Origin of the sequence: Vibrio neonatus, from assembly GCF_024346975.1 — a bacterium.
GTDB lineage: Bacteria > Pseudomonadota > Gammaproteobacteria > Enterobacterales > Vibrionaceae > Vibrio > Vibrio neonatus.
This window is the reverse complement of record NZ_AP024885.1, coordinates 1,038,088-1,268,773: the sequence shown is the minus strand read 5'-3', so window position 1 is coordinate 1,268,773 and position 230,686 is coordinate 1,038,088. Positions and strand designations below refer to the sequence as shown.

Annotated in this window: 210 protein-coding genes, 7 tRNA genes, 2 pseudogenes, 1 riboswitch and 1 other annotated feature (2 of these 221 running past the window's edge); of the genes and pseudogenes, 103 read left to right on the top strand and 116 right to left on the bottom strand. The window is 43.1% G+C overall.

What is annotated here, in order from left to right:
• Together OCU38_RS05900 and OCU38_RS05895 are read left to right on the top strand one after the other, a co-directional pair.
• Nucleotides 1–80, top strand: the end of a protein-coding gene (locus OCU38_RS05900) for a hypothetical protein (RefSeq protein ID WP_261824135.1). Its footprint begins 184 nt before the window's first position; the window shows 80 of its 264 coding nt (coding positions 185–264); its start codon lies beyond the left edge, outside the window; its stop codon occupies nt 78–80.
• Between the two features lie 605 nt (nt 81–685).
• Nucleotides 686–1,327 carry a DUF6338 family protein gene (locus OCU38_RS05895; protein WP_261824134.1) on the top strand — a complete coding sequence of 214 codons (642 nt, stop codon included), beginning with the start codon at nt 686–688 and terminating at the stop codon, nt 1,325–1,327.
• Between the two features lie 511 nt (nt 1,328–1,838).
• Here OCU38_RS05895 and OCU38_RS05890 read toward each other — a convergent pair.
• Both OCU38_RS05890 and OCU38_RS05885 read right to left on the bottom strand, forming a co-directional pair.
• A complete protein-coding gene (locus OCU38_RS05890; protein WP_261824133.1) occupies nt 1,839–2,237 on the bottom strand; it encodes a hypothetical protein in 399 nt (132 codons plus the stop codon).
• A gap of 218 nt (nt 2,238–2,455) precedes the next feature.
• Entirely contained in the window at nt 2,456–2,617 is a 162-nt protein-coding gene (locus OCU38_RS05885; RefSeq protein ID WP_261824132.1) for a hypothetical protein, read from the bottom strand.
• 183 nt (nt 2,618–2,800) lie between these two features.
• Between OCU38_RS05885 and OCU38_RS05880 the strand changes: the two genes are divergently transcribed.
• Nucleotides 2,801–3,202, top strand: a complete 402-nt coding sequence (locus tag OCU38_RS05880) for a YkgJ family cysteine cluster protein (protein ID WP_261824131.1) — start codon at nt 2,801–2,803, stop codon at nt 3,200–3,202.
• 51 nt (nt 3,203–3,253) lie between these two features.
• Here the strand turns inward: OCU38_RS05880 and OCU38_RS05875 are convergent, their stop codons facing one another.
• The 4 genes from OCU38_RS05875 to pheS all read right to left on the bottom strand — a co-directional run bounded on the left by OCU38_RS05875 (nt 3,254) and on the right by pheS (nt 8,348).
• Complete coding sequence (locus tag OCU38_RS05875) at nt 3,254–3,445, bottom strand: YwbE family protein (RefSeq protein ID WP_021713190.1); 192 nt, start codon at nt 3,443–3,445, stop codon at nt 3,254–3,256.
• A gap of 88 nt (nt 3,446–3,533) precedes the next feature.
• Nucleotides 3,534–4,829, bottom strand: coding sequence for a DEAD/DEAH box helicase (locus OCU38_RS05870; protein ID WP_261824130.1), 1,296 nt, complete (start codon nt 4,827–4,829; stop codon nt 3,534–3,536).
• Nucleotides 4,830–4,959: 130 nt separating this feature from the next.
• Complete coding sequence (pheT, locus tag OCU38_RS05865; RefSeq protein ID WP_261824129.1) at nt 4,960–7,347, bottom strand: phenylalanine--tRNA ligase subunit beta; 2,388 nt, start codon at nt 7,345–7,347, stop codon at nt 4,960–4,962.
• 17 nt (nt 7,348–7,364) lie between these two features.
• The gene (pheS, locus tag OCU38_RS05860; protein ID WP_021713187.1) at nt 7,365–8,348 is read right to left on the bottom strand and encodes a phenylalanine--tRNA ligase subunit alpha; all 984 of its coding nucleotides are present in this window, start codon (nt 8,346–8,348) and stop codon (nt 7,365–7,367) included.
• A 465-nt stretch (nt 8,349–8,813) separates the two neighbouring features.
• On the opposite strand from pheS, the gene OCU38_RS05855 reads away from it, so the two are divergent.
• The gene (locus OCU38_RS05855; protein WP_390625255.1) at nt 8,814–9,887 is read left to right on the top strand and encodes a PQQ-dependent sugar dehydrogenase; all 1,074 of its coding nucleotides are present in this window, start codon (nt 8,814–8,816) and stop codon (nt 9,885–9,887) included.
• Between the two features lie 378 nt (nt 9,888–10,265).
• On the top strand, nt 10,266–10,979 hold the full coding sequence (locus OCU38_RS05850; RefSeq protein WP_261824127.1) for a YadA C-terminal domain-containing protein: 714 nt from the start codon (nt 10,266–10,268) through the stop codon (nt 10,977–10,979).
• A 273-nt stretch (nt 10,980–11,252) separates the two neighbouring features.
• Here OCU38_RS05850 and OCU38_RS05845 read toward each other — a convergent pair whose 3' ends face one another.
• From OCU38_RS05845 to OCU38_RS05830, 4 genes are all read right to left on the bottom strand, one after another.
• Nucleotides 11,253–11,768, bottom strand: a complete 516-nt coding sequence (locus tag OCU38_RS05845) for a GNAT family N-acetyltransferase (protein ID WP_261824126.1) — start codon at nt 11,766–11,768, stop codon at nt 11,253–11,255.
• A gap of 104 nt (nt 11,769–11,872) precedes the next feature.
• Nucleotides 11,873–12,634: a hypothetical protein gene (locus tag OCU38_RS05840; RefSeq protein ID WP_261824125.1), complete on the bottom strand. Its 762-nt coding sequence runs from the start codon at nt 12,632–12,634 to the stop codon at nt 11,873–11,875.
• 140 nt (nt 12,635–12,774) lie between these two features.
• Nucleotides 12,775–13,958, bottom strand: a protein-coding gene (locus OCU38_RS05835) for an IS3 family transposase (RefSeq protein WP_261823483.1) whose coding sequence is annotated in 2 segments (ribosomal slippage) — nt 12,775–13,673 and nt 13,673–13,958 — 1,185 coding nt in all. Because the reading frame shifts where the segments join, the coding sequence is not laid out codon by codon here.
• A gap of 71 nt (nt 13,959–14,029) precedes the next feature.
• The gene (locus OCU38_RS05830) at nt 14,030–14,599 is read right to left on the bottom strand and encodes a hypothetical protein (protein WP_261824124.1); all 570 of its coding nucleotides are present in this window, start codon (nt 14,597–14,599) and stop codon (nt 14,030–14,032) included.
• A gap of 89 nt (nt 14,600–14,688) precedes the next feature.
• Between OCU38_RS05830 and OCU38_RS05825 the strand changes: the two are divergent.
• A pseudogene (locus tag OCU38_RS05825) lies at nt 14,689–14,823 on the top strand (IS110 family transposase); the annotation flags it as partial.
• 2 nt (nt 14,824–14,825) lie between these two features.
• Here OCU38_RS05825 and OCU38_RS05820 read toward each other — a convergent pair.
• Nucleotides 14,826–15,985 (bottom strand): IS3 family transposase gene (locus OCU38_RS05820; protein WP_261824123.1). Its coding sequence is split into 2 segments (ribosomal slippage): nt 14,826–15,727 and nt 15,727–15,985, totalling 1,161 coding nucleotides; the frame shifts between segments, so codons are not numbered across the junction.
• A 61-nt stretch (nt 15,986–16,046) separates the two neighbouring features.
• Between OCU38_RS05820 and OCU38_RS05815 the strand changes: the two are divergent.
• Nucleotides 16,047–16,843, top strand: a pseudogene (locus OCU38_RS05815) (IS110 family transposase); the annotation flags it as partial.
• A 375-nt stretch (nt 16,844–17,218) separates the two neighbouring features.
• Here the strand turns inward: OCU38_RS05815 and OCU38_RS05810 are convergent.
• Nucleotides 17,219–17,956 (bottom strand): GIY-YIG nuclease family protein, encoded by a 738-nt coding sequence (locus OCU38_RS05810; RefSeq protein WP_261824122.1) that lies wholly within the window; start codon nt 17,954–17,956, stop codon nt 17,219–17,221.
• A 422-nt stretch (nt 17,957–18,378) separates the two neighbouring features.
• On the opposite strand from OCU38_RS05810, the gene OCU38_RS17095 reads away from it, so the two are divergent.
• Nucleotides 18,379–18,603, top strand: a complete 225-nt coding sequence (locus OCU38_RS17095) for a phage integrase N-terminal SAM-like domain-containing protein (RefSeq protein WP_390625243.1) — start codon at nt 18,379–18,381, stop codon at nt 18,601–18,603.
• Nucleotides 18,604–18,773: 170 nt separating this feature from the next.
• On the opposite strand, the gene OCU38_RS05805 is transcribed toward OCU38_RS17095, so the two are convergent.
• Complete coding sequence (locus tag OCU38_RS05805; protein WP_261824121.1) at nt 18,774–19,613, bottom strand: sulfurtransferase; 840 nt, start codon at nt 19,611–19,613, stop codon at nt 18,774–18,776.
• A 222-nt stretch (nt 19,614–19,835) separates the two neighbouring features.
• Here OCU38_RS05805 and OCU38_RS05800 point away from each other — a divergent pair, with 222 nt between their 5' ends.
• Nucleotides 19,836–20,318: a GNAT family N-acetyltransferase gene (locus OCU38_RS05800; RefSeq protein ID WP_261824120.1), complete on the top strand. Its 483-nt coding sequence runs from the start codon at nt 19,836–19,838 to the stop codon at nt 20,316–20,318.
• Nucleotides 20,319–20,352: 34 nt separating this feature from the next.
• The gene (locus tag OCU38_RS05795) at nt 20,353–21,276 is read left to right on the top strand and encodes a LysR family transcriptional regulator (RefSeq protein ID WP_261824119.1); all 924 of its coding nucleotides are present in this window, start codon (nt 20,353–20,355) and stop codon (nt 21,274–21,276) included.
• A 66-nt stretch (nt 21,277–21,342) separates the two neighbouring features.
• Here OCU38_RS05795 and rplT read toward each other — a convergent pair whose 3' ends face one another.
• The 4 genes from rplT to thrS form a co-directional block, all read right to left on the bottom strand.
• Complete coding sequence (gene rplT, locus OCU38_RS05790) at nt 21,343–21,696, bottom strand: 50S ribosomal protein L20 (RefSeq protein WP_021713177.1); 354 nt, start codon at nt 21,694–21,696, stop codon at nt 21,343–21,345.
• 41 nt (nt 21,697–21,737) lie between these two features.
• Nucleotides 21,738–21,932: a 50S ribosomal protein L35 gene (gene rpmI, locus OCU38_RS05785; RefSeq protein WP_021713176.1), complete on the bottom strand. Its 195-nt coding sequence runs from the start codon at nt 21,930–21,932 to the stop codon at nt 21,738–21,740.
• A 104-nt stretch (nt 21,933–22,036) separates the two neighbouring features.
• Entirely contained in the window at nt 22,037–22,591 is a 555-nt protein-coding gene (gene infC / locus OCU38_RS05780) for a translation initiation factor IF-3 (protein ID WP_084309116.1), read from the bottom strand.
• A gap of 3 nt (nt 22,592–22,594) precedes the next feature.
• Nucleotides 22,595–24,523, bottom strand: coding sequence for a threonine--tRNA ligase (thrS, locus tag OCU38_RS05775; protein ID WP_261824118.1), 1,929 nt, complete (start codon nt 24,521–24,523; stop codon nt 22,595–22,597).
• A gap of 337 nt (nt 24,524–24,860) precedes the next feature.
• On the opposite strand from thrS, the gene OCU38_RS05770 reads away from it, so the two are divergent.
• The gene (locus tag OCU38_RS05770) at nt 24,861–25,568 is read left to right on the top strand and encodes a DUF3581 domain-containing protein (RefSeq protein ID WP_261824117.1); all 708 of its coding nucleotides are present in this window, start codon (nt 24,861–24,863) and stop codon (nt 25,566–25,568) included.
• Between the two features lie 243 nt (nt 25,569–25,811).
• Here OCU38_RS05770 and ydiJ read toward each other — a convergent pair whose 3' ends face one another.
• A complete protein-coding gene (gene ydiJ, locus OCU38_RS05765) occupies nt 25,812–28,841 on the bottom strand; it encodes a D-2-hydroxyglutarate dehydrogenase YdiJ (RefSeq protein ID WP_261824242.1) in 3,030 nt (1,009 codons plus the stop codon).
• Nucleotides 28,842–29,031: 190 nt separating this feature from the next.
• Between ydiJ and OCU38_RS05760 the strand changes: the two genes are divergently transcribed.
• Together OCU38_RS05760 and OCU38_RS05755 are read left to right on the top strand one after the other, a co-directional pair.
• Nucleotides 29,032–29,715, top strand: coding sequence for a DUF2786 domain-containing protein (locus tag OCU38_RS05760; RefSeq protein ID WP_021713171.1), 684 nt, complete (start codon nt 29,032–29,034; stop codon nt 29,713–29,715).
• Between the two features lie 168 nt (nt 29,716–29,883).
• Nucleotides 29,884–30,075, top strand: coding sequence for a hypothetical protein (locus OCU38_RS05755; protein ID WP_261824116.1), 192 nt, complete (start codon nt 29,884–29,886; stop codon nt 30,073–30,075).
• A 121-nt stretch (nt 30,076–30,196) separates the two neighbouring features.
• On the opposite strand, the gene tnpA (OCU38_RS05750) is transcribed toward OCU38_RS05755, so the two are convergent.
• Complete coding sequence (tnpA, locus tag OCU38_RS05750; protein WP_261824104.1) at nt 30,197–30,655, bottom strand: IS200/IS605 family transposase; 459 nt, start codon at nt 30,653–30,655, stop codon at nt 30,197–30,199.
• 260 nt (nt 30,656–30,915) lie between these two features.
• Between tnpA (OCU38_RS05750) and OCU38_RS05745 the strand changes: the two genes are divergently transcribed.
• Complete coding sequence (locus OCU38_RS05745) at nt 30,916–31,290, top strand: hypothetical protein (RefSeq protein WP_261824115.1); 375 nt, start codon at nt 30,916–30,918, stop codon at nt 31,288–31,290.
• A 138-nt stretch (nt 31,291–31,428) separates the two neighbouring features.
• Nucleotides 31,429–32,532 carry a phosphoribosylaminoimidazolesuccinocarboxamide synthase gene (locus OCU38_RS05740; protein ID WP_261824114.1) on the top strand — a complete coding sequence of 368 codons (1,104 nt, stop codon included), beginning with the start codon at nt 31,429–31,431 and terminating at the stop codon, nt 32,530–32,532.
• Nucleotides 32,533–32,731: 199 nt separating this feature from the next.
• Here the strand turns inward: OCU38_RS05740 and OCU38_RS05735 are convergent, their stop codons facing one another.
• Complete coding sequence (locus OCU38_RS05735) at nt 32,732–33,352, bottom strand: TfoX/Sxy family DNA transformation protein (RefSeq protein WP_261824113.1); 621 nt, start codon at nt 33,350–33,352, stop codon at nt 32,732–32,734.
• A gap of 493 nt (nt 33,353–33,845) precedes the next feature.
• On the opposite strand from OCU38_RS05735, the gene OCU38_RS05730 reads away from it, so the two are divergent.
• The 4 genes from OCU38_RS05730 (at nt 33,846) to OCU38_RS05715 (ending at nt 38,219) form a co-directional block, all read left to right on the top strand.
• On the top strand, nt 33,846–34,751 hold the full coding sequence (locus OCU38_RS05730) for a lysine exporter LysO family protein (RefSeq protein ID WP_261824112.1): 906 nt from the start codon (nt 33,846–33,848) through the stop codon (nt 34,749–34,751).
• Nucleotides 34,752–34,863: 112 nt separating this feature from the next.
• On the top strand, nt 34,864–35,379 hold the full coding sequence (locus OCU38_RS05725; protein WP_261824111.1) for a hypothetical protein: 516 nt from the start codon (nt 34,864–34,866) through the stop codon (nt 35,377–35,379).
• Nucleotides 35,380–35,485: 106 nt separating this feature from the next.
• Entirely contained in the window at nt 35,486–37,135 is a 1,650-nt protein-coding gene (gene panP, locus OCU38_RS05720; protein ID WP_261824110.1) for a pyridoxal-dependent aspartate 1-decarboxylase PanP, read from the top strand.
• A gap of 232 nt (nt 37,136–37,367) precedes the next feature.
• The gene (locus OCU38_RS05715; protein ID WP_023404215.1) at nt 37,368–38,219 is read left to right on the top strand and encodes a MurR/RpiR family transcriptional regulator; all 852 of its coding nucleotides are present in this window, start codon (nt 37,368–37,370) and stop codon (nt 38,217–38,219) included.
• Between the two features lie 131 nt (nt 38,220–38,350).
• Here OCU38_RS05715 and OCU38_RS05710 read toward each other — a convergent pair whose 3' ends face one another.
• On the bottom strand, nt 38,351–39,550 hold the full coding sequence (locus OCU38_RS05710; RefSeq protein ID WP_261824109.1) for an iron-containing alcohol dehydrogenase: 1,200 nt from the start codon (nt 39,548–39,550) through the stop codon (nt 38,351–38,353).
• A gap of 261 nt (nt 39,551–39,811) precedes the next feature.
• On the opposite strand from OCU38_RS05710, the gene OCU38_RS05705 reads away from it, so the two are divergent.
• A complete protein-coding gene (locus OCU38_RS05705) occupies nt 39,812–40,075 on the top strand; it encodes a GrxA family glutaredoxin (RefSeq protein WP_023404217.1) in 264 nt (87 codons plus the stop codon).
• A 224-nt stretch (nt 40,076–40,299) separates the two neighbouring features.
• On the opposite strand, the gene fabV is transcribed toward OCU38_RS05705, so the two are convergent.
• On the bottom strand, nt 40,300–41,502 hold the full coding sequence (gene fabV, locus OCU38_RS05700; RefSeq protein ID WP_261824108.1) for an enoyl-ACP reductase FabV: 1,203 nt from the start codon (nt 41,500–41,502) through the stop codon (nt 40,300–40,302).
• A 270-nt stretch (nt 41,503–41,772) separates the two neighbouring features.
• Here fabV and OCU38_RS05695 point away from each other — a divergent pair, with 270 nt between their 5' ends.
• The gene (locus OCU38_RS05695) at nt 41,773–42,288 is read left to right on the top strand and encodes a glycine cleavage system protein R (RefSeq protein ID WP_261824107.1); all 516 of its coding nucleotides are present in this window, start codon (nt 41,773–41,775) and stop codon (nt 42,286–42,288) included.
• 105 nt (nt 42,289–42,393) lie between these two features.
• Here OCU38_RS05695 and nspC read toward each other — a convergent pair whose 3' ends face one another.
• The 14 genes from nspC to uvrY form a co-directional block, all read right to left on the bottom strand.
• Nucleotides 42,394–43,524: a carboxynorspermidine decarboxylase gene (gene nspC / locus OCU38_RS05690; protein ID WP_261824106.1), complete on the bottom strand. Its 1,131-nt coding sequence runs from the start codon at nt 43,522–43,524 to the stop codon at nt 42,394–42,396.
• A gap of 80 nt (nt 43,525–43,604) precedes the next feature.
• Entirely contained in the window at nt 43,605–44,852 is a 1,248-nt protein-coding gene (locus OCU38_RS05685; RefSeq protein WP_021713158.1) for a carboxynorspermidine synthase, read from the bottom strand.
• Between the two features lie 12 nt (nt 44,853–44,864).
• Complete coding sequence (locus OCU38_RS05680) at nt 44,865–47,756, bottom strand: pyridoxal phosphate-dependent class III aminotransferase (RefSeq protein ID WP_261824105.1); 2,892 nt, start codon at nt 47,754–47,756, stop codon at nt 44,865–44,867.
• Between the two features lie 629 nt (nt 47,757–48,385).
• Nucleotides 48,386–48,844: an IS200/IS605 family transposase gene (gene tnpA / locus OCU38_RS05675; RefSeq protein WP_261824104.1), complete on the bottom strand. Its 459-nt coding sequence runs from the start codon at nt 48,842–48,844 to the stop codon at nt 48,386–48,388.
• 183 nt (nt 48,845–49,027) lie between these two features.
• Nucleotides 49,028–49,103: transfer RNA gene (locus tag OCU38_RS05670), tRNA-Gly, on the bottom strand.
• A gap of 66 nt (nt 49,104–49,169) precedes the next feature.
• A tRNA-Leu gene (locus OCU38_RS05665) sits at nt 49,170–49,256 on the bottom strand.
• A gap of 76 nt (nt 49,257–49,332) precedes the next feature.
• Nucleotides 49,333–49,408: transfer RNA gene (locus OCU38_RS05660), tRNA-Gly, on the bottom strand.
• A gap of 39 nt (nt 49,409–49,447) precedes the next feature.
• Nucleotides 49,448–49,521, bottom strand: a tRNA-Cys gene (locus tag OCU38_RS05655).
• Between the two features lie 68 nt (nt 49,522–49,589).
• A tRNA-Leu gene (locus OCU38_RS05650) sits at nt 49,590–49,676 on the bottom strand.
• A 77-nt stretch (nt 49,677–49,753) separates the two neighbouring features.
• Nucleotides 49,754–49,829: transfer RNA gene (locus OCU38_RS05645), tRNA-Gly, on the bottom strand.
• Between the two features lie 18 nt (nt 49,830–49,847).
• Nucleotides 49,848–49,921 (bottom strand) — tRNA-Cys (locus tag OCU38_RS05640).
• A gap of 306 nt (nt 49,922–50,227) precedes the next feature.
• A complete protein-coding gene (pgsA, locus tag OCU38_RS05635) occupies nt 50,228–50,782 on the bottom strand; it encodes a CDP-diacylglycerol--glycerol-3-phosphate 3-phosphatidyltransferase (protein WP_023404931.1) in 555 nt (184 codons plus the stop codon).
• A 77-nt stretch (nt 50,783–50,859) separates the two neighbouring features.
• Nucleotides 50,860–52,692, bottom strand: coding sequence for an excinuclease ABC subunit UvrC (gene uvrC / locus OCU38_RS05630; RefSeq protein ID WP_261824103.1), 1,833 nt, complete (start codon nt 52,690–52,692; stop codon nt 50,860–50,862).
• Complete coding sequence (uvrY, locus tag OCU38_RS05625; RefSeq protein WP_023404933.1) at nt 52,693–53,337, bottom strand: UvrY/SirA/GacA family response regulator transcription factor; 645 nt, start codon at nt 53,335–53,337, stop codon at nt 52,693–52,695.
• 344 nt (nt 53,338–53,681) lie between these two features.
• Between uvrY and OCU38_RS05620 the strand changes: the two genes are divergently transcribed.
• Together OCU38_RS05620 and OCU38_RS05615 are read left to right on the top strand one after the other, a co-directional pair.
• Nucleotides 53,682–56,081, top strand: a complete 2,400-nt coding sequence (locus tag OCU38_RS05620) for a DNA polymerase II (protein ID WP_261824102.1) — start codon at nt 53,682–53,684, stop codon at nt 56,079–56,081.
• 59 nt (nt 56,082–56,140) lie between these two features.
• Nucleotides 56,141–56,461: an HI1450 family dsDNA-mimic protein gene (locus tag OCU38_RS05615; RefSeq protein ID WP_021713152.1), complete on the top strand. Its 321-nt coding sequence runs from the start codon at nt 56,141–56,143 to the stop codon at nt 56,459–56,461.
• An 89-nt stretch (nt 56,462–56,550) separates the two neighbouring features.
• Here OCU38_RS05615 and OCU38_RS05610 read toward each other — a convergent pair whose 3' ends face one another.
• Nucleotides 56,551–56,775: a cysteine-rich CWC family protein gene (locus tag OCU38_RS05610; protein WP_261824101.1), complete on the bottom strand. Its 225-nt coding sequence runs from the start codon at nt 56,773–56,775 to the stop codon at nt 56,551–56,553.
• Nucleotides 56,776–57,033: 258 nt separating this feature from the next.
• Between OCU38_RS05610 and OCU38_RS05605 the strand changes: the two genes are divergently transcribed.
• A complete protein-coding gene (locus OCU38_RS05605) occupies nt 57,034–57,780 on the top strand; it encodes a hypothetical protein (protein WP_261824100.1) in 747 nt (248 codons plus the stop codon).
• A 42-nt stretch (nt 57,781–57,822) separates the two neighbouring features.
• Here the strand turns inward: OCU38_RS05605 and OCU38_RS05600 are convergent, their stop codons facing one another.
• Entirely contained in the window at nt 57,823–58,983 is a 1,161-nt protein-coding gene (locus tag OCU38_RS05600) for an MFS transporter (RefSeq protein ID WP_261824099.1), read from the bottom strand.
• 162 nt (nt 58,984–59,145) lie between these two features.
• Here OCU38_RS05600 and OCU38_RS05595 point away from each other — a divergent pair, with 162 nt between their 5' ends.
• Nucleotides 59,146–60,315 (top strand): MerR family transcriptional regulator, encoded by a 1,170-nt coding sequence (locus OCU38_RS05595; RefSeq protein WP_261824098.1) that lies wholly within the window; start codon nt 59,146–59,148, stop codon nt 60,313–60,315.
• Between the two features lie 40 nt (nt 60,316–60,355).
• Here OCU38_RS05595 and OCU38_RS05590 read toward each other — a convergent pair whose 3' ends face one another.
• Both OCU38_RS05590 and OCU38_RS05585 read right to left on the bottom strand, forming a co-directional pair.
• The gene (locus OCU38_RS05590; protein ID WP_261824097.1) at nt 60,356–60,784 is read right to left on the bottom strand and encodes an N-acetyltransferase; all 429 of its coding nucleotides are present in this window, start codon (nt 60,782–60,784) and stop codon (nt 60,356–60,358) included.
• A gap of 122 nt (nt 60,785–60,906) precedes the next feature.
• The gene (locus OCU38_RS05585; RefSeq protein ID WP_261824096.1) at nt 60,907–62,664 is read right to left on the bottom strand and encodes an ABC transporter ATP-binding protein/permease; all 1,758 of its coding nucleotides are present in this window, start codon (nt 62,662–62,664) and stop codon (nt 60,907–60,909) included.
• 162 nt (nt 62,665–62,826) lie between these two features.
• Here OCU38_RS05585 and OCU38_RS05580 point away from each other — a divergent pair, with 162 nt between their 5' ends.
• Nucleotides 62,827–63,396 carry a cytochrome b gene (locus tag OCU38_RS05580; RefSeq protein ID WP_390625242.1) on the top strand — a complete coding sequence of 190 codons (570 nt, stop codon included), beginning with the start codon at nt 62,827–62,829 and terminating at the stop codon, nt 63,394–63,396.
• Between the two features lie 68 nt (nt 63,397–63,464).
• Here the strand turns inward: OCU38_RS05580 and rluB are convergent, their stop codons facing one another.
• The 3 genes from rluB to rnm form a co-directional block, all read right to left on the bottom strand.
• Nucleotides 63,465–64,355, bottom strand: coding sequence for a 23S rRNA pseudouridine(2605) synthase RluB (gene rluB / locus OCU38_RS05575; protein ID WP_021713124.1), 891 nt, complete (start codon nt 64,353–64,355; stop codon nt 63,465–63,467).
• 170 nt (nt 64,356–64,525) lie between these two features.
• Nucleotides 64,526–65,146, bottom strand: coding sequence for an L-threonylcarbamoyladenylate synthase (locus tag OCU38_RS05570; protein WP_261824095.1), 621 nt, complete (start codon nt 65,144–65,146; stop codon nt 64,526–64,528).
• A 145-nt stretch (nt 65,147–65,291) separates the two neighbouring features.
• Entirely contained in the window at nt 65,292–66,155 is an 864-nt protein-coding gene (rnm, locus tag OCU38_RS05565) for an RNase RNM (RefSeq protein ID WP_261824094.1), read from the bottom strand.
• 365 nt (nt 66,156–66,520) lie between these two features.
• Between rnm and OCU38_RS05560 the strand changes: the two genes are divergently transcribed.
• From OCU38_RS05560 to trpA, 6 genes are read left to right on the top strand one after another with little or no spacing between them, the layout of a single operon-like run.
• Nucleotides 66,521–68,131: an anthranilate synthase component 1 gene (locus OCU38_RS05560; protein ID WP_261824093.1), complete on the top strand. Its 1,611-nt coding sequence runs from the start codon at nt 66,521–66,523 to the stop codon at nt 68,129–68,131.
• Nucleotides 68,124–68,726 (top strand): aminodeoxychorismate/anthranilate synthase component II, encoded by a 603-nt coding sequence (locus tag OCU38_RS05555; RefSeq protein WP_261824092.1) that lies wholly within the window; start codon nt 68,124–68,126, stop codon nt 68,724–68,726. Before OCU38_RS05560 ends, OCU38_RS05555 begins: the two co-directional genes overlap by 8 nt.
• Before the next feature lie 12 nt (nt 68,727–68,738).
• On the top strand, nt 68,739–69,737 hold the full coding sequence (gene trpD, locus OCU38_RS05550) for an anthranilate phosphoribosyltransferase (RefSeq protein WP_261824091.1): 999 nt from the start codon (nt 68,739–68,741) through the stop codon (nt 69,735–69,737).
• Nucleotides 69,738–69,739: 2 nt separating this feature from the next.
• Nucleotides 69,740–71,131: a bifunctional indole-3-glycerol-phosphate synthase TrpC/phosphoribosylanthranilate isomerase TrpF gene (gene trpCF, locus OCU38_RS05545; protein ID WP_261824090.1), complete on the top strand. Its 1,392-nt coding sequence runs from the start codon at nt 69,740–69,742 to the stop codon at nt 71,129–71,131.
• 56 nt (nt 71,132–71,187) lie between these two features.
• Nucleotides 71,188–72,378, top strand: a complete 1,191-nt coding sequence (gene trpB / locus OCU38_RS05540; protein ID WP_023404947.1) for a tryptophan synthase subunit beta — start codon at nt 71,188–71,190, stop codon at nt 72,376–72,378.
• Entirely contained in the window at nt 72,378–73,184 is an 807-nt protein-coding gene (trpA, locus tag OCU38_RS05535; protein WP_261824089.1) for a tryptophan synthase subunit alpha, read from the top strand. The genes trpB and trpA overlap by 1 nt, the downstream gene beginning before the upstream one ends.
• Nucleotides 73,185–73,280: 96 nt before the next feature.
• Here the strand turns inward: trpA and OCU38_RS05530 are convergent, their stop codons facing one another.
• The 3 genes from OCU38_RS05530 to OCU38_RS05520 form a co-directional block, all read right to left on the bottom strand.
• The gene (locus tag OCU38_RS05530; protein ID WP_261824088.1) at nt 73,281–73,718 is read right to left on the bottom strand and encodes a helix-turn-helix domain-containing protein; all 438 of its coding nucleotides are present in this window, start codon (nt 73,716–73,718) and stop codon (nt 73,281–73,283) included.
• A gap of 10 nt (nt 73,719–73,728) precedes the next feature.
• Complete coding sequence (locus tag OCU38_RS05525) at nt 73,729–73,941, bottom strand: DUF4258 domain-containing protein (protein ID WP_261824087.1); 213 nt, start codon at nt 73,939–73,941, stop codon at nt 73,729–73,731.
• A gap of 345 nt (nt 73,942–74,286) precedes the next feature.
• Nucleotides 74,287–74,910, bottom strand: a complete 624-nt coding sequence (locus OCU38_RS05520; RefSeq protein WP_261824086.1) for an AbiV family abortive infection protein — start codon at nt 74,908–74,910, stop codon at nt 74,287–74,289.
• Nucleotides 74,911–75,333: 423 nt separating this feature from the next.
• Between OCU38_RS05520 and OCU38_RS05515 the strand changes: the two genes are divergently transcribed.
• Together OCU38_RS05515 and OCU38_RS05510 are read left to right on the top strand one after the other, a co-directional pair.
• Entirely contained in the window at nt 75,334–77,091 is a 1,758-nt protein-coding gene (locus OCU38_RS05515) for a glycoside hydrolase family 19 protein (protein ID WP_261824085.1), read from the top strand.
• Between the two features lie 704 nt (nt 77,092–77,795).
• Complete coding sequence (locus tag OCU38_RS05510) at nt 77,796–79,043, top strand: dicarboxylate/amino acid:cation symporter (protein ID WP_261824084.1); 1,248 nt, start codon at nt 77,796–77,798, stop codon at nt 79,041–79,043.
• Nucleotides 79,044–79,191: 148 nt separating this feature from the next.
• Here the strand turns inward: OCU38_RS05510 and OCU38_RS05505 are convergent, their stop codons facing one another.
• The gene (locus OCU38_RS05505; RefSeq protein WP_261824083.1) at nt 79,192–79,821 is read right to left on the bottom strand and encodes a DsbA family protein; all 630 of its coding nucleotides are present in this window, start codon (nt 79,819–79,821) and stop codon (nt 79,192–79,194) included.
• A 276-nt stretch (nt 79,822–80,097) separates the two neighbouring features.
• On the opposite strand from OCU38_RS05505, the gene OCU38_RS05500 reads away from it, so the two are divergent.
• Genes OCU38_RS05500 through OCU38_RS05485 form a run of 4 tightly spaced genes read left to right on the top strand, consistent with a single transcriptional unit; the run spans nt 80,098 to nt 81,746 of the window.
• A complete protein-coding gene (locus OCU38_RS05500; RefSeq protein ID WP_261824082.1) occupies nt 80,098–80,643 on the top strand; it encodes a septation protein A in 546 nt (181 codons plus the stop codon).
• Nucleotides 80,636–81,028: an acyl-CoA thioester hydrolase YciA gene (gene yciA / locus OCU38_RS05495; RefSeq protein WP_023404956.1), complete on the top strand. Its 393-nt coding sequence runs from the start codon at nt 80,636–80,638 to the stop codon at nt 81,026–81,028. The genes OCU38_RS05500 and yciA overlap by 8 nt, the downstream gene beginning before the upstream one ends.
• Nucleotides 81,029–81,039: 11 nt before the next feature.
• Complete coding sequence (locus OCU38_RS05490) at nt 81,040–81,336, top strand: YciI family protein (RefSeq protein ID WP_261824081.1); 297 nt, start codon at nt 81,040–81,042, stop codon at nt 81,334–81,336.
• A gap of 2 nt (nt 81,337–81,338) precedes the next feature.
• On the top strand, nt 81,339–81,746 hold the full coding sequence (locus OCU38_RS05485) for a GspS/AspS pilotin family protein (RefSeq protein WP_261824080.1): 408 nt from the start codon (nt 81,339–81,341) through the stop codon (nt 81,744–81,746).
• Nucleotides 81,747–81,841: 95 nt separating this feature from the next.
• Here OCU38_RS05485 and OCU38_RS05480 read toward each other — a convergent pair whose 3' ends face one another.
• Both OCU38_RS05480 and OCU38_RS05475 read right to left on the bottom strand, forming a co-directional pair.
• On the bottom strand, nt 81,842–82,771 hold the full coding sequence (locus tag OCU38_RS05480; protein ID WP_261824240.1) for a class I SAM-dependent methyltransferase: 930 nt from the start codon (nt 82,769–82,771) through the stop codon (nt 81,842–81,844).
• 20 nt (nt 82,772–82,791) lie between these two features.
• The gene (locus tag OCU38_RS05475) at nt 82,792–83,478 is read right to left on the bottom strand and encodes a TIGR01621 family pseudouridine synthase (RefSeq protein WP_261824079.1); all 687 of its coding nucleotides are present in this window, start codon (nt 83,476–83,478) and stop codon (nt 82,792–82,794) included.
• Nucleotides 83,479–83,733: 255 nt separating this feature from the next.
• Between OCU38_RS05475 and cls the strand changes: the two genes are divergently transcribed.
• From cls to OCU38_RS05450, 5 genes are all read left to right on the top strand, one after another.
• Entirely contained in the window at nt 83,734–85,188 is a 1,455-nt protein-coding gene (gene cls, locus OCU38_RS05470; RefSeq protein ID WP_261824078.1) for a cardiolipin synthase, read from the top strand.
• A gap of 82 nt (nt 85,189–85,270) precedes the next feature.
• Nucleotides 85,271–86,479, top strand: coding sequence for a cystathionine beta-lyase (locus OCU38_RS05465; protein ID WP_261824077.1), 1,209 nt, complete (start codon nt 85,271–85,273; stop codon nt 86,477–86,479).
• Between the two features lie 195 nt (nt 86,480–86,674).
• On the top strand, nt 86,675–87,199 hold the full coding sequence (locus OCU38_RS05460) for an RNA methyltransferase (RefSeq protein WP_261824076.1): 525 nt from the start codon (nt 86,675–86,677) through the stop codon (nt 87,197–87,199).
• Nucleotides 87,200–87,254: 55 nt separating this feature from the next.
• The gene (locus OCU38_RS05455; RefSeq protein ID WP_261824075.1) at nt 87,255–88,394 is read left to right on the top strand and encodes a ribosomal protein uL16 3-hydroxylase; all 1,140 of its coding nucleotides are present in this window, start codon (nt 87,255–87,257) and stop codon (nt 88,392–88,394) included.
• Between the two features lie 662 nt (nt 88,395–89,056).
• Nucleotides 89,057–90,043: a PD-(D/E)XK nuclease family protein gene (locus OCU38_RS05450; protein ID WP_261824074.1), complete on the top strand. Its 987-nt coding sequence runs from the start codon at nt 89,057–89,059 to the stop codon at nt 90,041–90,043.
• A gap of 62 nt (nt 90,044–90,105) precedes the next feature.
• Here the strand turns inward: OCU38_RS05450 and OCU38_RS05445 are convergent, their stop codons facing one another.
• Nucleotides 90,106–91,602 (bottom strand): alkaline phosphatase, encoded by a 1,497-nt coding sequence (locus tag OCU38_RS05445; protein WP_261824073.1) that lies wholly within the window; start codon nt 91,600–91,602, stop codon nt 90,106–90,108.
• A 373-nt stretch (nt 91,603–91,975) separates the two neighbouring features.
• Here OCU38_RS05445 and OCU38_RS05440 point away from each other — a divergent pair, with 373 nt between their 5' ends.
• Both OCU38_RS05440 and OCU38_RS05435 read left to right on the top strand, forming a co-directional pair.
• Complete coding sequence (locus OCU38_RS05440; RefSeq protein WP_261824072.1) at nt 91,976–92,266, top strand: putative quinol monooxygenase; 291 nt, start codon at nt 91,976–91,978, stop codon at nt 92,264–92,266.
• Between the two features lie 133 nt (nt 92,267–92,399).
• Nucleotides 92,400–92,819, top strand: a complete 420-nt coding sequence (locus OCU38_RS05435; RefSeq protein ID WP_261824071.1) for a GNAT family N-acetyltransferase — start codon at nt 92,400–92,402, stop codon at nt 92,817–92,819.
• Between the two features lie 13 nt (nt 92,820–92,832).
• Here OCU38_RS05435 and OCU38_RS05430 read toward each other — a convergent pair whose 3' ends face one another.
• On the bottom strand, nt 92,833–93,225 hold the full coding sequence (locus tag OCU38_RS05430; RefSeq protein ID WP_261824070.1) for a ribosome recycling factor family protein: 393 nt from the start codon (nt 93,223–93,225) through the stop codon (nt 92,833–92,835).
• A 35-nt stretch (nt 93,226–93,260) separates the two neighbouring features.
• Entirely contained in the window at nt 93,261–93,479 is a 219-nt protein-coding gene (locus tag OCU38_RS05425; RefSeq protein WP_261824069.1) for a VF530 family protein, read from the bottom strand.
• A gap of 474 nt (nt 93,480–93,953) precedes the next feature.
• Between OCU38_RS05425 and OCU38_RS05420 the strand changes: the two genes are divergently transcribed.
• Complete coding sequence (locus OCU38_RS05420) at nt 93,954–94,193, top strand: RNA recognition motif domain-containing protein (protein WP_261824068.1); 240 nt, start codon at nt 93,954–93,956, stop codon at nt 94,191–94,193.
• A gap of 59 nt (nt 94,194–94,252) precedes the next feature.
• Here OCU38_RS05420 and OCU38_RS05415 read toward each other — a convergent pair whose 3' ends face one another.
• The 3 genes from OCU38_RS05415 to norV form a co-directional block, all read right to left on the bottom strand.
• On the bottom strand, nt 94,253–94,867 hold the full coding sequence (locus OCU38_RS05415) for a hypothetical protein (RefSeq protein WP_261824067.1): 615 nt from the start codon (nt 94,865–94,867) through the stop codon (nt 94,253–94,255).
• A gap of 254 nt (nt 94,868–95,121) precedes the next feature.
• On the bottom strand, nt 95,122–96,264 hold the full coding sequence (norW, locus tag OCU38_RS05410) for an NADH:flavorubredoxin reductase NorW (protein WP_261824066.1): 1,143 nt from the start codon (nt 96,262–96,264) through the stop codon (nt 95,122–95,124).
• Nucleotides 96,265–96,274: 10 nt separating this feature from the next.
• Nucleotides 96,275–97,747, bottom strand: a complete 1,473-nt coding sequence (norV, locus tag OCU38_RS05405) for an anaerobic nitric oxide reductase flavorubredoxin (protein WP_261824065.1) — start codon at nt 97,745–97,747, stop codon at nt 96,275–96,277.
• A gap of 438 nt (nt 97,748–98,185) precedes the next feature.
• Here norV and OCU38_RS05400 point away from each other — a divergent pair, with 438 nt between their 5' ends.
• A complete protein-coding gene (locus OCU38_RS05400; protein WP_261824064.1) occupies nt 98,186–99,205 on the top strand; it encodes an IS110 family RNA-guided transposase in 1,020 nt (339 codons plus the stop codon).
• Nucleotides 99,206–99,595: 390 nt separating this feature from the next.
• Here OCU38_RS05400 and OCU38_RS05395 read toward each other — a convergent pair whose 3' ends face one another.
• Nucleotides 99,596–100,366 (bottom strand): ferredoxin--NADP reductase, encoded by a 771-nt coding sequence (locus OCU38_RS05395; protein WP_261824063.1) that lies wholly within the window; start codon nt 100,364–100,366, stop codon nt 99,596–99,598.
• Nucleotides 100,367–100,566: 200 nt separating this feature from the next.
• On the opposite strand from OCU38_RS05395, the gene norR reads away from it, so the two are divergent.
• Complete coding sequence (gene norR, locus OCU38_RS05390) at nt 100,567–102,123, top strand: nitric oxide reductase transcriptional regulator NorR (RefSeq protein WP_261824062.1); 1,557 nt, start codon at nt 100,567–100,569, stop codon at nt 102,121–102,123.
• Nucleotides 102,124–102,145: 22 nt separating this feature from the next.
• Here norR and OCU38_RS05385 read toward each other — a convergent pair whose 3' ends face one another.
• From OCU38_RS05385 to OCU38_RS05365, 5 genes are all read right to left on the bottom strand, one after another.
• On the bottom strand, nt 102,146–102,697 hold the full coding sequence (locus OCU38_RS05385; RefSeq protein ID WP_261824061.1) for a DNA-3-methyladenine glycosylase I: 552 nt from the start codon (nt 102,695–102,697) through the stop codon (nt 102,146–102,148).
• Nucleotides 102,698–102,787: 90 nt separating this feature from the next.
• On the bottom strand, nt 102,788–105,892 hold the full coding sequence (locus OCU38_RS05380) for an efflux RND transporter permease subunit (RefSeq protein WP_261824060.1): 3,105 nt from the start codon (nt 105,890–105,892) through the stop codon (nt 102,788–102,790).
• Entirely contained in the window at nt 105,889–106,983 is a 1,095-nt protein-coding gene (locus OCU38_RS05375) for an efflux RND transporter periplasmic adaptor subunit (RefSeq protein ID WP_261824059.1), read from the bottom strand. Before OCU38_RS05375 ends, OCU38_RS05380 begins: the two co-directional genes overlap by 4 nt.
• The gene (locus OCU38_RS05370) at nt 106,980–108,014 is read right to left on the bottom strand and encodes an efflux RND transporter periplasmic adaptor subunit (protein WP_261824058.1); all 1,035 of its coding nucleotides are present in this window, start codon (nt 108,012–108,014) and stop codon (nt 106,980–106,982) included. Before OCU38_RS05370 ends, OCU38_RS05375 begins: the two co-directional genes overlap by 4 nt.
• Nucleotides 108,015–108,275: 261 nt before the next feature.
• Nucleotides 108,276–108,977 carry a VC0807 family protein gene (locus OCU38_RS05365; protein ID WP_261824057.1) on the bottom strand — a complete coding sequence of 234 codons (702 nt, stop codon included), beginning with the start codon at nt 108,975–108,977 and terminating at the stop codon, nt 108,276–108,278.
• Between the two features lie 515 nt (nt 108,978–109,492).
• Between OCU38_RS05365 and OCU38_RS05360 the strand changes: the two genes are divergently transcribed.
• The gene (locus OCU38_RS05360) at nt 109,493–110,164 is read left to right on the top strand and encodes a hypothetical protein (protein ID WP_261824056.1); all 672 of its coding nucleotides are present in this window, start codon (nt 109,493–109,495) and stop codon (nt 110,162–110,164) included.
• 258 nt (nt 110,165–110,422) lie between these two features.
• On the opposite strand, the gene pspC is transcribed toward OCU38_RS05360, so the two are convergent.
• Genes pspC through pspA form a run of 3 tightly spaced genes read right to left on the bottom strand, consistent with a single transcriptional unit; the run spans nt 110,423 to nt 111,708 of the window.
• Nucleotides 110,423–110,806: an envelope stress response membrane protein PspC gene (gene pspC / locus OCU38_RS05355; protein WP_261824055.1), complete on the bottom strand. Its 384-nt coding sequence runs from the start codon at nt 110,804–110,806 to the stop codon at nt 110,423–110,425.
• On the bottom strand, nt 110,803–111,033 hold the full coding sequence (pspB, locus tag OCU38_RS05350; protein WP_261824054.1) for an envelope stress response membrane protein PspB: 231 nt from the start codon (nt 111,031–111,033) through the stop codon (nt 110,803–110,805). The genes pspC and pspB overlap by 4 nt, the downstream gene beginning before the upstream one ends.
• Before the next feature lie 15 nt (nt 111,034–111,048).
• On the bottom strand, nt 111,049–111,708 hold the full coding sequence (gene pspA / locus OCU38_RS05345) for a phage shock protein PspA (RefSeq protein ID WP_261824053.1): 660 nt from the start codon (nt 111,706–111,708) through the stop codon (nt 111,049–111,051).
• A 342-nt stretch (nt 111,709–112,050) separates the two neighbouring features.
• Between pspA and pspF the strand changes: the two genes are divergently transcribed.
• The 6 genes from pspF (at nt 112,051) to OCU38_RS05315 (ending at nt 118,368) form a co-directional block, all read left to right on the top strand.
• Entirely contained in the window at nt 112,051–113,040 is a 990-nt protein-coding gene (pspF, locus tag OCU38_RS05340) for a phage shock protein operon transcriptional activator (protein WP_261824052.1), read from the top strand.
• Between the two features lie 89 nt (nt 113,041–113,129).
• Nucleotides 113,130–114,752, top strand: coding sequence for an ABC transporter substrate-binding protein (locus tag OCU38_RS05335; protein WP_261824239.1), 1,623 nt, complete (start codon nt 113,130–113,132; stop codon nt 114,750–114,752).
• The gene (locus OCU38_RS05330; RefSeq protein ID WP_261824051.1) at nt 114,752–115,714 is read left to right on the top strand and encodes an ABC transporter permease; all 963 of its coding nucleotides are present in this window, start codon (nt 114,752–114,754) and stop codon (nt 115,712–115,714) included. The genes OCU38_RS05335 and OCU38_RS05330 overlap by 1 nt, the downstream gene beginning before the upstream one ends.
• A complete protein-coding gene (locus tag OCU38_RS05325) occupies nt 115,701–116,588 on the top strand; it encodes an ABC transporter permease subunit (protein WP_261824050.1) in 888 nt (295 codons plus the stop codon). The genes OCU38_RS05330 and OCU38_RS05325 overlap by 14 nt, the downstream gene beginning before the upstream one ends.
• Nucleotides 116,588–117,583, top strand: coding sequence for a peptide ABC transporter ATP-binding protein (locus OCU38_RS05320; RefSeq protein ID WP_261824049.1), 996 nt, complete (start codon nt 116,588–116,590; stop codon nt 117,581–117,583). The genes OCU38_RS05325 and OCU38_RS05320 overlap by 1 nt, the downstream gene beginning before the upstream one ends.
• Complete coding sequence (locus OCU38_RS05315) at nt 117,580–118,368, top strand: peptide ABC transporter ATP-binding protein (RefSeq protein WP_261824048.1); 789 nt, start codon at nt 117,580–117,582, stop codon at nt 118,366–118,368. The genes OCU38_RS05320 and OCU38_RS05315 overlap by 4 nt, the downstream gene beginning before the upstream one ends.
• A gap of 77 nt (nt 118,369–118,445) precedes the next feature.
• Here OCU38_RS05315 and OCU38_RS05310 read toward each other — a convergent pair whose 3' ends face one another.
• Nucleotides 118,446–119,351, bottom strand: coding sequence for a manganese-dependent inorganic pyrophosphatase (locus tag OCU38_RS05310; protein WP_261824047.1), 906 nt, complete (start codon nt 119,349–119,351; stop codon nt 118,446–118,448).
• Between the two features lie 332 nt (nt 119,352–119,683).
• Between OCU38_RS05310 and cmoB the strand changes: the two genes are divergently transcribed.
• From cmoB to OCU38_RS05290, 4 genes are all read left to right on the top strand, one after another.
• A complete protein-coding gene (gene cmoB, locus OCU38_RS05305) occupies nt 119,684–120,658 on the top strand; it encodes a tRNA 5-methoxyuridine(34)/uridine 5-oxyacetic acid(34) synthase CmoB (RefSeq protein WP_261824046.1) in 975 nt (324 codons plus the stop codon).
• A 131-nt stretch (nt 120,659–120,789) separates the two neighbouring features.
• Nucleotides 120,790–121,587 carry an ATP-dependent zinc protease family protein gene (locus OCU38_RS05300; protein WP_261824045.1) on the top strand — a complete coding sequence of 266 codons (798 nt, stop codon included), beginning with the start codon at nt 120,790–120,792 and terminating at the stop codon, nt 121,585–121,587.
• 32 nt (nt 121,588–121,619) lie between these two features.
• Complete coding sequence (locus OCU38_RS05295; RefSeq protein ID WP_261824044.1) at nt 121,620–123,125, top strand: inactive transglutaminase family protein; 1,506 nt, start codon at nt 121,620–121,622, stop codon at nt 123,123–123,125.
• A 3-nt stretch (nt 123,126–123,128) separates the two neighbouring features.
• A complete protein-coding gene (locus tag OCU38_RS05290) occupies nt 123,129–124,094 on the top strand; it encodes an alpha-L-glutamate ligase-like protein (RefSeq protein ID WP_261824043.1) in 966 nt (321 codons plus the stop codon).
• 116 nt (nt 124,095–124,210) lie between these two features.
• On the opposite strand, the gene OCU38_RS05285 is transcribed toward OCU38_RS05290, so the two are convergent.
• The gene (locus OCU38_RS05285) at nt 124,211–124,789 is read right to left on the bottom strand and encodes a thymidine kinase (protein WP_261824042.1); all 579 of its coding nucleotides are present in this window, start codon (nt 124,787–124,789) and stop codon (nt 124,211–124,213) included.
• A 113-nt stretch (nt 124,790–124,902) separates the two neighbouring features.
• Entirely contained in the window at nt 124,903–126,282 is a 1,380-nt protein-coding gene (gene cysS, locus OCU38_RS05280) for a cysteine--tRNA ligase (RefSeq protein WP_261824041.1), read from the bottom strand.
• Nucleotides 126,283–126,437: 155 nt separating this feature from the next.
• Here cysS and OCU38_RS05275 point away from each other — a divergent pair, with 155 nt between their 5' ends.
• The 4 genes from OCU38_RS05275 to OCU38_RS05260 all read left to right on the top strand — a co-directional run bounded on the left by OCU38_RS05275 (nt 126,438) and on the right by OCU38_RS05260 (nt 129,126).
• Entirely contained in the window at nt 126,438–126,932 is a 495-nt protein-coding gene (locus OCU38_RS05275; RefSeq protein ID WP_023404787.1) for a peptidylprolyl isomerase, read from the top strand.
• Between the two features lie 62 nt (nt 126,933–126,994).
• Nucleotides 126,995–127,708, top strand: a complete 714-nt coding sequence (gene lpxH / locus OCU38_RS05270) for a UDP-2,3-diacylglucosamine diphosphatase (RefSeq protein ID WP_261824040.1) — start codon at nt 126,995–126,997, stop codon at nt 127,706–127,708.
• Between the two features lie 108 nt (nt 127,709–127,816).
• A complete protein-coding gene (locus OCU38_RS05265; protein WP_261824039.1) occupies nt 127,817–128,557 on the top strand; it encodes an EAL and HDOD domain-containing protein in 741 nt (246 codons plus the stop codon).
• 74 nt (nt 128,558–128,631) lie between these two features.
• Nucleotides 128,632–129,126: a YchJ family protein gene (locus OCU38_RS05260; RefSeq protein ID WP_261824038.1), complete on the top strand. Its 495-nt coding sequence runs from the start codon at nt 128,632–128,634 to the stop codon at nt 129,124–129,126.
• Nucleotides 129,127–129,243: 117 nt separating this feature from the next.
• On the opposite strand, the gene hisIE is transcribed toward OCU38_RS05260, so the two are convergent.
• Nucleotides 129,244–129,879, bottom strand: a complete 636-nt coding sequence (gene hisIE, locus OCU38_RS05255; RefSeq protein WP_261824037.1) for a bifunctional phosphoribosyl-AMP cyclohydrolase/phosphoribosyl-ATP diphosphatase HisIE — start codon at nt 129,877–129,879, stop codon at nt 129,244–129,246.
• The gene (gene hisF, locus OCU38_RS05250; RefSeq protein ID WP_152821144.1) at nt 129,876–130,649 is read right to left on the bottom strand and encodes an imidazole glycerol phosphate synthase subunit HisF; all 774 of its coding nucleotides are present in this window, start codon (nt 130,647–130,649) and stop codon (nt 129,876–129,878) included. Before hisF ends, hisIE begins: the two co-directional genes overlap by 4 nt.
• A gap of 619 nt (nt 130,650–131,268) precedes the next feature.
• Between hisF and OCU38_RS05245 the strand changes: the two genes are divergently transcribed.
• A complete protein-coding gene (locus tag OCU38_RS05245) occupies nt 131,269–132,588 on the top strand; it encodes an MATE family efflux transporter (RefSeq protein WP_261824238.1) in 1,320 nt (439 codons plus the stop codon).
• 37 nt (nt 132,589–132,625) lie between these two features.
• On the opposite strand, the gene OCU38_RS05240 is transcribed toward OCU38_RS05245, so the two are convergent.
• The gene (locus tag OCU38_RS05240; RefSeq protein WP_261824036.1) at nt 132,626–133,309 is read right to left on the bottom strand and encodes a fibrobacter succinogenes major paralogous domain-containing protein; all 684 of its coding nucleotides are present in this window, start codon (nt 133,307–133,309) and stop codon (nt 132,626–132,628) included.
• Nucleotides 133,310–133,585: 276 nt separating this feature from the next.
• Here OCU38_RS05240 and OCU38_RS05235 point away from each other — a divergent pair, with 276 nt between their 5' ends.
• Nucleotides 133,586–134,749: an alpha/beta hydrolase gene (locus tag OCU38_RS05235; RefSeq protein WP_261824035.1), complete on the top strand. Its 1,164-nt coding sequence runs from the start codon at nt 133,586–133,588 to the stop codon at nt 134,747–134,749.
• Nucleotides 134,750–134,777: 28 nt separating this feature from the next.
• Here the strand turns inward: OCU38_RS05235 and OCU38_RS05230 are convergent, their stop codons facing one another.
• From OCU38_RS05230 to OCU38_RS05190, 9 genes are all read right to left on the bottom strand, one after another.
• A complete protein-coding gene (locus tag OCU38_RS05230; protein WP_261824034.1) occupies nt 134,778–135,608 on the bottom strand; it encodes a helix-turn-helix domain-containing protein in 831 nt (276 codons plus the stop codon).
• A 107-nt stretch (nt 135,609–135,715) separates the two neighbouring features.
• Nucleotides 135,716–136,534: a GNAT family N-acetyltransferase gene (locus OCU38_RS05225; protein ID WP_261824033.1), complete on the bottom strand. Its 819-nt coding sequence runs from the start codon at nt 136,532–136,534 to the stop codon at nt 135,716–135,718.
• Between the two features lie 231 nt (nt 136,535–136,765).
• Nucleotides 136,766–137,506 carry a 1-(5-phosphoribosyl)-5-[(5-phosphoribosylamino)methylideneamino]imidazole-4-carboxamide isomerase gene (gene hisA, locus OCU38_RS05220; RefSeq protein ID WP_021713053.1) on the bottom strand — a complete coding sequence of 247 codons (741 nt, stop codon included), beginning with the start codon at nt 137,504–137,506 and terminating at the stop codon, nt 136,766–136,768.
• A gap of 32 nt (nt 137,507–137,538) precedes the next feature.
• Nucleotides 137,539–138,159 (bottom strand): imidazole glycerol phosphate synthase subunit HisH, encoded by a 621-nt coding sequence (gene hisH, locus OCU38_RS05215; RefSeq protein ID WP_261824032.1) that lies wholly within the window; start codon nt 138,157–138,159, stop codon nt 137,539–137,541.
• Nucleotides 138,160–138,168: 9 nt separating this feature from the next.
• Nucleotides 138,169–139,242 carry a bifunctional histidinol-phosphatase/imidazoleglycerol-phosphate dehydratase HisB gene (gene hisB, locus OCU38_RS05210; protein ID WP_261824031.1) on the bottom strand — a complete coding sequence of 358 codons (1,074 nt, stop codon included), beginning with the start codon at nt 139,240–139,242 and terminating at the stop codon, nt 138,169–138,171.
• A gap of 30 nt (nt 139,243–139,272) precedes the next feature.
• The gene (hisC, locus tag OCU38_RS05205) at nt 139,273–140,325 is read right to left on the bottom strand and encodes a histidinol-phosphate transaminase (RefSeq protein WP_261824030.1); all 1,053 of its coding nucleotides are present in this window, start codon (nt 140,323–140,325) and stop codon (nt 139,273–139,275) included.
• A gap of 13 nt (nt 140,326–140,338) precedes the next feature.
• Nucleotides 140,339–141,634: a histidinol dehydrogenase gene (gene hisD / locus OCU38_RS05200; RefSeq protein ID WP_261824029.1), complete on the bottom strand. Its 1,296-nt coding sequence runs from the start codon at nt 141,632–141,634 to the stop codon at nt 140,339–140,341.
• Nucleotides 141,635–141,637: 3 nt separating this feature from the next.
• Complete coding sequence (gene hisG, locus OCU38_RS05195; protein ID WP_023404803.1) at nt 141,638–142,534, bottom strand: ATP phosphoribosyltransferase; 897 nt, start codon at nt 142,532–142,534, stop codon at nt 141,638–141,640.
• Nucleotides 142,535–142,578: 44 nt separating this feature from the next.
• Nucleotides 142,579–142,707: a sequence feature (His leader region), on the bottom strand.
• A gap of 363 nt (nt 142,708–143,070) precedes the next feature.
• The gene (locus OCU38_RS05190; protein ID WP_261824028.1) at nt 143,071–144,660 is read right to left on the bottom strand and encodes a Na+/H+ antiporter NhaC family protein; all 1,590 of its coding nucleotides are present in this window, start codon (nt 144,658–144,660) and stop codon (nt 143,071–143,073) included.
• Nucleotides 144,661–144,749: 89 nt separating this feature from the next.
• A riboswitch (Lysine riboswitch) is annotated at nt 144,750–144,934 on the bottom strand.
• 464 nt (nt 144,935–145,398) lie between these two features.
• Here OCU38_RS05190 and OCU38_RS05185 point away from each other — a divergent pair.
• Nucleotides 145,399–145,821, top strand: a complete 423-nt coding sequence (locus tag OCU38_RS05185; RefSeq protein WP_261824027.1) for an H-NS family histone-like protein — start codon at nt 145,399–145,401, stop codon at nt 145,819–145,821.
• Nucleotides 145,822–146,040: 219 nt separating this feature from the next.
• On the opposite strand, the gene OCU38_RS05180 is transcribed toward OCU38_RS05185, so the two are convergent.
• Nucleotides 146,041–147,345, bottom strand: coding sequence for an inosine/guanosine kinase (locus tag OCU38_RS05180; RefSeq protein WP_261824026.1), 1,305 nt, complete (start codon nt 147,343–147,345; stop codon nt 146,041–146,043).
• A 183-nt stretch (nt 147,346–147,528) separates the two neighbouring features.
• Nucleotides 147,529–150,165 carry a type I DNA topoisomerase gene (topA, locus tag OCU38_RS05175; RefSeq protein WP_261824025.1) on the bottom strand — a complete coding sequence of 879 codons (2,637 nt, stop codon included), beginning with the start codon at nt 150,163–150,165 and terminating at the stop codon, nt 147,529–147,531.
• Between the two features lie 245 nt (nt 150,166–150,410).
• Between topA and OCU38_RS05170 the strand changes: the two genes are divergently transcribed.
• Together OCU38_RS05170 and OCU38_RS05165 are read left to right on the top strand one after the other, a co-directional pair.
• A complete protein-coding gene (locus OCU38_RS05170; RefSeq protein WP_039970907.1) occupies nt 150,411–150,656 on the top strand; it encodes a YciN family protein in 246 nt (81 codons plus the stop codon).
• Between the two features lie 169 nt (nt 150,657–150,825).
• Nucleotides 150,826–151,623: a glucosaminidase domain-containing protein gene (locus OCU38_RS05165; protein WP_261824024.1), complete on the top strand. Its 798-nt coding sequence runs from the start codon at nt 150,826–150,828 to the stop codon at nt 151,621–151,623.
• 84 nt (nt 151,624–151,707) lie between these two features.
• On the opposite strand, the gene aroA is transcribed toward OCU38_RS05165, so the two are convergent.
• Nucleotides 151,708–152,988 (bottom strand): 3-phosphoshikimate 1-carboxyvinyltransferase, encoded by a 1,281-nt coding sequence (aroA, locus tag OCU38_RS05160; protein ID WP_261824023.1) that lies wholly within the window; start codon nt 152,986–152,988, stop codon nt 151,708–151,710.
• A gap of 117 nt (nt 152,989–153,105) precedes the next feature.
• Nucleotides 153,106–153,561 (bottom strand): glycine zipper 2TM domain-containing protein, encoded by a 456-nt coding sequence (locus OCU38_RS05155; RefSeq protein WP_261824022.1) that lies wholly within the window; start codon nt 153,559–153,561, stop codon nt 153,106–153,108.
• Between the two features lie 6 nt (nt 153,562–153,567).
• On the opposite strand from OCU38_RS05155, the gene aat reads away from it, so the two are divergent.
• The 3 genes from aat (at nt 153,568) to infA (ending at nt 155,312) form a co-directional block, all read left to right on the top strand.
• Nucleotides 153,568–154,275 carry a leucyl/phenylalanyl-tRNA--protein transferase gene (gene aat, locus OCU38_RS05150; RefSeq protein WP_261824021.1) on the top strand — a complete coding sequence of 236 codons (708 nt, stop codon included), beginning with the start codon at nt 153,568–153,570 and terminating at the stop codon, nt 154,273–154,275.
• A 50-nt stretch (nt 154,276–154,325) separates the two neighbouring features.
• On the top strand, nt 154,326–155,024 hold the full coding sequence (locus OCU38_RS05145; protein WP_261824020.1) for an arginyltransferase: 699 nt from the start codon (nt 154,326–154,328) through the stop codon (nt 155,022–155,024).
• 69 nt (nt 155,025–155,093) lie between these two features.
• Nucleotides 155,094–155,312, top strand: coding sequence for a translation initiation factor IF-1 (gene infA / locus OCU38_RS05140; RefSeq protein ID WP_001040192.1), 219 nt, complete (start codon nt 155,094–155,096; stop codon nt 155,310–155,312).
• A gap of 109 nt (nt 155,313–155,421) precedes the next feature.
• Here the strand turns inward: infA and clpA are convergent, their stop codons facing one another.
• Both clpA and clpS read right to left on the bottom strand, forming a co-directional pair.
• Nucleotides 155,422–157,686, bottom strand: a complete 2,265-nt coding sequence (gene clpA, locus OCU38_RS05135; RefSeq protein WP_023404813.1) for an ATP-dependent Clp protease ATP-binding subunit ClpA — start codon at nt 157,684–157,686, stop codon at nt 155,422–155,424.
• A 57-nt stretch (nt 157,687–157,743) separates the two neighbouring features.
• Complete coding sequence (clpS, locus tag OCU38_RS05130) at nt 157,744–158,064, bottom strand: ATP-dependent Clp protease adapter ClpS (RefSeq protein WP_039970909.1); 321 nt, start codon at nt 158,062–158,064, stop codon at nt 157,744–157,746.
• A gap of 441 nt (nt 158,065–158,505) precedes the next feature.
• Here clpS and cspD point away from each other — a divergent pair, with 441 nt between their 5' ends.
• A complete protein-coding gene (gene cspD / locus OCU38_RS05125) occupies nt 158,506–158,727 on the top strand; it encodes a cold shock domain-containing protein CspD (RefSeq protein ID WP_023404815.1) in 222 nt (73 codons plus the stop codon).
• A gap of 70 nt (nt 158,728–158,797) precedes the next feature.
• Here cspD and OCU38_RS05120 read toward each other — a convergent pair whose 3' ends face one another.
• Nucleotides 158,798–159,025 (bottom strand): glutaredoxin family protein, encoded by a 228-nt coding sequence (locus OCU38_RS05120; RefSeq protein WP_023404816.1) that lies wholly within the window; start codon nt 159,023–159,025, stop codon nt 158,798–158,800.
• Nucleotides 159,026–159,335: 310 nt separating this feature from the next.
• Between OCU38_RS05120 and OCU38_RS05115 the strand changes: the two genes are divergently transcribed.
• The gene (locus tag OCU38_RS05115; protein WP_023404817.1) at nt 159,336–159,992 is read left to right on the top strand and encodes an NAD(P)H-dependent oxidoreductase; all 657 of its coding nucleotides are present in this window, start codon (nt 159,336–159,338) and stop codon (nt 159,990–159,992) included.
• Nucleotides 159,993–160,068: 76 nt separating this feature from the next.
• Here OCU38_RS05115 and OCU38_RS05110 read toward each other — a convergent pair whose 3' ends face one another.
• Nucleotides 160,069–160,875: an alpha/beta fold hydrolase gene (locus OCU38_RS05110; RefSeq protein ID WP_261824019.1), complete on the bottom strand. Its 807-nt coding sequence runs from the start codon at nt 160,873–160,875 to the stop codon at nt 160,069–160,071.
• A gap of 360 nt (nt 160,876–161,235) precedes the next feature.
• On the opposite strand from OCU38_RS05110, the gene OCU38_RS05105 reads away from it, so the two are divergent.
• On the top strand, nt 161,236–162,660 hold the full coding sequence (locus tag OCU38_RS05105) for a basic amino acid/polyamine antiporter (protein ID WP_261824018.1): 1,425 nt from the start codon (nt 161,236–161,238) through the stop codon (nt 162,658–162,660).
• 102 nt (nt 162,661–162,762) lie between these two features.
• Here OCU38_RS05105 and OCU38_RS05100 read toward each other — a convergent pair whose 3' ends face one another.
• Nucleotides 162,763–164,991: an NADP-dependent isocitrate dehydrogenase gene (locus OCU38_RS05100; RefSeq protein WP_261824017.1), complete on the bottom strand. Its 2,229-nt coding sequence runs from the start codon at nt 164,989–164,991 to the stop codon at nt 162,763–162,765.
• A 492-nt stretch (nt 164,992–165,483) separates the two neighbouring features.
• Between OCU38_RS05100 and OCU38_RS05095 the strand changes: the two genes are divergently transcribed.
• Nucleotides 165,484–166,161 carry a pseudouridine synthase gene (locus OCU38_RS05095; protein WP_261824016.1) on the top strand — a complete coding sequence of 226 codons (678 nt, stop codon included), beginning with the start codon at nt 165,484–165,486 and terminating at the stop codon, nt 166,159–166,161.
• Between the two features lie 107 nt (nt 166,162–166,268).
• Here OCU38_RS05095 and OCU38_RS05090 read toward each other — a convergent pair whose 3' ends face one another.
• A complete protein-coding gene (locus OCU38_RS05090) occupies nt 166,269–166,532 on the bottom strand; it encodes a hypothetical protein (RefSeq protein WP_023405536.1) in 264 nt (87 codons plus the stop codon).
• Nucleotides 166,533–166,694: 162 nt separating this feature from the next.
• Here OCU38_RS05090 and mnmA point away from each other — a divergent pair, with 162 nt between their 5' ends.
• The 3 genes from mnmA to purB all read left to right on the top strand — a co-directional run bounded on the left by mnmA (nt 166,695) and on the right by purB (nt 169,971).
• Complete coding sequence (gene mnmA, locus OCU38_RS05085) at nt 166,695–167,825, top strand: tRNA 2-thiouridine(34) synthase MnmA (protein WP_261824015.1); 1,131 nt, start codon at nt 166,695–166,697, stop codon at nt 167,823–167,825.
• A 17-nt stretch (nt 167,826–167,842) separates the two neighbouring features.
• Nucleotides 167,843–168,460 carry a high frequency lysogenization protein HflD gene (gene hflD / locus OCU38_RS05080; RefSeq protein WP_261824014.1) on the top strand — a complete coding sequence of 206 codons (618 nt, stop codon included), beginning with the start codon at nt 167,843–167,845 and terminating at the stop codon, nt 168,458–168,460.
• A gap of 140 nt (nt 168,461–168,600) precedes the next feature.
• Nucleotides 168,601–169,971, top strand: a complete 1,371-nt coding sequence (purB, locus tag OCU38_RS05075; RefSeq protein WP_023405539.1) for an adenylosuccinate lyase — start codon at nt 168,601–168,603, stop codon at nt 169,969–169,971.
• An 85-nt stretch (nt 169,972–170,056) separates the two neighbouring features.
• Here the strand turns inward: purB and glgA are convergent, their stop codons facing one another.
• Together glgA and OCU38_RS05065 are read right to left on the bottom strand one after the other, a co-directional pair.
• The gene (gene glgA / locus OCU38_RS05070; RefSeq protein ID WP_261824013.1) at nt 170,057–171,505 is read right to left on the bottom strand and encodes a glycogen synthase GlgA; all 1,449 of its coding nucleotides are present in this window, start codon (nt 171,503–171,505) and stop codon (nt 170,057–170,059) included.
• 318 nt (nt 171,506–171,823) lie between these two features.
• Complete coding sequence (locus tag OCU38_RS05065) at nt 171,824–172,870, bottom strand: porin (RefSeq protein ID WP_261824012.1); 1,047 nt, start codon at nt 172,868–172,870, stop codon at nt 171,824–171,826.
• Nucleotides 172,871–173,413: 543 nt separating this feature from the next.
• Between OCU38_RS05065 and dinG the strand changes: the two genes are divergently transcribed.
• Genes dinG through xthA form a run of 5 tightly spaced genes read left to right on the top strand, consistent with a single transcriptional unit; the run spans nt 173,414 to nt 177,838 of the window.
• Entirely contained in the window at nt 173,414–175,483 is a 2,070-nt protein-coding gene (gene dinG, locus OCU38_RS05060) for an ATP-dependent DNA helicase DinG (RefSeq protein ID WP_261824011.1), read from the top strand.
• Nucleotides 175,484–175,500: 17 nt separating this feature from the next.
• Entirely contained in the window at nt 175,501–176,280 is a 780-nt protein-coding gene (locus OCU38_RS05055) for a sulfite exporter TauE/SafE family protein (protein ID WP_261824010.1), read from the top strand.
• A 9-nt stretch (nt 176,281–176,289) separates the two neighbouring features.
• The gene (locus tag OCU38_RS05050; RefSeq protein ID WP_261824009.1) at nt 176,290–176,838 is read left to right on the top strand and encodes a primosomal replication protein; all 549 of its coding nucleotides are present in this window, start codon (nt 176,290–176,292) and stop codon (nt 176,836–176,838) included.
• Nucleotides 176,838–177,002, top strand: a complete 165-nt coding sequence (gene rsmS, locus OCU38_RS05045) for a pleiotropic regulatory protein RsmS (protein WP_261824008.1) — start codon at nt 176,838–176,840, stop codon at nt 177,000–177,002. Before OCU38_RS05050 ends, rsmS begins: the two co-directional genes overlap by 1 nt.
• Before the next feature lie 29 nt (nt 177,003–177,031).
• Entirely contained in the window at nt 177,032–177,838 is an 807-nt protein-coding gene (xthA, locus tag OCU38_RS05040) for an exodeoxyribonuclease III (RefSeq protein WP_261824007.1), read from the top strand.
• Between the two features lie 140 nt (nt 177,839–177,978).
• Here xthA and OCU38_RS05035 read toward each other — a convergent pair whose 3' ends face one another.
• The 4 genes from OCU38_RS05035 to OCU38_RS05020 form a co-directional block, all read right to left on the bottom strand.
• Complete coding sequence (locus OCU38_RS05035; RefSeq protein WP_023405547.1) at nt 177,979–178,662, bottom strand: ABC transporter permease; 684 nt, start codon at nt 178,660–178,662, stop codon at nt 177,979–177,981.
• Nucleotides 178,663–178,667: 5 nt separating this feature from the next.
• Nucleotides 178,668–179,408, bottom strand: a complete 741-nt coding sequence (locus tag OCU38_RS05030) for an ABC transporter permease (RefSeq protein WP_261824006.1) — start codon at nt 179,406–179,408, stop codon at nt 178,668–178,670.
• Nucleotides 179,409–179,668: 260 nt separating this feature from the next.
• Nucleotides 179,669–180,445 (bottom strand): ABC transporter substrate-binding protein, encoded by a 777-nt coding sequence (locus OCU38_RS05025; protein WP_261824005.1) that lies wholly within the window; start codon nt 180,443–180,445, stop codon nt 179,669–179,671.
• 65 nt (nt 180,446–180,510) lie between these two features.
• On the bottom strand, nt 180,511–181,281 hold the full coding sequence (locus OCU38_RS05020) for an ABC transporter ATP-binding protein (RefSeq protein ID WP_261824004.1): 771 nt from the start codon (nt 181,279–181,281) through the stop codon (nt 180,511–180,513).
• A 609-nt stretch (nt 181,282–181,890) separates the two neighbouring features.
• Here OCU38_RS05020 and OCU38_RS05015 point away from each other — a divergent pair.
• From OCU38_RS05015 to OCU38_RS04995, 5 genes are all read left to right on the top strand, one after another.
• Nucleotides 181,891–183,432, top strand: coding sequence for a DUF3360 domain-containing protein (locus OCU38_RS05015; protein WP_261824003.1), 1,542 nt, complete (start codon nt 181,891–181,893; stop codon nt 183,430–183,432).
• A gap of 331 nt (nt 183,433–183,763) precedes the next feature.
• Nucleotides 183,764–186,040, top strand: coding sequence for a formate C-acetyltransferase (pflB, locus tag OCU38_RS05010; RefSeq protein WP_261824002.1), 2,277 nt, complete (start codon nt 183,764–183,766; stop codon nt 186,038–186,040).
• A gap of 355 nt (nt 186,041–186,395) precedes the next feature.
• On the top strand, nt 186,396–187,400 hold the full coding sequence (locus OCU38_RS05005) for a lipid A deacylase LpxR family protein (RefSeq protein WP_261824001.1): 1,005 nt from the start codon (nt 186,396–186,398) through the stop codon (nt 187,398–187,400).
• Nucleotides 187,401–187,527: 127 nt separating this feature from the next.
• The gene (gene pflA / locus OCU38_RS05000) at nt 187,528–188,262 is read left to right on the top strand and encodes a pyruvate formate lyase 1-activating protein (RefSeq protein WP_261824000.1); all 735 of its coding nucleotides are present in this window, start codon (nt 187,528–187,530) and stop codon (nt 188,260–188,262) included.
• 130 nt (nt 188,263–188,392) lie between these two features.
• Entirely contained in the window at nt 188,393–188,893 is a 501-nt protein-coding gene (locus OCU38_RS04995; protein WP_261823999.1) for a YfbU family protein, read from the top strand.
• A 56-nt stretch (nt 188,894–188,949) separates the two neighbouring features.
• Here OCU38_RS04995 and OCU38_RS04990 read toward each other — a convergent pair whose 3' ends face one another.
• Complete coding sequence (locus OCU38_RS04990; protein ID WP_390625241.1) at nt 188,950–189,714, bottom strand: MipA/OmpV family protein; 765 nt, start codon at nt 189,712–189,714, stop codon at nt 188,950–188,952.
• 195 nt (nt 189,715–189,909) lie between these two features.
• Between OCU38_RS04990 and OCU38_RS04985 the strand changes: the two genes are divergently transcribed.
• The 3 genes from OCU38_RS04985 to OCU38_RS04975 all read left to right on the top strand — a co-directional run bounded on the left by OCU38_RS04985 (nt 189,910) and on the right by OCU38_RS04975 (nt 194,820).
• A complete protein-coding gene (locus OCU38_RS04985) occupies nt 189,910–191,844 on the top strand; it encodes a PrkA family serine protein kinase (RefSeq protein ID WP_261823998.1) in 1,935 nt (644 codons plus the stop codon).
• A 154-nt stretch (nt 191,845–191,998) separates the two neighbouring features.
• Entirely contained in the window at nt 191,999–193,270 is a 1,272-nt protein-coding gene (locus tag OCU38_RS04980; protein ID WP_261823997.1) for a YeaH/YhbH family protein, read from the top strand.
• A 23-nt stretch (nt 193,271–193,293) separates the two neighbouring features.
• Entirely contained in the window at nt 193,294–194,820 is a 1,527-nt protein-coding gene (locus OCU38_RS04975) for a SpoVR family protein (RefSeq protein WP_261823996.1), read from the top strand.
• Nucleotides 194,821–194,907: 87 nt separating this feature from the next.
• Here OCU38_RS04975 and kdsB read toward each other — a convergent pair whose 3' ends face one another.
• The 5 genes from kdsB to OCU38_RS04950 are packed head-to-tail and all read right to left on the bottom strand — an operon-like array spanning nt 194,908 to nt 200,845.
• Complete coding sequence (kdsB, locus tag OCU38_RS04970) at nt 194,908–195,663, bottom strand: 3-deoxy-manno-octulosonate cytidylyltransferase (RefSeq protein ID WP_261823995.1); 756 nt, start codon at nt 195,661–195,663, stop codon at nt 194,908–194,910.
• Nucleotide 195,664: 1 nt separating this feature from the next.
• A complete protein-coding gene (locus tag OCU38_RS04965) occupies nt 195,665–195,844 on the bottom strand; it encodes a Trm112 family protein (RefSeq protein WP_023404048.1) in 180 nt (59 codons plus the stop codon).
• Nucleotides 195,834–196,832: a tetraacyldisaccharide 4'-kinase gene (lpxK, locus tag OCU38_RS04960; RefSeq protein WP_261823994.1), complete on the bottom strand. Its 999-nt coding sequence runs from the start codon at nt 196,830–196,832 to the stop codon at nt 195,834–195,836. The genes OCU38_RS04965 and lpxK overlap by 11 nt, the downstream gene beginning before the upstream one ends.
• Before the next feature lie 3 nt (nt 196,833–196,835).
• Entirely contained in the window at nt 196,836–198,584 is a 1,749-nt protein-coding gene (gene msbA / locus OCU38_RS04955) for a lipid A ABC transporter ATP-binding protein/permease MsbA (RefSeq protein ID WP_261823993.1), read from the bottom strand.
• A gap of 32 nt (nt 198,585–198,616) precedes the next feature.
• The gene (locus OCU38_RS04950; protein WP_390625254.1) at nt 198,617–200,845 is read right to left on the bottom strand and encodes a DNA internalization-related competence protein ComEC/Rec2; all 2,229 of its coding nucleotides are present in this window, start codon (nt 200,843–200,845) and stop codon (nt 198,617–198,619) included.
• Nucleotides 200,846–200,913: 68 nt separating this feature from the next.
• On the opposite strand from OCU38_RS04950, the gene OCU38_RS04945 reads away from it, so the two are divergent.
• Complete coding sequence (locus tag OCU38_RS04945) at nt 200,914–201,441, top strand: DUF2062 domain-containing protein (protein WP_023404052.1); 528 nt, start codon at nt 200,914–200,916, stop codon at nt 201,439–201,441.
• A 112-nt stretch (nt 201,442–201,553) separates the two neighbouring features.
• Here the strand turns inward: OCU38_RS04945 and lolE are convergent, their stop codons facing one another.
• The 3 genes from lolE to lolC are packed head-to-tail and all read right to left on the bottom strand — an operon-like array spanning nt 201,554 to nt 204,709.
• On the bottom strand, nt 201,554–202,798 hold the full coding sequence (gene lolE / locus OCU38_RS04940; RefSeq protein ID WP_261823992.1) for a lipoprotein-releasing ABC transporter permease subunit LolE: 1,245 nt from the start codon (nt 202,796–202,798) through the stop codon (nt 201,554–201,556).
• Entirely contained in the window at nt 202,795–203,508 is a 714-nt protein-coding gene (gene lolD, locus OCU38_RS04935; RefSeq protein WP_152821196.1) for a lipoprotein-releasing ABC transporter ATP-binding protein LolD, read from the bottom strand. The genes lolE and lolD overlap by 4 nt, the downstream gene beginning before the upstream one ends.
• A complete protein-coding gene (gene lolC, locus OCU38_RS04930) occupies nt 203,501–204,709 on the bottom strand; it encodes a lipoprotein-releasing ABC transporter permease subunit LolC (RefSeq protein WP_261823991.1) in 1,209 nt (402 codons plus the stop codon). The genes lolD and lolC overlap by 8 nt, the downstream gene beginning before the upstream one ends.
• Nucleotides 204,710–204,937: 228 nt before the next feature.
• Here lolC and mfd point away from each other — a divergent pair, with 228 nt between their 5' ends.
• Entirely contained in the window at nt 204,938–208,393 is a 3,456-nt protein-coding gene (gene mfd, locus OCU38_RS04925) for a transcription-repair coupling factor (protein ID WP_261823990.1), read from the top strand.
• Between the two features lie 164 nt (nt 208,394–208,557).
• Nucleotides 208,558–209,340 carry a peptidoglycan binding protein CsiV gene (locus OCU38_RS04920; protein WP_261823989.1) on the top strand — a complete coding sequence of 261 codons (783 nt, stop codon included), beginning with the start codon at nt 208,558–208,560 and terminating at the stop codon, nt 209,338–209,340.
• Between the two features lie 73 nt (nt 209,341–209,413).
• On the opposite strand, the gene OCU38_RS04915 is transcribed toward OCU38_RS04920, so the two are convergent.
• From OCU38_RS04915 to hinT, 7 genes are all read right to left on the bottom strand, one after another.
• Nucleotides 209,414–210,298: an amidohydrolase family protein gene (locus OCU38_RS04915; protein ID WP_261823988.1), complete on the bottom strand. Its 885-nt coding sequence runs from the start codon at nt 210,296–210,298 to the stop codon at nt 209,414–209,416.
• A 204-nt stretch (nt 210,299–210,502) separates the two neighbouring features.
• Nucleotides 210,503–211,792 carry an NAD(P)/FAD-dependent oxidoreductase gene (locus OCU38_RS04910; protein WP_261823987.1) on the bottom strand — a complete coding sequence of 430 codons (1,290 nt, stop codon included), beginning with the start codon at nt 211,790–211,792 and terminating at the stop codon, nt 210,503–210,505.
• Nucleotides 211,793–212,118: 326 nt separating this feature from the next.
• Nucleotides 212,119–212,661 (bottom strand): alpha/beta hydrolase YcfP, encoded by a 543-nt coding sequence (gene ycfP, locus OCU38_RS04905; RefSeq protein ID WP_261823986.1) that lies wholly within the window; start codon nt 212,659–212,661, stop codon nt 212,119–212,121.
• Nucleotides 212,662–212,900: 239 nt separating this feature from the next.
• Nucleotides 212,901–213,491: a penicillin-binding protein activator LpoB gene (lpoB, locus tag OCU38_RS04900; RefSeq protein WP_021712989.1), complete on the bottom strand. Its 591-nt coding sequence runs from the start codon at nt 213,489–213,491 to the stop codon at nt 212,901–212,903.
• Nucleotides 213,492–213,500: 9 nt separating this feature from the next.
• Nucleotides 213,501–213,890, bottom strand: coding sequence for a YcfL family protein (locus OCU38_RS04895; protein WP_023404061.1), 390 nt, complete (start codon nt 213,888–213,890; stop codon nt 213,501–213,503).
• Entirely contained in the window at nt 213,890–215,266 is a 1,377-nt protein-coding gene (locus OCU38_RS04890) for a COG3014 family protein (protein ID WP_261824235.1), read from the bottom strand. The genes OCU38_RS04895 and OCU38_RS04890 overlap by 1 nt, the downstream gene beginning before the upstream one ends.
• A 26-nt stretch (nt 215,267–215,292) precedes the next feature.
• On the bottom strand, nt 215,293–215,643 hold the full coding sequence (hinT, locus tag OCU38_RS04885; RefSeq protein WP_152821993.1) for a purine nucleoside phosphoramidase: 351 nt from the start codon (nt 215,641–215,643) through the stop codon (nt 215,293–215,295).
• Nucleotides 215,644–215,863: 220 nt separating this feature from the next.
• Between hinT and OCU38_RS04880 the strand changes: the two genes are divergently transcribed.
• Nucleotides 215,864–217,024: a DUF1887 family protein gene (locus tag OCU38_RS04880; protein WP_261823985.1), complete on the top strand. Its 1,161-nt coding sequence runs from the start codon at nt 215,864–215,866 to the stop codon at nt 217,022–217,024.
• 98 nt (nt 217,025–217,122) lie between these two features.
• On the opposite strand, the gene udp is transcribed toward OCU38_RS04880, so the two are convergent.
• Together udp and OCU38_RS04870 are read right to left on the bottom strand one after the other, a co-directional pair.
• Entirely contained in the window at nt 217,123–217,893 is a 771-nt protein-coding gene (gene udp / locus OCU38_RS04875) for a uridine phosphorylase (protein WP_261823984.1), read from the bottom strand.
• 254 nt (nt 217,894–218,147) lie between these two features.
• Complete coding sequence (locus OCU38_RS04870; protein WP_023404066.1) at nt 218,148–218,564, bottom strand: CBS domain-containing protein; 417 nt, start codon at nt 218,562–218,564, stop codon at nt 218,148–218,150.
• Between the two features lie 357 nt (nt 218,565–218,921).
• On the opposite strand from OCU38_RS04870, the gene OCU38_RS04865 reads away from it, so the two are divergent.
• The 3 genes from OCU38_RS04865 to OCU38_RS04855 all read left to right on the top strand — a co-directional run bounded on the left by OCU38_RS04865 (nt 218,922) and on the right by OCU38_RS04855 (nt 222,360).
• Nucleotides 218,922–220,076, top strand: a complete 1,155-nt coding sequence (locus tag OCU38_RS04865) for a DUF481 domain-containing protein (protein WP_261823983.1) — start codon at nt 218,922–218,924, stop codon at nt 220,074–220,076.
• A 72-nt stretch (nt 220,077–220,148) separates the two neighbouring features.
• Complete coding sequence (locus OCU38_RS04860; RefSeq protein ID WP_261823982.1) at nt 220,149–221,339, top strand: HlyD family secretion protein; 1,191 nt, start codon at nt 220,149–220,151, stop codon at nt 221,337–221,339.
• Nucleotides 221,329–222,360 (top strand): DUF2955 domain-containing protein, encoded by a 1,032-nt coding sequence (locus OCU38_RS04855; RefSeq protein ID WP_261823981.1) that lies wholly within the window; start codon nt 221,329–221,331, stop codon nt 222,358–222,360. The genes OCU38_RS04860 and OCU38_RS04855 overlap by 11 nt, the downstream gene beginning before the upstream one ends.
• 126 nt (nt 222,361–222,486) lie before the next feature.
• Here OCU38_RS04855 and OCU38_RS04850 read toward each other — a convergent pair whose 3' ends face one another.
• The gene (locus tag OCU38_RS04850) at nt 222,487–223,923 is read right to left on the bottom strand and encodes a M48 family metalloprotease (protein WP_261823980.1); all 1,437 of its coding nucleotides are present in this window, start codon (nt 223,921–223,923) and stop codon (nt 222,487–222,489) included.
• A gap of 221 nt (nt 223,924–224,144) precedes the next feature.
• Between OCU38_RS04850 and OCU38_RS04845 the strand changes: the two genes are divergently transcribed.
• The 5 genes from OCU38_RS04845 to OCU38_RS04825 all read left to right on the top strand — a co-directional run bounded on the left by OCU38_RS04845 (nt 224,145) and on the right by OCU38_RS04825 (nt 229,296).
• Nucleotides 224,145–225,047: a 1,4-dihydroxy-2-naphthoyl-CoA synthase gene (locus OCU38_RS04845; protein ID WP_261823979.1), complete on the top strand. Its 903-nt coding sequence runs from the start codon at nt 224,145–224,147 to the stop codon at nt 225,045–225,047.
• A gap of 138 nt (nt 225,048–225,185) precedes the next feature.
• On the top strand, nt 225,186–225,767 hold the full coding sequence (locus OCU38_RS04840) for a hypothetical protein (protein ID WP_261823978.1): 582 nt from the start codon (nt 225,186–225,188) through the stop codon (nt 225,765–225,767).
• A gap of 13 nt (nt 225,768–225,780) precedes the next feature.
• Nucleotides 225,781–226,464 (top strand): response regulator transcription factor, encoded by a 684-nt coding sequence (locus OCU38_RS04835; RefSeq protein WP_261823977.1) that lies wholly within the window; start codon nt 225,781–225,783, stop codon nt 226,462–226,464.
• Nucleotides 226,461–227,843 (top strand): sensor histidine kinase, encoded by a 1,383-nt coding sequence (locus tag OCU38_RS04830; RefSeq protein ID WP_261823976.1) that lies wholly within the window; start codon nt 226,461–226,463, stop codon nt 227,841–227,843. The genes OCU38_RS04835 and OCU38_RS04830 overlap by 4 nt, the downstream gene beginning before the upstream one ends.
• Nucleotides 227,844–228,105: 262 nt before the next feature.
• A complete protein-coding gene (locus tag OCU38_RS04825) occupies nt 228,106–229,296 on the top strand; it encodes a multidrug effflux MFS transporter (protein ID WP_261823975.1) in 1,191 nt (396 codons plus the stop codon).
• A gap of 38 nt (nt 229,297–229,334) precedes the next feature.
• Here the strand turns inward: OCU38_RS04825 and OCU38_RS04820 are convergent, their stop codons facing one another.
• Both OCU38_RS04820 and OCU38_RS04815 read right to left on the bottom strand, forming a co-directional pair.
• The gene (locus tag OCU38_RS04820; protein ID WP_261823974.1) at nt 229,335–229,934 is read right to left on the bottom strand and encodes a LysE family translocator; all 600 of its coding nucleotides are present in this window, start codon (nt 229,932–229,934) and stop codon (nt 229,335–229,337) included.
• A 58-nt stretch (nt 229,935–229,992) separates the two neighbouring features.
• Nucleotides 229,993–230,686 carry the 3' portion of an acyltransferase gene (locus tag OCU38_RS04815; protein WP_261823973.1) on the bottom strand. Its footprint extends 197 nt past the window's final position, so 694 of the gene's 891 nt are visible here — the last part of the coding sequence; its start codon lies beyond the right edge, outside the window; its stop codon occupies nt 229,993–229,995.

Below are 230,686 nucleotides of genomic sequence, written 5' to 3'. Positions count from 1 at the left end.
CGATCCCTGATGTTGTAAGGCATCTCACTGAGAAGAATATCGCGGTGTATCAGGTTAGGCGTGGTAAGAGAGTTGAGTGAGTTTGGTTTGACGCAAGAAACAAGCGCAACGATCTAATTAATATTTAGATTAACCTGAATCAGTCTGTCAGTTTTATTTGCTTAATGTAGGTAAAGTTGATGGATTGATCTAGACGGTTCAGCTATGTAACTCAGGTCTACACAAAAGCGACCTAGAGTTGCATTATTCCTTATTTTGAATCCAGACAATTTGTCTTACTTTTCCTGATACCCATGACTCTAACGATATGGTCAAACACGTTAATTCACTACAGTTGAAGCACATGAACTATTTCATCCAATATTAGGCTCCTTTTTCTCCTTTTGGGCTAAAACCCCTTATTAGCATATGTAATCTAATTGATTCTATAAACTTGCTTGCCATCTCTAAACGCGCTTTTCCATGTATTAATACAGCTTATTAAAGTCGAATTCGGTTTTAGTAATAACTTGTTTTGTTGAGAGCAAACCAAATAAGTTATTGTTAATCATATGATTAATACGTTATCTTCCTAAAATAATGAACATTGTTAAAAAGTGATAACACGCAGGCCAATTTTTATGTAAAGGTGGAATGCGAAATGTAACGCACACAATCTATACATTATTGATTTATGGTAAATTGAATGAAAATATCGTATGAATTGATCAACATTATCATGTTGCTAATACCAGGTTTTTTGAGCCTAAAAATCTATGATTTATTTCGGAGTGTTGAAGTTAAAGACAATATAGATCGCTTGATTGAGGGGCTTATTTATAATCTTGCCATTTACTCTTTTGTTGAATATGTACATGGTTGGGCTCCAGCCTTTAAGTACCAGAAAATAGGTAATGATTTTTCTTATGTAATGTCTGCTGACAAACTGTTGATTTCTATAACCATCGTGTCGAGTATTGTTTTACCACTAATTTGGGGAGCTATTACTCATTACGATTATCATATGTTAGTTTTGCGTAAGCTTCGCTTAACAAATAAAACTTCACGACAAACGGTTTGGGATGATGTTTTTACCAACGAAGTTAGGTTTTTATCACTTCACCTAAAAGATGACCGAATTATAGTGGGTTGGCCAACATATTTTTCTAATGATCCTGATGAGGGTTTTATCTACCTCACACAAGCAGCATGGGTTGATGATGGAGAGTATGTTGAAACTAATTCTCATGGTATTTTGTTCCACAAAGCAGATATTGAATTCATCGAATTTATGAAAACAGAAGAGGAAATAGATAATGAGCCAAAAGACTCCCCAGAAACCGAATAGACCACATTCTCATCAAAGCAATCCTACAAATGCTGATGACAGAGTTAAAGGTGGTTATAATCCAACTCGTTATGAACGTAGGCCAATCCCCCCAGTAAAACCACCAGCAAAAAGTGGCAATAAATAGTTGCTTATACAAGCATTTAACAGTGATTTTTAACGCTTGGGATTTTTCATTCCATCGTTAGGTCTTGTGCTTCCTTAGAGTGGGCTTCTACTTGTAGATGTAGACCTCAAATAATAGATGTCAATGCTACCACTTTCATTGGCTGTAGATTTGATCAAGCTAATAAAAATAACCTGTTTATGGGAGTAAGTATGGTGATAATATCAGGGAAAACTAAGAGAGCAATACTTTACATATGCCCCACTCCATTGCTTTGCTGCTTACGATGAAAGAGCTAGATATACCCGTATTTCCATCATTACATCAACCAACAAAGAACGAAAAAAAGCCACTCATGATGTATAAAATAAGTGGCGCAATTTAACTCAATTTAGCAAAAAACAATCAGTATTTTTGAGAATTCACACCTAGTTCTTGTTGGATAGTACGAGACAGTTTTAACACCCAGTTGTTGTAGTTTCTATGGATAGTGCCGTTGTTGTAATTCAGGTTTTGGCTACTTACATAATGGATACTGTATTCACTCTCATCATATTCAATCTTGACTCTAGCAGTGTGAGAACGCACTGAGATATCCGCCATAATCAAGCCAGGTTCGATTACCCTAGGCGTCCAGCCGCGGCGCTCTGTTGCGCGAAATATTGCATCTCGTACAGATTCACTTGAAACGTGTTCACCGGTTTGTGACGTCGGTACATAAGCTTGTTCAATATTTAGAACTGGCTTGGAGACACAGCCCGCCATAAAAAAGCTAAGTGCAACAACAAGGAATATGTTTTTCACAGTAATGTCCTTTAAATTCATAGTATAAAATTTCTTTTACATGCCCTACATCACTACCCTCAAACATATCTTGATGCTGTGCGGATGATGAGGTGATTTGGTTCAAATAATTTTTACGATAGCGTGGATTACTTAAAGTAACCGCCATTTTTTAAAATAGCAGTCGCTTAAATATAGGTGCAAATTTCAAGACCTGACCCCGCACCTTGACCCCGCACCTAATCGTCAGCGCCGCATTTTTGACATGGTTCGTAGGTTCTCTCGCCTTCACTAATCACGGCGAAATCGGGTACGCATTTCTCGCACAATGCCATCTTTGGGTAGGCGAGTTTTTGCTTTTTAGAAGAAGTGTCACCTTCCACAATGTAGTATTTTCTCATGTTCTATCTTATTGAATTTTAGATAATAGGAGGGATTATAGCGAAATAATGCAGGTGGTTGTGCGACTAATCTGCCTTAAACGTTGCTGATTTACTCATTTTGCTTATGACGATTAGTGATAGACTGAACCCATCATCATGACTCAACGGAAATACTATGCGGAAACACTATGCGGAAATGCGATGAAAGACTGTAACCAGTGCGGGAAATGTTGCATCAAATATGGCAATGGTGATTTAGCGGCCACACAACAAGAGATAGACCTGTGGGAGTTATTTAACCCAGATATCTTTGAGTATGTGAAAGATGGCAAGATCTGGTTTGATCCGCAAACAAGAGAGCAACTAGAGCGTTGTCCATTTTTAGAATTGGTACCAAAAAGCAGGGCTGAAGAAAAAGACAAATATACGTGTAGCATTTACCTCGACCGACCCGAAGATTGTCGCCACTACCCTAGCCTTATCGATGAAATGGTTAGAGATGAATGTGAAATGATTGAAGTTGTTGATTTGGATAACCCAAACAAAGCACAGAAGCAGCTAGACAAATTAATGAGTTCGAGCCGGCCATCAAGCTATTCCTAACGCTGATATTTGCAACGCTCAAACCTTACTAAGACAGGCTCAAACGTGGGCTTATACGATCTCTTTTACTCGCCCCACATCGCCACTTTCTAGGCGAACCTTAATGCCGTGCGGATGGTTAGGTGACTTGGTCAAAATATCTTTCACTACGCCTGAAGTCAGTGTTCCAGTGCGTTGATCTTTTTTCAGGACAATGTTTACTTCAAGCCCTTTACGTATGTTAGATCGTTGAGTTCCGCTCATGTTTGCGCCCTTATCACTACAATATGAATCATAAAAAAGTGCCAGCCAGTTAACTTGAACACAACGGGCTGACACGCATCAATTTTGATTAAGAATTTCTTAACCAAATGTCGTCAGAGCCGCCTTGGGCTTTTTTCTTACGCTTTTTCTTGCCAGTACCTGCTGGTGCTGCTTTTGGTTTGTTGGCTTCAATCATTTCTTGAGTAATGGTTTCGTCTACTTCAAAACCTGCTACTTGTTCGCGCTCAAGGCGAATTTTGTTTTTCTTTTCAATAACTTTGAAATGATGCAGATCTTCATAATCGATCAGCGATAAAGCCAAGCCTACTTCACCGGCACGACCACTTCGTCCAATGCGGTGCATGTAATCGGATGGGCTTCTTGGCAGATCGAAGTTGATAACAACGGGCAGTTTTTCAATATCTAGACCACGGGCTGCGATGTCGGTTGCGATAAGCACTTCAATCTCACCTGACTTGAACGCATCAAGGATACGAGTACGATAGCCTTGGCCTTTGTCACCGTGGAATACGTCGGCTTCAATGCCGCGCTTATACAATTTGTCCGCTAAGTGTTCGCAACTGTTTTTTGCATTCACAAACACTAACGCTTGTCGCCATTGGTGCTTTTTGATCAAGTGCGCCAGTACCGCCGTCTTCTCACCTTTGTTGACGTTGAATACGCGCTGTACCACGGTGCTCTCGTCATCGCTTTGCAGTTGAACTTCAACTGGATCATTGAGCAGTTCTTGAGTAAGCGCCTGCACTTGTTCTGGGAAAGTGGCTGAGAACAACAGCGTTTGTTTTTGCTTAGGAAGCTTCGCTAACAGATCGGACAGTTCTTCTGTAAAGCCTAAGCTCAACATACGGTCGGCTTCATCCAATACTAACGTCTTCACTCTGTCCAGTTTAATGGCATTGCTAGAGATCAGATCAAGCAAACGACCTGGCGTTGCCACCAAGATATCTGTGCCACCACGCAATGTTTGCATTTGTGCATTGGTTGATACACCACCGAACACAGCGACAGTTTTGATCTCACCGTTAAAGTGAACTGCATAGGACTTAACGTTATCGGCCACCTGTTTTGCCAACTCTCGTGTTGGCACCAAGATCAAACCCGAGACATAGTTGCCCTTGCTTGGGCTCGATTTCACCAAATCATGCTTAGTGAACAACTCTTGTAGCATAGGCAGTGCAAATGCAGCGGTTTTACCTGAACCAGTATTAGCGCCAGCAATAACGTCACGACCCGCTAGTACGCTAGGAATGATTTGCGCTTGAATAGGTGTAGGTTGTTGATACTCCAGCTCTTCTAGGCGTGCTAAAAGAGGTTTAATTAACGCAAGATCAGCAAAGCTGTTAGGGGTTGTGGCATTGGTCATAGATAATTTGGCTCAGACTTAAATAATGGGGGTGCATTCTAGCGTATTTTGCAGAAGATAGATAAAAAAAGGGAGCCATTAGGCTCCCTTTTTCATCGGGTGTTATTCACACTCGGAACTAGTGATAAAACTAGTCACGCAATACTGCGCCAAACTTCTCGGAAACTGCGCTCACTGTTGCTTCAACAGCGCCAGCAATGTCCGCTTCTTCCAAAGTACGCTCAACAGATTGCAGAGTCAGTGCAATCGCCAGACTCTTCTTACCGTCTTCAACGCCTTTACCTTGGTAAACGTCGAACAGTTTCGCATCTGTCATTAACTCGCCACCGTTAGCAAGACAGGCAGCTACTACGTCGCCAGATGCCACAGCTTCATCAACAACTAGCGCGATGTCGCGACGGTTTGCAGGGAACTTAGATACGGCTACCGCTTCAGGAAGCACGCGAGTTGCAATTGCATCCCACTCTAGTTCAAATACAACAGTGCGGCCGTTAAGACCAAACTTACGCTCAAGTTCTGGGTGAACAGTACCGATAACGCCCACTTCTTTACCGTCTAGGATGATAGCCGCAGCTTGACCTGGGTGAAGTGCTGGGTGCTTAGTTGCCGCAAAGCTGTACGCTTTTTCGTTGCAAGTCAGCTCAAGTACCGCTTCTAGATCGCCTTTAAGATCAAAGAAATCAACAGTGTTGGTTTCGATGTCCCAATGCTCTTCACTGCGAGAACCTGCAAGAACGCCGGCTAGCATGAATTCTTGACGCATGCCGTTTTCAGCATTGGCATCAGGAATAAAGCGTAGGCCAGATTCGAACAAACGAACGCGTGGCTGTTGACGTTTTTGGTTGTGAACAACGGTGTTTAGCAGACCTTGGATCAACTGTACACGCATTGCTGACATGTCAGCAGAGATTGGGAACGGCAGCACTAAAGGCTCAATGCTTGGTGCAATCAGTTTTTGTTGCTCAGGCTCAACAAAGCTGTACGTTACCGCTTCATGATAGCCACGATCCACCAGCAGATCACGAACACGTTTTAGTGGCTGATTCGCCTCTTTGTGATCATTCATTGTCAGTGCCGCTAGAGGCGCTTGATTTGGAATGTTGTTGTAGCCAAAAATACGGCCTACTTCTTCAACCAAATCTTCTTCGATAGCGATATCAAAACGCCATGTTGGAGCAACTGCATCCCAACCTGATTCAGTTGTCGTTACTGTACAACCAAGACGCTCTAGAATTTCAACAACGTCTGCATCAGAGATAGCGTGACCTAGTAGGCTGTCTAGCTTAGTGCGACGTAGAGAAACGGTGTTGGCTTTTGGCAAGTCTTGCGCTGACTCAACACCAGCGATTGGAGCAACGTCACCGCCACAAATCTCAACCAAAAGTTGAGTAGCACGTTCCATTGCTTTGTGTTGCAGTTCAAAATCCACACCACGCTCAAAACGCATTGAAGAATCAGTATGCAAACCGTAAGCACGTGCACGGCCGCGAATCGCATCCGGTGCAAAGAAGGCACTTTCAAGAAGTACGTCTGTTGTTTCGCCAGTTACGCCAGAGCCTTCACCACCGAAGATACCTGCGATAGCAAGAGCTTGTTTGTGATCGGCAATGATCAGCGTATCTGCATTTAATTTTGCTTCGTTACCGTCAAGAAGAGTCAGTTTCTCATCTTGCTCTGCCATACGAACCACAATGCCACCTTCAATCTTGCTCAGATCGAATGCGTGCATTGGTTGGCCTTGCTCTAACATCACGTAGTTAGTGATATCAACGATTGGGTCAATAGAGCGAACACCACAACGACGCAGTGCTTCTTGCATCCAAATTGGAGAAGCCGCTTTCACGTTGACGTTTTTGATCACACGACCAAGGTAACGAGGACATGCGTGCGCCGCTTTCACTTCGATAGCAACTGTGTCTTGAATGCTTTCAGAAGCCGCTGTGAATTCTGGCTCTTTTACCGCTTCACGGTTAAGTACGCCTACTTCGCGAGCAAGACCACGAATGCTAAAGCAATCAGCGCGGTTTGCAGTAAGATCTACGTCAACTGTTACGTCGTCAAGATCTAGGAATTCACGGAAATCAGTACCCACAACCGCAGTTTCTGGTAATTCCATGATGCCGTCAGATTCCACATCAATGCCTAGCTCTGTGAAAGAACACAGCATGCCGTGTGACGGTTGACCACGTAGTTTTGCTTTTTTGATTTTGAAATCGCCCGGTAGAACAGCACCAACGGTTGCTACAGCAACAATTAGGCCTTCGCGACAGTTTGGCGCGCCACATACGATATCAAGAAGTTCTTCTGCGCCAACATCTACTTTTGTTACGCGCAATTTGTCAGCATCTGGGTGCTGACCACATTCCACTACTTTACCTACTTTAACGCCGGTAAATTCGCCCGCTACAGGAAGAACGTCGTCAACCTCTAAGCCAGCCATTGTAATTTGGTGTGTTAGTTCGTCAGTAGTAACCGCAGGGCTAACCCACTGACGAAGCCATGATTCACTGAATTTCATCTATTTGTGTCCCTGGATTACTTGAACTGTTTAAGGAAACGAAGGTCGTTTTCGAAGAACGCACGCAAGTCCGTTACGCCGTAACGAAGCATGGTTAAGCGCTCAACGCCCATACCAAATGCGAAGCCTTGGTACTGTTCAGGATCAATGCCTACAGAACGAAGTACGTTAGGGTGAACCATGCCACAACCTAATACTTCTAACCATTTGCCGTCTTTACGTTTTACATCCACTTCAGCAGAAGGCTCTGTGAACGGGAAGTAAGATGGACGGAAACGCACTTCTACTTCTTCTTCAAAGAATGCCACTAGGAAGTCAGAGATGATGCCTTTCAACTGCGCAAAGTTTACGTTCTCATCAACCAATAGACCTTCAATCTGGTGGAACATTGGCGTATGAGTTTGGTCGTAATCGTTACGGTATACACGGCCTGGTGCAATGAAACGGAACGGTGGTTTGCCGTTTTCCATAGTACGGATTTGAACACCAGAGGTGTGCGTACGTAGCATCAGATCAGGGTTGAAGAAGAAAGTATCGTGATCGGTACGAGCTGGGTGATCTTGCGCGATGTTCAGTGCATCGAAGTTATGGAATGCATCTTCGATTTCTGGGCCTGATTCTGTTGCAAAGCCAAGTTCACCAAAGAACTGTTCCATACGCTCGATAGTACGCGTTACTGGGTGTAGACCACCATTTTCAATGCGACGACCTGGTAGGGTCACATCGATGGTTTCAGCAGCCAGTTTAGCTTCCAACTCTGCTTTTTGCAGGCCGTCTTTACGAGCTGCAATCGCTTGTTGAACCGCACCTTTCGCTTTGTTGATCTCTTGACCCGCGCTACGGCGTTCTTCTGGCGGTAATTTACCTAGGCTTTGAAGTTGAAGCGTTAGCTCACCTTTTTTACCTAGGAATTGAACACGCACTTCATCCAGTGCAACTAACGATTGCGCTTCTTCGATAGCAGCAGTCGCGTTAGCAATAATCTCTTGTAGATGTTGCATTATTTCCTCGTCTGCCTAATGGCAGTATCCATCGGGATTTAGGGTATTTTGAATAGTTACACATAGTAATAAAAGGCAGGCATAAAGCCAAACGTAAATAAGCGGAAATTCAAGATTTCTTAATTCTTCGGCAAGAACAGCGCAATATAAGCACTCACTCCCCTGTTTGTGACGCACTTTTTGCTATTGGTGATTAAACTTTAGTCAGATTGGGTTTTATATCTAACTCTTGTAATCGTTACCAGAACAAGAGCTAAGCGAAGTATGAAAATACAAACAAACAAGCGGCAAAAGCCGAAGTTCAATGATTGATATCTCAACGATATCAATGTGCTATACCCTAATACTCTAAAAGATGCATATAATCACAATTGACTTATTGGATACTCAGTCATTGTCAAAATCACCGCTAGCAGGGAGAGACACCTAGTGAAATCACCATTACCCACGATTATCAGCAGCGCCATACTCGGTTTTGCTTCACTAACGGCAAGTTTTGCGGTGGTTGCTGAGCCACAATCTACCTCTTATCGCCTTGAAACTGTGGCAACGGGTTTGCAAATCCCTTGGTCGATTGAATTTGTTAATGCGAATACGGCATTAATCAGTGAACGCAATGGCGCCATTGTCGAGCTCGACATTACCAATAAAGCAATCAAACCTTTATATACACCCACTAATGTTTATGCCAAAGGCCAAGGCGGCCTGCTCGACCTTGCGATAAACCCTTTAGACAAAACTCAGGTCTACCTCACCTATAGCCAAAACACTCAGCAAGGTGCGCGAGTGGCACTTGCGACTATGACTTATCAAAATGGCGCTATTACTGGCTTTAACGATATTGTACTGACTCAATCAGATTCTGATAGCGGCCGTCATTTTGGCAGTCGAATAGCCTTTGATGCAGACAATAAACTGTACTTTAGTATTGGCGATCGCGGCGTAAGAGATAACGGACAAGATTTGTCTACGCATGCGGGCAGCATTCTTAGAGTTAACAGTGACGGCTCAGTCCCTGCGGATAATCCATTTGTGAAAAACCCACAAGCACTACCTGAGATATGGAGCTATGGACACCGCAACTCGCAAGGAATCACCTTTGCACAAGACACCAATACCTTATGGGCTATAGAGCATGGCCCGCGTGGCGGTGATGAGATTAATCACATTCAAAAAGGCCATAATTATGGCTGGGCTGAGACCTCACACGGTAAAGAATATTGGGGACCGATTAGCGTCGGTGATTCAGAATATAAAGAAGGCGTCACCGCGCCAGCACTGGTTTACACCCCTTCTATCGCGCCTTCGTCGTTAATTCTTTATCAAGGTAAACGCTATCCTGAGCTTAATGGGAAATTACTGGCGGGTGCATTAAAGCTCACTCATATCAACGTTATCAAGATAGACGGCAACAAACTGATTGAAGAGAAGCGCTTGTTTGAAGATTTAGGCGAAAGAATTCGTGATATACAGGTCTCACCTGATGACTATCTGTACGTTACAACAGATAGCGGAAAAGTCATAAGGCTCCTGCCTTAATTTTATATTTTTAAACTTGTAACCCCAAACCTTCTAGAAAATTTGCCTTTTTGCATATTACGCTGATGCCTGCTTAATCCCCTCCAGCATTAACGCAAATTTTCTAGTTTCTCCATTAGTCAGCATCAAACGGCAGGCAACTAATCCCTTAAATCGCCATCTTTTACGCCATACTTTGCTACGTTTTGAACCCTATATTTCAACGCCAAAATAGACTTCGTTTCGTTATTAGCATGAAATTAATTCACACTAAACATTCCTAAATGTCGTTTTTCTGAACAGTCAATAATACATAAATTAACCCCAAGCCCAAGACGCTGAACACACAAACAGAAGCTCTAGGCGCTGAAAATTTCACATTCTAAGGGGAACTACATTATGAAAAGATTCACTACTGCTCTACTTACTCTGTCTGTTAGTTTTGTTTCAGTTAATGCTCTAGCCGATCAAACATTGGAACAACAAGTGGCAACAAACCACGCCATGACAACGGCCACATTTCAATCTGTATACAACAACAATCAGTGGTTGGTATCGCTGCAAGCCGACGCGAAAGACAAAACTGATCGTCTTAATGCAGATGAGGCACAATTGCAGAGCAATACACAGCGTTCAACACACAATGAAAAACGAGTGCAATCTGTCGAGAACACCACAGTGGCTAATGCCAAAGGTGTATCACAAAACCGAGCCCGTCTTAAGCGCCACGACGAACAATTAGCTGATGTAGAAAATCACGCTACACATGCAGAAACAATGTCTCAGCAAAATCATGCTATGGCTGAACAAAACTCAGAGAAAGTAGCACAAAACAGCGCTGATCTTCAAAACCTACGTAAAGACTTTGAACAAATGGCGAAGAACGTTGAGGGGGCATACGCAGAGTCAGCTGCTTTTGCAGGTCTAGTGAACCCGTATGGTGTAGGCAAGTTTTCAGTAACGGCTGCCGTTGGATATCATGGTGATGCACAAGCTGTTGCCGTTGGTGTAGGTGAACGATTCACGGAAAACTTTACAGCAAAACTCGGTGGCGCTTACGACACGGCAACAGAGTCAATGAGCGCCTATGCTGGCGTTGGCTACGAGTTCTAAGCTCAAGGCGTAATTGATTAATTGATTGAACATTTGTCAAAAAAGGAACCTATACGGCCAAGCCATTGCGCTTTACTGTTACCTTAACCGAGTAAACGTACTCCAATGCCTTAATGTATAGTCACATCAGACTCATTAAGGCGTTGATTTCTAACACCATATTGGACAAAACCTTGTCAGTTATATTACTAAATTAGGATATAACGGATTAGCTGATATTTGAGAAAATAACGTCAAATTAAGGAATCACGCTTAAATGCTTGTATGGTGAATTTATAACCACGCCGTGTAAACGCACACCTCACGCACTCTACCTTGAGCTTGAATTGTTTTGGTTCCAACATACGTTGTACCCAACTTACTTATAACTGATTTTGAACGATCATTTTCAGTTAAATGCATGACTTTGAGTTTGCTGAGACCTAGATTCTCTTTAGCGTACTCGATTAGTGCTCTAGATCCTTCCGTAGCATAACCGACGCCCCAAAAAGGAACACCCAACCAATACCCTAATATCCCCTCTCCCTCTTCAATCCTAGGAAAGCCCACTGTACCAATTAGAGTATTGCTATTCTTTAAAAGCAAAGCGTAGACGACACCTTTGCCAGTGTTGAATAAATCTTGATGCGTTCTAATCCAGTCAACAGCATCACTTAAGTCGTAGGGATATGGGATATTCGCTGTCATATCTGAGATGACTTTTTCACCCGCTAGTTCTGCGACTCTTGTTGCATCAAGTTCGGTAAAGGGTCTAAGAGTTAGTCTATTCGTTTCAATTATTGCTTGCATAATTTCCTGTTCACCTAACGCCCTGCTAAATGGCAAAAACGTTTGGCGTAAAATTTCGCTTCAAAGCGATAATACCGAGCGTTTTAGTCCATTTGAATATTTTGTTATGTATTTTTTGTACCCATCAAAAGAAGCTTCACTATTTCAGCATCTATGTTTTCTACTAATGAAGTACAGCGCTGAATTAGCAACTCGATATCATCAGTTGAGATCTGAACTTTGTTCCCATCATGATCATATCCTGCTCGGTGAACACAATGATGTCGCACTGATACAGCCTTAAACAACCATGATGTTTCGCCAAGATCTATATCTAGCACACTCTTGTACATAGGACGAACTTTATCAATTTTATGGAAAATAAGATCCTGTAGATATTTTGCGATATCACCTTTTAATGATTCTTGTTTCGAGAATATTTCTTTAATTGTGAATTTTCTACCCGCAAATTCTGGATCCGTTTCAACCAATTTACGAACAAGATCATCAGAAGACAAAGTTGCTGAAATGAAGGTCGAAGATAAGTACCCCTCTAGTGCGGCGACAATATGACCATGAAGCATTATTAGTACATTTTCTTTTACTGATGGCCGCAGTGATGCAGATAATAATTCTGATGCTACATCTACAGCTTCAATGTATATTTCTTTTCTAGATTTATCTGGTTCAATCCAATTATCATTCCAGTCTTCGTAATACGGCTCATCATTTGCACTCATTTCATCGTATGCATCCGAAAGCTCATCCCAGCCAGCACTGTATTCATTTGCGTCTTTATCAACTAACTGCTCACGAATCCAATCTTCTTTTGCTTCTTGGTGCTGCTCCTCCATGAGCTCAACCATATAATTTGAACCTATTCCCACAGAACCCTCCTACAATACATAACGCCCAGCTAAGTGGCTAACAACGCTTAAACTAGCTACCGTAAACACTGTACCAAACGAGAACTAAAATTGCCGACCGTTGATAGTGATCTTCACCCGATAAAATGGACACCTATTTTCTAAAACCCCATCACAACTTCATATTCATGTGGGCTTCGATATCCTAAACTAGAATGCAGTCTATAACGGTTATAAAAATGCTGGATATAACCCGCTAGTTTATCTCTGAGCTGCTTCTCACTTTTAAACGTATTCTTTCTAATAATATCGCTTTTAAGCGTGTGAAAAAATGATTCGACCTCAGCGTTATCTGTGCAGTGACTAGGGCGATTCATACTCGGCACAATACCATTTTTTTTAAGAAGCGCTTGCACCTCATGGGAACGATACTCTGAGCCTCTATCTGTATGGAACAATAAACCACTAGACGGAGCACGGTTACGTACTGCCATCCTTAATGAACTCATAGTCAATGCTGTACTTTTTTGCTTACCAAGAGACCAACCCACCACTTTTCGTGAGTAAAGATCAATAATGACCGCAAGGTACATCCAACGATTACCTTGTCGAATATAAGTTAAATCGCCAGACCACTGTTGGTTCACCGCTGTTGGCTTAGGCGTATCTTTCTTAATATTCTTTATCGATTGATAAAAACGATGCAACTTGGCCATCTTCAAATAGATTCGATAGCTTCTTGCTCTGAGTCCATGCTCCTTCATTAATCGCGCAACACGTTTACGACTAACAGATATGCCATGCCTTCTCAGCTCAGCATGAACTCTTGGACTACCATATGTCTCACGACTCTTCGCAAATATCTTTTTGATTTCCATGAGTAAGTCCGATTCAGACTGACTATATTTACTAGGCGAACGCACCAGCCAAGCATAATAGCCAGATCTAGAAACCGATAAATGGCGACACATCATCACTATAGGAAACACTGATTTGTATTTCTTTATGAACCTGAATTTTGTCGATTTTCCTGGGCTACGAATCGTTGCCACTTTTTTAGCAGATCATTCTCTAACCTAAGCTGTTCGTTTTGACGCTCTAGTTCAGCAAGTCGATTAGACTCTACCTTTTGCTTGGGTATGTGTGGTTTTTTCTTTCGTTTATCTTCCATGATGATCCCTTCTCGATACTCCTTGCGCCATCTGGATAACATGAAAGGATGTATATCCAACGACTGAGCTACTCCCTTAACTGTAGCCCCATCTCGAAGAGAAAGTCGAACAGCTGTGACCTTAAATTCTGTTGGGTATTGTTGCGTCTTTTTACCTGATTTATAAGCTGGCATAACCACCTCCAATATTAATTGAAGGTGTCCACTAGATCGGGTCAACTACATAGTCCATCTTGAACAGTTTGTTAGGCAAATTGCTCCGTGATTTTCGAATCAACCTTGCGAGTTTGTTCAGCAACATGAGCATACAACTCATTGATTAAACTAAATAGCTCCTCGAATCTATGCGACCATGGCGCCGAATACTTGCTAGTTGGGACAAACACTTCTGAAATACTTTCGTATTTGACAAAATAGACCTCTGCCTGTTCACAAGCTGAGTTATCTGCATGAGCGATATAAGTATTTCTCATTCTGTAAACATGGTCATGAAGCTTTAGTAGATCAGGAGCAAATTTGTATACTCGCTTTGAATCTAAAGATAACCCTCGTACAGCACCACTAGCAAAACATTTACCGTAGGTAATCACAAAGGCTTTATATAAATGACTGGACAAGTATTCATAATTTTTCATTGAGTTAAGTATTTCGTGACACTCTCTTATATCAGCAAGTATTAGTTGAAGTGATGCTCTTCGCTTCGCAATATGGCCTGAAACTTCAGATAAATCACAAGCTTTCCCATCAAAATATGCTCTGTAATCTATCTCTGTTGAACCCTCAGGAGCAATAATTTCATACTTAAATTCTGACATAGTTTATCCATTTGCCTAACAAATGACATGGATTCTCCCTACTGAGAATCTGCCACCCTTATATGGTACTTACATGCATCGGAGGCTCCATGTCTGATTATTCTTATTTCTGCAGTATCGACCTAGCTAAAAGCCACTTTAGTCTTCATGCTGTAGACCAAAATGGTAAACTCATACTTCATAAGTCGGTAACCCGCTCTAAACTACTGACTACAATATGTAGTGGTCAACAAATACCGGACACTATCTTAAGCCGATTTTCGGCAGTAACCGGCGAAACCCCATCATTTGCTTGATGTGGCCTCTGTCGATTGTAATAGTTCATCAGGTAATAGCTGATGTCTTTTTGGGCTTGGTTTTGGTTCATGTAACCAGTTGCCGGAATCCATTCTGTTTTCAGGCTTCTAAATAACCTTTCCATCGGCGCATTGTCCCAACAGTTTCCACGTCGGCTCATGCTTTGAGCCATTCGATATCGCCAGAGTCTTTGACGGAACTTGCGACTCCCGTATTGAACCCCTTGATCTGAGTGGAACATAACACCATCTGGTCGCCCTCGCTGTTCCCAAGCCATATCTAAAGCTTTAGTTGTTAGAGCCGAATCGGGTTTGTTGGATAGAGCCCAGCCAACAACTCGACGGCTATAAAGGTCTAGAACAACTGCCAAATATACCCATCTTGAGCCTGACCAAATATAAGTAATATCACCACACCAAACTTGATTTGGAATGGTTACCGAGAATTCTCTTTTCAACAAATTCGGGATGTCTGGACGTTCTGTTTTAGCCGATTTATATCGATGGGAGCCGGGTTGTTTACTTGCTAAACAGGCCTCATGCATTAACTTCCGTACTTTAAATCGGCCAATTTTGATGCCTTCTGAGCGAAGCATAGACACAATCGTGCGACTTCCAGCAGAGCCACGACTAATGTTAAAAAGCTCTCTTATCCTGCTAGCAAGCCGAACACGATTAGCATCGGGTTTACGCTGTTTAAACTCGTAATAGCAAGATGTAGCTACATCAAAAAGCTCACACAACAACTTGACTGATTCATGCTCCCTTAAGTGATCAATCAACGAGAGCGTTCGAGCTCGTCCGACATTAAGAGAGCTGTGGCCTTTTTTAATATCGACTTTTCCCTCTCAAGTCGATTAATCCGGGCTTCTAATTCTTGGATTTTTATCTGCTCCGAAGTAAGCGCTTTGGCCGTTGGGGTAATACCACCTCGCTCGATCTTAAGCTGTTCGATCCAGCGCCGTAAAACTGTTTCACCAACATCCATTGAGCGTGCTGCTTCGGGAACAGAATAACCTTGATCAAGAACCAAGCATGCTGCATCCATTTTGAACTCAGAAGAAAATGTACGTCGTTGTCGTTTTGTCATTGAACACCTCATTAATTGTGGTGACTTTATCACCTAATTGGGTGTCCGGGATCATTAAACCACTACAATAGCAAATATGCCACTCATGCGTATAGGCGTTGAAGCGTGTGGTGGTGCACATTATTGGGCAAGAACACTGGGGAACGACGCCCTTATTATGGCCGTTAAATACGTCATTCCTTATCGAACTAAGGGAAAGAACGACCTTAATAATGCTGTTGCTATATGCGAAGCTGTTCAACGACCATCAACTCGCTTTGTGCCTGTAAAATCCCTCAAACAACAAGCCATCTTATCGGTACATAGAATGAGAGAGCATTGGGTTCGTGAGCGCACCGCTCTTATGAATCGCATGCGTGCCTTGCTCTCTGAATTCGGGTTGATCATTCCTGTTGGCCTCTCTTCATTAATAAAACAGGTTCCCTTAATGCTGAAGACGCAGAAAATGAACTGCCACACCTCGCAAGAACAGCTATTGCTGAGACTTATCACTACCTTGGAGAATTGAATCAACGTACCGCCGATACTGAGCAAATCTTTGACTCTTTTGCTAAGGTCAGCACTAATGTTCAACGAGCGATGAAAGTTCGAGGTATTGGGCCACAAACTGCTACTGCAATACTCGGTTAGGTCGGATAACCAAACACGGCGACAAATACTTACAAACATTATTAGTTCATGGGGCTAGAACCTTCATTGCTAACCTGACGACAAGCAAGATAAGTTAAGTCAGTAGTGTCGAGGCGTTCTAGAACGAAGAGGAATGAACCGAGCGATAGTGGCTCTTGCCGCGAAGAACGCACGAATTATATGGTCGCTTTACACAATCAAACAGAATATGAAAACTATACTGCTTAAGTAGAAACTTAAGCAGTATAGAGAGTTAAACTCACCGGGCATTGCAGACGCAAATGATGGAGATAGGTTAAGACCACTTGCGGAGAGCCTATTAATGCGGCGGACACACTAGATATCATCTAACGAATAAGGCACCGCAGTCGCGCAAAGTCATCAGGCCCACGACATATGCGAATTGTCGATAAGTAAGCCTAATATAGAGCGGCAGTCCAAAACCCACCAACAGAAGTTTAGCGGATGTTTGACAACTTAGAGAATCCATGTAGCTACATTAAGCAAAACTTAACCATACCACCATAAACACAAGACCCCACGATGGAATGAATAATGCCAAGCGTTGTGAATCACTCTTAAATGCTTGTAATGTGCTTGATGCTAATTACTATTGTACCCAAACTGTCGTGATTTTAATGTTTGCTTCCACCATGATTCGCGTTCGATGATCAAGCTGCTATCTGTAGTAGATTTGAATATTTCTAAGACCGAATACTCAAAGTTGTTCTGGATATAGTCAAATGTCAGCTGTCGTAGTTCAACGTTACCGCCATGACCATTACGTGCATATGACTTCCACCGCCCCAGTAACATTTGTTCACCACTAGCCGAACCTACATACATCTTGCCACTTTGTTTATCAGTTATTAAGTAAATTGCCTTTTGATTCTCAAGTGCTGTCTTCCAACTGTCCTTTTGAAGTACCGAATGCATTTCACCCCATGATAATCTTACATTGTCGTACCCTGGGAATTTATCATTACTAAAATCATCGGATAAGATTTCATGTACAGAAATATCATCAATAACTGAAACAGCTCTTCTAACCATATTTTGAGATGAATTTTGAAATTTAACTACTAGGCGACCGCAGTACTTCTCATATTTAGGGATAGACTCGTATTCGTACCCGACACCATTAAAGACATTCAAATCTTTAGTCACTTTTCCAACGTGGAATAACAAAAATTTGTCGTCTTCGATTTTCAGGAAGCCAACGGTGATTTGCCCCTCTTTATACGAACGATTGTGACTGTAGTTGTGATAGTGCCCGTTTAATAATGTTGAAAAATCTCGCATTCCATATATTTCTGACGGATTCCAGTTATCAGAAAACATTAGGTTGAACCTAATCTTCACATTATCTAAATTATCAAAATTTAGAATGTCATTTAATAAAATCATGCTTACCTTACTTATTGTTGTCGCTGGCACATAACAGCTTATTAATTAGCAGCAGGATAACCTCTTGTTTTCCTGTAAGTTTCATCATTAAAATATCACCTGTAAGTGATTGTTGTAAATGCATTTTTTAATAAAAACATGAGTTGAACATAACAATTTAGCGGATACAAAAGATGCATAAGTTTTTACGAGATCTGCATAGCAATTTTATATATTACAAACGATTGATAATAATGTGTTCATGTCTAAAAGTTAGTATTATCGATGCGCCAATCAAACGATTTATGCATCTTTTTCATAGTTATTACCTTAACTGCAACTGTATATAAACACAGTGAATTAGTAAGGTAACAGTTATGGGGCAATTAACATTTTTGGATGCTATACGGACAGAGATCAGGTTATGCCATTACAGCTATCAAACAGAAAAATCCTACCTCTATTGGAACTGCTATTTCATTCGACATTGCAATATTCGTCATGGCTCTGATATAACCCACACTTTGATTGAACAATTTCTCAGCTTTTTTAGCAGTGGAGTGCGAAGTGTCGGCGAGCATAGAAAAACAAAGTTCGAATGAGTAATTGCTCTAAATGATAAAGAGTCAGAAATGAGTTTACTAACATCCCCTACCTGCAACTAAAAAGTACAAGCTTTAAAACCTAAATCGCAATAAAAAAGGAACTCTTGAAGAATTCCTTTTGGTATCAGTACCATCAAAGCGCAATACCTTACGATACGGCTCCTTGTTTATTCCACTTCTAGCGGAAGTGCCTCATTCGCACCCCACTCCGCCCAAGACCCATCATATAAAATAGTGTTGGATAGGCCCATTTCATGCGCGGCTAAAATAAGAATGCAGGCGGTGATCCCCGAGCCACAGGAAAACACTAAACGCTCAGAATCCTCACTACCAATATCAGAGAACAACTGTAATAACGCCTGTTTTGATTTAAATCCATTCCCCTCCATCAAAGAGGCAAATGGGAGATTTACTGAATTAGGGATTCGCCCTGCTCTAACGCCGGGTCTTGGCTCTGCAACTTCAGCATTGAACCGTGCACGGCCTCTGGCATCCACCACCAATTGTTTAGGATTATTCAGTTCGGCTAATACCCTTTGGTAATCGGTCACCTTATTTGACTCGTAGTTCGCAACAAAATCACCACGGCCAACAATCTTTGAATAAGCGTGACTGGTTGGGTATCCTTTTTCTATCCAAGCCGGTAGTCCACCATCCAAGACCTTTACGTTGTCAAAACCCATAACCTTAAACGTCCACCATGCTCTGGGGGCGCTGTAGATCCCTTGATTGTCGAACACAACGATCGTACTTTGCTTGTTAATGCCTAACTTTTGCGCATTTTTAGTGAATTGTTGCGCTGTAGGAAGTGCATGCAGTTGGCTAGATTCGTTGTTACAAAAGTCGTTTTCTATATCGAAAGGCAATGCACCAGGAATGGTGACAAACTCTGAGTATTCAATCGGCTCTTTGCCCACAACATTGAGCATAAAGGCATCCAATAGCACCAAATCTTTGTCACCTAAATGCTTACTTAACCAAGTACAATCTACCAACACATTGCTCATTTTATATCCCTAAAGTATTGCGGCCTAACAATTCAGTATTTATCAAACTGACTCTTGTGACAAGCATAAAGCTCAGTACCATCGCCACATGAAGCATGATATTAGTTCTAATTTTTCTGCTAGACTTGATAAAAATTCATACCAATTAATCTTTTTATCCATTTCTCTATGATGATGAATAACGGTAACTTGTGATTAAAAGCTAAAGATGAGGAAACCATTATGTCGTTAAAAATAGTCAGCATAACTCCAGAATTTGACCCTACTGTCAAAGAAATCATCAAAAAAGTGGGCAAAGAGTTTGGCGCTGTGGGTGAAGGTTATGGACCTTCAGATCCTGAAGTCGAAAATATGAGTCGCTATTATACGTTAGACAACAATAGTCGTTACTTTGTCGCACTGAAAGGCGGTGTGGTTGTGGGTGGCTGCGGAGTCGCACCCTTTGTAGAAGGCTCTTCAACTTGTGAATTAAAAAAGCTTTTTTTATTAGAGGGAGCAAGAGGTTTAGGCTTGGGTAAAGCGCTGTCTAATCACTGTTTAGACTTTGCTAAAGAACAAGGCTTCACTCAATGCTACTTGGATACGCTTTCAAATATGACCTCAGCCGTGCGTTTGTATGAAGGGCTCGGTTTTGAGCATTTAACCAAACCACTAGAGGGTACGCTCCATAACATGTGTGATGTTTGGATGTTGAAAGCCTTATAGCTCGCACTAGTAAGAAATCATTCAAGGATGAAGGATGCACAACTATAAATTATTAGTCGCCCTAGACTCATTGCTTAAAACCCGCAACCTGACGCTGTCAGCTCAAGAGTTGAACGTTAGTCAGTCAGCAATGAGTAAAACATTATTGCAAATTCGAGATGCCTTCGGCGATCCCATTTTGATCCGTGAAGGCAATCAATTTTCATTGAGTCAACGTGCTATTCATTTGCAAAAAGAGCTGCCTGAGCTTTTACAAAGGTTAAACAGGCTTTACTCTCCTAATGAAGTTGTGCCGAAAGAGATCTCCCGCCGCTTTACCCTCGCCTTCAATGCCTTTATTGCCCCCAAAATGCTGCCTGTTATTTGTCAGCAATTGGAACAAGAATCCCCATTATCAAGTTTAACCACTCAACTGTGGCAAAACGAAGATCTCAGCGAGCTTCATAAAGGAAGCGTTGATTTGGTCGCGACCATGGCAGAAGAGATCCCTGAAAATCTATACGGCAAGCGTCTTGGTGGCGATAAGTACGTGGTGCTAATGTCAGCTTCACATCCACTGGCTCCTATGTCGATGACGACCAAACGCTATATGGATGCTAAACACATTTTGGTTAATGGTGTGGTAGATAAGCAAAGAGAAGTGGATCGACTTATTGCGGATGCAGAGCAACAAAGACATATATTCGCGACAGCCCCCTCTTTTGAGTCTGCTGTGGAAGCCTTGCTTCTTACTCATACCTTAATGACGGTTCCCCTACATATTGCTGCGAGTTTTTCTAATAAAGAATTGGTGGTTAAGCCTGTACCGTTTGATACCAACGAACATCACTATTACCTACTTTGGCACGCTCGTTATAACAACGATCCTGAACACCAGTGGTTTAGAGAGCTTTGTTTACCGCTGATAAAGGACGAACTGTGCAAATCTATTGAGCTTGGAAAACAGGCTTTCGGCTAGGAATTTCAGGCAAGAAAAAAGGAGACCCAGAGGTCTCCTTTAGATAAAGCTATATGTTCTAAAAAATTATAGAGCAGCTTTTGCTTTTTCAACTAGAACTGCGAATGCAGCTTTGTCGAATACCGCAATATCCGCAAGGATCTTACGGTCGATCTCGATAGATGCTTTCTTAAGACCGTTGATGAAACGGCTGTAAGATAGACCATTCTGGCGAGATGCAGCATTGATACGAGCGATCCATAGCTGACGGAACACGCGCTTTTTAGCACGACGGTCACGGTAAGCGTATTGACCAGCTTTAGTAACTGCTTGGAAAGCTACGCGGAATACACGTGAACGTGCTCCGTAGTAACCTTTAGCTTGTTTTAGAACTTTCTTATGACGTGCACGAGCTTGTACACCACGTTTTACGCGAGGCATTATGTCTCTCCTAAACTAAACGAATTAAAAACTAAAAAGAATTAAGCGTATGGCATCATACGCATAACACCAGCCACTTCACATTTTGGAAGGATAGCGTTAGGACGTAGTTGACGCTTGTTCTTAGTAGTACGCTTAGTCAAGATGTGACGTTTACCAGCGTGCTTAAATTTGATACCACCAGCTGTTTTCTTGAAACGCTTAGAAGCACCTTTGTTGGTTTTCATCTTAGGCATGATGAATAACTCCGCATTGTTGAGTTGTTAATAACATAGTAATTAGGGCGAATAAAACCCTGCCACTCAGGAGCAGCAAGGTTGGATTACTTGTAGGCCTGTAATTACTTCTTCTTAGGGGCTAGCACCATGATCATCTGACGACCTTCAATTCGGCTAGGGAAAGATTCAACAACAGCAAATTCTACTGTATCTTCTTTCAATCGCTTCAGAACGTCTACACCGATGTCTTGGTGTGCCATTTCGCGGCCACGGAAGCGAATTGTTACCTTCACTTTGTTGCCGTCTTCTAGGAAACGCGTCAGGTTGCGTAGTTTTACCTGATAGTCTCCAATATCAGTTCCAGGTCGGAATTTTACTTCCTTAATCTGAATCTGCTTTTGCTTCTTCTTCTGCTCTTTAAGAGCTTTGCTCTTTTCAAAGAGGAACTTACCATAATCCATCACTCGACAGACAGGTGGCTCGGCGTTAGGGCTGATCTCTACGAGATCCATACCAGCTTCGTCTGCTGCAGCCTGTGCTTCTGAGTAAGTTACGATACCTACTGGTTCGCCATCAGCGCCAGTTAATCGAACTTCACGTACGCTTCGAATCTCACCGTTTAAACGGTGCTGGTTTTGTTTGGCCGGTTGTTGTTGACCACGTCTTCCGCCTTTAATAGCTTATTCCTCCAGATTGAGCTTACGGCTTGAAACCTCGGCTTGGATGTATGAGATAAAATCATCCACTTTGAACTTGCCTAGGTCCTTACCCTTACGAGTACGTACTGCTATTTCGCCAGCTTCCATTTCTTGGTCACCGACTACCAACATGTACGGTACACGTTTTAAAGTGTGTTCGCGGATTTTAAAGCCAATCTTCTCATTTCTCAAGTCCGCTTTGGCTCTAATTCCACTTTTTTGCATTTTTTGTGCGATTTCTTGAACATATTCTGCTTGTTTATCAGTAATGTTCAAAATTACCGCTTGTTCCGGTGCCAACCACGTTGGGAAGAACCCAGCGTATTCTTCGATAAGAATACCGATGAAACGCTCAAGTGAGCCCAAAATAGCGCGGTGAATCATAACAGGAACTAAACGTTCGTTGTTTTCACCCACATAAGTTGCACCTAAACGACCCGGTAAGTTGAAATCGAGTTGCACTGTACCACATTGCCACGCACGATCCAGACAATCATACAAAGTAAATTCAATTTTCGGTCCGTAGAACGCACCTTCACCCTCTTGGATCTCGTAAGCGATGTCCATAGATTGCAGCGCTTGCTCTAGTGCTTTTTCTGATTCATCCCAGATTTCATCAGAGCCAACGCGCTTTTCAGGGCGTGTAGACAGCTTCACTACGATGTTATCAAAACCGAAAGTTTGGTATGTATCGTAAACCATCTTGATGCAGCTAATCACTTCATCTTGAATTTGGCTTTCAGTACAGAAGATGTGTGCATCATCCTGAGTAAAGCCACGCACACGCATAATGCCGTGCAGTGCACCTGATGGTTCGTTACGGTGACATGAGCCAAACTCAGCCATACGTAGCGGCAAATCACGGTACGATTTTAGACCTTGGTTAAAGATCTGAACGTGACCTGGGCAGTTCATTGGTTTGATAGCGTATTCACGGTTCTCTGAACTGGTTGTGAACATCGCATCAGCGTATTTGTCCCAGTGACCAGAACGTTCCCAAAGAACGCGGTCCATCATTAGAGGACCTTTTACTTCTTGGTAATCGTATTCAGTCAGTTTTTCACGGATGAATACTTCTAGATTACGGAAAATAGACCAGCCATTGTGATGCCAGAACACCATACCCGGTGCTTCTTGCTGCATGTGGAACAAGTCTAGATGCTTACCAATCTTACGGTGGTCACGCTTAGCCGCTTCTTCAAGGCGTGTTAAGTGCGCCTTAAGTGCTTTCTTGTCGTGGAACGCTGTGCCGTAGATACGCTGTAGCATCTTGTTATCGCTGTTACCACGCCAGTATGCACCTGCTACGTTAAGTAGCGTGAAGTGCTGACAGAAGCCCATGTGGGGTACGTGTGGACCGCGACACATGTCAACGTATTCTTCGTGGTGGTATAAACCTGGACGATCGTCTCTAGCAACGTTTTCATCCAAGATTTCAATCTTGTAGGTTTCTCCGCGAGCTTCAAATGCATCGCGAGCTTCCTGCCAGCTGACTTTCTTTTTAACAACTTGATACTTAGTTTTCGCAAGCTCTTTCATACGCTTTTCGATTTTGTCTAAATCTTCTTGCGTAAGGTGGTGCTCCATATCGATGTCGTAGTAAAAACCGCTGTCGATCGTAGGACCGATAGCCATTTTTGCATCAGGATAAAGTTGCTTAATGGCATGACCAAGAAGGTGAGCACATGAGTGACGCACGATTTCTAGACCATCAACTTCATCTTTTGCAGTGATGATTTCTAGGCTTGCATCTTGCTCAATAAGATCGCACGCATCAAAACGTTCGCCATTCACACGACCTGCAATGGTGGCTTTTGCCAGACCAGGGCCGATAGAAGCTGCGACATCAAGAGTTGATACAGGGTTGTCAAATTGACGCTGACTGCCGTCAGGAAGAGTAATTACAGGCATTTTAAGTCCTATTCCAGTGGTGTTACATACGAAGCAACACATGTTTAAGTCAATCTCTTGTGTTCAATGCCTTAGAAAACAAGAGCCAAATGAATTGTTGGTTAAATCCGTCACAAATACTGATGTGAACGACGCCATTTAACAAACAAGCGGAGTATTGTAACTAAAATCCCCAAAATGACAATAGAAAAGCCTAGTCTGTCCCCTACTCTTGACCCTGTTTATTAGAAAATTCATACAATTGTCATCAATTGATACACTGGATAGACCATTAAATGTGAGCGCTTTGGTATACTTCGAAAAATAACAGGTAACAACAAAGACTTTAAGCGCCATTATGTTTTTATCCCCTTACTTCGTAAATGAAGATTCGTCGTTTTATTTTACTCGTCAACAAGCTAGCAATTTTGCCAAAGGCATTGCCGGTGACTTTAACCCTATCCATGACGAAGACCACAAACGCTTCTGTGTACCGGGCGATCTTTTATTCGCTGTATTACTACAAAAAGAAGGGATCAGCCAAAACATGGAGTTCACCTTCTCTGGAATGGTGGGTGACGGTGTAAAGCTAAAAGTAGAGCACGAAAACCAAGAAATCAGTGCCGTTGTTGATACGAAAGAAAAACAATACCTCAGCCTCAACCGCAACGGCAATAACAGCACTGACAAAGAGCTTATCGAAAATGTGATTCGCGGCTATGTGAAATTTTCTGGAATGAACTTCCCACACATCATGGTTCCTCTTATGAAAGAAGAACAAATGATGTTCAACACCAAGCGCCCTCTTATTATTTACGAAAGCATGAAACTTGAATTCAGTCGTTTTGATATTAAACAGCCAACGGTTGATTTAAGCAGTGCCACCTTCGATGTAAGCGGTAAACGCGGCGTTGTGACCTTAAACTTTGAATTTAAAGGTGAAGGACAAGTGATCGGTAAAGGCACCAAGCGTATGATCGCCAGCGGTCTTATCCCTTGGGTAGAAGAAGACATGATGGCCTACGTAGATAAATTTAACGAAGCCAAAAACAACTTCGATAAGTAACAGCATCTAAAAAAAGGGGTCAGGTCTTGGAATGCAAATTTCAAGACCTGACCCCTTTTTAACAAGTGATTGGCAAAGGCACCAAGCGCATGATCGCCAGCGGTCTTATCCCTTGGGTAGAAGAAGACATGATGGCCTACGTGGACAAATTTAACGAAGCCAAAAACAACTTCGATAAGTAACAGCATCTAAAAAAGGGGTCAGGTCTTGAAATGCAAATTTCAAGACCTGACCCCTTTTCAATTACACTATTTCAAGCAGCGCCTGCAATGGGTGTTTTGCTACTACACTTTGCAGTCGTTTCACTTGGCTTCGGCATGAATAGCCGGTCACTAAGCAACGCTCTTTTGGCAATTGTTCTAGACTTGGTCGCCAACTTAAATCGTAAATATCTTTTGACCATTGCAGTTTATCCGCTTCATGACCAAAGGTGCCTGCCATACCACAACAACCCACTGGCACAGAGTTAAGTGACGCACCAAAGTGACTAAAGATAGCTCCCCACTCTTTCTCTGCGTTAGGCAACATGGTTTTTTCAGTACAGTGCGCCAACAAATACCATGACGGTTGCTGCTTACTCTCTATTTCGGGCAATGTGGTTAGCAGTGGCAATAGCCACTCATGCACTGTCTGCACGCTAAAATCTGGGCAATTTTTCTTCAGTATTTCTCTATATTCATCGCGATAACAGAGCACCAGTGCAGGATCAACGCCGACCATCGGCATTTTAAGCTTGGCGGCGTCGGCTAAGAATTGAGAAGTGCTCTCTGCTGTGCTGGTAAATTGCTTTAAAAACCCTTTAATATGTTGCGCTTTACCATTGGGCTGGAATGGCAACATGATTGGAGTAAAACCGAGCTTAATGATCAATGAAACAAAATCGTCCACCACTTGCGCATCGTAGTAGCTAGTAAACGGGTCTTGTACCACAATGACATGCTTTTGTTTTTGCTCATCACTTAACTGCGATAATTTTTGATAATCGTATTTAGAGACATGTTGGCTCTTCAAACGTTGTTTTAAGGTCGGCGACGACAGCAGCGGCGCATCCACATAACCTATGCTAGAAGCCACTAACGACTGCACCCAACCAGTATTAAGTACCGTATTAACCAGTTTTGGTGAAATAGCCATCAGCGGTAGCAAAGATTCAATGTTAGCAACAAAGTAATCTTTTAGTGGTCTTTGATAGCGGGTGTGGTAGAGATTTAAGAAACGCGCTCTAAAGTTAGGCACATCGACTTTAATCGGACACTGCGTTGCACACGCTTTACACGCAAGACAGCCTTGCATCGCCTCATACACTTCATGAGAAAAATCGTAATGATGACGACGATTAACGCGATTCATGACTCTATCGAGCATATTCTTTAGCGACAACGAACCTTTTAGTGTTTTACTTTCTAAATCAAGAATATCAACGCCTTGTTCAGATAACTGGCGCAACCACTCTCTGACAATTCCCGCGCGACCTTTTGGTGAATGTCGACGGTCAGCTAAGATCTTCATAGAAGGACACATAGGCGACGCAACATCATAGTTGAAACATAAACCGTTACCGTTACATTCCATCGCGCCATTAAAGCTATCGCGCACAGTGACGGGGATTTGACGGTCAAAATGCGCTCGTTTCACCCCGTTGACCTTGACCAATTCGTCACTCGAACCCAATGGAGTACAAATTTTGCCTGGGTTCATCTTATTTAACGGATCAAACGCCCCTTTCACGCGGCGCAATTGTTCAAAAAGATGCTCGCCGAAAAATTCAGGGCCGTATTCCGAGCGGAAGCCTTTACCATGCTCGCCCCACATCAATCCGCCATATTTAGACACCAACTCTACAACTTGGTCGGAAATTTGGTGCATCAGTGCTTCTTGCTTAGGGTCGCACATATCCAGTGACGGTCGAACGTGCAACACGCCTGCATCAACGTGACCAAACATGCCGTAACGAAGATTGTGCCCATCCAGCAGCGCCCTAAACTCAGCGATAAAATCCGCCAGATTTTCCGGAGGTACACAGGTATCTTCGGCAAAAGCCACTGGCTTGGCTGCGCCCTTAGTCGCGCCAAGTAAACCTACTGCCTTTTTACGCATGCCGTATATTTTGCCTATGCTGGCAAGATCGTCGCAGATTTGATAGCCGATGATGCCGCCTTTTTGCGATGCGATCATTTCATCTAAACGCAGCAATAACGCGTTCACTTGCTGATCAATTTCTGCTGAATCATAGCCGGCGTACTCTACAATATTAACGCCGAGCATTTCTTGGCCGGGAACTTCAGTTAACAAATCACTGACGGTGTGCCATACGATATCTTGCTTGGCCAGGTTAAGCACGATGGAGTCAATGGTTTCAACCGACAATGCATTCGCCTCTACCATCATGGGAGCTGAACGAAGCGCTGAATCAAAGCTGTCGTATTTAACGTTAACGAGTACGCGAGATTTAGGAATTTTGGTGAGATTGAGTTTGGCGCGAGTAATAAAGCCCAATGAACCTTCAGAGCCACACAACACTCGCTCTGGTAAAAATTGATCGTCAATCAGAGCATTTTTTAAATCGTAGCCAGTAAGAAAGCGATTTAACGGAGGAAAGCGCGCTTCAATCGCTTGACGATGCTCACGACAAATCCTTTGTGTTTCAGCAATTGCATTCGCCGCAAAGCTGTTTTCTTTCGTTTGTTGCCATTGTTCGGTGTCTAATACAGAACCATCGGCCAATACTGAGGTTAATCCCAATACGTGATCAGAGGTTTTGCCATAACGCAGCGAACCTTGCCCCGACGCGTCAGTATTGATCATGCCACCAATTGTGGCTCGGTTACTGGTTGAGAGCTCAGGGGAAAAGAAATAACCGTGCTCTCGAATCAAATCATTGAGCTTGTCTTTAATCATCCCTGTTTCGACAATTACCCAGCCCTCTTCAAGGTTCAGTTCAACCAAATTATTTAAATAGCGAGATAAGTCGACCACAATATGTTCGGTCAAAGACTGTCCATTAGTACCTGTGCCGCCCCCTCTTGGAGAAAAACGAACCGATTGAAATTCACTTTGGTGACCAATTTCGGTTAACAGTTCAACATCAAGCTGCGTTTTGGGATGCAGTACGGCTTGCGGTAATTGTTGATAAACACTGTTGTCGGTTGCTACCGCCAATCGGCTGGCGTATTGGCTTTCAATATCACCTTGAAAGCCGCGTTGTACAAGCTGCTCAAGGTAGCTATCAACGGTCGCGTTGCTTGAAGGGGTTTGGCTGAGTCTTGGTAACATAATGCTTCCTGCAGTCATCATGCTCTACTCCATAGTCTTAGGCATGATTAATTTAAGTCATTTATTTTCTAACACTTTACATGATTTAAGAAATGATCAAAACCATCATAGAGAATGCTGTTCATTTACTCTTTAAGAGTAAGCGAAAAAGGAGTAAAATGTGTCCCCCTTTTGGTGATGCCGAGAACGTATGAACAAGCAAAAAGCGTTGAAAAAAATAGCAAAATGCCTTGAATTGGGTAATTCAGCCAACGTCAACGAGGCTGCGAACGCCATAAAAATGGCACACAACCTTATGCTCAAGTATGGTCTTGAAAAAGATGATATTGAGTTTATCAAAATGGGGAAAACTCAATCTTCTCACCTTTTACCTAGTAATGTCGGTAATAATATTTTACGAGTTATACGTGGCATTAATACCAAATTTGGTGTAGAAGCAGTATTGCTAAACCATAAAGGGTTAAAACGCGTTGAGTTCATCGGTGAAGCTGATCGTGCCATTTTTGCCGCGTTTGCTTTTGATGTTGTGTATCGAGAAATGAATGAACACACAGGTAAGTTTAGAAATAGCTTTGCCGGTTCTGGTACACCCTCTTCAGAAGTCACCAAACGAGTGAACTCATTTTTATCGGGCTGGATTGAAGGAGCGCTAGAAAAATTACCGCTCATTGCCCCAGATGATGAATCCGATAAGAAAATTAAAAATTATATTGATAAAGAATTTGAAAATATAGATAGAGAAACCTTTAAAAAACAACTTCAAGAAGCGATGAAAAACCTTACCGCTGACTACGAAGTTGGATTGAAAAAAGGCCGAACTTTATCTGTCAGCCGACCTGTTGAAGGGGCTCAAGCCAAAAAACTGCTGAAATAGTCATATTTCTCCCTTAATAACGCTTGATTAGAACAAATATGCAACAGTTTATTCACAATGGTGTAATATTATAGTCTTAACCTTTCGGCGAGGATCGAACCATCGATACTGGCCTGTCTCGAATAAAAGGTCGTATCAAAAGCAAATACTTATGGAGTAGTTATTAGTATGCAAAAAACTTTCTCACATTGCGATTGGTGTAAAAAATTGGCTTTCGTTGAAAAATTGACTTACATGGACGGGTACGTTAACTCTTGTTGCGACTCTTGCAAGCAAACCGCGCTGATCGATATCAAGCGCTACAACCATGAAGAAAGTGTCACTCCGCAAAAAGAAATGTTCAAACGTCAACACGTGTAGATACCTCGAAAAAAAAATAATCCTCCGGCATAGCCGGAGGTTTTTCATATGCGCCTATAAGGCTTTCATGCTGGCAGCGCCCTAGCAGGCGCATAATGATCTGACATTTGCATAAAAATTGTTACTTACGGCCCGTAAACGGGCTACCTGGATACGGGATCGATAACTGCTCCCCCATCTTATCCTGTTCTAATTGGTGCTTTATGTAACTTTTGATCTTGCTAGTATTTTTTCCAACCGTATCTACATAATATCCACGGCACCAAAACTCTCGGTTTCTATATTTAAATTTCAAATTGCCAAACCGCTCATACAACATCAAACTACTTTTACCTTTCAAATACCCCATAAACGCTGAAACACTCATCTTAGGCGGTATTTCTAAAAGCATATGGATATGATCCACACAACATTCTGCTTCAATGATATTTACATTTTTCCATTCACATAGCTTTCGTAATATTTCACCTACAGCTCTCCTTTTTTCACCATAGAACACCTGTCTTCTATATTTTGGTGCAAAAACTATATGATATTTACAATTCCAGCGCGTGTGCGCTAAGCTCTTTTCGTCCCCCATTGGGACCCCCTTTCAATTTTAATTCAACTCTTGTAGTTGCCAGACCACAAGGTATTTTTATCAAATTGAAAGGGGTTTTATAACTGACTCATAGCTGTAAGCTTTACTGAACCCCCAGCCTAGCTGGGGGTTTTCTCTATACAACAACAAACCCAACTTAGTGTTGGGTTTTTTTTTGCCAAAAATTCACTATCAAAGCTTGATCTTTAACCAAACAGGCATTACTGTTTATCTATACAGTATGCATGGAGATACAGTAAATGCACTTTCTACCAATGAATAATAGCAGCGCTTTAAATCTTTCACCTCGTTCTTTTGCAGCATGTAACTTAGAACGTTTGGCTAAAGCTTCATCGGCTCACAAATGGATTTTATTCACTGCACAAACCCATCTTCCAGACCTAAAAGACCTGCAATCATACCGTGTCGATTGTGAGAAAATCATTCAGCTAAAGCCCTCATTAAAGAGCAGCGAAATCGAAGTAGTGACCAAAGCCATCACCTTAGGCAATGCCAGTGCCATTGTAGCCAGTGGCAATATTGATAGCTTCGCTCGTAAACAATTACAACAATTAGCTATGCAACATGGATGTGAAGTCTTTTTCTCAACATCAAACACTCAATATCTTCATTAAATTAACAATTTATTAAGATACAGAGGGTAAAAATAGCCAAGGCAAATTGACTAGGCGCAATCGTTTGCTTTTCTATTGGAATAGTGAAAATGATCTGTGTATTATTCTCAGCAGTATTTACCCTATTAGGTATAAATTATGAATCTTGCTGACCAAGTATTAGACGTTAACGATGACTTGCCTATTCGCACCGACAAACCTGTACACAGTGGTAAAGTGCGCTCAGTGTACTGGCTTACTGAAGAAGACAGTCGCCGCTTAATCAAAGAAAAAAACTACGATGTTTCCGCAGATGCTCCTTTAGCTATCATGGTAATTAGTGATCGCATCTCAGCATTTGATTGTATCTGGCACGGTGAACAAAACCTAAAAGGGGTTCCCGGCAAAGGAGCTGCGCTTAACGCCATCTCTAATCATTGGTTTAAGCTGTTTAAAGATAATGGTTTAGCAGATAGTCATATTCTTGATATTCCCCACCCTCTAGTGTGGATCGTGCAAAAAGCTAAACCTGTTATGGTTGAAGCTATCTGCCGTAAATACATTACAGGCTCAATGTGGCGTGCTTATTCAAAAGGTGAACGCTCATTCTGTGGCATCGACTTGCCTGAAGGCTTAATTAAAGATGGATTATTAGAAGATCTATTAATAACTCCTTCAACCAAAGGGATTTTAAAAGGCATTCCTAACGTTCCTGAAGTGGACGATGTGAACATTACCCGTCAAGACCTGATCAATCACTACGCATCATTTAACTTCCAAGCACCACAAGATGTAGATCGCTACGAAGTGTTGCTAAAAGAAGGCTTTAACGTTATTGATAACGCTCTTTCAAAAATTGGACAGATCTTTGTTGATACCAAATTTGAATTTGGCTATGTCACAGACAGTAAAGGCAATGAAAAACTGATCTACATGGATGAAGTAGGCACACCGGATTCTTCACGTATCTGGGATAAAGACGCCTACAATGATGGTGTGATTGTCGAAAACTCTAAAGAAGGGTTCCGTCAGTTCTTACTTAATCATTTCCCAGATCCAGATATCCTACTTAATAAAGATCGCATGCCAGAACGTAACGCTCTAGCAGTAGACAATGAACTGCCGTTATCAGCAATGATGGATCTATCAAAAACTTATACCAGTATTGCAGAGAAAATTACGGGTCATAAGATTGAGCTAAGCGCGAATCCTAAAGCAGAAATCGTTGAAATATTGGCAAGAGATTACGCGTTAGTTGACTAACTCAAGCGCGCTAAACTAACTGCGCTCAAGGCATTTATGCTAAAGAAAGTACGCTAAAACAAGGTATGTAAATTAAGTACGCTAAATTAAGCGAACTAAACGCACCGATAAGCACTCTCTGTAGTCATGCCATACAGCATGAAGCCGTCACTAATACTGACGGCTTCTTTTATGCTATTCATCCAACGGCTCTACTCACTCAATTTAAATTTGATACCCTACCCACTTGATTGCCTGAGATCTTTCCTAGCAAATCATTTTTGATTGCATTGCCTAATAAAGAAAAGTGGACGCCTTGAATGGCACCTTCTAATTTCCACAGCAAATTAATATTAAGATCTAAACCATAGATGGATTGCAAACGGCGAAATGACTCACTTGAACCTATGGTCTTCAATCGGCTTACGTCTTGAATGTCTATTCTGGCTAGCATCCTTTCGGTACTGAGTTGTAAATTGGGTAAATCACGGATGCGTTCATGACAATGCTGGCATTTATCTTTGTCGGTTTTGGCATTTTCTATGGATTTTATAAATAGAGAATGTGTTTGAATGGGATCAGAGAAATAAAGATCCATAATGTTGTAATACTGGACTCTTGCGCTGCCAATTCGCTTTTGAAATTTGAACTGTTTACAGCCTAAAGTGATCAATTTATCGGTTAAATCAGGCCCGCCGCGCAGATACGCCTTTTCGTTATGCACCAATAAAAACATCGCATCATCAATAAAATAACCCGTACCGCCAAACATCGAACGAGAGTTTAATCCATTAAAATGTTGAATTTTCTCAATCACAGCTGCAATTCCATTTTTAGCCATAATTATGGTCTCCACTTGCATCATTATCTGTCTTATTTCAGAGTCTATCGACCTCATACCAATCACACTCAATAAGTAATCAGAAATAGCACAGGAAAAACACTCAAAAAGCAAGGCGGAATTTTTCGATAAGTAGTTGTTCTACAATCAAAAATTGCAACGCCGTTAGCGAGTATTTTAACCAAGCTAGAATGACCAGTTATTGAATACGATAGTTATCACTCCTCCCACTACTCAATAAGCTTTACAGTCAAGCGTTCTGTTGTCTATGTACGCCTAGTAGTATTGAAATTACAAAAAGTATGAGAGATTGCGATTTGTATCGAGAAGAAAATGGGATTTGAGCGTAAATTAGCCAACTAAAGTACGCAAAATGATTCTAATAATTTTCAGCTGAATAGGATTAGTGTAAGCTGATGAATCTTCTAAATATGATTGCATATTATGCAGTGTATTCATCCTTAAACAACCACCGGAAAGTATCTAAACAAACATGTTGCTAGGGTTATTGTTCATTTTTATCCCATTGATTGTGGGTTATTTCATCTCAATTAAAACACCGCATATCTTAGGTAAGATCAACAAGATCTGTTCATACACGGTACTGTTTATCCTATTTCTAATGGGGTTAAGCATTGCCGGAATGGAAAACCTTGGCGGCAACATAAAACAGATCATCATAGTGGCGAGCTGCTTTTTTATTAGCATGGGTATATTTAACGTTCTGGCTTTACCCTTGGTCGATATTAAATTTCCTTTGCAGGTACAAGGCAAAAAAAACAAACTACCGCTATTGGAAATGGCCTCAGAATCGCTACAACTGGTGTTTGTGGTCGCTCTTGGCGTTGGAATTGGTTTGCTACTACCTGGATATTGGAACTGGGTACATGCTGCGAGTGAATGGACCTTATTTGGCTTGCTATTTTTAATCGGCATACAGCTTCGAAATAGCGGTCTGACACTTCGTGAAATCATCATCAACAAACATGGCTTAATCATCGCAGGAGTCGTAATACTCACATCTTGGTTCGGCGGCATTGTGTCTGCTCTAATACTTGGCTTGCCGATAAGCCAAGGGCTAGCCATGGCGTCTGGCTTTGGCTGGTATTCATTAAGTGGCATTTTAATCACTGAGAGCTACGGCCCTTTATACGGCAGTGCCTCATTAATTGTTGAGTTACTTCGTGAGCTGATGGCGCTTATTTTTATCCCACTATTAATAAAAAGCCGCCCTTGCACTGCTATTGGCTACGCAGGCGCAACTGCGATGGACTTTACATTACCCATCATTCAGCAAACCGGTGGCATACGTTGCGTTCCTGTGGCGATTGTCAGTGGTTTTATTTTAAGTTTGTTGGTCCCTGTTCTGATCTTAACCTTTGCCGGATTAGGAATGTAATATTTGGCGGGTTTGCTCACATTCGGTCATCGAACGCTTAGGTAATTGATAGAAGGTTTGTTAGATTACTTTTACTACTGTCGTAGAGTCTATCAACTCAGGGAATTATTCGATGAACAAAATGCTGGTTTTACTATTGTCAGCTATGCCTGCTTTTGCCTTTGCCGCAAACACGGAATGCCAAATCAAAAAATACGATACTTATATTGATGCTTCAATTAATTGGTATCAAGACCTTGCCACGATCACCAGCAATGACAAACCACAACTCAAAGAAGTCAGTGAATGGTTTGTCGACGGTCGTAAAAAACACTTTGAGCTCAATCGCGAAGCCGTACACACCTTTTTAAAGTCTGAGCCGAATAAAGTTTCCACAGAAGCAGACGTCGAATCTTGGCTGCAACTGACTCAAAGCGACATTAAAGCACTGTCTAATCGTGATGATAAATTAGGCCAATTAGCCAAACAAAGTTTCCAATATCGACAAGCACAATCTCACCCACAAAATTATGAATTTCGCTCGGCACTGGCTGATTTACTCAGCCACCCCAATAAAATCGAGCATGCGTTAAATCGCTATAACCATTCAATTGAGGACGTAGTTGCTATGAATTGCAACTCACATTGATGCTTTACTCTTAACCATAAAATCAATACATGAAAAATAATGCGAGACTTTAAGTGATTAATTTATTACATTGTCTCGCAATTTCCGCAATACAAATTCATGTTATATGGTTTCACAGGACAAAACAGCACAAGTTAATTTCGAAAGCTTACTCAGAATATTTACTGTTCCTGAGGGCCCAGAATCGACGCTCACGCAAATTGAAGAGAGCCTGTCTGGAAACCTGAATCAATTCCTAAAAGAACATATTGTTGCGGAAGAAAAACCTCTTCGTGAAATCGAAAAAGATTTTCGACAATCCATTTTGCCAGAAACACCCACTTTTGTTTCTGATCATACCCAGCACCTGCTTGATACCTTAGTCTCGCACTCTGTTCATACCTCATCGCCAAGCTTTATCGGCCACATGACGTCTGCACTTCCCTATTATTTGATGCCGTTATCCAAAATCATGATAGCGCTCAATCAAAACTTAGTGAAAATTGAAACCTCTAAGGCCTTTACGCCACTAGAGCGTCAAGTGTTGGGGATGCTGCACAACCTTATCTATGCGCAAGATGACGCCTTTTACAGCCGATGGATGCACAGTGCACAGCACTCATTAGGTGCGTTTTGTTCTGGCGGTACTATCGCCAACATCACCGCTTTATGGGTGGCACGTAATAACGCCTTTCCTGCCGATGGTGAATTCCGTGGTATCGAACAGCAAGGCATCTTTAAAGCGCTGAAACATTACGACTACGAAGGCGTCGCAATTGTGGTGTCCGAACGTGGGCATTATTCATTGAAAAAAGCCGCTGATGTATTGGGTATTGGTCGTGAAAGTTTAGTTCCGGTTAAGACCGATGATCACAATAAAGTCTGTTTAGCCGATTTAGAGGCTAAGCTTGGCGAACTTGAAGAAAATAAAATCAAGACTATCGCAGTAGTGGGCATCGCAGGCACCACCGAAACCGGTAATATCGACCCGCTGGCCGAGATTGCCGCGATTTGTCAAAAGCACCAATGCCACTTCCACGTCGATGCGGCTTGGGGCGGCGCAACGCTGATGTCCAATAAGCACAGAGATTTACTTGCGGGTATTGAACTGGCTGACTCAGTCACTATTGATGCGCATAAACAACTGTATATCCCTATGGGCGCGGGAATGGTTCTATTTAAAGACCCGCACTCAATGGCCAGCATTGAACACCATGCGGCTTATATTCTGCGTAAGGGTTCAAAAGATCTCGGTAGTCATGCCCTAGAGGGATCTCGCTCTGGTATGGCAATGCTACTTTACTCAAGCATGCATATTATCAGCAGACCAGGTTATGAGTTATTAATCAATGCTAGCCTAGATAAAGCTCGCTACTTTGCGGATTTAATAAGCCAGCAGTCCGATTTTGAGCTCGTTACTGAGCCTGAACTCTGTCTACTCACCTATCGCTACATACCACCACACGTTAAAGCGGCGCTACACAAGGCTACAGGTAAGAAAAAACACAAGCTCAACGAATTGATCAATGGATTAACCCAGTTCATTCAAAAACATCAACGTGAAAACGGATTATCGTTTGTATCTCGTACTACCCTTACGCCTAAGAAGTGGGACAAGATGACGACCATTGTTTTCCGAGTTGTGTTAGCAAACCCTCTTACTACCAAAGAGATACTGCATAATATTCTCAACGAACAACGTGAAATAGCAAAAGCGGCTCCATCGCTCACTAAACAGATCAACACCATTGTCGATGCTATTGAGTCAGGACTGTAATTTATTTTCTCATGTATGCCATTTTGGCTAAATTGATGCGATCTAGTACCTAAAAGAGGCTAACTGACTGCTTCAACTTTGAAGCCTGTCATATTATTACGCATTACTTGTCATTAAGTTTCTGTTTTGTTACAACACGACTACAGAACGGTATATACTGATTTTATTCGTTTTCACGCTCGTCAGTCTCACTATTGAGTCACGTATTCAAATTATCCGATAAGCCAACTTCATGAATACTTTAGAAAAAGTACAAAAAAATTTAGACAACTTTAGCAAGTCCGAAAGGAAGGTTGCTGAAGTTATCATGGCGAATCCGCAGACAGCTATTCACTCAAGTATTGCAACACTTGCGAAACTTGCCGATGTCAGTGAGCCAACCGTAAATCGTTTTTGCCGTCGCTTAGATACTAAGGGATTTCCCGATTTCAAATTGCACTTAGCGCAAAGCCTAGCCAATGGTACGCCCTACGTAAGCCGTAATGTTGAAGAAACTGACGGGCCGGATGCGTACACTCATAAAATATTTGAATCGACCATGGCTTGCTTAGATGTAGCAAAAAGTAGCTTAGACGCACAACAAATTAACCGTGCTGTCGACTTACTGACTCAAGCTAAACGCATCTCATTTTTTGGGCAAGGTGCCTCTTCTGCAGTCGCTAAAGACGCGCAAAATAAGTTTATTCGCTTTAATATTCCGATTACGCGCTTTGATGATCCGGTCATGCAACGCATGAGCTGTATCAATAGCACCGATAACGATGTAGTCGTGTTAATTTCTCACACAGGACGTACTAAAAGCCTGATTGAAATTGCTCATCTTGCTCGTGACAACGGCGCAACGGTCATCGCAATTACGGCTAAGAACTCCCCTCTAGATAAAGCGGTATCGCTTACCATCACCCTTGATGTATCAGAGGATACCGACGTGTATATGCCAATGGCGAGCCGTGTGGTGCAAATGACCATCATTGATGTGTTAGCAACAGGATTTACCTTACGCCGTGGTAGTGGCTTTAGAGACAACTTAAAACGCGTAAAAGAGACCTTGCGTGAGTCACGTTTTGATAAAGGCGAGATTTAACGTTTAACCTGTTCTCGTTAAAAATAAATAAATGCGCCATTTCAAGTACTTAAGCTGTACTGGCTCAATAAGCATTCGAAATGGCGCATTTTTTGTATCTAGCTAAAATGCATCAAGGTAAAGTGCAGCGATTAAATCATTTCAGATAGATCATCTTGCTGACGATATTTTTGCGAATGACTCTGCATGTATACCGAGCTCAATACTTCCACCAGCCTATCTTGAGTCAGCGGTAATGGATTACCTTTAATCGCCACTGACTTTAGCGCGTCACAAGCGATGTCATTAAATGACGCATCGCAATCACCAAAATAAGATAATGTAGGCACTTCCAACTGTTTAAGCATATTGTTGACCCAAGCAACGCCATCATCTCGATGCGCTTCTTCATCTCCTGTAACCAACTGCGCAACCTTACGGTAGCGAGCCAACACATCATTACGACCGCTTTGCTTTGCTACGCGCATATTTTCATGCATCACAAACGGCGCTAGTCTTGCGGTGATAACGCTGTGCGGCGCGTTAATTTTCCCACCTAATGCCGAAGCTAAACCATGCGCCGCGCCGAGCTTAGCATTGGTGCTTGCCATACCGCCAAGCATTGCAGCAAAAGACAAATCTGCCCGTGCACGCGGATTGTCTTGTCGACAGGCAGCCAGAATAGAGCGCGAAAGTCTGCGTAATCCTTCTTCGCAAATCATATCCGTAAGAGGATTGGGCTCCCCGCACACGTAAGCTTCCATCAAGTGCGTAAACGCGTCCATAGCCCCACGACCAGAAGTGGCAAGGTCGGTGCCATAGGTAAGCGTAGGATCAACAATGGCGACATCTGGCAGTAACTCCGGCGATCTTAGGCTGACTTTGACCTTATCTTGCCCAGATTTAAGCACCGCATGTTTTGTCACTTCAGCGCCCGAACCTGCTGTCGTTGGAATAGCTATCATAGGCAGCGGAGCAAACTTGATTGGTACATTTCGCCCAACCACTTCTACATAATCGTAAAGATCGCCTCCGTTAGTGGTCATTGCCGCCAGCGCCTTGCCCATATCAATCACGCTACCTCCGCCCATTGCCACCACCATATCGGGCTTAAAGCGACGAGCCACCACGGCTGCCTCTTCCACCATTGCGATATTAGGTTCATTGCTAACAGAAAAGTGATGGTAACGCATCAGTTGGCTTTTTAAATACTGGGTAATCATGGCTGAGCGAGTAAGATCTTTTCCTGTCACCAATAGAACGCTATAGCCAAACTGATTAAGGGTGGAAAGTGATGATTGAAGAGTCCCCTCCCCAAATACGATCCGTGACGTCGTCATAAACTGAAACATACAAACATCCTTTTAAAATTCTAAATCTCGAGCATTCACAGACGGCTGCCTTGCCACTGCTTATCCCATGTGAAATCAAAGATTTAAATCGCTACATTTAGTTTACAATATTTTTAAATTTGCGTTTCGTTTAACTTCTCTTTTTACCAATTATAATGACAAGATTATTTGATAGATTTTGCCTATCGCTCTAGTAGGTAATTTCTTCTTTATTTCGTTAAACGCTTAAGGCATAGTTCTAATATTGAAAAGGAGAGTTTTATGTTTGTAGTTATTTTTGGTCGTCCTGCTTGCCCATACTGTGTTCGTGCAAAAGAGATCGCAGAAGAACTAAAGGAAAACCGTACGGATTTTAATTACCGTTACGTTGATATTCATGCAGAAGGCATTTCTAAAGCCGATCTTGAGAAAACAGTAGGTAAGCCTGTTGAAACTGTTCCTCAAATCTTCATCGACCAAGATCACATTGGTGGCTGCACAGAATTTGAAGCTTACGCTAAAGAAAACCTAGGGCTATACGCTTAAGTTACTTTTTGCTCACACTGAAAGTTAGCAAGCAACGCACCCTAATATATTGATTCAAGATGAAGGCCATAGCGCCTTCATTTTTTTGTCTGTAATTTATCGCAATCATAGTCAGATTGCTTGGTTATCCGACAGCAAAATACACAATAAAAAAGCCTCTATAAACAAAAGTTTATAGAGGCTTTTAACAATATAGATGTTTTACAAAACAGAATGACTACGGATTAGATATCAATCACATCAAAATCAACAAGCGTATCCACGTCCGCTTCGTAATCAACACCATCGATACCAAAACCAAATAAGCTCAAGAACTCATCTTTGTATTCTTGGTAATCAGTCAGGTCTCTGATGTTCTCAGAAGTAATTTGAGGCCATAGATCGCGACAATGTTGCTGAATATCTTCACGCAATTCCCAGTCGTCAAGACGAAGACGATTGCTTTCATCAACTTCTGCTGCGCTGCCGTCTGCTTTATATAGACGTTGGCTAAACATGCGATAGATTTGCTGCATACAACCTTCGTGTACGCCCTCTTCACGCATTTTCTTAAATACCATTGCAATGTACAGCGGCATTACAGGAATCGCCGAGCTTGCTTGCGTTACAACAGATTTAAGTACCGCTACGTTTGCTGTGCCGCCTGTTGCTGACAGTTTCTCATTGAGTGCAGTCGATGCACGGTCTAGATCCATTTTGGCACGGCCTAATGCGCCGTCCCAGTAGATTGGCCATGTTAGCTCAGTACCAATGTAGCTGTATGCGACTGTCTTACAACCGTCAGCCAATACGCCAGCGTCAGAAAGAGCATTGATCCACAATTCCCAATCTTCGCCGCCCATTACCGTTACTGTATCTGCAATCTCTTGCTCAGTAGCAGGCTCAATGCTTGCTTCGATAATTTGGTCTTTATTGGTATCTACTGCCGTTGATGTGTAAGTATCACCAATCGGTTTTAGTGAAGAACGAATCACTTCACCTGTTTCTGGCATTTTACGTACTGGAGATGCCAGTGAGTAAACCACCATATCAATTTGACCAAGGTCTTGTTTGATAAGGTCGATGGTTTTTTGCTTAGCTTCGTTAGAGAAAGCATCGCCATTTAAGCTTTTTGAGTATAAGCCTTCTGCATGTGCTAGCTTGTCAAACGCCGCTGCATTGTAAAAGCCTGCGGTGCCAGGTTTCTTTTCCGTTCCTGCTTTCTCGAAGAAAACACCAATAGTCGATGCGCCGCCGCCAAAAGCTGCCGCGATACGAGAAGATAAGCCATAGCCACTTGAAGAGCCGACAACTAACACACGTTTTGGTGCGTTAGCAATTGGGCCTTGTGCTTTTGTATAAGCAATTTGTTCTTTTACGTTAGCTTCACAGCCCACTGGGTGTGTTGTGGTACAGATAAATCCACGAATTCGAGGTTTTATGATCATTATTCACTTCCTTAAATTAACCTGCGTAGCATAAAAGGTTCTTAGCAAAATCTCACCCTATTTATAGAAGATCTGCCATGAATCGTCAGTGGTTGGAGCACTTATGAGCAATATAATCAAAATCTAGATCTAAGTTCTCACCATAAAATGGATATCTGGCTAAATATTTGATTCATATCATGCAAGTATAAATATTGTTTTCTAAACTAGATACATCAATTAAATTAGTTCTGATTTCCATAGGCTTATCAAAACTGTAGGGGAAATTCTATGCAAACTACATTTATCGTAAACTTTATCGGCACAGCTTCGCCTTCGACTATCAAGCGCCTTTCTTCAGTCACGCATGAGAACAACGGCAAATGGTTACTCAGCAAAGTTAACTTTATCGAGCACCATGTTGCCGGTGTGATTAAAATTGAACTACCGCAAGAAAATGCACAAATCGTGAAAGAAGCATTTTCAAAAACAGAAAATCTTACTTGCCAATTTGCTGATGCTGACGCATCACTGCACGACGAAAACGAAATCTATTCATTGCGCGTCAATGCTAACGACCGCGCAGGTATCGTTAACGAAATTACGCACATTTTAGATAAACAAAACGTCACTATCCTGGATATGGACTGTCAACGAGTGTTTATTGCAGGTGGTGGTAGCGGCATTAGTGCAAGCCTATTCACCGCGCAACTGGCGCTTAAACTGCCAGCGGCGTTAGGCCTAAAAGATGTGACTCGTGAATTGGAATCACTAAGCGAAGATACTAAAGTGATCATTAACGCTTAGGTAAAGCATTTAGCGTATTCACGTTAAATGACATACGTACCTATCAAAAAGCTCGCTATATTTAGCGAGCTTTTTTATTTAAATTTCATGTGGTTATCAGGCGTTTTAAACGGACCACTGAGAGAGTGAACGTTTAAAATCGGCGTAACCAAACTCATTGAGCTTGACTACTTCCCCACTGCTACGCTGGCAATAAATGGATGGCATCTTAATGCCATTAAACCAGTTCAGTTTCACCATGGTATAACCCGCACTGTCTAAGATATGTAGACGCTGACCAATCTTTAGCGGCTCAGCAAATTGCGTTTCGCAGAACTGGTCGCCCGCTAAGCATGAGCACGAACCAATCACATAGTGATGCAAAGCGCCATCAGTGGCTTCTAAAATTGAAGCAGGCTCATCATAAATTAAGGTATCTAAACGGTGCGCTTCAGTTGCTGAATCGACAATAGCGGTTTTCTTTTCGTTTTCGACAATATCAACCACTGTCACGACCAAATCGGTTGTTTTAGTGATAATCGCCTCACCTGGTTCAAGATATAACTGTACGCCATGCTTTTCGGCAAAAGCTTTCAGTGCAGCCGCCAGTTTCTCAAGCTCATAGCCCGGCCAAGTGAAGAACACGCCGCCACCTAAGCTAACCCACTGCATTTTATCTAGGTATTGTCCAAACTGCTCAGAGATTGAGTCCAGTAAGGCCACAAATGAATCTGCGCTTTTGTTTTCACAGTTCATATGGAACATCACACCATCTAGTGCATCAAACACCTGTGGGTCGATGTGCGCCGCTTGTACGCCTAAACGTGAATACTTTCGTGCTGGGTTTGCTAAGTCTTGTCCTGCTACGCTCACGCCCGGATTAAGACGTAGTCCTAACGAGGCTTTGCCCTCAACTAAGTGTCGATAATGCGCTAACTGACTTTGCGAATTGAAAATCAGTTTGTCTGCAATATCAGCCACCTCTAACACGTCTTGTTCGGTGTAACCTACGCTGTAAGCGTGAGTTTCACCGCCAAAGGTTTCATGACCAAGCTTGACCTCGTAGGGACCGCTACTGGTAGTGCCATCTAGGTAAGGTTTAATAATGTCGAATACGCCCCACGTAGAGAAGCATTTAAGCGCTAAAACCAGTTTCACGCCCGATAGCTCTTTGAGCTTCTTAGCGGTTTCAAGGTTTTGAATCAACTTAGCTTCATCAATCATGAAGTAAGGGGTTTGCAACTGTGAATGGTTCATCAATTCGTTCACTCATTAAGCTAATAAAGCCAGTATAAATACTGGCTTTAAGATTAGAAATTAGACTCTAGATTCAAACTCTATTTAAGGATTTGAATGTCCGGTGCTTGCTCAGGATCCAGCTCTTGTACGTGCCAGTCTAAACCAATCTCAGGCATAGTTTCTAGGAACGGATCTGGGTCTAGCTGTTCCATGTTAAACACGCCCGCTTCTGCCCATTTGCCACGGAAATATTGCAGAGCTGCAGTAATGGCAGGTACGCCTGTGGTGTATGAGATAGCTTGATGTTCAACATCTTCGTACGCCACTTCATGATCGGCATTGTTGTAGATAAATACGCCGCGAGGCTTGCCATCTTTAGTGCCGCGAACCCAAGTACCGATACAAGTTTTACCTGTGTAACCCGGAGCTAGAGACGTTGGATCAGGTAGCATGGCTTTTAGTACATGCAGCGGCTGAACAACCGTACCGTCGTGCAGTGTTAGCGGATCTGGGCTAAGCAGACCGATATCACGCATACAGTTAAAGTAGTTTAGGTAAGCATCGCCAAAGCCCATCCAAAATTCGATACGCTTAGCCGGAATGAACTCTTGCATTGAACGCACTTCATCGTGCGCCATAGAGTACACTTTGTGCTTGCCCACTAACGGGAAATCAAACTCAAACATACGCTCGTGACAGCCAACTTGTTTCCACTCGCCATTTTCCCAGTAGAAAGAGTCACCTTGGATTTCAAGCATGTTGGTTTCAGGATCAAAGTTGGTAGCAAACTTCTTGCCGTGATCGCCTGCGTTCACATCCATTACGTCGATAGTATCGATTTCATCAAACAGATGTTTTACCGCATGCGCAGCAAAGATGCTGACCACACCTGGATCAAAACCTGCGCCAAGAATACCGGTGATGCCCGCTTCCTTAAATTTGTCACGGAAGCCCCACTGCCAATCGTACGCTTGAGGTACTTGCTGGCCTTCAGAGCATAGATCAACCGCAACCGAAGTATCTAGGTAAGACACTTTGGCTTGTAGACACGCTTCCATGATAGTGATGTTCACCCACGGAGGACCGGCGTTAATCACAAGATCGGGTTTTACGTCATTGATAAGCGCCACTAAAGCGGCAACATCGTCAGCGTCTACAGCGCGTGATTCTAGCTTTTTAGTAGGATCTTTAAGGTTGTTTTTACCTTTGATCGATTCAATGATTTTGTCACATTTAGCGATAGTGCGAGATGCGATTGTGATATCACCTAGCACTTCATTGTTCTGCGCCGCTTTGTGCGCAACTACCCAACCAACGCCACCAGCGCCAATTTGTAAAACAGCCATTTTATATTTCCTTTACTGTGCCGCTAGCTCTACCGCTAGCTTATCAATGTTATTTAATAGGGTTTCAAAATCTGACAGAGTCAGACACGGGTTCAAGATGGTAAATTTCAGAGCACTATGCCCATCAACAACAGTCTCACCCAATACCGCCACGCCGCGAACTAAGGCTTCAATACGCACTTTTTGATTCAGCGTATCCAGACGTTCAGCATCCACATGCTTGCAACGCAAAAGCACGGTTGAAAGCGCAGGGGTGGCAAGAAGTTCAAACATTTCATGTTGTTGAACCATTTTCGCAACTTGCTGAGTTTGCTCTAAAAGATGATCAACCATTTCACCCAGTGCTTTAGGACCCACATTTTGCATGGTCATATACACTTTTAGCGCGTCAAAACGCTTGGTAGTCGCCATGGTTTTATCCACGAGATTTGGCAACTCATCGTGTTCACGGTTTAGATAATCAGCATGATGAAGCAAGTACTTAAAGTTGGCTTTATCTTTGACTAGCAATGAACCACAGCTAATAGTTTGATAAAACAGTTTGTGGAAATCCACCGATACTGAATCGGCCTTTTCAATGCCTTGCAAACGCTCTTTATGACTGCTCAAAATCAAAGCGCCGCCATAGGCACTGTCGACATGTAGCCAAAGGTTTTCATCACTGGCAATTTTCGCCATCGCATTGATATCATCAATCGCGCCATGATCGGTCGTGCCCGCCGTCGCCACTAGCGCAAATGGCATTAAACCGTCTTGTTTTGCTTTAGCGATGGTTTCAGCCAGTGCTTCGGTATCCATAGTGCCATCAGCAAAGGTGTCTACGCAGATGACCGACTTTTCACCCAGTCCCATCCACGCCGCTGATTTTTGTACCGTAAAGTGCGATTTATCAGAGCAGATAATGCGCAGTTTATCGGCGTAATCAGGATTGCCTAGCTTCTGTATAGAGTGCTTGCTCGTCACATCTGCAAACCAGTCACGTGCGAGTAATAAACCCATTTGGTTGCTTTGAGTGCCACCGCTGGTAAATACGCCATCAGAGCTTGCGCCCATTTGATATTGCTCACACAGCCAATCCACCACTTTTTGCTCAACATAGGTCGCAGCAGAGGCTTGGTCCCAAGAATCCATTGATTGGTTTAACGCCGCAATCATGGTTTCAGCGGCAATGGAAGGCATCAACGGTGGTGTATGCAAGTGCGCAATACAGTTTGGGTGCTGCACGATAATGGAGTTTTTCGCCACTAGATCCGAAGCATTATCCACAACCTCGGTTAACGCTTGATTACCGTTGTTTAGGTCAACTTGATTGATTTTCGCTTCTAACTCTTGCGGTTTCATGCCTGAATAAGGCTGATCAATCGCTGCAAATACCGTTTTCATTGCATCCACAGTGTGGTGCATCACTTTGGCAAATTCGTTTGCGCCTTCAGCGCCAGTATGTACAAAGTGTTTTTGCCACTGCTTGTTGGTCGGCTCAGGATCAACGTAAGATCCGCCCGCAGCCAAAATAGCTTGCTCAAGAGTTTGCAATGCAAAATCGATTTGTGCGTAAGAGATAATCAAAGGCGGCAAGAAACGAATTACGCTGCCATCACGACCGCCCTTTTCAACAATTAAGCCACGCTCAAGCGCCGCACGTTGAATCGCTAGGGTTAAATCGCCATCAGAGGCGCGTTCATCAAATTTGTTGCGCTCGCCATTAGCTTTTGCAATTTCAACGCCTAACATCAGGCCTTTACCACGCACTTCTGCAATGCAGTTTACGCGCTGTTGAATCGCTTCTAGCCCTTCACGTAGGTACTGACCTGCTGTAGCGGCATGCTCAACCAGCTTATCGCGTTCAATGATTTCTAGCGCTTTTGCGCCCGTGACCATTGCCAGTTGGTTACCACGGAATGTACCCGTGTGCTCACCGGCATTCCAAGTGTCGTTTTCTTTCTTAAATACCAACAACGACATTGGCAGACCGCCACCAATGGCCTTAGAAAGACACAGGATATCAGGGCTAATGCCCGCTTCTTCAAAAGCAAAACGATAACCAGTTTTACCAACGCCACATTGGATTTCATCCAATACCAATAGGATTTGGTGCTCATCACAAATACGACGCAACTCACGTAACCAAGAAGCAGGAGCAGGAATAACGCCGCCCTCGCCTTGCACAGGTTCGACAAAAATTGCCGCCGGTTTCATGATGCCCGCTTCATCATCATTAAGCAGACGCTCAATGTAACGAATACTGGCTTTTGCGCCCGCTTCTCCGCCTAGGCCAAATGGGCAGCGTAGATTGTATGGAAATGGCATAAAGTGTACGTCTGACATTAAGCCAGTGCGACGCGCTTTCGTATTCAGGTTACCCATCATACCCATAGTGCCGTTTGTCATGCCGTGGTATGCACCGCGAAATGCAAACACAGTGTTGCGTCCAGTGGTTTGCTTGGCCAGCTTAATCGCCGCTTCTACCGCATCTGCGCCAGAAGGACCGCAAAACTGTATAGCTGAATTTCTAGCAAACTCTTCAGGTAAGAAGCCTTTAACACGTTTAATGAAAGTGTCTTTAGCTTGAGTTGTGATATCAAGGGTTTGATATGGCAAGCCACTTTCTAATTGCTCTTTTAGAGCAGTGTTAATTTCTGGGTGATTGTAGCCAAGTGCTAATGTACCCGCACCCGCTAAACAATCTAAAAACAGTTGTCCACGAGTATCTTCCACTAGTGCGCCATACGCGCGTTTAATGGCAAGAGGAATACGACGAGGATAAGAACGAACTTCAGATTCGTGCTCAGCTTGATCAATTAACATTTGATCCGGTGTGAGGTCATAAATACCGTCAACAATAGGAACATCACTTGAAAAAGCAGCATTCGCCGCCGACATTTCAAATTCAAATGCAGAACTCATAAGTTTACCTAAATTGAAGTAATCATTACCCTAGATCTTGAGAAAATTTCTGATCTAAAGTGATATTGATTTAGTGTACGCAAGCCTCTCTAAATAAGAGACATTAAGAAAATAATTACATTGGGGTGAACTGTCAGAATTGACGGATCAAGGCTCAGTTACGATATCGTAAGCCGGAAGTTTAAAGCTGATTATCAGATTTGATTGATTCATGTTGGGTTGCCTATCGCTATGTCATCACTGACATGGTTATTCCCATCTATCAAACGACGTTCGTTTGATACCTACCCTACGTAATATCACAATCAGCTCAGGATGGTTATTACGCGTGTCCCTCAGAGCACTCTGAGATTGCGCGGGAATTTATCAAGAAAATAGGCATTTAGCAATACCCAACACGCAAAACAGTCAAAATATGCACTTAATTTGTTTTCAAAATGTTTCACTAGCAATATTTCAGCCCTTACGCTTACATAAACTGACATCTTGCTATCAATATTCAATACAAAAACTGACACAAAAAAATAATCCTCCGGCATAGCCGGAGGTTTTTCATATGCGCCTATAAGGCTTTCATGCTGGCAGCGCCCTAGCAGGCGCATAATGATCTGACATTTGCATAAAAATTGTTACTTACGGCCCGTAAACGGGCTACCTGGATACGGGATCGATAACTGCTCCCCCATCTTATCCTGTTCTAATTGGTGCTTTATGTAACTTTTGATCTTGCTAGTATTTTTTCCAACCGTATCTACATAATATCCACGGCACCAAAACTCTCGGTTTCTATATTTAAATTTCAAATTGCCAAACCGCTCATACAACATCAAACTACTTTTACCTTTCAAATACCCCATAAACGCTGAAACACTCATCTTAGGCGGTATTTCTAAAAGCATATGGATATGATCCACACAACATTCTGCTTCAATGATATTTACATTTTTCCATTCACATAGCTTTCGTAATATTTCACCTACAGCTCTCCTTTTTTCACCATAGAACACCTGTCTTCTATATTTTGGTGCAAAAACTATATGATATTTACAATTCCAGCGCGTGTGCGCTAAGCTCTTTTCGTCCCCCATTGGGACCCCCTTTCAATTTTAATTCAACTCTTGTAGTTGCCAGACCACAAGGTATTTTTATCAAATTGAAAGGGGTTTTATAACTGACTCATAGCTGTAAGCTTTACTGAACCCCCAGCCTAGCTGGGGGTTTTCTCTATACAACAAAAAAGCCTTAGCATTGCTGCTAAGGCTTTCTTATATTGGAGCGACACACGAGGTTCGAACTCGTGACCTCAACCTTGGCAAGGTTGCGCTCTACCAACTGAGCTAGTGTCGCATTTTTCTTTTACAGGACTCTTATGAATCCTAGTTACTTTAAAGTAGTAACTGACTTATAAATAGATGGTGCCCCGGGCCGGACTTGAACCGGCACAGCGCGAACGCCGAGGGATTTTAAATCCCTTGTGTCTACCAATTCCACCACCAGGGCACGCAAAACTTGTTGCGATGCCGATTACTGAAAAGTAAAACACCATCTGATATCGCTTACGCCATATCGTAAAATTTGGAGCGACACACGAGGTTCGAACTCGTGACCTCAACCTTGGCAAGGTTGCGCTCTACCAACTGAGCTAGTGTCGCATTATCTATTTCTAAATAATAGTTTTTGCTAAAGAATAATGGAGGCGCCTCCCGGAATCGAACCGAGGTCCACGGATTTGCAATCCGCTGCATAGCCACTCTGCCAAGGCGCCATATTCTTTTGTTGAAGCTAAGCTTCATTTTTACATCAAGAGAACGACTTGGCCATACTCTAAATAGATGGTGCCCCGGGCCGGACTTGAACCGGCACAGCGCGAACGCCGAGGGATTTTAAATCCCTTGTGTCTACCAATTCCACCACCAGGGCACGCAAAACTTGTTGCGATGCCGATTACTGAAAAGTAAAACACCATCTGATATCGCTTAACGCCATATCGTAAAATTTGGAGCGACACACGAGGTTCGAACTCGTGACCTCAACCTTGGCAAGGTTGCGCTCTACCAACTGAGCTAGTGTCGCATATTCTCGTTAAGAGAATGGAGGCGCCTCCCGGAATCGAACCGAGGTCCACGGATTTGCAATCCGCTGCATAGCCACTCTGCCAAGGCGCCGTCGTACTGCTTAAGAGTTAATTCCTCTTGGGTACGGGGTGGCATTTTACGGATTCGACCCTGTGAGTCAATAAAATTTTTCGAATTATGATTCGTTTGCTCGCTTTACAAACAAACCTTGGCAAGATGGTTAGATAAGTATCAAAAATTGATTAAAATCCACCTAAATTGCTTTATTTTTCTTCAGGCTATTTTTGAGTAACTCATTGTTTGTTTTGGTTTGATGTTCAAGGTTATGCAAAATAGGCACAACTAGACGCTGAAGGCATAAAAAAACCAGCTTTCGCTGGTTATTTTATTTTTAAATTATTCGTCTGCGTGAAGCAAATCGTCTTTGGCGGCATTCAAATATTGCACCATAGACCACAAGGTAAGCACGGTCGCAATAAACAAAGATAGGAAACCAATCCAAATCATCCAATCGTCATAACGCCAAATCAGCACCCATAAGGCAAACATTTGCGCAAAGGTTTTCACTTTACCAATCCACGACACGGCAACGCTAGCACGTTTGCCTATTTCCGCCATCCACTCTCTTAATGCTGAGATAATGATTTCTCGGGAAATCATTATGATGGCCGGAACCGTAATCCAAATCGTATTGTAATGCTCGGCAATCAATAATAGCGCGGTTGCCACCATCACTTTATCCGCAACAGGATCTAAAAATGCACCAAAACGCGATGTCTGCCCTAACTTACGCGCCAACACCCCATCGAGCCAGTCAGTAAACCCGGCAACCCAGAACACCATTGCTGCTGTAAAAGGTGCCCATGAAAATGGCAGATAGAACACAATGACAAACACTGGGATCAAGAATAGGCGAATCAAGGTAAGAATATTCGGGATAGTAAATCGCATTTTATTTACTCTGAAGGCACGTCAAATGGACATGCTTATTTGGCTATAGGTTTATCCCTAATGTTGCGGGATTTTAGTTAGTGTTGCAACGCTTGAACTATCTTTTCTGCTAAAGAATTACTGATACCTGGCACTTTGGCTATTTCTTCAGCGCTGGCCCTCTTCAGTTCTTGTAAACCGCCCATATATTTCAACAAAGCTTGTCTACGTTTTGGCCCGACTCCTTCTATGCCTTCCAGTGCACTAGTGCGACGCGTTTTACCTCGCTTCGCTCTGTGCCCTGCAATCGCATGATTATGGCTCTCATCGCGAATGTGCTGCATTAAATGCAGCGCTGGCGCGTCGCTAGCCATATTAAACTCTTCACCTTCAGCAGTAATCATAGTTTCAAGGCCCGGCTTACGCGTGACGCCTTTGGCGATACCAATTAAGCGTGGACGTTTCGGCCACTGATCCCAATATTTAGAAATGATCTCAATAGCGCGATTCAGTTGTCCCTTACCACCATCAATGAAAATGATATCGGGAATTTTATCTACATCTATCTGCTTGGAATAACGACGCTCAAGTACCTGCCCCATCGCCGCATAATCATCCCCACCGGTGATGCCTGTGATGTTGTAGCGACGATATTCTGGCTTAACTGGTCCTTCATGATTAAATACCACACAGGAGGCTATGGTGCTCTCACCCATGGTATGACTGATATCAAAACATTCCATGCGACGAATCGAATCCATATTCAGCACTTGCTGAAGCTCTTTGAACCTCTGCGAGATGGTCATCTTATGATTAATTTTAGTCGTAATTGCACTGAGTGCATTAGTATTTGCCAGTTTCAAATAGCGAGCACGATGCCCACTAGGATTGGTATGAAAACTGACGTGCCGACCTGCCATTTGTGTCAATGCTTCTTGGAAAGGCTTTTCATCCTCAAGCAAACCCGAGGCGAACACTAAGCGACTGGGTAAACCCCTGCCCTCAGATTGATTCAAATAGTATTGGCTAATAAAACTATAAAAAATCTCTTCGGTTTGGCTGTTGTTCGGAATTTTTGGAAAGAAGCTGCGACTGCCGAGAATCTTACCCTGACGAATCATCAAAATATGAATACAAGCTACACCAGATTCTTGAGCAAAGCCGAGCACGTCAATATCATCAAAGCTGTCTTCGGAGACAAACTGCTGTTCTTGAATGCGGCGAATGGCTTGAATTTGATCCCGAAACTGCGCCGCTTGCTCAAACTTGAGACCTCGACTGGCTTCGTCCATTTTGGCAATTAACAACTCGACCACTTGTTTGTCTTTGCCCTGCAAGAACAAGCGCACCCATTGCACTAAGTCTTGATACTCTTCATCGGAGATAATGCTCTTCACACAAGGCGCTGCACATCGTCCAATTTGATACATCAAACAAGGCCGCGTTCGATTGGCATAGATGGTGTCTTCACATTGGCGCATCGGTAAGATTTTTTGCAATAGATGCAACGTTTGGCGCACCGCTCCAGAATCTGGATACGGACCAAAATACTCGCCCTTACGCTTTTTTGAGCCGCGATGTAGGGACAAACGAGGATGCTTGTGATGACTGATGAAAATATACGGGTAGGATTTGTCGTCTCTGAGCAACACATTGTACTTAGGTAAGTACTGTTTGATGTAGTTATGCTCAAGGATTAAGGCTTCGGTTTCGGTATGAGTAACCGTCACGTCGATGTGGTCAATGTGACTGACCAAGGCACGTGTTTTTTCGTTATCGAGCTTTTTTCTGAAGTAGCTGCTAAGGCGCTTTTGAAGATCTTTCGCCTTGCCTACATAAATGACAACAGCCTCGGCGTTATACATTCGATAAACGCCGGGCTGATGTGTAACCGTTCTAAGAAATGCGGTTGAGTCGAACTGCGATGTCACCTACAGCGTCTCTGCATCCAACATTCCGTGACGAATGGCTAAGTGTGTCAGTTCTACATCGCCACTGATATCGAGCTTGTTGAACAGTCTATAACGGTAACTGTTCACCGTTTTAGGACTTAGGCTCAGTTGTTCAGAAATATCAGTCACTTTTTGCCCTTTAGTGATCATTAGCATGATTTGAAGTTCACGCTCGGAGAGATCTTTAAAAGGGTTATCAGAAGAACTTGAAACTTGGCTAAGCGCCATTTGTTGTGCGATTTCAGGTGAAATATAGCGTTGACCGCTGTTCACCATACGAATTGCATTCACCATTTCATCTGGCCCAGCACCTTTGGTCAGATAGCCAGACGCGCCAGCTTGCATCACCTTAGTTGGAAATGGGTTTTCAGTATGTACGGTCAACACAATGATTTTTATATCAGGGTTAAAACGCAATATTTTTTTGGTTGCCTCAAGGCCACCGATGCCCGGCATATTCATGTCCATAAGGATCACATCAACATGATTATTGCGGCACCATTTTATAGAATCTTCACCACTTTCAGCTTCCCCTGCTACATTCATACCACGGACGTCTTCGATAATACGTCTTATCCCTGTGCGTACAAGCTCATGATCATCTACAAGGAAAACATTTATCAAACTTGTATCTCCACACTCTAATTCTTGGCTGCATAGATCGTCATGAAGTCATCATAACACGCGACCGTTATTCTACGTTATTGGCGTAGTTTACGACATCCAAATATGCTTAGTATTTACGATATTACAATATTTTAGTGCAATTACTATGACACAGTCGTGCAATAATATGCTTATTCGATTAAATTTTATACCGCATTTCATATATGCAACCAGTTTAAATCAAGATTTTACAACTCAAATTGCTGCTCTTCTCTCCTTTTACGCTAAGCCCCAAGGTGACTATAAATTTACCTAAAATCATATTTAAATTCATATAAACAGCTCAGCAAGGGTTTGTTATGATGGCTACTTGTAAGAGTAGCAAAAAGGTTTGTATATTGCGTTCAGGATTTATCTTAACCCGTCAAAGTAAAGATCTCGGCACTTCGAGTATTATCGAACTGTGGATTTCTACGGATATAGGGCCTGTATTGGTTCAAATTCCTGATCAAAAATCGGTATATTTTATTGAAAGCACACAGCAAGCACAGGTAGAGCAATTAGCCAATCAGCTTAAAATTCCCTTACAAACCAAACCGCTACCTTTAAAAACCTTTCAGTTAAACCCCGTTAGCGCCTGTTATTTCCCAACCCGTAAATACGCAATGAATTTTGAGCGCGCACTGCTTGATAATGGCATTGCTATCTATGAGCCTGATATAAGATTGGTTGATCGCTATCTCATGGAGCGGTTTATTCAAGGGCAAATCGAAGTCAGTGGTCAGGAGACACCTGCAAACGGCTACTTAAAAATTTCCAATGCTCAATGTCGCGCCACCAAAAACTACATGCCGAATCTATCGGTGGTTTCTCTTGATATTGAGTGTTCTGCTAAAGGCGTGCTGTACTCCATTGGTTTAGATTCCATCATGGACAGCCGCGTGATCATGATAGGTGAACCTCAGCCAAGTGATGAGACGCCCATTCAGTGGGTGGAAAATGAAAACGCTCTGCTTCGTGCGCTCATTGATTGGTTTGTGCAGTTTGATCCTGACATTATTATCGGTTGGAATGTCATCGGCTTTGATATGCGTCTATTGGTGCAGCGAGCCGAACAACACAAGATCCGTCTTAATTTGGGGCGAGGCAAACAAAATTGCTACTACCGACAATCGAATCAAAGCCAGCAAGGTTTTATTACCATCCCCGGACGTGTGGTGGTTGATGGTATCGATGGCCTTAAATCGGCGACGTATTCGTTTGATTCTTGGTCGTTGGAGTCTGTTTCTCAAGAGTTATTACAGCAAGGCAAAGCCATCCATAACGTGCATGACCGCATGCAAGAGATCAATGACATGTTCCACCATGACAAGCTCTCTTTGGCAAAATACAACCTGCAAGATTGTGTACTGGTCAACAAGATCTTTCACAAAACCCACCTACTCGATTACCTAATTCAGCGCAGTAAACTAACGGGCTTGTCCCTTGATAGAGTCGGTGGCAGTGTGGCGGCTTTTTCTAATTTGTATCTGCCTCGTTTACACCGAGGTGGCTATGTTGCGCCAAATTTAATGCCTAATGATTGGATTGCCAGCCCCGGCGGCTTTGTCATGGACTCAAAACCGGGATTGTATGACTCGGTGTTAGTGCTGGATTTTAAAAGCCTGTATCCGGCCATCATTCGTAGTTTCCTCATTGATCCTATGGGACTCATTGAAGGTCTGCAGCTAGAGATTGGCAATCAAGCAGATCAAGCCGTGCCCGGTTTTCGAAAGGCGCAGTTTCACCGCAGTAAACATTATCTGCCCAACTTAATCGAAGAGTTGTGGCACGCCCGTGATCAAGCTAAAAAAGAGAAAGAAGTGGCGTTTTCACAAGCCATTAAAATCATCATGAATTCATTTTATGGGGTATTAGGCTCTTCCGGTTGTCGCTTCTTTGACACGCGCTTGGCTTCCTCAATTACGTTACGCGGTCACGAAATTATGAAGACCACCCGTAAGCTGATTGAAGAACAAGGCTATGAGGTCATCTACGGTGATACTGACTCTACCTTTGTCTCGTTAAAAGGCGAATGCAGTGCCCAGCAAGCCAATGAAGTGGGTCACGCCCTGACCGCGCACATTAACGCTTGGTGGAAGCAGCACCTTGCTGAGCAATACCAACTCACTTCCCTACTTGAGTTAGAATACGAAACTCACTTTAATCGCTTCTTTATGCCTACGATTAGAGGCTCAGAGACAGGTTCCAAGAAACGTTACGCAGGCTTGATCAAAACCCAAAATGATTCACGCATCGTTTTTAAAGGTTTAGAAAGTGCGCGTAGCGACTGGACAGAACTGGCGCAAAGTTTTCAAGCCCGCCTATATGAGCTTATTTTTGATGGGCAAGATCCCACTCAGTTCATTTTAGATACCGTTGCCCAAGTGGAATCTGGCGCGTTAGACGACAAGCTTGTCTACCGTAAACGTCTGCGCAGAAAGCTCAATGACTACCAAAAGAACATACCACCACAAGTACGCGCCGCACGTTTAGCTGATGAAATCAATCAACAGCTCGGACGTCCTTTGCAATATCAAAACCGGGGTCGAATTGCGTATGTGATGACCCGCAGTGGCCCAGAACCCATCGAATTTGTGCGCAGTGCTTATGATTACGAGCACTATATTGAAAAGCAAGTTAAGCCCATCGCCGATGCCATTTTACCTTTTGTTGGCCTCAAATTTGATGATATTAATGCGCCGCAGATTGGCCTGTTCTAATTGCAACAAATTGCGAGTACAATCGCCTCAACAATTTAAGAGACCGCTAAGGGAATCCAATGACTGAACTCTTATCCTTTGATGATACCATCGACGCTGCTTACGACATTTTTCTAGAAATGGCTCCTGACAACCTTGAAGCAGCAGACGTTGCTTTATTTACACTGCAATTTGAAGACCGTGGCGCAGCAGAGCTAGTAGAAACCGGAGACGACTGGGCATCACATGTCGGATTTGAGGTGGATAAAGAAACCTATGCTGAAATCAAAATCGGTCTGGTGAATGAAACGGACGATGTGCTAGATGACGTATTTGCACGTATGCTGGTCTCTCGCGATCCTGAGCACAAATTCTGTCATATTTTATGGAAGCGCGACTAAGATCACTTGTGTTTCTAAATGACATAAAAGCCCTATCATGTTGATATTATTCACGTATAGGGCTTTTTTGATTGTCAGTTGAGCCGAGATTATGCGCTAGCCAAATCTTGGTGGAACTTATTCACACACGACTTGCAAATACAGGCTTTGCCTTGTAAGCGCTCGGGGATCTGAGCTAACAACCCTTTTGGAAATGTTATCGCAGTGTCGGCGCACCAGCAGGTTTTCGATTTATCACCTTGGTTACCACAAGAGTTCCCTTTCCCGCATAGAGGGCAAATCAGAGCATCAACTTTTATACGTGATATTTGCATTATTACTACCTAATAAATTGCTACTACCTAATAACCAGACACTAACGAATACCTTAGTGTATAAGCGGAGGGCATAAGAACGAAGCATTATACGAATATTATCCGTCAAACGCTTTAAGAACTTCAATCCCCCTACCTTTCCCATAAGCTCCGCTTACAAAAAATATCACCTCAACAAATAGTTAACCAGATGCATATTAGGTACTATGTTCTATCGTTCATAAATTGTCTCTATTATTCATTGGAGTGTCGTTGTTAATGCCAAAACATGTTGCTTGTTTAACCTTACTTTGTGCCAGTGTGATTTCGTCTGCTGCTTTCGCCGAGCAAAAAAGAGACATCTACGACAATGAAAACAAAAATGCCGACGATCCTACCCGCATTGTTACCAAGTTGGGCGTTGCGGCTGATTACAATTTTGAATCTGAAAAAGCCGGTTATTCTATATCGGGCTCTCTGGGTTTAAGTGAAGCGCAAAAAATTAATGCGCGCTACCACCCCGATACTCAGGAGTGGAGCGTGGGCGGATCTTGGCTATTTGATATCGGTATCGTGAACTTTAACTTTGGTCACAGTGAATACAGTGACGGTTCGAACTTTAATAATTACAGTGTCGGCACCTTTTTACCTTTGTCGGTATTTGGAATTGAACCTGCGGGCTGGCAAATATTCCCCATGGCCGGATTTAACTACACCGATGGTGAACGACCGTTAAATGAACATGATGAGTTCTATGATCCCAACAACCCCTTTGTACTACACCCTAGCGACAGCACCGGTGGCTATGTCGGAGCGTTTTCCTTAAAGCCTATCAATGACAAATTTACTGCTATGGCTTTTGCCGGCGCATCTATCGGTTCGGATGATTATTTTGGTTATTGGATGGGGGCAGGAACTGGCTATAACTTCACTAAGAAAGACAGCATTAGCTTGCTGGCGCTCGTATCAGACAATGACTACGGCTCAGATAAGAAAGTGATACTCTCCTATAGTCATACCTTCTAAAACAGCGCCGGCAATACCTAAATTCTGCGGCGCCAGTTTACATCATCGTTTAAATCTAAATATAAGCGCGACCATAGAGAGCAATATGGCGTACATCAGCAATAACGGTATCGCGCTTATGCTAGAAAGCCCTGAAGCTAAAAACGAGACCAGTGCCGTACACAGCCAGCACGCTGAAAATACGAGTGCATTGGCAATCCCAGCTAAGTGGGTGAACGGGGCAAGCGCTTTCCCTAAACACAAAGGAAATAATACGCCCAAAGCTATCACAACTAAGGCGACGGGTATTACCAAAGCCAGTAAATTAAGCCCAAACACGGTTTGATAGAACAAACCACATGCCACAGAAACTAATGATAGAAGCATCGACAGACGAATCTTTTTCTCCGCAGGCACTTTAAAAAAGAATCTGTTCGCAATATTGCCCACCAGCCAACTTGCACCTAATAGTAGCGCGATATGCCCGTAAAATATGGGTGTATGGCCCAGTGTTGTTTGAATCAAAAATGGCGCTACGGTATTAAATGCAGGCAAAATACTGTACAAAATTCCGCAAATCAGCGCGACACGCCGAAAGGTCACGTTACCGACAATTTCACTAAAACTTCGAGTCACAAAGTGCGCGCTAAATCGCGTTTTGCGGTGTGTGTCAGTAAACATAAACAGCAACAACCCAGCGCCTATTGCAACCCACACCGTCAATGCGTAAAACACCATGCTCCAACCAAAGTGTGCATCGATATATCCACCGATAAACGGAGATAAAGTTAAGCCTAATGCGAACGAAATGGTGATCCAATTAACCGCGCGTAGATACTCTTCTCCATCAAATAAATCCTTGATTGCCGCCCTTCCACCTACAGCGATAAAGGATACGGCTAAGCCTTGCAATAAACGCAAACCAATTAAGATGTCGATATTTGGCGCAATAGCGGAAATAAAAAGCGCTAAGATCAAAACGAAGCAACCCATCAACATCGGCATTTTTCGGCCAAAAGCATCCACTACAAACCCTGCGATTATTTGCCCCACGCCAAAGCCCAATATCGCAGCTGAAAATGCCCACTGAGTCAGAGCTTCATTACTGGCAAGAGCGACTTGAATAGAGGGCAATGACGGCACAATAATGTCAACAACAATGCCACCTAATGACACCAACACGTACATCAATACCGCTAAATTGCGCTTTGAAGTCCCATCCATAGGGTGAAATCCTTTTTCATTTACTGCTTACGCATTTATTCTCTAGACTATAAGATTGATATTCAATCAGATAGCAATTTATTGCAATGTCTGTCAGCCATAACTTATATTTTGTATTGACCTGTCTATTACTTCATAGTTTAAGTTAAGCAAGGAATTTGTATGTACCGCATATCAGAATTAGCACGCAAAGTGGGTTTGTCACGCTCAGCGCTACTCTATTATGAAAAGCTGCAACTGATAAACGGAGTGCGTTTAGACAACGATTATCGCGTCTATACCGACAAAGACGTTCAGCGAGTGCTGCTTATACAAACTCTGCAGGCTGCGGGTTTAACGCTCAAAGAATGCAAAGCTTGCTTGGATGCCAAAATCGACCGTCCATTGCTGGTCAACCGCTTACAAGCATTGGATAACGAGATTGAACAAAAACAGCACTCTAGAAAAGTATTGGTTGCGCTTCTTGGTGAAGAGAATCACAAACAATGGCACGAAAACATAAGCCAAATAGCACCCGATGCGCATCTAGATTGGTTAATGAAACAAGGCTTTGACGAAAAAGAAGCCCTTAGATTGAAATGGCTATCAAAAGACATGAACGAACATCAAGATTATATGGCTGACTTTATGACAGTCTTTGAAACCCTCGACCGTTGGGGCCCTGGCAGTGAAACTGAAACGCTAAAAGCGCTGAATACCATCCCTAAAATCTGTACAAAAGTGCTTGAAATAGGCTCAGGTAAAGGGCTTGCCACAACGGTACTCGCCAATAACACTGACGCTATCATCACCACGGTAGATAACGAGCAATCTGCACTTGATCGCCTAAGTGAACGCTTTGAGCAAGATGGGCTAGCCTCTCGCATTGTACCTGTGTGTGCCAGCATGACCGAACTGCCCTTTTCTGAGCAAAGTTTCGACCTTATTTGGGCAGAAGGTAGCGCTTATATTATGGGCGTAAACAATGCCTTAAAGCAGTGGCGATCACTACTAGAAGAAGATGGCATCATCATGCTCAGTGATTTGGTTTGGCGCACTACAGATCCCACTATAGAGGTGCAAAACTTCTTCAAGGGAGAATACCCAGACATGCAATCTATCGAGACTAGATTGCAACAATTTAACGCCGCAGGCTATGAGATCATTGAGCATTTCCCATTAAGTGAAGCCGCATGGCAGAACTATTACTTGCCTCTGAAAGAGCGTGCTAATGAATTACTACCTCATATGCCAGATTCAAACGCAATTAACGATATTCTTGCTGAAATCGATATTTATAAGCACTATTTAGGCGAATTTGGCTATCAGATGTTTATTGCTAAGCGTCGCTAAGCACAAGGGTAAATGTTAGCTAGCTGACATTTACCCTAATTTATTTTGTGTTCATACTCATCGCATATTCAGCGCAGCCTGTATGCTCACAAAGCTGTTCATTATCGACCTCAAAACCTTGTGCAAGATAGAATCTGTAAGCGGCTTGATTCTCTTTATAGACATTTAGAGTCAACTGGGAGCACTGCTCTTTGGCGTGAGAAATTAATTGCTTGCCAAATCCTTGACCTTGATAATCAGGCGAAACAAAAATTGCGGCTAAGAGATTCTGATAGAGCGAATAGAAACCGACAATATTGCCCTCTTTTTCAAATACATAAGTTTTTGATGCTGGGATATAGATGTCGCGCATATTTGAGACTTGGGATTGCCAAAATTCTGCTGCAACAAAGTCATGGGCTTGTATTGATGCTTTAAGCCAAATATCGAGAACGGCTTCAATATCCTTTGCTTGGTACTCTCTGATCATGTTTGATTCAACCGATAGTAAATTGCTCAGTATGAGCGCTATTATGGTGCTATTAACGGCAAAATAATTGAATATTTACGACATATTTAGGTTCTATGACCTAAATCATCCATCAATCCCCACTAATCCTTCTGCTTAAACTGCAACTCAACCAAACGTTGATACAATTCACAGCGGCTTAATAAGCTATGGTGATTGCCAACATCGACTAATTTTCCTTTATCTAAAACAGCAATTTGGTCAGCGTGCTGAATCGTTGATAAACGGTGCGCAATGATAATGGTAGTGCGGTGTTTCATAAGTGCTTCAAGAGCTTGCTGTACATGGTGTTCGCTTTCACTATCAAGGGCGCTGGTAGCTTCATCAAGCAACAAAATCATAGGATCTTTTAAAATGGCGCGAGCAATGGCAATGCGCTGTCTTTGTCCGCCAGATAGACGTACGCCCTTTTCACCCAAATGGCTTTGATAGCCTTGCGGAAGGTTACAAATAAACTCATGCGCATGCGCTTTTTTCGCCGCTTCTATTACTTGTTCATCAGTGGCATCAGGATTGCCGTAACGAATGTTGTGCATCACATCCTGGCTAAATAATGCCGGTTGCTGAGGTACGAGCGCCATCTTATTGCGCAGATCTTTAGGATCAAACTGGCGAATATCTTGCCCACCTAATGTTACCTCACCCTTTAACGGGTCGTAAAAGCGCAGTAAAAGTTCAAATAACGTGGTTTTTCCTGCGCCAGAAGGACCAACTAATGCCAGAATCTTACCTTCTTTCGCGGTTAAATTGAGTGTATCAATCGTTGGAATATCAGGGCGGGATGGATAATAAAATGACACCTGATGAAAAGACATTTCGGCGCTAAGGTTAGCGGTAGAAACGGCTTGCTTGGGTGCGATAATTTGGCTTTTTACATTCAGGATTTCCAGCAATCGCTCAGTGGCTCCTGCTGCTCGTTGCAATTCACCAAAGACTTCGGAAATAGTGGCCGTCGATGAGGCCACCATAATCGCATAAAACACAAATGCACCCAATTCACCTGGTGAAATCTCACCGTGTATAACATCGCTTCCCCCTACCCACAACATGCCTGAGATAGCGCCAAACACAATAACGATCACGCCAGAAATCAAAATAGCGCGCTGTTTCACCCGTTGACGTCCTATTTCATAAGCGCGTTCAACTTCAGCAGAAAACGAGTGTAATTCCTGCGCTTCACGACTAAAGCTTTGCACCGTTTTAATGTGTTCAATCGCCTCACCTGCATAACTGCCTACATCCGCCATTGAATCTTGGCTTTGTCGAGAAAGCGCTCGTACTTTTCGTCCATAGACCAAAATGGGAATCAAAATAAAGGGCACGGAGGCTAAAACAATCAGAGTTAACTTTACGTTGGTGGCAAATAGCATCACGATCGCGCCAATACACATCAATGCACTGCGCATCGCCATAGAAAATGAAGAGCCGATAATACTTTGGAGTAATGTGGTGTCCGTTGTGATGCGCGACATAATATCGCCACTGCCGTGAGTTTCAAAGTGGCTAGGATGCAGAGTAATAACGTGATTAAACACCGCCAATCGAATATCGGCACTGACACGCTCTCCCACCGATGACACTAAATAGAAACGAAAAAATGTTCCAATAGAGATACACACTGTCACCGCTAAAATAAAACCAATCGCATAATTAAGATCGTGAATTGAACGCTGTGAAAAGCCTTCATCAATAAGCAGTCGTACGCCTTGCCCGACCGATAAAGTAAGCCCTGACGTCATTAATAATGCAGCCAATGCGGCAAACACTTTCCATTGATATGGGCGCACAAACTGTAAGATATCTAACAAAACCCTTAGGCTTGTTCTCGACTTTTTGTCCATTGATTTAGTCACACTTCCCTCAGCTTTCGTTGCAATTAAGTTTTCAATATCAATAATTTAGCGCGACATCAAATATTTACGTTACTTTACAGTAAATGACATGTTAGTTTAATTTACTTCATAGATAATAGCGCCACTTATTTATTAACGCGGTATTAATCTATGTCTTCTGATTTGTCTATGTCCTCTAACTCATCTACACCCTCCACATCGGAAAAACTGTCCTTTATGACCATCGTAATGCATTGGTTGACAGGCCTTAGCTTTGTGGGCGTATTTATTGTTGGCATGATCTTAGCTGAAATGGAGAGAGGGCCAGATAAATCTTTTCTAATGGGCTATCACAAGTCAATTGGAGCATTAATTCTTATTGTGGCGGTATTGAGAGTTGCGTGGCGCTTGAAAGAAGGAAAGCTTCCAAGTTTAGGTACTAGCCCAGAGTGGCAAGAAAAAATCGCCCATGCAGTACACGGAATTCTAATGTTAGCTACCCTCATCATGCCAATTTCAGGTGTCGTAATGAGTGCTGCAGGTGGTCGTGCGGTAGATATTTTTGGTTGGGAAATTATCAGTAAAGGCGACAAAATTGAATGGCTACAAGAAATAGCCAGCACAATGCATCATAGCGCGGTCAATATCATCATAGCTGTGTTTGTACTTCACGTCGTCGGCGCTATCAAACACCACGTGATCGACAAAGACAAAACCATTACCCGTATGCTAGGTAAATAAAGAAAAAGTGCGGGGTCAGGTCTTGAAATTTGCATGCAAATTTCAAGACCTGACCCCGCACTTAAAAACTATTTGCGAGCTTTTTTAGGCTTGCGTTTTGCAGGACCTGTAGTGGTGATGCGTTCTTCGTGGCGACGAACTGCACGACGGATCTTTTGTGAACGAGAGCGTTCACGGTTACGAGAAGTGTTGCGCTCGTCGATGACCGTTGTTTTTTCTGGTGCTAGTTCAACCAATTCACGTAGATAGTTCACCTGTTTCAGGTTCATTTCCATCCATCCCCCGCGAGGCAGTTTCTTCTCAAGGAAGATATCACCGTAGCGAACACGTTTTAGACGGCTTACTGTTGTATCTTGTGATTCCCACAAGCGACGAACTTCACGGTTACGACCTTCGTTGATCACAACGTAGAACGTGTGGTTCATGCCTTCGCCACCCGCGTAAACGATGTCTTCGAAACGAGCCATACCATCTTCAAGTTGAACGCCTTTTGCAAGGTTCTTCACTTTTTGCTCGTTCACTTCACCAAACACTCGTACTAAGTATTCACGTTCTACTTGACGGCTTGGGTGCATTAAGCGGTTAGCAAGTTCACCATCGGTAGTGAACAGTAGCAGACCAGAAGTGTTGGCATCCAAACGGCCTACTGAGATCCAACGTGCACCGTTGATCTTAGGTAGACGGTCAAATACAGTACGACGACCTTCTGGATCGTGACGAGTACATAATTCACCTTCTGGCTTGTAATAAGCAAGAACGCGACATACGACTTCTTCAGGAGCTTTAATTGAAACCTGATGACCATCAATGCGGACAACCGCTGTGTCATCTTCTAAGCGTACGCCTAACGTTGCCACTTGGCCGTTAACGCTAACGCGACCTGATTTAATTAAACTTTCAAGTTCGCGGCGAGACCCATGGCCAGCGCGTGCTAAAATTTTCTGTAGTTTTTCGCTCATTTAGTTACCTTAGTGTCGTCTTCTCAGACGTCGGATGAAGTAGTCGTCCGCAAAATTGCGGTCGCGTATTATCGCAAAAACCGACTGAAAAATCATCCAGTATTTAGCCCATTTTACTATTACTTCACGTTTATTCGTGACCTAACACATTCAAGCAAAATAACGCGGTATTACTCAAATGGAGTGGTGTCCCCTGCTCCGCGACGAAGGATAACCGGATCGTCTTCACTAAAATCGATCACTGTGGTTGGCTGTTCACCTAAGTAACCGCCGTTAATGATCAAATCCACCACGTTTTCTAATTTGTCGCGAATCTCTTCAGGATCAGATTCTGTCACATCATTACCTGGCAAAATCAACGTAGTCGACATCATAGGTTCGCCTAATGCAGCTAACAAATCCAAAGCAATATTATTGTCTGGAACACGAATACCGATGGTTTTTCGTTTAGCGTTCATTAAGCGACGAGGCACTTCTTTAGTCCCTTTAAAAATAAAGGTATACGCGCCGGGTGTGTTGTTTTTAAGTAGGCGAAACGCCACATTGTCAACGCGAGCATAAGAAGACAGCTCAGAAAGATCGCGGCACAACAAAGTAAAGTTATGGTGATCGCAGATTTTACGAATGCGACACACACGCTCTAGCGCTGATTTATTCTCTAGCTGGCATCCCAACGCATATCCAGAATCGGTTGGATACACCACCACGCCGCCATTACGAATGATCGTCGCAGCTTGGTTAATTAATCGGCTTTGCGGGTTATCGGGATGTATATAAAAATATTGACTCATTATATCTCCTTATGAGCAAACATCTGTTGAAGCGACGTTATATATCAATCCAAATAAGTAATGGCTCATGCTGACTACTTGACGACGCATTGACACTTAAAACACCATTTGCGTATACAACATAAGGTGTTCTAAGGCTGAACATTTACTTATCCGGATTAGTATTCACGTCCGAAAATTGTGGCCATTGTTCCCATACCGGCGTTACACCGCCAGGTAGCCACAAGTTCCTCCCTAGTTCCATCCACGGTGAAGGATAATGAAAATCAGAACCTAAGGAAGCTAATAAACCGTATTGTATCGCATAATCCGCTAAGTTGCGTCGCTCTTGTTGACTTTGTTGTGGCAAAGAAATTTCCATGGCATCGCCGTTGGCTTCCACAAATGCCGCCAGCAGTCTTTTTAGCCATTTGGCGGTTAAATCATAACGCCCCGGATGCGCTAATACCGCCACCCCGCCTGCGCTATGTATCACCTGCACTGCTTCAGCCATAGAACACCATATTGGTGGCACGTAACCCGGTTTATCGCGGGTTAAAAAGCGTTTAAATACCTGCTGCATGTTTTTGGCATGCCCATTGTCCACCAGCCATTTAGCAAAATGCGCGCGCGTTACCGGTGCTCCATTTGCAATCGCCTTCACCTCTGGTAACGGGTCAACTTTTAAATGCTTAGATAAGCGATAAGCAATCAGCTCTGAACGCTCGATACGCCTTGTTTGTTGCGCCTCGATAAGCGCTCGTAACTGTGGATGGTGAATATCGAGATTTAACCCCACAATATGAATGTCTTTATTTGACCAAAGGGTGGAGATCTCAATCCCCGTAACCAGTTGAATATCAAGCTGCTGGCTTTGAATATAGTCCAGCGCAGGCTCAATACCATCAACGGTATCGTGGTCGGTAATAGCAAGTACGCCAACCCTATGCTCAATAGCACGTTCCAGCAGATCTTGAGGAGTAAAACGGCCATCAGAGGCAGTGGTATGAGAATGTAGATCAAATATCATAAAAGGCTTGACTTTCCTTCGCTGTACTAGTTAACTAGTACACCTAGATTATTTAAAGGTGTTTAGCAAATCGCTATGAATACAGTCATGATACAACAGCCTCAGCCAATCTGTACCGAAATCGGTAGAGTTTGTGCATGCGCGGTATCTGGACAGTGGCGTTGGTGGTTCTCTCTTAGAGCGAGCTAAATATTGAGTGTATCTAAACAAACTCGAAAGCTCGCATTAGTCTGCGAGCTTTTTTTATGTCTTTTTGAACAATCTAAACCATTACAAACACATTGAATATTGTGTTGATTGCGCAAATTTTGACCTAGTTTTACACAATCACTTTTGGGTGAAACAACAGAATATGAGAGTATGTGATGCTAAGAACCAAAAGCTTACAAGGAGGTCTTGTGAACAAGACCATTAACCTGACCGCACAAGGCCAGTTAGAAGTATTGCAACGTGATGTCTTCTATACCCAAGATCCAACGGAATTATTCCACCACCTGTGTAAAGATAAGACCGACACCCTTCTTCTTGAATCAGCCGAAGTTGAATCAAAAGAAAACTTAAAAAGTCTATTACTGGTCGATGCCGCTATGCGTATTGAGTGCCGTGGCCACCAAGTAGTCCTAACGGCAAACTCTGACAATGGTCAAGCCTTGCTTGCTCGCCTTGTATCTAATCTAAACCCCGATTTTATTACTGAAAATAGCGACAGCAAATTAGTCGTTAACTTTAACGCTCCTGACGATAATCTTGATGAAGACAGCCGTCTTCGCCAACCATCGTCATTTGATATGCTTCGTATCATCAAGCAAAGCTATAACTGCGCCGACCATGACCCGATGGCATTATTCATTGGTGGCTTATTTGCTTACGACCTAGTGGCAAACTTTGAACCTCTTGGTCAAGCCGAAATCAACAGCCAATGTCCAGACTATGTATTCTATGTAGCTGAAACACTCATTGTGGTTGACCATCAGCAGCAGCAAGCGCACCTATTTGGCAGCTTATTTGATGCCAACACCGAAACGCGCGCCACGCTAGATAATCGACTACAAACCATTGAAACTGAAATGAAGCAAGTTCAACCTGCGCCAAGCGCGGTAAAACTAGAAAGCTGCGATGTATCAGTCAGTGTCAGTGATGAAGAGTTCTGCCAAACGGTGCGCGATCTTAAAGAATTTGTGATTCGCGGTGATGTATTCCAAGTGGTGCCATCTCGCTACTTTTCTCTGCCATGTCCATCGTCATTAGCCGCTTATAAGCATTTGAAGAAAAGTAACCCAAGCCCTTACATGTTCTACATGCAAGATGAGCTCTTTACTCTGTTTGGCGCCTCACCAGAAAGTGCGCTTAAATACGAAACTCAAACCAATCAAGTGGAAATCTACCCTATCGCAGGCACCCGCCGTCGCGGCAAAAACGCCGATGGTAGCATTAACTTCGACCTTGATAGCCGCATCGAATTAGAACTGCGTTTAGATCGTAAAGAAAACGCCGAACACATGATGCTGGTGGATTTAGCACGTAACGACGTTGCTCGAATTTCCCAAGCAGGCAGTCGTCACGTTGCCGACTTACTGAAAGTGGATCGCTACAGTCACGTAATGCACTTGGTTTCTCGCGTGGTGGGTCAATTGCGTGAAGACTTAGATTCACTGCACGCCTACCAAGCCTCGATGAATATGGGTACCTTAACTGGCGCACCAAAAATTCGCGCGATGCAATTAATCCGTGACGTTGAACAACAACGCCGTGGCACTTACGGCGGCGCAGTCGGTTACATGACCGGACACGGCGATTTGGATACTTGTATTGTGATTCGCTCAGCGTATGTCGAAAACGGCATTGCCAAAGTTCAAGCCGGCGCTGGCGTGGTATTTGACTCCGACCCACAAGCAGAAGCCGACGAAACACGCGGTAAAGCACAAGCGGTAATCAGTGCAATTCAAGCGGCACATACTGAGGTGAAGCATGGCTAATATTTTATTTATTGATAACTTCGATTCTTTCACCTACAACCTAGTTGATCAGTTTCGTACCCTAGGACACGAAGTGACCGTTTATCGTAACCAAATCGATATTGATGTCCTAGAAAGCACATTAAACCAATTACCAAACCCTGTGATTGTTCTATCACCGGGGCCGGGCGCGCCAAGCGAAGCCGGCAATATGCCAAGCATCATTCAGCGCTTTAAAGGCAAAGTGCCGATGATTGGCATTTGTTTAGGTCATCAAGCCATTGTTGAAGCGTACGGCGGCACGGTGGCAGGCGCAGGGGAAATCATCCACGGTAAAGTGTCGATGATGGAGCACAATAACCACGCTACCTACCAAGGCTTACCTTCACCGTTTGCCATTGCCCGTTACCACTCGCTAGTGGCAACCAAAGTCACTGACGAGCTAACCATCACCGCTCAAGTCGATGATTTGGTTATGTCAGTGGTGCACGAACAAGACAAAGTTTGCGGTTTTCAGTTCCACCCTGAGTCAATCATGACGACTTACGGTGCCACACTGTTAGCCAATTCAATTGAGTGGGCTTTGCAGTCTAACGACATTGCACAGCAACAGTAACAAGGAAGAACGATGCACACTATTTTAGAACAGCTTTATCGCCAAGAGTCATTGAGCGAAACACAAAGCCAAACCTTGTTTGATCAAATCATTAAAGGTGAAGTTGAACCTATCGTTTTAAGTTCAGCGCTGACTGCATTAAAAATCAAAGGTGAAACTCCAGAAGAAATCGCTGGTGCAGCAAAAGCGCTGCTTGCCAATGCACAGCCCTTCCCTCGTCCTGATTACGATTTTGCTGACATCGTTGGCACCGGCGGCGATGGTTCAAACACCTTTAATATTTCTACTACTGCGGCATTTGTCGCGGCAGCGGTTGGACTAAAAGTAGCTAAGCACGGTAACCGCGGCGTTTCTAGCAAATCTGGATCTTCTGATCTGTTGGATTCTTTTGGCATTAACCTTGCGATGAGCGCGCAAGATACCGCCAAAGCCGTTGATGAAATTGGCGTGGCCTTCTTATTTGCGCCGCAATATCACCAAGGCGTGCGCCATGCGATGCCAGTGCGTCAGGCGTTAAAGACCCGCACTATTTTCAACATTCTTGGCCCACTGATAAACCCAGCTCGTCCAAATATCGAACTGATGGGTGTGTATGACGAAAGCCTTGTTGCCCCTATTGCGCAAACCATGCAAAAAATGAACATGAAACGCGCCGCTGTCGTTCACGGTAGTGGCCTTGATGAAGTGGCTATTCACGGCAAAACTGTGGTTGCCGAAATCAAAGAGGGCAAGATTGAACACTACACCTTAACCGCTGAAGATTTTGGTCTGAATTCGCACCCACTTGAAGCGCTAAAAGGCGGCACTCCAGAAGAAAACCGCACGATTGTGACTAACCTACTTTCAGGTAAAGGCACAGAAGCTCAAGAATCTGCGGTCGCGGCTAACGTTGCACTGCTAATGAAACTGTTTGGTCATGAAGACCTAAAAGCCAATGCCCAACAAGCGATTGCTGCTATGCGCAGTGGTAAGGCGTATCAACTTGTAGAACAACTGGCGGCTAGAGGTTAATCATGTCAGAACATATTTCCCAACATAATAAAGATATGGCTCAAGTGCTGGCAAAAATTGTTGCCGACAAAGATATCTGGGTAGAAGAGCGCGAGAAATCGCAACCTTTGGAAACCTTTAAAGACTCGCTACAGCCCTCTGATCGTAGCTTTTACGATGCACTATCGGGTGACAACACTGCGTTTATTCTGGAATGTAAAAAAGCATCACCGTCTAAAGGCTTGATTCGTGACGTATTCGACCTTGATTACATTGCCTCTGTGTATAAAAACCATGCCAGTGCCATTTCTGTCTTAACGGACGAAAAATACTTCCAAGGTAGCTTTGATTTTTTACCGCAAGTGAAAAAGCAAACCACCCAGCCTATTTTGTGTAAAGACTTCATGATTTCGCCGTATCAGGTGTATCTAGCCCGTCATTACCAAGCTGATGCTATTTTGCTGATGTTGTCTGTGCTAAACGATGAAGAATATCAAGCACTGGCAAAGATAGCCCACGCACTGAATATGGGCGTACTTACAGAAGTAAGCAACGAAGACGAACTGCAACGCGCTATCAAACTGCAAGCAAAAGTAGTCGGCATCAATAACCGTAACCTTCGCGATCTCACCATTGACCTTAACCGCACTAAAGCGCTTGCGCCGAAACTGCCAAAAGGTACTACCGTGATTTCTGAATCGGGTATTTACAACCACCAGCAAGTTCGAGATCTATGCCAATATGCGAACGGTTTTCTTATCGGCAGTTCACTGATGTCCGAAGACAACCTAGAGCTTGCGGTACGTAAAGTACTGCTTGGTGAAAACAAGGTTTGCGGTCTTACCCATGCTGACGATGCGCTAAAAGCTTATAATGCGGGTGCAATTTATGGCGGTCTTATCTTTGCGGAAAAATCAAAGCGTAAAGTAGACCAAGAAACAGCGCGCTTAACCATGAGCGGAGCACCCCTTCGCTATGTCGGTGTATTCCAAAATCAAAGCGCGGACTATATCAGCCAAGTCGCACAATCTCTTTCACTGCACGCTGTGCAATTGCACGGTGATGAAGATGAAGACTTTATTACTAAGCTGCGCCAACAACTGCCAAGTGATACTGAAATCTGGAAAGCCTACGGCGTATTAGATGAAGTACCTGCATTTATTGGCAATGTTGACCGTCACCTTTTAGATTCTAAAACACAGACTCAAAGTGGTGGCACAGGGCAAACTTTCGATTGGTCTAAGATTAACGATCAGAATGTCATGCTGGCAGGCGGTTTAAATGCTGACAATATTGCGCAAGCATCTAAACTGGGCTGTCTAGGGCTTGACCTAAACTCTGGTGTAGAAACCGAACCTGGTAAAAAATCTCGTGAAAAGCTAGCACAAGCTTTTGCTGCGATCAGACACTATTGATTCACATTCCTTCCCTAGTGTAGGGAAGGAATGACAAAAAATTTAAGGAAAAAATCATGGCAAAACTTGATGCCTACTTTGGAGAGTTCGGTGGACAATACGTTCCGCAAATCCTCGTTCCAGCACTTGACCAACTAGAACAAGCTTTTATCGACGCGCAGGCTGATCCTGAATTTCGCGCCGAATTCATGCACTTACTACAAGAGTATGCAGGTCGCCCTACCGCGCTTACGTTAACTCGTAACCTGACTAAAGGCACCAAAACCAAGTTATACCTAAAACGTGAAGATCTTCTGCACGGCGGCGCGCACAAAACCAACCAAGTGTTAGGTCAAGCATTACTAGCAAAACGCATGGGTAAAACGGAAATCATCGCCGAAACTGGTGCGGGTCAACACGGCGTAGCATCCGCTCTTGCGTGTGCTCTACTGGGTCTAAAATGTCGCATTTACATGGGCGCAAAAGATGTGGAACGTCAAAGCCCGAACGTATTTCGCATGCGTTTAATGGGTGCTGAAGTGATTCCTGTCCATTCAGGTTCAGCAACGCTAAAAGATGCCTGTAACGAAGCACTACGTGACTGGTCTGCAAGCTATGAAGATGCCCACTACCTACTTGGTACTGCCGCAGGCCCTCACCCATTCCCGACTATTGTTCGTGAATTCCAACACATGATTGGTGAAGAAACCAAACATCAAATCCTAGCGCGCGAAGGTCGACTACCTGATGCAGTTATCGCTTGTGTCGGTGGCGGTTCAAATGCCATTGGTATGTTTGCTGACTTCATCGAAGAGAAAGACGTACGCCTTATTGGTGTTGAGCCAGCAGGTAAAGGCTTAGACACAGATATGCATGGCGCGCCGCTTAAACACGGTAAGCTAGGTATTTTCTTTGGTATGAAATCGCCATTGATGCAAGACACTGACGGCCAAATTGAAGAGTCTTATTCTATTTCAGCCGGTCTTGATTTCCCATCGGTAGGCCCACAACACGCCCACCTTAATGCTATTGGCCGCGCACAATACGGCGCCGCGACCGATGATGAAGCGTTAGAAGCATTCCAAATCCTTGCACGTAAAGAAGGCATCATCCCTGCTCTTGAATCTGCTCATGCTCTAGCTTACGCATTAAAAATGGCGCACGATGAGCCAGAAAAAGAGCAACTGTTAGTCGTCAACCTTTCTGGCCGTGGCGATAAAGACATTTTCACTGTATACGATATTTTGAAAGAAAGAGGAGACGTATAATGGACCGTTACGCTGCGCTGTTTGAGCGTTTACAAGCTAAAAAACAAGGTGCATTTGTCCCTTTTGTCACGATTGGCGATCCACAACCTGAACTGTCTCTGCGCATCATGCAAACATTGGCAAACTCAGGCGCTGATGCTCTTGAACTTGGCATTCCGTTTTCGGATCCACTCGCCGATGGCCCAACTATTCAAGGCGCTAACATTCGCGCTTTGGATTCAAAAACAACGCCAAGCATTTGCTTTGATCTGATTGCAAAAATTCGCGCTGAACACTCAGATTTGCCTATCGGTCTACTGGTTTACGCAAATCTTGTGTTTGCCAACGGCATCGACCATTTCTATCAAGCCTGTGCCGAAGCCGGTGTCGATTCTGTGTTAATCGCGGATGTACCAACTGGTGAAAGCGCAGAATTTAACGCAGCGGCAAAAAAAGCAGGTGTACATGCTATTTTCATCGCACCACCAACAGCTAATGACGAAACACTTAAACAAGTTTCAGAATTAGGCGGCGGTTACACTTACCTACTTTCTCGCGCAGGTGTAACTGGCGCAGAAACAAAAGCCAACATGCCAGTCGATCACATGCTTGAGTGCCTAGCACAATTTGACGCGCCGCCAGCCCTACTTGGCTTTGGTATTTCTGCACCAGAACAAGTAGCTTCTGCTATTCAAGCGGGCGCTGCGGGTGCAATCTCAGGTTCAGCGGTAGTGAAAATTATTGAAAATAACCTTGATGACTCTGACAAAATGCTCAGCGAACTGGGAAGTTTTGTGACGAATATGAAGGCTGCGACTCAGTTATAACTAAACTCGAGTTTCTATTTGCTAAAAGCCACTTTTTAAGTGGCTTTTTTGTTGAGCAGCACTGGCTAAACGACACTTAGGCATTATTTATTGTAACTATGCTACACGCCATTTATTGTCTTGTTCTTTCAAATGTAGCTCTGCCATCGTTGATTCAATTTCCGAGTCTGAAAGCATATTAAGCAAAAGACCAATTTGGCTGTCATCATCATTAAACTCTGCATATAGAGCACGAAGAGTTACGTCTGCGGTTCTTGGGATGAGCGTTTGCCCTTTTTCCCAACGCGCGACAGTTTGAGTGTCTACACCTAATAAATTACCAAGTGCCTTTTGCGACATATTAAGTTCGATACGAATGAACTTAAATTCTTGATGAGAAATAGGTCTTACTTGAGAAACGATATTTCGGCCAACAAGCGCATGCAGCTCATATAAATTATCGATACTAACAAACTCTTCATCCTCTACTTTGTCGATAGTGAAGCCATTTGTTAAATAAACATACGGTAAACCACAGTCTTTATAGTGATACATATTATCCTCTTTATTTAACCATAACCGTTACAACAAATGCAGATGGATCGTCTTCATGCCTCTTTAGGGAAACAACGACTTCTACAATTTCACCAGCCGCCATACCTTGAAGATTGCATTTCCAATCACCTCTAGGTGTTTGATGAGGTGCTTCCGTAACTCTACTGTGCTTGTTAGCAAGTACTTGAAATATTTGCATCCGAGTCACACCGCGTTGCTCCATCCGCTCTCTAGCATGCGAGCCAATAAAGACTCTAGCACTGTGCTTACTTGACAGTTCGTTGATAAATTTCTTGCTGACGCTGAAGTCAACGGAAACTCATCGATTCTCTCAAGTATATTTTTTGAAATACGGATAACCTATCAATCTGATAGCCTGAATCATGAGCGAGAATAAGGTTAAACGCAAGATTTGAGCACTTAATTACGCTAAGTTCGGTTTAACCTATAGTCATCAAGCCAAACTTTTTAGCCTTAATGGTGATGTGAAGTTTAAAGCCAAAAACCAATTTTTAGGCATTTTCCTAGGGCTAATGTTGTGGCGTGTAGCATTACCCAGATACGAATTTCAACCATGACTCCCCAGCACTACTGCCAAAAACACTTGCGTATTCTTCAACGCTTTTTTAGAAAACCTAAGCTTTACTTCTTGCTTCGTCATCCCTTGCAAGTTTCTTAGTTCAACCAAAGCCGGACCTAGTTTGGCAATTCGATATATCGCTAAATTCATGTACTTTTCGGATTGGGTTTCGCTGATTCGTTCTGAGGGTAAAACAAACTCTTTATTTATACACTGGGTGTACAGCGCATGATTTTGTCGGATCTGTTTTAACTCGATCTCTAGAATTAATTGTTTGGTGGCAGCATCAGCATCGAGATGAAGATCAACCAATAGCGCCTTAGTAATGGCGACTTGAGTGGTGCGTTTCTGTTTTGGACTTAGGGTGTGGCGCTTAAGTTTTTTCCAATTCACTTTCTTTTGTGTGCTTACATCGAGCAGCGCACGAAATAACAATACACTGTTTGCAAACTCTTCGTGTGCAAAATGACTTAATGCAAAAGCTCGGGCGAATTTACCATGTTGATGTAAGAGCTCAGCCTCATCACATAACTCTTGGGCATTCTTCATGCATTTGATTGCACCATCAAAAAGCATATCAAAATGGCTGGTCGCAATTTTTGTTTGCTGCAAATTTGTTCCTCAATATGTAACGTCAAATAGAACGCCAATTTGTATCACCCAAGGGATACGTTTTCTCAAGGTATTTCCTTAGCCCATTATATTGAACATTTAATGTACTAATACAACCTAGCTAATAATCAAAAATACTTAATATTAATTTAGTCATTATTTCTTAATTGCGCCTCTTAATTACACCTATCGGGTGTAAAACATTTGCTGTTGGTTATTACTTAGAAATTCACGCTAAAAAACACCTTTTCAGATCACAATAATGCAGTGTAACTATTTGCATATTTTCATCCTCACATAGACTGGCTAAACATAATTATAAACAACTGATTTGAATACAAAAAACCAACTTCAATTGCTTAGGTAACTTTAGTACGTTTAACAACTTTAATCACTTCAACAACTTTAATAACGGGTGTTATTATGAAATACAAAAGTTTAGTCATCCCCATGCTGCTTGCTTTTTCGAGTGCAGCCTTTTCTGCCGAAATTTATGACCAAAGTAAAAGCTACAGTGGTGGTGAGCGCGTCTCATTTAACGGTGCTATTTATGAAGCTCAGTGGTGGGTGAACCCTAACCAATCTCCTGCTGATGTGACTGGAAATAGCTGGGAATCTCCGTGGATCTTAATTTCAGAAACAGGTGGAGAAACAACCCCTCCTCCAGCTGATCCTGAAGAGCCATCAGAACCCACTCCACCCGTTGTGCCGCCAATCGAGGGCGATTACCCTGCTTATGTTGAAGGTGAAGACTATGTTGCTGGTGATATCGTAATCAACACAGGTAAGCTATATCGTTGTAAAGATGGCATCACACAAACATGGTGTTCAGGCCCTGCATGGGCTTATGCTCCAGGAACGGGAACCGCTTGGGATCAAGCGTGGGAAGAAGTGGCTGACGGAACTCCACCGAGTGATCCAGAACCATCTGACCCTGAAGTGACGCCAGATCCAGACCCAACACCCGATCCTGCTCCAGAACCCGATCCAAGCCCAGACCCAAGTCCAGATCCTGAACCTACTCCAGAGCCAGAGCCTAGCCCTGAGCCAGAAGACGGCTATGTTGTTTACCAAGAGGATTTAGACGCTAAAGAAGCGGAATTAACCAACTTCCCAGCAATGGCATCGGTAAAAGACTTAATTCGCACGATTGATAATGCCACTGTAAACGCCATTAAACCGCTGGCAGAGAGCAATCCTGACAACGTTAAACGTATCGAAAGCATTATTTCAGAAGCCGATTGGGAATACCTCTTCCCAGAGCGTACTCCCGAATATACCTATCGCCACTTCTTGCAAGCTACGGGTAAATTCCCTGCCTTCTGTGACACTTACGAAGACGGACGTGATTCAGATGCGATTTGTCGTAAAGCACTGGCAACCATGTTTGCTCACTTTACCCAAGAGACCGGCGGTCATACCGCAGATTGGCCTGTGCCAGAATGGCGTCAAGGTTTAGTGCATGTCCGCGAAATGGGCTGGGATGAAACGATGCGCGGTGGTTACAACGGTGAATGTAACCCTGATGTATGGCAAGGACAAACGTGGCCATGTGGTACATTCGAAAACGGTGAGTTCAAATCATACTTTGGCCGTGGTGCTAAGCAGTTGAGCTACAACTACAACTATGGTCCGTTTTCTGAGGCTATGTTTGGTACGGTTCGCACCTTACTCGACAACCCTGAAATGGTCGCTGATACGTGGTTAAACTTTGCTTCGGCAGTCTTCTTCTTTACTTACCCACAACCACCAAAACCGGCAATGATGCACGTTATTGATGGCACATGGCAACCAAACGATCGTGACTTAGCTAATGGTTTGACTCCTGGTTTTGGCGTCACAACACAAATCATCAACGGTGGCGTTGAATGTGGTGGTTCAGTAGAGATTGCTCAATCACTAAACCGCATCGACTACTACAAAAACTTTACTCAGTATTTGCAAGTCCCTGTAGCGGATGATGAAGTACTAGGCTGTAAAGAAATGAAGCAGTTTGATACTGATGGCGCTGGCGCACTCAGTATTTACTGGGAAAAAGATTGGGGTTGGTCATCGGAAACACCAACTGGCGGAACGTATTCTTGCCAAATGGTCGGTTACCAAACACCTTTCTCAGCCTTTAAAGAAGGCGATTTCACTAAGTGTGTTGTGGCTAACTTCCCTGATGTGATCGTCAAGTAGTCTTACCAATAACCTTAACGGTTCCATTTAATAGGGGCAGTGTCTTTGATACTTCCCCTATTCTCTCGATAAGCTATGACATAAAACAAACATAGAATTCTCGATACCCGCAATTATGCCAATCACTTAATTAATATATTTACCGTTACTCTTTGTATTAAAATAATAGCAATATAAAATTCAAAAATTAGAAGTGAAAATATTTTTAACTCACAAATAATACATATTTGTTTTGCCATCATATCCGCTCCATCCTCAATCATGACTAAATAGCTAAAAATAGACTGTTTCTATGTAGGCACATCTTTGTCTAAATAACACACGCCAATGTAATAAAAAGGTTGATTGGCAATTAACGCTAAATCAGCACATTCTAGCGTTACTGTTTACCACCCACAGCGCGCAACAATTTATTCACAATCAAATTGATACAATAGATTCAAAATTAATTAATTTTTAATGCTCATTTATGTAACGCTAATAATTATAGAGATAAATAATATCGTTACATAAATGAGCTATTTGGCGCAGGTTATTATATTTAAAAAAAAGTACGTGACCCTCATCGCAATAACTATTACCCTCCCTGCCACATTTGTTCATTTCACAGTACAATGGGGCATCCCTTAAAATAGGGTATAACGCCCCTATATAGCTCATATATTCGGCAATATTCCATAATATCAGCATAAAAGGTAAAGGAAGTGTTAAAAGATAAAAGTTTACTCGGCAACATTGGCGTGCAAGTTGTCATTGCAATGGTCGTCGGTACATTAGTAGGCGCAGTAATGGGCCACAGTGCGACAATCTTTGCTCCGCTAGGTACTATATTCATCAACCTTATTAAAATGTTGGTTATTCCATTGGTCGCTGTTGCCCTTATTTCAGGTGCCGCAGGTCTAGGTGATAGCTCTTCAGCAGGTAAAGTTGGTTTAACTACATTAGGCTTTTTTGGTCTCACCTCTGCACTAGCGGTAACGCTAGCGTTAGTAATGGGTAACCTATTCCAACCGGGTTCAGGTATTGATGTTAGCTCTGTAGAAAGCATGTTCTCTAGTGAATACGCTTCTCAAGGTGCTATTCCTGGCTTCTGGGATACCATCACTGGCATGATCCCAACCAATATTTTCCAATCTTTGAACGAAGCAAACATACTGCAAATCTTAGTATTTTGTCTTTTCTTTGGTATTGCTGTTTCAAGCTTGGAAAAAGAACGTCGCCAACCATTAATGAATGGCGTAAATGCCATTGTTGATGCCATGGTTTGGATGATCAATAAAGTAATGCTATTAGCGCCACTTGGTGTATTTGGTCTAATGGCTGATGCGGTAGGTTCATTTGGCTTTAGCGCATTAACCGTGGTGCTTAAACTCTTCATTGTTTATGTCGTGGCAATCCTTATCTTTGGTTTTGTTGTGTACCCTCTTATGGTGAATATTTTCACTAAGACTTCTGCTAAGAAGTTCCTAGTGGCAATGAAAAAACCACAAGCAGTGGCACTATCTACAGCGTCTTCAATGGCGACACTGCCTGTAACCATGAATACTGTTGAGACTGAGCTAGGAGTAAGAAACTCGACCGCATCATTTGTATTGCCTTTAGGTGCAACCATTAACATGTCTGGTAATGCCATTTACTACGGCTTGGTGGCTATCTTCTTTGCACAAATGTTCGGTATTGATCTTAGCCTAGGTGCTTACATTGCAATCATCGCAACCTCTACTTTAGGTGCGGTAGGTCAAGCAGGCGTACCTGGACCATCATTCTTGGTTGTTGCGGTACTACTTGCTGCGGGCATTCCAATTGAAGGTCTACCACTGCTGTTTGCTCTAGACCGTATCTTTGACATGATTCGTACTGCACTAAACATCACAGGTGATGCGGCGTGTGCGGTCATTGTTGATGCACTACTTGATGACGAAAAACCTGCTGTTGTTGAAGCAACATCGTAAATTGTAGGTAGTACCAATCATCAAATAAAAAAACACCGGGCTTACTTAAGTCCGGTGTTTTTATTTAGTAATAAGAAAATTTGACGATAAACACTTAGCGGTTATTGAAGCTTAACGCTTCTAGTTAAAGCGATTGCCAAAGTCGAGGTTATAAAGCATAACTAAGTAACTGCTCTACTTGCTCAATAGTGATATTGGCATCTTTGTATTCGATAGGGATTTCTACCACGGTATCTTTGTCGGCAACAAAAAGAGAAGGAAAACTGTTGCCACCAATAGAGCGTGCGAAACGTAATTCTGATTTTAAATATTGTTCGATATCGTCAGAAGTTAAATCAAAGGTAAACTTCTCAACATCTAATCCAATCTCTTTAGCAAGCTCAATTAATACTTCATTGTCACTTGGATTTTTCGCATCCAAATAATAAGCATGCTGTACTGCGGTTAACATTTTTTGCTCCGCATCTTGACGCCTAGCGGCGAGCATTGCTCTGCATGCCGGATAGGTGGAACGACGAGGGGTATTCTTGCTCCAAAACTCATGATTAAATTCAGTACCTAGCTGAGACTCAATCTTATTCCAGTAAGATGCTATTTGAGTACGCATCTCTTGCGGCATTGGCTCATCTGAGTCAGGAGCAAGTCCGCCAACAATATACACAATATCAATTTTGCCTTTTAGCGCCGTTTCAATCTTTTGCCACGTAGGTTTGTATCCCCAACACCAAGCACACATAGGATCGTAAACATAATATAAGCGCGTCACATCTTTGTTCATTACTACTCCTGATATTTGTATTAACGAAGTCAGTACAGCACTAACCTTTTTATTTCGCAAGTTAAGCAATCGAGTTAATGCGAACAAGTCTCAATAAATTTGTAAATTCCTGAGCTATGACTAATTTCTCAATTTCATCACGAAAATTTCATTGAGCCCCGTTCGATAGGTGCAATTGCAGTTATCGCTTGATTTTATGGCTATCAAACGGCCTACCGCTATATTTCACTGTTTCGTTTAGGTAAACTAACGCAAATATCGACGTCTGTATGAATCATGAAACAACTACTCGACTTCATCCCCCTCATCATCTTTTTTGTGTTGTACAAAATGTACGACATCTATACTGCTACTGGAGCCTTGATTGTAGCTACTGCTATTCAACTGCTTGTCACATATGTGCTGTATAAGAAAATAGAAAAAATGCAGCTGACCACCTTTGCTATCGTGGCTATTTTTGGCGGTATGACCATCGCCTTTCACAACGATGACTTTATCAAATGGAAGGTCACCATTATTTATGCCCTATTTTCTGTAGGTCTTATTGTTACCCAATTATCCGGTAAACCCTTTATCAAAGGGATGCTAGAAAAAGAAATCACACTTCCAAGCCGAACATGGAACACGATTAACTGGGCGTGGAGCATCTTCTTTGCTGCCTGTGCCATAATTAATGTCTATGTGGCATTTCGTCTTCCCCTTGATGTATGGGTAAACTTTAAAGTATTCGGCTTAATGATAGCCACACTACTGTTTGCCTTGCTCACAGGGCTCTATATCTACACACAATTGTCAAAAGAGAGTAAAACACGCAATGAGTAACCCGTCTTTAATTCGCGGAGAAATGCTACTAAGAACACTAGCAATGCCAGCCGACACCAACGCTAATGGCGATATTTTCGGTGGTTGGATTATGTCTCAACTCGATCTTGCTGGGGGTATTCTTGCCAAAGAGATCTCAAAAGGACGAATTGCTACCGTATCAGTATCAAGTATTACGTTTAAAAGACCTGTTTCAGTAGGTGATATTGTATGCTGTCATGGTGAGTGCAGTCACATAGGTAACTCTTCTATGTCGATTGAACTGCAAGTATGGAATAAAAAAGTGATGGGTGACCGCGCAGGAGAAAGAGACTTGGTTTGTGAGGCGACTTTCCATTATGTTGCTATTGATAACAATGGTCGCCCTCGAAAAATCGAAAAATAGAAGGATTTATTATGTGGTATGTCATTTTTTCCCAGGATGTCAAAGATTCATTACAAAAACGTGGTAGTGTACGTGATAAACATTTAGCCCGCCTGCAAGACCTACAAAATCAAGGTCGTTTGCTTACCGCAGGACCAATGCCCGCTATCGATAGCGACAATCCTGGTGAGGCTGGCTTTACAGGTTCGACCGTCATCGCTCAGTTTGAAACGCTACAAGACGCGCAAGCTTGGGCAGATGCCGACCCATATATCGACGCAGGCGTCTATCAAGACGTTATTGTTAAACCTTATAAAAAAGTATTCTAATTATGTATTCATCATTTAAAAGCGCACTAGTTTTAACATTAGCTACCATTATTCTTGCTGGCTGTGCCTCTAGCAGTAGTGAGAAACGAGAGCTTAAAATTACCGCCGATCGCCGCGCGGGGATCCTTGCATCAAGTTTGCCTATTGAGTACGGCCCACTCACCATTACTCGAGCAACATCTAAAGATGCCACTGTCATCATTGAAATGCTTTACAATCAATCTGGTCACAAGCCTGCTGATCAATTGATTAAAAGTGCCAATGCTTACTACTGTAATTCTGAAGACGTACGCGCGGCTATGGATAAAGGCGTAAACTACCTTATCAAAATCCGTAATAACCGTGGTCAAATGATTGTAGAGCAAGTTATCAGTTCAAAAACTTGTGTTGCCGATGGTGATGAATCGTAAGCCTATTAAATATAGGCTTTAGAGCAATTAAAAAGAAAGGCCAAAGTTTGCTACAAACTTTGGCCTTTTTATTGGTTTCACTCACCTACTACCTACTATAAGGAAAACAGCTGCACTTTAAGGCTGGCTTCTGGATCAACATCGTCAAATTCCGCAGGGTTATCCAAACGCCGCACATAATTGAGTTCAGGGGCATGTTCAGCCATGCCATCAATCACAAAATCAGAAGTCACCGCAGGCGAATTGGCACAGGCTAGCACTTGCCCATTTTCAGCCAGTAAACTAGGTAAGCGGCGTAGTATTTTTTGGTAATCTTTGGTTAAGGCAAAACTGCCTTTTTGAAACGACGGTGGATCGGAAATAATCAAGTCATACGGGCCAAAGCGTTTGAGTTTGCCCCAAGATTTAAAAATATCATGGGCTAAGAATTTTACGCGGCTCACATCTTGATTGTTTAAGTTGTGATTATCACGGCCGCGACTTAACGACGAGCGCGCCATGTCAATGTTCACTACTTGCTTCGCGCCGCCCGCAATCCCTGCCACAGAGAAGCCACAGGTATAAGCAAACAAGTTAAGGATATTCTTGCCCTCAGCGTTTGCCCTTACCCAATCACGTCCTAAACGCATGTCTAAGAATAAACCTGAATTTTGGTTTGAAGAAAGATTCATCCAGTACTTGAGCCCAGACTCAACCACTTCTACTTTGCCTTCCGCTTCGCCCAATAAAAACTGCGTCGGCGCACCGTGTTCATATCGATGTTGAATCGAGATAGATCGAATATGTGAATGTTCTGGCTGCTCGGCTAATTGGTGCAAGCCTTGCTCAAGATGCGCAAGAAACTCATCCGAGACTGGTCTAAATAATTGCACAACGAGATGCTGACCAATCCAATCACAGGTGATCTGCTCTAGACCTGCCACCGTGCGTCCTCGCCCGTGAAATAGACGTCTTACTTCAGTCGGCGCCGTTTTTAAGCCTTGTTGCAATGCAGAAAAAAACAGAGGTAGCGCCTCTACATTCATAGGAGGAGAAATATCATTCATTATATTTTTGGCCAATTAAGTCGTTGGGGTTGTTGCCATTCGCTGATTTGTTGTTGAATTGCAGGCAATTGCCAGAGTTCACCGAAACGGCTATCAGAGCTAGGATCAAGCTGATAGCGATAACTGTCACCCTCTAACTCAAAGCTAATGGAAAATGCGTGCAGGTATCCCCTATCGCTGTCACTAGAGGGTGAATAAATAGGGTCGCCAACAATTGGACTGCCAACCGATTTTAACGCAACGCGAATTTGATGAGTCTTACCCGTTTTAGGCTTACACAGAAAAATGCGATAGCCTTGGGCAGAGGCTGAAAAAAACTGGGTAATAGCTGGGTTTTCTGTAGTGGGCATTAGCTTCCACATTGAGCGGCGGCTTTTTGCCATATCCCCTTTGATCAAACCTTGTTTTTTCTTTGGCTTTTTATCGGAAATCGCCAGATAGAATTTTTCTACCTTTCTTTGAGCAAACGCTTGAGACAATTCACTTGCCGCTTGCTGTGTCTTTCCCAAAAGTAACAGCCCAGATGTCATCTTATCTAATCGATGCACAAGGTATAATGGACCACAGCCCAAATAACGCCGAACCTCGTCTAACAATCCGGTCTCTTGTTCATCTTTATGAACGCTCACTGAAGCATGCTTATTAATCAGCACAAACTGAGCTTGGTCGTCGACTATATCAAACATAGGCTAGTTACAGGTGTCCTAGTGACTCAAAGAAAGCTCAGTAGTATATCCTGAGCGCCAAGGGAAACCCAACTTTCGTTAAAAATACCTGTATTTCACCTCTTGTTGTGTATCTTTTGCAAAATACTTGTTGAGATTAGGCGTAAATTTGCATGGAAAACCGCTGTTATTCTTCCCTTTGTCTTAAAAAACGCACAAAGGCGACTTTTCCGTATACACTACAGCTATTAAGTGATTGATTATTAACTGAGAGAAATGGAAGGATTTTATCAAGCCCTCACTTTGATAGGGATTGGCCTATATTGGATGTTGGTCGCCGGTGTCACGATTCGTGTGGTTATAAAACGCCGCTCAGTCAGTGTGTCTCTAGCTTGGCTCATGATCATCTATATCCTGCCTATTTTCGGTGTCATCTTTTATTTCCTGTTTGGCGAGCTTAATCTAGGTAAAAAACGAGCCGAGCGAGCGCAAGCTATGTTTATTCCTTATAAGACATGGTTTCTCAAGCTGCTGGACTGTAATGCTCACTTACCAGAAAAAACACCCACTCACATTACCCATATTGATGATCTCTGTACCAACCGCATGGGCATTCCTGCTTTATGTGGTAACACCCTCTCTTTGCAAGACACCCCACAAAAGATTTTAAAATCCATTATTGAAGATATTGAACTGGCGCAGCACTTTATTCGAATGGAGTTTTATATTTGGAACGAAGGCGGACAAGCTAACGGCGTAGTTTCTGCTCTTATTCGCGCTTCACAACGTGGCGTACGTTGTCAGATCCTATTGGACGCCGCAGGGAGTGGTAAGTTCTTCTCTTCATCTTGGTGTCAGATGATGGAAAATGCCGGTGTTGAAGTGGTGCAGGCGCTCAAGGTAAAGCCTATTCGTATGTTCTTACGCCGTTTAGATTTGCGTCAGCATCGTAAAATCATCGTCATTGATGATGCGGTGGCCTACACAGGTTCCATGAACTTGGTTGATCCTGAGTATTTTAAGCAAGATGCAGGGGTTGGCATGTGGGTGGATGTGATGGTGCGTATCACCGGCCCTACGGTAAACGTGCTGTCGGCAATCCATTGCTGGGACTGGGAAGTAGAAACTGGCGAACGCTCTTTCCCTACAGCTCCTGAGTGCCACATTGAACAAGATAACTTACTGCACCCCATTCAAGTGGTACCATCTGGCCCAGGTATGCCGGAGAACTTGATTCACCAAGTATTGAACATCTCCATTAGCCGCGCCTTAAAATCGGTAACCATCACTACGCCTTACTTTGTGCCAAGTGAAGAGCTCTTGCAAACGTTACGCACCACCGCCCAGCGCGGGGTAAAAGTAGAGCTAATCATTCCGAAAAACAACGACTCGATTATGGTGGGTTGGGCATCTAAGGCTTTTTATGCGGAACTGCTCTCTGCGGGCGTGGTCATTCATGAGTTCACAGGAGGGTTACTGCATACCAAGTCGGTCGTCATTGACGAGCAGTACTGTCTTATCGGTACCGTAAATCTTGATGTGCGCAGTCTGTGGCTGAACTTTGAAGTGACCTTAGTGGTGGATGATGCCGAATTCACTAAGCAGCTGTACTGGTTACAACAAACTTATATGGAACAATCTACCGTGGTGGATGAGGCGCGTTGGCGCGAGCGTAGCATTCAACATAGATTCTTAGAGCGTGTTTTCTATCTATTTAGTCCAATTTTGTAATCTTAATTGTTGATATTTTACTTGCACTGCCTGCCTTGCTCATGGTTTAAATAAGGTAAAGAAACCACATCAGGGAAGGCAGATGTCTAAAAGCAAATCTCCAGTATCGAAACCAACGCAACTTATCAGTGCTGGCAGAGACAAAAAATACACTCATGGAGTGGTAAACCCTCCGGTACAACGCGCATCAACTGTGTTATTTGACACTGTCGCTGAGAAAACTCAAGCCACTATTAATCGCGCTAATAAAGCCCTTTTTTACGGTCGTCGTGGCACTCAAACCCACTTTGCCTTTCAAGATGCCATGGTTGAGCTAGAAGGCGGATTTGGCTGTGCGTTATACCCGTGTGGTACTGCGGCCATTTCCAATGCTATTTTATCTTTTGTCGAAGCCGGCGATCACATTTTAATGGTCGATACTTGTTACGAACCCACTCGCGACTTCTGTAACACCATGCTAAAACGTCTTGGCGTGGAAACCACTTACTACGCGCCGACCATTGGTGAAGAAATTAGCGAGCTAATTCAGCCGAATACTAAAATTCTGTTTTTAGAATCTCCGGGCTCGGTGACTATGGAAGTGCAAAACGTACCACTGCTTGCTGAGATTGCGCACAACAACGACATGATTGTGATGCTTGATAACACTTGGTCTGCGGGTCTGCACTTCTCTCCGTTTGAGTATGGTGTTGATATTTCCATCCAAGCGGCCACAAAATACATCGTAGGTCACTCCGATGTAATGCTTGGCACGGCAATTTCGACGGAGGCTTACTGGGATCAGCTGCGTGAAAACAGCTATTTAATGGGACAATGTGTCTCCCCAGATGATGCCTACCTTGGTTTGCGCGGCATTCGCACTCTTGATCTGCGCTTAAAGCAACATCAACAAAGCAGTTTAGCCGTGGCTAAGTGGTTACAAGCTCGCCCTGAAGTGCATCATGTTAGACACCCTGCCCTTGAAACTTGCCCAGGTCATGAATATTTTGCACGTGACTTCACCGGTGGCAATGGCCTGTTCTCGTTTGTGATGAAATCACAAAACAGCAAAGCGACCACTGCGCTATTAGATGGTATGGAACTGTTTGGTATGGGATATTCTTGGGGCGGTTATGAGAGCCTTATTCTTGCCAATGAACCACGCAGCTTTAATAACCTAAGAACGGTGGCAAACCCTAACTTTACCGGTACTTTGTTCCGTATTCATACCGGTCTTGAAAACGTTGACGATCTTATCAAAGATTTAGAAAACGGTTTTGCTCGTTACAACGCCGTGTTAAACGCGCAATAATCCGTAAATAGTCACCCGTGAATATTTGGCTTCTTCGATCTAGAGAAGCCAAATCACAATCCCCTCTTCTATTTCTTGGCTAGACCTATATACTGCCCGCATCAATGAGTAGGTTGTATGCTGTCAAAAATCCTTTTTAAAACGGTTTCCAAAACCTGTCTCTAACATCCGTTTCAACAAGCTGTGTCTAAAATTATGTCTAAAAATAACTTCACCATTATTGGTCTATGTAACCCTAAAAGCCCTACTAATGTTGGGGCCGTCATGCGCGCCGCTGGCTGTTACCAAGCCGACGAAGTGCGATTTACCGGTGAGCGCTTTGCAAAAGCTGCTAAATATCATACCGACACCAAAGATATGACCACCAAGATTGCCCTCAATCAGATGCAATCTATGACCGACGATCTTGATGCTGATATTAAAATTGTGTGCGTGGAACTGGCAGAAGGCGCAACGCCACTGCCACAGTTTAACCATCCACAAAAAGCCCTCTATATTTTCGGCCCAGAAGACAGTTCTATCCCGCAAAGCATTGTCGATAAAGCTGACGAAGTGGTTTACGTACCCACCATTGGCTGTATGAACCTTGCCGCAACCGTAAACGTACTTTTATATGACCGACTGGCAAAATCAGGTCAAGAAATTGACCATACTAGTCGCGTACTTGAAAGCCGTGATGTAAATAATCGCTTAAAAGTCTCTAAACACGAGCAGTCTTAGTTGTGCATTTAAATGCTTCACACATCTTTGCCAACGCATTAATTTAAGGAAAACCATGTACCAACTCACCGTTTCATTAGAGCAATTCTTAGCCGAATTTTGGCAAAAGAAACCGACCATCATCAAAGGCGGTTTTGCGCACTTCCAAGACCCTGTTTCGCCAGAAGAGCTAGCAGGACTAACGATGGAAGAAGAAGTAGACTCTCGTTATGTGTCCAACAAAAACGGTGAATGGACAGCAGAACATGGCCCTTTTAACGAAGGTAAATACGCTGAACTTGATGAATCTAACTGGTCTATCATAGTGCAAGCGGCCAATCACTGGCACCAAGGCGCAGCTCAATTGGTTGAGCCCTTCAAAGCCATGCCACAGTGGTTATTTGACGACTTAATGATCAGCTACTCAGTGAAAGACGGCGGCGTTGGCCCTCATATCGACCAATACGATGTGTTTATTATTCAAGGGAGCGGTAAACGCCACTGGCGAGTGGGCGCAAAGGATGAAGGTCAGTACGTCGAAACCTGTCGCCACAGCGCCCTACGCCAAATTGAATCCTTTGACGCGATTATCGATGACATCCTTGAGCCGGGTGACATCTTATACATTCCGCCGGGCTTCCCACACGATGGCTACGCACTAGAACCGTCAATGAGTTACTCGGTGGGTTTTCGCTCCCCTAAAGAGCAAGAGCTGATCAGCAATTTCGCCGACTACATTTTAGCCAATGATATTGGTGATAAGCACCTGCACAAACCCGACCTAAGCACGCAAAACAATTTTGGGCAAATCAGCTCAAGCGATCTGCAGTCATTAACCCAAATGCTAAAATCCTCACTCGATGACGAACAAGGTATCAGTGACTTTATGGGTTGCATGTTAAGCCAGTCGCGCCACCAGCTAAATATCATCACCCCAGAACCACTTTGGCAAAGTGAAGAAATAGCCAACCACATTCAAACCGGCGGGATCATCAACAAAGTATCAGGACTGCGCGCCCTATTTCACGAGCAAGATCCAAGCATCGCGTACATTAACGGTGAAGTGATTAAGGTGCCAAGCGAGTGCACTGATGTTATTGCGTTATTATGTGGTCAAGAGCAGATAAGCGCCGATAACTGGCCTAGCGAAACCTCTAGCGCTATGGTTTCGTTGTTGTGCGATTTGGTTAACAAAGGCTATTGGTACATCGATTAAACAGGGAATAATAGAGTGTTGTGTTTATAAATAGCCATAAATTGAACAGCAAACAACTAAAAAAACAGCACTCTATTTTAAACTCACGGGTAAATACCATTTACCCGAAGCCTTACGTATCTTGTCGGTGAGCATCAAAAATAAAAACTTAAAGCCAATCAGCTTGTTCATCCATAGAAAGTTAAGGCTACCAAGTTTATTGTTTTTAGGTGCTTTTTCATGGTCTATTTTGCGCTAGTAAGCTTTCCCAAACAGAGATCGAGTTGTATTACGCCTTATTTTAAGTCCAAAAAATTTGACTTGCTTTCCCTCATATCTAATACCCCAACTACATAGACAAACTTATTAACTCACTACAATTGAAGAGAATGAATCATTTGATTTAAGTATGCTTATTTGACATTATATCCACGTAATTCGAATATTTCTTCTTAAATTTACTTTCCATCTCCAAACCGTCCACGGTGCTGTTATACAACTTATCGAGATTAAAATCGGTTTGAATATAAAACAGTTCGTTTTATCGAGCGTTTAATCTCATTTTGTCGACAAAAACTAAATAAATTATTGTTAATCATAGAATTATCATTACCCTATCCAAAAATAATAAACATTGTTGAGAAGTAATGTACACACACTCGTTTTAGGTAAAGGCAGAATGTATGAATAAACCGAATATTTTTGAATTTGCGACAAGTGAATTGTCGCAAGATGCTTTCATTTGTTGGCTCCTATCTTGGTCTTCACCCAAATATTCCACCCTAGATGAAAATTTACATAGTTGCTCTAAAGAACTATTGACGTATTTTCTTTCATTATGTTCAGTTACTGTGCCAAAAAAAATTAGCAAAGTAAGAGTTCATCGACAGTACAATAACATAGATATTTTATGTATCGTAAATGATGAACTAGCTATAATTATTGAAGATAAGACAGGAACGGTAGAGCACTCAAATCAACTAAAACGTTACTATAATATAATTCAAAAAAAGGGCTTTGATAAAGACAAAATTGCACCTATTTATCTTCAAACTTATCAACAAGCAAGTTATGCAAATGTTGTAAATTCTGGGTATAATGTATGCAAGCGAGAGCAACTATTATCTATCTTGAATAATCATAGTTACAAAATAGACAATAATATATTCTGTGATTTTTACTCTCATTTAAAATCTCTAAATGAAAAATTTGATACTTTCCGGTCATACCCTATCTCAAAGTGGACAGGTTATTCATGGCAAGGGTTTTATAGTGAGTTACAAAACTCATGCAATGATTCATATTGGGAGAGAATTGATAACCCTAGTGGTGGATATTGGGGTTTTTGGTGGCACCATACACCTAAATCTGATTGCAAAATGTATATTCAGATAGAGCAAGAGAAATTATGTATTAAAATAGAAGTTTTAGATAGATCGTTACAAAGCGAACTAAGAACAAAATGGCATAATATTGCTCTAGAATACTCTAGGCAACATAATCTAAACTTCGAAAGACCTACGCGATTTGGTAGAGGGTCATATATGACAGTATTAGTATTATATAACTTCATTCCTGTAGATCAGAATGGAATTATTCGTTTTGAAGAATTGAAAGATATATTGAGAAAAACTGAAAAGTTAGTCAGTAATATTGAAGAATCTGCATAACATATTATAAAAGGCATACCCTTTCGAGTATGCCTTTTCTCATCATTAAAAAGTGTCAGTGATTACTCTTCAAAAATATCTTTAATCGCGTGGAATAGGTGATTGTTTTGGAAGTAGTCACCTGTTGCTCCTGTATGGCGGTAATGCTCTGCATAGTTTTCGTCAGTACCGATAACATATTCAGAGAATTTGTCCGCGCCATTACCTTTCGCATAGAAACGAACTAGCTCGTTAGTATGAGAGCCGCTGTAGTAAGCCACTGTTGGCATCGTCTCAGCACCTGGGTTTTCAACACCCGCATAGATAGCTGAATCAGAAGTTTCACCTAACACGTACGCATTACCGTGATCAGTTGTTACGATAAGTAGTGTTTCATCCCAGTTGCTGTTTGCTTCAACCCAGTCAAACACATCTTTTACTGCATCATGAAAGTCAACTTGCTCTTCGATAATACCAGCAGTGTCTTTACCGTGAGCGGCCCAATCGACTGCGCCACCTTCGATCATAGCAAAGAAGCCATTTTCATTTTGAGATAGGTAGTTCAATGCACCTACAGACATAGTGCCTAGATCTGGAACAGTCGCCAGTTCAGGACAAGCAAAAGCGGTTTCGCGTAGAGATTCATCTTCACAAGTACGGTCATATTGTGTCGTCCAACCCGTTTGGAAAATACCCAGTAGCGGACCATTCATTATCTCATCTGATGCGATGCCTTGCGCTAGCTGATCAAAGCTGTCTTTAGTTTCGATGAAAGTCCAAGGAGTTTCAGAAGTTGCTGAAGTTAGCGTACCAGCTTGAAGCTCATTCCAATCGTCTTCACTAATGTATCTGAAGTTATAATCAGCCTCTGCTAATTTTTGACCATCACCATCATACAAAGGGTGACCACTACCGATAATAAGATCAGCATGGCCATTTTTTAGCATTGAGCTGGCAATTTCATGGTAGTTATTACGTGAAATATTGTTCGCAGCAAATGCCGCCGGCGTTGCATGAGAGAACATTACGCTAGAAATGATGCCGGTTGAAAGGCCATGCTCATGTGCATATTCCGTAATTTGCTTTTGAGGCACACCACAATTGTTGACGGCAAGGCCACCATTGTAAGTTGATTGACCTGTAGCAATAGCTGAACCAGAAGCCGCCGAGTCAGTATAATTAGTATTAATGTAATCATAACCGGCAAAAACTTTATCGCTTTCAATGAGTGTATCGTCAGCAGCCTTTTCCGGATCGTAGCCAAAGCCCTCGGCATACTGATCAGGATCACAGCTATCGCTTTCATCAGGTACAGAGTTACCATTTAGAGCATAAGTCGTCATCGCATAACGAGTATCTAGCTCATTGAAGGGATAAGTATCATTCAATAGCTCACCGTGTTGCCAAAAGCTTGCGATATCCCAAGCTCCATCACTTGCTCCATCACTGATCATTAAAATAACGTTTTTAGTTTTATTTACTTGGTCATTTGCTTCATCTGAACTGCTCTCAGATTGACAGCCTGAAAGAAGAAGTGCGGCTGCAATAGAAATAGCAAGAGGAGAATTAGAGAGTTTCATTTGTGTTATATCCATTATTGTAAAAACCAAATGGAATATAGATTCGTTTCATTATAATTTTATTAAAGAAATATAATATAAATAATAATCAGAAAATATGGGTTATTTTATAATCAGCAGTCAAATAAATGTATTTATTCTGTCATAAACTTAAAGGCATTAGATTAAAATACGCACAATTTATCGTTCACTCAGAATACCAATATTTAAAGGCACCACTTTTCTTCTGTAATTATTTTGAATAACCGTTCACTATTACCTTGCTTACAAGCTCAAGTATCGAAAAGTATCAAACTTAATATCCACCGAAATATCTCATTAGAATCATGGCATTATTATCTCATCGGTTTATTAACACCATATAAGGCACATCATGACTAAGCTAACCATCGTGGCTAACATTATCGCTAAACAAGATAAGGTTGAGCTGATCAAATCAGAGCTATTAAAACTAATCGATATTACTCGCGCAGAAGAAGGCTGCCTTAGCTACGACCTTCATCAAGACAACGAAAACCCAGCGCATTTCTTATTTTTCGAAAACTGGGCATCTCGTGAGTTATGGCAAGTGCATATGAACACTCAACATCTAGCGGATTTCGTAACGGCTACCGATGGGACTATTGAGACATTTGAAGTAAATGAAATGACTCATATTGGCTAATACTTGTAATAGATATTAGCAAGCACGATACACTCCAGAGCCTTTAGACTCTGGAGTTTTTGTTTATGGACTCTGCTATCACTATTTGCTAACTTTAGCCCAAACACACCCTCTACTTAGCACCACGAACACTATGCAAATCCGTCAAATCAACGCCAGCTCTACCCTGCCTATACGTCATCAAGTGCTTTGGCCAAATAAGCCAATGGAATTTTGTAAGGTAGAAGAAGATGAATTTGGCATACACTTTGGCGCATTTGAAAACGAGCAACTGGTATGCGTGGCTTCGGTATTTATCACCGCCAGCAGCGCTAGACTGCGCAAGTTTGCCACCCTACCCTCAGAGCAAGGCAAAGGCATTGGCACGGCAATGATCCGCCATATTATTGAGTATTTAATCCAACACAATATTGATGTATTTTGGTGTGATGCCCGTGAGTCAGCGCTCGATTTCTACCACAGATTTGACATGAATACACAAGGGGAACGCTTTTATAAAAGCGAGGTGGCGTATTTTAAAATGGTATTAAGTATGCCCAAAGCTCAGCGTTAAACCCACTTAATCGCTACAAATCATCAGCGTCGAACCTAGCACGACGCGCTTCCACCAGCGAACATTGAGTCAATTCCATCAATTCAGACAACGTCATGTTTGGATCTTCAACTAGCAACCTCTTTAAGCGCTGCTGTGGAGATTCCAACTTATCTTGGTGTTGCTGCAATGCAGGCGTAATTTTTCGAATCATAAATGCTAATGATTCAGGATGTAGCGCATTAATACAGTGACAAAACGCCTGTATCTGCAGAGCCTCGCCACTGATCATCCAGTTGCGACTGCGACGTACCCTTTTTAATTGGCAAGCATGTTGCTGTGCCAATAACTTTGCTTCTTGTACGGCATCGCCGCCTACCCTGTGTATAAGAGAAGGCAGTGATATGCTTATATTGGTATCAATCACACATCACCGACACGTGACAACATAACAGTCAGCATTTAGCAAAAGGTACTGATATATAAGGCTTCAACCTTATCTCTCGCCCATTGCGTTTTTCTTAAAAACTTCAACGATGACTTAATCGAAGGATCATTACTAAAGCAATTTACACGCACTTCGGCGTACAAACCATTCCATTGATAATGTTCAACTAATCGAACTAAGATTTTTTCTAAAGACAGCCCGTGTAATGGGTTGTTCGGTTGTTGCTGTGTCATAAATTAATGTCCATTTAAGGATTTTCTAATAATTGTGCACAATGTGACTCTAAATCAAAGGCGATGCAATCAAAATTCGTCATTATGCGCACTTTTTGATACTCATAGTATTAAGTTAGCCTATTCCACAAAATGACTCATTCCCCCTACTATCTCGCATATCCAACAAAAACTGAAAAGAAAGAGATACAAGAGTACGATGTATAATACCAATCGTACTAAGTAACTAGTCATTCTAGCTTGTTAAAATGCTCGATAACGGCGTTAGAATTTTTGATTGTAGAATAACTACTTATCGAAAAATTCTGCCTTGTTCTCGAGCATTTTTCCTGCGCTAGCTCTGATCACTTACTTAGTGTGATTGGTATAGTGGGTAGATCATAGGCAAGTGAATCATAGCCAAGTGGATTTTAACTTGGTATTCGCAGATTAACCTGAGACAATCCGTCTCGAATCAACTTATTAAGGTCAAAGATGAAACTTTTAGTTCGTAACCTGTCACGCCAAATGACTGAACATGAAATTCGTGTTCTATTTACTGAACACGGCGAAGTGTCCGTATGTAACCTAGTTCTCGATCAAGAGACAGGGCTTTCCAAGGGTTTCGCATTCGTAGAAATGCCAGACGCAGAGCAAGCTAAGGCGGCAATGACAGCACTTGACCAAAGCAATGTGCAAAAAAGTAGAATACGAGTCAAACTCGCTAAAAACTAGTGTGATTGATATAAAAACGCCAGCTCAATGAGCTGGCGTTTTTATTTGAATTCATTTTATTAGTAAAAACTACTCGTTTGTGGCTCAGAGAGAGTTAATACTGTAGAACAGCCCAATAGCACGACTTTTAGTCCTAATACTGCGCTCACTACAAACACACCATCAACCGATAAACCACTAATTAACATACCTAAACAAATCAATGTTACCAAAAGATCAATGCTAGGCAACACTAAGCATTTGAAGCTGCTCTTACGCACTGTTTTCACAATGGTAGACACTTCATCTAATAGGAAATAACCGATAACCATAGCCGCAATCATGAATAGTGCGTGGTCTGAAGATAAATTAATCGCGTAAGCGGCTGCAAACAACAAGGCAATTAAGGCTGCGTATCCTTTAAACCCTTTTGCCTTCACTACTTGTTGTAATGAATAACCACCGGTAGAAAGAAGAAGCATAAGAACGATGGCCATACTGGACAGGCCAAAAGTGAAGAGTTGAATAAAAATTTCACGAGGAATTAAAGGAAAGGCCATTGTGACAAAGCCAACAGCAATAGTGCCAACACCAACACCTACTCGTATGCGGGTATCGTGGCTAAAATCGAGAACAACATCATTTTTTGTTTTGGCGTCATGAACAGCCGGTTGATTAAAAGTGTGAATCGACATGAGCAAGTCCTTATTTAGCAACGCAAATATACGTTGTCAGATAATAGGTCAACCGTACTTGCTAAATATTACACCCTCGTCTCAAACCATTATTAGTTCATTCATTTAGATTTACTAACGTGTAAAACAGTCAAAACATACCCCATACCTCGACAAACCTTCACTGGTTTGAGTGAACTTGATAGTGGGTGCAACATCTAGTAGTACTAAAAAGCACCTACAAAATTGTTGTAAGTGCTTTTAAAACCAAATTATTACTGAGTGGACAATTCCCTTAACAGTGGAAAGGCTTGCTTGGTTTTTTCTTTTGTAGCAACGAATCCGATCATCACGTCTTCTTCATTAAATGCTTTTGCTACAATACCATCAGCTTGCACATCTAGATTCCAACGATTTACAGCACTTTCTAAAGTTGTGCCGCCAATCTGAATCGGATAACTAGGTGTTTTTACCTTAACCATCATATTAGGTAGTACCACAGAGGTACGTTCACCCAGTAGCGTTTTCGCTAATGACGATGCGCTGATAACGGTTGGTTGAAGATAAGCTCTTACTTGGCCATTCTGCTCGGCACAATCACCCAGTGCATAAATACCTTCACAAGACGTTTGCATGGCATCATCCACACAAATCCCTCTGTTAGTAGATATACCAGCATCTTTTGCTAAGATAGTGTTTGGAATCAAGCCGGTACAGACTATTACTTCATCAACGTTGACTACATCGTCGTTGTCTAACAATAACACAAAACCCGCATCAGTTTTTGAGACCTGTTTCACGCCTTGGCCTAATTTAAGGTCAACATTCATTGATCTCATTGATTGATCAAGCTTCAAAGCAATAAGCTCAGGTAATTGGTTGGACATTAAACGAGCACTTGGCTCAGCTAAAGTCACTTTTTTGTTAGCAGATGCAAGATCCATACTGATCTCAACACCGATTAAACCGCCACCAATTACCATCACAGACTTAGCTTTATTCAATCGCGCTTCGTATTGAGCAAACTCTTGTAAGCTGTTTAGCGTGATTGGTTGGCTCTCTTTTAAACCATCAATAGGTGGTACAAAAGGTTTAGCACCAGTTGCCAATACTAGGCTTGAGTAAGCAAAACTGTTGTCGTTTGCTACTACTACTTTTTGCTCAGTATCGATGTTGCTTACAAAGTGCTCTGCACACAATTCAATGTTTTGCTGCTCAACAAACTCGCTTGCTGTAGCAGTGATTAAATCTGCTGGCGATTGCTGCTTTGAAACAACATGGCTCAAATCTGGCTTGTTGTAATCATGACCTTCATCAGCTGTAATGACGCGGATAGGCACTTCTGCATTAAAACGACGCAGTGTTTTAACAAGTTGGTAAGCGGCAAAGCCGCTACCAATGATAGTAATTGGATTCATAACAGTCCCCTTAGCGGTTGTGTACAGCAAAAACGTCTTTGCCTAGGTTACAATCTGGGCATAGGAAGTAGTCTGGAACGTCGTTCCATGCTGTACCTGGTTCTACGCCTTGGTTTGGTTCGCCGATTGCTGGATCGTATACCCAGTTACAAACAGTACAAATCATGCATTGGCAATCATCGCCGTGAGCTTCTTGAGCTGCAGCTGCTGGCTTAGCCGCAGGTACTGCTACAGATAAAGGTTGAACTTCAGCATCTTCAACAATCATTGGTTGAACGCTAAGCTCATGTAAAGCCCATTGTTTTGCCACTTGTTGACCGTGTGCACGACAGATACGCATTGCTTTGCCGTCTGGACGCCATTTGCTCTTAAGACCCGCAACAGTTTCAAAACCTGCATCGGTTAAACGTGCGTGAATACGGTCAACTGCGCCGCCATTCCAGCCGTAGCTACCAAATGCACCTGCTTTTTTCTGTTTGAAACGTAGGCCTGTAATTTCTTCTAGCATACCGGCTACTTTTGGCATCATTACGTTGTTCATTGTTGAAGAACCAACCAAAATACCTTTAGAGCGGAATACTTGCGCTAAGATTTCGTTTTTGTCTTGGCGAGCAACGTTAAATACTTTAACTGCTACACCTGGGTCAACGTCATGGATACCTTGTGCGATAGCATCTGCCATCATACGGGTGTTGCTAGACATTGAATCGTAGAAAATAGTAATGCGGTCTTCTTGATAATCGTCCGCCCACTCCAAGTATTTCTCGATGATTTGTACAGGGTTGTCACGCCATACGATACCGTGAGAAGTTGCAATCATATCTACTGGTAGATTGAAGCTTAGAACTTCTTTAATTTTAGCAATTACTAGGTTGCTAAATGGAGTTAGGATGTTTGAGTAGTAACGTAGGCACTGCTCCATCAATTCAGCTTGGTCAACTTCATCGTTAAACAAGTGCTCGTCACAGTAGTGCTGACCAAATGCATCGTTACTGAACAGGATTGCATCGCCTGTTAGGTAAGTCATCATGCTGTCAGGCCAATGCAACATTGGAGATTCTACAAACACAAGTTGTTTGCCGTTACCAATATCAAGGCTATCGCCTGTTTTAACTGTGTTGAAGTTCCACTCAGGGTGATGATGATGGCCAACAATTGAATCAATCGCAGCTTCAGTACAGTAAATAGGAGTGTTCGGAATACGCTCAAGTAATGCAGCCAATGCACCGGCGTGATCTTCTTCAGCGTGGTTAATTACGATGTAATCGATAGTGTTCAGATCAATTTCCATTTCAAGATTTTGTAGGAATTGATAGCTGAAACGATGATCAACAGTATCGATTAGTACTGTTTTTTCTTCGCGGATAAGGTAGCTGTTGTAACTAGTACCTTTTGTCATTTTAAATTCTGTACCGTGGAATTCTTGAATTTCCCAGTCGCGTTGGCCAACCCAGTGAACGTTATTTTTTACATGAATAGTCATTTTAAATGCCTTGTTGCTATATTTTTTAAATTAGAATTACTCTTGTAATAGCATTAAGCATGCCAACTTTTTAAGCTATTGAAATATAAGGATTTTATATTTACATCAGCTTTTAGATTGTATTATTGACAACTTGCATTCGTTGTTCTTTTGATAATAATTGTAGATTTGACAATCATCAAAGACATCAATTATACCAATCACACTAAGTAAGTGATCAGAGCTAGCGCAGGAAAAATGCTCGAGAACAAGGCAGAATTTTTCGATAAGTAGTTATTCTACAATCAAAAATTCTAACGCCGTTATCGAGCATTTTAACAAGCTAGAATGACCAGTTATTTAGTACGATTAATGGAATGGACCCTCTCTACCTAATCGGCTTCAAATGAGCCATATTGATTGATGATAAAACAAACAATAACAGTAAGAGAGGGTCCTATGACAAGCGTAACAGTCGGTTTAGATACAGCCAAATCTATTTTTCATGTTGTAGAGAAAAATAGATCTGGTCGAATACTGAAAAAAGCCAAACTCCCTCGAAATAAATTGGTCAATTACTTCGCTAATAAAGAGGCTTGTACCATTTCCATAGAAGCTTGTGGGGCTTGCCACTATTGGAGTCGAGCTTTTAGTCAACTAGGACATACTGTCATAATTATTGCACCTCAATATGTTGCTCAGCACCGTATTGGTAACAAAAATGATTTCAATGATGCAGAAGCGCTTGCCGATGTCGCTCAACGCGAAGATGTGAGAACTGTTCCGCCGAAAAGTATTGAGCAGCAAGATGCGCAACTGCTACATCGAGTGAGAGAGCGATATGTGAAGCAAAGAACAGCGTTAGGCAATCAGATTCGAGGTCTATTAGCTGAGTATGGTGTTGTCATCCCCAGAGGTATCTCTTCTCTAAGAAAAGCCTTACCTTTTGTTTTAGAAGACTCAGAGAATGAGCTGAGCACTCTTGTTCGAATAATGCTCGATGAACTTAATAATGAACTCATTACCTGGAACGACAAAATAAAAAACATCGATAAGCTTTTTGTTCAGCAGGCTCGAGAAAACAAACAGTGTCAAAATCTTCAAACCATGACAGGGGTTGGGCCATTAATTTCAAGCATTCTCTGGGTGGCACTTGGTGATGGTAAGAATTTCAAAAATGGTCGTCATTTTGCAGCCTGGTGTGGTCTGGTTCCAAAACAGCACTCTACAGGTGATAAAGCTCGTTTATTGGGAATAAGTAAGCGAGGAAATGCCTACTTACGAACTCAACTCATTAATGGAGCGAGAAGTGCTTTGAAGCATGCCAAAAGTAAAGATGACAGACTAAGTGTTTGGGCGGTGAATTTAGAAGCTCGAGCCGGATTCAATAAAGCTTGTGTAGCGCTCGCGAATAAGATGGCCAGAATGGCTTGGGCAATGGTCACAAAACAAGAAGACTACAAAGTTAAAGCTGCCTAGCTATAGTAGCACCACAACAAAAAAGAGGTACCTTTTCAGCAAATTGCTAAAGGAACAATATGATGATTGAAGGCTCATAACCACCTAGTTCAAATCAGTTAATACCAAAGGCTCTTTGAAGCCGTCTCGATTGATATGATAACTAGGTTCGGATATCCATCATGGCGGGTGAACCTGATACCCAAAGCCGAATATATGGGAGCAATTGAGTATCAGAAATTATCATAATGGTCTCTTGCAATAAGAGAGGGTCCATATATGGTATTAGCTAGCAAATAAAAAAAACGCAGCAGCCTTAACGTAAATTAAGGCTGCTGCGTGTTTAAAGGGTTCTATCCCCCACGTTGCCGGCGATTACAACGAGAAGGCTCACATTAAAGAGCGATCGGTTTACCAATAGTTCTCTGAGCTAAAGTGACCGGATTTTCTTCTTAAATGCTTGTTGTATCCTCTATCTGTTAGACTCTGAGCACTGTCTCGCACCATTGCTGGGTTGCCACATAGATAAACAAAGCTCTTATCCATATCCAGTTTTAGCCCTGCATGGGACTCTAAAATGCGTTTCTCTATCAAATGCGGCACTCTTCCCTGCAAACTGCCCTCTATTTCTTCTCTAGAGACAATCGGTACGTATTGGAATTTTTTGCCATACTTATGCTTCAACCCTGATACCAGTTCTTTGTACACTAAGTCTTCTTGGTAGCGCACAGCATGTACTAGCACGATATCGGTATAGTGATCGGGGAATTCATCAGATTGCAGCATCGAGAAATATGGACCAATCCCCGTGCCTGTCGCAATCAACCACAGTTCAGTCGCTTGTGATGGAATTTCCTCTAGGGTCATAAAGCCTGCGCACTGTTCACCGACCATCACTTGATCACCGGGATAGAGCGTATGTAAATTTGGCGACAATGCGCCATCAGGATCGGCGATGATAAGGAACTCTAATTCGCCCGTTTCATAATAATTTTCAGGTGAGTTCACGATAGAATAAGCCTTGCGTAGAAACTCTCCGCTTTCGTCGTACATTCCCAGTTTGGTGAATTGACCTGCCACATATGACAGTCCTTCAACCTTAACTCGTAATGAAAATAAACGTGCTGTCCAATCCACTCTTGACACGACTGAACCAGAAACAAACCCAATATGTGGAGTCATCACGCCTCACCTCTGTTGATTTTATTGTATTTAATTTAGTTCTAAGATACGCAATAGACGTGCCAACTTTAATATATGATTAAAATTCAATGGGTTAACTTTATTTACAATATAAGATTGTCATTGTGATAATGATGTTATCTATATCTAAATGACAAAAGCTTGTTATACTGACAAAAATAATTCAGGAATAATGTTTAATGACGCAATACAAAAGTGAATGGATACAAGTCGCACGTGATATTACCTCAGGGATATCAGAGCAAGACCGCTTTGAGCGCTTGTTAGTCACGATTCGAGATATGTTGCAATGTGATGCCGCCGCTTTGCTATTGTTTCAGCAACAAAACTTTATTCCTCTTGCGATTAATGGTTTAAGTGAAGACGTACTTGGTCGCCGCTTTAACATTGAGCAGCACCCAAGGCTTGAAGCCATTGCTCGAGCCGGTGATATTGTGCGCTTTCCACCGGACAGTGATCTTCCCGACCCTTATGACGCCCTTATTCCCAATCATGCACAAAAACTGGAAGTACACTCCTGCATAGGTTTACCTCTGTTTCAAGAAGACCGATTAATTGGCGCGGTCACTATAGATGCCTTCGACCCCACTCAATTTAATGATTTTCCAGATGATGATTTTCGTTTGATCAGTGCGCTTGCCGCCAACAGCTTGCACACCGCGCTGTTAGTGGCAAAACTGGAAGAAAACATTGGCGTAACCTCTGCGCCTAAAAGCAAAAGAGCCAAATACGCTCAACTGGATTTTATTGGCCAGTCACAAGGGATTATCGAGCTGAAATCTCATATCTCTGCTGTCGCCAATACCGATTTGTCCGTTCTTATCATGGGTGAAACCGGAGTGGGTAAAGAGTTGGTAGCACACGCTATTTACTCCCAATCAAATCGAAAAGACGAATCCTTTGTCTACCTTAACTGCGCGGCCTTGCCGGAGTCAGTCGCGGAAAGTGAACTCTTTGGTCACATTAAAGGCGCATTTACCGGAGCCATTAGTGATCGTAAAGGTAAGTTTGAGCTTGCCAACAAAGGCACGCTATTTCTTGATGAGGTAGGCGAATTATCATTGGCGCTACAAGCAAAACTGCTTCGCGCATTACAATACGGTGATATTCAGCGTGTGGGTGATGACAGCAATATTAAGGTCGATGTGCGCATTATCGCCGCGACTAACCGCACCATGCATGAAGAAGTCAAAGAAGGTAACTTCCGCTCCGATCTCTATCACCGTTTAAGCGTATTCCCTATTTTTGTGCCGCCGTTGCGCGACCGAGAAAAAGACGTAATTTTATTGGCAGGCTTTTTTGCCGAGCAATGCCAGCACAAACTGAACCTCTCTAGCATCACGTTAGATGGCGATGTATTAATTTTGCTACAAAACAACCCTTGGGAAGGAAATGTGCGTGAGCTTGAGCACGCCATCAACCGCGCCAGTGTTATTGCTAAAGCAGAAAGTAATGCCCCGCATTTGGTATTAAAAGCGCACCATTTTCAGTTTGCGCATTCTGATTTGATTGAATCCCCAACCAGCAATGCAATGAGCGCCTCCAGTGATGCCCCGCTACTGCCTATCGAGCAGTTCCAAGATTTGCCGTTAAAAGAGGCCACTGAGCAATTTCAAATGAAACTGATTCAATCTGCCTACTTAACCAATGAGCAAAAACTCAGCGCTACCGCCAAACAGCTGGGGCTTAACCCCGGTAATTTGCACCGCTTAATGAAGCGACTCGGTTTAAAATAATCTAGCGAAGTACGTGCCTTAATTATGAGCGGCAGAGACAATCAAGATCGTGATCATTGATTATGCCTGTCGCTTGTAAAAACGCATACAAGGTGGTGCTACCTAAGAATTTAAAGCCCCTCTTTTTCAAATCTTTGGCAAGTTGATCGGATAGCGCCGAAGTGGCCTGCGGCGTATCGCCTTTCGCCCGAACATCGATAGGCTTGTTGTCCACATACCCCCAGATAAACTGGCTAAAACTGCCATATTCTGCTTGGATTTGTAAAAACAACTTCGCATTATTGATGGCAGCTTCTATTTTGGCTCGATTACGAATAATGGCGCTATCTTGCATCAATTCCTCTACTTTGGCAGGAGAAAATGTCGCTACAACCGCAGGGTCAAAATCGGCAAACGCTTTTCGATAACCCTGACGCCTTTTTAAAATGGTATACCAACTCAATCCAGCCTGCGCTGATTCTAGAATTAAAAACTCAAAGAAGATCTTATCGTCAAAAACCGGAACGCCCCACTCTTTATCATGATATTGCACATAATCCGGCTTACTTTCATCCAACCAAAAACATCGCGCCATTCTCCGCCCCTTTAATAAATAATCTTGCCCTAAACAAAAAAGGCTGACAACAATCTGCCAGCCTTTAAAAGAATAACGCTTATTTAGCGATTATGCTTTCACCACATCGATTTTATGGAACATGCGATACAGCACAGGCACAACGATAAGCGTCAGTACCGTTGCAAAACCCAAACCAAACATAATGGTTACTGCCATTGGCTTAAAGAAGATATCTGGAAGCAGTGGAATCATACCCAAAATGGTAGTGATTGCCGCCATACATACCGGACGCACGCGGCTTAACGCCGCTTCCACGATTGCAAGGTAAGGCTCTTTTCCTGAGTGCATTTCGAGCTCGATTTGATCGATAAGCACGATGCCATTTTTAAGTAGCATTCCCGATAAGCTCAAGAAGCCAAGTAGCGCCATAAAGCCAAATGGCGTATTGAGCACCAGCAATCCGGTGGTTACGCCAATTAATGCCAGTGGCACAGTTAACCACACTATCAGCGGCTCTTTAACGGAGTTAAACAAGAACACCGTAATTAAGAACATGAACAGGTAACCCATTGGCATACTAGAAAATAACGAACCTTTCGCTTCATTGGATGACTCATATTCTCCGCCCCACTCTAAGCTATAACCCGGCGGCATTTCGATAGCTTCTATCTTGCCTTGAATTCTGGCTTGTAAGGTTGCGGCGGTCTCATCACCTAAAATATCGGGATCAGCAAACACAGTCAGCATGCGCTTTCTGTTTTTACGCACAATCAAAGGGTCCTCCCAGCGCACTTCATTTCCTAAAGTGATTTGCTGCAATGGAATATAGTCATCAAGCACTGGACTCCATATTTTCATACCTTCGATATTTCTAAAGTCGATACGCTCTTTTTCCGTAAGACGGGTAACAATTGGCATTAAGGTTGTGCCATCACGGTACACCCCAACCGTTAAGCCAGAGAAACTCATCTGCAAAAAATCATCCATATCGTTTTTGCTAATGCCGTAACGACGTGCCTGACTTTCGTTAAATAGAGGTTCAATCACTTTAGTACGTTCACGCCAATCATGACGTACACCCGTAGCCCCAGGATCGGCATTTAAAATATCCACCACTTGCGCGGCGATGCCTCGCATAACCGTTGGATCAGAGCCTATGATCCTCGCCTCAATTTTTGCGCCGCCACTTGGCCCGAGCTCAATTTGTTTAAGCTTGTAATCAATTTCAGGGAAGTGATTAGACACATAATCTTGGTATTTCTGCATGATGTCGTGCAGCACTTCATAGCTTTCAACGCGAGTCACAATTTCACCGTAAGCGGCGTAACTTTTCTCTGGTGTATAAGTGAGCATGAAGCGCTCTAAGCCTTTACCTGAGGTCGTGGTCACCGCTTCCACACCGTCTTGTTGTAATAGCCAACTTTCAATGGCTTTTAGCTTAGTATTAGTCACGCGAATGTCGCTGCCTTCGGGTAACCAAACATCAGATAAAAACATCGGCGTGGTTGAGGATGGGAAGAAGGCTTGCTTGATAAAACCAAACCCATAAATACTGGCCGCCAGTGCCAACACTAAGGTTCCCATAGTCAGCCACGCTCTGCGCATACAAAACTCTAAGAACTTCTTGTACCACACAAACAAAAAGCCGTTGTATGGGTCATCATCGGCATTACCTTTGAACTTTTGCCCTTTAAAGAACATATCCGCAAAAAATGGGGTTAATGAAATGGCGGTAAACCAAGACAACATCAAAGAGATCAGCAGTACCGTAAATAAGGTTCGACAATATTCACCAGTAGAATCTTCAGATAATCCAATTGGCGCAAAAGCGGTAACCGCAATCACGGTCGCGCCCAATAGCGGCCATTTGGTTTGAGTGACGATATCAGTTGCCGCTTGCAGGCGCGTCCGCCCTCGCTGCGTGCCGACCAATATGCCCTCCACCACCACAATGGCGTTATCCACCAGCATCCCCAATGCGATAACCAATGCCCCCAAAGAGATACGTTGTAAGTCGATGGCAAAATACTTCATGAACACAAACGTGCCCAGTACTGTCACTAGCAAAATCAAGCCAATTAATAGCCCCGAGCGCAGACCCATGAAGAACAGCAGTACAATAATCACTATCGCCACTGCTTGCCCTAAACTCACCACAAAACCACTGACCGATTTATCCACTTCTTTCGGTTGGCTGTAAATTTCCGAAATGGAAATACCCACGGGCTGCTGATATTTCAGCTCAGCCAAACGTGCGTCTAGCTTTTTACCAATATCGACAACGTTCACGCCAGCATTAAAGGATACCCCCATGTTGAGCGCAAAATTACCGTTGTAGTTCACGATGTTAACGGGTACATCAATATAGCCACGTTTAACCTCAGCCACATCACGTAGATAGATAAGCCCTGAGTTTTCTTTGGCAGAGTCGGTGATGATTAAATCACCCAGTTGTTCCACGTTTTTAAATTCGCCCGTAGGATGAATGCGAATGTATTCATCTCCGATCACCACCGCGCCCGCAGGAGAAATGGTATTTTGCGTATTCAAAAGGTTAGTGACAGTGCTTGGGGAAATCCCCAAAGTATTCAAACGCTTCATCGACATTTCGATAAAGACTTGCTCTTGTTGATCCCCAGAAACTGCGACTTTACTAACGCCATCCACCAGCTCAAGCTCACGGCGCAGATAATCAACGTAATCCAGCAGCTCTTTGTATGAATACCCTTCTCCGGTCACGGCCAGTAGTACCCCATATACATCACCAAAGTCATCAATTACCGATGGTGTATTTACCCCCGGCGGAAGACTGCCCTCTAAATCGGTAACTTTACGGCGCAATTCATCCCATATTTGCGGCAAATCATCAGGGCCATAATTGTTTTTCATGGTCACCGTAATTTGTGATAAACCACGACTAGAGATGGAGTTCACTTCATCCACATAAGTTAATTGCTGAATGGCTTTTTCTAGAGGATAGGTCACCTCTTCTTCCACTTGTTGCGGAGTTGCTCCCGGATAGCTAGTGACAACCATGGCATCTTTGATGGTAAAGGCAGGATCTTCTAAGCGCCCTAATTCAAAGAAAGACGCTATGCCACCAAAAAAGAAGATTAAGGAGATCATCCAACTGATCACCTTGTTCTTTATGAAATAGGCGGCAATTCCCTTGCTGCCATCATCATTTTGCTGCTCTAGATTATTCTGGCTCATAGAACAGCCTCCTTCTTAATCACTTCCACTACCGATCCCTCTCGTAGTTTCGATAAGCCTTTGACGACAATTTGTTCTGCGCCTTGTAGACCACTGACAACTTGCACGGTTTTATCGCGCATCTTGCCCAGTTTAATGTGCTGTTTTCGGACCTTATTGCCTTCCAGTACCCAAACGTAGGTTTCACTTCGATCAAGTGAATCGCCGTCGGTATTTACTACTGCGCTAAGCGGAATATCGGATCCAAAGCTTACGTTTAACCCGGCATCACTGCTTTTAGCAGTCACTTCTAACGCCATGCCATCTAAAATGATTTCTTTTTCTGGCATAGGCATAATTAAGGTCCGGTTATAAGTGCCGGTAGCAGGATCAGGCTCGGTGGTAAATTCTTTGATTTTGGCATCGTACACATTACCACTTTCAACCTTGACCTTAGCGGTCACCTTGCGTAAATCTCGCTGAGTCGGCTGATGAATGAACAAGCGGTCAGGAACTTGAATCAACACCTCTACATCGTCGGTGCTGTGGATATTGACGATTTGTTGCCCCACTTGAATGTTTTCAAAACGGTCAACATTGACTCTGGAGATAATCCCATCGATCGGCGCTTTTAAGGTGGTAAATTTGAGGTATAGCTCTGCCAATTTTAAATCGACTAAAGCGATGCTTCTTTGCGCGGCCAACTCATCAAATTGAGACTGAGCCAATAAACCTTTTGCCACTAAAGGCTTAGAGCGCTTGTACTGGCTATTTATCGCCGCATAACTGGCTCTTGCATTATCTACCGCTATTTTAAAATCACGCGGGTCTAACTGGGCAAGCAAATCCCCTTTTTGCACTCTGTCCCCTTCATTCACCACAAGCTCTGAGATTTCCCCCGAAACTTGGAAGCTAAGATGAGAGCGTAGCGCCGCTTGCGCTACCGCAGGAAAATAGATGCGATCACTTGCTTGCGGCTTACCAAGTTGTAAGACTTCAACTTTTGATACGTGTTGGATGGGTTCCACTACGGGCTTTTCACAACCCACTAATGTCATGGCAAGTGCGCCCAGTAGACAAACTCGACCAAGCCTGTTTATTTTGCTCATCATAAGCCCCTCTCCTTGATCCACTCTCGCACTTTCATTCCTGATTTGAGCTCTTTTACCCCTGAGACAATGATTTCATCGCCATCATTTAGCCCAGAGACCACCGCTCCTAATGAGCTAAGTGAGACCGTGACTTGTTCTACTGTTGAATCGGGTGTTACTCGCCAAACGCATTGTTGGTCGCCACAGGCAAATAGTGAGGTTTGGGGGAGTCTTGAAGGTTTGGTTCTCGGTATGGTCACATGAATATTGCCTGACATGCCCGGCAAAATTCCCAGCTCTTGAGGGCGCTCCATAATCATGGTGACTTTATAGCTTCCGGTGGAGTTATCTGATTCCGTATCAATTTCTTGAAAGGTCAGTGGGAATTGTTGCGTCGGAAACGAATCAAACACCATATACGAAGGGGTATCTATGTCTGAATCAGATCGATTTAACATAGAATCAGGTAAAGGAAAGATGATTTTCAATAATTCATTCGACTGAATATTCATCACCCCTTGTTTTGCCGCCACATACTCGTGATTATCAATATTAATCAAGGAGATAGTGCCATCAAATGGGGCTATTAGTTTGGTATAGCTGTAATTGGCTAAAGCTTGATCGTAATTTGCTCTGGCTGATTTGTGTTTTGCCCTCGCCTGATCAAACTCTTGCTCTGACACCACTTTATCGGCAATCAGCTTTTTACTTCGATCAAATTGCACCGTCGCAAGGTCATAGTTTGCTTTGGCTTGCATGCGCAGTAGCTTGTATTCTTGATCGTCAAGAACCGCCAGTACGTCCCCTTTTTTCACTTCTAATCCCGCAATTGCAGGCAGCTCTAATAACTCACCGGGAACCCGAAAAGCCAGCACCGCTCTATCTCCAGCAGCTGAGCTGGCAGGAAAGACACGTTCAAAACTCTTATCCCCTACAGAAACCGTAAGAAATTTGGCAGGACGAGATTCAGGTTCAGAAACAGTGGCTTGCTTTTCACCACAGGCGACAGTGCCAAACACAGCAAAGAGCACAACAAACCAGTTAGTACGCATAATATTCCCTTATTCAGCGACATTAAGAGTAATCATATATGTATCAAGATGTTATATCTAGGTTGCAGTGTTATTTCTTTTTTGTTTTTTACTATATAAGAGGAAGGAAGAAAGAGATAAAAGGAAGAACTGAAAAATGAATAGTTTGCTGTTGTCTCTTTACCAGCTACTTTCTAAAACCAAAAAAAATGACCATACCTAAGTATGATCATTTCTTCACTCAGCAGTCGTATTTAGCTCTTAGACCTATGTCTTTAGATCCTAAGACTCAGCTTGATGGAAAATTTGCTCGGTTTTCAGCTCGGTCATTGCGCGAATTTGACGCCAAATGTAATAAAAAATGCCCAGCATCATTAGCATGCTTGGAATGGCAATCACAGGATAGCTATAAAGCGTCAATTTACCCAACTCTTCATTAAAGGCTGCCGTGCCGGCAGGGCTGGTTACAATGTAAGTGGCTAACACATAATTCATTATCGAAGAGAAAGCGAAAGTGCTGGCAAAAAAGTAATTTGAATTCATCAAACAGCGGTCAAATGCTTGCTCATTCCCCGATTCTTTTAAACGCTGCTCGATAAGGGATAAATTTAAAATCGTTTTGTTAAACACTAGCTTTTGCATCAATGGGTGGCGAGTAAATGTCGAGCCAAGTACCGCGATGCCAATTAAGCCGGGAATTAATGCTTCTTTAAACGCTAACCACTGCGTGTCTAATTCAAGTAAGCCGATACCGCCAGTTAAAAGGACACTGACAAAACCCAACGCTGAGATAAAGTTAAACTTTTTGTCTCGAATCAGTTCCAAACCACCGTAAGCAACAGGAAAAGCCAGCGCCACTATCAGTGAATACACAGTGCCTAGATGCTCTTCTCCACTGAACTTCATTAAAATAAATGAAGGAATAAAGACATTAAACAGGATCTCAAAGAGTGGATTTGATTTCTTTTTACTCACGTTACTCATAATTTACCCATCTCAGGTACAGTATTCTTAATAAATGGTGAAGGATTGTTCCTTGGGTTGTTGTAAATGTAAAGTATTTAAGTTCAAAAAACGTAACAAAAAATGCCAAAAAACCCCTAGCTTCACACTAAACTCAACACTTGATTAATTTCTGTCATATCGTTTCTACTTCAGTCTAAGAACTCAATACATCGATAGTCAAAAATCAATAAAGCGACATAAGGTGAACGTTTTAAATCCGCAAATACGGTCATTTTTGTATATCGCTCGAAACTCAATCAAAAAGCACTTGTTTGGATTAAAATTCACTCACATACAGGATAATTTAAACTTGAACAACCGCCAAACGCGGTTAATTTACGACTTCTTGTTTAAACTTTGACATATGCCATCCTGTGACTATTCGGCCCATTTTCCCTTATAAAACTGTCTATCGAGTCACAAAAACTCATACAATATTATTGTAATCTTTTCGTCATCTAATGAAGAACACACTTAATGAGTGAGAAAAGATTATGAAAAAAATGTATCTAGCACTAGCTATCGCAGGTCTACTAGCAGGTTGTGCAACTCAAGGTAATAACGCTCCTAATGCGACTCCAGCAAAAGCTACTGCAACAACTGCTATGGCAACTGGTGACAATCTAATCGTCGATCCACAAATTAGTGAGTTCCGTGCTAACAGTGGTAAAAGTGACGTTTGGGTTAAAGACGCAAACAAAAAAGCGGGTCTAGGCGATGTAGGTAGCTCTAAAGTTTCTGCATTCCAATCAGACGAAGGTTCTGCTCGTCTTCGCTTTGTAAGTGCAAACGATGACTTCTCTGCAACTCCTGGTCTACTTCAAACTGTAAACGGCCTATCAGCAAACACTGATTACGTTTTCTCTTTGTACTTTGAAGACAGAAAAGGCGACATGTCTCCAACGGAACTAATCGCTGGTGTTCAAGGCATCGACGGTAAAGTTATTGAAGAACAAACAGTAAGCGCAGCTGACCTAGCTGATGCACCTCACGCTGACAGAAAATCATTCAAACAAGTGACTGTTGCATTCAACTCTGGCAACAACACTTCAGCAACTGTCTTCGCTAAGTTAAAACTTACTGACAAATCTGCTCTAAACATGGACGGTAACATCGGTAAACAAACTGAAGTTCGTGTTGATGGATTCTCTCTAACAGCAAAATAATCTTACTGGCTAAGACTATTTAGAGAACACTATTGAAAAGCGGCAATCATGATTCATGATTGCCGCTTTTTTTGTTAATTGTAAGAGTGACTGGCTTATACCAATCACACTAAGTAAGTGATCAGAACTAGCGCAGGAAAAATGCTCGAGAACAAGGCAGAATTTTTCGATAAGTAGTTATTCTACAATCAAAAATTCTAACGCCGTTATCGAGCATTTTAACAAGCTAGAATAACCAGTTATTTAGTACGATTGGTATTAAAAATCACGAAATTCAGCATGGGTTTTACGCGAGTCTGAAGTCACAAAAGTCTCCATATCACGTAAAGTCACTTCCATCTCCGAAAAGTCTTGCTCCATAACAGTTAATAACTCCTTGGGCGCACGACCTGACTGCCACGGCTTCTGCTTCATTTGATGATCAAACTGTTGTTGTCTGGTCTGGAATATCTGCGGAGTCTGCTTTTCGAGCATCAAGCTGGTGGCAAAATACGCCAGTATCATTAAAAATCCGCCACCTAACAGGGTTGCCGATACAAACAATATTCGTACTACCCAAACTTCAAAGCCAAATCGAGCCGCAATGCCTGCGCACACACCGGTCAATTTTCCTTTGTGCGTGTCTCTGTATAAGCCTTTCATTGTCCGGATCTCCAGTTTGGTGATTCCGCATCTAATATTTTTTCTAGATTTTCAATTCGTTGCTTCATAGTCACCGCTTTTTGCGATAACTGTTGCAGTTGAACTCGCTCGCTTTCAGACAAGCCTTGGTTTAATTTACGCTTACTTCTGTAATGTAATATGAGCCAAAGCGGCGCAACAAAAATTAGAAATACACTCAGTGGTACAGTGATCAGTGCTGTAGACATCTAACCCCCTAATGATTATTTATTAACGTTATCTTTCATTTTTTGCAGTTCTTTTTCTATCTCATCATCGGCTTGCAGTTGGGCAAACTGATCGTCTAAGTTTGATTCTTGGCCCAGTTGATAACTATCGGCGTCAGCTTCTAATCTATCAATTTTTTGTTCGTACTGTTCAAACTTAGCCAAAGTGTCTTTGGTGCGACTATTGTGCAAGTGTTGTTGAATGTCTTTGCGACTCTTAGCGGTATTTTGACGCATGACTAGCGCTGATTGTCTGGCTCGGGTTTCATTGATTTTGTTTTCCAATTTGCCCACTTCATCGCTCAGTTTAGTAATGGTCTCGTCTAGCAATGTTTGCTCAGTTTGCAAAGAGGCAAGCACTTTACTCATGCGCTGTTTTTCAATTAGGGCAGCGCGCGCTAGCTCTTCTCTTTCACGACTTAATGCGAGTGAGGCTTTTTGTTGCCAATCTGCCACTTGCTCTTCGACTTGTATGATTCGTCGTTGCAAGTCTTTACGCTCTGCTAACGCTTTCGCCGAGTTGGTGCGCACCTCAACTAAGGTATCTTCCATCTCTTGGATAATAAGACGAATCATCTTTTCTGGATCTTCAGCCTTATCCAACAAAGAGTTAATGTTTGAATTTACGATGTCAGCAAAACGAGAAAATATACTCATTTTGGTTCTCCTTAATCTACAGTGAACACAGCAATAAAGTGTCAGTAGTAAAACATCGTTATGTAATATCGATGTGCTACTTTAACTATTCCAACGACCTCTACTACCTTTGAGTATCCAAATATCATGCCAAATTGTATGTGACACCTTTTACTGTGCTCTCTTTGAGTTGTATTTCCTCTACACAAGGCTTCAACCCTTGTGGTTACAGGACATATACAAAACCTCGCATAAACCGCATCCAGATCTCACTCTGTGTTATCCACCGCTAAATCTTTTGACTTTGATGGTAAATAGTAAATTATTAACCATTAATCGGTGAAAAATACCAATAGGCATAAAATGAAACAGACACTCATTGGTCAATCAAGCCCTTTTCTGGCGGTGTTAGATAAAGTCTCTAAATTAGCGCCGATTGAACGCCCCGTTTTAATTATGGGTGAGCGAGGTACAGGCAAAGAGCTCATCGCCCAACGCCTACATTATCTTTCCAAACGTTGGGATAAACCTTTGGTTAGCCTTAACTGCGCGGCATTAAGTGAAGGTATTGTTGACTCGGAACTGTTTGGCCATGAAGCGGGATCATTTTCTGGTGCAACGGGTAAACATTTAGGTCGCTTTGAACGCGCAGAAGGAGGCAGTTTATTTCTTGACGAACTGGCAACCACACCTGTATCAGTACAAGAAAAATTACTGCGAGTGATTGAATACGGAGAATACGAACGAGTCGGTGGCAGAAAAACCCTGCAATCGAATGTTCGTTTAATTTGCGCCACCAATGTCAATCTTTTACAACTGGCGAAACAAGGTGATTTTCGTCACGACCTACTCGACCGACTCGCCTTTGATGTCATTCATTTACCTAGTTTAAAACAAAGACAAGACGACATTTTACTGCTGGCTGAGCACTTTGCACTGCGCATGTGCCAAGAACTTGCACTGCCTCTATTTGCAGGTTTTAGTTCGCAATGTCAGCAACAACTGCTTGAGTACGCGTGGCCGGGAAATGTTCGTGAATTAAAAAATGTGATTGAACGTGCGGTCTATTTAAATCCGCAGCCGAGCCAACCTATTGCAGAAATTGTCTTTAACCCCTTTCAAGCACTGGCTACTGTTGATGATAAAGGTGTTCCGGCGGAGGTTCAGCAAGATATTGAAAATAAAATATTTTCTCTACCTCTTGATTATAAAAACTGGCAACAAACGCAAGATATAGAGCTGCTTAAACAAGCATTAAAACAGGCACAACATAATCAAAAGAACGCCGCAGGTCTGCTAGGCTTGAGTTATCATCAGTTTCGAGGAATGCTCAGAAAGTACAAAATGGTTTAAGATCAAACGCTAACCTAATGGAGCTTCCAAGATAGAAGTGTTAAATTATGCAGTTCATTTTCAAAGAGCAATCAATGGTACGTCAGAATATGCAGACGGATATCTGGAAAAAACTGAAACTTGGATTTCTAGGTGCGTGTTTCTTAGCCCTAGCCGGCTGTGGTGAAGTCAACGTTTCTAATCAGATAAAACAAGATGGCTTCATTTTTTGTGGTCAAGGTACGCCAAGCTCTTTTAATCCTCAGTTAGTGAATAACGACTTAGCGGCAGATACCGTTGCGCCGCAAATCTTCAATACCCTTATTCATTTGTCTAACCCTAAGTCAAAATTAGAGCCGATGCTTGCCACCAGTTGGAGCGTCGATAAAACGGGCACTCGTTACCAATTCAACTTACGTAAAGATGTTTCGTTTCAAACCACCGCTTGGTTTACACCAACTCGCCTATTTAATGCCCAAGATGTGGTGTTTACCTTTAAGCGTGTTATCGATAGTCATCATCCGTTCCACTATGTCGGTGGCGGTCACTATCCTTGGTTTGACGCCATCGGTTTTAAGAACATTTTAAAAGACGTTATCGCCATTGATGAACACACAGTGGTATTTGAGCTCAACAAGCCTGACAACACCTTTTTATCTAACCTTTCGACCACTTATGCCAGCATTCATTCGGCTGAGTATGCCGATAATTTGTTCAAAATTGACCAAAAGCAGCGCCTAGATCGTTACCCAGTCGGTACTGGGCCCTTCTATCTGGATCAATTTAGCGTAAATGATTTTATTCGCCTGCGTCGCAACCCTGACTTCTGGGGCTCACCGGCTAAAATGAAGCAAGTGGTTCTTGATATCACTTCTCGAGGTACGGGTACATTGGCAAAATTATTACGCAACGAATGTGACGTATTATTTTCACCCCGTTCTAGCCAAATTCCAACTATTCAAGCGCACCCAGATCTTGAGCTGCAAGCCTATCCAAGCATGAATGTGGCATTTATTGCGCTGCGGACTTTAAACCCTGCATTACATGATAAACGAGTACGTAAAGCGCTGAATCTTGCCATAAACCGTAACTCTATTATTGACTCTGTATATTACGGCTATGGCGTGCCAGCCTATTCGATATTGCCTCCTGAATCGTGGGCATATGAGAAAAAATCATCACAAGTACGTTATGATCGTAACTATGCGCGAGCTCTGATTCGTGAAGCTGGTTATGCCAATGGGCTTGAGCTTTCTATGTGGGTATCTCTTGAACCCACTGCGTATAACCCAAGCCCGAGAAAAGTTGCTGAACTGCTGCAATCTAACTTTGCCGATATTGGCGTGAAACTGAACATTTTCTTAGATGAACGTTCTACCTTCCAAAGTATTGCCGATGCGGATTTGATTCTTTCTGGATGGAGCGCCGATACCAGCGATCCTGATAACTTCTTTAGACCACTGCTATCGTGTAACGCCGATCATACCACGGTAAACATTGCGTCTTGGTGTAACTCCGACTTTGATTCCATCATTGATTTGGCTAAAGAAACCAAGCAAAGACGTTATCGTTTAAACTTATATCATCAAGCTCAAAACTTGCTGGATGAGGAAGTCCCTATTATCCCTATTGCGCACGGTATGCAATTTAGAGCAAAACACAAAACATTAAAGGGTTTTAACGAAAACCCATTTAATACCCTGAGTTTTGAAAACGTTGAGAGGAGAAAATAGTGTTTATATACGCCGTTCGACGTTTAAACTTATTCATCATCACCTTATTGATCTTAACTGTGGTGGGCTACAGCATTTTACGCCTAGACCCTACTTCCACTTGGGCCATTTCTGATTTTTGGCCCGGATGGACTCTTTATTTACAAGAGATCAGCCATTTAAACTTTGGTACTACAGCCCAAGGGCAACCCGCTTTTGCAGAAGTAAAAACCGTATTCACTGCCACATTAGAGCTGTGCTTTTTTGCCTTCATTTTAGCGCTGTGCATTGGTTTACCGTTAGGTACGCTGGCCGGAGTAAGACAGAATAAGTGGTCCGATAGATTAATTTCATTCTTTTCAATGGCCGGATATTCAGCGCCGTTATTTTGGGTGGCACTGTTATTAGTGATGCTATTTTCACTGCGTCTTGAATGGCTGCCTATTTCTGGGCGTTATAACCTGTTGTACGATATTCCGCACATTACTGGCTTTGCCATGATAGATGCATGGCTAAGTAACAACCCGAACCGAGAGGCCGCCTTTGCCAGCGTTGTGATGCATCTAATTTTGCCAGCACTGGTACTTGCCCTTGCTCCTACCACGCACTTTATTCGCTTAATGCGCGCCTCAGTTGCAGACGTCATCGGCAAAAACTACATTCGCGTGGCCCGCATTAAAGGTTTATCGAAATTAGAAATTATCCTGCAACACGTGTTGAGAAATGCGATCCCGCCTATCATTCCATTAATAGGCGTTCAGCTATCTAGCATGCTCACTTTTGCCATCATTACCGAATCTATCTTTAACTGGCCGGGCATTGGTCGCTGGTTACTGGATGCGGTTGCCAATCGTGATTATGTTTCAATACAGGCAGGCGTTATGGTTGTTGCCAGCTTTGTATTGGCGACACAAATTTTATCAGAGCTGATTGGCACTGTGATTAATCCACTAGCAAGAAAGGAATGGTATGCTAAACACTAGCGTTTATCTCGAAGAGAGCATACCCACGCAAAGAGAACGTTTCTGGCGTCACTTCAGAAGCAATAATTTGGCGATGTTTGGGTTATGGAACCTTGGTTTCATCTTTATCATTACGTTAATTTCACCGCTTATTGCGCCTCACGATCCGTTGACGCAATCCTCGGTACTACTGCAAGCCCCCTCTTGGGCAAAAGAAGGTAGCATTGAGTACTTTTTGGGTACTGATGATTTAGGGCGTGACATTTTATCGCGCTTACTCATGGGCTCACAAATTACCTTAGGCTCAGCGGTTTCTATCACCTTAATCGCGGCCTTTATTGGCTGTTTTATTGGCGCATTAGCAGGAATGACCAAAGGGCTACTGTCTAGTATCCTAAACCACATCCTTGATACGGTAATGTCGATCCCGTCATTATTGCTCGCACTAATCTTTGTCGCCTTTTTAGGCACCGGCATGACCTCAATTATGATGGCCATTTGTCTGGCATTGATCCCAAGATTTATCCGTAGCGTATATCAAACCATTCATGCGGAAGTCGAAAAAGACTACATCATGTCAGCAAAACTCGATGGTGCTGATAACTGGTATTTACTGACCGTGTCTATCCTACCTAACGTATTAGCGCCTATTACCGCAGAATTTACCTTTGCTTTAACTGTCGCGCTACTTGATATTACCGCGCTTGGCTTTTTGGGCTTAGGCGCACAAGCACCAAGCCCTGAATGGGGAGCGATATTAGGTGACTCGGTAGAGCTTATCTATCTTGCGCCTTGGACAGTTGTGCTACCAGGACTGGCTATTATGTACAGCGTAATCAATATTAACCTTGTCGGTGAAGGCATTCGTGATGCCCTAAATGCGGGAGTCGAATAATGCCAGTTTTGGATTTTAGACACGTCACCATTGAAATTGAAACCCCACAAGGCATCGTTAAAGCGGTAGACCGCATGAGTCTAACCATCAACGAAGGCGAAATTCGTGGCTTAGTGGGTGAATCAGGCTCTGGTAAAAGTTTATTGGCAAAGGCCATTGTGGGGCTAGAAAAAGACAACTGGAAAATCACCGCCGATAGAATGCGTCTTGGGGACGTAGACTTATTGGCACTTAAACCTAAAGAGCGACGCAAAATCATTGCCCGTGAAATTGCGATGATTTTTCAAGAGCCTTCTACCTGTCTTGACCCAAGTGAACGTGTAGGTCAGCAATTAGCAGAATCCATCCCTTCACGCACTTTCCAAGGCAAACTTTGGCAACGTTGGGGCTGGCGCAAAAAAACATCCATTGCCCTACTGCATAAAGTGGGCATTAAAGATCACTCTAGAATCATGCGCAGTTATCCTTACGAGCTCACTGATGGTGAATGTCAAAAAGTGATGATTGCTATGGCAATCGCGGCTAAGCCTAAAATTTTGGTGGCTGATGAACCTACCAATGACCTTGATCCGATCACGCAGACGCAAATTTTAAAATTGCTCAGTCGTATGAATCAGCTGCACAACACCACTATTATTTTGATTGGGCACGATCTGGCCGCCATCACGCAATGGGCGAAAAAAATCACCGTGATGTATTGTGGGCAAAGTGTCGAATCCGCGCCAACTGAGCGCTTAATGAATGGCGCAAAACATCCCTACACCCAAGCACTGCTTGAGGCGCTTCCTGACTTTAGTGGCCGTCTTCCGCACAAACAGAAACTACAGTCGCTATCGGGCAGTATTCCACCATTACAGCATTTGCCAATTGGTTGCCGCCTTGGGCCTCGCTGTCCTTATGCGCAACACAAATGCGTAAAAGCGCCTTTTTCTAAAAAGGAAAAAGGCCATAAGTACAACTGTCACTTCCCTCTTAATACTAAGGTTGTTGAATGAGCTCATTATTAGAGGTGAGAAACCTAAGCAAAACTTTCGTTAACCGCTACGGCTTATTTAGAAAGCAACATTTTGAGGCGGTAAAACCCGTCAGCTTTACCTTAGAACCGGGACAAACCTTAGCGTTAATTGGGCAAAACTCATCGGGTAAATCCACTTTAGCTAAGATGATTGCGGGCGTAATTGAGCCTAGCTCTGGCGAGATTTTTGTGAATGGCGAAAAGCTTGAGCACAAAGATTATTCCACGCGCTGTAAGCTGATTCGGGTCGTGTTCCAAGACCCTAACTCTTCACTTAATCCGCGCATCCAAATTGGGCGAATTTTAGAAGGGCCGCTAAAAAGAAACACCGCTATGACGCCAGAGGCGCGTAAAAAGCGAGTCATTAGCACCTTAAAACGAGTCGGCCTGCTGGCAGAACATGCCTATTTTTATCCGCAAATGTTAGCTGCTGGACAAAAGCAAAGGGTCTGTATTGCCAGAGCTCTTATTTTGCAGCCTTCAATTATTATTGCCGATGAAGCACTTAACGGTTTAGATATGGCGATGCGCTCGCAGATCATCAACCTGTTGTTAGAACTGCAAGACGAAATGGGACTGTCGTTTATCTATGTGTCGCAACAAATAGGCATTGTTAAGCACATTTCAGATAAAGTGATGGTGATGGCAAACGGTGAAGTGGTAGAGGCTGGAGATACCCAACAAGTGCTGTCTGAACCTGCGCACCCTATTACTAAAAAACTGGTTGATAATCATTTCTTTACTGCGCCCAACTACTCTAAATAACACTCATAACAAAGGGCTGGATGATCACTCATCCAGCCCTTTTTATTGATGCTTATATTGGAAAACTTAGCTTAGAATTATACTAGCTCAGCTTGTAACCAAGGCCAGCCTTGTTTCTTACGGCTTAGCGTATTTTCCATCATAAGAACGCCGTTATCTGCGTGCTTATCTAGCTTAGCGGCCCACTCACCTTTGTATAGAAGACGAGTTGTTGCTGTAGTGATGTCTGTTAGCATTACTGCGGCAAAAGCTAGGCTATCTTCTTCACAGCGACGCACTAAGTCTTGCTCTAGTGCTTCAATTTGACCGTCTACTTGCTCTAAAGTCGCCAGTTCGATTTGACCAACAACCACATCACGACCGTTGAATGGGTACGCTTTAAGATCTTTCTCAACAAGTTGTGCAGGAGTTAGACCTTCAATGTCTGTTTTAGCAATCAATAGCGCTTTGATGAATGCGTCTACATCGTCAACACCGGCAATTTTTGCAAGCTCTTGTACCGCGTCTTTATCTTTTTGCGTACATGTTGGAGAAGCGAAACCTACTGTGTCAGACAAAATAGCAGACATCATAAGTTTTGCGATTGCAGGAGTAATTTCAGCACCTTCAATTTTGAACATGTTGAAAAGAACAGTACAAGAACAACCTACAGGCCAGATCCACGCTTCAAGTGGGTTTACTGTCATCACGTCACCAAGACGGTGGTGATCAACAATACCCAAGATTTCAGCTTCGTTTACATCGTCAGGTGCTTGCGCTAAATCACTGTAATCAACCAACCAGATTTTTTCACCGGCAACTGAGTCACGAAACTCAGGTTGCTCAACGCCAGCAACTTCTAAGATGTGTGCTGTTTCGCGGTTGATTTCGCCTTGACGAATAGGCTTAGCGTCTAGGCCACGTGCCTTAAGAAGTTCGGTAGCAGCCAATGCTGAACAAATACTATCGCTATCTGGGTTTTTATGACCAACAACTAAAATCATTACTGTTCCTATAATGTTATCCAATGTGACGCCTAGAATTAGACGTTAAAGTTGGAACATTATACCCAATCGATTGCAAGTTTCTAGATGTGTAATGCCCTTCTGCTTACATCATTTTACTCATTAGGTCTGTGAAATTGACTAAAAACCTTGCTTATATCTATACTTTTCGCGTGTATAAAACTGGGAAATTTCAAACTCTGTGATGCATTATTCAAACCGCCATCAATTGACCTAGTTTTGACACTATACTCCGAGAAAAACTATCAATTTTTGTTGAGTCGGTGTATCTTTTGCTCGCTAAAATAAATGTTCCTAACAAGTTGAATTGCATGTTTAATTTCGCCAATTTTTATCAATTAATCGCTCAAGACACGCGCCTACAGCCGTGGCTAGAAACTTTACCTAAACAACTTGCCGACTGGCAAAGTGCCGAACATGGCGACTTTGATCGTTGGTTACGAGCGCTTAATAAGATCCCTGCGTTAACGCCTGACACCATTGAACTTAAGTATGAAGTGAATGTTTCTAACACTCAGCCTCTTATTGATGGCGAGAAAAAGAAACTAGAAAACCTACTTAAAACCTTCCACCCTTGGCGTAAAGGCCCGTTTACTTTACACGATATTCATATTGATACGGAATGGCGCTCGGACTGGAAATGGGATCGATTGCTACCGCATATTTCCCCACTTGAAAACCGCTCAGTATTAGATGTAGGTTGCGGCAATGGTTATCACATGTGGCGTATGCTGGGAGCTGGCGCAAGATTATGTGTTGGGATTGACCCCTCACACTTGTTCTTAGTGCAGTTTGAAGCGGTGCGTAAGTTGATGAACAACGACCAACGTATTCACCTGCTCCCGTTAGGTATCGAGCAATTACCTGAATTAAACGCATTCGATACTGTCTTTAGTATGGGTGTGTTGTATCACCGACGCTCTCCACTTGATCATATTCTGCAATTGAAAAATCAACTGTTACCCGGCGGTGAGTTGATTCTTGAAACCTTAGTCATTGAAGGGGATGAGAACGCGGTATTGGTGCCAGCCGATCGCTACGCACAAATGCGCAACGTGTATTTCTTCCCATCAGCAAAAGCGCTGAAGGTGTGGATGGAAAAATGTGGTTTAGTTGACGTTAAAATTGTGGATGAAAACACCACATCTGTTGGAGAGCAAAGAACCACACAATGGATGACGCACAACTCGTTGCCTGAGTATTTAGACCCAGAAGACCCTAGCAAAACAATTGAAGGGTATCCTGCTCCACGACGCGCAATACTTATTGCTAAAAATCCTAGTTAAAACATTGAAAGTCCAAGAAGTTTTTTTCTTGGACTGACGAAAATTTGCAATAAGTGTTCTACACTTAATTTTATGAATCTGGGCCGTTTTCGCCAGAGACAGAGCCAACAACAAATATGAATAGGTTTTCGATGCTCAAGCATTTTATCGCGTTATCCGGAATCGTGCTTTTATCTGGATGTGTTCCGTCTAAAGCAACCCAACAAGAAACACAACAATATAGAACGGAATCTATGCAGGCTGTTAAGTCATCAGAAGAGAACTTATCAAAGCAAATCGGTGATGTAAGTGCATCAATCGAGCAGCAAAATGCCCAGATAGAAAAGCTACAAAAGCAAATTTTAGTGATGTCTACTCGTGTAAATAACTTAGCCAAGCACAATGCACGAGCGCTACTTGAGTTTCAGTCCCAAGCTCAAACTAAAAAAGAGCCTGAAAAACCTAAGAAACTGCCACCCAATGACAATTTAGTGGTGCTAGGCTCTATTGAAACAGTGCATTTTAAAGAAATTGATAAATCATTTGAGGCCCGCATAGATACAGGCGCTGCCACATCCTCTTTAAATGCCACAGACATTCACAAGTTTGAGCGTGACGGTAAAAAGTGGGTGAAATTTACTATCTCTGACGAGAAATCCGCCGATAAACCTGCCGCAGATGGCGATGAAAAAGCACAAAAAGAACCTATCGTTGTCGAGGCTCCCTTTATTCGATGGGCAAAAGTTCGTCAATCTAATGCTACCGAATCACACAGACGACCAGTGGTTGAGCTGTGGATTAGCCTAGGAGATGTAAGACAAAAAGCGCAATTTACATTAACCGACCGCTCGCACATGAGCCATCCAGTGCTTCTGGGACGCGAGTTTATTAAGGACATTGCTTTAGTGGATGTCAGTAAAGTATTTATTCAAACAAAAAAACTGCAGTGACACATTAGGTCGCAAATATAATAAGGATTGTTATGACTTCAAGAGTGCCGTTTTACATATTTATCGCCCTGCTGGTAGTGGCCGGTGCCGCGCTATCCATTATGCGACACACCGCTTACGGTGTTCCATGGACACCAGGAGAAAGTCGCGAACTTTGGGATATTGAAGCGCGAGTTGAATTGGTTGCACAAGGTGAGCCCGTTACAGTGTCACTAGCTGCTCCTGGGACTCAAAATGGTTTTACACTAGTGGATGAATCCGCATCTTCACCTGGCTATGGTGTGGCGTATGTAGATTCTGATATTGGCCGTCGCGCCGAGTGGACTATTCGTTATGCCGATGGCCCACAAACCATTTACTACAAAGCTCAATTTTTAGTCGACCCACAGGCGAAAGTAAAAGCTGTTCCGCCGGAAGGTCCAATTGAAGCACCTACCTTTGATGGCCCTCAGCAGGCTGCCGCGCAAGCTATTGTTGATGAAGCAACTAAGCGCAGTGCTAACGATGAAACCTTAGCCCGTGAGGTGATTCGTAAACTCAATGATGCAAACAGTCAAAATGCCGCGCTACTGCTTAACCAGTTTACTAAGCAAGAAGCGTTAGCTGCCCTGCTCTCTTTTGCTGAAGTGCAAAATAAAACAGTTGGGGTTGTGCATTTAGAAGACGGACGTCGTCGCCAATCTATCACCCCTATGGTGGAAGTATGGAACGGTGACAACTGGATCTTGTTTAATGCCGATACTGGCGCACAAGAAAAGAGCGAAAACACGCTGATTTGGGATCAATCCAACGTCTCACTACTTGACGTTACCGGTGGTCGTAATAGCCAAGTGTTGTTCTCTATGATTGCGCAAGATATTACCCCAAGAGCGGCGACCGCCAGCAAAGTGAATGCTGACGATCTACTGAACTTCTCTATTCATAGCCTACCTCTAGAAGAGCAATCGATGTTTAAAACCATCATGCTTATCCCTATTGGCGCGCTGATTGTGGTATTCCTGCGTATTATTATCGGCTTGAAAACCTCTGGTACTTTCATGCCCGTACTGATTGCGGTTGCCTTTGTGCAGACCCAGCTTTTGACCGGTATTGTCGGCTTCTTACTGATTGTGGGCACAGGTTTGGTGATTCGAAGCTATCTCTCCAAGCTCAACTTGCTGTTAGTGGCACGGATATCCGCGGTTATCATTACCGTAATTTTGATTATTTCTGTATTTACCATAGTGGCGTTTAACATTGGCCTAGTGGAAGGACTTTCTATTACCTTCTTCCCTATGATCATTCTTTCTTGGACTATCGAACGTATGTCGATTCTTTGGGAAGAAGAAGGCGCTAAAGAAGTGGTATTGCAAGGTGGCGGTTCACTGTTAACGGCAGTATTGGTTTATCTTGCGATGACCAACAGCTACATCCAGCACCTGACCTTTAACTTTATTGGTATGCAGCTGATTATCCTGTCTATCATTTTGATGTTGGGTAACTACACAGGCTACCGTTTAACAGAATTGCGCCGCTTCAAACCACTGGCGGAGGACTAAATTATGTTTGGTCAATTTACTTCGCCATTTAAGATTCGTGCAAAAGGGATTATGGGCATGAACCAACGTAACCATAGTTACATTGGTAAATATAATGACCGTAGTAAATTCCCTTTGGTGGATGACAAACTTAAAACCAAAAAGATCGCTGAGATCCACGGTGCTACTACCCCTGCTCTGATTGGCGTTATTGGTCAGCAAGCGCAAGTAAAACGCATCCATAAAATGGTTAAAAACTGGCCGGGCTTTTGTATCAAGCCCGCGCAAGGCAGTGGTGGTAAAGGCATTCTGGTGATCATTTCGCACAAAGATGGCGTTTACACCAAACCCTCTGGCGATACCGTGAATGAGCAAGATGTGGAACGCCATATCAGTAACACTCTGGCGGGTCTATTCTCCCTTGGCGGAAAAAATGACGTGGCCGTGGTTGAGAACTTAATTAAGTTTGATGACTGCTTTGAAGGCTACAGTTATGAAGGTGTGCCTGACGTACGTATTATTGTATTTAAGGGCTACCCTGTAATGGCAATGATGCGCTTATCTACTTCTAACTCTGACGGTAAAGCCAACTTGCACCAAGGCGCAGTTGGTGTTGGGGTAGATATTGCCACAGGTCGAGCGGTACGAGCGGTGCAGTACGATTTACCCGTGACCCACCACCCTGACACGGGTAAAGATCTGATGCAGCTACAAGTGCCGCACTGGGAGCGTTTGCTTACATTAGCGTCGAGCGCCTGGGAGATGACTGGACTGGGTTATATGGGTACCGATATGGTACTTGATCGTGAAGAAGGTCCAATGGTACTGGAACTTAACGCCCGTCCCGGTCTTGCTATTCAAATAGCCAATGGCACGGGTCTGCTGCCAAGATTGCAGCACATTGAGAACCTTGGGGTGCCGTTAGAGTATCCAAAGCCGGCAGAGCGTGTTGCTTATGCCGCCAAACAGTTTGCTGCTAAATTTGACTAACGCGATATAAACAACTCTTTATAAGTAAGCTCTTTAAATAAACTCTTTCTTAAAAAAGTAAAGCTCTCTAATCTAGAGAGCTTTACTTTTTTATGGCTGTTTAACAAAGCAAAGTCTTATCGGCCTAACGCTTCTTTATAGTGTACGCGACACACTGACACGTATTTATCATTGCCACCGATAGCCACCTGATCGCCCTCGGCAATCGGATTACCTTCTTCATCGGTGCGAATCACCATATTGGCTTTGCGTCCACAATGACAAATGGTTTTAAGCTCAACCAATTTATCCGCCCACGCTAATAGATGACGGCTACCTTCAAACAATTCACCGAGAAAGTCGGTGCGCAGACCGTAGCACAAGACTGGGATATTCAGCTTATCTACGATTTCTGTAAGTTGGTAAACCTGCTCTTTTGATAAGAACTGACACTCATCAACCAATACGCAGTGGTGTTGTGTGTGTTCATTTAACTCGCTCATCTCTTTGAAAAGATCGGTCTCTTTATCAAAAAGGTGCGCATCTGCTTGCAAGCCGATTCTAGAGGTCACTTTGCCCTTGCCGTAGCGATTGTCTAAGGCAGCGGTAAAGATCAAAGGAGTCATGCCTCTTTCTTGATAGTTAAAAGAGGATTGTAACAATGTGGTGGATTTACCCGCATTCATTGCCGAGTAATAAAAGTACATTTGAGCCACGTAAAAGCCTTTCTTGTTCTTTTGATTTATTAAAAAGGGCCGATTTAATATCAGCCCTATTGTTAGTGTTTGTCACTGTCTATGCAGTGTCACTAATACCAAGCAAGTCAGTATTATTTACGACGCCAAGTTGTTCCTTGTGGACCATCTTCTAGAACAATGCCCTTCTCGTTTAGCTTATCACGCGCAAGATCAGCATTTGCCCAATCTTTAGAGGCGCGAGAGTCGTTACGCAGTTTAATTAACGCTTCGATTTCTGCCACTTCATCATCAGCTTGTCCACCTTGTAAGAAGGCTTCTGGCTCTTGGTGTAGAATACCAATCACATCCGCAAGCTCACGCATCAGTGCGCCAAGCTGGCTGGCTTTCTCAATCTCGGCACCTTTAAGGCGGTTAACTTCACGAGCCATATCAAACAAGACTGCGTACGCTTCTGGCGTATTAAAGTCATCGTTCATCGCGGTTGAGAAGCGAGACACGTACTCTTCACCACCAGCAGGAGTTGCGCTTAGGTCAAGACCACGCAATGAAGTGTATAAACGCTCTAATGACGCGCGTGCTTGGTTAAGATTCTCTTCACTGTAGTTCAACTGGCTACGGTAGTGACCCGACATTAAGAAGTAACGCACTGTCTCAGCGTCGTAGTAACCTAGTACATCACGAATCGTAAAGAAGTTACCCAAAGATTTAGACATCTTCTCTTGATCAACCATCACCATGCCACTGTGCATCCAAGTATTTACATACTGAGTGCCGTGCGCACAGCAAGATTGTGCGATTTCGTTTTCATGGTGAGGGAATTGCAAATCTGAACCGCCACCGTGGATATCGAAGTGATCGCCCAAAATAGAAGAGTTCATTGCTGAACATTCAATGTGCCAGCCCGGACGGCCTGCGCCCCATGGAGATTCCCAAGTTGGTTCACCCGGCTTAGACATTTTCCACAAAACAAAGTCTAGAGGACTGCGTTTTGCCATTTCGATGTTCACACGTGCGCCCGCTTGAAGCTGCTCTAGATCTTGTTTAGAAAGCTTGCCGTATTCGTCATACTTGCTCACTTCAAACATCACATCGCCATTGCTAGCCACATACGCAAAACCACGTTCAATGAGCTTTTCAACCAAAGCGATAATTTCGTCGATAAATTCTGTTGCGCGAGGTTCAACATCTGGGCGCTTCATGTTTAGCGAATCGAAGTCTGCGTGCATTTCTGCGATCAAGCGCTCGGTCAAAGACTCACAGCTCTCACCGTTTACCGCTGCGCGCTTAATGATTTTATCGTCAATATCGGTGATATTGCGTACAAAAGTCAGATCGTAACCAAGATATCTCAAGTAACGCGATACAACATCAAAAGAGACAAATGTACGTCCATGACCAATATGGCATAAGTCGTAGATAGTTACGCCACACACATACATGCCTACTTTTCCAGCAGTGATGGGTTTAAATTCTTCTTTTTGACGCGTCAGCGTATTGTATATCTTCAGCATTTCTTCAGCTTTAACTTCTGGTGGGGATAATGTGGTTAGTATACCAACACATAACGCCTTAAGTAACATAAAACTCGGTTAGCAGTTGATTGTGCTGAGAGTTTGGTTAGAATTTGATTCGATTTCTCTACTAAATAAACGTTAAGGACGCTCTTATGATCACCCTTCACACCAATCACGGTGATATTACACTAGAACTGAACCACGAACTTGCACCTATTACTGCTGAGAACTTCGTTCAGTATTGTAAAGACGGTTTCTACGACAACACTTTGTTCCACCGTGTTATCGATGGCTTTATGATCCAAGGCGGCGGCATGACTTCTGGCTTACGTGAGAAACAAACTCGCGCAACTATCCAGAACGAAGCCAACAATGGCCTTAGCAACGCTGTTGGCACAATTGCAATGGCACGTACGATGGAACCACATTCTGCGAGCTCTCAATTCTTTATCAACATCAATAACAACACCTTCTTGGATTTTAAATCAGAAGACATGAACGGTTGGGGTTACTGTGTATTTGGTAAAGTGACTGAAGGCATGGATGTAGTAAACAAAATTAAAGGCGTGAGCACTGGTAGCATGGGTATGCACCAAGACGTTCCTTTGGAAGAAGTTATCATTACTGGTACTACTATTACTGAGTAATGCTTTTAAACCGCGCTAAGTCTATTTAGCGCGGTTTTTTATCAACAAGGAATTCACGCCGCATGCGCACACTGTTTATCTCTGATCTACACCTCACTCCCTCGCACGCTGAAATGACAGAGGCTTTTATTCGCTTTATGCGTGAAGATGCCCCTAGTGCAGATGCTCTGTATATTTTGGGTGACTTATTTGAGTTTTGGGTGGGAGATGATGATGACTCTCCGTTAAATCATACTGTGATTAGCGAAATACGAAGATTAGTCGAATCCGGCACGCCATGCTTTTTCACCCAAGGCAACCGCGACTTTTTGGTGGGAAAACTGTTCCAGCAAAAAAGTGGTGCAACCCTATTAGGTGATGAAACCTTAATTGATTTGTACGGAACCCCTACTGTGCTACTGCACGGCGATACCCTCTGCACTGACGATGTTAAATATCAAAAGTTTCGTCAGAAGGTACATATGAAGTGGTTACAATGGGTGTATAACCATATTCCATTGCGCCTACGTCGTAAGTTGGTTAAGAAAGTGCAAAACAACGCCAATGACGAAAAGAAAACCAAGTCTTATGACATTATGGACGTCAACCAACAGGCCGTTACGGACGCGATGCAACGTCATGGCGCACAATTAATGATTCACGGGCACACTCATCGTCCTAATATTCATCAGTTAGATGATAATAAGCAACGTATTGTATTAGGTGATTGGTATACGCAGGCTTCCATTCTTGAAATTACTGCCGAAAGCACACGTTTATATAATCGTCCATTATAAATGGACAATATATTTGCAAAGCAGTCGACACTTTTTAATATAGACTATTCACTCTATTTATATTAGGTTTAATATCTAAAGTAAGATTTTATTATCGAAGATGTTTTTGTGTACAGTTCTTATATAGCTAGACAACCAATTTTTAATACCAGTGGCGATCCTGTTGCCTATGAACTGCTGTATCGAAACAGTCACATCAATACCTGTCCTGAAGTGGATGGAGATTACGCCACTCGTTCGATTTTAACTGACCTTTTATTAGATAAATCTCAGCAGATACTTGATGGTATCTGTGGTTATATCAATTTTTCCCATCAAAGTATTATTGCCAAACTGCCTTTGTGCTTGCCGAAAGGCAACTTTGTCATTGAAGTGTTAGAAGGTGACAAGCCAAGCCTTGAACTGCTTGATTCCATTAAATACATAGCAGAACAAGGGTATACGCTTGCTCTGGACGATTTTATTCCGTCCGAAGATTGGGAGCCTATTCTGCCGTTTATCTCAATTATTAAATTTGATATAAAACTGTATGCCATTGAAGACGCAAAGCTATTTATACAACAACATAGAGATCTCGATATTCAATTTGTTGCGGAAAAAATAGAACATAGATCTCAATATCAACAAGCTCTTAATGCTGGTTTTAATTTATTCCAAGGCTATTATTTATCTAAACCACCGATTCTAAAAAAAGAAATCCTCAACGACAATTATCCCTTACAGTTTCACGCTATCTATAAAAATCTACGGCATGACAACGTGGCTTTTATCAACGTAATGGATCTGCCAAATCTCCATGCTGCGAATGAAATGCCCCACTTGCCTTCACATCAATTTATCTCTCTATAAGCTAAGGCTGTAGAGAATAAAACTCGCGACCAGTGTTATAATCAAAGCCACTTTGTCACTTAATACTTTGATTTATGAACTCTATTGCCACCGCCTTGTGTCGCTGTCACAGCAATAAGCCTTACCATGATTGCTGTCAACCTATTCATCTCAACCCTAAAAACGCCTTAATACCAGAGCAACTGATGCGCGCACGCTATTGTGCCCATGAATTAAACTTGGTTGATTTTGTTATTCAAACCTACCATCCAAGCTGTAATGCAGGCGGTGACGCGGATGCAATTGCGCAATCTGTGCAGGGTGACTGGTCAAAACTTGAAGTTGTCAACAGTGAAGCAGGGAGTAACGACAACGAAGGTTTTGTGACTTTTAATGCTTATTTCACAGAAGATAAACGTCAGTACAGTTTCACTGAGAAATCACGTTTCGTAAAAGAAGATGGGCAATGGTTTTACATTGACGGCGAAATGTACGACTACCCTTTAGCGGTAAAAAAGACCATGGTCGGTCGTAACGATCCTTGCACATGTGGTAGCGGTAAGAAATTTAAGAAATGCTGCGGCGCTTAAATTTGCTGTTGTCTAGGCAATAAAAAACCATTTCACCAACACAGATTGGGAAATGGTTTTTTTGTCGCTGAGCTTAGACCTAGATAAGCTTAGACCTAGATGGACTTGGGGCTAGACTTATTTGTGACGTTCTTTTAGTTTGTTCACAACGTCATTGAGCGACAAGCCTTGATCTTGTAACAGTACCAACAAGTGGTAGATAAGATCAGCCGATTCACAGACTAATTCCGCCTTATCGCCCGACGTCGCCGCAAGCGCGACTTCAACGCCTTCTTCGCCCACTTTCTGCGATATACGCTTGGTGCCACGGGCATACAAGCTAGCGGTATAGGAAGAGTCTGGATCGGCATGTTTACGCTCACCCAATAGAGTTTCAAGTTGATGAAGCCAAACCATTTGCGACTCTTCTTGAGAATCAGTATCCCAACAAGTTGTAGTGCCTTTGTGGCAAGTTGGCCCTACTGGCTTCACTTTTACAAGCAAAGTATCGTTGTCACAATCTAATGAAATGTTTTTAAGCTTCAATACGTTGCCAGAGGTTTCACCTTTGGTCCATAAGCATTGCTTAGTGCGAGAAAAGAAAGTCACAAGGCCTGTTTCTCCCGTTTTTTGCAGCGACTCTGGGCTCATGTAACCCATCATCAATACTTGGCTAGAGGTAAAGTCCTGAACAATCGCCGGCACTAAACCATCAACTTTATCCCAGTCAATACGTTCAGCCAACGTTGTTAACTCACTTAATGTTAAACTCATATTCTTACCTCTACTGCTTGGGTTTTCAGGTACTGCTTCAGTTCACCAATATTGATGATCTGTTTATGAAATACAGATGCTGCCAATGCACCATCTACGTTTGTTTTATTAAAGGCTTCAGCAAAGTGCTCCATCGCACCTGCGCCGCCAGAGGCAATCAAAGGCACGTTACACACTTCGCGTACCATATTTAATTGAGTAATGTCATAGCCGTTACGAACGCCGTCTTGGTTCATCATGTTAAGCACGATTTCACCTGCGCCGCGACGCTGCACTTCTTGTACCCAGTCTTTGGTTTCCCACTGAGTCGCTTTGGTGCGCACTTCATCACCAGTAAACTGATAAACCTGATATTTACCTGTCTCTTTATCAAAGAAGGAGTCAATGCCCACTACGATACATTGCACGCCAAATTTATCGGCTAGATGGGTAATCAGCTCAGGGTTTGCCAATGCCGGTGAGTTAATTGATACTTTATCAGCACCAAATTCTAAAATGCGTGAAGCGTCTTCTGCTGACTTAATGCCACCTGCTACGCAAAATGGAATATCGATAACTTCGGCCACGCGAGCAACCCAGCTTTTATCGACCACACGACCATCGCTAGAGGCGGTAATATCATAAAATACCAATTCATCAGCACCCTCTTCAGCATATCGCTGCGCTAGAGGAACAATATCACCAATGATTTCATGGTTGCGGAACTGAACGCCCTTTACGACTTGTCCATCACGAACATCCAAACAAGGAATTATTCTCTTAGCTAACATCTAACAAGCCACCATTAAGTCTTTGAAATAACATATGTTAACTCCATTTAAAATTTTCATAGCCTACAAAAATCGATACTAAATCAGCATGAGAAAAAGTCAGTCACAACAAAGGTGTGTGTTTCCATCAAGAAAGCTGAATATTCACGAATTTTTATGCATGGCTAAATCGTTAATTCATAAAGACAATGTACACATTTTTGGAATACATAAAAAGACAAAAAGTAAAGTTTATCCCTATTCCATCGCTCGAAAGGTAACGCTGGCACGCTTTCAATGGAATGCATAAAGAGTAGATAAAGCCAAGAAACATCAACCTATAGCAGCATTTAAGCAAGCTGATCATCACTATCTACCCTATAAATGGAATATCAGTTCCAATCCTATTGCAGATAATCATAAGCGAGCTCACAATTATGCTTAGCCTAGGTAACGTATACTGGCGAAGATTAACCTCCGCGAGCGTCAATTTTTCATGCTCCCACACCGTTACCCTATTTATTCAACAAATGCCCATAAAAACAGCATAGCCAAAGCTAGGTAGCGACCTGCTTTGTACTAGTAAGAAAGAGTATCCATGATCAGCAAAAATAATCAGTACATTAAAAAGAACATCAAAATGGCTTGGCCTATTGCCATCAACGCCCTGTTGATGCAAGGCATGTTGATGATAGACACCTTGCTGATTTCTCCCCTTGGTGAAGGAGCGCTGGCTTCTATGGGTATCGCCAGTACCATAGTGGCGTTAATGCTGGGGATGCAAAACGCGCTGGCCAATGGTTCACAGAATGTATTATCGCGCGCAGTGGGTTCAGGGAAGAACGAGCTCATCTCAAAATCATTCTTATCTGGGATGATGATTAACCTCTCTTTCGCTTTGGTGTTCTTCCTTTTAATTACGCTCTTTAAATGGCCAATCATAAAACTGCTGAGCCATAACGTGGATCTGTATGATGATATCGACGCTTATCTGTCAATTATCAAATATACTCTACTGCTAACGGGGGTATCTCAGGTATCGATTGCGCTCTTTAATGCAATGGGCAAAACCAAAATGCCCCTTATCAGTTACCTTTTCACCATGCCAATTAACGCCGTTGCGTCTTACTACCTTATTCACGGCATTGGCAGTTTTTCCGGTATCGGCATTGCAGGTGCCGCTCTTGGATCGGTCGTTGCGCTTGGGCTACGAATGCTGTTTCTTTTGCTGTGCCTTAAATATCAAAAAACAGCGCACCTTTCGCTTGCACAAGCAGTGCAAGGCATACGCAGCAATGTCGTTCTGCACTTTAAAGAGATATTCCCTATTGCCGCCAACATGGTGGTGCTGACGATGGGGATGGCGCTCTATAACGCGTTATACGCACAACTGCCCACAGAATCGTATGCCGCAGTAGTCATGATCACACCTTGGCTTACCGCTTTAGCGCAATTTGTTGTCGCTTGGGCAGTATCCTCTGCCATTACTATCTCCCAAGCCATCGGGTCTAACAACTTAGAGACCTTAGATTCAGACGTTGCACTCAGCATTCGCGTCACCGTTGGCGTCTCAATGATCATTGCCTGTGCCTCGTTTATATTAAGCTTAGTGGTGGAAAAGATTTACCCCGGACATTCACAAGTTACCTATGACGCCCTAAAAAGCATCGCGCCACTGTACATCCTAATGCCACTGATTCAAGGCTACGTAACCGTACACGGACAGGTGTTACGCGCATTAGGCAAAACCACCGCTGTCTTTAACATCAATTTTGTTACCCGTTGGGTCATTGCCCTGCCCCTGTTTGCGTTTGTCGTCTTAGTATTAAAAGCATCCATCTTTTGGATCTACGCCGTCACCGTCCTAGAACAAATTTTGAAAATACCGTCTATGCGCAGATTGGCTAAGAAGTTCTTGGCTGAGTTTGATAGTAAGAAGGCGAAAGAGTTGATGTATTAGAGGCTGATATTTAGGGGCTAGGTATAGATACGCCTAGTTAATTAGGCGTGTTCAAATCAACTCTCACACAGCGAACCGAAAACATATAGTCCTTTGAGCTTGTTGCACGGCGAATTTCACTTTTGTGTGTATTCCACCAAGAGTATGCAAGGGTACGTATGATGCCTTGCTTGTCTGTGGTGCTGCTTGCGGTCCAAAACTCAGTATAGACACCTTGAGTGATATAAAACCCGTGTAACTTTACCCCCGCTGGACGAGCTGAGAAATGACGTTTATTGACCAAGGACGGGGCAAACTTATTAAATACGCCTTGAGACTGAGCTTCTTTTAACTGCAAGCCTATATGTTGCTTTGCGCCGCGCCAGCCTTGTTGGTCAAGTTGCTCTTCTGGCATACCCATAGCGCGTTCTAATACTTTCCAGTCATCATCAGTGGCGACACGCCAACCTTTAGGGCATAACTTGCGAGCGTCCGTCACATCATGCCAACTGTATAAGCGGCCATATTTAGCTAGGTTGGCTTGATCATCTTTTGGAATAAACCCTGTATTCACAGCTGAACCGTCTTGAAATTGAGTGCTTCTTAGGTTCTCTGCCAACCACTCTTGATCGCCAATTTTAACGGTGCGGTAAATGTTACCCTCAGCATCTTGAACGGTATTTTGAGTTTGGGTTAAATCTGAACCGATGTTGTTCGCAAATGATGATGTCGCAAGAACCATACTAACCCCTATAGATAAAATGAACGTTTTCACAATGGTAATGCCATTAACAGTATGTGAATACTGTAGCGTTCAAGCAGGGGCTAATCTAGGCGAGATACTCTGTAAAAGATGCCTATTTGTATTTACTCGTATCGTTCTAGTTAAAAATAATGAAGGCCTATTTAGCCTAAATGAAAGGTACAACGTACTTTATGGCAGATTGATTGCATATGAGTGCAGAGAAAGTACTATATAACGTTCAGTCCGTTAACACCGCAGGCATAAACCAATTCCATGAGTAAAATACCCACCTTTCTAATACCTGTTATTATCACCTCAGTCACAGCCTGTGGCTCTAACAACGATGTGCCTTACCACTATCAAAGTGCTGACACATTGAGCCCCTACCAACAAGCCAGCTTTGAACAGTATGTATTAGAGACTCAACAATGGATGAAGCTTGAACGAAATTTTATTACCGATGACATAGACAGAGAAATTGCCTTGAACTCACCGCAAGAATATCGCCCTAGCAAACCCAATGGTGAGGCTATCCTTTTGGTGCACGGTTTAGGTGATTCGCCCTACTCTTTTTCTGATATTGCGCAGCGATTAAGTGGCAAAGGGTATTTAGTTAGGACTGTGCTACTTCCAGGGCATGGCTCTAAAGTGGGCGATCTTAAACTGGTATCGGCGGATATATGGCAACAAAGCGTGGGGCATCAAATCGCCTTGCTTCAACAAGAGTCAGACAATGTTTGGCTTGGCGGTTATTCTACAGGGGCAAATATCGTCACTCGCTATGCGTTAACAGACAGCGCCATCAAGGGATTAATTTTGTACTCTCCTGCCTTTAACGGCAGTTCAGATCTGCTACCTATGGCTAAGTACGCACAATATGTAATTGAGTGGGCTGACCAAGATCCTGAGACCAATTATCTGCGTTACGATTCATTGCCGATGACGGCAGCCGCTAGCTATTATGAGACAACTCAGCGCGTGCAACAGGCACTAAAATCTACTCCTAAATACTCGAAACCTGTATTTATGTTAATCAGTGAAGGCGACACGGTTGTGGATAAATACTTTGCTGTGGAACAATTTGCGAACCGTTTTGATAACCCCAATTCACAGTTAATTTGGCTAGGCAGTAATCCTCCCCTCAAAGCACGTACCACCGCCTACAACATGAACTTACCCGAACAGCGCATTAGCGAGGGATCGCATATGGCAGGCTTGTTTTCACCGAGTAATCCAGAATATGGCGTGAATGGCAAAAATCGGCTGTGTAATAATGGACAAGGGACGGAGCTAGAGGTGCAATGCCTAGATGGCGCGACTGTGTGGTATTCGTCTTATGGCTATGTAGAGGAAGGTAAAATACACGCCCGCCTTACTTACAATCCTTACTTTGAACAAAGCCTAGCGAGCATGCAGCAAGTGCTGTTAAGTGATTAATCGAGTCTGCTCGTTTAATCACTTGCCGTCATTCATGGGAGCTTACCGCGCCATAAATATCGATAGTAAAGCCTCTATTCGCAGCGTATTTCTTTGGCGTAGTGCCAATTTGGTTTTTTAGATAGCGGATTAAATGTGGCTGATCGCTAAAGCCAAATTCAAACGCGATATCGACCCAATCAATGTCGGCGGGTGATTTCTGATGAAGATGTTCTAACATCAGCTCCAGTTTAGTCATCGCCTGATATTGTTTTAATGTCAGCCCTGTGACCCGTCTAAAACTGCGCTCAATGGTGCGCTGTGAGCAAAATAATTGACTGGCGAGTTCCGAGATAGAGACATGTTGCAGCTCATCACAGACTTTGCTTACCAGTTTACTGTGCTGATCGCTTTGCGAGCGTGCCAGCCACGGCTGTAAGTAGCGCTCTAACATCGCAACACATTGTGTTTTATCACTTCTTGCCAGCGCATACATTTGTCTTTGTTCTTCATCGCTAATAGACAACAAATCATTCACTGAAAGTTCGATGACTTGGTCAAGTGCGGTGAAATGTTCATTGTTTTCAGAAAGTGCATATGGCGCGCCAGTGCGAAACTTAACTCCTAAATGAGTAAATGCTTTGCAATGATCAAGCTCGAACGTACTTTGATGAGCGCACAAAAAGTGACTCCCTTGACCAGAGATAGCGCCTTCATCACTGCTATACGAATACGAGTTAGGCGTGATAATCAAATGCGCGCAAGGATCAGGGTTTAATTTAGGAAAGCTACTGTCAGTATCTATGGTTTTTTCTATAAACCAATAACGCTCTACAAGCTCACTGCATGTATCGGTGGCAGGGATTATCCAATGAAGCATGGGTTCCTTTATCTCGAGACTGTGAAAAAGCCAATTACGCTGATAGTAGCAGATTAACAAGCCATGATGCCTATTACGTTAAATAAGCATCATGACATACAAGCTAATTACAGCGTTTCAAACTGCACTTGTAGCAAGCGGTGCTTGCTCACTAAGCCTGCTTTTTCAATCGCGCGTTGTGCGCCGATATTTGTTTTTTCGGTAGAGCACATCGGTATTAACTGCTCCGCTACAGCATTGGCAATTAAAGCCTTAATTACCTTAGTGGCAATTCCTTGTCCTCTGTGCTGCGCGGAAACGATCATACCCAAATCAGCATATTGAGTCTGAAATTCATCAAACTTGCGACGCTCTCCTGTTGCCACTAACTCACCGTCTTGCCAATAACCAAATAGCTCTTGTCTTGCAATCAAGTTACCGTAATAACCAGTGAGCCACTCTTTTGGCGCGCCAATCGCTTGCGCGGCAAAATCGACATACAGGCTCAAGTGATCATCAGTGGCTAATGTCAGGTCAATACCTGCCTCTTCATTCACGCCTTGCTTTACGCCGCAGTACAGCAACGTATTGACCGAACTAGAAGCCGCATTATCTAAAGACAAAGAGAGGAAGCTAGGATCGCACGTGCTGACAAACGCACCACTGACATCTCCAATCACTTTGCTGTCTTGCTGCGCAATTAAGGTAAACAAATCCGAAGCTGATGTACTCGCCTGTGGAGAGAGAAAATATTGCAATAAATAGCCATCGCTATTTACACAGCAAAAGCCCACCAGCACATCGTTTTCATAAAAAGCGTAGTGCTGCGACATTGGCACAAAGCCAAAGTGCCACATGCCATCAAGAGGGGCGTGAGTTTGCGCAAAGTACTCCGCTTTTAAGGAATGCAGAGCGTCAATGGTGTCTATTTTTACTATATTTAACATCGTATAAGCCATATCTAAAAATTACGCGCAGTACGCTCAATGTGAGTGACCTTTCGCTAAGTTGGCTTAATCCTAAATAAAAAACGCAGCACAAGATTGAACAAAAACGACAACCTACTTCTTCTTATCCTTATTCTCGCTCTTGTCTTTGTCCTTACCCACAAAACAAAAAACCACCTAACTGATAAAGCTAAGTGGTTTCAATAATTAGGCTAGTAAGCTAAAAGCGAGTTACTCTGCGCTTTCCCAACTGGCAAACGCCTCTTCGGCAGTAAACTTACCATCAAGTAACGCTCGGCCTACAATCACGCCGCGTACGCCTGTGTTTTTCAGGGCGCGGATGTCATCTAAACTGCCGATGCCACCGGATGATTGAAAGTGTACTTGTGGGTAGAGCTTACAAAGATCTACGTATAAGTCGACGTTTGAGCCTGTCAGTGTGCCGTCTTTTGAAATATCGGTACACAATACGTGCTTTAAGCCTACGGTTAAAAAGTCTTCAATCAAGGCTTCAATGGTCACGCCCGAATCTTCTTGCCAACCGGATACAGCAACCTTGCGCGTACCTGCTTCATCAATATTGACATCAAGCGCCAGTACGATGTGTTCTGGGCCGTATTTTTCCATCCACGCTTTGACAAGCTCTGGTTGTTTTACGGCTGTAGAACCCACAACTACTCGCTCAGCGCCTGCATCGAGCAGATCAATAACGTCTTGCTCTGAACGTACGCCGCCGCCAATTTGAATGTTAGCTGGCGTGCTTTTTAGCAGTTTGGCAATCAAGTCTAGTTGACGTGCGTTAGTGTCTTTAGCGCCGGTTAAATCCACTAGGTGCAACCAATTGGCACCTGCCTGATGGTACAAATTAAATTGCTCAGCCGGGTTTACCTTGTATTCAGTTACCTGACCGTAATCGCCTTGATACAGTCTAACCACCTGACCTTCAATTAAATCTAATGCTGGAATAATCACTTCAAATCCCTAAAGTCGTTATAGTTCGAGCATTACAGCTCTAAAAAGTTTTTAATCAGTTGCGAGCCTGCTTTGGAAGAACGCTCTGGGTGAAATTGTACCCCATAGTAGTTGCCACTTTGCACCGCAGCACTAAAACGGCTGCCGTAGTCACAACTGGCGATGGTGTAATCCCCTTCTGGCATAGCAAAACTGTGCACAAAGTAGAAGTATTCGCCTGACTCAATGCCTTTAAATAGAGGGTGTCCCTCTTTGGCAGAGACGGTGTTCCAACCCATATGTGGTAGTGGGTTTTCTTTACTGTCTAATTTGCGAACTTCGCCGTCACATAAGCCAAGACAAGGGACAATTTCATCCGCTTTTTGTCCTTTCTCTTCTGACAACTTACCTAACAACTGCATGCCTAAACAAATGCCAAGCATAGGCTTTTCAACCTGCTTAACCAGTTCTATCAGGTTGCGCTCTTGCAAATTACGCATCGCTTCACTGGCTGTGCCAACGCCCGGCAAAAATAGCTTATCTGCGGCTAATACAATGGCAGGATCTTTTGATACTGTGACATCATACCCTAGACGTTCGATAGCAAAGCGTACCGACGAGACGTTTGCACATCCCGTGTCTATGATAACTGCGGTTTGTGATTGATTTTCCACGCCAACTCCTTACAACATTCCCTTGCTACTTGGTAGCTCAGTGCCTTCTACCTTAATCGCTTGGCGCAATGTGCGGCCAAACGCTTTAAATAGGCTCTCAATAATGTGGTGATCATTTTCGCCTACTGACGAAAGATGCAGTGTGCACGCCATACCATCCGCTAGAGAGCGGAAGAAGTGCCCTGCCATTTCGGTAGAGAATCCGCCAACTTCATCGCGGCTAAATTTGGCATCAAATTTTAAATAAGCACGACCTGAAAGATCTAAACTGCACTGCGCTAAACACTCATCCATTGGCAAGGTAAAGCCGAAGCGACCAATACCGCGCTTGTCACCCAATGCTTCTTTGATAGCTTGACCTAACGCCAGCGCCGTATCTTCAACCGTGTGGTGATCATCAATGTGCAAGTCGCCATCAACGCTCAGTTGTAATTGGAAGCCGCCGTGAGTGGCAATTTGATCTAGCATATGGTCAAAAAAGCCCAAACCCGTTTCGATTTTATTTCCGCCAATCTCATCTAAATTCACCGCAACACGAATGTCGGTTTCTTTGGTGGTGCGAACCACTTCTGAAACGCGAGGATTGGTGGTCAGTGACTTAACAATCTCAGGCCAGTTCATGGTTTGTGGATTGTACTGAATACCTTTGATCGCCATATTTTCGGCTAATTGCAGATCCGTTTCACGATCACCAATCACTGCTGAGGTTTTAAAATCCACTTTGCCTTGTTGCAAGTACTCTTTCACCAACCCCAGTTTAGGTTTGCGGCAAGTACAGTTGTCTTCGTTAAAGTGAGGACAAATCAGTACCTCGTCAAAACGCACGCCTTGTGATTCAAAAATATGCATCATCAAATCATGGGGAGCGTCGAAGTCTGCTTGCGGATAACTGTCAGTACCTAAACCATCTTGGTTAGTCACCATTACTAGGCGGTAGCCTGCATCTTGCAGTGATAACAAACTTGGGATAACCAAAGGTTCAAACTGCAATTTGTCTAAACGGTCTACTTGGAAATCGACAGGTGGTTCGACAATTAACGTGCCATCACGGTCGATAAATAAAATCTTTTGCGGTGTGCTCATTGTTCTTCCTTATTATTTTAATGCGGCGTCCTACGCGGCAAATTGAGCCAATTGGGTCTTAATAAACTCTAATGTTTTGTTGCACTCTTCACGGCTACCAATGCTAATGCGAACGCAATCTTGAATAGGTGAATTACGTAAAATTATGCCTGCATCCCAAGCGGCTTTAAACAAAGCATCGCCGTCTGGGAAGCGGATTAATAGGTAGTTACCAAAGCCTGAATAGACAGTCACATTCGCTATTTTATTTAGCTCAGTTGCCAAATATGCACGGTTTTCATTCAAAGTAGCAATTTGGGAAGTCGCTCGCTCAAGGCCTTCTTTGGACAGTGCCAAACACGCAATATCGGCCACTGGTACTGGCACTGGATAAGGCGCAATCACTTTTAGCAGTACGTTAATTAATGCTTCGTTGGCTAAGGTAAAACCACAGCGAAGCCCTGCCAGTGCAAATGCTTTTGACATAGTGCGCAAAATAGCAAGATGCGGGTAATCTTTTAGCAAATCAACCGTAGAAGCTTCTGGGCAGAAGTCGATATAAGCTTCGTCCATGACTACAATCGCTTTATCTTGAGTCATCTCAAGTAGCGCGATGATGTCATCACGGTTGATTAAATTCCCCGTTGGGTTGTTTGGAGAACAAACAAACACCAACTTGACCTTGTCTAGGCTACGTTCAATGGCGGGTAAATCCAATTGCCACTCATCGGTCAATGGAACGACTTTGCGCTCCACACCGATAGTTTCTGCACTAATTGCATACATGCCATAGGTTGGCGGGCAATACACGATAGCATCTTCACCCGGCTCACAAAAGGCACGTACCAGAAGTTCAATGCCTTCGTCTGCGCCGCGCGAGGTTAACACCTGCTCTGGAGCAACACCCGCATAGGCCGCGTAAGCATTGATAAGCTGTGGTGGCTGACAATCGCTATAACGGTTTAGACTGGATGCTTCTAATGTATAGGTATTATCAAAAGGTGATTCATTGGCGTTTAGCCATACATCACCTGAGCCACCAATGCGGCGTGCAGATAAGTAAGGGGTTAAAGCCTGAACCTGTTTACGAGCTAACTTTTCCATGTCTACTTCTTTCCTACTTTGCGGCTAACAGTTTTTCCACGCGAATGGTGACCGCACGTTTGTGCGCATCAAGACCTTCAGCTTCCGCCATAGTCACAACCGTTGGCGCTAGCGTTTTAAGGCCATTTTGAGTCAGCTCTTGTACTGTCATACGTTTGCTAAAATCAGCAAGGCCTAAGCTTGAGTAGGTGCGAGTGTGGCCATAAGTCGGTAATACGTGGTTAGTCCCTGACGCATAATCACCGGCGGATTCTGGAGACCAGTCACCTAAGAAAATGGAACCTGCGTTATCCAAAAGTGGCAATAGCTCTCTTGGGTTTCGCGTTTGCACGATCAAGTGCTCAGGGCCGTAGAAGTTGGAAATCGCTACCGCTTGAGTCAATGATTCTGCGATGATAATTAAACTTGATGCTAAGGCTTGTTCGGCAATCTCTTTACGAGAAAGCTCAGCCAGTTGACGCTGTATTGCATCGGTGACTTTGTCTGCTAATAGCACTGAGGTAGTAACTAAAATCGATTGAGAGTCTGGGCCGTGCTCTGCTTGGCTAAGTAAATCCGCGGCAACAAAATCAGCATCGGCGGTTTCATCGGCAATCACCATAACTTCTGATGGTCCTGCTGGCATATCAATGCCCGCGCCACGGAAGTCATTGCTTACTTGGCGTTTAGCTTCAGTTACGTAGGCATTGCCTGGGCCAAAGATTTTATCCACTTTAACCACAGTTTCTGTTCCGTACGCCATTGCCGCAATCGCTTGACCGCCGCCTAAGTTGTACACCTCATCGATGTTACACAGTTTAGCCACATACAAGATTTCATCTGCAATTGGCGGTGGTGAACACAACACCACTTTATTACAACCCGCAATTTGCGCCGGCACACCTAGCATTAGCACTGTTGAAGGCAATGGTGCACTTCCGCCAGGGATGTATAAGCCCACGGTGTTGATAGCGCGAGTGACAAGCTCACACACTACGCCCGGCTGAGTTTCTACTGTCAAAGGTGGCAGTTTTTGCGCTTGGTGGAATGCGCCAATGTTTTTGTACGCTTGATTAAGCGCCGCTTTCATTTTCTCAGGCAGACGCGCTGCAGCTGCATCAATTTCTTCATTGCTTACGCGAATACTCTCAGGACGAACGCCATCAAATTTTTCAGTAAGATCCAGTAGCGCTTTATCGCCTTCTGTTTTTACGCTCTCAACAACCGCTGTAACTGCGGCTGTGATATTTGCACCCTCAGTGATTGCAGGGCGTTGCAGTACAGCGTTTTGCTGTTCTGCGCTTAGTGATTCCCAGGTAACGGTTCTCATCACTTACTCCATCATTTTCTCAATAGGTAACACAAGGATTGAACTTGCACCCAGTTCTTTTAGCTGTTCCATGGTTTCCCAGAACAGATTTTCTGAGCTTACCAAGTGGATAGCAGCTTTCGTTTTATCAGTTGAAAGAGGCAATACGGTTGGGTCTTCTGCGCCAGGCAGTAGAGCGGTGACCTCTTCCAAACGGTCAAGCGGTGCGTGCAGCATAATGTATTTTGATTCTTTAGCTTGCTGAACGCCTTGCATGCGAGTAAGTAGCTTGTCGATAAGGTCAAGTTTATCTTGGTCAAACTCACCATCGCGTTGAATCAGTGTCGCTTTTGAGCGGAAGATCACTTCGGCTTCTTTAAGGCCATTGGCTTCCAGTGTTGCACCAGTAGAAACAAGATCGGCGATACCATCGGCTAAACCTGCGCGCGGAGCCACTTCTACAGAGCCGGTTAGCATACAAGTGCTAAAGTCGATGCCCTGCTCGTCCATGTAGGCTTTTAATAAGTGCGGGTAGCTTGTGGCAATGCGTTTGCCGGCTAAATCTTGCGGGCCTGCATAGTTCAGCTCTTTGTCTACCGCAATAGAAAGACGGCAAGTACCAAAGTCTAAACGACGTAACGATTTGAATCCGTATGGCTGGCCTTTTGCTTTACGATCCAGACGAACTTCTTCTAGTTCATTCTCACCGATAAAGCCTAAATCAACCACACCATCCATGATAAGACCAGGGATATCATCGTCACGAACTAACAACAAGTCGATTGGAGTATTTAAAGAATGAGCAACCAGACGCTCGCCCATGATATTAAACTTAACACCACTCTTCTTCAGTAATTCCTGACATTCTTTGCTTAGTCGGCCTTTCTTCTGAATGGCGATTCTTAGACGTTGTGTTTGCATGGCAAATTCCCTGTACTGATGCTTAAAATTAATAATCGATAAAATGAAAAAAACCCTTGGGGCTAAGCTCCCAAGGGTTTAAATCTATAATGCTTGATTTAACCACCGAGAGCTGTATCTCCCGGGTACGCGCAACTCACCCGAAAGATTAAGGTAGGTGATGGTGATGATGATGGTTCATATCTAATGTGCGCATAATTTAAGGCTTTCTTTTCAATTGGTGTACAAACACACTAACCAAGCCGAATAAACTTTGCAACAGTTAAATTATGAAAAAATTGTTTTATTTGGAAATTTATTCGTCCTCTAATGCAAGCGGGTAAATGTTATTGCACAAAGAGGGGTTGTTATCACCATTTTGTTGCCTGATTGCCGATGAATAACCGCATTTTAATCACAACTAAAACAAAGCCGAAACTGTGAAGGCGAAGTGCCTTGCGTGGATATATCCCCCATTTCAGCTTTATACACAACTCTAAAACGCAAAAAAGGGAGCCAGGCTCCCTTTAAAATATCCACTCATTTAATCGACGAGCTTACGCTTTACCAAAAGTGAGTTTAGAGCGTGACAAGATTGAAAGCCCAAAACATACAGTAACAAACGCAACACTTGCCACAGCAAACGAAATGATAATTGACTCAGTCATCCCTAGCGTAATAAAGCCGATACAAGAGATCAGAGCTACCGACAAAGCATAAGGTAACTGCGTCGATACATGGTCAATATGATTACAACGTGCGCCAGTTGATGACAAGATTGTGGTATCAGAAATAGGAGAACAATGATCGCCAAATACTGAGCCTGCTAATACAGCGCCAAGCATAGGTAGCATCAGCCCTAAATCTGTCGCCCCTGCCATATCACCGGCGATTGGTAACATAATACCAAAAGTGCCCCATGAGGTGCCGGTTGAAAATGCCATTACGCCTGCCAGTAAAAATAAGATTACAGGTAGGAAGGCTGCATTAATATTGGCTTGTTGAGCGAGCGAAGATAAATAAGAGCCTGTTTTCATGTCTCCAATAACACTACCAATCGACCATGCGAAAATAAGAATCAAAATTGCGCCAAACATGGATTTAATACCAATCCATAATGTGCGACCAATGTCGGCGGCAGGAAGACGCTGTCTTAACACGGTAATTAACGCCACTACAAAACCAACAATACCGCCGTAAATAAGTGAACTGCCTACATCGGTATTTTCGAAAGCACCTAATACGGTAAATGACTGCCCACTATCAGACAGTGCAACGCCACCTGTGTACATCATGGCAACGATAGTTGCGACCGTTAAAGTGACGATAGGTAAAATAAGATCAGCCACAGAGCCTTTCGAACTTTGCTCAATATCCAATTCGTCATCCGCAGCAGATGAATTATCATCCTCTACATCAAAACCACGACCTTGGGAGGCTTTTATTTCGTGATGACGCATTGCGCCGACATCAATTTTGAACCACGCCACCGCAAATACCATTAATAAGGCAAATACCGCGTAGAAGTTCATTGGAATAAGACGAACGTAAGCACCAAAGGCCGAATATTCCGTCATATTATGACTCACTAATATACCGCCAATGATGGTCATAATATATGCGCCCCAACTAGAGGCAGGCATTAACACACACATAGGTGCCGCGGTAGAATCTAAAATATAGGCAAGTTTAGCGCGGGAAACATAAAAACGGTCAGTCACAGGACGAGCCACAGCCCCTACTGCTAAACTATTAAAGTAGTCATCAATAAAGATAAATACCCCAAGAAAAGCCGCTAATAATTTAGAGCCACGCTTACTTTTTACTTTAACTTGTGCCCACTGCGCAAACGCTCTAGTGCCACCGGAAAGAGTCAATAAGGCGGTAATCATGCCCAGCAATAATAAGAATCCGACAATACTCATATTCCATGAGTTAATACTGCCGTCTTCGATAAATACGCTATAAACGGTATTAAAAATGTAAGTTGATGCTCCAGTGAAAGAGTAATCAGCTAAAAGGAAACCGCCCAGAACGATACCCGTGCCTAAAGAAAGGAGTACACGACGGGTAATAATAGCTAACCCTAATGCCAATAAAGGTGGCACCAAAGAGATAGGAGATGATGCAAAATCCAATAAATTCATGATCTTCTTATTTTATATAATTGGTAAGAGATCTACTGCAGCGAAGTATTCGACTTGATGTTGAATAAGCAATCTACTCAAGGGTAGATTCCCACAATAGCGCTCCATAGTTTAACAACACAATAGACTATGGCAGTGTTACTTCTTTCGAAAATAACCCCAACAAATGATCCTGATTAAATCATTCATTTCGGCAGTTAGTCCTTTCGTTAACAATTACAACGGAATCACCCTATTGTTATCTACTGATAATAACTGCGCCTCAATCCTAGAAAACACTTTGCAACAATTCAATATGCCACTAGGTGTCCTAAGAGCGGAGCATTTTACTAACAAAAAATAGAAAAGCAATAGAAAGACAAATCCTCTGTCTTAATAGGCGGTTAGCCTAACCCATAATGAAGGTGAATCATTCTAGACAGCACCGACCTACAAACTCCATTTACATCTAAATATCAGATAGTTACAAGGACTCACCTTAGGCTTATTGATGCTGATATTTGCCTTTCTATATGCAGAAATGGTTACAATTTGAATTATTTAATATAAGTAATACTTTATAAATTCCATTTAAATAGTGAATATAATTTTCGAATTAACTTTATTAATTGTGAAAATTTATTTATTTTATATTTAACTCTGAGCAAAGCTCTTATATAATCGAATTATTGTGTAGCACACCGGTGCACGTTACTATGTCAACTTTAGTTGATGATATTAATCTGATGGGACCCAAATATGTCTGAAATTACAAAAACACTCCTTAATATCCGTAGCCTTCGCGCTTTCTCTCGTGAGCTAACACTAGAGCAACTAGAAGAAGCTCTTGATAAATTAACCACGGTTGTTGAAGAACGTCGTGATAATGAAGCTGAAGAACGCGCAGCACGTGAAGAAAAAGAAAGAAAACTGGCTGAATACGCACAGCAACTAATTAGCGAAGGTATCGATATCGAAGACCTAGTAGCAGTAGTTGCAGGTGATAACTCATCTAAATCAAATAAAGCTAAAGCGAAGCGTGCACCGCGCCCAGCTAAATACGAATACATCAACGAAGCTGGCGAGCAAAAAACATGGACAGGCCAAGGCCGTACTCCATCTGCGATTCAAACTGAACTTGATAACGGTAAATCTCTAGACGAGTTCTTAATCAAAGCATAATAATTATTGCTGATAAGATTTATCGTTCGATGCAAAAAAGCTCCTTATTAAGGAGCTTTTTTATTGCCTACGATTTATTACAGAATAATGACAGCGTACGCTAAATCTAGATATACTTTTATCTAGCACACAACAAAAGTTATGTTATAACATTTATTGTGTTACTTAAATAACGCTACTGTTATCGCAATAACCATAATAAATAAAAGGTCATTACATCTATCTTTCCCAATATACTTCTTCTAGGCTATCTTCTCTTTCTGGCAAGCCTCTAGATAAGCGTGGAGAGTGTTGAGTTAATACTTCATAACTCACTCTATTTGCATATTTACACACTTGTGAGAAGGAAGAGTAAGTTAAATATTCATTTACGTGTTTACTAGAATTAGGAATATTCGACTTATGGAATCGGTTGGCTGATAAATCATGTAGCAGTGCCGATAAAGCCGCATCCCCTGCCCCATTGGTATTTTTGATCTTCTCCGGACCGCCCATATACGGTGAGATATGCGAATAAACTTTAAAAGGTTCGGCGCATTCCGACTTTAATGCCGGACGGCTAAACTCATAACGATTAAACTCAGCAATCGTACCCGGAAGCAAAGGTAAAGACGTTTCACGCTTAGCCGACTCTTCGGTATAACCGGCCATAAACAGCCCAATAGGGCCTGCTGTGCACAGCACCAAATCCGCCCAATCTAAGACTTTATCTGCCGCCAGTAATGGATCGCTAAGCCCAGTTAACGCTTCAGCTTCTTCTTCATTCATTGCCACTACAGAAACGTGCTCTGCAATAAAATCCACCCAAAACTGTGGATCATCTTGAATAACAAACTTAGTGCCTAAGGTCAGCACTACCGGCACCTTGTGCTTCTTGGCATACTCTACCGCCTTCATCGTTGCCTCAGGCATAGGGTCGCCCTCTTTACAACGTACAAGGTAAGAGGTTAACACTAATGCAGCCGCGTCGGAAAAGACCTCTTCTGGGATACTTTTAGCCTGCAGCTGGTTCATCTGCCCTTCACTGATGGCAAAAGTACGCTCGCCGTTTTCAGAGATCAGGGTAAAGCAACGTCCAATCGCGCCTTCCACCCCTTGTAAATGGTTAAGATCCATTCGGCACGATGTATCACAAAGATAACGGAATCCGTAGCTACCAATTTTAATGTCAGAGCTCATCACGCCCAATAAAATCGATTTATCATCCGCTAATACCGAATAGTTGTGTAGCGTATTACCTATGGTGCCACCTGCGTATTCGTTGGTGATCAACTGTTGCTGTTTCAATTCAGAATACAGGGCTTCCGCCACCTCATCGCTGACAACTAATGAATGACCTTTACTTAAATTAAACTTTTCAATGAAGTCATCAGAAATTTTAGCTTCGATGTCCACTAGAGTTTGATCAATCCCCACCACATGAGTGCAATTAACACTGCTTTTGGCGTGGGTTTTCGGGACTAAAGGATCAAGCGTGTTGACAGGAAAATAGTGTTTAGACTTACGTTGGCCGGGAAATTTCATTTAAATTCTGTATTAGAAAGTAGATTTTTAAATTGTAGACCCTAGAAATGTGACCTTCAACACAGTAAAACAACGCAAACGTTTAGCTCAATTTTAAATGCACTGACTGTGCAAATTTTGCGCAAAAAAAAGAACCAAGGTATCTTTCAACACCTTGGTTCTGCATCTATCTAATTGAAAACGCTATTCGCTTTTTGCTTTCGGCTTTTTACGTTTGTCAGTGATTTCCCACTTACCGTCAATAAATAAACCTGTCCAACCAGAAGGCTTACCATCGATTTCAGAACGGATATAGTTTTCTTTACTCTTACGACTAAAGCGAACTACCGTTGGGCGACCATCAGGATCTTCTGTTGGTGCATCCGCTAAGTATTGGAACTTAGGAGACAGGCGCTCTTTAAAACGCGCTAGCTCTTCAACTAATGGCGCTCGTGTTTCACGAGATTTAGGGAAGTTACTGGCTGCCATAAATAGACCAGAAGCACCGTCACGCAATACAAAGTACGCATCAGACTGTGTACAAGGTAGCTCAGGCAAATGCACTGGATCTTCTTTTGGTGGCGCAACTTCGCCGTTACGCAAAATCTTACGCGTGTTCTTACACGTTTCGCTGGTGCAATCCATGTATTTACCGAAACGGCCGTTTTTCAACACCATGTCAGCGCCACACTTGTCACACTCAACAACAGGACCGTCGTACCCTTTCACTTTGAATTCACCATACTCTACGGTATAGCCTTCACAGTTAGGGTTATTACCACACACGTGTAGCTTGCGCTTATCGTCAATTAAGTACGCGTCCATTGCCGTTTCACAAATTGGACAACGACGTTTAGCACGCAGTGCGGCTGTTTCAGGATCGTCTTCTAAGACGTTAATAATACCGTCTTCGTCACCAAGGTTAATGGTTGTTTTACAACGTTCTTTTGGTGGCAATGCGTAACCAGAACAGCCTAGGAATACCCCTGTTGATGCCGTTCTAATACCCATAGGTCTTGAACACGTTGGACACTCAATGTCTGTTTCAACGATGTGGTTTTGCTCCATACCGCCTTGGTCAGAATCCAACTCCGCTTTTTCAAGTTCAGAGGAGAAATCTTTAAAGAAGCGATCGAGCACTTGTGTCCAAGTCGCTTCACCTTCTGCGATTTGGTCAAGTTTTTGTTCCATACGCGCAGTAAAGTCGTAGTTCATCAGATCGACAAAACTTTTATCTAGGCGATCCGATACGATTTCACCCATTTTCTCAGCGTAAAAACGACGCTGTTCTACTTTCACATACCCACGGTCTTGGATAGTCGAAATGATAGACGCATACGTTGATGGACGGCCGATACCACGTTTTTCTAACTCTTTAACCAAAGCCGCTTCTGTGAAGCGAGCCGTTGGTTTAGTGAAGTGTTGTTTTGGCTCTAGCTCTTTAAGAGACAGTTTATCGCCCAATTTCACTTCTGGAAGGATCTGATCTTCATTTTTACCCATTGGACGCTGTACACGAGTCCAACCGTCAAATTTCAGAATACGACCTTTCGCTTTAAGGGTAAATTCCGCGGCTTTAACACTGATAGTGGTTGAATCATATTGCGCAGGGGTCATTTGACATGCAACGAACTGATTCCAAATTAAGGCATACAGTTTGTGTGCGTCATTATCAACGCCAACTAAATCTTCTGACTTCACATCAACGCTTGAAGGACGAATCGCTTCGTGCGCCTCTTGCGCGCCCTCTTTACTACCGTAAACCAATGGTTTTTCAGGTAAATACTTATCACCGTACTCGCTACCGATGAAGCTACGTAGGTTCTCTACCGCTTCACTGCTCAAGTTCGTTGAGTCAGTACGCATGTAAGTGATGTAACCACCTTCATACAAGCGTTGCGCTAGCATCATGGTTTTCTTAACGCCGTAGCCTAAACGCGTACTTGCTGCCTGTTGTAAGGTAGAAGTGATGTAAGGGGCTGAAGGTTTGCTGCGTGTAGGGCGATCCTCGCGCTTACACACCTCGTACTCGGCTTTTTCCAACAAATTCAGGGCAGAGGTCGTGTCTGTTTCATTCGTCGGTTTAAAGGCCTCACCGTTACGCTGTGCAACGATTAGACGAAAATCGTCTGCTTTATCCGTTAGCGTATTGGCGTGTACGTCCCAAAACTCTTCCGGTACAAACGCTTTGATCTCACGTTCACGCTCAACCACCAGCTTAGTGGCAACCGACTGTACGCGACCTGCTGAAAGACCACGAGCCACTTTTTTCCACAGTAGTGGAGAGACCATAAAGCCTACCACGCGATCCATAAAACGACGCGCTTGTTGAGCGTTTACGCCGTCTATATTCAGTTCCCCTGGTGCTTCAAATGCTTGTTGAATGGCGTTTTTGGTAATTTCGTTAAATACCACTCGCTTGTATCGCTGTTCATCGCCGCCGATGATCTCACGAAGGTGCCATGCGATAGCTTCTCCTTCGCGGTCCAAATCGGTTGCGAGATAAACGTAGTCAGCGTCTTTAGCCAGTTTTTGTAATTCGGCAACGACTTTCTCTTTGCCCGGTAGGATTTGGTAATTGGCTTCCCAACCGTGGTATGGGTCAATACCCATCTTTTTAATCAGTGATTTTTTGGCTTTTTCTTTTTTAATGCGTTCTTTTTCTTCCGCACTTAACCCTTTGGTGGAGATAGGCGTAGCCTTTTTACCGCTCGACTGACCAGCGGTAGGTAGATCACGTACGTGACCAACACTAGATTTAACAATGAAGTCTTTACCAAGGTATTTATTGATTGTTTTTGCCTTAGCAGGTGACTCCACTATAACGAGAGACTTACCCATAACTGAACGTTTTGTCCTATATTTTGGTTCGCAAAAAGTGCGAATTCGAATTTTGATTCTTTTTTTACTATTGAGCGATAATTTTTCAAAATCAACCCATTTTTTCTCTTTTACGGCTAATTGTGTGCAAATTAGGCAATATCACGAAGGTAAACCATAGACTGTTTTAGATAAATGTGCTTTTGTTTTGCTTAATTATCGGGGTACACTGAGCGCGAATATTGATTAGAACAACAGGTACCAAAATGAGTGATAAAAAACCTATTTCAGAGTTTGAACTATTACTGATTGCAAACAATCTTATCCAAGAACACGACGACTATATAGAAGGAATGCGCGCCACTTCGGTAGTTGAAAAAGACGACGTACTTATCTTTAAGGGCGACTACTTTTTAGATGACAAAGGTTTGCCGACGCAGAATACTACAGCCGTTTTCAATATGTTCAAATACTTAGCTCATCATTTATCAAAAGAATTCACTGTAAAATAATGCCTTCAAGAGCTCCACACGGGGCTCTTTTCAATACTCCCTTTCAATTTCCACCTTGTCTGCAACAATATAAAGCACGGAACATAAGGTTACATGGATATCTAACAAGGTTAGTATTGCCTATAATGATCCACTTCACGTTTTTAGCATCTACAAACAAGGTAATACTGTGAGTTTAAAAAGATTTATACCCACCAATGGCGCAATCATTATTAGTACTGTCGGCATTATTTTAGCCGCTTCTATATACTACCACTTTGGAATGTATGACAACTCTAAGCCCCATTTTAAAGCCGTTCCTTTACCTGATTTTGCTGCCATTACTGATGTTCATCAGAAGAAAAGTGAATTTTTTAAATTCATAAAACCTTATGTTCAACAGAAAAATGCCTTCGTTAAACATCAACGTGAAATACTTATTTCGTTACAAAATAAATTAGCTAAGCAACAGGAATTATCCTCTTCTGAGCGCGATACTGTGACTCAATTGGCAAAACAATACCGTGTAGAAGTCAAAGACTTCACTCTAAATGAGATTGATACCTTACTGGTTCACGTTGATGAAGTGCCAGAACAATTAGTGCTTATTCAAGCGGCCAATGAAAGTGGTTGGGGTACTTCTCGCTTCGCTAAAGAAGCCAATAACTTCTTCGGTCAATGGTGTTTCACGAAAGGCTGTGGCGTCGTTCCTAGCCAACGTAAAAAAGGCATGACTCACGAAGTGGCAACCTTTGACTCTGTCGGTGACTCAGTTGCCGCCTACGTTGATAATCTAAACACTAACCAAGCTTACCGCAGCTTCCGTGAGCTAAGAGCCAACATTCGAGCTCAGCATAAAACGCCAACCGCCGAACAACTTATTTACGGTCTAGGCAGCTACTCAGAGCGCTCAGATGACTACATTAAAGATATTTTAACTATGCTTCGCCATAATAAATCTATCTTAGAAGAAGATCTGCAGAAGTAATTCTCTGTTAACCGCACATACAAAAACGGGTTCCTATTTAGGAACCCGTTTTAATTTCTGGTTTGGCTAGCAAACTAACAAAGATTACTCGCTAATCAAGCCTTGTAGCTTATCAAAGTAATCTGGGAAGGTCTTCGATGTACATTTAGGGTCATTAATCGTAACTGATGTACCAAAGGCAACGAGCGAGAAACACATTGCCATGCGGTGATCATCGTAAGTATCGATTGCCGCATGATTAAGCTGCGCTGGCGGCGTGATGATAATGTAATCTTCACCCTCTTCCACAATGCCACCGACTTTACGCAGTTCCGTCGCCATTGCTGCTAAACGGTCGGTCTCTTTTACGCGCCAGTTGTAGACGTTGCGAATCGCCGTAGTACCTTCGGCAAACAAAGCGGCAACCGCAATCGTCATCGCCGCGTCAGGGATGTGGTTAAAGTCTAAATCTACCGCTTTAAGATCGCCTTTGCGCGCGATGATGTAGTCACTGCCCCACTCAATACCTGCGCCCATAGCTTGTAGCGCGTCAGCAAATTGAATGTCACCTTGGATACTGTCTTTGCCGATACCCGTTACCTTAATAGAGCCACCGCCAATTGCCGCAGCCGCTAGGAAATAAGAAGCCGAAGAGGCATCGCCTTCCACAAGAAAATCACCCGGCGCAACATAGCTTTGTCCAGTGCGTACAATGAACTTTTGGTAATCGTAGTTTTCTACGTTCACACCAAACTGCTGCATGATGTGCAAAGTGATATCTATGTACGGTTTAGAAACTAGGTCGCCTTCGATGTTGATTGTAATATCACCATCGGCTAGCGGAGCACTCATTAGAAATGCGGTCAAGAATTGGCTTGAAATTGAACCATCAATAGACACTTCACCTGATTTAAGTCCAGTGCCTTGAATTTTAAGCGGTGGAAAGCCTTCGTTTTCAAGGTAGGTAACATCAGCACCCGATTCGCGCAAAGCGGTCACTAAGTGTCCAATAGGACGTTCTTTCATGCGAGGTTCGCCTGTCAAGATAAAGTCACCTTGGCTTGCACAAAGCGCCGCTGCTAAGGGACGCATTGCCGTACCTGCATTACCTAAAAACAGTTCCAGAGCTTCAGGGGCATTAAATTTACCCCCAAGACCTTCTACTTCACAGCTGGTCTTATCTTCAGATAGACGATAAGTCACGCCCAGCTGTTTTAGTGCATTCAACATATGACGGATGTCGTCACTGTCGAGTAAATTAGTAAGACGTGTTGTACCACGAGCTAAAGCGGCGAGTAATAAAGCGCGGTTAGAGACGCTTTTAGAACCGGGCAAATTTACTTCGCCATCCACTTTAGAAATTTGTTGCAGAGTTAAGCTTTCCATTGACGGTTTTCCTTGAAAGCAATTTGATGCTAAATCATGATTTCATTATTCATTTCAGATTATCGAAATTGCAGACAGAAAAACAGGCTCAATTGCACTAAATCTTATAATTTTATTTTATTGATGCAAATCTACCCGTACACCATTGTCAAAATACAAGATTCGAACCGTATCTCCATGAGAAAAAAGCATATTTCTATCAATGTCTTGAATGACATCAATTAAGCGATTGTCATCGGTTTTAATCAACAGCTCAACTAGTTTATGTTCCACTTTATAAGTTTGATGACCAAAGTGTTGCACGGCGCCCGCGCCCGCCACGGCGCCAACAGCGGTAGCCACTTCTCGACCGGTGCCGTCACCAAACTGGTTACCGACGACCCCACCCACTACCGCACCCAGTAGGGTTTGCCAGCCCTTGGCTTTTGACTCTACGATCTGCTGCTGAGAAATGTAACGAACGGTATCAACATGGCCGTAAACCACTTCATTTACTGGGCGCGCTGTATTTCTTTGATACGCCGCTTGTGTTACTAATGGAAATAACAGTAAAAACGTAACGAATAGTCTCATTGTCTAATGACCTTATATCTTCCAGAACTCAATAGTAACGATACACACTTTCCTGATCCCAGTTTAGCATTGACTGAGCCAAATGGTTTACTCGCACTTGGCGGTGATTTGTCTGTGAAAAGGTTATGCAGTGCTTATCGACAGGGTATCTTTCCGTGGTATAGCTATGGTGAACCCATTCTTTGGTGGAGTCCATCACCAAGAGCGGTATTTATTCCTGAGACCTTTAAGCCGGCAAAAAGTTTAGTTAAATTTCAGCGCAAACATAGTTACACGGTCACTTTAAACCATGCAACAGAGCAATTAATTGCCCTTTGCGCCAGCTCTCGCCCGATTGAAGAAACATGGATTACCGACGAAATGATTCAAGCCTATCAAGATTTGGCGCGAGCCGGACACTGTCATTCGGTCGAGGTTTGGGATCAACAACAGTTGATCGGCGGTTTGTATGGTGTATCGGTTGGGCAAGTATTTTGTGGCGAATCTATGGTCAGCACTAAACCCAATGCCTCAAAGGTTGCCTTATGGCACTTTTGCCAACACTTTTTACAGCATGGCGGCAAACTGATTGATTGCCAAATCATGAATCCACATTTGGCTTCATTAGGCGCAATTGAAATACCCAGAACTGAATTTCAAGACTATCTTTTAAGTAATAGAGACTTAACCATGAGTGACACCTGTTACGCCGCGCAAAGTCTACAATTGGGTTAAACCAACCCTACCCTGCTTTTTCGCTTCGCACTAAGGGAGCTATTTAATCGATGAATCCTGAGTTACAACAAATTAAAGTCGGTTTTACACAAAATCATCCATGCAGTTATTTAAAAGATCAGCAAGAGCGCGTGGCGATCATTCTTGAGGATGAATTACATACTTCAGACGGCTATGAATTACTGCTGGCGAATGGATTTAGACGCAGTGGCGAGATGATTTATCGTCCGCACTGTGAAAGCTGCAACAAATGCGTTGCGATACGCATTGATGTTGAGCATTTTGCACTCTCCAAAAGTCAAAAACGATTGCTCAACAAAGCTAAGCAATACACATGCAAAGTCAGCACTGAAATTGACCCAAACTGGTTTGCTTTATATGCAAAATATATAGAGGCACGTCATTTTGAAGGCACTATGTACCCGCCAAAGGAAGCAGAATTTAGTAAATTCATCAATTCAACGACTATTCCTTGTGCGTTTTTACAGATCTATTATCAAGAGCAATTAATCTCGGTGGCAGTGACCGATCAAGTCAGTAGTGCCAACAGTGCTTTCTATACCTTTTATGACCCTGAGCACCCGCTATCATTGGGCACACTCTCTGTTTTGTATCAAATCCAACACACCCGATCGCAAGGGAAAAAATGGCTGTATTTGGGCTATCAAATTGATGAATGCCCAGCGATGAACTACAAAGTCCGATTTGATTCGCATCAAAAGCTAGTAAATCACCGGTGGCAAGGGTAGAATATCGCCCAATGTTAATAGGTAGCTAAGTGAGCTACCCAAATTACCCTTATTCTGATCGAGGATTAAATGGCTAAAGAAGACGTAATTGAGATGCAAGGCACGGTTCTAGACACTCTGCCAAACACTATGTTCCGTGTAGAACTAGAAAATGGTCACGTTGTGACTGCTCACATCTCTGGTAAGATGCGCAAAAACTACATCCGTATCCTAACTGGCGATAAAGTGACTGTAGAGATGACTCCATACGACCTAAGCAAAGGCCGCATCGTCTTCCGTGCTCGTTAATATCTCTATTAACAAAGCATAAAAAAACGGAGCTTCTGCTCCGTTTTTTTATGCTTGTACTATGAGAATAAAGTAAGCGAACTCTAAGACTTAGAGCTCGCTATTCCAATTAATGATGCAGTGCCTCTTCTTCGGCATTGGCATAATTGAATTTTAATTCATCATCGACTAAATCTACCGCCACTGAACCACCGTTGATCAAGCGACCAAACAACAACTCATTGGCTAATGGTTTTTTCAACTTGTCTTGAATTACGCGGGACATAGGTCGTGCGCCCATCGCCTTATCGTAACCTTTAACGGCTAACCAGTGACGAGCGTTATCAGTCACCTCTAGAGAGACCCCTCTTACATCCAATTGCGCTTGCAACTCCACAATGAACTTATCAACCACTTGCTGAATGACCACTTCATCTAGGCTATTAAACCAAATGATGTTGTCTAAACGATTTCGAAACTCTGGGGTAAATACCCTTTTGATAATCGCCATCGCATCAGGCGCATGATCTTGCTCAATCAAACCAATAGATTGTTTCTCAGTTTCAACCACACCGGCATTGGTAGTCATAACTAAGATAATATTTCTAAAGTCGGCTTTTCTGCCGTTGTTATCGGTTAAGGTGCCGTTATCCATCACCTGCAATAGCAAATTAAAGATATCAGGGTGTGCTTTTTCGATTTCATCCAACAGCACCACTGAATGTGGCTGTTTAATTACCGCGTCCGTCAGCAACCCGCCTTGGTCATAACCTACATAACCCGGAGGCGCGCCAATTAATCGGCTAATTGAATGGCGTTCACCGTATTCCGACATATCAAAGCGTAATAGCTCAATACCCATCAGCTTGGCAAGCTGTGCGGTCACTTCCGTCTTACCTACCCCTGTCGGGCCTGCAAATAGGAAAGAACCCACAGGTTTGTTTTCAGCGCCTAATCCAGCGCGAGAAAGCTTGATAGATTCGGTAAGCACATCAATGGCTTCGTCTTGTCCAAACACCAGCATTTTCATCTTGCTGTCGAGATTTTGTAAAATATCTTTATCTGATGAAGATATAGATTTTTCCGGAATGCGCGCCATTTTAGCGACCATGGCTTCGATATCACCAACGCCTACGGTTTTCTTACGACGACTGCTTGGAACTAAACGGCTTTTCGCCCCTGCTTCATCGATGACATCAATGGCTTTATCTGGCAAATGACGTTCATTGATGTATTTCGCTGACAATTCTACCGCCGCGCGAAGGGCTTTATTGGTGTAGCGCACTTCATGGTGCTCTTCGTATTTAGATTTTAGCCCCATTAAAATTTTGGTGGTATCATCTAAAGATGGCTCAACCACATCAATTTTTTGGAAACGACGCGACAGTGCACGCTCTTTCTCAAAAATGGTGCTGTATTCTTGATAGGTTGTTGAACCAATACAGCGCAACTTACCGCTGCTGAGTAGAGGCTTAATCAAATTAGCGGCATCGACTTGGCCGCCGGATGCTGCCCCCGCACCAATAATGGTGTGGATCTCATCAATAAATAAGATGGCGTCATCTTCTTTTTCAAGCTGTTTAAGAATGTTCTTAAATCGCTTCTCAAAATCGCCTCGGTATTTAGTGCCGGCTAACAATGAGCCGATATCTAAAGAGTAGATAACCGAGTTGGCAATCACTTCAGGAACATCGCCTTCGACGATTCTCCACGCCAAACCTTCTGCAATTGCGGTTTTACCTACGCCAGCCTCACCCACCAGCAATGGGTTATTCTTACGGCGACGACACAACACTTGCACAGTACGCTCTAGCTCTTGATCGCGCCCAATAAGCGGGTCGATATTGCCATTGCGTGCCACGATGTTTAGGTTGGTTGCAAAATTTTCCAGTTGGTCTTCTTGAGCCACTTCTTCGGTCGTTTCTGTACTGCCGAATAACTCAGAAGAATCATCTTTAGCCGTTTTAGTAATGCCATGCGAGATGAAATTAACGATGTCTAAACGACTAATGTCATTTTTTTTCAAAAGGTAAGCGGCGTGAGACTCTTGCTCACTAAAGATAGCCACCAGCACATTCGCGCCAGAGACTTCGTTACGCCCAGACGACTGCACATGAAAAACCGCGCGTTGGAGTACACGCTGGAAGCTCAAAGTAGGCTGTGTTTCTCGAGTAGCATCATCCACCGCAATTAACGGTGTGGTTTGTTCGATAAACACATCCAATTCTTGGCGAATGGTATCTAGGATCGCTCCACAGGCTTTTAAAGCCTCTTTCGCAGATTGGTTGTCTAGAAGCGCCAACAGCAGATGCTCTACCGTCATAAACTCGTGACGTTTATCTCGCGCTTGAGAAAAAGCGCCATTTAAACTTGTTTCTAGTTCCTTGTTTAGCATACAGGCCTCCCTAAAACTTCAAAAACAACCACTTAATCAATGTTGATAGCAATGTGGTTATGCTCTTTCCATAGTGCATAGCAAAGGATGTTGTTGCTCTTCAGAATACGATGTAACCTGAGCAACCTTTGTTTCTGCAACTTCAGCTGTGTACGTGCCACAACGTGCTTTCCCCTCATAATGCACCTGAAGCATGGTTTGCGCAGCTTTGTCGGCATCCATACCAAAAAAGCGCTCAAGGATCTCAATCACGAAATCCATCGGGGTATAATCATCGTTATTTAAAATAACGTGATACATAGGGGGTGGTTTTACCTCGGTTTTTTCTCTCTCCAGCAAGTCAAAACCCGGAGTCACCCAATCAGAAAATTCAGTCATTTTTACATCTTTTGTAGAAAAAACACTCACTCGGGTAGCAAAAAATTTCTTATGCTACTTAAGAGACTAATAGAGCAATTGTATCCCTGCAAATAAAACATTGCTATCAGTATCGAACAGCGAATTATTAACCAATATTTCATGCAAAAACGATCTGATCATCTCTGTGCTTGCTCATACTTTGACCGAAACGCACATATCCGACAATTGGCATTGTTTAAGTGGCAACGAATGGTTATCATTCTGTTAACGAATCTTCGTAAATAATTTGACGATGGGGATTCTTTGTCTACATTATTTTATGGTTCCAGTATAAATTTTGAGAGGAACGGCTGATTCACTCTCTTAACTGAAACTGGCTGAAACAATAAAAGGTGAGACTACGATTACTGTAATCGTACACAGCGCACAACACGTAACAAATGCATAAGGATGTAAAGCATGGCAACAGGTACTGTTAAGTGGTTCAACAACGCCAAGGGATTTGGTTTTATTTGCCCTGAAGGTGAAGACGGCGATATTTTTGCCCACTATTCTACGATTCAAATGGATGGATATAGAACATTAAAAGCGGGTCAAACTGTCAACTATGAAGTAGAAAAAGGCCCTAAAGGTTCTCATGCTAGCGCTGTAGTACCAATAGAAACTGATTCAGCCAAATAATCACAGTTTCAAACGACAAAAAAGAGGCACTTTGCCTCTTTTTTGTCGTTTAAAGCCCTAGGTATAATCGTTAGCTATTGTACATTTTCTCGAAATTCTTCTGATTCCATCCCACCATGATTTGATCGCCAATTTTTAAGACTGGAATGGAGCGCGCGCCCATAGCTTGCAACTCCTTACGTCCCCGTTGCATTTTTGCATTGGTTAAACGGTACTTGTACCCCTTAGAGTCTAAGTATCGCTGCGCATCTTTACAGTGAGGGCATTTATCCGCTACGTATAAAACTAGTCTTTTCATTGTATTGATCAAGTGAGAGTGATTTTTGCTGATTATGAGAGATAAGCCAGGGAATCGCAAACTCAATCCGCACCCTTATCGTTTTTCAAGTTGCAAATCATCAATGACATTTTTTGAAATCAACTAGTTACAATATGCAAATTCATCTATACATTGAGGAGGCATTTTTGATTTTTACATTTAATTTGAAAGTGAATTGCAAAAAGTGCTGTTTATTCGAAAAGTGTATTCAAATAATCTAGCATTAACTTGAACGACATCGCTTGTAGACAGTGACCGCGCTGCTCTCCTCAATGAATAAGGATTTACCATGACTCACGCTATCATTACTGATTTAGCAAACCGTTATACCGCTAAGCGTTACGATGCAACGAAACGTATTCCTCAAGAAGACTTAGATGTGATTTATGAAGCAATTCGTCTGTCTGCTTCTTCTATCAACTCTCAACCTTGGAAATTCATTGTTATTGAAAGCGATGCTGCAAAACAGCGTATGCATGACACTTTCGCTAATAAGTTCCAATTTAACCAGCCTCATATTAAGTCGGCTTCGCATATCGTTTTATTTGCGCACAATCCTCATTACACAAGAGACGATTACGCCAAAGTTGTGGACAAAGGCATTGAAGACGGACGTACTCCTAAAGAGCAACGTGAAGCCGCCTTTGGTGGATTTGCCTTTGTTGATCTAAATACAGATGAAACGGGCGATAACTCTAAGTGGACCAAATCTCAAACTTATCTTGCGCTTGGTAATACTTTGCATGTACTAGCACGCCTTGGCATCGACTCTACCACTATGGAAGGCATTGACAGCGAGTTGATTGGTGACATCTTTAAAGAAGAATTAGATGGCTACGAATGTAACGTTGCTTTAGCAATGGGTTACCACCATAAAGAAGAAGACTACAACGCAAGCTTGCCAAAATCTCGCTTAGCGCTAGAAGACGTACTGAAAGTTCTGTAAGCGCTAGGTCAGACTAACGCGTATTCGCGGCTCGCTATTGTTAGCGGGCCGTTTTATTTTATAAGCCACCCTTTGATTATTGGCTGACAAACCGTCTTTGATTTAAATAATTTACGATGAGGTCGGTCACTTGCGGATCGCTACGTAAACTATCATGGGTAATATTGACTGCCACAAAATCCTGCATCCCTTCCAACTGGGTTGATTCCACCGACACTAAACCATCATTTGAATTATCAAACATGTAATTCAATATAGGATAACTGTCTGTGCCTGCTATCACGCCAAAGGCATAATTAGGCTCGGGCAATGAATTGGGCAAACTCTCTGAATTGGTGGTTAAAGAGGCGGCGGTACCGCCCGCTAGCGGCAGTAACCATAAGCTTGAGAAGAAATCGGCCACATCACTGCCTTTATTTGGCGTACCAACAAACACCACCTCACCAAAGTGAGACGAGTGAGTAAGACCGTTTTTCTGCGCCAAATAGTTGCGTATCACCAATCCGCCAAGAGAATGGCCGACAAAGTGCACTTTACTGCCATCGATTTGTGATAGTTCGCGATTGAATCGACTAATACATTGGTCTATTTGCGCGCTACTTTCATGCAAGGTTTTATCTATCGCTTGGCCTAATGTTGGGTAATCCACCACACACACTTGATAACCGTTTTGCGCCACTCTTTCGGACATTTTTTCCATCGATGAGGCACTGCGCGCAAGGCCGTGCACTATGATAACTTGCTGTTTTTGATGTAATGCGTAGTTACTGTCTTTAATCGGTGCTTCTGAGCGGCTACAACCGAATAATGTTGCCATTAAAACAAGCATTAAGCTTATTTTGTTCATTTTTAGCACTAAGGCTCTTGCTTTCGCTTTTGGCATAGTTTCCCGCATAGATCACCACTGTTTAGCCACAACATTATGATAACAAAGCAAAGCGAATCACTCATGCTGTTTTCACCAATAAATACAATTCACCACAAAAGCATACATATTTTATTTACCTCACCTTTCGCTATATCTAGTTGCACAAAATGACAGCAAATTGATCGATCAACATTGGAATAATAGTTTTAATCACAAAACCTAATTTATGCTACTTATTCATATGGGCTTAAGTATAATTCTGCTCCTTTCAAGCGACTTAACTCGAATTAGCGTTTTACCCGCTTTTTTACGACGTTTAGGTCAATCATTTTGACAATATTGATTACATTGTCGATTAACTGGTTTAAATAAAACATGAATAAAACAAGTTCAGTGGGCTTAGTTGGCTTAATTGCCATCGTTTTTGGTTCAATGATTGGTAGTGGAATATTCAGCATTCCACAAAATATGGCAGAGCAAGCCTCTATTGGCGCGGTATCCCTGGCGTGGCTAATTACCGGCTTTGGTATGCTATTACTAGTGCAAACCTTTCGCATTCTTGCTGAACATAAACCAAACCTAAACTCAGGTATCTTTACCTACGCACGTGAAGGTTTTGGTGAATACATTGGCTTCCAATCCGCTTGGGGCTATTGGTTGATGAGCTGTATGGGCAACGTTGCTCTGACGGTCATGATCAACGATTCACTGGGTTTGTTCTTCCCTGTTTTGTTAGAACACGGTATTGAAACGGTCATTCTTTGTTCTGCTCTATTGTGGGGAATGAATACCATCGCCCTACGTGGTGCGGCGAGCTCTTCTTTTATCAATGTTATCTCAACGGTAGGTAAGCTGATTGGTTTAGCGGTGATCATTGGCATCATTCTTTACAGCTTTGAACCAGAAAAACTCTCTATTGATGTATGGGGACAACAGCAACACCTTGGTTCAGTCATGGGACAAATTCAGAGCACTATGATGGTGACGCTGTGGTGTTTTGTTGGTATTGAAGGTGCAGTGGTACTGTCTGGTCGCGCCAGAAATAAATCTGACGTAGGTAAAGCAACTCTGATTGGCTTTTTAGTGGCCATTAGCATGTACACCTTAATTGCCGTGTTGTCGTTTGGTATCTTGCCACAACAAGAGCTAGCACAACTGCCAAACCCTTCCACAGCTTCACTACTTGAAGTGGCTATCGGCCCATTTGGTGGCATCCTAGTAAATATCTGCGTGTTGGTTTCGGTATTTGGCGCACTGATTGCGTGGACTATGCTAGTTGCGGAAGTACCGTACGAAGCAGGCAAAGCGGGTGAGTTTCCGAAATTCTTTAGTCGTACTAACAAAAATGACGCGCCGAAAAACGCACTGAGCGTTTCAACAATTTTCATGCAGTTGTGCGTGCTATTGGTGGTGATGTTTGAAAATGTATACCTAGCAGCAATCAATATTGCATCGGTAATGGTATTGCCTTGTTACCTACTGAGCTGCTTATACTTATTAAAACTGTCGTGGAATTACCAAGAAGTAAACCTAGCAAAACGCAACTATGGTCACGTTCTATTAGCGGCTGTTGCGGCTCTATTTTGCGCATGGTTAATTACCGCCGCAGGTCTTGAATACCAATTAATGGCAACCATCTTATATACCATTGGCATTCCATTTTTCAGATACACACATGCTGCGCGCCTAAAAGCGGGTGAGAAAGTGTATTCTGCGATGGATAAGTGGATTGAGCGTATTTTGATTGTGTTAGCGCTTGTATCAATCTATCTGATGGTGACAGGTCATCTGCACGCGTAACAACTGATTGGTATAAATTCGACCAATAAGAAAACCGAGCTAGTGATAGCTCGGTTTTTGTTTATCTTGCTGACTTTTCTAGCTTAGATTATCTAGCTTAGTTCACGCGTTATCAATAATCTGATTTAATGTTGCGCTTGGGCGCATAAGCTGAGAGGCAATAGCGTCAACTGGCGCGTAATAGCCACCTAACTCCCCTGCCACACCTTGTGCTTCATTCAATTCATTAACGATATTAGTTTCGTTATCCGCCAGTGCTTTTGCAATCGGTGCGAACTGCTCAGCTAATTGGGCACTCTTGTTTTGGCTTGCTAGTGCTTCCGCCCAAAAACGTGCTAAGAAATAGTGACTGCCACGGTTATCCAACTCACCGACGCGGCGCGATGGCGATTTGTTCTCGTCTAAGAATTTACCCGTTGCCGCATCCAAGGTCTGCGCGAGTACGCGTGCGTTTTGGTTGCCGGTCACTTCGCTCAAATGCTCTAGTGAAGCAGACAGTGCCAAGAACTCACCTAAAGAATCCCAACGTAGGTGGTTTTCTTTTTCTACTTGCTGAACGTGTTTTGGCGCAGAGCCGCCAGCACCCGTTTCAAACAAACCGCCGCCGTTCATAAGAGGAACAATAGACAACATCTTAGCGGAAGTGCCTAGCTCTAGAATTGGGAACAAATCCGTTAGGTAATCACGCAGTACGTTACCTGTGACTGAAATGGTATCTTCGCCTTTTGCAATGCGCTCTAGAGTAAACAAAGTCGCCGCTACAGGAGACAAGATGCGCAGATCTAAACCTTGCGTATCGTGCTGTGGTAAATACGCTTCTACCTTCTTGATAAGCTCTGCATCGTGCGCACGGTTCGCATCTAGCCAAAATACCGCTGGGGTATTTGATAGACGAGAGCGGTTTACCGCAAGTTTCACCCAATCTTGAATTGGCGCGTCTTTTACCTGACACATGCGGAAGATATCGCCTTCTTCGACGTCTTGCTCTAAAAGTACTTTATCGTCGGCATCAACCACAACCACACTGCCCGCTTGAGCTAGAATAAAGGTTTTATCGTGTGAACCGTATTCTTCTGCTTTTTGCGCCATTAGGCCAACGTTTGGCACGCTACCCATAGTGGTAGGATCAAACGCGCCATTTTCTTTACAAAATTCAATAACCGCTTGATAAACGCCCGCATAACAACGATCAGGAATCATCGCTTTGCTGTCTTTTGGCTTACCATCTGGTCCCCACATTTGACCCGACGTACGAATCATTGCAGGCATAGACGCATCAACAATGACGTCTGATGGTACGTGCAAGTTAGTGATGCCGCGATCAGAATCGACCATTGCCAGCTCAGGACGAGTCTCATAGACCGCATTTAAATCCGCGATAATTTCCGCTTTTTGCGCTTCTGGCAAAGATTCAATCTTGGCGTACACATCACCAAGACCGTTGTTTACATCAACACCTAACTCATCAAACAGTGCGCCGTGTTTAGCAAACACTTCTTTGTAGTACACCTTAACCGCATGACCGAAGATCACCGGATCGGACACTTTCATCATGGTGGCTTTTAGGTGTAACGAGAGCAAGACATCTTGCTGCTTCGCTTCTTCGATTTCTTTTTCAAAGAAAGCCACAAGTGCGTTTTTGTTCAATACCGAAGTATCAATAATTTCTTTATCTTGCAGCGCAAATGCCGATTTTAGCTCAGTGACACTGCCATCTTGCGCGCGCAGTTCAATGCGTACTTGCGTTGCTTTATCTAAAGTCAGTGATTTTTCACTACCAAAGAAATCATTACCGTCCATGCTCGCCACATGCGATTTAGACTCTTTTGACCAAGCACCCATTGAGTGCGGGTTTTTCTTAGCGTAGTTTTTCACTGATGCAGGGGCACGGCGATCTGAGTTACCTTCACGCAACACTGGGTTTACTGCACTGCCTTTAATTTTGCCATAGATAGATTGAATGGCTTTTTCTTCATCCGTGGTCGCTTCTTCTGGATAGTCTGGAAGATCGTATCCTTTGTCTTGCAACTCTTTAATCACGGCTTTTAGCTGAGGTATAGACGCCGAGATGTTCGGCAATTTAATAATATTTGCTTCTGGGGTCTTAGCCAATTCGCCAAGCTCGGTAAGTGCATCATTGATGCGTTGCTCTGGCTTTAAATATTCTGCGAAGTTGGCAATGACGCGCCCTGCCAATGAAATATCTCGAGTTTCTACTGCGATATCGGAAGATGCAGTAAATGCTTGTACCATCGGTAAGAATGAGTAGGTCGCTAGCGCTGGAGCTTCATCGGTAATAGTATAAATAATGGTGGGCTTTTGTGCAGACATGAAATTTCCCTATCGTTATTTGGCTTCACTGGCTGTTGTCAGCGGCAGTGTCCATCAAGATGATTACATTCGCTTCGTGCGAATCTGTGGTAGTAAATCTGATTTAATCGTATTTCTATTTGTGCTTCTATTGCTATAATTCGTTGGCTTTTTTCGCCGTAAACGCCATTAATACCAATCGTACTAAATAACTGATCATTCTAGCTTGTTAAAATACTCGATAACGGCGTTAGAATTTTTGATTGTAGAATAACTACTTATCAAAAAATTCTGCCTTGTTCTCGAGCATTTTTCCTGCGCTAGCTCTGATCACTTACTTAGTGTGATTGGTATAATCATACAAGGCGTACTGACTAACCTATCAAATAAACGGCGTTGATCGCAATCGTGTTATTGTTGTCCTAACGCGTTTGCTGCGCGTATCATAAAGCAAATGTTGTTTCGAGAGAACGAACTAACACAGTTTGTTTACAAAAATGCAAGGTAGTTAACATGTCTAGCGACCACCGTCGACCGAAAAACCCATCCAAAACGTCAAATAGAACATCGACGTCAAACGCTAAGTTTACCAAGAACCGTTCTAGCTCATCCGCACGCAGAAAACCAGTTAGACAAGTTAAACGCGTATCCGCGCAAGATAGAAAAATAGTGTTATTTAACAAACCGTTTGATGTGTTAAGCCAATTTACCGACGGCGATGGTAGACAAACTTTAGCCGACTTTATCGATATTAAAGAAGTGTATGCCGCTGGACGATTAGACAGAGACAGTGAAGGCTTATTACTGCTGACTAACGATGGTATTTTACAGGCAAAACTGACTCAACCTGATTCAAAGTCGCCCAAAACCTATTGGGTACAAGTTGAGGGAGCACCAACGGAGCAAGATCTCGATAAACTGCGCCAAGGTGTTGAACTAAAAGATGGACTCACGCTACCGGCAAAAGTAGAAATAATGACAGAGCCAGAGCTGTGGCCTCGCAACCCTCCGGTGCGATTTCGCGCCGCAATACCCACCACTTGGCTATCAATTACCATTATCGAAGGTCGCAATCGTCAAGTGCGCCGCATGACCGCCAATATAGGCTTCCCTACCCTGCGTTTAATTCGTTACTCGATTGGTGAATATAGCTTGGGCGAGCTGCCCAACGGTGAATGGAAACTGGCTTAAATAAAAAATCCCAGCAGTGTCTAAGAAAATAGACATAAACGGGGATTATTTGTGCTGTTTGTTAACCGCGATTATTGACACAAAATACAGCGGTTAACGAAAGTGAGTTACTCACCTTCCATAAAGCCAAGATCTGGCAAGCGCTCAAGATGTTCGGCATAACGTTTTTCGTTAAAAGTGGCGCCGTTATTGACCACATCAAATACTTCGATGGCAACTGCGCAACCTATCATCGCCACTGAATCTTCACGGCTATTGCCAGTCATCATCAGACGCATTAAGGTTTCTTTTACTTTTTTAGGTTCGCCTGATTCAATTTGGTTTTCAACGATCTCCAAGAGTTGATCTTGCATTTCTTGTTCGTCTTGCATGCCTATAGCCTTTTATCTGAAACTGAAAATAATTGCGCACAGTATGCCAGAATTTGTTTACATTTTTCAGTCAATTTAAAGTGTGATTGATATCGCTGAACTGTCACACTAGCTTTGTTTCTGGTAGAATGTGCGACCGTGTTTATTTAGTGGTATTTTTGAATGTCTGACAACAGCCAAAAGAAAGTCATCGTCGGCATGTCCGGTGGAGTTGACTCATCTGTCTCTGCGTATCTTCTTCAACAACAAGGCTATCAAGTTGAAGGCCTGTTTATGAAAAACTGGGAAGAAGACGACAACGAAGAGTATTGTACAGCCGCAGAAGATCTTGCCGATGCGCAAGCGGTCTGTGACAAGCTGGGCATTCATCTGCATACCATTAACTTTGCCGCCGAATACTGGGACAATGTTTTTGAGTACTTCTTAGAAGAATACAAAGCCGGTCGCACCCCTAACCCAGACATCCTTTGTAATAAAGAAATCAAATTTAAAGCCTTCTTGGAATTTGCCGATGAAGTACTCGATGCTGATTACATTGCAATGGGTCACTATGTGCGTCGTACTTTCCCAAGCGCCGAAGAAATTGCAGCCGGTGAAAAACCTCGTATGCTACGTGGACTTGATGGCAACAAAGACCAAAGCTACTTCCTCTACACATTAAGCTATGAGCAAGTGGGTCGTAGCCTATTCCCTGTGGGCGATATCGAAAAACCTGAAGTTCGCCGCATCGCTGAAGAGCAAGGGTTAGTCACTGCCAAGAAGAAAGACTCAACCGGTATCTGTTTTATTGGTGAGCGCAAATTTACCGACTTCCTATCTCGCTATTTGCCAGCACAGCCGGGCAAAATTGAAACGCCAGAAGGTAAAGTCATTGGCGAACACATGGGCTTGATGTACCACACCCTTGGTCAACGTAAAGGCTTACACATTGGCGGCCAAAAAGGCGGTGGTGGTAACGAAGACCCATGGTACGTTGCTGAAAAAGATCTAAAACGTAATGTGTTGATTGCAGTACAAGGTGCCGATCACCCGTTACTGAAGTCTGAAGGTTTATTTGCTTCACAACTTCATTGGGTAAATCGTCAGCCAATTCGTCAACCTATGACCTGTACAGTAAAAACAAGATATCGCCAAACCGATATTCCATGTACCATTATTCCTGTGGACGATGAAAACATTAAAGTGATTTTTGATGAGCCACAAGTTGCTGTTACACCAGGACAATCTGCGGTCTTTTATTTAGGAGACGACTGTCTAGGTGGCGGTATTATTGAGAAAAGAATCAAAGCATAAGATAAAGGAGTTCTTAAGTGGCAAACACAAATTATGACCGTACCATCGCTTTTGCTGGCATTTGCCAAGCTGTCGCTCTAGTTCAACAAGTGGCAAAAGACGGACATTGTAATTCTGCTGCTTTTGAAACATCCATAGCAGCAATCACTAACACCAGTCCTGCGGACACTATCGGTGTCTTTGGTCATGAGCGAGATCTTAAACTCGGTCTTGAATGCTTAGCCAAAGGGTTGGATAGCTCAGTCACTGGCAACGAATTAACTCGCTATATCATTAGCCTTATGGCACTAGAGCGTAAGCTAAGTCAACGTCGTGATGCCATGTCTCAATTAGGTGACCGTATTCATCAAATTGAGCGACAATCAGATCACTTTGATCTTTTTGAAGAGCAAATGATCAGCAATCTCGCCAGCGTATATTTGGATGTTATTAGCCCGATTGGACCTCGCATCCAAGTCACTGGCAACCCGGCTATGCTTCAACAATCTGCGGTACAAAGCAAAGTGCGCGCCCTACTCCTTTCTGGTATTCGTAGCGCGGTACTTTGGCGTCAAGTCGGTGGCAAACGTCGCCACTTAATCTTCGGCCGTAAAAAAATGGTACAGCAAGCCGAAATACTTTTAGCACGAATTTAATGATGAGCTCGCGCATTGTCGCGAGCTTATTTTTTTGATTAAAGAAAATTAACGCAAACGTTTGCGCAATAGTAGTGACAATTCGGTTTGTTACTGGTATAAACCTCACAAAATTTAGAAACTCAACTCGGGAGAACAACATGGATCTGTCAGCATTGACTGCTGTTTCACCAGTAGACGGCCGTTACGGAAGTAAAACCATTGCACTACGTAGCATCTTTAGTGAATATGGCCTCCTAAAGTACCGTACTATCGTTGAAATTCGCTGGCTACAAAAGCTTGCAGCAACTGATGCAATTGCAGAAGTACCTGCTTTTAGCGCAGAAGCGAACCAATTCCTTGATGATGTAGCGGCAAACTTTAATGAAGAAGACGCACAACGTATCAAAGATATCGAGCGCACCACCAACCACGACGTTAAAGCGGTTGAGTACTTCCTTAAAGAGAAAGTAGCGGGTGTACCTGAGCTTCACGCTGTAAACGAGTTCATCCACTTCGCTTGTACTTCAGAAGATATCAACAACACTTCTCACGCTCTAATGCTTAAAGAAGCACGTGAAACTGTGATTCTTCCTGAAATCAAAAACATCATCGATGCAATCAAAGCACTTGCTGTTGAATACCGCGACATCCCTCTTCTATCTCGTACACACGGTCAGCCAGCTTCTCCATCTACTATGGGTAAAGAAATGGCCAACGTGGCGTACCGTATGGAACGTCAATACAAGCAAATCGAAAGCGTTGAAATTTTAGGTAAAGTGAATGGCGCAGTAGGTAACTACAATGCTCACCTTTCTGCTTACCCAAGTGTCGATTGGCACCAGTTCGCACAAGAGTTCATCACTGAATCTCTAGGTGTAACTTGGAACCCATACACAACGCAAATCGAACCTCATGATTACATTGCAGAGTTGTTTGATGCAGTCGCACGTTTTAACACCATCTTGATCGACTTTGATCGTGACGTGTGGGGCTACATCGCACTAGGTCACTTCAAGCAAAAAACCATTGCTGGCGAAATTGGTTCTTCAACCATGCCGCATAAAGTGAACCCTATCGACTTTGAAAACTCTGAAGGTAACCTTGGTCTTGCCAACGCTGTGTTCGGTCACTTAGCACAAAAACTGCCTGTCTCTCGCTGGCAGCGCGACCTAACCGACTCAACAGTACTTCGTAACCTAGGTGTGGGTGTTGGCTATGCAATCATCGCTTATACTTCTACCTTAAAAGGCATTAGCAAACTAGAAATTAACGCTGATGCACTGCTGGCAGAGCTAGACAAGAACTGGGAAGTATTAGCAGAACCTGTACAAACAGTGATGCGTCGTTACGGCATCGAAAAACCATATGAGAAGCTAAAAGAGCTGACTCGTGGTAAACGTGTTGATGGCGAAGCTATGCGTAACTTTATTGACGGTCTTGAACTTCCAGAAGAAGAGAAAGCACGCCTTAAAGAGATGACGCCAGCTAACTACATCGGTCAAGCTGTAGAGCTAACTGACAAGCTATAATTTAATTTGTTATAGCCTCTAAAAACGAAAAACCTGAATCTTTTACAGATTCAGGTTTTTTTTCATCTATTGAAACTATGTCAGGCTAAAAAGCACTCTTGAACATCTCAATATATTTACCTGCTGCAATATCCCAACCAAAATCTTGATTCATTGCGCGCAGTTGTACTTCAGCGAACTCTTTTGGCTGTTGCAGATACATGATCAATGCACGCTGCATACAAATCAGTAGCTCTTCTGCTGATGGTTCGCGGAAGGCAAAACCAGTACCGGTACTTGGATCAGTGTCATAGTCATTCACTGTATCTTTTAATCCGCCGACGCTACGTACAATCGGCAGTGTGCCGTATGCCATAGAGTAGATCTGATTCAAACCACACGCCTCAAATTCAGACGGCATTAGGAAGAAGTCCGAACCTGCTTCAACTAAGTGAGCTAAACGGTTATCGTACGCTTCAATAAAGGCAAATTTATCGCGGTATTGCTCAGACACTTCACGAAGCTGAGCGGCAATTGACGGATCACCCGTACCGATAATGACCAACTGTATGTCATTTCTTAAGAAACGCTCAAGAATCGGCAGAATATAGTGGAAGCCCTTTTGATGAGTTAAGCGACACACCATGCCAAACATCGGCAGTTTTTCTTCCGGAAGATTAAACTCTTGCTGTAGTGCCAATTTATTGGCCGCTTTACCCGCTTTAAAACTGGCTTTAGTTGGTTTGAACTTCTTAACCAAATACTGATCAGTGGCAGGATCCCACTCACTGTAGTCACAGCCATTAACGATGCCACAAAAATCAGCCGAACGAGACACAAAATCATTAACCAGTCCGTGCGAGCCTAGCGGAGTCTTTAGCTCTTCGGCGTAATTTGGGCTCACCGCATTGACTTTATCAGCGTATTGAATGCCAGCACGTAGCATACTGATGCAATCGTCACCGTAGTTCACAGAACTGCTATCCACTTGAGTCAATTCAGGAATAATGCTCACTTCATTGTAAGAATAGATACCTTTAAACAAAGCGTTGTGCACAGTAAGTGCACTCTTAATGTCTTTATAAAACTCGTTATTCGCAAAACGCGTTTTTAATAGAAAAGGAACTAAACCCGTGTGCCAATCATTGGCATGAATCACATCAGGTTTAATATTTAACTTAGGCAGTGCATCTAAACTAGCCGCAGAAAAAAATGCAAAACGTTCGCCGTTATCTGCATAAGCCTGATTGCGCTCAGCGTACAGTTCTGGGCGGTCGTAATATTTTGCACACTCAAACGCGTACACAGGAACACCATCTAATTCAAGTTGGCGAACTTGATACGGAGTATGTGGGAAGTGATCGAGTGTGGTAGAAAGAACCACTGGACTCTGATCAAAATTAGGCAATTTTGTATAACCCGGAATCGCAATCGCGATATCTGAACCTAAATTTTGTAGTGCCTTAGGCAGTGCTTTACCTACATCAGCCAAGCCTCCGCTTTTTACTAATCCTTCAGCTTCGGAGACGGTAAACCAAACTTTTAATTGTGACATTTTGGGGGAAATCCTATTTTTCATTTGAGCTGTTGACAGCTTCTGCTTCTAAACGATTTGATTCGCATCATTTCTAGGCAACTTTAACATAAAAAACAATCGATTGCGCTAGTATGAAGGGCTAATAAAGGCGTGACTAAATGATTATTTATGCCTTTCATTGCCCAAGAAATTAAATAGCTAAGCTATTGAATTAAAAGGCTTAAAAAACACAAAACATAAGCTAGAAAGAAAGGGTAGATGACGAGGAAGAACACCTTGATACAAAAATGCCCAGCACTGTGGCTGGGCATTGAAATTATATTGTTTTACTAGTGATTACCAGTAGAAACGAGCACCGATAGCGAAGTTGCTAGCGCCGTCAACTTGAGTTGCGTTAATTTGAGTGTTTGAACCTTGGTTGTTGTAACCAAGAGTTGTGCCGTCGCCGTAACCGTATTCAGCGAATACGCGAGCCCAAGAGTTGAACTTGTGCTCAACACCAGCGTAGATAACTGTACCAGTCTCATCGAAATCAGCGATGTCAGCTGCTTGCATTGTGTACTCGTAACCAGCGTATAGAGCTGTTTTCTCAACTAGTTGGTACTTAGCAGCCAAAGAGATTGCGTTCTCGTTGATTTTGTCAGAACCTTGCTCATCTTTAAGTTGAGCCCAGTAGTACGTACCGCCTAGCAACAAATCGCCAAGAGTGTACTCAGCTGTGAATTCAGCGTAAGTGTTAGAAAGGTCAGCTTTTACTTCTACAGGGTTAGATGGATCAGTGTCATCTTTACCAATTACAAAACCGCGGTCACGGTTGAAACCAGCACCTGCGTGCAATGCTAGATCGCCAATTGCAGTACCGATGAATGCTTCGTATAGATCTTGGTTAGATTCGCCTTCGTTCAAACCCCAAGCAGCTTTAACCCAAACTGCGTCGCCGTCAAACTTGTATTGGATTTGAGAATCGTGTGATGCACCTGAAAGAGTACCGTAACGAAGACCAGAACCACCGAAGAAGTAAGAGTAATCAGCGCCGTATACGTCATCAGAAACAGTCCACTGCTTACCGAATTCTACTGTACCGAAGTCACCAGAAAAACCAACGTAGTGTTGACGGTTAGTGATATCGCCGTCACCAACACCTAGCTCAACTAGGCCGATAACGTCTACTGAATCAGTAACAGAGTAGTGACCTTGAACACCAGCGCGTGATGAACCAGAGCTAAGGTCTGCTTTATGGTCAGCAGAGTCTCTAAATTCAAGCTCTTGACGAAGTTGACCGTAAAAGTCTACAGCGCCGTCTTCAGACTTATAGATTTCTGCAGCGTTAACAGAAGTTGCAGCTAGAGAAGCAACTGTTAGTGCTAATAGTGTTTTTTTCATGTTAATTTACGTCCTTATTCCTTTAACTCGAACCCTATGTGATTCTTTAGTTTATTTAGTTATTTTTATAATCACCCAAAAGGCGAGATATCTTCGTATCTGCTTACCCTCTGAAAGTGTTGCTACATTGCAATTTTTATAAAGCAGTGTCAACAAACCCTAAAACAACAAAAATAAATATAAAAATCATTAAAAAACAAAAGGTTATGGGATTTCAACGCGCAAATTCACATTTTTCTACGATAAAAACACACAAGCTTAACAACTCTTTAAATTGCACTTTTCGCAATATAATATTCCATATATGGAAGTCATTCTAGAATCAGAACGATAGATAAGTGTTATAAGTTTCACAATGAAAGTATTTATATCTAGTCGATAATAAGCCGAACATAAAATATGAACTTTTTAATACTGCCATTTCGCTTGATATTTTTGTGACGCAAATCACAAGAATTCTTTATCGAACTACATTCTTGTATTGCGTATGTAGCCTGTATAGATGTGTTATTATGGCGTCAGCATGTCACTGTCTGATAAAAAATGAATCCCAAAATCCAAGAAGCAATACGCCACAGCTACAAAAATCTGCATCATCAACTGGATAATTTTATTCCCCGTCGAGCACAAAATTACTTAGTTGCAGAGATCACGAAAACCCTTTGTGGTGAGTACCATAAAAGTAACCGTTTGATTGTTGCTGAAGCTGGCACCGGAATCGGTAAATCCCTTGCTTATTTAATGGCGGCAATCCCTGTCGCAAAGTTTAATAACCGCAAAGTGGTTATTTCCACCGCCACCGTTGCCCTTCAAGAGCAGCTTATAAATAAAGATTTACCTTTATACCGCCGTCTTGTGGATTTTGAATTTTCATTTATTTTGGCAAAAGGACGTCAACGTTATTGTTGCGCAGAAAAACTGGCTGCCGCATCCGGCGCTGATGACGGACAAATAGCCATGTTTGAAACTAAGCCGAAAAAATCAGACATAGAGCTACTTGAAAGAATGTATAAAGCCTTGTCTGAAAATAAATGGGATGGCGACCGTGACTCTTGGCCAAAACCAATAAAAGACGAAGTATGGCAAAGTAGTGTCAGTGACAAACACAGTTGTAATAACGGCCTCCCCGCGCACAGGGGTTGTCCATTTCAAAAAGCACGCTCGGAACTGGATAAAGCCGATGTGGTTATTGCAAACCACAGTTTAGTCATGGCTGATTTAGATCTCGGTGGCGGCGTCATCCTCTCAGAGCCTGAAAATACCATTTATGTGTTTGATGAAGCCCATCATTTACCTAAAGTGGCGCGTGATCACTCCTCGGCATCGGCCAGTTTAAAAGGTGCCGCTGCATGGCTAGAAACGCTCAATAAAAGCAGCACTAAGATTTCATCACTAGCCGATGCCAAACGTGTCGACCGTTTTCTTACAGAGCTACAAAACTCGATTGCTGAGATCATCCCAAGTTTAAACAACGTTGCTCGTCAATTAGATCCCGCTGGATTTAAAGAGAATCGACTGCGCTTTGAACACGGTGAATTACCGCAGTGGCTCGTAGAACAAAGTAAAGAGCTTAAGACCGTTTGTACTAAAGCCGCTCAAGCACTAGCCAAGATAACCGATCTGATAAGTGAAAGAATTAAAGATGGCGAAGTCTCTCCTCGCCTAGCTGAACCGGCTCTTGCCGAAGCAGGCTTCTTTTTACAAAGGCTAGAAAATTTGGCCAAGGTTTGGCAGTTAATGGCCGAGCCATCACGAGACAAAGGCGCTCCCCTCGCCCGCTGGATTGAAACCAATCCCGAGCGTGAACTTGATTTCGTGGTCAGCGTTTCCCCACTTGAAGTCGGTTGGTCTCTCGATCAACAGTTATGGAGCAAATGCGTGGGCGCAGTATTAACCTCAGCTACGTTAAGGGCATTAAATTCGTTTAACTTCTTTTGCCAGCAAAGTGGCGTCAGTTATGCCCAAGAAGACGGCACACAATTTTTGGCATTGGCTTCTCCCTTTGACTACCAAGCCAACGCCGAGCTTATCGTCCCAAAAACAAAGTACGAGCCTCAAGCACCTGAGTTTACCGATTACCTAAGCAAAGAACTGATCAATTGGTTGGTTGCCGATAAAGCCAATTTGGTTTTGTTTGCCTCCTATTGGCAAATGAATCAAGTGGCGGACGCAATGCAAACTGAGCTAACGAAAAAAGGCTGGCAGTTACAGGTACAAGGTGACAGTTCTCGTATCGAAATCATCAAGAATCATAAAAAAGCCATCGAAAAAGGTAAAACCAGTATTTTATTTGGTACCGGTAGCTTTTCTGAGGGTCTAGACTTACCAGGTAACTTGTTGGAAAACTTAGTAATCACTAAGATCCCGTTTGCGGTACCCACTTCTCCAGTTGAAGAAGCACATGCCGAATATATTGAAAGCCGTGGCGGAAACCCGTTTATGCAAATTGCGGTGCCCGAAGCAAGTAAGAAGCTCATCCAATCAGTGGGGAGATTACTGCGAAAAGAACAAGATTCTGGTAGAGTCATCATTTTTGACCGTCGCCTAGTGACAAAACGCTACGGCAAAGCATTATTAGACTCATTACCCCCTTTTAAACGTCGCATCGATTAGGATTAGTTCACGACTCAATGGAATATATAGAACCAAGCATGTTGCTCATATTAGCAATCGTTGCTTTTGTAGCAGGCTTTATTGATGCGGTGGCAGGTGGCGGCGGAATGTTGACCGTTCCAGCACTGCTGTCTATTGGATTGCCTCCGCACATTGCGTTAGGCACCAATAAATTAGCGGCATCGTTTGCCTCATCAACTGCCGCCTTTACTTATTATAAGAAGAAGCTCTTTAAACCAAAGCTATGGCTACCCACATTCATTGCCACCTTGATAGGCGCAACTTGTGGCACCTTATTTGTTGATTCAATCTCCACTGAATGGCTAGAAAAAGGCTTACCGCTTATTATTTTGGCCGCCGCACTGTACACCATTATTTATAAAACGCCGGATGCAAATAAAAACGCCATGCCCGACCCCAGCACTAAGCACAATGTCGCCCAAGTGACTCAAGGCTTTAGCTTAGGCTTCTATGACGGTATGGCAGGCCCTGGTACTGGCGCTTTTTGGACAGTCAGTAGTATGGCGCTGTATCGCCTCAATATTTTGCTTGCGTCAGGGCTGGCAAAGGCGATGAACTTCACCAGTAATTTCACCTCTTTATTAATGTTTGCCTATCTTGGACACATTGACTGGCTACTCGGCCTGACTATGGGCTTTTGCCTGATGCTAGGGGCCTATTTTGGCGCTCACTCTGCCATTCGCTTTGGCGCTAAGTTTATTCGACCAGTATTTATTACTGTGGTGACTATCCTAGCGGTTAAACTGGCTTATAACGCTTGGTTTGTCGCTATATAAGGCTATTACATGAGTCAAATTTCCCAGTTAAAAGAAAAGCTTGCTCAGATGTCTCACAGCGCAACCCAATTAGATAAACAGCGCGGTGAGCATCATCAGCCCTTATTTGATAGTAGCTTATTTCATTGTCGCTCTAAGTTATTGCACCCTTGCGTGCTTGAGACTACGCAAACTTACGAGTCCATCTTGCGCGAACAACAACATGGACGCTTAACCAAAGAGCGAGCGGAATACTTATCAGAGCGTTTACTGGCACAAATTAGTGCCATTAGCCGCGAATTATCTACCGCGCACTTTCGCAAAGACGAGCCGAAACACAAAAGTTATTATCGAAAACCGATTAATGCCTTCTATCAAGACTTAGCCAAGCATAAAGAGTGGGAGCGACAATTGATGGAGATGGTCATTGATCGTCAACGCGCCTTAGATAATGCCCAGGGCTTTAACCAAGGGCAAGCTCAACAAGCCTTACTCACCGCAGAGCAACGCTTACAGCGGTGTCGCGAAGCCATTATTCGAATTGAAAAGCAAATTACGTACAAGGAGCAACATCAGTAATGAGTGAACCTCAATCTCCTTTAGACAATGCGCCTGACGATGTAAAACTGGCGGTTGATCTTATCTATTTACTTGAGTCCAACGAGGTAGAGATTGAAACCGCGTTATCGGCGTTAGAAATGGTCAAAAACGACCTACTGAGTAAGAAGCAACAGCAAACCTAAATTAGACCCTAGATTCATGGAATGACAGAATGAAAATCATTAGTTTCAACATCAACGGCCTTAGAGCCCGACTTCACCAACTGCAAGCCATTATCGACAAACATCAGCCGGATGTGATCGGTTTACAAGAAATTAAAGTCCACGATGAAGCCTTCCCTATCGAAGATGTCGAAGCGATGGGATACAAGGTCTATCACCATGGTCAAAAGGCGCACTACGGCGTCGCAATGCTGTGTAAAAAAGAGCCTATATCGGTGCAAAAAGGCTTTCCAACCGACAACGAAGATCATCAAAAACGCATGATCATGGTCACGGTTAAAGACGAAGCAGGCCAGCCTGTGACTATCCTTAATGGTTATTTCCCACAAGGCGATAATATCGCTCACGAAACCAAATACCCATACAAACGTCAGTTTTACAAAGATCTCATGAACTATCTCACTACTTATCACAACAGTGACGAACAACTGGTAGTCATGGGCGACATTAATATTAGCCCGATTGACTTAGACATCGGCATTGGTGAGCCTAACCGCAAACGCTGGCTAAAAACAGGTAAGTGTTCATTCCAACCTGAAGAGCGTGAATGGCTAAAAACATTAATGGATTGGGGATTTGAAGACACTTTCAGAAAACTGCAACCAGAGGTAAACGATCGCTTCTCGTGGTTTGACTATCGCTCTAAGGGCTTCCCCGATAACCGAGGTCTGCGTATTGATGTAGTGCTCGCCACACCAAGCTTAGCGGCCAAATGTATCGAATCAGAAGTAGATTACGAACTGCGCGGCATAGAAAAGCCATCGGATCACGCGCCAATATGGGCAACCTTTAAGTAATTCCCTGCCCAGTTAATACTTAGCCCAGTGATTAACGACTCACAACAAAAAACCGAATCTTCACAGATTCGGTTTTTTTATTCGTTATGCTTATTCGCTATGTTTCATTCATGATGCGATAAATGCTATATCCATCATTTTTATTTTGATTCAAGCGGTCTTAGATAGGCTAAGAAACGTTTTTCCAGATTTTTAAACGTAAACAAAATGATGAAGCTAAGGCACATATAAAACAGACCAGCAGTTAGGAATGCTTCAAACGGCGCGTAATAGCGTGAGTTAACCAAGCGAGCAGCGCCGGTTAAATCAAGAATGGTGATAATTCCTGCCACTGCCGAGCCATGTAGCATAAAGATCACTTCATTACTGTAGGCAGGTAAAGCGCGACGTAACGCACTTGGCAGTATGATGCGACGGTAAGTAGCAAACGGGCTCATGCCATACGCCTTAGCCGCTTCTACTTCCCCTTTAGGCAAACCATTAATCGCACCGCGAATGATTTCAGAGGTATAAGCCGAGGTATTCAATACAAAGGCAATTAACGCACAGAACCAGGCGTTTTCCCATAACGTGTCTTTTACTGGGTAAAACTGATCCATACCGTAGTAAATAAGGTACAGCTGAACTAACAGCGGCGTGCCACGGAAAAAGTAAATAAATGACCATGTTGGCGCAACCAAAAACCAGTTTTTACTGTTTCTAGCAATCGCTAATGGGATAGCAATACAAATACCCATAATGAGTGACAAGCCCACCAGCCATGCGGTTGTGTATAAGCCTTCGATATAGACATCGATACTATCGAGGATAACAGAGAAATCCACGCTTATTACCTCGCTTGAATGCTAAATTTGCGTTCCACAAGTTTGAGTAAACCTGTCGATACTGCGGTGAAAATTAAGAAGATGATAGAAACGGCCATATAAAAGGTAAATGGCATTTTAGTGGTGCCCGCCGCCAAAGAGCTAACGCGAACCATATCTTCCAAACCAATAATAGAAACCAAGGCGGTGGTTTTTAATAACACTAACCAGTTATTACCAAAGCCCGGTAAGGCATGCCGTATCATCTGTGGTAAAAGGATACGTCGAAACGCCAATACTGGGCTCATGCCATACGCTTTACCTGCTTCTAGCTCACCACTGTCCACCGCCATAATCGCGCCGCGGAAAGTTTCAGCCATGTAAGCACCAAAAATGAAGCCTATGGTTAAGATGCCCGCCACATACGGGCTAACATCAATATAATCCGGAAGATAAGAAACCCATTCATGACTTGGATCACTGGCAGTGAAGTAGTTATTCAACCATTCGTTCACCGCATACAAACTATTGTTGAGTAATATCTGTCCACCGAAGAAGATCAGCATCATTAACACGAGATCGGGGATACCACGAATGATAGTGGTATAAATAGTGGCAATACCACGTAATACTCGAAATGAAGAAAGCTTCGCCAACGCACCTAACATGCCCAGCACCACGGCAAACAATAACGATAGCAAGGCTACCTGCAACGTTAGCCAAGCTCCACTTAAAATTGAGGCTTCATAACCCTGCAAATCAAACATAATTCTTTTTAAACTCTATCATGGTTATTCCATCACCCCATTGATGACATGTTTTTTGTTCATAATGCTTTAATACCAATCGTACTAAATAACTGGTCATTCTAGCTTGTTAAAATGCTCGATAACGGCGCTAGCTCTGATCACTTACTTAGTGTGATTGGTATAACTTAAAAAAGTAGGCGCAAAACATTATGAGTAAAATTAATGTCGATAGCCCGAAAGAACGGCTCTCTCGGGCTATCGTATTTATTTAAAGTGGCTTATTGACCGTATACATCGAAGTCGAAGTACTTGTCTTGTACCGCTTTGTAAGTGCCGTTAGCACGTACGGCATCAATAGCTTTGTTTAGCTTCTCAGTAAGATCTTTATCTTGTTTACGAGTCGCAATACCAAAGCCTTCACCAAACCATTGTGGATCGGTTAGCGTAGGACCTACGAACTCATACTTATCGCCTTCAGCGGCATTAAGTACGCCTTCTTCAAGAGCAGTTGCATCGCCTAATACCGCAGAAATACGACCATTAGCGAGATCTAGGTAGGCTTCATCGAAAGAACCGTAACGAACGATTTCAACTTCACCGCCGTAGTTGTCGGTTAGGTACTTGTCATGCGTAGTGGCACGTTGCACACCGATTTTCACGCCTTTTAGACCTGCTTTAGAGAAATCTAGATTTTCTCCTTTTTTAGCAATGAACTTGTTTGGAACAAGAGCGTATTTATGGGTGAAGTCGATTTTCTTCTTACGTTCTTCAGTAATAGACATCGCGGCGATGATCGCATCGTATTTACGTGCTAGAAGAGAAGGAATCATGCCATCCCAATCTTGAGCAACAAGGACACACTTCACTTGCATCTCTTTACAAAGAGCGTGTGCCATATCGACATCAAAACCACTTAGAGAACCGTCTGCTTCTGTTTTGCTAAATGGAGGATACGCTCCTTCAATAGCAAAGCGGACTTGTTTCCATTCCTTGGCTTGCGCAAAACCTGAAAGTGCTGTCGCCGCCAATGTTGCGGCTAGTAACCACTTTTTCATATCCATACTCCTGTGATTTCGGTGTTTTTGTGTTGTGTTTAAGTGAGTGCTTAAAAGCACTTCGTTTAGTAAATTGATGAGATAAATTGTTGTAGTCGTTCTGACTCAGGATTAGTAAACAGTTGAGCCGGATCCCCTTGCTCTTCTACTAAGCCTTGATGTAAAAACATTACGTGATTTGATACGTCGCGGGCGAACGCCATTTCGTGCGTTACCACCAGCATAGTGCGACCTTCGTCGGCAAGATCGCGCATAACGCCAAGTACTTCACCCACTAATTCTGGGTCAAGTGCTGAGGTAGGTTCGTCAAATAGCATGACTTCAGGGTCGACCGCTAACGCGCGAGCAATTGCCGCTCGTTGTTGTTGCCCACCCGAGAGGTGACCTGGGTAATAGTCTTTTCTTTCGTACAGCCCTACTTTTTGTAAAAGCTGTTTTGCTTTTTCAATCGCTTGCGCTTTAGGGACACCTAAAACGTGTACCGGTGCTTCAATGACATTTTCAAGAACAGTTAAGTGCGACCAAAGATTAAACCCTTGGAATACCATCGCTAAACGTGAACGAATACGCTGAACTTGTTTTGCATTAGATGGGTAAGCTTCGCCAAGACGGTTGTTTTTCATCTCGATCAATTCGCCATTTACCCAAATCTCACCTTTAGTTGGTGTTTCGAGTAAATTAATGCAACGAAGAAAAGTACTTTTCCCTGAACCAGAGCTGCCAATTATAGAAATTACATCACCTTTGTGTGCTTCAAGTGAGATGCCTTTTAGCACGTCATTTTGTCCAAAAGTTTTATGCAGATTATTAATAGTAAGCGCGGATACATCCGTCATGCGCTGGGTTCTCCCTGTAATCCTAGTGTCAGCCTGTATTGATGAAAGAAAGGTATCATTTGCAAAACCGTTTAGCAATGACCTAACTCTGTGACATTTCGGGATATTTAGTCACAACTTATGCCTATATATCTATCTTGTATTATATAAGTCAGATAAATGTACTAATAACAGCAATTTACCCAACTACAAATGTAAATGAAAATAACCAAAAGTCACTAATTATTTACAATTTAGCAACTAAAAAGCACTTGTTTTACAGTTAACGCTGCTCGCATTTTTAAACGAACAAGTTATGGATCTGACCCGAAATTGATATGCAACAAAGAATAACTGAACACTCATTCCCTATAATCTGAGCCCACTGAGACTTTTGTAACAGTAGTTTTCAATAACTGATCAAGATCAATTGTTCAGGGGGGTAGCCTTGTTACACTCTGCCGACAAATTCAAATTTAATCAGTATTTTTCAAATTTTTGCTTAATTTATTTCCGATATTAACGTGCCACATCGCGATAAATATGCGAAATTAGCACGTCGCGGAATTACACGCGCAAAATATTTAACTACACTAGATTAATTTTTATCCAACACCTAACGAGGATTTTATGTCCGACGCTGCCAACAACAAGCAGTCTGATACTGAAGAAAAAAGCTATTCAGAACTGCATAAACCAGCCTCAGAATTCGCAACTCGATCTGACTATTTAGATCACGAACTTCAAATTATGAAGCCACGCCGCTTTGGTTTAAACCTTCCTGGCCGTGATTTTCGCTTCGAGCTGGAAGATTTAGTTCCAGCACTAGCAGGTACGATTGGCATCATTGCAATGTACTCTGCTGTTATGATGTCTTGGGCTGATGGCCTAACACAAGCATGGGATCACGTTCATTTAGGCAAAGAGTTTGCCATTGAAGTTGCGCGTGTTGAAATGCTAATTCCTGCCCTTCTATTTTGTGTTCTTGCTTCTGGGTTTGTGAATCCACGTGCCAACTTGGCCGGTAACCACGGTCCAATGATTCCATTGATTGGTTCTATCGCACTAGCAGGTGCTCACCCACTAGCATTGGCAATCTTAATTGGTGTGTTCGGTCTTATTCTGAGCTTCCTTAAAGGGGGTTCCAAACTGGTCAACTTGACCTCGGAAGGTACCGCTGGCGGCTTGTTAATGTTCCTCGGCTTCTCCGGAACCATGAGTCAGATTGGTGATATCCAATCTTGGGCTGTAGGTCTTGAGTCAGCAAACGTTGCTGCGGGTAGCCTTGGTTATGTTGGTTTAGTGGTACTGGGCATCAACATTGCTATTTATGCATACCTTGCAAAAATTGGCATGCGTTGGTTGGCGATTCCGGTTTGTGCTATTGCAGGTCTTATCATTGCGCTTGGTCTAGGTGCAGGCTTCGACTTAACCTTCGAAACACACATGGGTCTACCAAATCTAAACCCTGTTTACTGGTGGGGCAGCACTGAGCAAGGTTGGCAGTTAGGTCTACCTAACGTAGAACACTTTATTGCATCACTACCGTTTGCAATTCTAGCGGTTGCTATGTGGTCTCCTGATTTCCTAGGTCACCGTATCTTCCAAGAATTAAACTATCCGAAGAAAACTGAAAAAGTACTTATGGACGTTGATGACACTATGACTATGTGTTCTATCCGTCAGATGGTTGGTACTGCTGTTGGTGGTGGTAACATCACTTCTTCTTGGGGTACATACATGATTCCTGCGGCTATCGCAAAACGCCCTATCCCAGGTGGTGCAATCCTACTTGGTCTAATGTGTATTGTGGTTGCAATCCTAGGTTTCCCTATGGATATCGCAGTATGGCCTCCTGTAATGCGTATCGCTCTGCTAGTAGGTGTATTCCTACCGCTACTTGAAGCGGGTATGCAAATGGTTCGTGAAACAAAAGATTCACAAGCTGCAGGTATCTGTATCTTTGCTGCTATCGTAACGAACCCTGTTCTTGCATGGGCACTAACGATGTTCCTTGATAACAATGGCCTAATTGGTGATAAAGAGCGTGCTGCACGCCTATCATTCCTTGATAAGATCATCATTCCAGTGAGTGTATTTGTTATCTGTCTAGTAGCAATGCTGGCAGTAGGTATGCTTGAACCTCAGTACGGTTTAAAAGCGTTCCTATAATTGATATTGAGGGTAGTGTTTAAGCACTACCCTTTTTTTTACTTTGAAATTTGATTACTGTTCTAAACTTAGCTAAATATCATTGAGCCTTTTTGGAAAATGATCAGATTTTGGTTACAAAGATTTCAAAAAAACCCTTTTATTAATTTAGTTTAAAACTTATAATTATTTTTGAGGGATATAAGTAACAATATGAATAAGCATTAATTGATAGTGAACTTATTCACATTGTTATTAATCTTAAGTGTGCTGTGTCAACGATGACACTTAGCTAGCCAATTTTGGATAGTGGGACGGCACGTATTTTTGCTACTAATAAGGTAGGTACATCATGGCAGAGCAATTTGCTAAAGCTTGGGAAGGTTTCGCTGAAGGTAACTGGCAAACCGAAGTTAACGTTCGTGAATTCATTCAAAAGAACTACACCCCGTTTGAAGGCGACGAGTCTTTTCTTGTAACTGAAGGTACTGAAGCAACTAATACGCTTTGGGCTAAAGTTATGGAAGGCATCAAGCAAGAGAACAGCACCCACGCTCCTGTAGATTTCGATACTTCTGTTATCTCTACCATCACGTCTCATGACGCTGGTTACATCAACAAAGATCTTGAAACAATCGTTGGTCTTCAAACTGAAGCTCCTCTTAAGCGTGCTCTAATCCCGAACGGCGGTATCCGCATGATCGAGGGTTCTTGTAAAGCTTACGATCGCGTTCTAGATCCTGAAGTTAAAAAAATCTACAGTGAATACCGTAAAACACACAATGCTGGTGTTTTCGATATCTACACTCCTTCAATCCTAGCTTGTCGTAAATCAGGTGTTCTAACTGGTCTTCCAGATGCTTACGGCCGTGGTCGTATCATTGGTGACTACCGTCGTATTGCTCTATACGGTATGGACTTCCTAATGAAGGACAAAAAAGCTCAATTCACTTCTCTTCAAGAGAAAATGGAAAAGGGCGAAGACCTTCAAATGACTATGCAACTTCGTGAAGAACTTGCAGAGCAACATCGTGCTCTTGGTCAAATCAAAGAAATGGCAGCGTCTTACGGCTTCGATATCTCTGAGCCTGCACAAACTGCACAAGAAGCAATCCAATGGACTTACTTCGGTTACCTAGCAGCTGTTAAATCTCAAAACGGCGCGGCTATGTCTCTTGGTCGTACTTCTTCTTTCCTTGATATCTACGTTGAACGTGACATTGCTGCTGGCAAAATCACTGAAGAACAAGCTCAAGAAATGATTGACCACTTCGTAATGAAGCTACGTATGGTTCGTTTCCTACGTACTCCTGAATACGATGAATTGTTCTCTGGTGACCCAATCTGGGCAACAGAATCAATGGGTGGTATGGGTCTTGACGGACGTACACTAGTTACACGTACTAACTTCCGTTTCCTAAACAGCCTATACACTATGGGTCCTTCTCCAGAGCCAAACATCACTGTTCTTTGGTCTGAGCAACTACCTGACGGCTTCAAACGTTTCTGTGCTAAAGTATCTATCGATACTTCTTCTATCCAGTACGAAAACGATGACCTAATGCGTCCTGACCTTGAGTCTGATGACTACGCAATCGCTTGTTGTGTATCTCCAATGGTTGTTGGTAAGCAAATGCAGTTCTTCGGCGCTCGTGCTAACCTTGCTAAAACTATGCTTTACACTATCAACGGTGGTATCGATGAGAAGTCTAAAGCTCAAGTTGGCCCAGAAATGCCTAAAATCACTGAAGAAGTTCTAGACTACGATGACCTAATGGATCGTATGGACCACTTCATGGATTGGTTGGCTACACAATACGTGACTGCTCTAAACGCAATTCACTACTCACATGACAAATACAGCTATGAAGCAGCTCTTATGGCTCTTCATGACCGTGACGTTAAACGTACTATGGCATGTGGTATCGCAGGTCTTTCTGTTGCAGCTGACTCACTATCAGCAATCAAATACGCTACAGTTAAACCAGTTCGTGACGAAAATGGCGTAGCTATCGACTTCGAAATCGAAGGCGACTACCCTAAATTTGGTAACAACGATGCACGCGTTGATGACATCGCATGTGAACTTGTTACTACATTCATGAACAAAATCCGTAAGCTTAACACTTACCGTGATGCTATCCCTACTCAGTCTATTCTTACTATCACTTCAAACGTGGTATACGGTAAGAAAACTGGTAACACTCCAGATGGTCGTCAAGCAGGTGCTCCTTTTGCTCCTGGTGCTAACCCAATGCACGGTCGTGACGAGAAAGGTGCTGTAGCGTCTCTAACTTCAGTTGGTAAACTACCATTTGCTGATGCACAAGACGGTATCTCTTACACTTTCTCTATCGTTCCTAACGCTCTAGGTAAAGAAGAAAGCAGCCAACGTGCTAACCTTGCTGGTCTAATGGATGGTTACTTCCACCATGAAACTGCTGTTGAAGGTGGTCAACACCTTAACGTTAACGTTCTTAACCGCGAAACTCTACAAGACGCAGTTAAGCACCCAGAGAAATACCCTCAGCTAACTATCCGTGTATCGGGTTACGCTGTACGTTTTAACTCTCTAACAGCTGAACAACAAGCAGACGTTATCGCTCGTACATTTACTGAGTCTATGTAAGTTTAATTACTTCATAAACTAAGTACTGCTAATATTGAAACCTCGCTTCGGCGAGGTTTTTTTTGTTTAGACCATACTGAAATAGGTATGCCAAGATGTATCATTCCGCTTCATATTTCCTCTACTATCCCCTCCACTCTTTCTGCTTACTTTTATTTACAAAATCCTCTTAAAAACTGCACAAAAACAAAGATTTAGACCTATGCTTAATATTGATGACAGTAAAAATTATTTGCTTAATTCACTGCTAAAAATGACAGAACAAAAATAGTTTTATCAAAATTGGTATTAGCAACCTACGGACGTGCTCCGATGAAGTTGCTACAACAGGATGTTGATATAGATACGGAGTAATATGACCAATTTTTCACCCATAGCGCATTGGGTTATCCCTACCCTGATAGTGATAACGCCCCAGTTAAGCGCTGCAAAACCAAATTCATCGATCAATTTAGGCATTGATAACGACGGGATTGTGACCACAGACCAAGACTACACCAATGGTTTATTTTTGACTTATTCCGATTATTTTGAAATTCAACCCGGTAGTCTGTTTGATTCATTACCCGGAAATCAATTTAGCGCCACTGCAAATGACCATCGTCTCCATAAATACAATATTAAAGTGGGGCAAAAGATGTGGACCCCCGAAGATATTGAAAATCCGAATCCGATAGCTGATGAAAGACCATACGCCGGCTTGTTATACCTATCGTCAACTCTGTATTCCATCGCACCTTCTGCCATCAACAGCTATAGCGTAATGCTAGGCACAGTTGGGCCAAATGCCTATGCTGAAGAGTCGCAGAAATACGTACACAGCCTGATAAAATCAGCGGATCCTAAAGGGTGGGACAATCAGATCAGCAATCAAGTGGTGTTTAACCTTGGCTACAATAGAATGGATAAATGGTACCAATCTGATTTGAGCGGCGCTACAACGCACGAAATCAGTACCCCTACTCGCCTGCTCGTTGGTAACTATCGCAGTGAGTTAGCCACAGGATTGATGTGGCGCTGGGGAACGGAGCTTAATCAAAGCTTTGGTAGTGCGCGAATCAGCAATGAATCCACCCTAGATCCCAGTCTTATTGTGCATGGTAATACTGGATGGTATCTCTTTAGCGGCATAGAAGGACGAGTGCGTTTCAATGACATCACCATTGATGGCGACCGTCCTGATGACGGAATTACCGCCGACGAAGTAGAACATCTTCAAGGGACAGCGACTATCGGAATCACCGGATATTATCAAGGATGGGGTGCGAGTTTAGCGATCTCGAGCAAAAGTAGTGACTATAAAGAGGACCCAAAGTCCTTACATACTAACGGGTCTTTAGCCTTTTTCTGGCTATTTTAGTTTCGAGTCGCTGTAAAATTGTACAGACCCTACAATTAGAAAGCCTTTATCTGAACTCTAGTCTAGGTTATACCTCATGTTTGTAATACACTTATCCCAGTCTTAAACGTTAGAATTGAGAGCGTCTATGAAAGGTAAAATTCACTCATTCGAGTCATGTGGAACAGTTGATGGTCCTGGGATCCGTTTTATCGTATTCCTACAAGGTTGTATGATGCGCTGTATGTACTGCCACAACCGTGACACATGGGATACTCATGGTGGCAAAGAAGTTTCTGTTGAGGAACTCATTACAGAAGCTAAGTCTTATCGTCACTTTATGAATGCATCGGGTGGTGGTATTACCTGCTCTGGTGGCGAAGCTATGCTACAACCTGAGTTTGTACGTGATTTATTCCGCGCAGCTCATGTTGAAGGTATCCACACTTGTCTAGATACTAATGGTTACGTTCGTAAGCACACAGAGCTCATTGACGAAGTATTAGAAGCCACTGACTTAGTCATGCTGGATATTAAACATATGAAGGACGAGATCCACCAAGATTTCATCGGTGTATCAAACAGACGTACTCTTGATTTTGCACGTTACCTACATAAAATTGGAAAGAAAACATGGATTCGTTATGTTGTCGTTCCTGGCTATACCGATGATATGGAAGCTGTGCACATGCTAGGCGACTTTATCAAAGATATGGATAACATTGAGAAAGTAGAACTTCTGCCGTACCACAAGCTTGGTGCGCACAAATGGGAAGCTCTTGGTTATGACTACCCATTAGAGGGTACTGAACCACCTTCAAAAGAAACAATGGATGAGATTGTCAGCGTTCTAGAACAATATACCGACATAGTTAAATATTAATCTTGCTCCTATCCAGCAAGCCGATTGTTAAAGCCCCGGTTTTTGAAGATTAGGTTTTTGAAGATCAGGTTTTAATTTAGGTTTGTTGGTTAGATTAAGGCAAATATCAAAGATATAAAGGAAACTATTTATGGAAATGACCAACGCACAGCGTTTGATCCTTTCGAACCAATACTACTTGATGTCAAAGCTTTCACCTGAAAACCAAGACAAGTACGAGCGTCTACAAACTATCGTAGAACGTGGTTATGGCTTACAAATGCGCGAACTAGACAAAGACTTTGGCTCTATCAGCGAAAGTGGCTGTCGTGATGTTATTGACATCATGGAGATGTACCACGCAATGCAAGAGTCTTTCAACATGCTGCAAGCGTCTGAACAAGCTAACGTTGATAAACGTCGCCTAATGTTCTTAGGCTTTGATATTGCAACAGAAGCAAGCCTTGTGAACTATGTACGCTTCCTAACTGACTCTGAAGGCCTATACCCTCAGTTCGATAAAGCGAACCACCATTTCAACAGCCAAATGCCTATGTTAGAAAAATACCTCCGTATGCTAACAACATGGCGTAACTGTCCTCGTCAATACCACCTATGTGCCACTGAAATCACTCAGATTTTTAACGCATAAAGATCTAGATATGGGGGTTCTGTTAACTAGGATGTTCCTTGGCAGAACCCACTATCTTAAAAGGTATACACAAGTCCGAGATTAACATTAAAAGAGTCCGTGCTATCCAGTAACGGACTCTTTTCTAAATCCCCTTCCAAATTGGTATAACGCACCCCCGCCGTCCCCATAATACGCTCGCTAAACTTAAACAAGCCACTCAAACCTAAGAAGAACTGTCCATCACCATCTGGTGCGAAAGCATCCAAACCTGCAATTCGATCCGCTTCTTGCTGCGACACGCCGTACAAGTGATTATTTAATTTAGAGGAGTTCCACGAATAACCCACTGACGGGCTCAACATCCAGCGTGGTCCTCGAAAAGGAATTCTATACACGGTTTCCGCGTACAATCCATTATGAACACCAAGAATATCACCGGCCAAAGTCACTTCAATCTGACCAATAGCGCGATTGGAATATTGATAACTAACACCACTTAACACGGTACTTTTCCTTTTATCTACTTGGCTAATAATGGGGTCATCAGAATCAGACGGTTGCAGTGTTCTTGGATCATAGGCAAGACGAAACACTAGATTGTGCGGTGAGCGTCGCTCCCAGACTCTATAGCCGGCTGTAAAGCCTCTCAAATACAGATGTTCGCCTTCATACCCAATAACCGGGATCACGACTTTATTTGACGGCGTGTCTTTGTATACCACCGGAGAGTAAGATGCGCCAACCCCTAAAGACCAAGTAGCCATTGCAACACCTGGGGTGAACAAAGCCGGTGTGAACACAGCCAGCCATGTCGATAACTTCAACCAATTCACTCGCATTTCCTTCTGCTTTTTCGTTGTACATCAACCATGAATGATTACATTACCATACACATTTACAATTGGTTATTTTATTCCGGACAAACAAAAAGTTTTTATATTTCAAGCAAATCTCTTTTTCATGACTAATCTTATTAATGGGGTAAGCGTATTGATTGACGTGAGTCTTATAACAGTTTAAAGGGGATTTTTGTTATGAGTATTTTTGAGCATTTTCAGCACAGATACGAAGCTGCAAAGGAAGAAGAGCTATCCATTCAAGAGTTTTTATCTTTATGCCGTGAAGATAAAATGGCGTACGCCAACTCCGCTGAACGTCTTTTGCATGCCATTGGCACACCCGAACTGGTTGATACCGCGCTCGATCCGCACCTGAGCCGCATTTTCTCCAACCGTGTTATTGCTCGTTACGATACTTTTAAAGACTTCTATGGCATGGAAGATGCCATAGAACAAATCGTCTCTTATCTTAAACATGCCGCGCAAGGCTTAGAAGAAAGAAAGCAAATCCTTTATCTACTTGGCCCTGTTGGCGGTGGTAAATCCTCAATTGCGGAAAAACTCAAAGCATTAATGCAGCAGCAACCTATCTATGTGCTGTCGGCGAATGGTGAGCGTAGTCCTGTTAATGATCATCCATTCTGCCTGTTTGATCCCACCGAAGATGCCGAGGTTTTACGTAGTGAATATGGCATAGATAAACGTTACCTACGCTCAATCATGTCTCCGTGGGCGGCTAAACGCCTGCACGAATTTGGTGGTGATATTGCCAAATTTAAAGTGATTAAACTGCGCCCTTCAATTTTAGATCAAACCGGTATTGCTAAGACTGAACCGGGGGATGAAAACAACCAAGATATTTCTTCCCTGGTCGGTAAAGTGGATATCCGTAAACTGGAACACTACTCACAAGACGACCCGGATGCTTACAGTTACTCTGGCGCATTATGTAAAGCCAACCAAGGTTTGATGGAATTTGTAGAGATGTTCAAAGCGCCAATCAAGGTGTTGCATCCTTTGCTGACCGCCACTCAAGAAGGCAACTTTAACGGCACAGAGGGGCTCTCTGCCCTGCCCTTTGACGGCATGATTTTAGCGCACTCCAATGAATCGGAGTGGCAGACTTTCCGCAACAATAAAAATAACGAAGCCTTTTTAGATAGGGTGTACATCGTAAAAGTTCCGTATTGTCTTCGCGTATCAGAAGAAGTCAAAATCTACGACAAGCTATTAGAAAACAGTGAGTTATCTAACGCACCTTGCGCGCCAAGCACCTTGGACATGTTGGCGCAATTTAGCATTCTGTCGCGTTTAAAAGAGCCAGAAAACTCATCTATTTTCAGTAAAATGCGTGTCTATGACGGTGAAACGCTCAAAGATACCGACCCGAAAGCGAAAAGCCATCAAGAATATAAAGACTTTGCCGGCATGGACGAAGGCATGTCAGGCCTGTCGACTCGTTTTGCCTTTAAGATCCTATCGCGCGTGTTTAACTTTGATCAAACCGAAGTGGCTGCTAACCCAGTACATCTCTTTTATGTGATTGAGCAACAAGTAGAGCGTGAGCAATTCCCTGCTGAGCAAGCGGAGCGCTACCTAGAGTTTCTTAAAGGCTTCTTAGTGCCTCGTTATGTCGAGTTTATCGGCAAAGAAATTCAAACGGCCTATTTGGAGTCTTACTCAGAGTACGGGCAAAACATCTTTGACCGTTATGTCACTTATGCTGATTTTTGGATTCAAGATCAAGAATATCGCGATCCTGAAACCGGCCAATTGTTTGATCGCGCTTCACTGAACGGCGAATTGGAAAAAATCGAGAAAACTGCAGGTATCAGTAACCCTAAAGACTTTCGTAACGAAATCGTCAACTTTGTACTGCGTGCTCGAGCAAACAATGGCGGCACGAATCCGCTCTGGACCAGTTACGAAAAGCTTCGCACTGTGATTGAGAAGAAAATGTTCTCCAATACCGAAGAGCTACTACCCGTCATTTCATTTAATGCGAAAACATCCACCGACGATCAGAAAAAGCACGACGACTTTGTCGCCAGAATGATGGAGAAAGGCTATACCGAGAAACAAGTGCGCTTACTCTCAGAATGGTATCTACGAGTCCGTAAATCATCATAATCGTAAGCGATCAACCTGCGCTGCTATGCCATTAATAGTCCAGCATTTGGCATAACAGCACAGGTAAGAACCACAGCAACTTGCTGTAGTTTAGGGATGCTCGTCGCTCTTAGGATCACGAGCAATGCCCTAACCGGAGTGATAGGGGTAGCGCATGGCTCAATTTATTGACCGAAGACTGAATGGCAAAAATAAAAGCACTGTTAATCGACAGCGCTTTATTCGTCGCCATAAACAAAAGATAAAAGAAGCGGTGTCTGATGCGGTAAATCGTCGTTCAATCACAGATACCGAAAGCGGTGAGGACATCACTCTACCGAAAAGTGACATCACTGAACCGGCTTTTCATCAGGGGCAAGGTGGGCTAAGAGAAAAAGTCCATCCTGGTAATGACCAATTTGTTCGCGGTGATAAAGTTGAACGCCCGCCCAGTGGTGGCGGAGGCGGCGGTTCAGGGCAAGGTGATGCCAGTGACGATGGTGAAGGCAAAGACGAATTCATCTTTCAAATTTCCAAAGACGAATATCTCGACATCTTATTTGAAGATCTTGCGCTTCCCAATCTGCAAAAAAAACAAGTCAATCGCATCACCGAGTGGAAAACTCATCGTGCGGGCTATCAAACCGCGGGGATTCCATCCAATATTTCGGTCATTCGCTCCTTAAGGCAATCTCTCGCAAGACGCACCGCAATGTCTGCCGGCAAGAAGCGTTTACTAAACGAACTTGAACAAGAGTTGGCAGAGTTAAAAGACAATGAACCGGCCAAGCCTCTAGAAGAGAAAGACATTAAGGCACAAATCGAAGAGCTGCGCCAAAACCTTAAACGAGTACCTTTTATTGATACCTTCGATTTAAGATACAAAAACTACGAAAAGCGCCCTATCCCTTCCAGCCAAGCAGTTATTTTCTGTTTGATGGATGTATCAGGCTCAATGGATCAAGCCACCAAAGACATCGCCAAACGCTTTTATGTATTGCTGTATATGTTCTTAAATCGCACTTATGAAAACGTGGAAGTGGTGTTTATTCGTCACCACACACAGGCAAAAGAGGTGGATGAACAGGAGTTTTTCTACTCACAAGAAACCGGCGGCACAATTGTCTCTAGCGCCTTAAAATTAATGAACGACATCGTCAAAGAGCGTTACCCCACCAATCAATGGAACATCTATGCCGCGCAAGCATCAGATGGTGATAACTGGGCCGATGATTCTCCGCGATGCAAAAAAATCCTGACCGAAGATTTACTGCCTATTTGTCAGTATTACTCATATATAGAAATCACGCGCAGGAGTCACCAATCTTTGTGGCACGAATACGAAAAACTCGAACGTGAATATGAAAATTTTGCGATGAAGAATATTCGAACGGTAGAAGACATCTTCCCTGTATTTAGAGAGCTGTTTCAACAAGAACACAGTTAAGGGAATACAAGTAAGGATACGTTATGTCAGCTGAAACCCAAACTAAAACACTCCCTGATGGACCGGACTGGACGTTCAGTTTATTAGAAGAATACCACCAGCAAATTAAACGTGTGGCGAAACACTATCGCCTTGATACTTATCCCAATCAAATTGAAGTTATCACCGCAGAGCAGATGATGGATGCCTATTCCAGTATTGGCATGCCTATCAACTATCACCACTGGTCATTTGGCAAAAAATTCATTCAAACTGAACAAAACTATAAGCATGGACAAATGGGGCTTGCCTATGAAATCGTCATCAACTCAGACCCTTGTATTGCCTATTTGATGGAAGAAAATACCGTCACTATGCAAGCGCTAGTCATGGCGCACGCCAGCTATGGTCACAATTCATTCTTTAAAGGCAATTATCTATTCAAAACTTGGACGGACGCCAATTCCATCATTGATTACCTTATCTTTGCCCGTAATTACATTAGCCAATGTGAAGAAAAACATGGCGTAGATGAGGTCGAGAACTTACTAGATTCCTGCCATGCTCTGATGAACTACGGCGTAGACAGATACAAGCGACCTGAAAAAATATCCATTGCCGAAGAAACTATTCGCCAACAAGAGCGTGAGCAATATCTGCAATCTCAAGTGAATGAGCTGTGGCGCACCGTTCCACAAAACAGTGAACATGCTAGCAGCCAGAAAAAGCGTTTTCCTGCAGAGCCACAAGAGAATATTTTGTACTTTATTGAGAAACACGCCCCTCTTTTGGAATCATGGCAACGGGAAATCGTACGCATCGTGCGTAAAGTCAGCCAATATTTTTATCCACAAAAACAAACTCAAGTAATGAACGAAGGCTGGGCAACATTTTGGCACTACACCATTCTCAATCATCTTTATGACGAGGGCGTCGTATCGGATAAGTTTATGCTTGAGTTTCTGCACAGCCACACTAGCGTTGTGGCGCAGCCCGCCTACAATAGCCCTTACTTTAGTGGCATTAACCCTTATGCTTTGGGTTTTGCTATGTTTCAAGACATCCGCCGCATCTGTGAACACCCCACCGATGAAGACCGAGAGTGGTTCCCAGACCTAGCAGGCAGTGACTGGCTACCTGCGGTGCACTTTGCAATGCAGAACTTCAAAGATGAGAGTTTTATCAGTCAATATTTATCACCCAAGCTGATTCGAGAGTTTAAGCTGTTTGCAGTCAAAGATGATGACCGAAAGAACTACATCGAAATTGACGCCATTCATGATGAGAGTGGTTATAAAGAAATAAGAGAGAAACTGGCTGCTCAATATAATCTCAGCAACTTAGAGCCTAATATCCAAGTATGGAACGTGGATGTGAGAGGCGATCGCTCTCTCACCTTGCAACATATCCCTCACCAGCGGATACCACTTGATAAAAGCTATGATGATGTCCTTAAACACCTTTACCGACTTTGGGGCTTTGACGTGATTTTAGAAGAGCTTAAAGAGTCAGGACATAGAGACATTCTGGCAAGTTGCCCGCAACGCAGTAATTTGGGTACCAATATTTAATCGTAATCATCACCACATCATCATCACAAATAGTAAGGGAAGCCAAAATGGCTTCCCTTACTCATTACGTTTATCACTTAATCTTTATCATTTAGTTTGGTTTAAAAAGGCTCTAACCGCTTCTAAATCTTCTAAAGTATCAACGCCCGGTGGCGGTGTTTGTTTTGCTAGCGCAACATGGATTTTTTCGCCATACCACAGCACTCGCAATTGCTCTAGGCTTTCAATTTTCTCAAGCGCCGTTGGTGCCCAATTAATGTAACGATTGATAAAGCCTGCACGATACGCATAAATACCTATGTGTCTCATCAGTGGCTGTTTTAGCACTGATTTATCATTGGCAAACTGATCGCGATCCCAAGGGATGCTGGCGCGACTAAAGTACAAAGCATAGCCTTGTTGATCTGTCACCACTTTAACCGCGTTAGGGTTAAAGGCTTCCTCGGCATCTTCAATAGCAACGCCCAAGGTGGCCATTGGCGCTGTAGAGGCTGCCAAGTTATCCGCAACTTGCGCCACAACCGATGGCGGAATTAACGGCTCATCACCTTGTACATTGACCACGATTTGATCATCGGCAATGCCCATTTTCTCGACCACTTCCGCTAAACGCTCAGTGCCAGACTCATGGCTAGGCGAAGTCATGCAAACTTGACCACCAAAGCCTTTAACCACCTCGGCAACACGCTCATCGTCTGTCGCCACAATCACTTGCTCCGCGCCTGACTGAATCGCTTGTTGATAAACATGCTCAATCATAGGTTTACCACAGATATCTGCTAGCGGCTTACCCGGCAGACGAGTGGATTGGTAACGCGCAGGAATGATGACAGTGAAAGCCATTTTAACGTCCCTCATCCATAGACATAGTGCGAGCCTCTGGCTCAAGAAGCACCGGAATCCCCTCTTTGATAGGGTAAGCTAATCGATCTAATTTACACACTAGCTCGTTCTTGTCTTTATCAAAAGTCAGCTTCCCTTTGCACACTGGGCAGGCAACGATCTCTAACAATCTATGATCCATATTCCTTTAATACCTCTTGAATTTTATTCATTATTTTTTGGCGATTTTCATCGCTAATTTGCGCGGATACGGGTAAATACCACCAATTATCATCGGCAAATTCGCGGCATTTCACCGCATCTTTTTCGGTCATTATCAATTGTTCACCATCGGCCAACAATGATACTAAATCTGGTTTTAATAAGGCTTTGTGATCGGCAAATCCAGTACACTTATTTAACTGTGCGTGCAATGTATTCAACGTATCAAAAAATCGTGGTGGATGACCAATACCGGCAATTGCACTTAGCGGGCCTAATTCGGCTACCGACTTTTGCTTACCAGTCACCAAATTCACAGCCAACGACGGTTGCAGGGCCATCGCAATTTCATTGGCTTTGGCTTCGCCGCCGTTCGTAATCAAAAAATCCACTTCGTTAAGACGCTGCATACCTTCACGCAAAGGGCCTAAAGGAATCAGGCTTTGATTACCAAAGCGGCGCTTACCATCAATAACGATAAACTCAATATCTCGCTGTAAGGCGTAGTGCTGTAAACCATCATCGGTAACCACTATATCCACATTGTATTGCAACAAGTGTTGTACCGCGTGAGATCGTATTGGATCAACAGCAACCACAGCGCCAGTACGCTGAGCAATGAGCTTAGGTTCATCGCCACAATATTGAGTCGGAGTATCATGCTTCACAAGTAGTGGATAACAAGGTGCTTTAGCGCCATATCCGCGTGATACTACGCCAACTTTCAGCCCTAATGCTTGCAAGCTCTCCACCAGCCACACCACAACCGGCGTTTTACCATTGCCACCTGCGGTAATATTACCCACTACCACTACCGGCACAGGTGCTTTATAGCTTGGCTTTTTACCTTGTAAATACGCCTGTTTGCGACTTTGGCTAATCCAAGCAAACAGCTTGCTCAATGGCCACAGCAGTGGCCAAAATAACCAACGTAACGGATTGCGACTAAACCATAATACGTGTATCAAGTTCTAGTCACCAAACTGGATTTTATGAAGTTGTGCGTACGCTTCACCCAAAGCAAGTAGCTCGGCATGCGTACCACGTTCAATAATTTCACCATCGTCGACCACTAGAATTTCATCTGCGTTTTCAATGGTGGACAGTCTGTGGGCAATCACCAGTACCGTTTTATCTTTTTGTAGCTCATCTAGGGCTGATTGAATTGCTCGTTCAGACTCAGTATCTAACGCCGAAGTCGCCTCATCCAAGATAAGTACAGGCGCATCACGTAGCAGTGCACGCGCAATAGCCACACGTTGGCGTTGACCGCCAGACAGACTGGCACCGTTTTCGCCAATCATAGTATCTAAACCATCGGGCATGTTCTTGGTAAACTCTAATGCGTGCGCCAACTTAGCGGCGTGCTCAATTTGCTCTCGGGTATATTCACCCTCAGCGGCGTAGGCAATATTGTTAGCAATGGTGTCGTTAAATAGATGCACATTTTGCGAAACCAAACCAAACTGCTCACGTAGATTAGTCAGTTTATACTGATTGATGTTCTCGCCATCTAAACAAATCTCACCATCATCTACCTCATAAAAACGGGTAAACAGGTTAGCAATGGTACTCTTACCTGAGCCCGAGCGCCCAACCAAGGCAACAGTTTTGCCTTGCGGAATGGTAAAGCTGACATGCGACAAGGCGGCTTTTTCTTTTCCTTGATAGCTAAAGGTCACATCTTTCACTTCAACCAGACCATTAGCACGTTCAATCTCTATGCTACCGGTGTCTTGTTCAGTTTTTAAATCCATCAATGAGAATAGCGTTTGTGCCGCCGCCATACCTCTTTGGAATTCAGAAGTCACATTGGTCAAAGATTTAAGCGGTCTCATCATGCCAAACATGGCGGTAAAGATAACCGTAAAGGCACCTGGAGTCAGATCGGCTCGTACTTGATCAAAACTGGCAAGGTATAACACCGTCACCAAAGCAAAAGAAGCAATCAACTGCACGATAGGGTTGGCCGCCGCTTGCGCTGTCACCATTTTCATCGATTGTTGACGCATTTTATTGCTGACTTGGTCAAAACGTTCTTCTTCTATTTTTTGACCGCCGTAGCTAAGAACGACTTTATGCCCTTTTAGCATTTGCTCCGCTGATGAGGTTACGCTCCCCATTGCAGTTTGCATGTTTTTACTAATTTTGCGAAAGCGCTTTGATACCACACGAATAGCAAACGCCACTAGCGGTGCCACTACCAATAAAACCAAAGACAACTGCCAGCTGTTCCAAAACATCAGAACCAGCAAGCCAATAATGCTAGCGCCTTCACGTACTAGGCTCACCAAAGCTTTACTGGTTGCGGCTGCCACTTGCTCACTGTCGTAGGTAATACGAGACAATAAGCCACCGGTAGATTCACGGTCAAAGAATGGCACAGGCATGTGCATGAAATGGTTGAATATGGCGCGTCGCATTAACATGACAACGTTGCCGGATACCCAACTCAAACAATAGGTAGAAATAAAGCCCGACAGGCCACGAATAATGATCATGCCAAAGATAATAAATGGCAGGATTTTTAAGAAATTCGATTCAATATCACCAAAGCCTTCATCCAATAATGGCTTTAATAAAGAGATCATATAAGTATCAGCTGCCGCATTCACAATCAGTGCTATTGCAGCAACCACGAGCCCTAGTTTATATAAACGAACGTACTTCCACAGTCGTTTAAAGGTTTTCCATGTCGACTCGTCATCAAGTTGTGTCATAAGAATTGCTTTATTTTTTATTCAGTTAATTACTATTCTACTCTGTTACGCAAAATCTGCCTATACCAAGCATCAGTTTGTCGGTGACGTATTGTACTAACCTGTACTTTTTTACTCAAAAATTGCACAGTGACCTGCCCATGAGTCCCAGTTTCAAACCACTTAGTTGCGAAACGTTTATATCTATCGACCACTTTTTGACTAGGAAGTGACCAGCGACCTTGCTTGGCAACCGATACTATGGCGACATCTGCACCAACCTGCTCAATAAATGACGTGGTTGACGAGGTATTGCTACCATGATGAGGCACTATCATCACCTCAGATTGTAAATCTGAGTATGCTAAATGATATTCCGCGACCGCGTCGATATCCCCCGTTAATAGCAGTGAATGTTGCCCATCAGATACACGAATCACACAAGAATGAGGATTAAATGCCCGAGAAACCGACTTTGGCGGCCACACCATGGCAAAGCTTAAACCTTGCCACCACCAAAACTGCCCACGTACGCAAGGCACTGCGCGACTATCGCGTTGCGGGCTAAATACTAAAGGGGGTGAAAACTGCTGGATAATATCTTCCATACCCCCTTGATGATCGTTATCCCAATGACTGATAAATAGTGCATCTAAACTGACGCCGCGACGCATCAAAATCGGTGTAATAATAGACTCCGCAATGCTGCCCTCTTCCCAACCACTTCCGGTATCGTAAAGTAATGCTCGCCCATCCGATTCAATTAATATGGCAAGCCCATGCCCAACATCTAATACATCCACTTGCCAATGAGGTTTATTCACAGACGACATGAAAGGAGCGTAATTAACCGCCATAACCCCCAGCACAATGCACAAAGCCAAACTTCTCAGCACGCCTCTTAAACACGCGCCACTAAAGAGCGTCAACATACATAGAATTTGTACGCTAGAGGCTTGAATCCATAATAGTGAATAAGGCTGAGCCAGCAAGACCCAATATTGTAAAAGGTTAAGCCCTTTATCGGCTAAAGCAAATAACGCAGAGCCAAGCCAGATTGAAAACGCATTGCCGATAATGCCGGCCAGCAATAAAGGCACAACATAAAAAGAAACTAAAGGTATGGCGACCGCATTAAATAAAAAGGATAACCAAGCTACGCCGCCTAACGCCAGCGCAGAAATCGGCGCAAGACCTAAACTCAAATACAGCTGTACCCGCAGCCAGATACCTAACTTACGCTGGGTATTTGTCTCTTTATTTCGCTCATCAAGCGATACCTCACTTGCTGGCACTATATGATCAAGAGCAAGTAAAATGAGCGCAACCGCGCCAACACTTAACCACAAACTACTCGACACCGCGGACATTGGAGAGATCATCAACACAATTGCCAACGTCAGCCACAATACCCGCCAACGACTTATGCGTATGCCAAGCAAGAGCATCAATGAGGCAATCACACACATAATAAGAGCGCGCTGGGTAGGCAAGCTAAATCCTGCGAGCCAAGCATAAAAACACGCCACTGCCACTGCGCTAAACAACGGTAGCCATATCAATTTAGGCAGGCCAATACGCAAAATATGCCCAATCCACCAGCCCACCATATACGCAAGCCCAATATGCAATCCCGAAATCGCAATCAGATGGGCAAGCCCAGTCTGCTTTAAGTTATACCACTGCTGTTTATCGATAAGTGAACGCTCACCAAACAGCAAAGCCAGCATTAAGGGTTGTGACTTAAAATCCAAGGTTTGTCGGTAAATATCGGCAAACCATTTCCCTCTAAGATCAGGTGCTGAAATCCGTTGTAACACCTTAGTGACTTTGGCTTGCGCTAACACTCGCTGTGAAAAATAATATCGCTGCGCATCAAAGCCCGCTTCGTTTAATACCCCATGTATCGGCTTGATGTCGACAGATACCCGCCATATCTCACCAAGTTGCATTTGTGACGCCTGTTCAACGGGCACTTTTAACAACACTTTCCCGCTAAAATCTGCATCACATGCATAAATTTTTAATATGTTAACTACTGAATTTGCAAAATAAAGATTTGATCTAAGCGTGCTGTCTATCTGAATATCTATGGTAAGATTCTCAGTACAATCGAACAACGTATTGGCGTCTCGTACAAAAGCATAACTCTGTACTAGACTAATCACTGATGCCAACAAAATGCCCAGAGCTCCTCTGTACATTTTGACTCGGCAACAGAGCAATATCGTTGCAAGTATTGGAACAAGCCAAGCTAACTCATAAAGAGTGTGCCAGTGCATTGCCGCGACAATCGTCGCTGAAAATGAAATTAGATTCCAGTTACCTAGTAAGAGAGCCATTTTCCCTTATGCCTAGAAAATTTATTCAACGCTTCATGCCAGACCATGAACTGATTAAACGTCAAAAAGCGCTTAGGATATTTGGAAATGTTCTCTATAACCCTAACTTATGGGTTTTGAATCGCCGTTCAGCATCTGGTGCATTTGCTGTCGGGCTATTCATGTGCTTTGTACCACTTCCAAGCCAAATGATTATGGCTGCAGGGTTGGCCATCGCATTTGGAGTGAACCTTCCGTTATCTGTCGCATTAGTGTGGATCAGTAACCCTATTACCATGCCGATTATGTTTTATCTGGCATACAAGTTAGGGGCATGGGTGATGCAATTGCCAACCCAATCGTTCCACTTTGAACTTTCATGGGACTACCTAATTTCACAAATGTCGACCATAGGTCCTCCATTTTTGCTCGGTTGCGCCATTTGTTCTGTGGTACTTTCTATTACCGGATACTTTGGTATTCGCGCCCTTTGGCGATACTCTGTGGTTCGCAGTTGGCAAAAAAGAAAACTAAAGCTGAATCTTTTTGCTAAATAATCAAAACAGAGCCACTGTTAAAAAATAGACATAAAAAAAGCGTTGCTTACTCAGCAACGCTTTTTTAGTTCTTTATTCATACCAAATGTAACATGGGCATGACTTATACCCTCTATTTCGCGCTCAAAACGCTAGCAGGATTCAGCTGACTTGCTTTACTCGCTGGATACCAAGTGGCTAACAAACTCAATATAATTGCGGTACCTGATACTAGCAATACATCCATAGGGTTTACTTGAGAAGGTAAGAAGTTCACAAAATACACATCGCCAGATAAGAACTTATGTCCAATAATTTTCTCTATGATCTGCACAATGGAAGTCAGATTTAACGCCACTAATAGGCCTAACGCACTGCCTGCTACTGAGCCTAACACGCCAGATAACACGCCCTGCCACATAAAAATGGCTTTAATCAGCGAGTCTTGCGCGCCCATAGTACGCAAAATAGCCACCTCTGCGGCGCGATCTTTTACCGCCATCATCAGCGTAGACACAATATTAAAGCAAGCCACACCAATCACCAGTACCATCACCAAGTACATAATAGTGCGCACCATCTGAATATCGCGGTAAATAAAGCCAAACTCTTGTTTCCAGCTATTGATATACACATAAACAGGTAAGCGATTACCAATCGAGCGCATTAAATTTGACGCATTAAACACATCGGTGGTTTTCACCGAAATGCCCGTTACACTATCGCCCATCGCCAGATACGACTGCGCATCTTGCAGCGGAATCAACGCCAATCCATGATCAAGCTGTCCACCTAAAGCAAAAATGCCACTCACCTTTAACCGAACTCGCTTAGGAGCTTGCGTGCGACCATTTTTTGCCGCCACTGGAATCATTAACGAGATACCATCACCCACAGCCACGTCCAATTGCTTAGCAATGCCCTGTCCGAGTATTACCTGATTTGAGCCAGCCGTAAAATGTTGCCACGCATCCCCTTGTATAAATTGTGATAATTTGGTCACTTGGCTTTCAAGTTTCGGGTCAACGCCTCTCACCTGTAGCGCTTTTAAATGCTTACCTTTCTCAGCAAGAGCAGTAAAAGTGACAAAAGGGGCAGCGGCTTGCGCTTGTGGCTGTTTTTCAATCAACTGCACTAACTGCGGCCAATCGGCTAACGGTTTATTCACCGAAGTGAAATCGCCATGTGGGACCACTGACAAAACGCGATTTTCTAACTCGCGCTCAAAACCATTCATCGCCGACAAGCCAATAATAATCACCGCAACGCCAACCATGATGCCTAGCGTGGAAGACAAAGAGATAAAGGAAACCATCTTATTACGCTGCTTAGCCCGACTAAAACGACCACCAATAAAAAGCGATAAGGAGTTAATCACTCGACGACCTCTTCATTTACTTGCACCAACAGCCCATCTTTCATGTGCATTTGTCTGTCCATTTTCTCAGCCAGCTCACTGTCGTGAGTAACCACCAAAAACGCAGTGCCTGATTTCTGATTAAGCTCGCGCATTAAGTCATAGATGCCTAATGCGGTAGTGTGGTCAAGGTTGCCTGTGGGTTCATCGGCAAGTACTAGCGACGGCTTATTCACCAAGGCCCTCGCGATAGCTACCCTTTGTCTTTCACCACCAGAGAGCTCTGATGGTCGATGTTCAAGGCGGTGTTCTAAACCGACTCGGGTTAACAACTCGCGCGCCGCTTGCTTGGCTTTATGTGGTTTTTCACCACCAATTAGCAGAGGCATTGCCACATTTTCTAGCGCCGAGAAATCCGCTAACAAATGGTGGAACTGATACACAAAACCAAGATGTTGATTACGCAATTTGGCTTGTTGGTTACTGCTTAATTTCCCTAAATCTTGACCGTTAAAATGCACATCACCAACGGTGGCATCATCCAACGCACCTAAAATATGCAGTAAGGTACTTTTACCTGAGCCGGAACTGCCAACAATAGAGACCAATTCGTTGTGGGCAATGGTAAAACTCACTCCACGCAGAACTTGAGTATCAACATTCCCTTCAAGGTAGGTTTTTTGTACGTTGTGGCACTCTAATAAATTGTGACACTCTAATAAATTACTCATATCTTAACGCCTCAGCGGGTTTAACCGATGCAGCTCGGTAGGAAGGATAAAGGGTAGCAACGACGCTCAAGCAAACCGCTAGGCCCACCACTAATAGTACTTGTTGATATTCAATTAAAATTGGCAGTTGCCCGCCATAGGTATACAAAGACACGCCAAGCGCTTGCAAAATACTGTTTAAATTACTGGCCAAAACTACGCCAAGTATTCCGCCAAACACCGCGCCGACAACACCACTGCTTGCTCCTTGCACCACAAAAATGCCCATGACTTGCTGCTTGGTCATACCTTGAGTTTTCAAGATAGCCACTTCAGCTTGTTTTTCCATCACGACCATGATCAGCGCCGAAATAATATTAAAGGCCGCCACACCCACAATAAGCCCTAACATTAGGCCCATCATGCTTTTTTCCATTTTTACCGCTTGAAATAGCTCGCCTCGTTGAGCTCGCCAATCTTGCCATGTCCAACTCTCATCCAATGGCATAGTCGCGAGCTGACTTACCGCGAAAGGATCGTCCAAATATAGACGCCAACCACTCATCTGCTTGCTGTTCATTTTTAGCAAACGCCCCGCATCTTCGATATTGGCCACCATTAACTGACCATCCACATCCGAACCGGTATTGAAAATGCCCGATACAGTAAAGTTTCGTTGACTCGGAATGCGGCCTATCGGTGAATATTGGCTGGTGCTAGTGACCATCAAGCGCACTTTATCGCCCTGTGCCACTTTCAGAGTGCGCGCCAAAGAGTGCCCAATCAACAAGTGATATTTACCCTGTTCAAGGGAATCAACACTGCCCGACAACATAAACTGGCGCAGCGGTTCATCACGGCTACCTTCAATGCCAACCAACTGCCCAGCGGCAAGATGATCAGGGCTTTGCAATACCGCTTCGCTAGACACCACAGGCACACTTTTAACTAGGTGCGGTAAATTGGCAATAAACTCGGGAGGCTGCTCAGTGCGCACGGTTTTACCGGATACGTCACTGACAATAGCTTGAGGAAGAACGCCTAAAATACGCCCTTTTAACTGCCCTTCAAAACCATTCATCACCGACAATACAGTAATCAAAGATAATACGCCGATAGTAATACCTGCGGTCGACATATAGGACACAAACCGACTAAATCGATCTCCTGAGCGTCCTCTCAAATAGCGCAAGCCAACATAAAGTGAAATGGGTCGAAACATAACCAACCGAATAATAATTACAGTGCCATTAATGTAACCACTAATTAGGGCTTCGAGTAGTGTTTGATTCTATTTTTAAGCAGAATCATTCACAAAACGTCAATAATTGACCAATCACGCCACAATTCCGCCTTTTTTCATCAGTTATTAATAGATAAACGCCCTAGGGTTTACGATAATCAGGTACATTACTACGCAGATCATTTTATCTTGGAATCTCACTGTCTTATGGATAACCACTCGCTTTTTGCTTTACCTATAGCGTCCACTTCGGGCGATAGAAAACAGCTAGGTAACCTACAAGGTGCATCACTGTCTATTGCTGTGGCGCAACTCGCCAAACAGCATCAAAATCCGATACTATTAATCGTCAGTGATCCACAAACAGCAATAAAGCTACAAATGGAATTGGAGCAATTTAGCCCTGTTCCTATCTCGGTATTTCCAGATTGGGAAACCTTACCCTACGACAACTTTTCTCCGCACCAAGATATTATCTCTGATCGCATTGCAACCTTGTATCAACTGCCAACGTTAAGCCAAGGCATTGTGATTGTGCCAATCAGCACACTATTGCAAAGACAATCTCCGCGAGAGTTTTTACTGCAACATACCTTGATGGTAAAAACCGGTGATTTGTTCTCGTTAGATAAGCTCAGGTTACAGCTAGAAAAATCCGGCTATCGCAACGTTGACCAAGTATTTGGTCCGGGGGAATACGCCAGTCGCGGTTCTATTTTAGATTTATTCCCTATGGGCAGTAGCGACCCATTCCGCGTAGACTTTTTCGATGATGAAATAGACACCATTCGCACTTTTGATCCTGAAAATCAGCGTTCTATCTCTGATGTCCAAGAGATCAGACTGCTACCTGCGCATGAATTTCCAACCGATAACGAAGCCATTGAAGATTTTCGTATCCGCTGGAGACAAAAATTTGATGCACGCCGCGAACCAGAATCTGTCTATATGCAGGTCTCTAAAGGCACTTGGCCTGCGGGCATAGAATACTGGCAACCGCTGTTCTTTGATCATACCGAAACCTTATTTGATTACCTGCCACAGCACGCGCTGCTGTTATCTGTGGGGGATATCGAGTCGGCTATCGATACTTTCCTTACTGATGTGGATTATCGCTACGATCAGCGCAAAATTGACCCTTTGCGCCCGCTACTTGAACCTGCCGAATTGTGGATGAAAAAAGACGAACTGTTCGCCTCCATCAAGCAATGGCCGCAAGTTAAACTAAATAAAGAGGCCATTGACCAAAAGGCAGGCCGAGTCAATTTACACATTGAGGCATTGCCAGCACTGGCAGCGGCTCCGCAAACTAAAGAGCCGATGTCGGCCTTGCGACAATTTAGCGAAAGCTATGCAGGTAAAGTGGTATTCTCGGTTGAATCTGAAGGTCGCCGCGAAGCATTAATCGAATTATTAGCACCCGTTAAAATATTACCCAAAGCAGTAGCAAATTTAGACCAAGCTCTCGCCAGTAAAGATAAGTTCAACCTCATCTTAGGCTCATCAGAGCACGGCTTTATCCACCATGCGCCCGATTTTGCTTTAGTGTGTGAAAGCGACCTACTAGGCGATCGCGTTATACAGCGACGTAAAAAAGACAAACGAACCGTCAACAGCGATACCGTAATTCGCCACTTAGCCGAGCTTAAGCCTGGGCAACCTGTCGTGCATTTAGATCACGGCATCGGTCGTTACTTAGGGTTGCAAACACTTGAAGCCGGTGGCATCACCACAGAATACGTGACCCTTGAATACCTCAATGAATCCAAACTATATGTGCCGGTATCATCGCTTAACCTCATTAGCCGTTACTCAGGCGGCGCTGAAGAAAGCGCGCCACTGCATAAATTAGGCAGTGAGTCATGGACTAAAGCTCGCCATAAAGCAGCGGAGAAAGTGCGCGATGTGGCCGCTGAATTGCTCGATGTGTATGCCAAGCGCGAAATTAAGCCCGGTCATCAATTTAAGCTCGACCGCGAGCAGTACGCACAATTTAAAGCAGGTTTCCCATTTGAAGAGACCGATGATCAAAACCAAGCCATCAATGCGGTGCTCTCTGACATGTGTCAAGCCAAAGCTATGGACCGTTTGGTGTGTGGTGACGTAGGTTTTGGTAAAACCGAAGTGGCATTACGCGCCGCCTTTGTTTGTACCGATAACGCCAAACAAGTGGCGGTGTTAGTGCCGACTACCCTTCTTGCTCAGCAGCATTTTGAAAACTTTAGAGACCGTTTTGCCAATCTGCCGATTCGCGTTGAAGTGCTCTCACGCTTTAAAAGCGCCAAAGAGCAAAAACAGATTTTGGCCGATGTTGCCGATGGCAAAGTCGATATTATTGTCGGCACGCATAAACTGCTACAAGACGACATTAAGTTTGCCGATTTAGGTTTGTTAATTGTCGATGAAGAGCACAGATTCGGCGTACGACAAAAAGAGAAAATGAAAGCGATGCGCGCTGACGTCGATATTTTGACTCTGACTGCAACGCCAATCCCACGTACACTAAATATGGCAATGAGTGGCATGCGCGATTTATCCATCATTGCGACGCCACCGGCTAGACGACTAGCGATAAAAACCTTTGTCCGTCAAAGTGATGATGCCATTGTGCGTGAAGCGATTTTACGTGAAATCATGCGTGGTGGTCAGGTGTACTTCCTGCACAACCAAGTCGATACCATACACAAAGTGGCCGAAGATTTGGCTAAATTAGTCCCAGAAGCGCGTATCACCACCGCTCACGGACAAATGCGAGAGCGTGAACTTGAAGCTGTGATGAATGATTTCTATCACCAACGCTTTAATTTGCTAGTGTGTACCACCATTATTGAAACGGGCATTGACGTACCGACCGCCAATACCATCATCATGAACCGCGCTGATAACCTCGGTTTAGCCCAGCTTCACCAGTTGCGCGGTCGCGTGGGTCGCTCGCACCACCAAGCCTACGCTTATTTACTCACGCCTCACCCGAAAGCCATTTCTAAAGATGCAGCCAAACGCCTTGAAGCAATTGCTTCACTTGAAGATTTGGGAGCAGGCTTTACTTTAGCCACGCACGATCTGGAAATTCGCGGCGCAGGTGAATTGCTCGGTGATGAACAAAGCGGTCAAATCCATACCATAGGTTTCACCTTGTACATGGAAATGCTTGAGCAAGCTGTTGAGGCACTAAAAGAAGGCAAAGAGCCTTCCCTTGATGATCTTCTGCGCGAACAAACCGAAGTGGAACTGCGCCTTCCTGCTTTACTGCCGGATGATTATATTCCTGACATCAGCACTCGCTTGTCTTTGTATAAGCGTATCGCCAGTGTCAGCGATGATCGTCAGCTAAGCGAAATGAAAGTTGAGCTCATCGATCGCTTTGGGCCACTGCCTGACGCGACAAAAAACTTACTGCAAGTGGCACAAATCAGACTGGCCGCTGCCGCCATTAAAGTCGATAAAGTCGAAGCGCATGATAAAGGCGGTTTCATTGAGTTTTATCCTGACGCGGACATTAACCCTATGTACTTGGTTAAACTGCTACAAAGTCAGCCCAACAAATTTGCCATGGATGGGCCAACGAAAATTAAGTTCATGCACAGTTTAGTTGACCGCCGTGACCGTATCTCTTATGTGACTGACTTAATAGAAGAGTTTGCTAAAAATAGAGTCGCATAAACAACCACTTGCAGTAGCATTAAAATGATATCTGCTATACTGCGTAAATCTAAGGAATATTGCTCTTTCATGATAGTTTTACTCATAGTAATCTTGTCATATTCACAGCGATAACCTTTAAGTATTCATAAAGATAAACGGCCTTTGATAGCCATGGAGCCAGAATGAAAAAAATTATTCCTCTATTGATGATGCTTTTGCTGATTCCTAACTTAGCACAAGCTCAAAAGAGAGAATTTGATGTTGAAGTCTTGATTTTCAAGCGTTCAATTGATCCAGAAACAACCGTAGAATCATGGCCAAATGAGCTGACTCAAATCGACTTACAAGGTAGCGCACCTTTTAGTGATGCCAATTACAGACATAAAAAAGGCGTACAAATGCTTTCTTATGATCACTATGAGTTGCTAAAAGAGCGTGATGTGCTGAAAAGTCACGCCGGATTTGAGGTCTTGTTCCATAAAGCATGGCGTCAAGGTGATCACGGCAAAGCCAGTGCTCCGGTATTTCATGTACAGGCGGGTAAAAACTACGCTAATACCTTCAACGCAGACGGCTCTCAAATCGATGGCGATCACCCAAGAGTGGACATGCACACCCCGCTGTATGAGCTAGACGGTAAACTGCAAGTTTATGTGCAGCACTACCTGTTCCTAGAAACACAGCTTGATTTGCATGCGCCAAGTGTTCGCAGTATCACCTTTACTGAGAAAACACCCGATCAACTAAAAGACAGTGAAAACTTTTCCGTATTAGCGGATACAGAAACCGCAGATACTAATGTTCAAGCCGGTAATCTAGAACAAGTATCACCGAAGAAAGTCGAAGAGACCTTCTTAAAAAGCTATCGTATGGATCAGAAACGTCGCATGCGCAGTGGCGAAACCCACTATTTGGATAACCCTCTGATGGGGATGATTATTCAGGTGAGACGCGTAGAACAATAATCCATTATATCCTGTCGTATAATGCAAAAATGGCTTCCTATTTAGGAAGCCATTTTTAATGCAAAGCCATAATCTATAAATCAAATCCGTACAGCTTAGCGGGGTTATTCACCAGTATTTGCTCAACTAGTTGTTCGCTTGTCGCTTGCTCTGCCAATAAATCCAGCATACTCACATCATTGGGCATTTCTCGTTTGTTGATGTATTCACTCGGATGCGGCCAATCTGAACCCCACAAAATGCGAGTCGCTCGCGCCTCCACCAGAGCTTTACCAATAGCGATGTTATCACTATAGTGCGGCGCACCAATGATTGAGTCTTGGTATGCCGAAGATATTTTTACCCAAGCTCTATCTTGTTGCATTAAATTACTCATTATCTCAAAAGCAGGATGCAAAATACCTTGCTCCGCGGGCAGTTGCCCTCGATGATCAAACACAATTTGGCACGGTAAGCTTTCTAGCACGGATTTAAATTCAACAATGAGATCGGCTTTGATCCAAAAGCAAATATGCCAGCCCCACAAGGCTAATGTTTTGGCGCATTGACGAATAAAATTCTCATCAAAATCGTCACTACAGGACACCGCAAAACGAATCCCCCGCACTCCCAATCGATGCATAAACTGCAACTCTTCGCGACTGGGCAAAGTAGCAATCGCAATCACCGCCCTTGCGCTACTGCCCATATGCGTGAGCGCATCTAGAGTACAGCGGTTGTCATAGCCATAAGCAGAAGGCGTAACAATAACGTTTCTATCAAAGCCAAAGCGCTTTTTCAGCATTCTATAACACGCTACTGTCGCAGGAGGCATATTGCTGGTATCACTTTTGCGATACTCAAACTTTACTGGATCAAAAATATGATGGTGAGCATCACATGCTCCGGCGGGAATAGACAATTGCGGAAGGTTTCTTCCTGTTGAATAAGGCACTTGCGCAGGGATGGTATGCGTCATTACTTAGAATACTCCAGTTTGCTAGATCCATCGTTAACTATACGAATATGTATAGTTCAATTTTAAACGATTGGCTGTAAATTACTGATTTTATTCTTAGTAATTAAGGCTTGGAGATAAGGTAAAAAGGACGTGTCATAAAAAAGAGGAGCACAAAGCTCCTCTCCTATCATTGATGCTGATGTTAATAAAACAATCTGATGCTTAGTGCAGTTTTAGGTTTGGACGTAGTGCTCGGTTAATACGTCCTACTAGCATCATTAACGCAGTTTTAAACATGCCGTGTAGCGCCATCTGGTGCATGCGGTACAATGAAATATACACCACGCGAGCAATGCGGCCTTCAACCATCATAGAGCCTTTAGTCAGGTTACCCATCAAGCTACCTACGGTTGAGAAATTACTTAACGAAACCAAAGAGCCGTGGTCTTTATATTCATAAGCAGACAATGTTTTATTGTTCATCATAGCTAAGATATTTTTAAAGGCATGGCTCGACATTTGGTGCGCTGCTTGTGCGCGAGGCGGTACAAACTTACCGTCTTTTTGCGTGCATTGCGCCAAATCACCAATCACAAAAATATGATCATCACGCGTGGTTTGTAGCGTATCTTTAACCACTAACTGATTGATACGGTTAGTTTCTAAACCGGCAATATCTTTGATAAAGTCAGGCGCTTTAATGCCTGCCGCCCACACCATGATTTGTGCTGGGATCTTCTCGCCATCTTTGGTTGTTAAGCCAGTTTCATCGGCTAATGTCACCATAGTCGCGGTGCGTACATTAACGCCAAGCTTAGTCAGTTCGTGATGAGCTGATTGTGAAATGCGAGGTGGTAAAGCCGGTAGAATGCGCTCCCCTGCTTCCACAAGGCTGACATTCAATTTGCTTGAATCTAGGTCACCAAAACCGTAGTTACGCAGCTCTTTGATAGCATTGTGCAGTTCAGCAGATAGCTCAACTCCAGTTGCGCCTGCGCCTACAATCGCGATATCAACCTGACCTTCACCAGAGTGTGCGTGCAGTTTTAAAAACTGGTTGTTCATCTCTTCGCGGAAACGGTGCGCTTGCTCTGGGCTATCAAGGAAAATACAGTTATCACGAACGCCTGGAGTATTAAAATCGTTTGAAGTAGAACCGATTGCCATCACTAAATAGTCGTATTCTAACTCGCGCTGTGGAATCAACAGTTCACCAGCAGCGTCTTTTAACTCTTCTAAAATGATCACCTTACGTTCACGATCAATGTCGCTCAGGCTACCCATTTGGAATTCAAAACCGTGGTTTTTAGCGTGTGCGCGATAGCTAAGTGCATCCACACCTGCATCTAGAGAACCTGTTGCGACTTCGTGCAGTAGCGGTTTCCATAAGTGACTCGCTTTGCGATCAACCAGTGTGACACTGTGGTTCTGGTTGCGTCTGAACTTACGCCCCATTTTAGTTGCGAGCTCTAGTCCACCGGCGCCGCCGCCTACAATAATAATTCGTGCCATTTCAACACTCCTTGATTCAAATAATAAATTTTTTGTTGCAAGACCGCTTACGCCATCTTGTGAGAATTTAGTGAGTATCGAAAACTCTTATTGTTCACGTTCTAAGTTTCTTGGGGCGAATTTACTTCGCCTCTCATTTTTCTTTGATCTAAATCAATTTATTAACCGCATTATATCCAAATCGTCTTACTGAGCAACCGACAATAGCGAAATAACCTTAATTAAATTGCTGATATTGAAAAGATAGTGGCAGTATAGGCAAAAAAAAACCTGCTCGAGGCAGGTTTTAGAGGATAATTTGGTTAAAAATCAACTTACTGAACAGACTACTCAGCGTTTTTAAATGCTTTTATGCTTTGTAAGTGCTGCGAAATCTTCTTAAATTTATGCGGTTCGTGTTCATCCCAAACGATTTGATAATAGTCTTCAAGTGTTTCTGCCGTGACTTGATTATCATGCACATCGTCATTTCGAGACAAAATCACCATACAGCGGTCTTTGTTTTTGATACGGTACTGTTCTACGCATTTAGTTGCAATATCGACATACTCTTCCGGTCGGTCGATTCGCCCTTGCATTGTCAATTCAGGATGAAGATTAGGGTTGAAGATCACCTGTTTAATGCCACAGAGAAATCCGATACGCTCCGACCAAAAGCCGCCTAAGCCGACGCCACAGATTATCGGGTTTGGATCATTTGAACACTCAATCGCTCTATGGACTTCTTTTAGAAGATGCGCCATATCGTGCTTAGGGTGTAAGGTGCTGTAGTTAATAAAACGTACATCTTCATCAATGAATTGAAGCTGCATCACCTTCTCGTGGTTACCAGGGCTAGTCGAATCAAAGCCGTGAAGATAGATAATCATGGAACTTTCCTTGTAAATACTGGCAGCCAGTAGTTGAGACTTTTTGTTGCTGCCTAGAATCGTTACTACTCATTTAAATTTAACACGTATTTGAGCAATAAGAAGTTTTCCCGCAATATTTGTGGTCAGCTTTTGTTGAGCCACATCAAGTAATGAATAAAATGTTGCGCCTTATCCAAGCCTATTTAGCTTCTATTAAAAAGGCCAGTAACGACTGGCCTTTTATCTATAGACTAAAATTACAGTCCTAGCAGACTTTTAGACTGTTGTTTACGAATCTCGGTTTCATCAGCCCACTCAAGTAAGCCTGTTTTAAGATCCATAAGACGCATGGTCATTTTGTAGTACACATCTTTATCACTACCGTCTTCTTTAACGATGCTTGATAGGTTGCCGTACAACATGTATTGCGCGCCCACCATGTTACCAAACTGAATCGCGCTGCTTTGGTCAACTAGCTCATCATTGTTTTGGAAGTTAAGCTGTTTGCGTACAGACTCAACACGGTCCATATCAACAAAACGGAACTTACCTGAATTTAGCATCTTAGTGCTCACAGAATCGGTAATAGACTCTGTATCAATGTGTTCGCTAGTTTTGTTTTTAATACGCTCAACAAAAACAATCGGACGCTGATTTTGGGTGATTGCACCTACAGAGCCAGAGCTAAGCATGCTATCTACCATTTCCGCTGCAATTTTTTGCAGATCCGTAGAACCGAAATCAACTGTTGTTGTTTCTACAGCTTGCGCATCACCGTAGTTCACTTTATTTGAACAGCCACCTAAAATGACAGCTAAGCCCAGTAACGCAATTACACTTTTTTTCATTTTATTTCCTTAGTTGTCCGACTCTCGGATTTGAACTCTAAATTGAGTGCCTTCTGGGTTGATTGAAACTTCAGAGAATGTTCTCGTTTCAAGCCCGCGCACAATATCTTGTCGCCATGCCGACGGTTTCGCATTCACTTCCAACCCACTGTCATCGTACCAATAGAATCGGTATTGAATGCGTAGATCGCCTTTGTAATGGCTACTTACCGTCACCACGCCTCGGGTTCGGCCTTCTTTTTCTACCGTTGCAATATCATCAACGATCAAACGGCTACCCAAAACATTGTCACCAAAAAGCACTTTTTGGCTTTTACCGTCTATTCCTAAGCCTGCTGTATTTTGAGAACAACCAGCTATCGCCACCAATGTGACTAGGAGTAACGCCAGTTTTTTCATTATTCTATCGCTCCCAATTGTTTATGCCATATTGTCACGCTGCTTCCTTGTCTAGAAAGCCATACTAAAGTGGTTTCTCCATCTCGGACATCAAACGGATATACCTTTGAACCCGCCACTAATTCGTGAGTGCCTGCCTCAAGTGTAGCACCTGAACTGTAGACCTTTTCAGGAAGCGACTGCCAACTGCGGGTATCGGCTTGTTCCGTTAACGTATTCAGCACACTAAACAATATGCTGCCTACATCATTACCTTTAGTGGTCTCTTTACGCACCAGATCTTTTGTTACGACCCGTAAAACTTGTCGTAGTAAAATACTCGGCATTTTTTCAGTCAGTTGGTTACTTGCCATTAAATTGACGTCCACCAGCTCATCACCACTGATACCTCGACCATCAAGTTGCAATGCGCCAAAGCGTTGCGCCTCGTTGTCGTGATAATAAGGAAGTGACACTGAATATAAAGCTAAGTCGCCACGACTGTCATTGACCGGAATGGTCAATTGCCAATCATCCATCGCTTTTACTACGCCACGCTCATCAATAATGATGACTCGACCTTCACCTTTTGGCAAAGGCTTATAAGGGCCATATTGTTTGGTCAGTAACGCTAAATCTTGACGCATACCAAGTAACGTTGCCACACGCAATGTACCGTCGATAACCTGTTTGTTATCGGGTGCTACCGCTAAGGCGCGTCGATAATCCACATAAGCACTGTTAGGATCGCCTTGCGTCTCGTAAAGTAGCGCCGACAAATACAATAGATAACCGTTTTGCACCGCTTTTAACTTATCTCCTGCATCAGGATAGCGCGACAATACGCTACCAAGATTAGGACTTAGACCGCTTTTACGCATGTCAGTTTCAGCGGATTTCAATTCTGCTTCTCTGGCTTTACGGGCACGCTCTTGCACTTGGTTAGCGCGGCGCATTTCAACTAACGCCCCTTCTAAACTATTAATTTTAATGTAGTTCAGACCAAGATAAAGGTGTAAAAAGCCCAATTCATAGTCAGCTGGTTGATACGCAGTGAGGTTATCATTTACCGCTAATGCACCCGCACTCGTGGCTGTCTCACTGACTGAGATAAGCGGTTGATCTTGCCACTTACGCACTGCTTTATCACTGAGTTCAAAAGAGGTTTTACTGGCAGGATACGCTGAGGCAAGGAAATTAACGCGCCCTTTTTCCATATTATCTAGGATATCGCCCGCTTGATAATCCGGTAGCTTTTGCTGAGCTTCGACGTAATTACCTTGCTTAACTTCTTGATAAACAGGTTTATTTTGTGCAGTGTAAGTGCTAAACAGATTACCTGCTGATAGCGAAGAACAGGCGGTAATCACCACACTGCCCATCACTACCAATGCCATACGGCACGTTTTATTGACTGATAACATTAATCGACCAGCATTGGACCTAGCGGCTTTCCACCCACAAGGTGCATATGAATATGGTAAACCTCCTGTCCACCAAAAGAATTACAATTGACGATCAAGCGATAGCCGTCTTCTGCAATGCCTTCTTCTTTCGCCAGTTTAGCCGCTACAGTAAAAAGACGACCTAAGGCACGTTCATCGGCTTCGGTAGCATCATTAACCGTAGGGATAACATGATTTGGAATAATTAGGATATGTGATGGAGCTCGAGGGTTGATATCGCGAAATGCAGTCACAAGATCATCTTGATAAACAAGGTCCGTTTCTATCTCTTGACGTATGATTTTACTAAAAATAGTTTCTTCAGCCATGGTTTACTCTGGTCTGTTTTATAGATAGTTAAAGATTGCATCATGACCTGCACAAATGCAACGTTCTAAATGCTTAAAAATAAAGAATGTAATTTTAAAAATGAAAACTAATATTAGTTCAAACAACCACAATTTTTAGACGCCCGCCTCATCTTTAAGAGATAAGATATCAAGCGCATTCGTATCTACGAACTCTAAAAGTGAACAAGAAGGACACTGTATGCCAATTCAACTTGGTATTATCGATAAAGATCCGATCAGACTCGTTACCCCTTTACTCGATGATAGAGCTTCATGTCGCCACAGTATATTTATCGGCGACTCAACACAAAAACCTATGTTCGATAAGCTCAGCATAGTACTTGATATGCGAGGCATCAAAAGCGAATTTTTTGAAATCTCAAATGTTTCAGATACAGCGATAATCAAAAGAGAAATCACCCAGTTAGCTGAACGTCTTGTTGTGACAGGTGAAGAAATTAAACTTAATGCCAGCTGTGGGCTTCGCCACCGTTTACTCTCAGTTTATGAAGTTGTACGCAGCTACAAATGGCCAATTTTTGTGGTTGAACCTAACAGCGATAGATTAAGTTGGTTGTATCCAAATAGCCTGCAAGACGTACAAGTTCAAGACCGCATCACCATTGCCGATTATCTCACTATCTTTGGTGCTCAAGCACAATTCCCAAATCCTGACGAAGCGATTCAAATTGACAGCTCGTTATTAAAAATCTGTGAAAAATGGGCTAGCCACGCGCTTGAATTAGGCCCAGGTCTTGCCACCTTAAACTTCTTAGCCACTACTTGTCGTAAAGAACAAAAACTCGATGTTGCCCTGTCTGAAAAACAGCAAGGCTACCGAGAGCTGAATATTTTGCTACAAGATTTGGTGGATGCAGAACTGGCAACCTACCATGACGGCATCTTAGTGTTTCGCTCAGAGCAAGCTCGCCGCTTCTCCAATGGCGAATGGCTTGAATCTTACGTGCACACCCAAATCAAGTCGGTAGAAAAAGAGCTTAGCACCATTCAAGATTGTTCTTTGAACGTACAAGTGACACGTAAAATTGGTGAAAAAGAAGTGCGAAATGAGCTTGATGTTGCCACTGTGGTGAACAACAAACTGCACATCATTGAGTGTAAAACCAAAGGCATGCGTGACGATGGCGACGATACTCTGTACAAACTAGAATCTCTTCGCGACTTACTTGGTGGATTGCAAGCAAGAGCCATGCTGGTAAGCTTTAGACCGCTACGTTACAACGATATCACTCGCGCAATGGATTTAGGGCTGGGATTGATTGGCCCTGAAGAGCTGAAAGATTTGAAACGACACTTGAAAGAGTGGTTGATTCAAGCTGGCGGCATCGACGTTATTTAAACAATAACTTTATTGACCAACTGAGTTATTCAAAACCCCATAAATAAAAACCCCAGCTTAATCTTAAGCTGGGGTTTTTTAATGATTCAATACTGATCTTACTGGCTCAAAACACGTCGCGCCGCTTCAATAACCGTGCGGATAGACAAAGCTTCAATTTCTTTCATTTTGCTTTGCTCTGGGATTTCTTGTTGCGTACGGTTAATGATCACACCTGCAACACAGCCCGCACGCAAGCCAGAGCTGGCACACATGGTTAATAAAGTGGCTGATTCCATTTCAAAATTAAGCACGCCCATATCTTGCCATTCCTGCATGGAACCTTGGAATCGCTTCACGACACGTCCGCTAAAGGTATCGTAACGCTCTTGGCCTGGATAAAAAGTATCACTCGATGCGGTTACCCCAGTATGGACGGTGGCATTTTCACTTACCGCCGCTTCTTTCATGGCTAACGCGATATTAAAATCAGACACAGCGGGAAACTCCATAGGCGCAAAGTGCAAACTGGCACCATCTAAACGCACCGATGCTGTGGTTACTATCATATCGCCGACATTCACATCAGGCTGAATCGCCCCTGTGGTGCCTACGCGCAAAAAGGTGTCCACGCCAAGCTGGGCTAATTCTTCAACTGCAATAGAGGTAGACGGACCGCCGATACCCGTTGAGCACACCACAACCTTATGACCGGCAAGCTCAGCCAAATACACTGTGTATTCTCGATGACTGGCAAGAAATAGAGGATTTTGCATACCTTCAGCAATACGCTTCACACGATCAGGGTCGCCGGGAATAATCGCCAATGTTGCGCCCTGCAGGTCATGCTTGTTTACGCCAAGATGAAATACGTTTTGTTCAGTTGTCATGAAAATATCCTTCTTATGCCATCACAGTTTAAGGGTCACTCTGGAGTCATTTACTGTAAATAAAGTCACTCTAGCCTATCGTGATTAGACTCACAGGTTTTATCTTGTAAAACTCACCAGTTTCAAGGTTAAACGATTGCCGTCACACTTAGTGCCATTTTATTCGCAAATAACCAACAAACAAAAGCCTCGAACAAGTCGAGGCTAGCATCGCGTTACTTTAGCAAATACGCCGTGTTATCGAGTCAAAAGCGTTAGATCGGGTTTTTAAAGCACGCATCAATAGATGCACCCACCGCCCGCAATACATCACTGCGGGAAATGATGCCCACCAGTTTACCATTATCAATCACCGGATAAACTTTAGGTTTACCTACTTTCATCATATCCGCTAGAGCAATAATAGAAGTATCTGGCGAAACCGACAGCACCTCTTTGTACATACAATCACTGACAATGTGCGTATCTTGACAGTGGTAACTCACTTTAATCAGTTTATCGAGCAAATCTTGCTCTGATAAAAAACCGACCACTTGCTCATTACTATCAATCACTGGCCCACCCAAATGAGCAGAATTTAATACTTTTTTTAATGCGACCGATAACGACATATCAGGGGTAAAGGTCACCGATTGATGGTCCATATAATCTTTAACTTTTAATGGCTGCATACTGTACTCCTTAACAAGTGGATGCCACGCTATGTTCTAAGTGTCGACCATATTTACGAAATTACTAAATTGTTTTTCTCTATTTCACCAATCAGATATTCCAATCAATAGTCCTATGGCCCATTATCATTGATATTTCCTAAGCCAATTTGCCAAAAAATAGCAACAAATTCTGTTATAGCTTCAGGAGAATCGCTCCTCAATTCAATGTGTACTCTCTCTTTGTACGCTTTGGCCACAGATAAAGACGTATTTAACGTTTTATCTGGTCATTTTTGACTAAATAAATCTCAAAGCCACTGTTTTTTAACGAAAAATCGACTACTTTTTAATGAAGCAAACGGATTTGTTTTGGTTATGACAAGAACTTCACTCTCTATATTGGGTTTCCTTATTAGCGCTATTTGGGCTTTGCCTAGTAGCGCCGATGAGGCGTTGCTTGCCTCTGAGTCCCCCTCTTCCGAATTATCTGAGCAAGAATCTGCTCGATGGTGGGTTGAAATCCCTATGGATTCCTCTCGGTTTGATTGGATTGTAGTAAACAAAGGGGAAGTATTAGGCGGCGATATTATAGCGATGTACGACGAGCGCGTAGAGTTTGATAGTGATGAAGTGGGTATCCATAAAATCAAAATGTCTGACATTCGAGAATTGCGCACTAAGCACATCATGCAAGTGCGTTTTCTCAGTGGCGCGATTATTGAAGGTCACATCGTAATTGATGAAAAAAGTGTCTATGTGCGAGAGCAACCGGCCATTACTTACCCTAGAGAAAATATTCTTTCCATCACCCCTTCAATTAAAAGTGGTGACAGTTTATGGATAGGTGAAATCAGTGCCGGACTTAACTTTAAGTCAGGCAATACCGAGAGCTTTGATTATTACGCCAGCGCTGACCTGCGCTACTTAATCACCACAGGTCGCTTTCAGGTGACCTACCATGGCGTCTATGAAGAAGTGCGCGACGCCAATACAGAGCAAACCATTACCACCGAAGATAACCATAGATTTACCGCCAAATACGACTATTTTTATTCACATAAGCTCTACTTTACTCTGCCTAGTTACGATTTGATTTTAGATGAATTTCGTAACATCAAATATCAAACCTCTATCGGGGTGGCTGCAGGCTATGAAGTGATCGATATTAAAGGCATGGATCTTGAAGTGTATATGGGGCCGAGCATTCAAAGGACGCAATTTATCAATGTTGAGCCTGGCGAAGAGCAAAACGTACTCTCTCCTGCTCTAGCCTTCGGTTTGGATTTTGAATATGACATCACCTCGGATATTGAATACGTATTTATCTATGACGCCAAAGTTGTTAACGAACAAAGTGGTCAATTTATTCAACGCCTTGAATCAGGCTTTGATATCGAGCTTATTAACGATTTTGATTTAGCACTTATCGCCGTTATCAATAACACCGCCAACCCAATTGCCAACGAAGACGGTGTGCAGCCACAATCGACCGATATTTTGTTTACCGTTGGCATCGAATACGAATTTTAAATCAAAGAGTGACTCTCTTTGATAAGCAACAAACCAATTTAAACTTACCTAAAATGGATTTATGAGGTAATCATGACACACCAGAAAACCGAAACGGACAACGAAGAGCCAATTGAAAATAGCCCACCAACCGAGGTGGAAAAACAAGACAGCAGTGCGGATAACAGCAAAAATGACCCCGTAGAGCCCGCTACTACAGAACCTCACGATCCAGTGAGAAAGCTCACTCGTTACGTATTTACTCTGGTGGCACTGATCTTTACTTGGTACCTATTTGCCGACAGACATACGCCATGGACTGACCAAGCTCGCGTGCAAGCCTATGTGATCCCGATTGCCGCTCAAGTCCCCGGCAGAATATTGGATGTCAATGTAGCTCAAGACCAAATTGTGCAGCGAGGTGCATCCCTATTTGAAATTGACCCTTCTGACTATGAGTTAAATGTGGAACTGGCTCAATCGGAAGTGGAAATTGCCGGACAAGAAATTGGCGCAGGTATGGCGAATGTGGTCACCGCTCAAGCCAGTTTAGTGGAAGCGCAAACCAACCTAGAACACGTCAACGTGCAGAGCGCGCGCGTATTTGAGCTAGAACAGCGTAAGCTCTATTCAAAATCTGATGGGGATAAGGCGCGCGCCGCCATCAAGCAAGCTAAAGCGCAGTTGCGAATTGCAGAAGCCAACCTAGATAAAGCCAAACAATCGCTCGGAGCTGAGGGTGAAGCCAACCCAAGAGTCAGAACGGCTATGGCGAAGTTAAGGCAGGCACAACTTGATCTTAGCCGCACCGAAATTTTTGCCCCTACCACAGGTGGCATTACCAATTTACAAATTGATGTTGGGCATTACGCCAAAGCAGGCTCACCTATCATGACTTTTGTTGATGCCGATGACATATGGATTGAAGCCAACCTCAAAGAAAATAACTTAGCGAATCTCAACATCGGCGATCCGGTCGATATCTCACTGGATATTACTCCGGGGAAAATCTACAAAGGCAGTGTGCGCAGTATTGGCTTTGCCGTTGCCAGTGGCTCAAATGATGCCATTGGCGGTTTGGTTTCCGTCAAATCCACCTCTGGCTGGCTAAGAGATCCACAGCGTTTCCCTGTCACTATTTCCTTTGAAGAAGAGATCCCACAAGGGTTACGTCGCGTAGGAGGACAAGCCGATGTGCAGTTTTATACCAGTGATAATCTACTGCTCAACGGCATTGCGAAAGGGTACATCAACCTAATTAGCTGGCTGTCGTATGTTTACTAACAGCGCGTTTCTAACCCTCAAACATAATCCAGCGATGGTGCGGCAATTGCGCTTTGCGGTAGGGGTTGCCGCCTCTGCCACCCTTGCCTACACCTTTAACTGGCCATTGGCATTTTTGTTCCCCATATTTACCACCCTATTGCTGTCTATGCCTTTGCCTCAAATGACGCCGACAGCTTTGGTCAATGCCCTGTTTAATACCGTTAAAGGCTTTTGTTTCGGTTTGCTATTTTCAGTTCTACTGATCAAATTTCCGATTATCTTTTTACTGCTGCTGTTTATTTCGCTGTTTTATATTTATTACTATCTAAACCGCGGCGGTTCATTTTGGCTAACGTTAATGCTGATGTTATCCATGCTCATACTGCCCATGCTCAGCACCATGTCAGAAGGTCTGGCGATCGGTTTTTCATTGGGGTTTGTCGCCTCAGCATGGGCGGCCATTTTGTTTGTTTTCAGCATACATTATGTATTGCCTGACCCCGATAAAGCGCCGTTTCCGCCACCAGCAAAAGTCAACAATAGTTACGTGCCTATCGCCGCCAAACTGGCACTGAAAAGCACCTTAGTAGCCTTTCCTATTGCAGCGTTTTGTATTTCGTTTGCTCGTACAGATTTACTGCTCACTATGGTGTTTGCCGCCATGTTTACCATGAAACCAGAGCTCAGCGCAGGTAAAGAAGCGGGAAGGAACTCCTTAATTTCGACAATATTAGGCGGGGTTGTGGCCTTAGTCTTTTATTGGGCGTTAGTGGCAGTGCCTTTATTTATGTTCTTTATCTTGTTGATGTTTGGCATTGCGCTATTCATGGGCATGAATATCTTTTCGGCAAACCCGCGAGGTCAATATTACGGCTCAGCAATGACCTGCATTATCGTGTTGATTAATGGCAATATGGGGGCGGATTCTGACTTTATGAGCGCCTTAGTATCAAGGATTCTATTTATCTCATTAGCCATACTGTATATCGTGGTTGCGCTGCGGGTACTCGATAATTTTTGGTTTAAGCAAAAGCAATAAACCTTCGGTAGAACAACAGCAACACACAAAAAGGATTTGCCTGTTGCTGTTCTATTAGCCTTCTTATTACTCTTTATATTATTATTTTTACTACTCTTTTACTAAAGAAAAGCTCAATACAGAGCGTTATTGATAAGGCGCTTCTACTACTACCTTAACTTGCTCATTGTTGGTAAGACGCTGATTTTCATCCAGTGCGTTCATCACCGCCAATAGTTCAATAGAGCGTTTACTGTGATTTTCAGCCAATAGCGCCTCTAAGGTTTGCCCCTCTTTTGCCTTAACTACTTTCAGCTCGAGTTGTGTCATAGAAGCTAGCTCTTGCTTAGTTATAGGGCGAAAAGAGTGCGCGCTATTATCGGCTGATTTTTTCTTATCCTCACTGGCGATAGTCACTATCTGATAGGTATCGACACCTAAGTTAACCCAACCTCGAGTCATATAACTTTTTTGATCTTTTTTATCATTAGTCAAGGTTACGCTGTAGATAGAGTCTCCCCAATCTAACGGTTGCTCATCAATACTAAGCTCCATTTGGTAGCGTCGTTTCAGCTCATTTTGAAAACGTATCGCATGTTCTTTGGCGCTAAACTCATTGGACGCAAGGCTTAACACCACAGCTGCATCTTGTTCTTTATCGACTGCAGCCACAATAGAAGCTTGATTTAACGTCGTCCATTGCTCAGGGAAATCAATAGCAAACTTCAAATCGGGTTGTAAAAACAGTTGCTCACGAAACACACCTTTACTCGGGTTTTGCCCCACTAATAATCCATCAATTTGCGAGACAAAATCTTTGTGAATTGGCGAGATTTGCGCAACGGTTAGCTTTTTAGCTTCTTTGTTTACATCCGCTATACGATCGGGCGTGTACGGGTGAGAATCAAAATAACTGCGCTCTGAGGCTTTTTTCGTTTGTATCTCTACCGTTCGGTTTAAGCGCTCTAAGATACTGTTCATCGCTAACGGTTCATAGCCCGCTTTTGCCGCTAAATCTATACCTAATCTATCGGCGTCACTTTCATGACTGCGACTGTAGCCTGCCATCAACAAATGATTGCCTGCTGAAATAGGAGCATTGATCAGATTACCTAAATCTTCATTGATAACGCCACCAACAATATTGCCCGGCAGTTCCACAATGCCCGGTAAGATCCCAGATTTCATCTGCTTCACGCCATGACGTTCGGTGACATGGATAATTTCATGCGCCATTACACAGGCCAGTTCATCTTCACTATTAACTAGGCTAAGTAAGCCGCGAGAGACAAAGATATAACCGCCCGGCAACGCAAATGCATTTGGCGTAGCGTCATCGACAATTTTAAAATGAAATTCAAACTCAGGATTGTCGATGTGACTGACCAAGCGCGCACCAATTTGTTGTACGTAGGCTTCCATTTTATGTTTGTCGTAAGTACCCATTTGCACTTCTACTAGCGCCGCATTTTCAGCGCCAATCTTTTTATCGTAATCAGTGCTCACACTACAGGCGGTCAAACCTAAACTGATTACCAATAACAGACCGTTTCGCAGGGTATTTTTTGTTCTATCGCTTTTCATATCATCCTTGACTTAAAACTTATCGCATATGCATCAATGATAACAAAACTACAGCTTTCAAATAGTTAATCAACGCACTATTTTCCCAAGTCAGCTTTAAATGCCATCAAATCGCACAAATAAACGACCGTAATGATAAAAAGATCTAACAATTCATAGGCGCGTGTTGACTCACACTGCGCAAATTCCTAGCCTAAAAGAAACACCTATTGAGATTTATCATGACCGACTCTAACCAAGATATATTTAATGCTGATTTGTGGGACCTTGTACCCGGCTTTGACTTTGAAGATATTACCTACCATAGAAGCAAAACTCAGGGAACGGTGCGTATCGCTTTTGACCGTCCTGACTGTTTAAATGCTTTTCGTCCCCGCACTGTCGATGAACTGTATACCGCTTTGGATCATGCTCGTCAGTGGTCAGATGTAGGTTGTGTTTTATTAACAGGTAACGGCCCATCGAAAAAAGGCCAATGGTCGTTTTCGTCCGGTGGCGATCAGCGTATTCGCGGTAAAGATGGTTACAAATACGAAGGTGATGGTGAAAACGTTGCCGATGTGGCGCGTATGGGACGTTTGCATATTCTAGAAGTGCAACGCTTGATTCGCTTTATGCCTAAGGTGGTGATTGCGGTTGTACCGGGTTGGGCAGTAGGTGGCGGTCACAGCTTACACGTTGTTTGTGATTTGACTCTAGCCTCAAAAGAACATGCCGTCTTTAAACAAACCGACCCTGATGTTGCTTCCTTTGATTCAGGCTACGGCTCAGCATATTTAGCAAAAATGATAGGTCAAAAACGTGCCCGTGAGATTTTCTTCTGTGGCTTTGATTACACAGCCCAAGAAGCATTTGAAATGGGCATGGTTAACAAGGTAATAGAGCACGCTGATTTAGAAACCGAAGCTCTGCGCTGGGCAAAAGAGATCAATAGCAAATCGCCAACAGCGATGCGTATGCTCAAGTACGGCTTTAACCTTCCTGATGATGGTTTGGTTGGACAACAACTGTTTGCCGGTGAAGCGACTCGCCTAGCTTATGGCACTGACGAAGCGCAAGAAGGTCGTGATGCGTTCTTAGAAAAGCGTGCTAAAGACTTTACTAAGTTCCCTTGGCACTACTAAACAAAAACTAAGTCAGCAAAGGCACCAGTAATTAAACAAATGAAGAGAGAAGATTAACTAAATTTAATCTTCTCTCCATCTTGAGTTTACCTTGCCAAGTTATAGTGGTTACATCTTGATAAACATGGAAATCACCCAATGAAACTGACACTACCTACCATCGGACTATTGAGCGCAATTCTTGCCACTATGCCAATCGCTCACGCCAACGATCAACAAGATGCGGCAATTGGCCTAATGGCAATCAATTCAGGTTCTGCCACTATCACCACCCTTGCACCTCAAGTACGTACTATCTCTACGGGCGTCATCACGGAAATAGAGCTTGATGACTACAAAGACACACAAATCGCGTATAAATTTAAAATTATCGATAACGCTGCAGGCCAAGAGCATAAACTGACTTACGCCATTAGTGATGGCAGTTTACTGCGTCAAAAATCTAAAAGACTGAGCACGTTGGGCTTTAGTCATTTAGATAAAGAAGATCGCCTTGCTATCGAACAAGTTGAAAAAGCGCAGTTTGATATAGTGAAAAAGCTGATTGAGCTTGAAACTAAATATTCAGCAAAAACGTTAGAAGCGGAACTGGAAAGCAAAAAAGGCATCGTATTTTACGAAATCGAACTGGCAAGTAGCGAGCGCGGCATGCAAAAACTGCTGATTAACGTCGCCACTGGAGAAGAAATCCCTGTGATGCACCGTCAAAGTCATAAATAAGGTAAACCACTAAGTGAAAGTACTGGTCATAGAGGATGACAAAGAGACCCGTGAGTATCTTTGTCAGTCCCTTAAGCAACAAGCTTGGGAAGTCGATAGCGCCGATAATGGCCAAGATGGCTTATTTTTAGCTCTAGAGGGTGATTATCAGGTCATTATCTTAGATCGCATGCTACCTGCCTTGGATGGATTGACCGTACTTTCAACACTTCGAGCAGCCAATAACGCGGCGCGAGTGCTGATACTCAGCGCGCTAGATAGTGTTGATGAGCGCGTGAAAGGGCTAAAACACGGTGGTGATGATTATCTAACTAAGCCCTTTGCACTTGCCGAGTTGATTGCTCGCGTGGAGATATTAGCCAGTCGCACAACCTCGAGCAGTACAGCGGTGCAAAGCCAATTGCGTAATGGGCATATTCAGCTTGATCTGTTGTCACATGAAGTGCAGGTCGACTCGAAAAAAGTCTTACTGCAAGCCAAAGAATTTAAACTACTGCGTTATCTTGTGGAGCATGCCGGACAAGTGGTCACTCGCTCACTGTTATTTGAAGCGGTTTGGGATTACAACTTTGATCCACAAACTAACGTTATAGATGTGCACATTGCTAGGCTGAGAAAAAAACTGGAAACAGAAGGTCAGCCCAACTTAATTGAAACTGTGCGCGGCGCAGGCTATCGAATGGTTAAAGTAGCATGAATTCTCTGCTTGATAAAAGCAAACAGCAACTCATCGGTTTATGGCGTCGCCACTCATTATGGCGGCTTTCGCTATCCATTGCCGCCATACTCTGGCTTGCCGTTGCCATTGCTCTGTTCACTATTTATCAATTAAGCATTCAGCCATTAATTCAATCTCGCCAGCAAATTTTATTGCAACATGCCCAGCAGTTGCAAAGCGCCAGCGAAACAAACGCCACCAATGCACTGCCACATATTCTAGATGACACACTTTACAGCCCGCAAGGCATCATTACCGTATTGCGCAGTGATAGCGGACAACTCTACGGCTCACTAAATCACTTTCCTAGTTCATTACCGCAATGCCCTAAACTTGCCCCCTTCCCTGTAATCAGGGGCCACGGCAGTAACATCGTATTATTAGAAGGCTGTCAGTTTAAAATTAAAGGCTACTCAGTATTAGTGGCAACTGACAGTGAGTATCTATGGCAAGTGCAAGATAACTTTGAAAATGCCGCTATTGTGGTGCTTATCTGCGCCTTTTTCATCGCCCTGCTCCCTAGTTGGATCATACGCCGAAGACTGAAACTACAACTATCTGGCATACACTCTGTGGTATCACAAATTGAGCAAGGCCATTTCAATGGGCGTATCCATACTAATAACTCGCATGATGAGTGGGACAACATTGCGCACTATATCAACGCTATGTTGGATAAAATAGAATCCTCTATTACCCAGATCCAAAGCGTTACTGATGCTATCGCTCACGATTTGCGTACGCCTTTAACGCGAATTAAAAATCGCATTGCTAGCTTCCAATCACAACAGCATCCTTTACCCCAAGAGCAAATACAGCAGTTGCAAGACGACTTTGACCGATTACTGCAAACCTTTAATGCCATGCTAGAACTGAGCAAATTAGAATCTGGCAACGACATCAGCCGTTTTGTGGATGTCGACCTATCGCATATCATCACCGATGCAATCGACTTAGTAGAGCCTCAATTTGAAGACAAACAACAGTCGCTGACAACACAACTTGAAAACGTGTCCTTCAAAGGTGAGCCTTCACTGCTGTTTCGCTTGGTGTACAACCTGCTGGATAACGCGCACAAATATTGCCCAGAACACACATCCGTAAGGCTGTATCTTACCCAAGATGCTTTGGTTATCGAAGATGATGGGCCTGGAGTCAGTGCCGAACAACAGCAAAAGATTTTTCAACGTTTGTATCGCGCCGATAAATCTCGCACCACGCCAGGTTTTGGCCTTGGCTTGCCATTAGTGGCGGTTGTTGCACAACTGCACGGCATGCAAATTGAGGTTCAGTTTACTCATCCACAACAAGCAACAGGTTTTAAAATCGTCTTACACCTTGCAAGCACAAAAGTGTGAGTCAAAGCTAAGTAAAATTGCTATACTTGCGCGCTGAACCACTGTTTTATAATCATTATTTTAAAAGCACAGTTTTGTAGGCATTGTTTTTGTAGACATTGTTTTTGTAGACACTGTTTGAAAACGACCGTCTCAGGACTATGGCTTCAATTATCGGTTCAACTTCATTTTCGGCGCGACACTAATCTGTGCACACCGTATTGGCTATCGAATACCCATCACAGTCATCACCACTATGGGTATAACACCAAACCGGACATTCATGACTCAAGCATTTCGAAAGAAGCCCATCTTACTGGCATGTATCATCATTAGTATTGGTCAGTTGAGTATGGGACTGGTCTATCCTTCACTGCCATGGATTGCCAAAGATTTCTCTATCTCTCTAGACCAAGCACAGCTACTGGTGAGCGTCTATTTACTTGGCTTTGGCCCCTCTCAATTCATTTATGGCCCATTGTCCGATGCATTAGGTCGGAAGAAGATTTTACTCAGTGGCTTAGTGATCGCTATGCTCGGCTTGTTATCTATTATCTTCTTATCCAATTCCTTTCATAGCATGGTACTAGGGCGTTTTATACAAGGGATTGGTACAGGCTGCTGCGCCGTATTAGCACGCGCTTCTACCCGAGACAGTTACACAGGCAAGCAACTGCCAACCGCCCTTTCTTATATTGCAATGGCCGCTTCTTTCACCCCGCTAGCCGCGCCTGTTATTGGTGGTTTTATTAACCACTATTTAGGTTGGGGAATGGTCTTTATCTCATTGCTCGGTTACGTCGCTTTTGCTTGGTTAGTATTACTGGTTGGCTTTAAAGAAACCATGCACGACAAGAAAAAGATCCCGTCACCGCGCACCATGTTTCATCAATATTCTGAGTTACTAAAATCGCGGTATTTTGTCAGTTTTGCTAGCGTGTCTTGGCTGAATTTTAGTTTGATTGTCACAACCACCTCTTTAATGCCGTTTATCATGCAAAACCAAATCGGCATGACATCTGACCAATACGCATTATGGGCCATTATTCCTACCGCAGGTTTGTTGCTTGGCTCATCACTGAGTAACCGACTTCGCCCTAAAATTGGCATTCACAGCACCTTGAAACTGGCGCCGTTTATTCAAATTGTCGGCGCTATTTGGCTAATTCTATGCCCAGTACAACCGTTATGGTTGATGATCGGTCAGTTTTTTATGGTATTAGGTAATGGTTTTTCGATGCCTTGTGCACAAGCTATGGTCATGGAGCCTTATAGCAAACGCGCCGGTGCCGCAGCCGCAATGCAAGGTGGCGGGCAAATGGTAGTGTCATCGATTGTCAGTATGATTTTAATGGCGATGGGGCTTCGCCATGTATGGCAATTAGGCTGCGTGATTATTGTGTTTGCACTTATTACCTACAGCAATATTCATCGAGGATTTAAAGCGAAAGCATCTAGCGTAGAGCAGTTATAAGCATAACTGCTCTCTTAAGCAGGATGACTGAGATGGGATTACAGGTATTCAAACACTACAGGCACAATAGAAAGCACTAGCAATATCGCCATACAAACATTGAATACTTTTTGATGCTTTGGATCAGAAAGAAAAAGCCGAATTTTTGTGCCAAATACTAGCCACATCCCTACGCAAGGGAAAGCCACCAATAAAAACAGCCCTGCAATTAAACCCACCTGACTGTAGATATTCATTGAATCACTAGTAAAAGCGGCAACAGCTCCGGTTCCCATAATCCACGCTTTTGGGTTCACCCACTGAAAAAGGGCCCCTTGCAAGAAAGTAAAAGGTTTGGCCTTTTCGCCAGAGAGAGAATCCGTTTCTGCCGATGCAATCTTCCACGCAAGATAGAGCAAATAGACGATGCCCAACACCTTGATTATGTCGTGCAGAGTTGGAAACCACTGAAACAGTGAACCTAACCCAAGCCCAATTGCTACCACCATAGTCGGAAAGCCAATGCAGATCCCCATAAAATGAGGAAGACTGCGTTTAACGCCATAGTTCATGCCCGAGGTCATCATCATGATGTTATTCGGGCCGGGTGTAATTGTGCTTGAGAAAGCGAACAATAAAATTGCAGTGAAAAGTTCCATTCAGTTTCCAGAGTTAAAGCAAGAATCGTAACACTACACGTCGTAAGTTAATGCGTCGTTAGTCTTTATTTGCAGAGTATACGCCTTGTAGGTACTCATCTTTTTCTTGCCAGACACTGTTTAACCAACGATGGAAGCCTCTTTTGAAGGTCTTATCATTAAAGTAGTCACCACTCAAGTTTTCATCTATTTCATGGAGCTTGATTTTGACCACAACTTTGGTCATGCGCCCTTTTAACAGATCATCAAATGGATTTTCACGGTTTTCTGGGTATGCCAAAGTCACGTCAACCACACCATTGAGCAACTCATTCATTGCGTTTAAGGTAAAGGCGACACCACCCGTTTTTGGTTTCAGCAGGTGTTGATACGGCGTTTTAGCGGTTGCCATTTTTTCTTGGCTAGCACGTGTACCTTCAGCAAAGCTGATCATAGTAGTCGGAACACGTCGAAACTTTTCACAAGCTTTATTGATAGCATCAAAATCATCATTTCGACGCTCAGGATGACGAACCAAATATTCATGCGAATGACGACGCATGAAAGGCATATCTAGCCCCCAACACGCTAAGCCTACAAACGGCACGTATAAAAGACTATGCTTCAATAAGAATTTCCCCATTGGGATTTTGTCTTTCATTACCGATGACAAAATCACAATGTCAGCCCAACTTAAATGATTGGAAATCAATAGATACCATTGATCTTTAGACAGGTTTTCACCACCTTCTATTTGCCAATCAATCTTGTTG

What these genes read in the sequence shown, in the direction of transcription:
- OCU38_RS05895 (WP_261824134.1), top strand. Translation starts at nt 686, where the DNA reads ATGAAAATATCGTATGAATTGATCAACATTATCATGTTGCTAATACCA.
- OCU38_RS05885 (WP_261824132.1), bottom strand. Translation starts at nt 2,617, where the DNA reads ATGAGAAAATACTACATTGTGGAAGGTGACACTTCTTCTAAAAAGCAA.
- OCU38_RS05880 (WP_261824131.1), top strand. Translation starts at nt 2,801, where the DNA reads ATGAAAGACTGTAACCAGTGCGGGAAATGTTGCATCAAATATGGCAAT.
- OCU38_RS05875 (WP_021713190.1), bottom strand. Translation starts at nt 3,445, where the DNA reads ATGAGCGGAACTCAACGATCTAACATACGTAAAGGGCTTGAAGTAAAC.
- OCU38_RS05870 (WP_261824130.1), bottom strand. Translation starts at nt 4,829, where the DNA reads ATGACCAATGCCACAACCCCTAACAGCTTTGCTGATCTTGCGTTAATT.
- pheT (WP_261824129.1), bottom strand. Translation starts at nt 7,347, where the DNA reads ATGAAATTCAGTGAATCATGGCTTCGTCAGTGGGTTAGCCCTGCGGTT.
- pheS (WP_021713187.1), bottom strand. Translation starts at nt 8,348, where the DNA reads ATGCAACATCTACAAGAGATTATTGCTAACGCGACTGCTGCTATCGAA.
- OCU38_RS05850 (WP_261824127.1), top strand. Translation starts at nt 10,266, where the DNA reads ATGAAAAGATTCACTACTGCTCTACTTACTCTGTCTGTTAGTTTTGTT.
- OCU38_RS05845 (WP_261824126.1), bottom strand. Translation starts at nt 11,768, where the DNA reads ATGCAAGCAATAATTGAAACGAATAGACTAACTCTTAGACCCTTTACC.
- OCU38_RS05830 (WP_261824124.1), bottom strand. Translation starts at nt 14,599, where the DNA reads ATGTCAGAATTTAAGTATGAAATTATTGCTCCTGAGGGTTCAACAGAG.
- OCU38_RS05810 (WP_261824122.1), bottom strand. Translation starts at nt 17,956, where the DNA reads ATGTTTTCTGATAACTGGAATCCGTCAGAAATATATGGAATGCGAGAT.
- OCU38_RS17095 (WP_390625243.1), top strand. Translation starts at nt 18,379, where the DNA reads ATGGGGCAATTAACATTTTTGGATGCTATACGGACAGAGATCAGGTTA.
- OCU38_RS05805 (WP_261824121.1), bottom strand. Translation starts at nt 19,613, where the DNA reads ATGAGCAATGTGTTGGTAGATTGTACTTGGTTAAGTAAGCATTTAGGT.
- OCU38_RS05800 (WP_261824120.1), top strand. Translation starts at nt 19,836, where the DNA reads ATGTCGTTAAAAATAGTCAGCATAACTCCAGAATTTGACCCTACTGTC.
- OCU38_RS05795 (WP_261824119.1), top strand. Translation starts at nt 20,353, where the DNA reads ATGCACAACTATAAATTATTAGTCGCCCTAGACTCATTGCTTAAAACC.
- rplT (WP_021713177.1), bottom strand. Translation starts at nt 21,696, where the DNA reads ATGCCTCGCGTAAAACGTGGTGTACAAGCTCGTGCACGTCATAAGAAA.
- rpmI (WP_021713176.1), bottom strand. Translation starts at nt 21,932, where the DNA reads ATGCCTAAGATGAAAACCAACAAAGGTGCTTCTAAGCGTTTCAAGAAA.
- thrS (WP_261824118.1), bottom strand. Translation starts at nt 24,523, where the DNA reads ATGCCTGTAATTACTCTTCCTGACGGCAGTCAGCGTCAATTTGACAAC.
- OCU38_RS05770 (WP_261824117.1), top strand. Translation starts at nt 24,861, where the DNA reads ATGTTTTTATCCCCTTACTTCGTAAATGAAGATTCGTCGTTTTATTTT.
- ydiJ (WP_261824242.1), bottom strand. Translation starts at nt 28,841, where the DNA reads ATGTTACCAAGACTCAGCCAAACCCCTTCAAGCAACGCGACCGTTGAT.
- OCU38_RS05760 (WP_021713171.1), top strand. Translation starts at nt 29,032, where the DNA reads ATGAACAAGCAAAAAGCGTTGAAAAAAATAGCAAAATGCCTTGAATTG.
- OCU38_RS05755 (WP_261824116.1), top strand. Translation starts at nt 29,884, where the DNA reads ATGCAAAAAACTTTCTCACATTGCGATTGGTGTAAAAAATTGGCTTTC.
- tnpA (WP_261824104.1), bottom strand. Translation starts at nt 30,655, where the DNA reads ATGGGGGACGAAAAGAGCTTAGCGCACACGCGCTGGAATTGTAAATAT.
- OCU38_RS05745 (WP_261824115.1), top strand. Translation starts at nt 30,916, where the DNA reads ATGCACTTTCTACCAATGAATAATAGCAGCGCTTTAAATCTTTCACCT.
- OCU38_RS05740 (WP_261824114.1), top strand. Translation starts at nt 31,429, where the DNA reads ATGAATCTTGCTGACCAAGTATTAGACGTTAACGATGACTTGCCTATT.
- OCU38_RS05735 (WP_261824113.1), bottom strand. Translation starts at nt 33,352, where the DNA reads ATGGCTAAAAATGGAATTGCAGCTGTGATTGAGAAAATTCAACATTTT.
- OCU38_RS05730 (WP_261824112.1), top strand. Translation starts at nt 33,846, where the DNA reads ATGTTGCTAGGGTTATTGTTCATTTTTATCCCATTGATTGTGGGTTAT.
- OCU38_RS05725 (WP_261824111.1), top strand. Translation starts at nt 34,864, where the DNA reads ATGAACAAAATGCTGGTTTTACTATTGTCAGCTATGCCTGCTTTTGCC.
- panP (WP_261824110.1), top strand. Translation starts at nt 35,486, where the DNA reads ATGGTTTCACAGGACAAAACAGCACAAGTTAATTTCGAAAGCTTACTC.
- OCU38_RS05715 (WP_023404215.1), top strand. Translation starts at nt 37,368, where the DNA reads ATGAATACTTTAGAAAAAGTACAAAAAAATTTAGACAACTTTAGCAAG.
- OCU38_RS05710 (WP_261824109.1), bottom strand. Translation starts at nt 39,550, where the DNA reads ATGTTTCAGTTTATGACGACGTCACGGATCGTATTTGGGGAGGGGACT.
- OCU38_RS05705 (WP_023404217.1), top strand. Translation starts at nt 39,812, where the DNA reads ATGTTTGTAGTTATTTTTGGTCGTCCTGCTTGCCCATACTGTGTTCGT.
- fabV (WP_261824108.1), bottom strand. Translation starts at nt 41,502, where the DNA reads ATGATCATAAAACCTCGAATTCGTGGATTTATCTGTACCACAACACAC.
- OCU38_RS05695 (WP_261824107.1), top strand. Translation starts at nt 41,773, where the DNA reads ATGCAAACTACATTTATCGTAAACTTTATCGGCACAGCTTCGCCTTCG.
- nspC (WP_261824106.1), bottom strand. Translation starts at nt 43,524, where the DNA reads ATGAACCATTCACAGTTGCAAACCCCTTACTTCATGATTGATGAAGCT.
- OCU38_RS05685 (WP_021713158.1), bottom strand. Translation starts at nt 44,852, where the DNA reads ATGGCTGTTTTACAAATTGGCGCTGGTGGCGTTGGTTGGGTAGTTGCG.
- OCU38_RS05680 (WP_261824105.1), bottom strand. Translation starts at nt 47,756, where the DNA reads ATGAGTTCTGCATTTGAATTTGAAATGTCGGCGGCGAATGCTGCTTTT.
- tnpA (WP_261824104.1), bottom strand. Translation starts at nt 48,844, where the DNA reads ATGGGGGACGAAAAGAGCTTAGCGCACACGCGCTGGAATTGTAAATAT.
- pgsA (WP_023404931.1), bottom strand. Translation starts at nt 50,782, where the DNA reads ATGCGATTTACTATCCCGAATATTCTTACCTTGATTCGCCTATTCTTG.
- OCU38_RS05620 (WP_261824102.1), top strand. Translation starts at nt 53,682, where the DNA reads ATGGCTACTTGTAAGAGTAGCAAAAAGGTTTGTATATTGCGTTCAGGA.
- OCU38_RS05615 (WP_021713152.1), top strand. Translation starts at nt 56,141, where the DNA reads ATGACTGAACTCTTATCCTTTGATGATACCATCGACGCTGCTTACGAC.
- OCU38_RS05610 (WP_261824101.1), bottom strand. Translation starts at nt 56,775, where the DNA reads ATGCAAATATCACGTATAAAAGTTGATGCTCTGATTTGCCCTCTATGC.
- OCU38_RS05605 (WP_261824100.1), top strand. Translation starts at nt 57,034, where the DNA reads ATGCCAAAACATGTTGCTTGTTTAACCTTACTTTGTGCCAGTGTGATT.
- OCU38_RS05600 (WP_261824099.1), bottom strand. Translation starts at nt 58,983, where the DNA reads ATGGATGGGACTTCAAAGCGCAATTTAGCGGTATTGATGTACGTGTTG.
- OCU38_RS05595 (WP_261824098.1), top strand. Translation starts at nt 59,146, where the DNA reads ATGTACCGCATATCAGAATTAGCACGCAAAGTGGGTTTGTCACGCTCA.
- OCU38_RS05590 (WP_261824097.1), bottom strand. Translation starts at nt 60,784, where the DNA reads ATGATCAGAGAGTACCAAGCAAAGGATATTGAAGCCGTTCTCGATATT.
- OCU38_RS05585 (WP_261824096.1), bottom strand. Translation starts at nt 62,664, where the DNA reads ATGGACAAAAAGTCGAGAACAAGCCTAAGGGTTTTGTTAGATATCTTA.
- OCU38_RS05580 (WP_390625242.1), top strand. Translation starts at nt 62,827, where the DNA reads ATGTCTTCTGATTTGTCTATGTCCTCTAACTCATCTACACCCTCCACA.
- rluB (WP_021713124.1), bottom strand. Translation starts at nt 64,355, where the DNA reads ATGAGCGAAAAACTACAGAAAATTTTAGCACGCGCTGGCCATGGGTCT.
- OCU38_RS05570 (WP_261824095.1), bottom strand. Translation starts at nt 65,146, where the DNA reads ATGAGTCAATATTTTTATATACATCCCGATAACCCGCAAAGCCGATTA.
- rnm (WP_261824094.1), bottom strand. Translation starts at nt 66,155, where the DNA reads ATGATATTTGATCTACATTCTCATACCACTGCCTCTGATGGCCGTTTT.
- OCU38_RS05560 (WP_261824093.1), top strand. Translation starts at nt 66,521, where the DNA reads ATGCTAAGAACCAAAAGCTTACAAGGAGGTCTTGTGAACAAGACCATT.
- OCU38_RS05555 (WP_261824092.1), top strand. Translation starts at nt 68,124, where the DNA reads ATGGCTAATATTTTATTTATTGATAACTTCGATTCTTTCACCTACAAC.
- trpD (WP_261824091.1), top strand. Translation starts at nt 68,739, where the DNA reads ATGCACACTATTTTAGAACAGCTTTATCGCCAAGAGTCATTGAGCGAA.
- trpCF (WP_261824090.1), top strand. Translation starts at nt 69,740, where the DNA reads ATGTCAGAACATATTTCCCAACATAATAAAGATATGGCTCAAGTGCTG.
- trpB (WP_023404947.1), top strand. Translation starts at nt 71,188, where the DNA reads ATGGCAAAACTTGATGCCTACTTTGGAGAGTTCGGTGGACAATACGTT.
- trpA (WP_261824089.1), top strand. Translation starts at nt 72,378, where the DNA reads ATGGACCGTTACGCTGCGCTGTTTGAGCGTTTACAAGCTAAAAAACAA.
- OCU38_RS05530 (WP_261824088.1), bottom strand. Translation starts at nt 73,718, where the DNA reads ATGTATCACTATAAAGACTGTGGTTTACCGTATGTTTATTTAACAAAT.
- OCU38_RS05525 (WP_261824087.1), bottom strand. Translation starts at nt 73,941, where the DNA reads ATGGAGCAACGCGGTGTGACTCGGATGCAAATATTTCAAGTACTTGCT.
- OCU38_RS05515 (WP_261824085.1), top strand. Translation starts at nt 75,334, where the DNA reads ATGAAATACAAAAGTTTAGTCATCCCCATGCTGCTTGCTTTTTCGAGT.
- OCU38_RS05505 (WP_261824083.1), bottom strand. Translation starts at nt 79,821, where the DNA reads ATGAACAAAGATGTGACGCGCTTATATTATGTTTACGATCCTATGTGT.
- OCU38_RS05500 (WP_261824082.1), top strand. Translation starts at nt 80,098, where the DNA reads ATGAAACAACTACTCGACTTCATCCCCCTCATCATCTTTTTTGTGTTG.
- yciA (WP_023404956.1), top strand. Translation starts at nt 80,636, where the DNA reads ATGAGTAACCCGTCTTTAATTCGCGGAGAAATGCTACTAAGAACACTA.
- OCU38_RS05490 (WP_261824081.1), top strand. Translation starts at nt 81,040, where the DNA reads ATGTGGTATGTCATTTTTTCCCAGGATGTCAAAGATTCATTACAAAAA.
- OCU38_RS05485 (WP_261824080.1), top strand. Translation starts at nt 81,339, where the DNA reads ATGTATTCATCATTTAAAAGCGCACTAGTTTTAACATTAGCTACCATT.
- OCU38_RS05480 (WP_261824240.1), bottom strand. Translation starts at nt 82,771, where the DNA reads ATGAATGTAGAGGCGCTACCTCTGTTTTTTTCTGCATTGCAACAAGGC.
- OCU38_RS05475 (WP_261824079.1), bottom strand. Translation starts at nt 83,478, where the DNA reads ATGTTTGATATAGTCGACGACCAAGCTCAGTTTGTGCTGATTAATAAG.
- cls (WP_261824078.1), top strand. Translation starts at nt 83,734, where the DNA reads ATGGAAGGATTTTATCAAGCCCTCACTTTGATAGGGATTGGCCTATAT.
- OCU38_RS05465 (WP_261824077.1), top strand. Translation starts at nt 85,271, where the DNA reads ATGTCTAAAAGCAAATCTCCAGTATCGAAACCAACGCAACTTATCAGT.
- OCU38_RS05460 (WP_261824076.1), top strand. Translation starts at nt 86,675, where the DNA reads ATGTCTAAAAATAACTTCACCATTATTGGTCTATGTAACCCTAAAAGC.
- OCU38_RS05455 (WP_261824075.1), top strand. Translation starts at nt 87,255, where the DNA reads ATGTACCAACTCACCGTTTCATTAGAGCAATTCTTAGCCGAATTTTGG.
- OCU38_RS05450 (WP_261824074.1), top strand. Translation starts at nt 89,057, where the DNA reads ATGAATAAACCGAATATTTTTGAATTTGCGACAAGTGAATTGTCGCAA.
- OCU38_RS05445 (WP_261824073.1), bottom strand. Translation starts at nt 91,602, where the DNA reads ATGAAACTCTCTAATTCTCCTCTTGCTATTTCTATTGCAGCCGCACTT.
- OCU38_RS05440 (WP_261824072.1), top strand. Translation starts at nt 91,976, where the DNA reads ATGACTAAGCTAACCATCGTGGCTAACATTATCGCTAAACAAGATAAG.
- OCU38_RS05435 (WP_261824071.1), top strand. Translation starts at nt 92,400, where the DNA reads ATGCAAATCCGTCAAATCAACGCCAGCTCTACCCTGCCTATACGTCAT.
- OCU38_RS05425 (WP_261824069.1), bottom strand. Translation starts at nt 93,479, where the DNA reads ATGACACAGCAACAACCGAACAACCCATTACACGGGCTGTCTTTAGAA.
- OCU38_RS05420 (WP_261824068.1), top strand. Translation starts at nt 93,954, where the DNA reads ATGAAACTTTTAGTTCGTAACCTGTCACGCCAAATGACTGAACATGAA.
- OCU38_RS05415 (WP_261824067.1), bottom strand. Translation starts at nt 94,867, where the DNA reads ATGTCGATTCACACTTTTAATCAACCGGCTGTTCATGACGCCAAAACA.
- norW (WP_261824066.1), bottom strand. Translation starts at nt 96,264, where the DNA reads ATGAATCCAATTACTATCATTGGTAGCGGCTTTGCCGCTTACCAACTT.
- norV (WP_261824065.1), bottom strand. Translation starts at nt 97,747, where the DNA reads ATGACTATTCATGTAAAAAATAACGTTCACTGGGTTGGCCAACGCGAC.
- OCU38_RS05400 (WP_261824064.1), top strand. Translation starts at nt 98,186, where the DNA reads ATGACAAGCGTAACAGTCGGTTTAGATACAGCCAAATCTATTTTTCAT.
- OCU38_RS05395 (WP_261824063.1), bottom strand. Translation starts at nt 100,366, where the DNA reads ATGACTCCACATATTGGGTTTGTTTCTGGTTCAGTCGTGTCAAGAGTG.
- norR (WP_261824062.1), top strand. Translation starts at nt 100,567, where the DNA reads ATGACGCAATACAAAAGTGAATGGATACAAGTCGCACGTGATATTACC.
- OCU38_RS05385 (WP_261824061.1), bottom strand. Translation starts at nt 102,697, where the DNA reads ATGGCGCGATGTTTTTGGTTGGATGAAAGTAAGCCGGATTATGTGCAA.
- OCU38_RS05380 (WP_261824060.1), bottom strand. Translation starts at nt 105,892, where the DNA reads ATGAGCCAGAATAATCTAGAGCAGCAAAATGATGATGGCAGCAAGGGA.
- OCU38_RS05375 (WP_261824059.1), bottom strand. Translation starts at nt 106,983, where the DNA reads ATGATGAGCAAAATAAACAGGCTTGGTCGAGTTTGTCTACTGGGCGCA.
- OCU38_RS05370 (WP_261824058.1), bottom strand. Translation starts at nt 108,014, where the DNA reads ATGCGTACTAACTGGTTTGTTGTGCTCTTTGCTGTGTTTGGCACTGTC.
- OCU38_RS05365 (WP_261824057.1), bottom strand. Translation starts at nt 108,977, where the DNA reads ATGAGTAACGTGAGTAAAAAGAAATCAAATCCACTCTTTGAGATCCTG.
- OCU38_RS05360 (WP_261824056.1), top strand. Translation starts at nt 109,493, where the DNA reads ATGAAAAAAATGTATCTAGCACTAGCTATCGCAGGTCTACTAGCAGGT.
- pspC (WP_261824055.1), bottom strand. Translation starts at nt 110,806, where the DNA reads ATGAAAGGCTTATACAGAGACACGCACAAAGGAAAATTGACCGGTGTG.
- pspB (WP_261824054.1), bottom strand. Translation starts at nt 111,033, where the DNA reads ATGTCTACAGCACTGATCACTGTACCACTGAGTGTATTTCTAATTTTT.
- pspA (WP_261824053.1), bottom strand. Translation starts at nt 111,708, where the DNA reads ATGAGTATATTTTCTCGTTTTGCTGACATCGTAAATTCAAACATTAAC.
- pspF (WP_261824052.1), top strand. Translation starts at nt 112,051, where the DNA reads ATGAAACAGACACTCATTGGTCAATCAAGCCCTTTTCTGGCGGTGTTA.
- OCU38_RS05335 (WP_261824239.1), top strand. Translation starts at nt 113,130, where the DNA reads ATGCAGACGGATATCTGGAAAAAACTGAAACTTGGATTTCTAGGTGCG.
- OCU38_RS05325 (WP_261824050.1), top strand. Translation starts at nt 115,701, where the DNA reads ATGCTAAACACTAGCGTTTATCTCGAAGAGAGCATACCCACGCAAAGA.
- OCU38_RS05320 (WP_261824049.1), top strand. Translation starts at nt 116,588, where the DNA reads ATGCCAGTTTTGGATTTTAGACACGTCACCATTGAAATTGAAACCCCA.
- OCU38_RS05315 (WP_261824048.1), top strand. Translation starts at nt 117,580, where the DNA reads ATGAGCTCATTATTAGAGGTGAGAAACCTAAGCAAAACTTTCGTTAAC.
- OCU38_RS05310 (WP_261824047.1), bottom strand. Translation starts at nt 119,351, where the DNA reads ATGATTTTAGTTGTTGGTCATAAAAACCCAGATAGCGATAGTATTTGT.
- cmoB (WP_261824046.1), top strand. Translation starts at nt 119,684, where the DNA reads ATGTTTAATTTCGCCAATTTTTATCAATTAATCGCTCAAGACACGCGC.
- OCU38_RS05300 (WP_261824045.1), top strand. Translation starts at nt 120,790, where the DNA reads ATGCTCAAGCATTTTATCGCGTTATCCGGAATCGTGCTTTTATCTGGA.
- OCU38_RS05295 (WP_261824044.1), top strand. Translation starts at nt 121,620, where the DNA reads ATGACTTCAAGAGTGCCGTTTTACATATTTATCGCCCTGCTGGTAGTG.
- OCU38_RS05290 (WP_261824043.1), top strand. Translation starts at nt 123,129, where the DNA reads ATGTTTGGTCAATTTACTTCGCCATTTAAGATTCGTGCAAAAGGGATT.
- cysS (WP_261824041.1), bottom strand. Translation starts at nt 126,282, where the DNA reads ATGCTGAAGATATACAATACGCTGACGCGTCAAAAAGAAGAATTTAAA.
- OCU38_RS05275 (WP_023404787.1), top strand. Translation starts at nt 126,438, where the DNA reads ATGATCACCCTTCACACCAATCACGGTGATATTACACTAGAACTGAAC.
- lpxH (WP_261824040.1), top strand. Translation starts at nt 126,995, where the DNA reads ATGCGCACACTGTTTATCTCTGATCTACACCTCACTCCCTCGCACGCT.
- OCU38_RS05260 (WP_261824038.1), top strand. Translation starts at nt 128,632, where the DNA reads ATGAACTCTATTGCCACCGCCTTGTGTCGCTGTCACAGCAATAAGCCT.
- hisIE (WP_261824037.1), bottom strand. Translation starts at nt 129,879, where the DNA reads ATGAGTTTAACATTAAGTGAGTTAACAACGTTGGCTGAACGTATTGAC.
- hisF (WP_152821144.1), bottom strand. Translation starts at nt 130,649, where the DNA reads ATGTTAGCTAAGAGAATAATTCCTTGTTTGGATGTTCGTGATGGACAA.
- OCU38_RS05245 (WP_261824238.1), top strand. Translation starts at nt 131,269, where the DNA reads ATGGCTTGGCCTATTGCCATCAACGCCCTGTTGATGCAAGGCATGTTG.
- OCU38_RS05240 (WP_261824036.1), bottom strand. Translation starts at nt 133,309, where the DNA reads ATGGTTCTTGCGACATCATCATTTGCGAACAACATCGGTTCAGATTTA.
- OCU38_RS05235 (WP_261824035.1), top strand. Translation starts at nt 133,586, where the DNA reads ATGAGTAAAATACCCACCTTTCTAATACCTGTTATTATCACCTCAGTC.
- OCU38_RS05230 (WP_261824034.1), bottom strand. Translation starts at nt 135,608, where the DNA reads ATGCTTCATTGGATAATCCCTGCCACCGATACATGCAGTGAGCTTGTA.
- OCU38_RS05225 (WP_261824033.1), bottom strand. Translation starts at nt 136,534, where the DNA reads ATGTTAAATATAGTAAAAATAGACACCATTGACGCTCTGCATTCCTTA.
- hisB (WP_261824031.1), bottom strand. Translation starts at nt 139,242, where the DNA reads ATGAGCACACCGCAAAAGATTTTATTTATCGACCGTGATGGCACGTTA.
- hisC (WP_261824030.1), bottom strand. Translation starts at nt 140,325, where the DNA reads ATGGAAAAGTTAGCTCGTAAACAGGTTCAGGCTTTAACCCCTTACTTA.
- hisD (WP_261824029.1), bottom strand. Translation starts at nt 141,634, where the DNA reads ATGAGAACCGTTACCTGGGAATCACTAAGCGCAGAACAGCAAAACGCT.
- hisG (WP_023404803.1), bottom strand. Translation starts at nt 142,534, where the DNA reads ATGCAAACACAACGTCTAAGAATCGCCATTCAGAAGAAAGGCCGACTA.
- OCU38_RS05190 (WP_261824028.1), bottom strand. Translation starts at nt 144,660, where the DNA reads ATGAATTTATTGGATTTTGCATCATCTCCTATCTCTTTGGTGCCACCT.
- OCU38_RS05185 (WP_261824027.1), top strand. Translation starts at nt 145,399, where the DNA reads ATGTCTGAAATTACAAAAACACTCCTTAATATCCGTAGCCTTCGCGCT.
- OCU38_RS05180 (WP_261824026.1), bottom strand. Translation starts at nt 147,345, where the DNA reads ATGAAATTTCCCGGCCAACGTAAGTCTAAACACTATTTTCCTGTCAAC.
- topA (WP_261824025.1), bottom strand. Translation starts at nt 150,165, where the DNA reads ATGGGTAAGTCTCTCGTTATAGTGGAGTCACCTGCTAAGGCAAAAACA.
- OCU38_RS05170 (WP_039970907.1), top strand. Translation starts at nt 150,411, where the DNA reads ATGAGTGATAAAAAACCTATTTCAGAGTTTGAACTATTACTGATTGCA.
- aroA (WP_261824023.1), bottom strand. Translation starts at nt 152,988, where the DNA reads ATGGAAAGCTTAACTCTGCAACAAATTTCTAAAGTGGATGGCGAAGTA.
- OCU38_RS05155 (WP_261824022.1), bottom strand. Translation starts at nt 153,561, where the DNA reads ATGAGACTATTCGTTACGTTTTTACTGTTATTTCCATTAGTAACACAA.
- aat (WP_261824021.1), top strand. Translation starts at nt 153,568, where the DNA reads ATGACCTTATATCTTCCAGAACTCAATAGTAACGATACACACTTTCCT.
- OCU38_RS05145 (WP_261824020.1), top strand. Translation starts at nt 154,326, where the DNA reads ATGAATCCTGAGTTACAACAAATTAAAGTCGGTTTTACACAAAATCAT.
- infA (WP_001040192.1), top strand. Translation starts at nt 155,094, where the DNA reads ATGGCTAAAGAAGACGTAATTGAGATGCAAGGCACGGTTCTAGACACT.
- clpA (WP_023404813.1), bottom strand. Translation starts at nt 157,686, where the DNA reads ATGCTAAACAAGGAACTAGAAACAAGTTTAAATGGCGCTTTTTCTCAA.
- clpS (WP_039970909.1), bottom strand. Translation starts at nt 158,064, where the DNA reads ATGACTGAATTTTCTGATTGGGTGACTCCGGGTTTTGACTTGCTGGAG.
- cspD (WP_023404815.1), top strand. Translation starts at nt 158,506, where the DNA reads ATGGCAACAGGTACTGTTAAGTGGTTCAACAACGCCAAGGGATTTGGT.
- OCU38_RS05120 (WP_023404816.1), bottom strand. Translation starts at nt 159,025, where the DNA reads ATGAAAAGACTAGTTTTATACGTAGCGGATAAATGCCCTCACTGTAAA.
- OCU38_RS05115 (WP_023404817.1), top strand. Translation starts at nt 159,336, where the DNA reads ATGACTCACGCTATCATTACTGATTTAGCAAACCGTTATACCGCTAAG.
- OCU38_RS05110 (WP_261824019.1), bottom strand. Translation starts at nt 160,875, where the DNA reads ATGCCAAAAGCGAAAGCAAGAGCCTTAGTGCTAAAAATGAACAAAATA.
- OCU38_RS05105 (WP_261824018.1), top strand. Translation starts at nt 161,236, where the DNA reads ATGAATAAAACAAGTTCAGTGGGCTTAGTTGGCTTAATTGCCATCGTT.
- OCU38_RS05100 (WP_261824017.1), bottom strand. Translation starts at nt 164,991, where the DNA reads ATGTCTGCACAAAAGCCCACCATTATTTATACTATTACCGATGAAGCT.
- OCU38_RS05095 (WP_261824016.1), top strand. Translation starts at nt 165,484, where the DNA reads ATGTCTAGCGACCACCGTCGACCGAAAAACCCATCCAAAACGTCAAAT.
- OCU38_RS05090 (WP_023405536.1), bottom strand. Translation starts at nt 166,532, where the DNA reads ATGCAAGACGAACAAGAAATGCAAGATCAACTCTTGGAGATCGTTGAA.
- mnmA (WP_261824015.1), top strand. Translation starts at nt 166,695, where the DNA reads ATGTCTGACAACAGCCAAAAGAAAGTCATCGTCGGCATGTCCGGTGGA.
- purB (WP_023405539.1), top strand. Translation starts at nt 168,601, where the DNA reads ATGGATCTGTCAGCATTGACTGCTGTTTCACCAGTAGACGGCCGTTAC.
- glgA (WP_261824013.1), bottom strand. Translation starts at nt 171,505, where the DNA reads ATGTCACAATTAAAAGTTTGGTTTACCGTCTCCGAAGCTGAAGGATTA.
- OCU38_RS05065 (WP_261824012.1), bottom strand. Translation starts at nt 172,870, where the DNA reads ATGAAAAAAACACTATTAGCACTAACAGTTGCTTCTCTAGCTGCAACT.
- dinG (WP_261824011.1), top strand. Translation starts at nt 173,414, where the DNA reads ATGAATCCCAAAATCCAAGAAGCAATACGCCACAGCTACAAAAATCTG.
- OCU38_RS05055 (WP_261824010.1), top strand. Translation starts at nt 175,501, where the DNA reads ATGGAATATATAGAACCAAGCATGTTGCTCATATTAGCAATCGTTGCT.
- OCU38_RS05050 (WP_261824009.1), top strand. Translation starts at nt 176,290, where the DNA reads ATGAGTCAAATTTCCCAGTTAAAAGAAAAGCTTGCTCAGATGTCTCAC.
- rsmS (WP_261824008.1), top strand. Translation starts at nt 176,838, where the DNA reads ATGAGTGAACCTCAATCTCCTTTAGACAATGCGCCTGACGATGTAAAA.
- xthA (WP_261824007.1), top strand. Translation starts at nt 177,032, where the DNA reads ATGAAAATCATTAGTTTCAACATCAACGGCCTTAGAGCCCGACTTCAC.
- OCU38_RS05030 (WP_261824006.1), bottom strand. Translation starts at nt 179,408, where the DNA reads ATGTTTGATTTGCAGGGTTATGAAGCCTCAATTTTAAGTGGAGCTTGG.
- OCU38_RS05025 (WP_261824005.1), bottom strand. Translation starts at nt 180,445, where the DNA reads ATGAAAAAGTGGTTACTAGCCGCAACATTGGCGGCGACAGCACTTTCA.
- OCU38_RS05020 (WP_261824004.1), bottom strand. Translation starts at nt 181,281, where the DNA reads ATGACGGATGTATCCGCGCTTACTATTAATAATCTGCATAAAACTTTT.
- OCU38_RS05015 (WP_261824003.1), top strand. Translation starts at nt 181,891, where the DNA reads ATGTCCGACGCTGCCAACAACAAGCAGTCTGATACTGAAGAAAAAAGC.
- pflB (WP_261824002.1), top strand. Translation starts at nt 183,764, where the DNA reads ATGGCAGAGCAATTTGCTAAAGCTTGGGAAGGTTTCGCTGAAGGTAAC.
- OCU38_RS05005 (WP_261824001.1), top strand. Translation starts at nt 186,396, where the DNA reads ATGACCAATTTTTCACCCATAGCGCATTGGGTTATCCCTACCCTGATA.
- pflA (WP_261824000.1), top strand. Translation starts at nt 187,528, where the DNA reads ATGAAAGGTAAAATTCACTCATTCGAGTCATGTGGAACAGTTGATGGT.
- OCU38_RS04995 (WP_261823999.1), top strand. Translation starts at nt 188,393, where the DNA reads ATGGAAATGACCAACGCACAGCGTTTGATCCTTTCGAACCAATACTAC.
- OCU38_RS04990 (WP_390625241.1), bottom strand. Translation starts at nt 189,714, where the DNA reads ATGCGAGTGAATTGGTTGAAGTTATCGACATGGCTGGCTGTGTTCACA.
- OCU38_RS04985 (WP_261823998.1), top strand. Translation starts at nt 189,910, where the DNA reads ATGAGTATTTTTGAGCATTTTCAGCACAGATACGAAGCTGCAAAGGAA.
- OCU38_RS04980 (WP_261823997.1), top strand. Translation starts at nt 191,999, where the DNA reads ATGGCTCAATTTATTGACCGAAGACTGAATGGCAAAAATAAAAGCACT.
- OCU38_RS04975 (WP_261823996.1), top strand. Translation starts at nt 193,294, where the DNA reads ATGTCAGCTGAAACCCAAACTAAAACACTCCCTGATGGACCGGACTGG.
- kdsB (WP_261823995.1), bottom strand. Translation starts at nt 195,663, where the DNA reads ATGGCTTTCACTGTCATCATTCCTGCGCGTTACCAATCCACTCGTCTG.
- OCU38_RS04965 (WP_023404048.1), bottom strand. Translation starts at nt 195,844, where the DNA reads ATGGATCATAGATTGTTAGAGATCGTTGCCTGCCCAGTGTGCAAAGGG.
- msbA (WP_261823993.1), bottom strand. Translation starts at nt 198,584, where the DNA reads ATGACACAACTTGATGACGAGTCGACATGGAAAACCTTTAAACGACTG.
- OCU38_RS04950 (WP_390625254.1), bottom strand. Translation starts at nt 200,845, where the DNA reads ATGCACTGGCACACTCTTTATGAGTTAGCTTGGCTTGTTCCAATACTT.
- OCU38_RS04945 (WP_023404052.1), top strand. Translation starts at nt 200,914, where the DNA reads ATGCCTAGAAAATTTATTCAACGCTTCATGCCAGACCATGAACTGATT.
- lolD (WP_152821196.1), bottom strand. Translation starts at nt 203,508, where the DNA reads ATGAGTAATTTATTAGAGTGTCACAATTTATTAGAGTGCCACAACGTA.
- lolC (WP_261823991.1), bottom strand. Translation starts at nt 204,709, where the DNA reads ATGTTTCGACCCATTTCACTTTATGTTGGCTTGCGCTATTTGAGAGGA.
- mfd (WP_261823990.1), top strand. Translation starts at nt 204,938, where the DNA reads ATGGATAACCACTCGCTTTTTGCTTTACCTATAGCGTCCACTTCGGGC.
- OCU38_RS04920 (WP_261823989.1), top strand. Translation starts at nt 208,558, where the DNA reads ATGAAAAAAATTATTCCTCTATTGATGATGCTTTTGCTGATTCCTAAC.
- OCU38_RS04915 (WP_261823988.1), bottom strand. Translation starts at nt 210,298, where the DNA reads ATGACGCATACCATCCCTGCGCAAGTGCCTTATTCAACAGGAAGAAAC.
- OCU38_RS04910 (WP_261823987.1), bottom strand. Translation starts at nt 211,792, where the DNA reads ATGGCACGAATTATTATTGTAGGCGGCGGCGCCGGTGGACTAGAGCTC.
- ycfP (WP_261823986.1), bottom strand. Translation starts at nt 212,661, where the DNA reads ATGATTATCTATCTTCACGGCTTTGATTCGACTAGCCCTGGTAACCAC.
- lpoB (WP_021712989.1), bottom strand. Translation starts at nt 213,491, where the DNA reads ATGAAAAAAAGTGTAATTGCGTTACTGGGCTTAGCTGTCATTTTAGGT.
- OCU38_RS04895 (WP_023404061.1), bottom strand. Translation starts at nt 213,890, where the DNA reads ATGAAAAAACTGGCGTTACTCCTAGTCACATTGGTGGCGATAGCTGGT.
- OCU38_RS04890 (WP_261824235.1), bottom strand. Translation starts at nt 215,266, where the DNA reads ATGGCATTGGTAGTGATGGGCAGTGTGGTGATTACCGCCTGTTCTTCG.
- hinT (WP_152821993.1), bottom strand. Translation starts at nt 215,643, where the DNA reads ATGGCTGAAGAAACTATTTTTAGTAAAATCATACGTCAAGAGATAGAA.
- OCU38_RS04880 (WP_261823985.1), top strand. Translation starts at nt 215,864, where the DNA reads ATGCCAATTCAACTTGGTATTATCGATAAAGATCCGATCAGACTCGTT.
- udp (WP_261823984.1), bottom strand. Translation starts at nt 217,893, where the DNA reads ATGACAACTGAACAAAACGTATTTCATCTTGGCGTAAACAAGCATGAC.
- OCU38_RS04870 (WP_023404066.1), bottom strand. Translation starts at nt 218,564, where the DNA reads ATGCAGCCATTAAAAGTTAAAGATTATATGGACCATCAATCGGTGACC.
- OCU38_RS04865 (WP_261823983.1), top strand. Translation starts at nt 218,922, where the DNA reads ATGACAAGAACTTCACTCTCTATATTGGGTTTCCTTATTAGCGCTATT.
- OCU38_RS04860 (WP_261823982.1), top strand. Translation starts at nt 220,149, where the DNA reads ATGACACACCAGAAAACCGAAACGGACAACGAAGAGCCAATTGAAAAT.
- OCU38_RS04855 (WP_261823981.1), top strand. Translation starts at nt 221,329, where the DNA reads ATGTTTACTAACAGCGCGTTTCTAACCCTCAAACATAATCCAGCGATG.
- OCU38_RS04850 (WP_261823980.1), bottom strand. Translation starts at nt 223,923, where the DNA reads ATGAAAAGCGATAGAACAAAAAATACCCTGCGAAACGGTCTGTTATTG.
- OCU38_RS04845 (WP_261823979.1), top strand. Translation starts at nt 224,145, where the DNA reads ATGACCGACTCTAACCAAGATATATTTAATGCTGATTTGTGGGACCTT.
- OCU38_RS04840 (WP_261823978.1), top strand. Translation starts at nt 225,186, where the DNA reads ATGAAACTGACACTACCTACCATCGGACTATTGAGCGCAATTCTTGCC.
- OCU38_RS04830 (WP_261823976.1), top strand. Translation starts at nt 226,461, where the DNA reads ATGAATTCTCTGCTTGATAAAAGCAAACAGCAACTCATCGGTTTATGG.
- OCU38_RS04825 (WP_261823975.1), top strand. Translation starts at nt 228,106, where the DNA reads ATGACTCAAGCATTTCGAAAGAAGCCCATCTTACTGGCATGTATCATC.
- OCU38_RS04820 (WP_261823974.1), bottom strand. Translation starts at nt 229,934, where the DNA reads ATGGAACTTTTCACTGCAATTTTATTGTTCGCTTTCTCAAGCACAATT.